203 protein-coding genes and 6 pseudogenes (2 of these 209 running past the window's edge) are annotated in these 230686 nt (G+C 35.6%); 60 read left to right on the top strand and 149 right to left on the bottom strand.

The annotated features are described in order from the left end of the window. The 7 genes from pseI to AC5LWL_RS17560 form a co-directional block, all read right to left on the bottom strand. Positions 1-663: the 5' portion of a pseudaminic acid synthase gene (gene pseI, locus AC5LWL_RS17530; RefSeq protein WP_493435510.1), read on the bottom strand. 387 nt of this gene lie to the left of the window's left edge; only the first 663 of its 1050 coding nucleotides appear in the window; its start codon is at positions 661-663; its stop codon lies off the left edge, out of view. Further along, positions 663-1208 carry a UDP-4-amino-4,6-dideoxy-N-acetyl-beta-L-altrosamine N-acetyltransferase gene (gene pseH / locus AC5LWL_RS17535; protein WP_493435511.1) on the bottom strand — a complete coding sequence of 182 codons (546 nt, stop codon included), beginning with the start codon at positions 1206-1208 and terminating at the stop codon, positions 663-665. Before pseH ends, pseI begins: the two co-directional genes overlap by 1 nt. Next, positions 1195-2253, bottom strand: coding sequence for a UDP-2,4-diacetamido-2,4,6-trideoxy-beta-L-altropyranose hydrolase (gene pseG / locus AC5LWL_RS17540; protein WP_493435512.1), 1059 nt, complete (start codon positions 2251-2253; stop codon positions 1195-1197). Before pseG ends, pseH begins: the two co-directional genes overlap by 14 nt. A gap of 30 nt (positions 2254-2283) precedes the next feature. Then, the gene (locus AC5LWL_RS17545) at positions 2284-4080 is read right to left on the bottom strand and encodes an N-acetylneuraminate synthase family protein (RefSeq protein WP_493435513.1); all 1797 of its coding nucleotides are present in this window, start codon (positions 4078-4080) and stop codon (positions 2284-2286) included. Between the two features lie 172 nt (positions 4081-4252). Further along, the gene (locus AC5LWL_RS17550; protein ID WP_493435514.1) at positions 4253-5863 is read right to left on the bottom strand and encodes a CDP-glycerol glycerophosphotransferase family protein; all 1611 of its coding nucleotides are present in this window, start codon (positions 5861-5863) and stop codon (positions 4253-4255) included. Between the two features lie 10 nt (positions 5864-5873). Then, entirely contained in the window at positions 5874-7094 is a 1221-nt protein-coding gene (pseC, locus tag AC5LWL_RS17555) for a UDP-4-amino-4,6-dideoxy-N-acetyl-beta-L-altrosamine transaminase (protein ID WP_493435515.1), read from the bottom strand. A 15-nt stretch (positions 7095-7109) separates the two neighbouring features. Beyond that, positions 7110-7817 carry an NAD-dependent epimerase/dehydratase family protein gene (locus tag AC5LWL_RS17560; RefSeq protein WP_493436647.1) on the bottom strand — a complete coding sequence of 236 codons (708 nt, stop codon included), beginning with the start codon at positions 7815-7817 and terminating at the stop codon, positions 7110-7112. A gap of 51 nt (positions 7818-7868) precedes the next feature. On the opposite strand from AC5LWL_RS17560, the gene AC5LWL_RS17565 reads away from it, so the two are divergent. Beyond that, positions 7869-9209: a transposase family protein gene (locus tag AC5LWL_RS17565; protein ID WP_493435516.1), complete on the top strand. Its 1341-nt coding sequence runs from the start codon at positions 7869-7871 to the stop codon at positions 9207-9209. 191 nt (positions 9210-9400) lie between these two features. Here AC5LWL_RS17565 and AC5LWL_RS17570 read toward each other — a convergent pair. The 3 genes and pseudogenes from AC5LWL_RS17570 to AC5LWL_RS17580 form a co-directional block, all read right to left on the bottom strand. Continuing rightward, positions 9401-9712 (bottom strand): annotated as a pseudogene (locus AC5LWL_RS17570) (GDP-mannose 4,6-dehydratase); the annotation flags it as partial. A gap of 149 nt (positions 9713-9861) precedes the next feature. Next, complete coding sequence (locus AC5LWL_RS17575; RefSeq protein WP_493435517.1) at positions 9862-10866, bottom strand: SDR family NAD(P)-dependent oxidoreductase; 1005 nt, start codon at positions 10864-10866, stop codon at positions 9862-9864. A 981-nt stretch (positions 10867-11847) separates the two neighbouring features. Next, positions 11848-12741, bottom strand: coding sequence for a cation diffusion facilitator family transporter (locus tag AC5LWL_RS17580; RefSeq protein WP_493435518.1), 894 nt, complete (start codon positions 12739-12741; stop codon positions 11848-11850). 1120 nt (positions 12742-13861) lie between these two features. Between AC5LWL_RS17580 and AC5LWL_RS17585 the strand changes: the two genes are divergently transcribed. Continuing rightward, the gene (locus AC5LWL_RS17585) at positions 13862-14413 is read left to right on the top strand and encodes a DUF3231 family protein (RefSeq protein WP_493435519.1); all 552 of its coding nucleotides are present in this window, start codon (positions 13862-13864) and stop codon (positions 14411-14413) included. A 355-nt stretch (positions 14414-14768) separates the two neighbouring features. Here the strand turns inward: AC5LWL_RS17585 and AC5LWL_RS17590 are convergent, their stop codons facing one another. The 22 genes and pseudogenes from AC5LWL_RS17590 to AC5LWL_RS17695 form a co-directional block, all read right to left on the bottom strand. Continuing rightward, positions 14769-15053 carry a hypothetical protein gene (locus AC5LWL_RS17590; RefSeq protein ID WP_493435520.1) on the bottom strand — a complete coding sequence of 95 codons (285 nt, stop codon included), beginning with the start codon at positions 15051-15053 and terminating at the stop codon, positions 14769-14771. Positions 15054-15167: 114 nt separating this feature from the next. After that, positions 15168-16283 carry an ABC transporter ATP-binding protein gene (locus AC5LWL_RS17595; RefSeq protein WP_493435521.1) on the bottom strand — a complete coding sequence of 372 codons (1116 nt, stop codon included), beginning with the start codon at positions 16281-16283 and terminating at the stop codon, positions 15168-15170. 7 nt (positions 16284-16290) lie between these two features. Beyond that, complete coding sequence (locus AC5LWL_RS17600; RefSeq protein ID WP_493435522.1) at positions 16291-18012, bottom strand: ABC transporter permease; 1722 nt, start codon at positions 18010-18012, stop codon at positions 16291-16293. 77 nt (positions 18013-18089) lie between these two features. Further along, entirely contained in the window at positions 18090-19112 is a 1023-nt protein-coding gene (locus AC5LWL_RS17605; protein WP_493435523.1) for an ABC transporter substrate-binding protein, read from the bottom strand. After that, positions 19109-19912 carry a 5'/3'-nucleotidase SurE gene (surE, locus tag AC5LWL_RS17610; protein WP_493435524.1) on the bottom strand — a complete coding sequence of 268 codons (804 nt, stop codon included), beginning with the start codon at positions 19910-19912 and terminating at the stop codon, positions 19109-19111. The genes AC5LWL_RS17605 and surE overlap by 4 nt, the downstream gene beginning before the upstream one ends. After that, the gene (locus AC5LWL_RS17615; protein WP_493436648.1) at positions 19909-20706 is read right to left on the bottom strand and encodes a sugar phosphate isomerase/epimerase family protein; all 798 of its coding nucleotides are present in this window, start codon (positions 20704-20706) and stop codon (positions 19909-19911) included. Before AC5LWL_RS17615 ends, surE begins: the two co-directional genes overlap by 4 nt. Next, positions 20706-21530, bottom strand: a complete 825-nt coding sequence (locus AC5LWL_RS17620) for a PHP domain-containing protein (RefSeq protein WP_493435525.1) — start codon at positions 21528-21530, stop codon at positions 20706-20708. The genes AC5LWL_RS17615 and AC5LWL_RS17620 overlap by 1 nt, the downstream gene beginning before the upstream one ends. A gap of 667 nt (positions 21531-22197) precedes the next feature. After that, positions 22198-23007 (bottom strand): ATP-binding cassette domain-containing protein, encoded by an 810-nt coding sequence (locus tag AC5LWL_RS17625; protein ID WP_493435526.1) that lies wholly within the window; start codon positions 23005-23007, stop codon positions 22198-22200. 1 nt (position 23008) lies between these two features. Further along, positions 23009-24025 carry an ABC transporter ATP-binding protein gene (locus tag AC5LWL_RS17630; protein ID WP_493435527.1) on the bottom strand — a complete coding sequence of 339 codons (1017 nt, stop codon included), beginning with the start codon at positions 24023-24025 and terminating at the stop codon, positions 23009-23011. 3 nt (positions 24026-24028) lie between these two features. Continuing rightward, on the bottom strand, positions 24029-24964 hold the full coding sequence (locus tag AC5LWL_RS17635) for an ABC transporter permease (RefSeq protein WP_493435528.1): 936 nt from the start codon (positions 24962-24964) through the stop codon (positions 24029-24031). A 16-nt stretch (positions 24965-24980) separates the two neighbouring features. Next, the gene (locus AC5LWL_RS17640; RefSeq protein ID WP_493435529.1) at positions 24981-25940 is read right to left on the bottom strand and encodes an ABC transporter permease; all 960 of its coding nucleotides are present in this window, start codon (positions 25938-25940) and stop codon (positions 24981-24983) included. A gap of 66 nt (positions 25941-26006) precedes the next feature. After that, a complete protein-coding gene (locus AC5LWL_RS17645) occupies positions 26007-27620 on the bottom strand; it encodes an ABC transporter substrate-binding protein (protein ID WP_493435530.1) in 1614 nt (537 codons plus the stop codon). A 363-nt stretch (positions 27621-27983) separates the two neighbouring features. After that, positions 27984-29207 (bottom strand): Zn-dependent hydrolase, encoded by a 1224-nt coding sequence (locus AC5LWL_RS17650; RefSeq protein WP_493436649.1) that lies wholly within the window; start codon positions 29205-29207, stop codon positions 27984-27986. A 31-nt stretch (positions 29208-29238) separates the two neighbouring features. Then, positions 29239-30384, bottom strand: a complete 1146-nt coding sequence (locus AC5LWL_RS17655; protein ID WP_493435531.1) for an iron-containing alcohol dehydrogenase family protein — start codon at positions 30382-30384, stop codon at positions 29239-29241. Between the two features lie 17 nt (positions 30385-30401). Then, positions 30402-31769, bottom strand: a complete 1368-nt coding sequence (locus tag AC5LWL_RS17660) for an aminotransferase class III-fold pyridoxal phosphate-dependent enzyme (protein ID WP_493435532.1) — start codon at positions 31767-31769, stop codon at positions 30402-30404. Between the two features lie 92 nt (positions 31770-31861). Then, positions 31862-33034: a PucR family transcriptional regulator gene (locus AC5LWL_RS17665; RefSeq protein ID WP_493435533.1), complete on the bottom strand. Its 1173-nt coding sequence runs from the start codon at positions 33032-33034 to the stop codon at positions 31862-31864. Between the two features lie 454 nt (positions 33035-33488). Then, entirely contained in the window at positions 33489-34604 is a 1116-nt protein-coding gene (locus AC5LWL_RS17670; protein ID WP_493435534.1) for a BMP family ABC transporter substrate-binding protein, read from the bottom strand. A 138-nt stretch (positions 34605-34742) separates the two neighbouring features. Further along, positions 34743-35672: an ABC transporter permease gene (locus AC5LWL_RS17675; protein WP_493435535.1), complete on the bottom strand. Its 930-nt coding sequence runs from the start codon at positions 35670-35672 to the stop codon at positions 34743-34745. Between the two features lie 160 nt (positions 35673-35832). Further along, positions 35833-36990: an RNA-guided endonuclease InsQ/TnpB family protein gene (locus tag AC5LWL_RS17680; RefSeq protein ID WP_493435536.1), complete on the bottom strand. Its 1158-nt coding sequence runs from the start codon at positions 36988-36990 to the stop codon at positions 35833-35835. Then, positions 36938-37586 (bottom strand): annotated as a pseudogene (locus AC5LWL_RS17685) (IS607 family transposase). The gene AC5LWL_RS17680 and the pseudogene AC5LWL_RS17685 overlap by 53 nt, the downstream one beginning before the upstream one ends. A 79-nt stretch (positions 37587-37665) precedes the next feature. Next, on the bottom strand, positions 37666-38796 hold the full coding sequence (locus tag AC5LWL_RS17690; RefSeq protein WP_493435537.1) for an ABC transporter permease: 1131 nt from the start codon (positions 38794-38796) through the stop codon (positions 37666-37668). Further along, positions 38793-40331, bottom strand: coding sequence for an ABC transporter ATP-binding protein (locus AC5LWL_RS17695; RefSeq protein ID WP_493435538.1), 1539 nt, complete (start codon positions 40329-40331; stop codon positions 38793-38795). The genes AC5LWL_RS17690 and AC5LWL_RS17695 overlap by 4 nt, the downstream gene beginning before the upstream one ends. A 791-nt stretch (positions 40332-41122) precedes the next feature. Between AC5LWL_RS17695 and AC5LWL_RS17700 the strand changes: the two genes are divergently transcribed. Together AC5LWL_RS17700 and AC5LWL_RS17705 are read left to right on the top strand one after the other, a co-directional pair. Further along, on the top strand, positions 41123-41767 hold the full coding sequence (locus AC5LWL_RS17700; protein WP_493435539.1) for an alpha/beta family hydrolase: 645 nt from the start codon (positions 41123-41125) through the stop codon (positions 41765-41767). 347 nt (positions 41768-42114) lie between these two features. Further along, positions 42115-43350 carry a M20 family metallo-hydrolase gene (locus AC5LWL_RS17705; protein WP_493435540.1) on the top strand — a complete coding sequence of 412 codons (1236 nt, stop codon included), beginning with the start codon at positions 42115-42117 and terminating at the stop codon, positions 43348-43350. Positions 43351-43466: 116 nt separating this feature from the next. On the opposite strand, the gene AC5LWL_RS17710 is transcribed toward AC5LWL_RS17705, so the two are convergent. Both AC5LWL_RS17710 and AC5LWL_RS17715 read right to left on the bottom strand, forming a co-directional pair. After that, complete coding sequence (locus AC5LWL_RS17710; RefSeq protein WP_493435541.1) at positions 43467-44105, bottom strand: nitroreductase family protein; 639 nt, start codon at positions 44103-44105, stop codon at positions 43467-43469. A gap of 23 nt (positions 44106-44128) precedes the next feature. Further along, positions 44129-44563 carry a MarR family winged helix-turn-helix transcriptional regulator gene (locus AC5LWL_RS17715; protein WP_493435542.1) on the bottom strand — a complete coding sequence of 145 codons (435 nt, stop codon included), beginning with the start codon at positions 44561-44563 and terminating at the stop codon, positions 44129-44131. A gap of 512 nt (positions 44564-45075) precedes the next feature. Here AC5LWL_RS17715 and rpiA point away from each other — a divergent pair. The 3 genes from rpiA to AC5LWL_RS17730 all read left to right on the top strand — a co-directional run bounded on the left by rpiA (position 45076) and on the right by AC5LWL_RS17730 (position 48096). After that, on the top strand, positions 45076-45765 hold the full coding sequence (rpiA, locus tag AC5LWL_RS17720) for a ribose 5-phosphate isomerase A (protein ID WP_493435543.1): 690 nt from the start codon (positions 45076-45078) through the stop codon (positions 45763-45765). Then, positions 45762-46730 (top strand): Gfo/Idh/MocA family protein, encoded by a 969-nt coding sequence (locus tag AC5LWL_RS17725; RefSeq protein ID WP_493435544.1) that lies wholly within the window; start codon positions 45762-45764, stop codon positions 46728-46730. Before rpiA ends, AC5LWL_RS17725 begins: the two co-directional genes overlap by 4 nt. 517 nt (positions 46731-47247) lie before the next feature. Then, complete coding sequence (locus AC5LWL_RS17730) at positions 47248-48096, top strand: HD-GYP domain-containing protein (RefSeq protein WP_493435545.1); 849 nt, start codon at positions 47248-47250, stop codon at positions 48094-48096. A 181-nt stretch (positions 48097-48277) separates the two neighbouring features. On the opposite strand, the gene AC5LWL_RS17735 is transcribed toward AC5LWL_RS17730, so the two are convergent. The 3 genes from AC5LWL_RS17735 to AC5LWL_RS17745 all read right to left on the bottom strand — a co-directional run bounded on the left by AC5LWL_RS17735 (position 48278) and on the right by AC5LWL_RS17745 (position 50678). Beyond that, positions 48278-48742, bottom strand: coding sequence for a PTS sugar transporter subunit IIA (locus tag AC5LWL_RS17735; protein WP_493435546.1), 465 nt, complete (start codon positions 48740-48742; stop codon positions 48278-48280). 135 nt (positions 48743-48877) lie between these two features. Then, positions 48878-49927, bottom strand: coding sequence for a DUF1835 domain-containing protein (locus tag AC5LWL_RS17740; protein ID WP_493435547.1), 1050 nt, complete (start codon positions 49925-49927; stop codon positions 48878-48880). A gap of 49 nt (positions 49928-49976) precedes the next feature. Beyond that, a complete protein-coding gene (locus AC5LWL_RS17745; protein ID WP_493435548.1) occupies positions 49977-50678 on the bottom strand; it encodes a glycoside hydrolase family 25 protein in 702 nt (233 codons plus the stop codon). A gap of 205 nt (positions 50679-50883) precedes the next feature. Between AC5LWL_RS17745 and AC5LWL_RS17750 the strand changes: the two genes are divergently transcribed. Beyond that, positions 50884-51750 (top strand): SDR family oxidoreductase, encoded by an 867-nt coding sequence (locus AC5LWL_RS17750; RefSeq protein ID WP_493435549.1) that lies wholly within the window; start codon positions 50884-50886, stop codon positions 51748-51750. 159 nt (positions 51751-51909) lie between these two features. On the opposite strand, the gene AC5LWL_RS17755 is transcribed toward AC5LWL_RS17750, so the two are convergent. After that, positions 51910-52518 (bottom strand): TetR/AcrR family transcriptional regulator, encoded by a 609-nt coding sequence (locus AC5LWL_RS17755; protein ID WP_493435550.1) that lies wholly within the window; start codon positions 52516-52518, stop codon positions 51910-51912. Positions 52519-52701: 183 nt separating this feature from the next. Between AC5LWL_RS17755 and AC5LWL_RS17760 the strand changes: the two genes are divergently transcribed. After that, a complete protein-coding gene (locus tag AC5LWL_RS17760) occupies positions 52702-53904 on the top strand; it encodes a YhgE/Pip domain-containing protein (RefSeq protein WP_493436650.1) in 1203 nt (400 codons plus the stop codon). Between the two features lie 126 nt (positions 53905-54030). Here AC5LWL_RS17760 and AC5LWL_RS17765 read toward each other — a convergent pair whose 3' ends face one another. The 8 genes and pseudogenes from AC5LWL_RS17765 to AC5LWL_RS17800 form a co-directional block, all read right to left on the bottom strand. Then, positions 54031-54195, bottom strand: coding sequence for a hypothetical protein (locus tag AC5LWL_RS17765; protein ID WP_493435551.1), 165 nt, complete (start codon positions 54193-54195; stop codon positions 54031-54033). Positions 54196-54248: 53 nt separating this feature from the next. Next, positions 54249-54455, bottom strand: coding sequence for a hypothetical protein (locus AC5LWL_RS17770; RefSeq protein WP_493435552.1), 207 nt, complete (start codon positions 54453-54455; stop codon positions 54249-54251). Between the two features lie 176 nt (positions 54456-54631). Next, positions 54632-55222, bottom strand: a complete 591-nt coding sequence (locus AC5LWL_RS17775; RefSeq protein ID WP_493435553.1) for a hypothetical protein — start codon at positions 55220-55222, stop codon at positions 54632-54634. 34 nt (positions 55223-55256) lie between these two features. Then, positions 55257-55547, bottom strand: a complete 291-nt coding sequence (locus AC5LWL_RS17780) for an antibiotic biosynthesis monooxygenase family protein (RefSeq protein ID WP_493435554.1) — start codon at positions 55545-55547, stop codon at positions 55257-55259. 32 nt (positions 55548-55579) lie between these two features. Beyond that, positions 55580-56149: a nucleotidyltransferase family protein gene (locus AC5LWL_RS17785; RefSeq protein WP_493435555.1), complete on the bottom strand. Its 570-nt coding sequence runs from the start codon at positions 56147-56149 to the stop codon at positions 55580-55582. Positions 56150-56204: 55 nt separating this feature from the next. After that, complete coding sequence (locus tag AC5LWL_RS17790; RefSeq protein WP_493436651.1) at positions 56205-56528, bottom strand: chorismate mutase; 324 nt, start codon at positions 56526-56528, stop codon at positions 56205-56207. Next, positions 56508-56996: pseudogene (locus AC5LWL_RS17795) on the bottom strand (GNAT family N-acetyltransferase); the annotation flags it as partial. The pseudogene AC5LWL_RS17795 and the gene AC5LWL_RS17790, both read right to left, overlap by 21 nt. A 33-nt stretch (positions 56997-57029) precedes the next feature. Then, entirely contained in the window at positions 57030-57905 is an 876-nt protein-coding gene (locus AC5LWL_RS17800) for a LysR family transcriptional regulator (RefSeq protein WP_493435556.1), read from the bottom strand. A gap of 123 nt (positions 57906-58028) precedes the next feature. Between AC5LWL_RS17800 and AC5LWL_RS17805 the strand changes: the two genes are divergently transcribed. Beyond that, entirely contained in the window at positions 58029-58805 is a 777-nt protein-coding gene (locus AC5LWL_RS17805; protein ID WP_493435557.1) for a class I SAM-dependent methyltransferase, read from the top strand. A gap of 215 nt (positions 58806-59020) precedes the next feature. Here the strand turns inward: AC5LWL_RS17805 and AC5LWL_RS17810 are convergent, their stop codons facing one another. Then, positions 59021-62062 (bottom strand): efflux RND transporter permease subunit, encoded by a 3042-nt coding sequence (locus tag AC5LWL_RS17810; RefSeq protein WP_493435558.1) that lies wholly within the window; start codon positions 62060-62062, stop codon positions 59021-59023. A gap of 220 nt (positions 62063-62282) precedes the next feature. Then, positions 62283-62900, bottom strand: a complete 618-nt coding sequence (locus AC5LWL_RS17815) for a YitT family protein (RefSeq protein ID WP_493435559.1) — start codon at positions 62898-62900, stop codon at positions 62283-62285. 1173 nt (positions 62901-64073) lie between these two features. Here AC5LWL_RS17815 and AC5LWL_RS17820 point away from each other — a divergent pair. Next, positions 64074-64919, top strand: a complete 846-nt coding sequence (locus tag AC5LWL_RS17820) for an STAS domain-containing protein (RefSeq protein ID WP_493435560.1) — start codon at positions 64074-64076, stop codon at positions 64917-64919. A gap of 96 nt (positions 64920-65015) precedes the next feature. On the opposite strand, the gene AC5LWL_RS17825 is transcribed toward AC5LWL_RS17820, so the two are convergent. After that, on the bottom strand, positions 65016-65630 hold the full coding sequence (locus AC5LWL_RS17825; protein WP_493435561.1) for a thioredoxin fold domain-containing protein: 615 nt from the start codon (positions 65628-65630) through the stop codon (positions 65016-65018). A 471-nt stretch (positions 65631-66101) separates the two neighbouring features. On the opposite strand from AC5LWL_RS17825, the gene pepT reads away from it, so the two are divergent. The 4 genes from pepT to AC5LWL_RS17845 all read left to right on the top strand — a co-directional run bounded on the left by pepT (position 66102) and on the right by AC5LWL_RS17845 (position 70279). Further along, positions 66102-67337, top strand: a complete 1236-nt coding sequence (gene pepT / locus AC5LWL_RS17830; protein ID WP_493435562.1) for a peptidase T — start codon at positions 66102-66104, stop codon at positions 67335-67337. 292 nt (positions 67338-67629) lie between these two features. Further along, positions 67630-68043, top strand: coding sequence for a hypothetical protein (locus AC5LWL_RS17835; RefSeq protein ID WP_493435563.1), 414 nt, complete (start codon positions 67630-67632; stop codon positions 68041-68043). 199 nt (positions 68044-68242) lie between these two features. After that, entirely contained in the window at positions 68243-68887 is a 645-nt protein-coding gene (rpe, locus tag AC5LWL_RS17840; protein ID WP_493435564.1) for a ribulose-phosphate 3-epimerase, read from the top strand. A 189-nt stretch (positions 68888-69076) separates the two neighbouring features. Continuing rightward, a complete protein-coding gene (locus AC5LWL_RS17845) occupies positions 69077-70279 on the top strand; it encodes an AGE family epimerase/isomerase (protein WP_493435565.1) in 1203 nt (400 codons plus the stop codon). Positions 70280-70565: 286 nt separating this feature from the next. Here the strand turns inward: AC5LWL_RS17845 and AC5LWL_RS17850 are convergent, their stop codons facing one another. Continuing rightward, the gene (locus AC5LWL_RS17850; RefSeq protein WP_493435566.1) at positions 70566-70886 is read right to left on the bottom strand and encodes a YnfA family protein; all 321 of its coding nucleotides are present in this window, start codon (positions 70884-70886) and stop codon (positions 70566-70568) included. Between the two features lie 231 nt (positions 70887-71117). Beyond that, positions 71118-72119 (bottom strand): DUF3231 family protein, encoded by a 1002-nt coding sequence (locus AC5LWL_RS17855; RefSeq protein WP_493435567.1) that lies wholly within the window; start codon positions 72117-72119, stop codon positions 71118-71120. Between the two features lie 460 nt (positions 72120-72579). On the opposite strand from AC5LWL_RS17855, the gene AC5LWL_RS17860 reads away from it, so the two are divergent. Then, positions 72580-74073, top strand: a complete 1494-nt coding sequence (locus AC5LWL_RS17860) for a peptide MFS transporter (RefSeq protein WP_493435568.1) — start codon at positions 72580-72582, stop codon at positions 74071-74073. Positions 74074-74153: 80 nt separating this feature from the next. Here AC5LWL_RS17860 and AC5LWL_RS17865 read toward each other — a convergent pair whose 3' ends face one another. From AC5LWL_RS17865 to AC5LWL_RS17970, 22 genes and pseudogenes are all read right to left on the bottom strand, one after another. Next, positions 74154-75866, bottom strand: coding sequence for an adenine deaminase C-terminal domain-containing protein (locus tag AC5LWL_RS17865; RefSeq protein WP_493435569.1), 1713 nt, complete (start codon positions 75864-75866; stop codon positions 74154-74156). Between the two features lie 14 nt (positions 75867-75880). Beyond that, complete coding sequence (locus AC5LWL_RS17870; protein ID WP_493435570.1) at positions 75881-76945, bottom strand: ABC transporter ATP-binding protein; 1065 nt, start codon at positions 76943-76945, stop codon at positions 75881-75883. Positions 76946-76960: 15 nt separating this feature from the next. Next, the gene (locus AC5LWL_RS17875) at positions 76961-77749 is read right to left on the bottom strand and encodes an ABC transporter permease (RefSeq protein WP_493435571.1); all 789 of its coding nucleotides are present in this window, start codon (positions 77747-77749) and stop codon (positions 76961-76963) included. A gap of 6 nt (positions 77750-77755) precedes the next feature. Then, positions 77756-78577: an ABC transporter permease gene (locus tag AC5LWL_RS17880; RefSeq protein ID WP_493435572.1), complete on the bottom strand. Its 822-nt coding sequence runs from the start codon at positions 78575-78577 to the stop codon at positions 77756-77758. Between the two features lie 24 nt (positions 78578-78601). After that, on the bottom strand, positions 78602-79531 hold the full coding sequence (locus AC5LWL_RS17885; RefSeq protein WP_493435573.1) for a nucleoside hydrolase: 930 nt from the start codon (positions 79529-79531) through the stop codon (positions 78602-78604). A 16-nt stretch (positions 79532-79547) separates the two neighbouring features. Next, complete coding sequence (locus AC5LWL_RS17890; protein WP_493436652.1) at positions 79548-80588, bottom strand: ABC transporter substrate-binding protein; 1041 nt, start codon at positions 80586-80588, stop codon at positions 79548-79550. Between the two features lie 278 nt (positions 80589-80866). Continuing rightward, the gene (locus tag AC5LWL_RS17895; RefSeq protein WP_493436653.1) at positions 80867-81202 is read right to left on the bottom strand and encodes a DUF2294 domain-containing protein; all 336 of its coding nucleotides are present in this window, start codon (positions 81200-81202) and stop codon (positions 80867-80869) included. Positions 81203-82557: 1355 nt separating this feature from the next. Next, positions 82558-83097: a sigma-70 family RNA polymerase sigma factor gene (locus AC5LWL_RS17900; protein ID WP_493435574.1), complete on the bottom strand. Its 540-nt coding sequence runs from the start codon at positions 83095-83097 to the stop codon at positions 82558-82560. 142 nt (positions 83098-83239) lie between these two features. Then, positions 83240-83431 carry a hypothetical protein gene (locus AC5LWL_RS17905; RefSeq protein WP_493435575.1) on the bottom strand — a complete coding sequence of 64 codons (192 nt, stop codon included), beginning with the start codon at positions 83429-83431 and terminating at the stop codon, positions 83240-83242. 345 nt (positions 83432-83776) lie between these two features. Next, a pseudogene (locus tag AC5LWL_RS17910) lies at positions 83777-84546 on the bottom strand (LamB/YcsF family protein). Further along, the gene (locus AC5LWL_RS17915) at positions 84546-85559 is read right to left on the bottom strand and encodes a 5-oxoprolinase subunit C family protein (protein ID WP_493435576.1); all 1014 of its coding nucleotides are present in this window, start codon (positions 85557-85559) and stop codon (positions 84546-84548) included. The pseudogene AC5LWL_RS17910 and the gene AC5LWL_RS17915 overlap by 1 nt, the downstream one beginning before the upstream one ends. Beyond that, complete coding sequence (gene pxpB / locus AC5LWL_RS17920; RefSeq protein WP_493435577.1) at positions 85556-86266, bottom strand: 5-oxoprolinase subunit PxpB; 711 nt, start codon at positions 86264-86266, stop codon at positions 85556-85558. Before pxpB ends, AC5LWL_RS17915 begins: the two co-directional genes overlap by 4 nt. A 422-nt stretch (positions 86267-86688) precedes the next feature. Further along, positions 86689-87999 (bottom strand): amidohydrolase family protein, encoded by a 1311-nt coding sequence (locus AC5LWL_RS17925; protein WP_493435578.1) that lies wholly within the window; start codon positions 87997-87999, stop codon positions 86689-86691. A 331-nt stretch (positions 88000-88330) separates the two neighbouring features. Next, on the bottom strand, positions 88331-89788 hold the full coding sequence (nagE, locus tag AC5LWL_RS17930; protein WP_493435579.1) for an N-acetylglucosamine-specific PTS transporter subunit IIBC: 1458 nt from the start codon (positions 89786-89788) through the stop codon (positions 88331-88333). Between the two features lie 192 nt (positions 89789-89980). After that, positions 89981-90886 (bottom strand): N-acetylmuramic acid 6-phosphate etherase, encoded by a 906-nt coding sequence (gene murQ, locus AC5LWL_RS17935; RefSeq protein WP_493435580.1) that lies wholly within the window; start codon positions 90884-90886, stop codon positions 89981-89983. Continuing rightward, entirely contained in the window at positions 90883-91608 is a 726-nt protein-coding gene (locus tag AC5LWL_RS17940) for a GntR family transcriptional regulator (protein WP_493435581.1), read from the bottom strand. Before AC5LWL_RS17940 ends, murQ begins: the two co-directional genes overlap by 4 nt. Continuing rightward, positions 91605-92357 carry a glucosamine-6-phosphate deaminase gene (nagB, locus tag AC5LWL_RS17945; protein ID WP_493435582.1) on the bottom strand — a complete coding sequence of 251 codons (753 nt, stop codon included), beginning with the start codon at positions 92355-92357 and terminating at the stop codon, positions 91605-91607. Before nagB ends, AC5LWL_RS17940 begins: the two co-directional genes overlap by 4 nt. After that, a complete protein-coding gene (gene nagA, locus AC5LWL_RS17950) occupies positions 92358-93563 on the bottom strand; it encodes an N-acetylglucosamine-6-phosphate deacetylase (RefSeq protein WP_493435583.1) in 1206 nt (401 codons plus the stop codon). It lies immediately after the preceding gene. A gap of 753 nt (positions 93564-94316) precedes the next feature. Next, positions 94317-95429, bottom strand: a complete 1113-nt coding sequence (locus AC5LWL_RS17955) for an IS110 family RNA-guided transposase (RefSeq protein WP_493432749.1) — start codon at positions 95427-95429, stop codon at positions 94317-94319. A gap of 1024 nt (positions 95430-96453) precedes the next feature. Then, positions 96454-97923, bottom strand: coding sequence for a sucrose-6-phosphate hydrolase (locus tag AC5LWL_RS17960; RefSeq protein ID WP_493435584.1), 1470 nt, complete (start codon positions 97921-97923; stop codon positions 96454-96456). 85 nt (positions 97924-98008) lie between these two features. Beyond that, entirely contained in the window at positions 98009-99439 is a 1431-nt protein-coding gene (locus AC5LWL_RS17965; protein ID WP_493435585.1) for a sucrose-specific PTS transporter subunit IIBC, read from the bottom strand. 172 nt (positions 99440-99611) lie between these two features. Continuing rightward, positions 99612-100595 carry a LacI family DNA-binding transcriptional regulator gene (locus AC5LWL_RS17970; protein WP_493435586.1) on the bottom strand — a complete coding sequence of 328 codons (984 nt, stop codon included), beginning with the start codon at positions 100593-100595 and terminating at the stop codon, positions 99612-99614. A 221-nt stretch (positions 100596-100816) separates the two neighbouring features. Between AC5LWL_RS17970 and AC5LWL_RS17975 the strand changes: the two genes are divergently transcribed. Then, positions 100817-102373, top strand: coding sequence for a glycosyltransferase family 2 protein (locus AC5LWL_RS17975; protein WP_493435587.1), 1557 nt, complete (start codon positions 100817-100819; stop codon positions 102371-102373). A 188-nt stretch (positions 102374-102561) separates the two neighbouring features. On the opposite strand, the gene AC5LWL_RS17980 is transcribed toward AC5LWL_RS17975, so the two are convergent. Continuing rightward, on the bottom strand, positions 102562-103110 hold the full coding sequence (locus tag AC5LWL_RS17980) for a hypothetical protein (protein WP_493435588.1): 549 nt from the start codon (positions 103108-103110) through the stop codon (positions 102562-102564). A gap of 655 nt (positions 103111-103765) precedes the next feature. Here AC5LWL_RS17980 and AC5LWL_RS17985 point away from each other — a divergent pair. Next, the gene (locus AC5LWL_RS17985; RefSeq protein WP_493432573.1) at positions 103766-104908 is read left to right on the top strand and encodes an IS110 family RNA-guided transposase; all 1143 of its coding nucleotides are present in this window, start codon (positions 103766-103768) and stop codon (positions 104906-104908) included. Positions 104909-105631: 723 nt separating this feature from the next. On the opposite strand, the gene galT is transcribed toward AC5LWL_RS17985, so the two are convergent. Together galT and AC5LWL_RS17995 are read right to left on the bottom strand one after the other, a co-directional pair. Continuing rightward, a complete protein-coding gene (gene galT / locus AC5LWL_RS17990; RefSeq protein WP_493436654.1) occupies positions 105632-107164 on the bottom strand; it encodes a UDP-glucose--hexose-1-phosphate uridylyltransferase in 1533 nt (510 codons plus the stop codon). A 48-nt stretch (positions 107165-107212) separates the two neighbouring features. Then, a complete protein-coding gene (locus tag AC5LWL_RS17995; protein ID WP_493435589.1) occupies positions 107213-108418 on the bottom strand; it encodes a galactokinase in 1206 nt (401 codons plus the stop codon). Positions 108419-108770: 352 nt separating this feature from the next. Here AC5LWL_RS17995 and AC5LWL_RS18000 point away from each other — a divergent pair, with 352 nt between their 5' ends. Continuing rightward, a complete protein-coding gene (locus tag AC5LWL_RS18000) occupies positions 108771-109643 on the top strand; it encodes an AraC family transcriptional regulator (RefSeq protein ID WP_493435590.1) in 873 nt (290 codons plus the stop codon). 126 nt (positions 109644-109769) lie between these two features. On the opposite strand, the gene AC5LWL_RS18005 is transcribed toward AC5LWL_RS18000, so the two are convergent. Further along, entirely contained in the window at positions 109770-110207 is a 438-nt protein-coding gene (locus tag AC5LWL_RS18005; RefSeq protein WP_493435591.1) for a hypothetical protein, read from the bottom strand. 58 nt (positions 110208-110265) lie between these two features. Beyond that, positions 110266-110538 (bottom strand): GH36 C-terminal domain-containing protein, encoded by a 273-nt coding sequence (locus AC5LWL_RS18010; protein ID WP_493435592.1) that lies wholly within the window; start codon positions 110536-110538, stop codon positions 110266-110268. Positions 110539-110703: 165 nt separating this feature from the next. Between AC5LWL_RS18010 and AC5LWL_RS18015 the strand changes: the two genes are divergently transcribed. Then, the gene (locus tag AC5LWL_RS18015) at positions 110704-112044 is read left to right on the top strand and encodes a transposase family protein (RefSeq protein WP_493432582.1); all 1341 of its coding nucleotides are present in this window, start codon (positions 110704-110706) and stop codon (positions 112042-112044) included. Positions 112045-112243: 199 nt separating this feature from the next. On the opposite strand, the pseudogene AC5LWL_RS18020 reads toward AC5LWL_RS18015, so the two are convergent. The 3 genes and pseudogenes from AC5LWL_RS18020 to AC5LWL_RS18030 all read right to left on the bottom strand — a co-directional run. Then, a pseudogene (locus AC5LWL_RS18020) lies at positions 112244-114102 on the bottom strand (alpha-galactosidase); the annotation flags it as partial. A gap of 402 nt (positions 114103-114504) precedes the next feature. Further along, positions 114505-115023, bottom strand: a pseudogene (locus AC5LWL_RS18025) (PfkB family carbohydrate kinase); the annotation flags it as partial. Between the two features lie 88 nt (positions 115024-115111). Further along, a complete protein-coding gene (locus tag AC5LWL_RS18030; protein ID WP_493435593.1) occupies positions 115112-115408 on the bottom strand; it encodes an IclR family transcriptional regulator domain-containing protein in 297 nt (98 codons plus the stop codon). Positions 115409-115538: 130 nt separating this feature from the next. Here AC5LWL_RS18030 and ilvD point away from each other — a divergent pair, with 130 nt between their 5' ends. Then, positions 115539-117182, top strand: coding sequence for a dihydroxy-acid dehydratase (gene ilvD, locus AC5LWL_RS18035; protein ID WP_493435594.1), 1644 nt, complete (start codon positions 115539-115541; stop codon positions 117180-117182). A 13-nt stretch (positions 117183-117195) separates the two neighbouring features. Continuing rightward, complete coding sequence (locus AC5LWL_RS18040) at positions 117196-117834, top strand: bifunctional 2-keto-4-hydroxyglutarate aldolase/2-keto-3-deoxy-6-phosphogluconate aldolase (protein WP_493435595.1); 639 nt, start codon at positions 117196-117198, stop codon at positions 117832-117834. 541 nt (positions 117835-118375) lie between these two features. Here the strand turns inward: AC5LWL_RS18040 and AC5LWL_RS18045 are convergent. The 5 genes from AC5LWL_RS18045 to AC5LWL_RS18065 all read right to left on the bottom strand — a co-directional run bounded on the left by AC5LWL_RS18045 (position 118376) and on the right by AC5LWL_RS18065 (position 124142). Then, positions 118376-119701 carry an alpha-glucosidase/alpha-galactosidase gene (locus AC5LWL_RS18045; protein WP_493435596.1) on the bottom strand — a complete coding sequence of 442 codons (1326 nt, stop codon included), beginning with the start codon at positions 119699-119701 and terminating at the stop codon, positions 118376-118378. A gap of 129 nt (positions 119702-119830) precedes the next feature. Next, positions 119831-120718: a carbohydrate ABC transporter permease gene (locus tag AC5LWL_RS18050; protein ID WP_493435597.1), complete on the bottom strand. Its 888-nt coding sequence runs from the start codon at positions 120716-120718 to the stop codon at positions 119831-119833. After that, a complete protein-coding gene (locus AC5LWL_RS18055) occupies positions 120715-121599 on the bottom strand; it encodes a carbohydrate ABC transporter permease (protein WP_493435598.1) in 885 nt (294 codons plus the stop codon). Before AC5LWL_RS18055 ends, AC5LWL_RS18050 begins: the two co-directional genes overlap by 4 nt. Positions 121600-121686: 87 nt before the next feature. After that, entirely contained in the window at positions 121687-122979 is a 1293-nt protein-coding gene (locus AC5LWL_RS18060; protein WP_493435599.1) for an ABC transporter substrate-binding protein, read from the bottom strand. 149 nt (positions 122980-123128) lie between these two features. After that, positions 123129-124142: a LacI family DNA-binding transcriptional regulator gene (locus AC5LWL_RS18065; protein WP_493435600.1), complete on the bottom strand. Its 1014-nt coding sequence runs from the start codon at positions 124140-124142 to the stop codon at positions 123129-123131. Positions 124143-124578: 436 nt separating this feature from the next. On the opposite strand from AC5LWL_RS18065, the gene gntK reads away from it, so the two are divergent. After that, positions 124579-126123, top strand: coding sequence for a gluconokinase (gntK, locus tag AC5LWL_RS18070; protein ID WP_493435601.1), 1545 nt, complete (start codon positions 124579-124581; stop codon positions 126121-126123). Positions 126124-127602: 1479 nt separating this feature from the next. Here the strand turns inward: gntK and gnd are convergent. Next, positions 127603-128499 carry a phosphogluconate dehydrogenase (NAD(+)-dependent, decarboxylating) gene (gene gnd, locus AC5LWL_RS18075; RefSeq protein ID WP_493435602.1) on the bottom strand — a complete coding sequence of 299 codons (897 nt, stop codon included), beginning with the start codon at positions 128497-128499 and terminating at the stop codon, positions 127603-127605. Positions 128500-128650: 151 nt separating this feature from the next. Between gnd and AC5LWL_RS18080 the strand changes: the two genes are divergently transcribed. Then, a complete protein-coding gene (locus AC5LWL_RS18080; RefSeq protein ID WP_493435603.1) occupies positions 128651-129496 on the top strand; it encodes a MurR/RpiR family transcriptional regulator in 846 nt (281 codons plus the stop codon). A 715-nt stretch (positions 129497-130211) separates the two neighbouring features. On the opposite strand, the gene AC5LWL_RS18085 is transcribed toward AC5LWL_RS18080, so the two are convergent. The 15 genes from AC5LWL_RS18085 to AC5LWL_RS18155 form a co-directional block, all read right to left on the bottom strand. After that, positions 130212-131543, bottom strand: coding sequence for a GntT/GntP/DsdX family permease (locus AC5LWL_RS18085; protein ID WP_493435604.1), 1332 nt, complete (start codon positions 131541-131543; stop codon positions 130212-130214). A gap of 222 nt (positions 131544-131765) precedes the next feature. Next, positions 131766-133292, bottom strand: a complete 1527-nt coding sequence (locus AC5LWL_RS18090; RefSeq protein WP_493435605.1) for a glycoside hydrolase family 32 protein — start codon at positions 133290-133292, stop codon at positions 131766-131768. A gap of 71 nt (positions 133293-133363) precedes the next feature. Continuing rightward, positions 133364-133708: a hypothetical protein gene (locus AC5LWL_RS18095; RefSeq protein ID WP_493435606.1), complete on the bottom strand. Its 345-nt coding sequence runs from the start codon at positions 133706-133708 to the stop codon at positions 133364-133366. A 76-nt stretch (positions 133709-133784) separates the two neighbouring features. Further along, entirely contained in the window at positions 133785-134048 is a 264-nt protein-coding gene (locus AC5LWL_RS18100; protein ID WP_493435607.1) for a hypothetical protein, read from the bottom strand. Beyond that, entirely contained in the window at positions 134045-134296 is a 252-nt protein-coding gene (locus tag AC5LWL_RS18105) for a hypothetical protein (RefSeq protein WP_493435608.1), read from the bottom strand. The genes AC5LWL_RS18100 and AC5LWL_RS18105 overlap by 4 nt, the downstream gene beginning before the upstream one ends. A 37-nt stretch (positions 134297-134333) precedes the next feature. Continuing rightward, positions 134334-135809, bottom strand: a complete 1476-nt coding sequence (locus AC5LWL_RS18110; protein ID WP_493435609.1) for a glycoside hydrolase family 32 protein — start codon at positions 135807-135809, stop codon at positions 134334-134336. Between the two features lie 174 nt (positions 135810-135983). Further along, complete coding sequence (locus AC5LWL_RS18115; RefSeq protein WP_493435610.1) at positions 135984-137582, bottom strand: ABC transporter substrate-binding protein; 1599 nt, start codon at positions 137580-137582, stop codon at positions 135984-135986. A gap of 96 nt (positions 137583-137678) precedes the next feature. Then, entirely contained in the window at positions 137679-138560 is an 882-nt protein-coding gene (locus AC5LWL_RS18120) for a carbohydrate ABC transporter permease (RefSeq protein ID WP_493435611.1), read from the bottom strand. Positions 138561-138574: 14 nt separating this feature from the next. Continuing rightward, on the bottom strand, positions 138575-139534 hold the full coding sequence (locus AC5LWL_RS18125) for an ABC transporter permease (RefSeq protein WP_493436655.1): 960 nt from the start codon (positions 139532-139534) through the stop codon (positions 138575-138577). A gap of 763 nt (positions 139535-140297) precedes the next feature. Then, the gene (locus tag AC5LWL_RS18130) at positions 140298-141620 is read right to left on the bottom strand and encodes an ABC transporter substrate-binding protein (RefSeq protein WP_493435612.1); all 1323 of its coding nucleotides are present in this window, start codon (positions 141618-141620) and stop codon (positions 140298-140300) included. Positions 141621-141679: 59 nt separating this feature from the next. Further along, a complete protein-coding gene (locus tag AC5LWL_RS18135; RefSeq protein ID WP_493435613.1) occupies positions 141680-143266 on the bottom strand; it encodes a response regulator transcription factor in 1587 nt (528 codons plus the stop codon). Beyond that, complete coding sequence (locus AC5LWL_RS18140; RefSeq protein WP_493435614.1) at positions 143263-145041, bottom strand: sensor histidine kinase; 1779 nt, start codon at positions 145039-145041, stop codon at positions 143263-143265. The genes AC5LWL_RS18135 and AC5LWL_RS18140 overlap by 4 nt, the downstream gene beginning before the upstream one ends. Positions 145042-145850: 809 nt before the next feature. Then, positions 145851-146585 (bottom strand): amino acid ABC transporter ATP-binding protein, encoded by a 735-nt coding sequence (locus AC5LWL_RS18145; protein WP_493435615.1) that lies wholly within the window; start codon positions 146583-146585, stop codon positions 145851-145853. A gap of 17 nt (positions 146586-146602) precedes the next feature. After that, entirely contained in the window at positions 146603-147262 is a 660-nt protein-coding gene (locus AC5LWL_RS18150) for an amino acid ABC transporter permease (protein ID WP_493435616.1), read from the bottom strand. Between the two features lie 79 nt (positions 147263-147341). Beyond that, entirely contained in the window at positions 147342-148118 is a 777-nt protein-coding gene (locus tag AC5LWL_RS18155) for an amino acid ABC transporter substrate-binding protein (protein ID WP_493436656.1), read from the bottom strand. A 709-nt stretch (positions 148119-148827) separates the two neighbouring features. Here AC5LWL_RS18155 and AC5LWL_RS18160 point away from each other — a divergent pair. Then, positions 148828-149289: a VOC family protein gene (locus AC5LWL_RS18160; RefSeq protein WP_493435617.1), complete on the top strand. Its 462-nt coding sequence runs from the start codon at positions 148828-148830 to the stop codon at positions 149287-149289. A 246-nt stretch (positions 149290-149535) separates the two neighbouring features. Here the strand turns inward: AC5LWL_RS18160 and AC5LWL_RS18165 are convergent, their stop codons facing one another. From AC5LWL_RS18165 to AC5LWL_RS18185, 5 genes are all read right to left on the bottom strand, one after another. Next, positions 149536-149856, bottom strand: coding sequence for an ArsR/SmtB family transcription factor (locus AC5LWL_RS18165; RefSeq protein ID WP_493435618.1), 321 nt, complete (start codon positions 149854-149856; stop codon positions 149536-149538). Continuing rightward, positions 149857-150276 (bottom strand): SRPBCC family protein, encoded by a 420-nt coding sequence (locus AC5LWL_RS18170; protein ID WP_493435619.1) that lies wholly within the window; start codon positions 150274-150276, stop codon positions 149857-149859. A gap of 227 nt (positions 150277-150503) precedes the next feature. Then, the gene (locus tag AC5LWL_RS18175; RefSeq protein ID WP_493435620.1) at positions 150504-150728 is read right to left on the bottom strand and encodes a hypothetical protein; all 225 of its coding nucleotides are present in this window, start codon (positions 150726-150728) and stop codon (positions 150504-150506) included. 76 nt (positions 150729-150804) lie between these two features. Beyond that, complete coding sequence (locus AC5LWL_RS18180; protein ID WP_493435621.1) at positions 150805-150987, bottom strand: hypothetical protein; 183 nt, start codon at positions 150985-150987, stop codon at positions 150805-150807. Between the two features lie 159 nt (positions 150988-151146). Beyond that, positions 151147-151659, bottom strand: coding sequence for a BA5345 family protein (locus tag AC5LWL_RS18185; protein ID WP_493435622.1), 513 nt, complete (start codon positions 151657-151659; stop codon positions 151147-151149). A 212-nt stretch (positions 151660-151871) separates the two neighbouring features. On the opposite strand from AC5LWL_RS18185, the gene istA reads away from it, so the two are divergent. The 3 genes from istA to AC5LWL_RS18200 are packed head-to-tail and all read left to right on the top strand — an operon-like array spanning position 151872 to position 154359. Continuing rightward, complete coding sequence (istA, locus tag AC5LWL_RS18190) at positions 151872-153410, top strand: IS21 family transposase (protein ID WP_493435623.1); 1539 nt, start codon at positions 151872-151874, stop codon at positions 153408-153410. After that, positions 153407-154162, top strand: a complete 756-nt coding sequence (istB, locus tag AC5LWL_RS18195) for an IS21-like element helper ATPase IstB (RefSeq protein ID WP_493435624.1) — start codon at positions 153407-153409, stop codon at positions 154160-154162. Before istA ends, istB begins: the two co-directional genes overlap by 4 nt. A gap of 38 nt (positions 154163-154200) precedes the next feature. Beyond that, entirely contained in the window at positions 154201-154359 is a 159-nt protein-coding gene (locus tag AC5LWL_RS18200; RefSeq protein ID WP_493435625.1) for a hypothetical protein, read from the top strand. Between the two features lie 124 nt (positions 154360-154483). On the opposite strand, the gene AC5LWL_RS18205 is transcribed toward AC5LWL_RS18200, so the two are convergent. The 4 genes from AC5LWL_RS18205 to AC5LWL_RS18220 all read right to left on the bottom strand — a co-directional run bounded on the left by AC5LWL_RS18205 (position 154484) and on the right by AC5LWL_RS18220 (position 156470). After that, positions 154484-154582, bottom strand: a complete 99-nt coding sequence (locus tag AC5LWL_RS18205) for a BA5345 family protein (protein ID WP_493435626.1) — start codon at positions 154580-154582, stop codon at positions 154484-154486. A gap of 90 nt (positions 154583-154672) precedes the next feature. Continuing rightward, entirely contained in the window at positions 154673-154963 is a 291-nt protein-coding gene (locus AC5LWL_RS18210) for a hypothetical protein (RefSeq protein ID WP_493435627.1), read from the bottom strand. A gap of 356 nt (positions 154964-155319) precedes the next feature. Further along, positions 155320-156078: a Cthe_2314 family HEPN domain-containing protein gene (locus AC5LWL_RS18215; protein WP_493435628.1), complete on the bottom strand. Its 759-nt coding sequence runs from the start codon at positions 156076-156078 to the stop codon at positions 155320-155322. A 98-nt stretch (positions 156079-156176) separates the two neighbouring features. After that, positions 156177-156470, bottom strand: a complete 294-nt coding sequence (locus AC5LWL_RS18220; RefSeq protein ID WP_493435629.1) for a hypothetical protein — start codon at positions 156468-156470, stop codon at positions 156177-156179. Between the two features lie 150 nt (positions 156471-156620). Between AC5LWL_RS18220 and AC5LWL_RS18225 the strand changes: the two genes are divergently transcribed. Beyond that, positions 156621-157757 (top strand): IS4 family transposase, encoded by a 1137-nt coding sequence (locus AC5LWL_RS18225; protein WP_493435630.1) that lies wholly within the window; start codon positions 156621-156623, stop codon positions 157755-157757. 245 nt (positions 157758-158002) lie between these two features. Here AC5LWL_RS18225 and AC5LWL_RS18230 read toward each other — a convergent pair whose 3' ends face one another. The 4 genes from AC5LWL_RS18230 to AC5LWL_RS18245 all read right to left on the bottom strand — a co-directional run bounded on the left by AC5LWL_RS18230 (position 158003) and on the right by AC5LWL_RS18245 (position 162752). Then, on the bottom strand, positions 158003-159010 hold the full coding sequence (locus AC5LWL_RS18230) for a retron St85 family RNA-directed DNA polymerase (RefSeq protein WP_493435631.1): 1008 nt from the start codon (positions 159008-159010) through the stop codon (positions 158003-158005). Positions 159011-159229: 219 nt separating this feature from the next. Then, complete coding sequence (locus AC5LWL_RS18235; protein ID WP_493435632.1) at positions 159230-159550, bottom strand: hypothetical protein; 321 nt, start codon at positions 159548-159550, stop codon at positions 159230-159232. After that, the gene (locus AC5LWL_RS18240) at positions 159543-160457 is read right to left on the bottom strand and encodes a phosphoribosyltransferase-like protein (RefSeq protein WP_493435633.1); all 915 of its coding nucleotides are present in this window, start codon (positions 160455-160457) and stop codon (positions 159543-159545) included. Before AC5LWL_RS18240 ends, AC5LWL_RS18235 begins: the two co-directional genes overlap by 8 nt. Positions 160458-161135: 678 nt before the next feature. Then, positions 161136-162752, bottom strand: a complete 1617-nt coding sequence (locus AC5LWL_RS18245; RefSeq protein ID WP_493435634.1) for an SNIPE associated domain-containing protein — start codon at positions 162750-162752, stop codon at positions 161136-161138. A 426-nt stretch (positions 162753-163178) separates the two neighbouring features. On the opposite strand from AC5LWL_RS18245, the gene AC5LWL_RS18250 reads away from it, so the two are divergent. The 10 genes from AC5LWL_RS18250 (at position 163179) to AC5LWL_RS18295 (ending at position 170297) form a co-directional block, all read left to right on the top strand. Continuing rightward, positions 163179-163448, top strand: coding sequence for a hypothetical protein (locus AC5LWL_RS18250; RefSeq protein ID WP_493435635.1), 270 nt, complete (start codon positions 163179-163181; stop codon positions 163446-163448). 18 nt (positions 163449-163466) lie between these two features. Further along, positions 163467-163634: a hypothetical protein gene (locus AC5LWL_RS18255; protein WP_493435636.1), complete on the top strand. Its 168-nt coding sequence runs from the start codon at positions 163467-163469 to the stop codon at positions 163632-163634. After that, positions 163631-164113: a recombinase family protein gene (locus tag AC5LWL_RS18260; RefSeq protein WP_493435637.1), complete on the top strand. Its 483-nt coding sequence runs from the start codon at positions 163631-163633 to the stop codon at positions 164111-164113. The genes AC5LWL_RS18255 and AC5LWL_RS18260 overlap by 4 nt, the downstream gene beginning before the upstream one ends. 234 nt (positions 164114-164347) lie before the next feature. Further along, a complete protein-coding gene (locus tag AC5LWL_RS18265; RefSeq protein ID WP_493435638.1) occupies positions 164348-165043 on the top strand; it encodes a recombinase zinc ribbon domain-containing protein in 696 nt (231 codons plus the stop codon). Further along, positions 165040-166509 carry a recombinase family protein gene (locus AC5LWL_RS18270; protein WP_493435639.1) on the top strand — a complete coding sequence of 490 codons (1470 nt, stop codon included), beginning with the start codon at positions 165040-165042 and terminating at the stop codon, positions 166507-166509. Before AC5LWL_RS18265 ends, AC5LWL_RS18270 begins: the two co-directional genes overlap by 4 nt. Before the next feature lie 209 nt (positions 166510-166718). Next, positions 166719-166904 carry a helix-turn-helix domain-containing protein gene (locus tag AC5LWL_RS18275; protein WP_493435640.1) on the top strand — a complete coding sequence of 62 codons (186 nt, stop codon included), beginning with the start codon at positions 166719-166721 and terminating at the stop codon, positions 166902-166904. A gap of 15 nt (positions 166905-166919) precedes the next feature. After that, the gene (locus AC5LWL_RS18280; RefSeq protein WP_493435641.1) at positions 166920-168032 is read left to right on the top strand and encodes a site-specific integrase; all 1113 of its coding nucleotides are present in this window, start codon (positions 166920-166922) and stop codon (positions 168030-168032) included. Between the two features lie 154 nt (positions 168033-168186). Beyond that, positions 168187-168603: a hypothetical protein gene (locus AC5LWL_RS18285; RefSeq protein ID WP_493435642.1), complete on the top strand. Its 417-nt coding sequence runs from the start codon at positions 168187-168189 to the stop codon at positions 168601-168603. 165 nt (positions 168604-168768) lie between these two features. After that, positions 168769-169131, top strand: coding sequence for a cyclic-phosphate processing receiver domain-containing protein (locus AC5LWL_RS18290; protein ID WP_493435643.1), 363 nt, complete (start codon positions 168769-168771; stop codon positions 169129-169131). 77 nt (positions 169132-169208) lie between these two features. Continuing rightward, positions 169209-170297: a site-specific integrase gene (locus AC5LWL_RS18295; protein WP_493435644.1), complete on the top strand. Its 1089-nt coding sequence runs from the start codon at positions 169209-169211 to the stop codon at positions 170295-170297. A gap of 748 nt (positions 170298-171045) precedes the next feature. On the opposite strand, the gene AC5LWL_RS18300 is transcribed toward AC5LWL_RS18295, so the two are convergent. The 3 genes from AC5LWL_RS18300 to ssuE are packed head-to-tail and all read right to left on the bottom strand — an operon-like array spanning position 171046 to position 172876. Then, positions 171046-171306 (bottom strand): glutaredoxin family protein, encoded by a 261-nt coding sequence (locus AC5LWL_RS18300; RefSeq protein ID WP_493435645.1) that lies wholly within the window; start codon positions 171304-171306, stop codon positions 171046-171048. Then, on the bottom strand, positions 171303-172343 hold the full coding sequence (locus AC5LWL_RS18305) for an LLM class flavin-dependent oxidoreductase (RefSeq protein ID WP_493435646.1): 1041 nt from the start codon (positions 172341-172343) through the stop codon (positions 171303-171305). The genes AC5LWL_RS18300 and AC5LWL_RS18305 overlap by 4 nt, the downstream gene beginning before the upstream one ends. Next, entirely contained in the window at positions 172340-172876 is a 537-nt protein-coding gene (gene ssuE, locus AC5LWL_RS18310; RefSeq protein ID WP_493435647.1) for an NADPH-dependent FMN reductase, read from the bottom strand. Before ssuE ends, AC5LWL_RS18305 begins: the two co-directional genes overlap by 4 nt. Before the next feature lie 151 nt (positions 172877-173027). On the opposite strand from ssuE, the gene AC5LWL_RS18315 reads away from it, so the two are divergent. Beyond that, positions 173028-173942 (top strand): LysR family transcriptional regulator, encoded by a 915-nt coding sequence (locus tag AC5LWL_RS18315; RefSeq protein WP_493435648.1) that lies wholly within the window; start codon positions 173028-173030, stop codon positions 173940-173942. A gap of 85 nt (positions 173943-174027) precedes the next feature. Here the strand turns inward: AC5LWL_RS18315 and AC5LWL_RS18320 are convergent, their stop codons facing one another. After that, positions 174028-175224 (bottom strand): amidohydrolase, encoded by a 1197-nt coding sequence (locus tag AC5LWL_RS18320; protein WP_493435649.1) that lies wholly within the window; start codon positions 175222-175224, stop codon positions 174028-174030. 247 nt (positions 175225-175471) lie between these two features. Beyond that, positions 175472-176800 carry an LLM class flavin-dependent oxidoreductase gene (locus AC5LWL_RS18325; protein WP_493435650.1) on the bottom strand — a complete coding sequence of 443 codons (1329 nt, stop codon included), beginning with the start codon at positions 176798-176800 and terminating at the stop codon, positions 175472-175474. A 716-nt stretch (positions 176801-177516) separates the two neighbouring features. Between AC5LWL_RS18325 and AC5LWL_RS18330 the strand changes: the two genes are divergently transcribed. Then, the gene (locus AC5LWL_RS18330) at positions 177517-177708 is read left to right on the top strand and encodes a hypothetical protein (RefSeq protein ID WP_493435651.1); all 192 of its coding nucleotides are present in this window, start codon (positions 177517-177519) and stop codon (positions 177706-177708) included. Positions 177709-177773: 65 nt separating this feature from the next. Here the strand turns inward: AC5LWL_RS18330 and AC5LWL_RS18335 are convergent, their stop codons facing one another. After that, positions 177774-178955, bottom strand: coding sequence for an amidohydrolase (locus AC5LWL_RS18335; RefSeq protein ID WP_493435652.1), 1182 nt, complete (start codon positions 178953-178955; stop codon positions 177774-177776). A gap of 420 nt (positions 178956-179375) precedes the next feature. Here AC5LWL_RS18335 and AC5LWL_RS18340 point away from each other — a divergent pair, with 420 nt between their 5' ends. The 5 genes from AC5LWL_RS18340 (at position 179376) to AC5LWL_RS18360 (ending at position 184243) form a co-directional block, all read left to right on the top strand. Further along, on the top strand, positions 179376-179810 hold the full coding sequence (locus tag AC5LWL_RS18340) for a MarR family winged helix-turn-helix transcriptional regulator (RefSeq protein WP_493435653.1): 435 nt from the start codon (positions 179376-179378) through the stop codon (positions 179808-179810). Between the two features lie 15 nt (positions 179811-179825). After that, positions 179826-180476, top strand: a complete 651-nt coding sequence (locus AC5LWL_RS18345; protein ID WP_493435654.1) for an HlyD family secretion protein — start codon at positions 179826-179828, stop codon at positions 180474-180476. 8 nt (positions 180477-180484) lie between these two features. Then, a complete protein-coding gene (locus AC5LWL_RS18350) occupies positions 180485-182311 on the top strand; it encodes a DHA2 family efflux MFS transporter permease subunit (protein WP_493435655.1) in 1827 nt (608 codons plus the stop codon). 481 nt (positions 182312-182792) lie between these two features. Next, positions 182793-183164, top strand: a complete 372-nt coding sequence (locus AC5LWL_RS18355; protein WP_493435656.1) for a hypothetical protein — start codon at positions 182793-182795, stop codon at positions 183162-183164. Between the two features lie 557 nt (positions 183165-183721). After that, positions 183722-184243 carry a DoxX family protein gene (locus tag AC5LWL_RS18360; RefSeq protein ID WP_493435657.1) on the top strand — a complete coding sequence of 174 codons (522 nt, stop codon included), beginning with the start codon at positions 183722-183724 and terminating at the stop codon, positions 184241-184243. Positions 184244-184571: 328 nt separating this feature from the next. Here the strand turns inward: AC5LWL_RS18360 and AC5LWL_RS18365 are convergent, their stop codons facing one another. From AC5LWL_RS18365 to AC5LWL_RS18410, 10 genes are all read right to left on the bottom strand, one after another. Next, a complete protein-coding gene (locus AC5LWL_RS18365) occupies positions 184572-185777 on the bottom strand; it encodes an ornithine--oxo-acid transaminase (RefSeq protein WP_493435658.1) in 1206 nt (401 codons plus the stop codon). A gap of 325 nt (positions 185778-186102) precedes the next feature. Then, positions 186103-187398: an IS91 family transposase gene (locus tag AC5LWL_RS18370; protein WP_493435659.1), complete on the bottom strand. Its 1296-nt coding sequence runs from the start codon at positions 187396-187398 to the stop codon at positions 186103-186105. A gap of 1304 nt (positions 187399-188702) precedes the next feature. Next, positions 188703-189212 (bottom strand): anaerobic ribonucleoside-triphosphate reductase activating protein, encoded by a 510-nt coding sequence (gene nrdG, locus AC5LWL_RS18375; RefSeq protein ID WP_493435660.1) that lies wholly within the window; start codon positions 189210-189212, stop codon positions 188703-188705. Next, positions 189209-191029: an anaerobic ribonucleoside triphosphate reductase gene (locus tag AC5LWL_RS18380; protein ID WP_493436657.1), complete on the bottom strand. Its 1821-nt coding sequence runs from the start codon at positions 191027-191029 to the stop codon at positions 189209-189211. Before AC5LWL_RS18380 ends, nrdG begins: the two co-directional genes overlap by 4 nt. Before the next feature lie 669 nt (positions 191030-191698). Beyond that, a complete protein-coding gene (locus tag AC5LWL_RS18385; RefSeq protein WP_493435661.1) occupies positions 191699-192343 on the bottom strand; it encodes a class II aldolase/adducin family protein in 645 nt (214 codons plus the stop codon). Further along, complete coding sequence (locus AC5LWL_RS18390; protein ID WP_493435662.1) at positions 192340-193290, bottom strand: 1-phosphofructokinase family hexose kinase; 951 nt, start codon at positions 193288-193290, stop codon at positions 192340-192342. Before AC5LWL_RS18390 ends, AC5LWL_RS18385 begins: the two co-directional genes overlap by 4 nt. A gap of 86 nt (positions 193291-193376) precedes the next feature. Next, positions 193377-194750, bottom strand: a complete 1374-nt coding sequence (locus tag AC5LWL_RS18395; protein ID WP_493435663.1) for a PTS galactitol transporter subunit IIC — start codon at positions 194748-194750, stop codon at positions 193377-193379. A 27-nt stretch (positions 194751-194777) separates the two neighbouring features. Further along, positions 194778-195053 (bottom strand): PTS sugar transporter subunit IIB, encoded by a 276-nt coding sequence (locus tag AC5LWL_RS18400; RefSeq protein WP_493435664.1) that lies wholly within the window; start codon positions 195051-195053, stop codon positions 194778-194780. A 13-nt stretch (positions 195054-195066) separates the two neighbouring features. After that, positions 195067-195567, bottom strand: a complete 501-nt coding sequence (locus AC5LWL_RS18405; protein ID WP_493435665.1) for a PTS sugar transporter subunit IIA — start codon at positions 195565-195567, stop codon at positions 195067-195069. A gap of 59 nt (positions 195568-195626) precedes the next feature. Continuing rightward, a complete protein-coding gene (locus tag AC5LWL_RS18410) occupies positions 195627-197681 on the bottom strand; it encodes a BglG family transcription antiterminator (RefSeq protein ID WP_493435666.1) in 2055 nt (684 codons plus the stop codon). A 715-nt stretch (positions 197682-198396) separates the two neighbouring features. Here AC5LWL_RS18410 and AC5LWL_RS18415 point away from each other — a divergent pair. The 4 genes from AC5LWL_RS18415 to AC5LWL_RS18430 all read left to right on the top strand — a co-directional run bounded on the left by AC5LWL_RS18415 (position 198397) and on the right by AC5LWL_RS18430 (position 201031). Further along, entirely contained in the window at positions 198397-199122 is a 726-nt protein-coding gene (locus tag AC5LWL_RS18415) for an alpha/beta hydrolase (RefSeq protein ID WP_493435667.1), read from the top strand. Positions 199123-199287: 165 nt separating this feature from the next. Beyond that, positions 199288-199803, top strand: a complete 516-nt coding sequence (locus tag AC5LWL_RS18420; RefSeq protein ID WP_493435668.1) for a 2'-5' RNA ligase family protein — start codon at positions 199288-199290, stop codon at positions 199801-199803. 5 nt (positions 199804-199808) lie between these two features. After that, entirely contained in the window at positions 199809-200234 is a 426-nt protein-coding gene (locus tag AC5LWL_RS18425) for a GNAT family N-acetyltransferase (protein ID WP_493436658.1), read from the top strand. Positions 200235-200356: 122 nt separating this feature from the next. Beyond that, positions 200357-201031, top strand: coding sequence for a DUF421 domain-containing protein (locus AC5LWL_RS18430; protein ID WP_493435669.1), 675 nt, complete (start codon positions 200357-200359; stop codon positions 201029-201031). A 107-nt stretch (positions 201032-201138) separates the two neighbouring features. Here AC5LWL_RS18430 and AC5LWL_RS18435 read toward each other — a convergent pair whose 3' ends face one another. Then, positions 201139-201420: a hypothetical protein gene (locus AC5LWL_RS18435; protein ID WP_493435670.1), complete on the bottom strand. Its 282-nt coding sequence runs from the start codon at positions 201418-201420 to the stop codon at positions 201139-201141. A 191-nt stretch (positions 201421-201611) separates the two neighbouring features. Here AC5LWL_RS18435 and AC5LWL_RS18440 point away from each other — a divergent pair, with 191 nt between their 5' ends. After that, entirely contained in the window at positions 201612-203888 is a 2277-nt protein-coding gene (locus tag AC5LWL_RS18440) for a UvrD-helicase domain-containing protein (RefSeq protein WP_493435671.1), read from the top strand. Between the two features lie 506 nt (positions 203889-204394). Here AC5LWL_RS18440 and spoVIF read toward each other — a convergent pair. The 8 genes from spoVIF to AC5LWL_RS18480 all read right to left on the bottom strand — a co-directional run bounded on the left by spoVIF (position 204395) and on the right by AC5LWL_RS18480 (position 209154). Further along, positions 204395-204649 carry a sporulation-specific transcription regulator SpoVIF gene (gene spoVIF, locus AC5LWL_RS18445; protein ID WP_493435672.1) on the bottom strand — a complete coding sequence of 85 codons (255 nt, stop codon included), beginning with the start codon at positions 204647-204649 and terminating at the stop codon, positions 204395-204397. 244 nt (positions 204650-204893) lie between these two features. Then, positions 204894-205019, bottom strand: coding sequence for a YjcZ family sporulation protein (locus AC5LWL_RS18450; RefSeq protein ID WP_493435673.1), 126 nt, complete (start codon positions 205017-205019; stop codon positions 204894-204896). Between the two features lie 161 nt (positions 205020-205180). Beyond that, positions 205181-205888 (bottom strand): DUF421 domain-containing protein, encoded by a 708-nt coding sequence (locus AC5LWL_RS18455; protein WP_493435674.1) that lies wholly within the window; start codon positions 205886-205888, stop codon positions 205181-205183. 69 nt (positions 205889-205957) lie between these two features. After that, positions 205958-206314: a stage V sporulation protein AE gene (gene spoVAE / locus AC5LWL_RS18460; protein ID WP_493435675.1), complete on the bottom strand. Its 357-nt coding sequence runs from the start codon at positions 206312-206314 to the stop codon at positions 205958-205960. Positions 206315-206405: 91 nt separating this feature from the next. Further along, entirely contained in the window at positions 206406-207443 is a 1038-nt protein-coding gene (gene spoVAD / locus AC5LWL_RS18465; RefSeq protein ID WP_493435676.1) for a stage V sporulation protein AD, read from the bottom strand. Position 207444: 1 nt separating this feature from the next. Continuing rightward, complete coding sequence (spoVAC, locus tag AC5LWL_RS18470) at positions 207445-207924, bottom strand: stage V sporulation protein AC (RefSeq protein ID WP_493435677.1); 480 nt, start codon at positions 207922-207924, stop codon at positions 207445-207447. Positions 207925-207939: 15 nt separating this feature from the next. Beyond that, positions 207940-208416: a sporulation protein gene (locus AC5LWL_RS18475; protein ID WP_493435678.1), complete on the bottom strand. Its 477-nt coding sequence runs from the start codon at positions 208414-208416 to the stop codon at positions 207940-207942. Between the two features lie 375 nt (positions 208417-208791). Then, positions 208792-209154 (bottom strand): DUF1360 domain-containing protein, encoded by a 363-nt coding sequence (locus AC5LWL_RS18480; protein WP_493435679.1) that lies wholly within the window; start codon positions 209152-209154, stop codon positions 208792-208794. A 413-nt stretch (positions 209155-209567) separates the two neighbouring features. Here AC5LWL_RS18480 and AC5LWL_RS18485 point away from each other — a divergent pair, with 413 nt between their 5' ends. After that, the gene (locus tag AC5LWL_RS18485; protein WP_493435680.1) at positions 209568-210065 is read left to right on the top strand and encodes a CotY/CotZ family spore coat protein; all 498 of its coding nucleotides are present in this window, start codon (positions 209568-209570) and stop codon (positions 210063-210065) included. 867 nt (positions 210066-210932) lie between these two features. Here AC5LWL_RS18485 and AC5LWL_RS18490 read toward each other — a convergent pair. Beyond that, a complete protein-coding gene (locus AC5LWL_RS18490) occupies positions 210933-211463 on the bottom strand; it encodes a CotO family spore coat protein (protein ID WP_493435681.1) in 531 nt (176 codons plus the stop codon). Between the two features lie 990 nt (positions 211464-212453). Between AC5LWL_RS18490 and AC5LWL_RS18495 the strand changes: the two genes are divergently transcribed. Next, on the top strand, positions 212454-213596 hold the full coding sequence (locus tag AC5LWL_RS18495) for an IS110 family RNA-guided transposase (RefSeq protein ID WP_493432573.1): 1143 nt from the start codon (positions 212454-212456) through the stop codon (positions 213594-213596). 508 nt (positions 213597-214104) lie between these two features. On the opposite strand, the gene fabI is transcribed toward AC5LWL_RS18495, so the two are convergent. Both fabI and AC5LWL_RS18505 read right to left on the bottom strand, forming a co-directional pair. Next, on the bottom strand, positions 214105-214878 hold the full coding sequence (gene fabI / locus AC5LWL_RS18500) for an enoyl-ACP reductase FabI (protein ID WP_493435682.1): 774 nt from the start codon (positions 214876-214878) through the stop codon (positions 214105-214107). A 258-nt stretch (positions 214879-215136) separates the two neighbouring features. After that, the gene (locus AC5LWL_RS18505; RefSeq protein WP_493435683.1) at positions 215137-216987 is read right to left on the bottom strand and encodes a cation:proton antiporter domain-containing protein; all 1851 of its coding nucleotides are present in this window, start codon (positions 216985-216987) and stop codon (positions 215137-215139) included. A gap of 484 nt (positions 216988-217471) precedes the next feature. On the opposite strand from AC5LWL_RS18505, the gene prpE reads away from it, so the two are divergent. Then, a complete protein-coding gene (prpE, locus tag AC5LWL_RS18510) occupies positions 217472-218209 on the top strand; it encodes a bis(5'-nucleosyl)-tetraphosphatase PrpE (protein ID WP_493435684.1) in 738 nt (245 codons plus the stop codon). A gap of 335 nt (positions 218210-218544) precedes the next feature. Here the strand turns inward: prpE and AC5LWL_RS18515 are convergent, their stop codons facing one another. The 4 genes from AC5LWL_RS18515 to AC5LWL_RS18530 form a co-directional block, all read right to left on the bottom strand. After that, complete coding sequence (locus AC5LWL_RS18515) at positions 218545-219441, bottom strand: RluA family pseudouridine synthase (RefSeq protein WP_493435685.1); 897 nt, start codon at positions 219439-219441, stop codon at positions 218545-218547. A gap of 21 nt (positions 219442-219462) precedes the next feature. After that, a complete protein-coding gene (locus AC5LWL_RS18520) occupies positions 219463-220257 on the bottom strand; it encodes an NAD kinase (RefSeq protein WP_493435686.1) in 795 nt (264 codons plus the stop codon). 37 nt (positions 220258-220294) lie between these two features. Continuing rightward, positions 220295-220936, bottom strand: a complete 642-nt coding sequence (yjbM, locus tag AC5LWL_RS18525) for a GTP diphosphokinase (protein ID WP_493435687.1) — start codon at positions 220934-220936, stop codon at positions 220295-220297. A 74-nt stretch (positions 220937-221010) separates the two neighbouring features. Continuing rightward, the gene (locus AC5LWL_RS18530) at positions 221011-221385 is read right to left on the bottom strand and encodes a UPF0738 family protein (RefSeq protein ID WP_493435688.1); all 375 of its coding nucleotides are present in this window, start codon (positions 221383-221385) and stop codon (positions 221011-221013) included. 298 nt (positions 221386-221683) lie between these two features. Here AC5LWL_RS18530 and AC5LWL_RS18535 point away from each other — a divergent pair, with 298 nt between their 5' ends. The 6 genes from AC5LWL_RS18535 (at position 221684) to AC5LWL_RS18560 (ending at position 228210) form a co-directional block, all read left to right on the top strand. Further along, a complete protein-coding gene (locus AC5LWL_RS18535) occupies positions 221684-222268 on the top strand; it encodes a CYTH domain-containing protein (RefSeq protein WP_493435689.1) in 585 nt (194 codons plus the stop codon). 44 nt (positions 222269-222312) lie between these two features. Then, positions 222313-222933, top strand: coding sequence for a lytic transglycosylase domain-containing protein (locus AC5LWL_RS18540; RefSeq protein WP_493435690.1), 621 nt, complete (start codon positions 222313-222315; stop codon positions 222931-222933). 375 nt (positions 222934-223308) lie between these two features. Beyond that, positions 223309-223716, top strand: coding sequence for a globin domain-containing protein (locus tag AC5LWL_RS18545; protein WP_493435691.1), 408 nt, complete (start codon positions 223309-223311; stop codon positions 223714-223716). Next, on the top strand, positions 223716-224588 hold the full coding sequence (locus AC5LWL_RS18550) for a ClpXP adapter SpxH family protein (protein WP_493436659.1): 873 nt from the start codon (positions 223716-223718) through the stop codon (positions 224586-224588). The genes AC5LWL_RS18545 and AC5LWL_RS18550 overlap by 1 nt, the downstream gene beginning before the upstream one ends. Positions 224589-226241: 1653 nt before the next feature. Next, complete coding sequence (locus AC5LWL_RS18555; RefSeq protein WP_493435692.1) at positions 226242-226418, top strand: hypothetical protein; 177 nt, start codon at positions 226242-226244, stop codon at positions 226416-226418. Positions 226419-226824: 406 nt separating this feature from the next. After that, complete coding sequence (locus AC5LWL_RS18560; RefSeq protein ID WP_493435693.1) at positions 226825-228210, top strand: amino acid permease; 1386 nt, start codon at positions 226825-226827, stop codon at positions 228208-228210. 118 nt (positions 228211-228328) lie between these two features. On the opposite strand, the gene AC5LWL_RS18565 is transcribed toward AC5LWL_RS18560, so the two are convergent. Further along, a complete protein-coding gene (locus AC5LWL_RS18565) occupies positions 228329-229762 on the bottom strand; it encodes an alanine/glycine:cation symporter family protein (RefSeq protein ID WP_493435694.1) in 1434 nt (477 codons plus the stop codon). 611 nt (positions 229763-230373) lie between these two features. After that, positions 230374-230686, bottom strand: partial view of an oligoendopeptidase F gene (pepF, locus tag AC5LWL_RS18570; RefSeq protein WP_493436660.1) — the end only. Its footprint extends 1505 nt past the window's final position; only the last 313 of its 1818 coding nucleotides appear in the window; its start codon lies off the right edge, out of view; the stop codon is at positions 230374-230376.

The following is a 230686-nucleotide window of genomic DNA, read 5'->3' on the forward strand; positions in this document are numbered from 1 at the left end:
TCCAAGCGTATGATCAGATAAACCGATTACGCAGTCAAATAAATCCCTCATATGCGGGATTGTAGCAATATTGGTGTTTTCCGGAGATGCTGGATACGTACTTGTGCATTTTAATAAGATAATATCATTGCAGCCTGCTTCCTTTGCTGTTCTTACTGTTTCATCTATTTCTGCCGCAGTTGCCATCCCAGTAGATATAATCATTGGCTTCCCAGTCTGCGCCACTTTTCGAATCAATGGAAGATCCGTATTTTCGAACGAAGCTATCTTATAACAAGGTACATGTAATGTTTCTAGAAAATCCACCGCTGTTTCATCAAACGGACTGCTAAAGGCAATCATCCCCAGCTCTTTGCATTTAGCAAAAATAGCTTGATGCCATTCCCATGGGGTATATGCCTGCTTATACAAATTATATAGAGAACTATTTTTCCACAAGCTATTCGGATCTTCTATAAAAAAATCACCTGTTGTGAGATTTAATGTCATCGTATCCGCTGTATATGTTTGCAGCTTTAACGCATGTGCCCCTGTTTTCGCAGCTTCCTCCACTATTTCCAATGCCCGTTCTAAAGACTGATTATGGTTTCCTGACATTTCAGCAATAATAAATGGTGGTTGATCCTTTCCGATTAAACGATTGCCAATTTGAATCGTATCCATTACTTTTCCTCCTCTCCTATTAGCTTTGTCTTTTGCTTGAACCAATCCTCCTGCAAAAATCCAAACAAAAGGATATCAACATACTTTTCTTCTTTTTTCCATTGCTTTTTTAATTTTCCTTCCCTTTCAAAACCGAGGCGCTCATGAAATCGAATGCTTTTCGTATTAAATTCCAATACTTCTGCACAAACCTTTCGAATGTTTAGCTCTTCAAACAAAAATTGCAGTGCAAGAATTCCCATGGCTGTGCCAGAACCCTTAGGTGCTTGATTATCTCCAATATAAAATCCCCAATGACAAATATGATTCACTTTATCCATTTTAGCTAGGTTCATAAAACCGATTGGGATTGTTTCATAGTATAGTACTTTTAATAACTGTTTCTCTTCTGGTGATAACCCTTTATACCATGCTTTATGCTCGACCAGTTTAATTTCATGATCTGTTAAAAAACAGCATCGAATATGCTTTTGATTTCTCCAAAACAAAATCCGCTCCAAGTCCTGTTCCTGCAATGTTTCTAAATGGAATTTAGTTTGGTTCATTCTTATTGCCCCCTAACATATACGCTGCAATAGATGGAGCTCCTGTATCGGATTCCATTATTTCAAAGGAACGCCTGCTCATCATTTTCCGTCTTCCTTCATCTTCCGTTAACGTCTCTATTTCTCTGGCAATCTTTTTCTCATCGACTTGGAGACTTGTTCCTAAATGGCTGATCACGCCAATCGAAGACAGCGTATTTACAATCTCCCTTTGATTGGAGGCTGTTTCAATGGTTATCGTCGGCAATCCTAAGTAGCATCTTTCCCAAGTTGTTGTTCCTCCAGCACCGATAGACAAATCTGCCAAAGCCATTAATTCTGCCATATAATCTATTTGACAATGAAAAAAAATAGTACGCCTTTTGCATATCTTCTCTATCACATGCTTGTTGGGGTTGGAGTTGCCTACCACTACATCCACCCTTTTAAAGGGATTGTTTAAACGTTCAAGTGCATGCAATGTTTTTTCCGTTTCATTCGTAGGATCACTACCACCGAAAAAAATCAACAATCTTTCCATTTTGCCATTCCGTTCCTTTGATAATTTTTTTGCCGTATAAAACTCTTGCCGAAGAATCGTATACTTTGGCCCGAGCAATTTCACACAAGATTCGGGAACAAGCTTGTTATAACGTTCTTCTAAAGGCAGATAATAATTTTGATCCACTACAATATCACAGTCATGTCTTCTATTAGCAAGATCATCTATGACAAGAATACGAGAAACGAATGGACGAATTTTCTGTTCCCATTTTTCATCCAACTGATAATGGTCAACAATAAGCCAATCTATTTGTTTTTGTTCCAGCAAAATTTTAGAAGTCAAACAAGCATCCTGCTGCCAAGCAATAACACCATCTGTTTCTATTGTCTTTACTATGAAACCCTTTTCGATTAGCAGGGCAGTAAGATCTCCCTTTAACCGGCGGCAAATAAATGTGATGGTTGCACCGCCCTTCATTAGCTGCTCTGCAAGTGTCATGCACCTCATCACATGACCTGTTCCAATCTCACTTGAAGCATCTGTTCTTATCAAAATATTCATTGTTCAAACTCCTACATGTAAACTAGAAATCTACTCTATAATGGTTGATTTAGAAATTTCCTCTATCAAGGATTGATCTTCTAGCCATTTTACTGAAATGGCTTGATTCATGTTTATAATAGAAGGATCATTGGTTAACAATTCTTTTATTTGCTGATAATAAAGTGGTTCGTTTTTTATGTTTAATTCCTGATACAGCTTTTCGAACATCTGCAGGTCAGCAGGTTCATCTAATGTTAAACGCCAATTGGGATCGTGTAATTCTTCTGGAAGAGCAACTTTATTGCTTGAAAAGAGAGAGGGATTGTTTAGAAAATAGAAAGAGAGATATTCTGTTTGTGTTAATGGCTTTGGCTGGGTGGTTAATCGTTTTAATGCCTCAACTGTGATAATATTGCCTGAGACACCCATTGCACTGGATGCTTCTTGTGTATAGTCGACTCCATATTCTAGATGTTTTTCGATTAGATACTGCATCACTTCAGGAGAAACAACTGGGCAGTCTCCTGTAATACGAATGATGATGTCTGCATTTGTTAATTCGGCTACTTGCAGCATTCTATCTGCTACATTATCTGGAGAACCACGATAAACGGTAACTTTACCATCCATAGTAAATGCTTCAAGGGGATCATCCTCTGGAAGATTAGAAGTTGCTAATACTACATGATCAATATTAGGTATCGCCAAACAATTTTGAAGACAACGTTCAATCGATGGTATTCCAAAGATCGGCAACAACGCCTTTTTAGGCAGTCTTGTTGATTTTAAGCGGCAAATTACAGCTATCGTAATTTTTGGTTTTTTTATATCTGCAAATTCAATCGGTTCATTTTTTGTTTTGTTTGCAGTAATAATTTGCGGGAATAATTTTTCAGCCTGGAAAGGTTTTAGTGCATGCACATCTGGACATCTTTTAAACGAAACATGATCAAGGGTAATAATTTCTCCCTTTTTCAAATCGTTATTACATACTGCTCTAATCTCAGCGTTCTCTAAATACTTTCGTTCTGCTTCTTTTATTTGTAAAGATCCCATCGCTATTTCTGCTTCCTGTAGTTTCATTCTTAATCGTTTAAATTCTTCTGGTTCAAGGGAAGAATAATAATCATAGCCTTTTTCTGCTCTATTTTGTGTAATATGCTTCTCAATTATTGTAGCGCCTTGTAAATAAGCATACACTGGGAGTTCAAGCGCAAGCTCGCTCTCTGCATCCTTATGATCAGCGAATCCAACGGGCAATGAATACTTTTCTTTCAAATACGGTATCCGTTTTAAGTTAACATCTTCTGTCTTTGTTGGATAACCTTGAAATCCGTGCATGAGTATTATTTCATTTGTTATATGTTTTTTCACATAATGAATTATTTCATCCATTTCTTCATCAAGCCATCCACCAACACCTAAAAGAACGGGCTTATTGATTTTCCCAATCGACTTTATTAAATCTGTGGATTGAATCACGGTTGGGGGTAGTTTTATTCCATCGACAACATCCATTAGTTTTTTTAATAATTGAACACCCCATAAATCAAAAATATCAACCCAAACCTCTAAGCCCAGTTCTTTCGCTGCTTTTACACATCTTTCCCAACTAACTTCATTGATAAAGAGTTTTACGTAATCTTCATAAGCATAATAAGTAGGGACAGCTAAATGATCATATTTAAACCATTGAAATTTTATTCCATCCGCACCGTTTTCTGCCGCCCCTTTTATCAAAGCCATAATATTTTCTTCTTTTCCTTGATGAGCATTCGCTATTTCTGCTATTATTTTTACATTCTGACTAGGAATCTTCCATCTACTATCTTCTGAACTTTCCATAATAGATTTTATTCATCCTTTCTAGTTAAAATTTTATACTATCTTGAAAATACTTTAGGAACTTGGATAGCACTGTCTTATAGAGAAGGATTTCTGCTTCTAGATTATTGTTCGTTATCTAAAGTCTTGCCGATGCCCCTGGGTGAGCATCTTATAAACTCCTTAAAAAGAGTTATACGAATCTTTCTCCTGTAGGAATTTTTTCTAGCATACTATCGTCTACTACTATGGCTTCTTTTGTCTCTATTCCTAACTTTTCTACTACTTTTTCATTTAAGATTCGTTTTTTCAGTCCCTCTTGCAAAAGATATTTTCTTTTATTTGAATCAATAACCACTGTATTTTCAGGTAATGCACAATCGTTATCATAACTTTGTATACCAGTTATTTGATAGATAAAATCAGATAGCTTCTTGCCAGCAATTTTCTGAGGGTATGCTTCCTTAATTATTTTTTGCTGTGCTTGTTTTACTTTCATGTAATACTTTTTATTTTCTACTAGCTTCTTTAAATAGATTACTAGCTTGTTTGGATCGGGTATGTTTAAATAATCCCCAAACTCATATGCTGCACCATCAAGTTCTAAACTGTTGGTAAAGCAGACTGGTTTTCCTAGCAGCATCGATTCAAAACCTACTGTTGAGAATTCTACACAGACAGCATCCACATTTTTTATTAAATCGTATAAGGTTGCTCCTTTCCAAAAGACACGAACATACCTATTCTTTTTTGCTAATTTTAAATAATGATTAAACGTTCCATTTCTACATTCCGTTGGATGTGGTTTAATAATAACGACTATTTTATATTTGGTTAAATAATTGATAATTTTAATGACTTTATCTAGACTGAAAATTCCTCCAGGCTGTGTAGCGATTAAGACGGTTTTTGTTTTTGGAGAAATGCCTAATAATCGAAATAAAGCATTTTTTTTCATATGCTCTTGAGAAAATATAAGATCATATTTAGGATGACCAAGAATCTCTAATTGATCGTCCTTCACACCCCATTTATGAAAAAACTGTTTTTCAAATTCACTATAAACCATTTCTTTTGTTGCCATATTTGGTATGACCCCTCTATTGGCAGAAATTAAACCATGCTGCAGACTAATGCTCGGAATATTTTTATTAGCGGCTATAATGATAAGCATTTTGCTAGTAATGTCTCCTGAACCCCCTACAACCACACAAGCTATACTCGTCGTTTCAAAAAAATGAACAATAGAGCGGAAATAAAGTAATATATTCTTAAATTCCTGTATTAATCTTTTTTGAATGATAATGTTTGAATAAATTGGATGATCTGCATGCTTCGCCATTATCTTTGTTACTTGTTCTTTTATTTTCTCTACTTCTTGTTTTAAACTAGCATCTTCTTCTTTCTCAAAAACTTTAATAGGAATATCAGATATACTGGCTAGAGTAGGATTTGTTCGGACAATCATCGTCGTGTTTTTATTAAAATATTCCATATATGTTTGATGAGGAAAACGAAGATTTAATTGGTCAAATAATAGGATTTTCCCGCTTCTTTTCTCGTTTATATTTACTCTAGGCAGTTTTATTTTCTGTTCAAAAAGAGTCTGAAATTCATTTTCCTTCTTTAGTTTATTTCTAGTACAACTATCAATAGTATCTGTGCTTATTTTTAGCACTCTAGTAATCACGTTAAAGTAGGGTTGGATATTTATAAATTGAATGAGTGAATATCCATTCCACTTTACATCTTGAAAATCTTCTAACAAATCTAAATACCAACTGTACTTAGGTAGAATATTCATAGTAAGCCACCTAACTAATATCTATTTCGTTTTTCTTTCCGTAGAAAGAGAGTACTTTCTGCACTGCTTTGATACAATCTTCTACATCTTCCTCCGTCATTGCTGGGAATAATGGAAGTGTAATCATTGCTTCATATAAGTTCTCTGCTTGTGGACAGAGTCCTTTACGATAGCCTAATGATTGATAAAAGGGATGCAAATATACTGGGGAATAATGTACATTAACACCAATGTTTTCTTTTATTAAGGCTTCAAATATTTCTTTTCTTCCTGCTGTAAGCTTTTCAAGCTGCAGCTGAATGATATATAAATGCCAGCTTGAATTCGTGTCGTCTAATTGTTTTGGGATAATGATTTGCTCGATGTTTTCAAAAGCCTTATTGTATTTAGCAACGTATTTTCTCCGTAAGCGAAGAAAAGTTTCTAAGCGGTTCATCTGACTAGTACCTAGCGCTGCCTGTATATCTGTCATTCGGTAGTTATAGCCTAAAAACTGCATTTCATAATACCATGGTCCATGATGTTCCACTAATTTAGAAGCATCTCTTGTAATTCCATGGGATCTAAATTGCAAAAGTTTATCATAATAGCTTTCATTATCTGTTGTAATTACTCCGCCTTCTCCACTAGTAATATGCTTTACTGGATGAAAGCTGAACATTGTCATATCAGCAATTTGCCCAACCTGTTTCCCTTTATATATTGCTCCAAGGGAATGGGCTCCATCTTCAATCACGACTAACTGGTGCTCTTTGGCAATTTTTTGTATTTCTTCTAAATCTGCAGGCTGTCCTGTAAAATCAACAGGAATTAATGCTTTTGTTTTGGAAGTAATTTGCTTCCGGATGGAAGCAGGAGAGATATTGTATGTTTCTGGATCAATATCGGCAAATACAGGTGTACCGCCAGTATATAAAACACAGTTTGCACTTGCTGCAAACGTAATTGGCGTAGTAATTACCTCATCCCCTTCCTTTATTCCTGCCGCAAAACATGCAGCATGAAGTGCGGCAGTTCCATTCGAAAAAGTGACAGCATACTTCGCTCCAACATATTGAGCAATCTTCTGTTCAAATTCACTGATTTTGGGTCCCGTTGTTAAATAATCACTTCTTAATACTTTTACGACTTCTTCGATATCATCGTCGGTTATCCACTGCTTTCCATACGGCAAATAACTGCCTCTCACTGGCAGACCACCATGAATGGCAAGCTTCTCTTTTTCATTCATATATAATGATGCTCCTTATAGTAGGTTAGTCGTTTTTATCCAAGCTTCTGTTCGCTTTATGCCTTCTTCTAAACTGATCAGTGGCTCCCAATCTAGTAATTGTTTTGCTTTTTCATAGTTGCATAATAGTTTGGGAATTTCACTTTGCGGGTGAATATGCTGTACATGATTAATCGCTACTTTATCCTTTGCAATTGTTTTTGCTAAATCATTGATTGTGATGTCTCTTCCTAATCCTGCATTTACTATTTGACCGTTTACTTTACTTGAATATCCTGCCTCGACTACAAATCTTGCACAATCTTCTACATAAAGAAGATCACGAGTTTGCGTTCCATCTCCATAAATATTCAATGGAAGACCATTTCGTTTGTTTTTGATAAAAATGGCAACTACTCCGCCTTCCCCTCCAGTTTTTTGATAAGGGCCATATGTGTTAAAAGGGCGAATAACTACTGCTGGCAAACCGTAGGCATGGTAATAAGACAGAACCATGTTTTCTGCAGCAATTTTTGCGCCAGCATATGGAGAAGCTGGTTTAATCGGATCTGTCTCTTTTATTCCATCTGTACTTGTTGCAAGATCATATACCATACATGTACTCATAAATACTATTTTCACTTGATGTTCTTTACATTTTTCGATAACGGTGAATGTTCCGACAGCTCTGAAGAGTAAAAGTTTTTCGAGATGATTCCACCTAACACTCGCCAAATATAGGATAATTAGGATATACAAAACCCTATTATATTGGTATTTGGGAGGAGTTTTTTTATGATAACTAGAAAAGACAAACGTGATAAAGAAAAAGGGATAAACTTTTTATTCGAGTTTCTGAAAACGCAGAAACACTTTTTTAAAGATTTTAATAAGTTGCTTAAAAAAGTAAAGGATCCAAGACACCAGGGCTATACTATTTATGACCCAGAAGTCCTTTTGATGATGGTTATTTTAAAAAACACCTGTAATCTAAAAAGCATGCGTGAAATGACGAATGAATTCAACAAGGACGAGTGCATTGAAAATATAGGAAAAATTTTAGGGATTGAACATTTGGAAGAATTACCCCACTATGATACAATCAATAATTTTCTTTCTCGGTTGAAACCAGCAGAACTTGAACATATCCGAACGTACATGATCAAAGAATTATTGAAAAAGAGGTGCTTTGATTCTTATCGGATTGAGGGGAAATATTGGGGCGTTATCATTGATGGTACAGGCATTTTCACGTTTAATGTAAAGCATTGTGACCACTGCTTGAGACGAAATTACAAGGAAAAGGATAAGGAAACGGGTGAAGAAAAAACAAAGACCATCTATATGCATCACGTCCTAGAAGCTAAATTGGTTGTTGGAGATATGGTGCTGAGTGTTGACTCAGCGTTTATTGAAAATGAATCGGAAGACGTGGAGAAACAAGATTGTGAACTAAATGCTTTTTATCGATTGGCTACAAGACTTAAAGACACATTCAAACGGCTGCCCATCTGTATCATTGCCGATAGTCTTTATGCGTGTGAAAAGGTCTTTAACCAATGCAAGAAATATAAGTGGAACTATTTATTTCGATTCAAGGAAGATCGCATCAAAAGTATTGCCAGTGAGTTTCAGGTATTAAAAAATATGGAAGACAATGTCTTGAATATAAATGAAGATAGCCAACAAGGAAGAATTACTTGGGTGAACGGAATTGTTTATAGGGAACATCAACAAAGTGTGCTGGAATACGAAATGGAAACGAAAAAGGGAAAACAAAAGTTTCTTTTCCTTACCAACATAAAAATCACAAAAAAGAATGCCAAAAGGCTCGTTAACACTGGACGAAGCCGTTGGAAAATAGAAAACGAGGGATTTAACAGACAAAAAAACCTACGCTATCACATTCAACACGCAAGCAGTAAAAATTACAATGCCATGAAAAATCATTATTTATTGGCCCAGATTACAGAAATCATAATGGTGCTTCATGAGCAAGGGTCGAAAGCATTGAAGCGCGTCAAAAAAACGGTAAAAGAAATATCCTCGCGACTGTTAGAAGCCTTTCGCGGGCAAACACTAACAAACGAGGATATAGTACAACTGGGAAAACCAATGCAAATTAGATTTACCTAGTGTCATAATTATAACAAAAGGATGTGGTGTTGGGAAAGAGAAAAGTAGTTATCCACAATTTCACAATGAAAATGACGAAATTGGCTTGTCTTTTTTGGTAAAAAGGACGAAAACGACAATGGTAAATTTTTACATGTGAATAAGTTACTTTAACATCTTTCACATTTTTTTATCAAAGTTTACTCCTCGGAGCTGAATGTTCCGACTGTATCATTGACAAATGTGGTTTTAGGATCATCTATACTGTCCTGAACATTGATGCTGGCACCTAAGTGGTAGCACACATCCAAGTTGTTCTGAAATAATGCATTCAATACTGCTATATCGTTAATGTCCCCTTTTATAAAGCCTTTAAAATGAGGATCTTGGTAAAACTCTTGAATATTCTCTACTCTGCCGTTCGAAAGATCATCTAATACCCATACATTTTGTTTATCCTGCAATAGTTGACGGACCACCCATCTTCCGATAAAACCTGCGCCGCCAGTAACAAGTACATTCATTCTTTTTCCTCCAATTTATTGTAATTAAATTTAATCCTTTTTTATAAAACTATACTGTTGCGTTTTTTTTCAATGGCTGTTCTCCTATCGATTTTCACTTTGAACTCACAGCCTGTTTTCGTTTATCATTTCCATTATTAATGCCTTTTTTATACAAGTTTTTCCCTATTTAACAAGCTTCTAAGTTCTTCTTTCATCAGTGGATGTTGGTCATCTGAACTATAAGTAGCCAGTGCTGCTTTTTTCGCATCTGAATACAATCCCATTTTTGAATGAAGACCAGGAATAATATACATATTAGGAAGTTCATAGGCAACTGCTGACTCATCCAATGTCATTAGCTCTTCGTACATTTTCTCTCCCGGTTTTAAGCCTATTTCCTCTATGGTAATAGCAGATGGATCCAATCCATTTTTGTGGGCTACTTCTTCTATAACTACATCGGATAAGGTTTCTAATACGATAACAGGCATTTTCAAAATAAAGACCTCGCCACCCTGGGCTTCTTTTAATGCTTCCATTGTTAACATAGTTGCCTGCGTAAGGGACATCATAAATCTAGACATTTTTTTGTTTGTAACAGTGATGCGTTTATCTTTTAAAATTTGTTCTGTAAAAAGTGGAATAACAGAACCCCTAGAACCCATTACATTGCCAAACCGCACACTAGCAAAGACTGTTTTGCTATTTCCTTTCTTCTGTTCAGCAGCAGATATAAGCCGCTCTGCCGTTAATTTTGTTGCTCCATATGTGTTAGTTGGTGATACAGCTTTATCTGAACTAGTAAATACCACCTTCTCCACCTGCTGTTCCATTGCAGCCTTTATTACATTATTCGTTCCCATAATATTTGTTAACACCGCTTCGTATGGGTTTTGTTCACAAGATGCTACATGCTTCATCGCTGCAACATGAAATGCATAATCAATATCTTGCATTGCTGCTAACACACTCGCATATTCACGGACATCTCCAATACAAAAGCGTATTTTCTTATTTCCTTTTAAAGTATGTTGAAGATGATATTGTTTGAATTCATCTCGGCTAAAAATCCTGATTTCTTCTGGTTCCTCTTCTAATAAAAAGCGAATGAGATTTTGTCCAATTGTTCCCGTTCCACCTATAATTAAAATCTTTTTTTCCTTAAAAAACACAAAAGCCCCTCCTATTCTCTTATTTCCCGCTCCTTTTGCACTTATAATGAAAGATCAATAGAAGAACTGATCTAGTCTATAAATTCGCATAGCAGAGCCTATAATTTTTTCGTTATACGTTGCATTCTTATGCTTTAACCAAAGACAAGCTTTTCGTTATACTTCCTTTATATTCCATCAAAGAAAAAAAGGTGAGGAGAATTGTCCATAATATTTGTGTTTTTATGGAAATATAGTGAGTGACCTAGAAAGAGCTATTGGAGGTAATAAGAAGATCCCCATGTCGTCAAATTAACATTCAACATAGGAGGAAATAGTATAAAAACCAATCATTTTTAATTTATTACAATTTACGGAGATTTCAGTTGATGACAGTGAGGAAAAGAGGCTGAGGCATAACGAAATAGATAATAGGTCAAGACGAACATGCTCTAATTTAGCACGTAAATGGTTACTTCCCTATACTGGTTATTTATGTTTTTTAATCTAATTAACTCAAACTTCGCACCATCAAATTCGTTTGCAATTCCTTGATATTACTCGGTTTAAGAACAACAAAATGGGAGGTTTATTTTTTAAAAGGTGAAAAAGTATATACTTTTTGAAATGTGAAGGCTGTCTAGCTCCAGCGCCTAGCCCCAGTGAGTATTGCCTCCAGCCTCTAAAAGTAAAAAACACTTTTTGAGTCTGGAGAACATTTTTCTTCGGGGCTAAACAAGGCGCTTGCGCTTTTCTTATGGGGTTGCTTTCCACTACGGGTTGCTTCGCTTTCCGCGGTGTGGGAGCTCTGAGCCTCCTCGGCGTTGCCTTGCGGGGTCTTTAGCCTTCCCACATTTCCTGCAGGTGATTACCACAAAACCTTCTTTTTTACATAAATAAAAAACCCAAACAATGATACCTCTTCGTATCATTGTTTGGGTTTATCTTCGGTTGGAATACTTATGTCCCAGCTTCTTTGTAGAGCAGTGAACTATTTTCCAGCTATTCTTTCTCAAAATAAGGATTCAAATGGATTAACACTTCTTCAATATTATCGTATTTTCTCATTAGCTTCTGTTTTATTTCTCTGGACAAATCATGTCCTTCTTTAATCGTTTTATTATAATCAATGGCAATTCTAAGATCCACTAATACATAATGGCCGTGCTCCCTCGCCCTAATTCTGTCAATTCTCCTTACATCAGGAAACGAAGAAATAATGGCACGATAGTCAACTAGTATTTCAGAATCAATATTTCGCTCCAGCAAAATATCAAAAGCTTCTTTCAACATTTCCTTTGCTATTTTGAATATCAAATATGCAACGACTACACTGGCTATTTTATCTCCAAAAAGCAAGAAATGAATTTGAAATTTCGCTCCAATGATCGATAATAATACCCCAACAGCTGCAGCAATGCTTGCTACAATATCTGCTTTATGGTCAAAAGCTATCGCTTCAATTGCTTTGCTTTTTTGAGCTACAGCAATCTTCATGGAATATCTGTACAAACATTCTTTAGCCCCATAAGAAATAACAGCAATCCACATAGCAAGCATATTTGGTGTAGTTATTGGATGAAAAAGTCCTGCTACCGCCTCGTATACAACGTATAATGACACTGCAAGCAAAACAATGCCAACAATTCCAGACACGATAATCTCGGCTTTTCCATGTCCATATGGATGCTCCTGATCAGCAGGCTTATTTGCTATTTTTATTACTAACAGAACAATAATGGATGCAAAAACATCAGCCGCTGAATGAATACCATCTGCAAACACAGCATCACTGTTTCCGATCCAGCCGACAATTAATTTGCCCACCGTTAAAAAAATATTACTGATAACACTAATCCATGCTACCTTTTTTGCTAAAGACTCTCTTGTTGCCAATTTTCCCCTTCCCCTCTCTGAAAAGTGCCAGCACCTTGTGCAGCTCTGAAGAAAAATGTTCACATGACTCCAAAAGTGTTTTTACTTTTAGAAACATAGGGTTAAACTCACAAGAGTCAAGCGCTTTATCTAGACAATAGAAAAGCGCAAACACCCTTGGTTATCAACGAAATACAAATTTTCTTACCGAACTTATACTTCTTTTCAAAAATCACTTTTGTATCTTAACAGAATAGATTTCATTGGGTCTAGAGAAAAAGTTTTGTTGGCTGTCACACTTAGAGTTCTATAGAAAAATTTTAGGTTTGTACCAAAAAAGTTTCCTTAAAGAAAATTTAGCAATAACTCTCCTCTGGCGACTACTTCCGATTAGCTAGTTACGTTCTTTATTCCCCAGATGTAGTTGACTCTTTGCAGTCATTTTAACTCCTGCTAGTCTTTAATTCCGTTCAGCACTATCATCCTTTCTTGATTAATTTCTCCTATAATACGAAAAAAATCAGCTACCTCTGAAAAAGAGGCGTTCTCGATAAGTCCGCAGTCAGAATAAACTTTGCTTTCCACTGGGCTACACATGATCTTCCTCGTGCTACTTGCGTGGTCCCGTCTTTTCTCGCGCATTCCCGCGGGAGTCTTTGTGTATGCAGGCTTCTCCTTGCTTCAACATATCAACGAACATAATCAAACTGCCTATCTTCATTCTTCATGGTGCAAATTAGTTTGTATGAGTGTCTACCATAATGTAAGACTTCCATCAGAGAACAAATTCGCCTCTTTTCTTTGCTGTTTTTGTCTTGATTGCCTTTTTATTACGACAGCATCCGTTATTTATAAAAGATCCTCGATTTGATCCTACTTTATTAAAATCTTTTTCTAATATTCTTCTTATTTTTCTTTTACAGAGCACTGCTTAGTAGTAGTCATTTTTCGGTCAGGAAACAGCAGCTTAAACTTCTTCACATTTCGCACCACAGCAAGTTCGACTTTTTCTTCCTTTCCACATTCTGCACAAATGCATTTTTTCTCACTGCCCGTAATGAATAGGATAAAAAAAGACAATTTAATGTATCAAATTCTTTTTTTTCACAAAATATAATAAAAAAATGACAGGATGATATTGGTGACTACTATAATTGAAGCTTTAAAAGACTATTTGCAAATGAATCTGGACAATGAACAAAAAAACCCATTACATGTTGGCGAAGTAATGAGTTGTTGGTTATATTTAACGATTATGAATGAAGCGTCTATTTATATTCAAATTGGACTAAATACTACTACAGATGATGATGTAAAAACAATTCTAAAAGATAGCTTAAAACAATGCGATTCCCAAGGACAAAGATTTAAGGAATTTATGAAAACAGAAGGAATACATTTACCCCCTACTAGTCAGGAGCGACCACAATCTGATCCAAACGGTGTTCCTTTAGGTACTAAATTAACAGATGATGAAATTATGAATGGACTAAGCATAAAAACAGTTGCCGCTATCGTTCATTCTGCTGCCGCCGCCTCAGAAAGCATTAGAAATGATGTGAGTGTGCTATTTACACAATGCATGTTAGAAAAAATGAAGTTTGGAGCAACACTTAAAGACTTAATGCGAAAAAGAGGATGGATTAAGGTTCCACCCTATTATTATCCACCTGGTGCTCCTAAACAGCAGTAGCATAAATAAAAAAGTGCTCGTAAGAAAGATCATTATCATCCTGAAGAAAAATGTTTACATGCGTCCACTTTTTAGAAGCACAGGGTTATTTTCATAAGCGATAGGAGTTGGATGCCAACACAACCATCCAGTTATCCACCATTCCATATCGTTTATGATTTTTTTAATGAAAAAAAGGCATCTGCAGCGTTATGGAGCAGCGTGCCTTTTGGAAATAATGTCTTTTTATTGAGAATTATTTATCATTTCCTCCCATTTACTTTGTACAGAAGCCGATAATTCCGCGCTTCTCCCGATAATTCCGCGTTCCTCCCAACAATTCCGCGCTTCTCCCGATTATTCCGCGTTCCTCCCATTAATTCCGCGCTTCTCCCGATAATTCCGCGTTCCTCCCGATAATTCCGCGCTTCTTCCGATAATTCCGCGTTCCTCCCGATAATTCCGCGTTCCTCCCATTAATTCCGCGCTTCTCACGATTATTCCGCGTTCCTCCCATTAATTCCGCGCTCCTCCCGATAATTCCGCGCTTCTTCCGATAATTCCGCGTTCCTCCCGATAATTCCGCGTTCCTCCCATTAATTCCGCGCTCCTCCCAACAATTCCACGTTTCTCTCCATAATTCCGCGCTTCCTCCCAACAATTCCGCGCTTCTCCCGATTATTCCGCGTTCCTCCCATTAATTCCGCGCTTCTCCCGATTATTCCGCGTTCCTCCCATTTTTCACCGCATAATCAAATAAATAAATCCTCCTCTACTAGTGAAGAGAGATTTTTTCTCTACTATTGTTCGTGGCGTTTCCCAACAGTTCATCGAATGAAAAATCAGTTGCTTCCTGTTGCTGTTTTAGTTGAATAACCACTTTGTCCCCTATTAAAAAGCGTTCATATAAATTGCCATTTACATGAAAAAGATCACCATTTACCTCTACTGTATAATGCATTTCCTTCCCTTGAAATAAACAATTTCGGATGACTCCGTTTATACCCACTCCATTTTTTGACAGTTTTAATTGTTCTGGCCTGATTGGACAAAGCTGCTGCTTGTATATATCCCCAGAAATATATGGGACATTCCACTGAATGTTTTTATCTCCAAATGGATGAAAAATATTATCCGTCCATTTTCCTTGAAACATATTTGCCTTTCCTACAAATGTTGCCACAAAAGCTGTCTTTGGAAACATATAGATTTCTTCGGGAGTGCCTATTTGTTCTACCTGACCATCCTTCATCACAACGATTCGATCTGCCATCGCAAGTGCTTCTGACTGATCATGTGTTACATACACAATGGAAGTATTTGTTTTTCGATGAATCATTTGTATTTCATTCCGCAGTTCCATTCTTAATTCTGCATCTAGACTGCTTAACGGTTCATCCATCAATAATAAGGATGGCTTTGGAGCAAGTGCTCGAGCAATCGCAACACGCTGCTTTTGCCCTCCTGATAATTCATTTGGCATCCTATCTCCAAATTTCTCTAATCCTATAAGCGATAACATTTCCTTCACACGTTCATTTGCTTTAGCTTGAAGAGACTTTTCTACAAAACGATGATGTTTTAATGGAAAACGTATTTGTTCTTTTACTTTTAAATGGGGCCAAAGAGCAAATGATTGAAAAACCATACCAATATTACGCTGCTCAGGTGGCACCTTTTTTCCATTCTGAGCCACCAGTTCTCCATTCATTAATATTTCGCCTTCTGTAGGAGAATCAAACCCTGCTATTAAGCGTAACAATGTTGTTTTTCCACAGCCTGAAGGACCAAGAATCGCAATAAATTCTCCTTCTTTAATCGTTAAATCAACTGCTGAAAGTGCAGTTGTTTGATCAAATTTTTTACTAACATGACGAATAACCGTACTCATCTATCCTTCACACCCTCTTCCATAATTTTTGAAGCGTAAAGACAACTAAACTAAGCAGCAGCATTGTTCCAATGATACAAACGGAAAAGGCTGTGGAATAATTGGTATATCCTGCTTGCTCAAAATTAAAAATGATTAATCCGATTGTTTCTGATCCACTGGACCAAAGTAAGGAAGATACCGTTAATTCTGTTAAGGTTGTCACTAATACCAGAAATGCTCCGCTTAATACTCCAGACATCAAAAGTGGAAGCATAATATATCGCCATTTAGCCATACCGCTTGCACCTGATACTTGGGCTGCTTCTTCCATCTCAACCGACACTTGTGACATTGCTGTCATGCTCCCGCGGATTTGAAGAATCATAAATCGTGTAACATAGGCAATAATTAAGATCCATATCGTTCCATATATCCCTGGATTCCAGCCTGGAATTGGCTGCATCCAAGCAAAAATCATAGCAAGTGCTAATACCATGCCTGGTAAAGCATATGGAAGACCGATAATAACCTCCATCATTTTCGCCGCTCCATTGTTCTTACGTACTCGATAATAGGCAACTGCTGTTCCAATGATTAAACAAATGATCATCGTAATGGTAGAAAGCTCTAAACTATTAATAATCGCCTGCTTTGCTTTATCATATTCCAATAAAACATAACGATAATGATCCAATGTAATATTCTCTAAACTAAAAGGTAAACCATATGCTCTTATCAAGGAAGATCCAATCATGGATAAAATCGGTACAATACTAATAATGATTAAAAATAACCAAATAAGTACTTCAACAGCTAATCGATATTTTCCAAAAGAAAAACGAGGATTCGCATCTGAAATAGTAGTATCACTTTGTTTTGATTTACCTAATAAAATCCACTGAAGAAATGTACCGAGCAAAGCTACTACACCTAAAATGACGGATAATGTTGCAGCACGAGCAAATGAATTTGGACCAAATCCGACAATTTCTTGATAGATGGCTGTACTTAATACTGTAATATTTGCCGGAATTCCAAGGAAAGCAGGAATTCCGAAATTATCCAAGTTTGTTAAAAATGCTAGCAGCCCACCACTTACAATACCAGGAAAAGCAAGAGGCAACGTAACTGTACGAAAGATGGTCCTTCTATTTCCCCCAGATGAACGAACAGCTAACTCCAAATCTCGTGGAATTCTGCGCAGTACATTGGTTGTTAATAAATAGACAAGGGGATAATGAGAAATACCAAGAACAAAAATGATGCCGCCATAACTATATAAATTTATAAAATCCATACTCCATGGTAAATGGGAAAGCAGCCTCATTAGAAAACCATTATCATTTGTAAATTGCGCCCAAGATATGGTCACGATATACGATGGAATAACGAATGGCAAAATAATCAAAATTTGTAATCCCTTTTTCATTCGAATATCGCTATATGCTACAATCCATGCCATTACCACACCAAGAAATAAGGCAATAAGGGTGGATCCACTAACAATAAAAAATGTATTTTTCAACATTATCCATGTTGTTTTTTCCATTAAAATATTGCTATAATTCGCTAAGGAAAATCCTTGATCAGTTGAAAAGCTCATCCATAGCAGCCGAATAATAGGGACAACAAAGAAAATAGCCAGTAATATTAGGGTGAACGTCATGATGGCATATTTACCTATCTTTCGCTTAGCAACAGCAGGATTAGACGGATATTCTAGCTGTTCAATAAAAGGCTCTGACATGTTTTGTTTACACCTCATTTATCTTTAAATTCAGAAAGGATGCTTCTCTCTATTTCAATCCGGCATTTAATAAAGGATTATTCTCCCATCAGCTGTTTAAATTGTTGTTTATCTTCTTCACGTGTTTTTAATAATTCTTCTGTTGGTGCTGATATTACCTTCATTTCATCAAATGTTTTTAACCCTTCAGGTGCTTCCATTCCTTTTCGAATTGGTGTATACCCGAGTTTTTTTGCTAAAGATTGGCCATCTTCTGATAAAACATAGTCAACAAAAGCTTTTGCTGCTGGTTCATTTTTTGTTTCTTTTGTAATGCCAATTGGTTCTGTAATTACTGGTACACCTTCGTTTGGATATACTAATTCAACAGGAGAACCTTCTTGTTTAGCACGTGCTGCAATAAAATCAACTACCATGCCATATTGTTTTTCTCCGCTTGCTACTGCTTTTAATACGGCACCATTTCCTTGCACTACTGTTACATTATTACCATGAAGTTTTTTAAAATAATCCCAGCCAAATTCAGTATCACGACTGACTACTCCAACATTATAAGCAGCGGCTCCTGAATAAAGTGGACTTGGCATAATGCCTTGACCCTTTGCTGTAGACTCCGTTAAGGCATTCCAAGAATTCGGAAGTTTATCAACCTTATTTGTATTTACTGCAAGAATAGTAGACATAATTTTGGTCCCTGTATACATATGATCTTGATCAACAAAGTCAGTTGGTATATTGGTTAATTCTTTTGATTCATATGACATCAATAAGTCCTGCGTCTTTAAATTTTCAAACGTTACATTATCAGCAACTAATAGAACATCGGCTTGTACGCTTCCTGCTTGTTTTTCAGCTAATACTTTGCCAACTACTTCTTCTGTACCTGAGCGGAATACTTTTACGTTTACATTTGGGTATTTTTTATTAAAACCTGCCACCAGTTCTGTTACATCTGTATCTGGCTGGGAAGTATAAAATTGAAGTGTTCCTGAAACTGCTTCAGAAGAGTCTTTTGTTTCTGAAGCTGACTCCTTTGTTTTCCCACAAGCACTTACAATAAGAATAAAAGTCAGCAATAAAAAGAATAGTGTTTTTTTCATGATAAAATTTCCTCCTCAGAATTTAATTGCAATGGCCCTTTAAACAGACGCTCTACTTTTTTCAAATGTTTTCGTTCACTAATTTTTCCTTCAATTGGGGTGATTGTCACATACCCTTCTCTTAAAAAAGCATAATCTCCCATTTCTTCATAAACATCCAATTGTGGAAGATGATCTTTCAGCCAATAAAATACTTGTCCACTTGGGTCATTTATGCCTACATGTTTATAGCGGGATACAGATAAATCCAGCGGAACTACTTTGACCCCCTTACATAATTCCTTTGTAACATATGGTAGATTTATATTTAAAAATATTTTTTTGGGCAGTTTATTAGGCAAGATAGATTCCATTACATCGTATAACAAGCGTTTCGGAATAGAATAATCTAAATTTGTTAATTCATACCGATCAAGAGATACGGATATTGCAGGTATCCCAAAGAGTGCAGCTTCTGTTGCTGCAGCAATGGTTCCAGAATAATATACATCTCGTCCCAGATTGGCACCAAGATTCATTCCAGAAATCACATAATTTATTTTTTTCTTGACTAACACATCAACCCCTAATTTCACACAATCAGCAGGAGTACCATTTACTGCCCAAGCTTTAACATTTTGCCCAAAAACTGAAACTGGACTTGCCTTAAGCGGGACCCTCAGTGTAATCGAGTGACTGATCGCACTTCGCTCTTGATCTGGACAAACAACATATACTTCACCAAAATGTTGTAATACTTCCACCAATGCAGCAACACCTGGAGCGAATATACCATCATCATTTGTAACTAAAAATCTCATCCAACTCTCCCCTTTTCTGCCCCCATCAAATTTTGTTTTAAATAAGTGAGATGTTTTTTTAGTGTGGTGTTTTGACCATAAGGATCATATCCTTCTAGTACAATCGGATGCTCAAAATCGGTCAATTCGTTTATCATGTGAGAAAGATGAATTTGTCCCTCTCCTAATGGAACATGAAATCTATCATTTCGAGAATCGCTTAAATGAACTTTATTTATTCTTTCCAACTTTTTAAAATAGGTTAAAGGATTAATAGAAATCGGCGTATGTGCAACATCAAAGGTTGTTTGAATCGTATCTGATCGATTTCTCGTAAGTTCATTCATTTTATCCGGCATGGTGATAAACTCTTTTTTCACATTTTCCATAAGTTCGAGAGAAATAGTCACCTCATGTCCAGCTCCTAAATCTTCTATAAGATCAAGTGATTCTTTTAAACATTGCATATGCCAATCGCTCCAATCTCTTGATAATGTTAATCTGCCTGGGTGAACCGTCATATTTCCGGCTTGTATAGCAGACGCTAGTTGAATGGACCGACCAATTTCTGTGATAGATTGTTGTCTAACCCCACTATTCAATGAACAAAGATTTAAATCCCAGCTCGCAGCATGCAAGGTTAATTCCAGCTCATATAAATCAGTGAATTTTTTAATTTCATCCAAGGAAAAATGCTGATGCCAAACTTGTTCGGCCCATAATTCCATTCCATTTAATCCTAGGGAGGAAAATTCTTTGCATATCTCTTCAAATGATTTGCCCCATAATAAAGTAGAAGATCCATACAATTTCATCACAAAACATCTACCTTTCTAATAGACTCCAACCATGGAATCACCCATTCTGTTTTACAAATAACAGAACCAATCGTTTCTTTCCTTGACTTCCCATGATAATCACTTCCAGCACTAACTAATAGTTGATGTTGTTCTGCTTGCTGTAGCCAATAGTCTGTTGTTTTTTTGTCATGTGTGAAATAATATGCTTCTATGCCATCAATCCCTTCTTCTATTAACATTTCCAATGACCATGGGAAGGAGTAAAGATTCGGATGTGCGATAAAAGCTTTGCCTCCACAAAGATGAATTAGTTGAATGGCTTCTAAGGAGGAAAAAGCAGAACGTTCTACAAAAGCAGCCTTTCCATTTATCAACAATGTCTCGAAGGCTTGTTTTTCAGTAGCGAAATACTGATTTGCCACAAGTTCTTCTGCAATATGCGTTCGAACAATCACTCCTCCTTCTGCTCTTTCAAAGCAATTTCTCCATTTTATCTTGTAGCCCAACTGCTGAAGCTTTTCCACTATTTGTTTACTCCAAACGATACGGTCGTTTTTACGCCAAGCAATGTATTCTACTAGCTTTGGATGATCTGGCTGTATTCCATATCCAAGAATATGCAATTCTCCATTGGGTCCACTTGTATTTATCTCAATTCCAGGAATTAAAGTAATGCCAACATTATCCGCTATGTTTTTTGCGGACTTATATGCCGCAATCTCATCATGATCCGTAATAGCCATTATTTTTATGCCTTCTTGTTTCGCTAAAAGAACGATTTTCTCTGGTGATAGCTCTCCATCTGAACAAGTAGTATGCATATGTAAATCTATCTTCATCGTCCCATCTCCTTCCTTTTATCTGGTTCTTATCAAGCAGTAATCCTTTCACTGATGAAAGGTTCACTTTATACCCCTAATGGTAAAGTTCTTTTATAAAGTTGATATATGAGAGATTTATAGATTTCTTTAACGCAATGTAAATGGAATTTATTTTACAATTTCTTAAAAAAAGACAATGCAATAGAAAAAAACCTTTATTTTCAGGTTTTAATGGCTGATATAGCAGTTTTTTATGTAAAATAAACGTAAATTTTTCACACAAAATTTACATTGCAGAGGATTTTCATAGGAAAAGAGAATGAACCAGACAAAAAAAACAGGGAAAGGTTTGAATAACCTCTCCCTGTGCTATAAAGTTGAAAAGATAACGCTAGACTTCATGCAGCAGTTAATCTTCCACCTATATGTATCATAATCTTGCTGGTAACTGTTAATATTGTGGTTCCTTTACACGAAAACTTCCTTCAACTGTAAGAGGTTGTTCAAAAAGTCCGGTAAAAATGACACGTCGAATTTCTTCGTTGGTTTGCTTTTCCGCTTCTCACGTATTAACTAGAGGATCTTCCACTAAAAACGCTCACGTCCTGTGAGCAACGTTGAAGTCACCACATCCTGCGGAAGGCCGATGCTCAAAGCTAATCCGCCTCGAACTTCTTGGTCCTTTTTATCCTCCCTTTTGAACACGCACTGTAAGAATAGAATCTAATAAAGATTTCGTAATTTCCTGTTGTGGGTTTCTGAATATATCTATTGTTGATCCTGTTTCAACCATTTCTCCTTTTGACATAACACCTACTCTATCACAAAAGTATGCTACTAAATCTAAATTATGGGCAATAAATAAGTAGGTTAAACCAAATTCCTTTTGAAGATCTTGAAGAAGATTAATAATTTGCGCTTTAACAGACACATCCAACGCAGAAACAGGTTCATCTAAAACAAGAAATTCCGGTTTCAATATTAACGCTCTTGCTATACCAGCTCTTTGTCTTTGTCCACCAGATAATTCATGGGGATAACGTCCTGCAAAGTCCTTTCGCAATCCTACTACATCTAACATTTCATATACTTTTCTCTTCAAATCATGTTGATCACTATAGCCGCCAAACTTTATTAAAGGATGGGCAATCTGTTCACCAATCGTCTTTCTTGGATTGAATGCAGAGCCTGAATCCTGGAAAACAATTTGCATTTGATTCCTCATTGCATCCATTCCTTTTTTATTTAGCTCTAACAGTGATTTTCCTTTATATAGAATATCTCCATTTGTTGGTTCTATTAAGCGAAGAAGCAATCTTCCAACCGTTGTTTTTCCAGATCCTGAACTGCCAATTAATCCAAAAGTTTCACCCTTTTTAATAGAAAAACTCACATCCTTAACCGCAGCAACCTCATTAGAAGGAAAGACAGAGAACTTGCTTTTCCTTCCATACACTTTTTGCAGATTTCTTATCTCTACTAAATTTCTCTCCATTTTACTCAGCTCCTTCGGTTAAAATGCAGCGGACATAATGATCAGCATCCCATTTTTTTAATAAAGGCTTTGTAAATTTACATCTATCATTTGCAACGGAGCATCTATTTGCGAATCTGCAGCCCGTTTGAATTTCCGATAATTTTGGCACTTCCCCATCAATTTGCCATAATGGCTCTTTTTCTTTCGTATCGTCAAAAATCCATTCTAAATTTGGAATACATTTTAACAAACTTTTTGTATAAGGATGTTTAGGTTGAAAAATCACTTCTTCTGTTCTGCCTTTTTCCACAATTTGTCCTGCATACATAACCGCCACTTTTTGTGCAAGATAAGCTACTACTCCAAAATCGTGGGTAATCATTAAAATGGTGGTACCTAACTCTTTATTTATTTTTTTAAATAAATCTAAAACTTGCTTTTGAATAGTTGGGTCTAATGCAGAAGTTGGCTCATCAGCAATAAGAATATCTGGTTCACAAGCAACCGACATGGCAATGACTACCCTTTGTCTTAAACCACCGCTTAATTGATGTGGATACGACTGATAAATACGCATCGGATCATCAATTCCCAGTTGTTCAAATAATTCACAAGCCCTTTTTTTTGCCTGTTTTTTCGATAAATTCGTCTTTGCCATAATAATTTCAATTATTTGCGATCCGACTTTATAAGATGGGTCCAACGATGTCATCGCATTTTGTGCAACAAGTGAAATCTCTTTTCCCCGCAAATCCCGGAGTTCCCTTTCATTTAAAGAAAATAACTCTGTACCTTCTTTTTTAACACTTCCATTATATTGATGAATCAGCCCTGATGGAAGCAGCTGTAAAATCGATTGAATCGTCATCGATTTACCAGAACCTGATTCTCCTACTATAGCCATAATTTCACCCTTATCAATTGACAGGTTTATATCTTCAATAATGGTTGTAATTCCATCAGGGGTGTTAATTTCTGTTGATAAGTTTTTGATGTTCAGTACATGATTATTTTCAGTTAAATTAGCAATAGACACTCCTTAATTCACATCCTTTTTCGCACTTTTCCATTGAAGTATTGGTTGATACATTTTCTTTTTTGCTGTATTTTCTTTAAATTTTGATCTTTCATGCGGATCTAATGCATTTCTTAAGCCATCTCCAACTAAACTAAAAGCAAAAGAAAGAATCAAAATTGCAAATCCAGGAATAAACGTTACAAATGCAGAACCTTGTAATAAAATATCGCTACCTTCACTTGCCATTCTTCCCCAATCCGGATTAGGAGGCTGAACGCCTAAACCAATAAAGCTTAGTCCTGCTACAGTAGTAATTGTCACTCCCGCAAGTGTAGTACTGTATGCAATGATGGACGGCAACACGTTTGGTAAAATTTGCTTAAACATTATTTCTGTATTGTTAATCCCAAATGCCTTGGCTGCTTCAATATACTCCTTTTGGCTTTCTTGCAGGGTATCTGTATAAACCACTCGTGTCATATAAGGGATTCGAACAATAACGATGGCAATCATAACATTTAATAGTCCAGGACCTAATATTGCTGTAATGGCGATTGCTAATAGGACAGCAGGAAATGCAAAGAAAACATCCATTAATCTCATGATAAAATTCCCAAAAAAACCTTGGAAATAACCTGCTGCAATTCCTAGTATTAAGCTAATGCTTGCAGCTGCAACCACAGGGAGAACTGCAGATAGCAAAGAAGAACGTGTACCAAAAATTACTCTGCTCAAAATATCTCTTCCTTGTTGATCCGTTCCTAGTAAATGCCCTTCTGTTCCAGGAGGAAGCAGTCTAGTACTTCCTTCTGCTACAATATTGGGACTATACGGTGCTATCCAATTGGCGAATACTGCAACAATTAAACTAATCATGATAATAACAAATCCTACAGTTGCTGCCTTGTCTTTATAAAATGTTTTATACGCTAATCTCCATTGTGATTGTGAAAACATCCTTATGCCTCCTTTTTTACGACTTAAGTGATTCTCGTAGCTTTGGACTTAACCAGATATTCAGTAAATCTACCAACAAATTTACGATGACAAAAGTTAAAGCAATTAATAATATTCCTGCCTGAATCATCGGATAATCATTTGAAGTAATAGCTGTATACATTCCTTGACCAATTCCTGGCCAATTAAAAACGACTTCGCTAAATAATGAACCTCCTAAAATATAACCAACTTGCAGCCCTATCACATTAATAATGGGAGGAAGTGAATTTCTTAATACATGGACGACATTAATTCTTCCTTCTGATAGACCAAAAGATTTAAAGTATTTAATATAGTCTTTTTGTAATATATCTAATATCGTTGTTTTAGAGAGTCTGGCAATAACAGCGGTTGATACTGTTGCCGTTGCAAATGCAGGTAGCACAAGGTGATGTAATAAATCACTCCAGCCTCCTGGATTTCGCATATTATACATTCCGCTGACAGGAAACAGCTGCATTTTAATAGCAAGCAGCCACATCAACATTAAAGCTATCCAAAATACCGGCATACTTGCACCAATTAATGCCGTTCCCATACTAATTCGGTCAAATATACTGCCATTCTTTATTGCACTTAACAATCCTAATACAACCCCAAATAGTATGCAGATTAATAAACTTGCGCCTGTTAAGATTATACTGTTGTAAAATCGAGGCATTATTTCCCCAACTATATCTGAATGAAGTGTATGAGAATATCCTAAATCTCCTTGCAATAAGCTTCCTACCCAATTAAAATACTGTTCAACTAAAGGCTTATTCAATCCCATTTCTTCTCTTAATTGATGAACCGCCTCCGGAGTTGCATCACCGCCTAATACCGATTGTGCCGGATCTCCCGGAATAAGTTGAATTAGCAAAAAAACAAATATCGTCACTCCAACTAATACAAACAATGTAGAAAATAACCTAGATACAATAAACCGAACCATTCTCTTCCCTCCCGCTAGTTCATCTATAGTAAGAGGGAGATAGAGCAGTCACTATCTCCCAACTATTTACTGCTCTATCCAAACAGGTGCTAATGTATACCATTCTTCTGAAGGTACGACAAATCCTTTGACTCTATTATTAACAACATATGGTGCAGAATCATTTACAATTGGCGCAAAAGCTGCATCATTCATAATAATTTCTTCGCCTTGTTTCCATAAATCTAATGCTTTCTTTTCATCTAAAGAATTTGCTGCCTTATCCAAAATAGCATCTAAATCGTTATTCACATACTTTCCTGAGTTCATGCCACCTGGTGCTTTAAAATCAGAGTGTGCGATCATTGCTAAGAAAAATGGAGATGTTCTTCCAGAAGAAAACTGATTCATTCCTACTTCGCTGCTCATTCCATTACTATAATTCGATAGATAAGTTATCCATTCTTTCGTTTCCAATTTAACCTTTACTCCAATTTCAGCTAAATCTCGTTGAATCCATTCTGCAATATCAACAGGGATTAGCTGTCCTGATCCATCAATTGAAGTTTGCAGTGTCGTTTCAAAACCATTAGAATATCCTGCTTCTTTCATTAATTCTTTCGCTTTATCTACATTATATTCATACCATTTTTTGCTTGAATCATAGTTGGTAGAACCTGGGCTTTGGAATACATAAGCAGGATTTGCACTTCCTTTTAATAATTCATTTGCAATCCCTTCTCTATTGATTGCGTAATTTATTGCTTGTCTCACTTTAACATCTTGCATATATTTGTTATCAAAATTAAAGCTTAAATACCAAACATGAGGTGGTGTTCCTGTTAATACTTGATAGTTTTTCTTTTTAAAATCTTCTAATGAATCTGGTGGTGGAACAGCAATGATATCCACTTCATCATTTTTCATTGCAAGAACTCTGCTTGCTGAATCAGAAAGCGGTCTAAAAATAACTTTATCCAGTTTCGCTTTTTCTCCCCAGTACGCTTCATTTTTAACTAACGTAACATTTTCTCCTCTTTTTCTACTTTCAAATGTAAAAGGACCTGTTCCTGCTGGATGTTCTCCCACTTTATCATTCCCATATTTTTCAATCGATGTTGGACTCATTATTTGTAAGGAATTGATTTGGCCAAGCATTCTAGGAAACTCTGAAAATGGCGCTTTTAAATGAATTTTAATTGTCTGATCATCAACCACTTCATTGCTTTCGTAGTATTTCCACGTTCTAAAGGTTCTTCCAGCCCCTACTTTGTCATAGTATTCAAACTTTTCATCTGTTAATCGATTAATGTTAAAAGCGACAGCTTCTGCATTAAAGTTTGTTCCATCTTGAAATTTAACCCCTTCTCGTAAATGAAAAGTATATGTTTTTCCATCCTCTGAAACGTCCCAGCTCTTAGCCAGAACAGGAATTAATTCCGGCACAGCTGCTTCTTCTGATGATTTGCTTAAATCCTCTCCAATCAGCGGTTCAAATATTTGGTTATTGACCCGCATTGTTACCCACCCACCTGCGCGATGTGGATCGATTACATCCATTTCTGATTCAACACCAATGATTAAGGTGCCTCCTCCGTTTGAGCTACCGCCTTTTTCACCAGAGTTTGTACTATTGCTACATGCAGATAATAGTAGACTTACAACGAAAAATAAGTAAAAAACAACTTTTTTTGAATTCATGTTTACCCCCTAGGTAGTTTACTTTGTGAATAATATATTTTGATAAATTTTTTGATTATAATTCCAGCAACTATTTATCTATAAAAAATACTTAATTACCATCCCCCCTAATCTAGCAAAGTTACTTTTTTAAGATTGGCAATTCCTTTAATATAGACTTAATGATACCTTATAAAATATTCAGAAAAAAGCCATAATTCAGACAAAAAACATTGTGCACCTGCACAACCATATATCCTTTTCTTAACAAATCCATTTTTTAATGCATATTTTCCCCAACAAAAAACCATGCAGAATCTAAAAATTCTGCATGGTTTGCTTTTTACGCTACATTCCATCTCGCACATACTCTTGTATTTCATTCTATTCTACTAATTTCAAAACTGTATCAATCAGCACATTTGCTGCCTTTGCACACTCTTCATAAGAGGTATATTCTTCTTCGCAGTGACTCTTTCCATTTTTACTCGGCGTAAAAATCATAACCGATGGCAGATAAGAAGCAATAAATTGAGCATCATGTCCCGCACCGCTAAACATTTTTTTATAAGAATATCCCAAAGATTGTGTGGACTGCTCTAAAAGATTGCATAGGTGATCATTAAACCAAACCGTATCACGTTCCCATCTTTTTACTGCGCGTACAGAACATCCCTCTACCAATTCTGGCAGGTTCTTAATTATTTCTTCCACTGCCTGGATTACCGTTTCTTCTTGATGTCTTGCCTCTAAAGAAAAGGCTACCTTGTTTGGAATTACGGTATGAATATTAGGACTTATATTCATTTCTCCCATTGTGTACACTAATGTTTCATCAAGCTTGCTTAATTTTTCTCTTAGTTCTGTTATAATCGCATTTGCAGCAAATAGAGCATCTTTTCTCATATGCATAGGTGTTGTTCCTGCATGATCAGCTTCTCCATTTACTTCAATCCCATAACAAGTCATTCCTACTACGCCTTCAACTACTCCTATATCCAGACATTCGCTTTCCAAAACTGGACCTTGTTCAATATGCAACTCTAAATAGGCTGTTGCCTCACTTAGTCTATTTTCTTCTGTTCCTTCATAACCACTTGCCTGCAGTGCCTCTTGTAGGGATATTCCATCCGTATCTTTATTGGATAGCACCTCTTCTTTATTAAACTTTCCTGCTAACACGCCTGATGAGACCATGGTAGGCTGAAAACGAGCACCTTCCTCATTTGTAAAATTCATCACTGTAATCGGTATTCTCGGCTTTATTCCATGATCAATCAAAGTTCTAACTACTTCTAGACCAACAATAACACCGAGTGCTCCATCAAATCTTCCGCCTTTTATGACAGAATCTAAATGGGATCCAATAACAACTGGCGGCTTATTCTCTGTCCCTTCTAAGGTGGCATAAAGATTGCCCATATCATCAAATTTTGTAGTCAAACCTAGTTGTTCACAGCAATCGCAAAAATAGTTTCTTGCTTGTATGTCTGGTTCTGTTAATGTGAGTCTTGTAACCCCATTATTCTCCGTACCTCCAAACTCCGCAAAATGTTCTATTTCTTTTTGCAATCTTTCTTTATTAATAAGAATATTCTGAACTTTCATCATCAATCCTCCTATTATTGAGTTTTATCGATTATGAAGAAATTTCTTTTACCAATGTTTTATATAAGTTCTTTAAGGATGCCGGTGTCATTGAAACTGGATTATTCAACATATTAGGAGCAAAACTATTCGTAACTAGCTCATTTAAATCTTCCTCTGTTTTTACACCAATTTCTTCTAGTGACATCCTTAATCCCATTTCTTGTTTCATTTCATCGATACGATCTGCCAATTCTTCTGCATCTTTAAATCCAAGTCGCTTGCTGAAATCCTGCAGCCTTTCTGCATCTGGTGCGAGCTCACTATTAATCTTCCAGAAACCAGGAAGAGTAAAAGCACATGCTTCTCCATGTGGGATTCCATAATTTTGTGTAATAGGATAGGAGCAGGCATGGGCTGCTGCTGTCTGCGTTAAATTAAATGCAAGACCAGCCGTCACAGATGCTTCGCTCATTTTCGCTCTTGCCTCCAAATTTTCTGGCTCATGGTAAGCAGTCAGCAGGTTTTGAAAAACTAGAGTAGCAGCCCTTTCTGCAGCTAAATCTGTATAAGGCTGATGTTTTTTTCCATAATATGCTTCAAGTGAATGTGCAAGCACATCAAGCCCACTTGCAGCAGTAACATTTTTAGGACAGGAAATTGTTAATTCTGGATCAACTAGTGCATAAACAGGATAAAAATAATCGCTTGCGATTGGTGCTTTCACATAATTTTCTGTATCTGTTAATACAGAGACAGCCGTTACTTCACTGGCTGTTCCAGAGGTTGTCGGAATAGCAATTAATGGAATTCCAGGTTGTGAAACCTCCTGTCTTTTAAAGAAAAAATCGCTTGTCTCGTAAGACGTTGTTGCTACAAAACAGGCAACCTTTGCGCAATCCATGATGCTTCCACCACCTAAAGCTACTGCAAATTCGCATTCATACTCGCGAATCATCTCGGCACATTCATCTGTATTATGAACAGTAGGATTTGGCTGGATTCCAGAAAACATTGTGATGATTCGTCCCTCTGATTGTTCCATGACTTCTTTGGCAATTCCATTACGAACCATAGATGGAGCACAAATTAAGATCCCTTTATTTAATCCCATTTTTTTTATCAGCTGTGGCAATGTTTTTAATTTTCCTGCACCAAAGTCAATTGGCACCGGCTGCTTATAAAAGAAATTCTCCATTTATTCCAGCTCCTTTCTTATTTCGTCACCAATGATTTGTCAGGAAAAAGATAATCTTTTTCAAAAATTTGTACGACATTCTCAAAAATATCCATTGCCTTGTTTAATTCATCCTCTGTAATAATTAAAGGAGGAGCAATAATAACACTAGATTCATGTGAATACGTATAAAAACCATGTTCACTTAATAATCCTACAAACTTCGCCATTAACCCGACTTTATCTTTTCCATAGTCCATTCCATATGCTATTAGCGGCTCTTTTGTTTTTTTATCTTTTACCAATTCTACAGCTGCAAATAAACCGATATGGCGCACTTGGCCAATAGAGTCATATTGATACAATGCATTTAATCTTTCCTCTAATACTTCACCTACAGCAGCAGCATTTTCTATCAGCTTCTCATTCTTATAAATATCCAGTGTTGCACAGCCTATCTGTGTGGAAACAGTGTGTCCGCTATATGTTAAACCAGTCATCAATACATGATCATCAAAGTAGCTGGCAACTTTTTCACTGACAATAACACCACCAAGAGGAGCATATCCACTTGTTACACCTTTTGCAAATGTCATCATATCTGGTTCAAAATCAAAGTGATCAACAGCAAACATTTTTCCAGTTCGTCCAAACCCAGTCATTACTTCATCACAAATCATCAAAATTCCAAACTCATCACATAATTTGCGCACACCTTCTAAATAGCCTTTAGGCGGTATAAGTACCCCATTGCTTCCTGGAATTGGTTCCATAAAAACGGCCGCAATTGTTTCTGGTCCTTCATATAACATTTGGTTTTTTAATCGTTCTAAGTAAAAGTGTGTTGCTTCTTCATCATTTTTAAAATCAATCACTTCTCTATATAAATAAGGCGTATCGAATTTAATAAATCCTGGCAATCCAGGTTCGACGGTAAAGCGTCTGCCTTCTCCGGTTAAATTACCAGCACCAAAAGTAGCCCCGTGATAAGAACGATATCGGGAAAATATTTTATAGCGGCCTGTTGCCATTCGAGCTATTTTAACAGCATGATCATTTGAATCGGCACCACCATTTGCAAAAAATACTTTTGCCATGTTTTGAGGGGCAGCCTCTACAATTTTACGTGCGAGTTCCGATTTCGGAGAAGTAGCAAAACTAGGTGCTGCCATTGGAATTTCCCCAATATGTTTAAATTCTTCAAGCAGTTTAGGATGTTGATGACCAACGTTTAAATAAACGAGCTGTGAAGACATATCATAATACTGATTCATTTGATCATCCCAAAAGCAAACACCTTGTGCCTTTGCTATAGCTTTAGGGTTAATTCCTTTTTGCTTAGACCAAGAATGCAATACATACCTTTTATCATCTACTTTTGTCTGAGACAATTCAATTTGTTTCAATATTAAGCCACTCCATTCTATATTGTACTAATATTTAATATAGAACTATCTTAGCTTATTTAAATGTCAGAAAACAATGACAATTCCAACAATTATTTTTGTGCAGTCGCATAATTCGTGCCTTTTCTAAGATCTTCAATCATAAATGCAAGAGATAAATTCATTTTCGAAAAAGGAAGACTCAAGTCAATATCTAAGATGGACTCTATTTTTTTAATTTTGTATAAAACCGTATTTCGATGAACAAATCCCTTTTTAGCAATTTTTGAAGTTTGTCCATCCTCTTCAAGATACACGCGCAAAAACTCAATATAGTTCGTATCACGGAGTCGATCATAACGATAAAGCGGGCCTAGACTTTGGTTAGAATATGCTTCAAGTTTTTCTTGGTCATGTATCCCCAAAATCAGCTGATATGCTCCTAAATCTTTATATGTAAATGCCAATTGGTGAGGCAAGCGTTTATTAAGTTGAATAACCTTTTTTCCTTCTTGATAACTTTTCTTCAGCTCTAGTATATGTTTATAGAAATTTCCAAGTCCCATATATAATTCACCTTTTGAATTTTCTAATATTTCATGAATCACTTTAGCGATAGGAATTTGAGGTGTTTTCAATGCAGAGCGATTGATTAAATAAATTACTTCATTCTCAGACACCATCGACAAAAAAAACTTATATCTCTGTTTCCATTTCTCTTCTATTTCTGGTAGAAAGGAAGTGATTTTTTTATTTTTAGCGTTTGAGGTACATACAATGATGGCCGATTCCGCTCCTAAATCAAAGCCAATATTCGTAAGCTTATCTTTTATATAGGATAAATCTATGTTTTCATTAAATAGGATTTCCGACAGAATATTGTCCATGTTCTTTTGCTTATTTTGCTCTGCTGAAAGAAATTGAATCGTAATTTTTAATAAATCTGCGATTCGAAACTCCCACGGCATGCTGAAAATTGGAAATCCATGACCGTCTCCAAAGTCCAACACTTCCTGCGGTATTTCCTGTATATATGGTCCAATATTAATAATAACGCCAGCTGCATTATGTTCATATGCACTCTCTACCATTTCCAGAAGTTGCTGTAAATTACTCATATTTATTCCAGTCGTTACTATAAATTCACTTGGCCTAAAAAAAGCCGCCAATTCCACACTTTCTGTTACATTGACACCTTCAACGGGGTGGACCATTCCTTCTGCTCCTGCTGCTAAATCAATTGAATGTAATTCTGGAATGCTCATTAATTGCTTTAATGTAACCATTTTGGAAAACTCCTTTACACACTTTAAAATACGACCTAATTTCATCTTACCATAAGTAAAAAAACTTCACATCTAAAGAAAGGTTTCTTACCATCCGCAAATTAAGCCATATATTACTTACCTTAAAAGTGCATGTTCAAGAGGGAGCAAAAAAATCAAAAAGTTCGAGGTAGCTTAACTTCGAGCACCGGAAACCGGAGAAATTAAAAATGAGTCCGGTGCAGTACCGAACTCATTTTACCCAAGCTACGCTGCCTAATGAAATAACCTGTCTAACTTTTAGGGGTCACTTCACCGTCTTTGCGTCTTTTATTTTATTATTAGGATAATTATTTAGTCAGTAGCAAGTATCCCATGTTTTTGATGAACACGGGAATCGTTCATTTCTAAATGGGGTTTATCTAACAATCTTCCACCACTCTTGGCCAGCAGCTTCTAATTTAAGTTGTCCCATTTATTGCGGGATTTTTCCTTTAACTCCTTGTACAAACCAATTCATGCTTAAAATATCCTCAACAGATAATTCTTTTCCGTCTTCCACTTTTACTTTTCCGCTTTGATCCTTGATTGGACCATTAAATACAGAAAGCTTTCCATCTATTATGTCTTGTTTTTTCGCATTCACAAGGTCTTGCACATCTTTTGGTACGTTTTTACCGAACGGTGCAATATCCACCATTCCTTCTTTTAATCCTCCAAGATAGGCATCTGATTTCCAAGTTCCGTCAATCACACTTTGCACAGTATTAACATAATATTCTCCCCAATGTAAAGTCGGGTTTGTGATATACGTTTCTGGCGCATAACGATTCATATCTGAATCATTACCCATTCCCCAAACTTTTTTCTCTGCAGCAGCTTGAATACCTGCTGGTGAATCTTGATAGTTTGCTAACACATCTACACCTTGGTCCAATAAGCTGACTGCTGCTTGTCTTTCCGTTGCAGGGTCAAACCATGTATTACTCCATACAACCGAAACTTCAACATCAGGATTTACACTTTGTGCACCTAATGTGAAAGCATTAATCGTATTGATAACCTCTGGGATCGGGAATGCTCCTACATATCCAATTTTATTGTTTTTGGATTGTTTTCCTGCTGCAATTCCTGCTAGATAGCCAGATTCCCAGCCTTTCCCTTGATAGGTTCCCATATTTTCTGCTTTCTTATAGCCAGTTGCATGAAGAAATACAACTTTTGGATATTTTTGTGCCACATTATAAGTAGGATCCATATAGCCAAAGCTTGTTGTAAAAATAATATCATTTTTCTGTGCAAGCTCTTCAATCACACGTTCTGCATCAGGTCCTTCTGGAACATTTTCAACAATAGTAGATTTAATGCCAAACTTTTCATCTACCATTTTTCTTCCTTCATCATGCTGAAATGTCCAACCGCCATCACCAGGAACACCTATGTAAACAAAAGCTACTTTTGGTTTCTCTTTTTTCTCTGTTTGTCCACTAGTTTCTTTTTTATTCTCCTTAGGCGTAGTAGATGCCTGAGAACATCCTGCAGCTAAAGCAACAACCATTATAAATACGAATAATCGAAATAATTTTTTCAAATTACAGCCCCCTAGTATACTTGTACATTAATTTTCCTTGCTTGCTAAATTATTAGGTAAACATTAAAAACCACATCACATCCTTTCATAAAGAGAACCTCAAGCAATGTTCACTTTCCCTAAAACAGATTAAAATGATTAAAATCTCTGTTCTCGGAAATAGGGAATTCCTAATGATTTAGGCTCTATCGTTTGTTTCTTTCTATTTTTCCAGCCAATAAACATTAATACGACAATTGTTGCAATATAGGGAATCATTTTTAAAAAATAGGGTGGGATACCAATGTCAAACAGCTGAATACGGAATCCGATCGCATCGAGTCCTCCGAAAAAATAGGCACAAAGAAGAGCAAGAAGCGGATTCCAGCGGGCAAAGATAATGAGTGCAATCGCAATCCAGCCTCTTCCTGCTGTCATTCCTTCAATCCAGTTAGGCGAATACACCATAATTAAATAGAAACCAGCAAATCCCATTAACATAGACCCCGCAATGACATGAAGATATCGAATTTTCATAACAGAAATCCCCATTACATCAGAGGTAGATGGACTATCACCTACAGCTTTTAAATGAAGCCCCCAAGATGTTTTAAACATGTATAAATACAAAAGAATGCTTAGTGCCATGCTGATCCAAATAAAGATATCCAAATGAGAAAATATTTTTCCGATAAAAGGAATTGGTTCTAAAAAGGATAAATTTACTTTTGGAATAGAGACCGATAAAGCAGCACCGGCAACAGATTTACCCAAATATGCGCTGAATCCTGTTCCAAACAAAGTAATAGCTAGGCCTGAAACGATTTGATTTGCACGTAAAGTAATGCACAAAAAGGCATGAATCAATCCAAGACAACCAGCAGAAATCAATGCAACAACTAGGGAGAGAAACAGACTTTCTGTTTTGATATAGGTAATACAGGACATTACTGCACCAATCAGCATAATACCTTCCGTCCCTAAATGAATAACTCCCGCTTTTTCACTTAATATCCCGCCTAAAATGGCAAACAAAAGGGAGGAACCAGAAGATATCGCTGCCGCAATAATTAAAATCGTTATTTCCATGGAAATAGCCTGCTACTAAAAATACACCCAAACGTACATCCTTAGAGTATTCCTGCTTCTACGAACGCCATTTAGCCAATTGCTCGCTACTCTGGTTTGTATCGCTCTCCACAGGCGTAAATTCCGATGTAGCCCACCGTACATATATAATACATATTAGTTAAGTTAATATTGTATATTGTTTTGCTTGTAAAAGGTTGATAGACGCATTTACATCTCTACCCATGACATGACCACAGTTACATTCATATACTCGGTCAGATAATTTTAAATCCACTTTCTTATGCCCACAACATGAACACAATTTAGAAGAAGGATAAAATCTGCCTACTTGACGTAATTCAATGCCATGTTCGTTGCATTTAGCCTTTAACCATGTTTGAAAGGCATAGAAACACTGGCCAGCCACTGCTTTAGATAGATGTCTATTTTTTATCATTCCCTTTACATTCAAATCTTCTACTGTAATATATTGTGGTTTGGTTTTCACCACATCGTTCACAACAGATTTTACATGTTCTATTCTTATATTAGCCAATTGAACATGTAGCTTTTGCACTCTAAGGATATTCTTGTTTATATTCGCTCTTCTTTTAGTAGCAGATTCACCTCTTTTCTTTTTTATATTTTCATATTTACGTGAGAGAGAGCGCTGTTCACGTTTTAATTTCTTTTCTATCTTTCTTACTTTTGTTGTTTTATTGATGTTTTCATATATATCACCATTACTACAAATGGCAAGCTCTTTAATTCCTAAATCAATCCCTATGCCACCTTGATTCATGGATGGTGGTTGTATTTTTTCTGGCACTTCACATAAAACAGAAATATAATACCTTCCTGATTTACGAGATAAAGTTCCGCTCTTCACAATAGGATCCTTTGGGAGATAACCAAATTCTTTTAGCCTCATCCAACCAATCGTAGGGATTTTCACTCGATGTCTTTCTACTGTCCAGTCTGTCTTATTATTTTTAGGAAAGTAACATTTTACATCTTGATTCTTTTTCTTTTTGAATCTAGGAAATTGGGATAATCCTTTAAAAAATCTTTTAAAAGCTCTATCTCCATTCATAATAGCTTGCTTCACTGCCTTACTGGAAACTGCTTTAATCCATTGGTCAGATTCTTTTATATGAACGTTGTTTAACCATTTAGAAAAGTCATACCCACTTGTAAATTTCCCTTCTTTTTCATACGTTTCTTTATTTTTACTAAGATATAAATTATAAACATATCTACACACGCCAATAGTTTGATGTATTTTAACTATTTGTTCGGCCGTTGGTTTCATTTCTATTAGATAAGCTTTTTTCATTTTGATTCTTCCTCTGATATTTTTTTCTTGTATTTTCTCAATCTGTATATTCTACAGCTAAATACGTGAATAATAGAAATCAAATCTTGAATCATTTCTTCTTGTGGTGATAGTTTCTCATTGTGAACAACGATAATTTATACCCCTCGCTTTTGAAGAAATCCTTCGAACCAGTCGTAGCCAAATCGAACAAACCTATCTTTGTGTGCAATTAAAATCGTAGAAATCTGACCACTAACACAATCGTCTATTAGTTGATTCCAATTTTCCCTCTTGTAATTAAGACCACTTGAAATATCTGTGACAATATTATCTACAATCATTCCTCTTGCATTTGCAAATGTTTTTAAAAACTCTATTTGGTTTTCAAGGTCCTCTCTCTGTCTTTGATTGGAGACTCTCGTGTATATAACTGTTTTACCTACTTTATTATCCTCTTGGATTCCCATCTATTCTTTATACTGATTTTCCGTATAATATCTTCTTCCTTTAGGGTTTCGGTAAGCTGTTAATACACCTTGATTATCCCATCTTTGTAGTGTTCTAACAGATACATTAATCATTTCTGAAAATTCCTTAGGTTTGTATTGTTTCATGTTTACATTATGCTACGTTTGACTATTTTACCTATATTTTCCACCACTTCCATATTCTCCTTTCTTTATTTAACACACTCTATATGTTATTTTTCTTCCATTTAAAACGATATTTACTCATCATTTCTCCGCCAATTAAACAAAAAAGAATTGCTCCCTGAAGCATGAGAGACATAGAGGAAGGCAAACCAATTGTCTGTACACTAAACCCTCCAACCGTTAACCCTCCGATAAAAATGGAAGTAACAATCATTGCCCAAGGATTTAGTTTTGCGAGCCATGCCACAATGATCGCCGTATATCCATAACCTGGAGAAATACCATACATAAGTCGATGTGCTACGCCAGAAACCTCCAGCATTCCTGCAAGTCCTGCAAGACCACCGCTGATCATCATCACGATTAGAATATGCTTATTAATGCGAATTCCAGAAGAGACCGCTGCCGAAGGGTTTGCTCCAAGCAGCCTTAATTCATACCCCCAGCGGGTTTTTGCTGTTACAAAAGCAAAAAGAACGACAATAATCAATGCAATAATTATGCCAACATGCAGTCTTGTTGACCCGATATTTGCAAGCATCTGAAAAGGAGTAAAAATAGCTGTTCCTGGGAAATTAAATCCATTTGGATCTCTCCATGGTCCAAAAACAAAATAATCCAAAAGCAATATTCCTACATAGTTGAGCATAAGGGATGTAATCAGCTCATTCACTTGAAAATAAGTACGTGGTATTGCTGTAAATAGGCCCCATAATGCACCTGACAGTACTCCTGCAATGACCATTAATGGAAGATAGACTGGTCCTGGTAGATTAGGAAAGTAAATGGTTATTGCTGTAGCGCCAATCGCACCGACGACAAATTGACCTTCTGCCCCAATATTCCAAATGGATATCCGATAAGCTATTGCAACGCCTAGCCCACATAATAATAGTGGAATCGCCTTTACTAACGTTTCACTAATTCCAAAACTTGAGCCAAATGCCCCCTGCACCATTCTTGTATAAATAGTAATGGGATTCATTCCATTCAGCAAAATGAAGAGTGCACAAAGAAAAAGAGCTACAAAAATGGAAATAATCGGAACCCAAAAGCTCCCTGCCTTTTTCATCGGATCAAATTCCAACGTAAAAGGAAGAAACGATAATTTAGTTGCATCTTCTTTTATGCTGGCATTCTGCTGCTGTTGAATAGATGCTTTTTGACTCATGCCATAGCTCCTTCCCTTTGACTTATTCCTGCCATTAATCGTCCAATATAATCTTTGTCAGCTTGTCCACGCTCTAACATTCCACTAATTTTCCCGTTATATAAAACAAGTATTTTATCCGACAATTGCATCACCTCATCTAAATCCTCTGAGATAAGAAGAACACCGCTACCTATATTTCGTAAATCAACTAGCATCTGATGAACTGCTTCAGTAGCCCCAACATCTAATCCTTGTGTTGGATGAACTGCCACCATCAGTTTAGGATTTTGATCTATTTCTCTCGCAAATAATAATTTTTGCTGATTCCCTCCTGACAGCTGGCGAACTGGACTATGCAAGTCTGGTGTACGTACATCAAATCTTTCAACAAGCTCCGCTGCCCATTCTTCATTTTTTTTCTTTTGCAGCAATCCATATTTAGTACGTTTATTTGTTCTGTATGTTTTTGCAAGTAAGTTATCAATAATACCTAAACTTCCGGCAAGCCCACTTTTCATGCGGTCTTCTGGAATATGAGCAATTCCTTTATCAATTAACATTTGCGCTGTTGGGGATTGCAAGTCTTCTTCGTAAAAACGAACTTTTCCGCTTGTCCAAGATAGAAGACCTGTTAAAGCTTCTGCAAGCTCTTTTTGCCCATTTCCTGCGACTCCAGCAACACCGACGATTTCATGTTCGTGAATAGTAAAATCAATATCATCTATTGCATCGATGCCATGCTCTGCTCTAACTACTAAATTTTCCACTTCCAAAATAGGTTTTCCTATTTGTTGTGCCTCCATCGAAATCCCCTGCGACATTTCCCTGCCAACCATTAACTGTGCCAGCTCTTCAACAGAAGTATCTTTTTTATCTATTTGAGCAATCATTTTCCCTTTTCTCATAACCGAAATCCGATTTGAAATAGCCATTACTTCCTTTAATTTATGTGTCGTAATAATCATCGTTTTCCCGTCATTTTTCAATTCTTGCATTGTCTGGATAAGTTGATCCACTTCTCCTGGCGTTAAAACTGAAGTTGGCTCATCAAAGATAATAATATCCGCCCCTCGGTAAAGTGTTTTAATGATTTCCACTCTTTGCTGTTCTCCAACCGATAATCTCCAAACTGGCAAATTGGTTGGAAATGACAAACCGTATTTTTCTGCAATTGCTTTTATCTCTTTTTCTTTTTTATTTCTCCAGGATTTCCCTCTCCAAATATTGCTTTTTTCACCTAATATAATATTTTCAATGGCTGTCAACGTATCTACAAGCCGAAAATTTTGATGAACCATTCCAATTCCCAGATCCATTGATTCTTTTGGAGAGCGAATTCTAGATGGAACACCTTGTATGACAATAGAACCGCTGTCTGCCTTATATATTCCGGAAAGCATACTCATAATTGTACTTTTTCCAGCACCATTTTCACCTAATAATGCATGGATTTCTCCTTTCTTAACAAAGAAGTTGACATGATCACTAGCAACTACGTCACCAAATTTTTTTACTATGTCCTTCATCTCCACTGCATATTGTGATCGTGACATTAACACACCTCTTTTCACCATAAGAAAGCCTTATCATATGGTATTTTATGAATATTCTAAATTATGTACCAAGGAGAATAGAAAGTCTACGAATGTGTAAGAAAATGTTACAAGAAACTATTTATGGAAACCTTTCATTATAAAACTTCAAAAAGGAAAAATCATCCTACAATAGTAATTTTCAAGATAACATCCGCCGCTAAGAGGGATTCACACCCATGACACATGAAATGAAATAATTTTCTTAAATAAGCAGGGAGCAGCAGGAATATAAAGAGGCTCCCGCGGGAAATGCGAGAAAGACGAGACTCAGAAGGAAAGCGAAGTGTATTCTGACTGCGGACTAATTGAGAGCGCTAAAGCTTTTTTCAGATAGACATAGATAAATAAGAGAGGCTGTTCGGTTTATTAATAAAAATTAAGAGAATGATAATTCCATTAGAATACAAAAATATATATCTATTTCCCAGACGTGTTGATTAACCAATAACTGCCTAAAAAATTTTGGTTGTTGGTCCTGATTCACTCTTTATCGGACAAACTCCCCTCTTTTCTCTGCTGTTTTTGTCCTGATTCATCCTTTTCAAATCTAAACAGGTAAAATGTACTTGTTAACAAAGCTACTTACTATTTCACAGGATAATTCTATCTAATTTTGGATAATCAACACTCTTGATCTATTTGATTTCTTCCCTTCTATACTATAAATACATTCTATCTTCCTCTCTACAAAAAGGAATTTTTTCCAATTTATCGAATTAATAAAGAGAGAATAACTAGGAGGAAATAATTTGAAAAAAACGACCAAAATCATAAAAGACGCTTGTGCAGAACAAGAAATTACATACACATTAATAGAAACTGGTTCTGATAAAATCTGTTTTATGTTTTCTGGACTAGGATACACCTATGATAAACCACTGTTTTATTATGCAACCATGCTGATGCTTGAAAAAAACATCGATGTAGTTCAAGTGCATTATTCTTATGATAAGGAATTTTTGAAGCAACCTGCTTATTTGGCAACTGAATCAATGATGAATAGCATTCAGCCAATTATGGATGTCCTCCTTAAAAACACTCATTATAAAAAAACATTTTTTTTAGGAAAATCCCTTGGAACTATTCCAATTGTGAACGGAATCATGAAAAACAACAGCTTTCCATCCTCAAAAATAATCTTACTTACTCCTTTATTAAAAATGGATGAGATGTTTAAATCCATAATAGAAAGCAAACACGAAGGAATTCTTGTAATTGGAGACAAAGATCAGCATTATGACTTGAATAAATTAGAACAAATGAAACAAACATCCTTACAAGTTGATATTATCAAAGATGCCAATCATTCTTTGGATATAGCAGAATTAGATACAGTTGCATCCATTGCCGTTATTAGTCGAGTAATGAAGAACATCGTTAAAATAGTAGAATAGAATTTAATTGAAAGAATTCAGTAGACTTCCATGCAGCAAAATTTGCACCATGACCCATGAAAATAGGAACTTTGATTAAGATTCATTGTTATGTTGAAGCAGGGAGCAGTGAGAATACATGAAGACTCCCGCGGGAAAGCGAGAAAGACAAGACCCCGCAGGAAAGCGAAGTGTATTCCGGCTGCGGACTCATTGAGAAAGCCAACGTCCCTTTTTCAGGGTAGACAGAAAAAAAGATGATTAGTATGATAACAAAAAGCACTAATTCTCTTAATATATTGAAGTTATAATAAGCATTTATTGTTTTTAACACTTTCTACAAATTTTCAGCCCACTAGGAGACAATTATGGAACAGAAAAAAAGATATGAAGCTCTATTAAATAACATAAACCAATATAATTCCGGACAAATAGGCATAACAAGAATTGCTTATTCCAACGAAGAGCAAGCTTGCACCCATGCATTTATGCGATTATGTAAAAATGAAGGGCTGGATATTCGCCTCGATAGCTGCGGAAATCTTATTGCCAGAAGAGAAGGGAAAAGGAATGAACTGCCTCCTGTTGTTATGGGCTCTCATTTAGATACTGTGTATCATGGTGGAAAATATGATGGTGCTGTTGGCGTTACAGCAGCTTTGGAAGTAATTAAACGATTAAATGAAAAAAATATAATAACCGACCATCCTCTTGAAATTATTTCATTCGCCTGCGAAGAATCTGCTCGTTTTGGTGTTTCAACCGTTGGAAGTAAAGCAATGGCTGGTTTAATAGACAAAAGAAAATTTAGTATACTTCAAGATAGAGATGGAATTACAATGGAAAAAGCCTTTTCCCATTGTGCTCTCCATTTTGATCAAATAGATTCGGCATACAGAAAAAATGAGAAGTTCAAGTTATTTTTAGAACTTCATATTGAGCAAGGCCCTGTACTTATTAATGAAAATAAAAAAATCGGGATAGTTACAGGCATTGCTGCTCCAGCAAGATATATTGTAAAAATCAAGGGATCAGCTTCCCACTCTGGCACAACCCCAATGAATATGCGTCAAGATGCTTTGCTTGGTGCGTCCGAAATTACTCTTGCACTGGAAAAAGCAGCAAAAAAGGAGCATATATATGGAACAGTTGCTACTGTTGGTGTGCTGAATTTACCTTTAGGTGCAATGAATGTCGTGCCCGGTAATGTTGAAATGAAAGTGGATATACGATCCTCCTCCATCGATTCCAGACAACGAGTGATCGATTATTTATTCCAAACTATTTCATCAATCGAAAAAAAACGTCAACTAGTTGTAGAATACGAAGAAATAAGTATGGAAAATCCCGTGTTATTATCATCTGAGATTGTGCATAATTTAGAATCAATCTGTGAAGAACAAAAACTTGACTATAAACTGATGCAAAGTGGTGCAGGACATGACGCAATGAATATGACGCTATTTGGACCTGTTGGACTTATTTTTATTCCATCCGTTAATGGGTTAAGTCATCATCCAGATGAGCATACAGATCTTGAAGACATTTTATTAGGAATAGATGTTTTAGAAAAAATGGTGCTGAAACATGCCATGCAGGTTTAAATTCTTTTACTAAAAAATGAAAACAAAAGCAGCCGTTATTTCAACAGCTGCTTCTTGTCATTATCTTATAAACCATTAATCTATACTCTGATTCAAGGAAATATTTTATACACTTTTTACTTCCACTCAGCAATTGTTTCAATTGGCAATCGGTAAGATTTATAGCCTTCATCTGCAGCCTTACCGACTGAAAGCAGCATCACAGGTACATATCTTTTTTTATCCAATCCAAATGTTTCAGCAATATTCGCTTTATCGTAGCCGCCAATTGGATTTGTATCATATCCATGTGCTCTTGCTGCTAACATCAGCTGCATGGAAACAAGGCCACTATCGATTAGTATAGTTTCTCGATTCACTTGTTCTGGCAACGTTGCGAAGTGATTAGCAAATGCTGCCAGTTGGCGCTCTTTCACTTCTTGTGGCATATAACCTAATTCAACAGCCTTCGAATAAATTTCATCTGCATAATCAAAGTTATTCATATCTGCAAAAACAGCAATTACCGCTGATGATGTTTTCACTTGTTGTTGATTAAAGGAAGCTAATGGTGCCAGTTTTGCTTTTGCCTCTTCGCTGTCAATAACAAGAAAACGCCATGGCTGCATATTAATGGATGATGGTGCCGTTGTCGCTTCTTCTAATATCTCCTTCATCTCTTCCCTGCTGATTTTTACCGTTGGATCATAATTTCTGATAGAGCGTCTTCCTTTTATAATTTCCATAAAATCATTTGTCTTTAATTTTGTTGTCATTGTTTTTTCCTCTTTTCCATAAATTATATTTTAACTTTTGACACATTATCGCCGATTTTGGAGAGCATTTTTAATAACAACTGCATTTCTTGTTCACTAAACTCGTTAAGTGTTTGCCTGATAAATTGTTCTTTTTCTTTTAATGATGCCTCAATCACATTTCTTCCATGTTTAGTTAAACAAACTAATGTAACTCGATTATCTTCTGCCTTTTTCCTTCTAGAAATCATTTCTGTAGCTTCTAATTGTTTTAAATGCCGAGTAACCGCAGCATGATCTATTTTGACCATTTTCTGTAGATCAGTTTGACTAATTTCCTCCACATGATAAAGCTGCTGAAGCATCTCAATACGTGATGGACTAGCTCCTAAACAAGTTTCAAATTTAGTATTTAACTCTTTATTTAAAACATGCAACTGATAAAAAATCTGCAGTTTAAGAGAACAAAGATTTGTCAATACATCAACTCCTTTTCAATAGTTACAGTTTTCATTTATAGCGATAATTCCATCAAGGGGCTTTTCCAAATGTCTCCAAGCTAAACTTCATAAAAAGCGAGAGTATGCGCTAGGCTTACTGATCGATAAGAGTGGAAAGAATGGTTGGTTAAAAAGCAAAGATTTAATATTTGACCCCTCAATAATTGATAGGTCAAATATATATCCATATAATTTTATTGTCAATTCATAAGCTTTCAACTAAAGGGATGATGTTTCATGTTAAAGCTCTTTGAGCGGCGGACCAAATCCAAGACATAAATGACAGATTGATTTACAGATTTGTCAAAAAAACAACCCTATATCATAGTAAAATTAAACTGTTTCGAATAGCTCCTAAGTATTAGAAGAGCTATTTAAAGGTTAACTCCACCCTTGTTCAAAAAGTAATCGTTTTAATTAATTGACAGAAAAAAACAAGAAGCATAAACTTAAAAGGGAAAATGAAGGGATAAGCTGGAGGCGAAAAAAATATGGATGCTATTAAAAAACAATGTGCCAAGGAAGCGCTGCAATTTATTCAAGAGAATACCATTATCGGATTAGGCGGCGGCAGTACCATAGCGTATTTAATTGAATTTATTAAATCTGCTAATCTCTCCGTTAAAATTGTAACCCCTTCCACCACTACCAAAATGCTATGTGTAAGCAATGGATTAGAAGTCCTTCCAACAAGTAGTGTGGAGAAAATCTCCGTTGCTTTTGACGGATGTGATGAAGTAGATGAACAGCTTATTGCATTAAAGAGCGGAGGCGGGATTCATACAAAGGAGAAACTCATTGCAAATATGGCCGATGATTATATTCTGCTGATCGATGAAAGCAAGTTTGTTCCTTCTTTAACTGGAAAATTTCCTATTGTATTGGAAATTTTAGAAGACAGTTTATCCTTTGTAAAAAAAAGGATTTATGAAATTGGCGGTATACCAACTATTCGCCAATCAACAGAAAAAGATGGTTACACAATCAGTGATAATGGGAACCTATTAATGGACGTTCGTTTGGAAAATATTGATGATTTCACAGGACTTCAAGAAACATTAACGGCTATCTGTGGTGTTGTGGAAACATCCCTGTTTACAAAAGAAGTAACGAAAGTACTTATTGCTAAAGAAACTAGTTTTCAAATATTATCCAAAAATAATAATGGGGTGATAGCATGACTAAATTAAATTGGGCTATTTTAGGACCTGGAACAATTGCGGCAGAATTTGCAGAAGCACTAAATGAAGTTAATGGCAGTATTTACGCTGTTGGATCACGAACATTGGAAAAAGCGGAACAATTTGCAAAGGCCCACCATGTAGAAAGAGCTTACGGCGACTACAAAGAAATGCTCCAAGATGAACAAATAGATGTTGTTTATATCTCAACTCCTCACTCTAATCATTATGAATATATTATACAGAGCTTAGAAAATAATAAACATGTATTCTGTGAAAAAGCAATCACGGTAAATAGTCAGCAATTAGATGAAATTGTTCGCTTAGCAGAAGAAAAACAATTAATTGTAGCTGAAGCGATGACCATCTATCATATGCCGTTGTTTAAACAGCTTCGCGAAGTCGTTCAATCTGGCAAAATCGGCAACTTAAAGATGGTAACCGTTTCTTTTGGAAGCTGTAAAGAAAACGATGCAACAAACCGTTTTTTTAATAAAGATTTAGCTGGAGGAGCACTTTTAGATATAGGTACATACGCTCTTTCTTTTACTAGGTTTTTCCTTTCTAGCCAACCGCATGAAATTATCACAACCGTTAATGAATTTGAAACAGGTGTTGATGAACAATCCGGCATCGTTTTAAAAAATGGGGATAATGAAATGGCTGTTGTCACACTGACTATGCGCGCAAAAATGCCGAAACTTGGCGTGGTGGCAGGTGATTTAGGTTATATTACTGTAGAAAATTTCCCTCGTGCAGCAAAAGCAACGATAACCTATCTTGATGGATCACAAGAAATAATAGAAGCTGGAGATACAGCAAAAGCATTGCATTATGAAGTACAAGATATGGAGCAATACATTGCTAAGAAAACAAGCAAGGAAACGTTAGATTTATCTGTAGATGTAATGGATATCATGACAGAAGTAAGAAACCAATGGGGCATTGTTTACCCGTTTGAATAGGGATATTGATAGGGGAAAATTTAGTATATTAAAAGAAGGATAAATGATACGAAGAGGTAAAAAATATTTCGTATCTTGGTTTGGGTTTTTATTTATGTAAAAAAGAAGGTTTGTGGTAATCACACGCAACCTGAATACACTTCGCTTTCCGTGGGGCTCGCGCTGAGCCGCTTCGGCCGATGGCCTGCAGGGTCTCAGCTGTCTCGCTAATACCACACGGAAAGCGAGCATCCTGAAACGAGAATCTTGCCCCTATTTATAAGGTATAATGTTTGCAACATTAATCAATCACCCTTTTCTCATTGCTCTAAACCAAGTTATTATATACCTTTTTAAAAAAATATGTCTAATTTGTGACGAATTGTCTATTTACTCACAATTCTCCTAAATACTTACTTGTACTAGGTATTTAGTATATGTTAAATTCATAGAGTAGCTATACACTATGAATTTATTGCCACTTTACTCCTTCTTACCAGCAGCATGAACAGTGGCTTGGTGGAGATGAAAAGTCTAAATGAAAAAGAATATACTCACCCAACTTCGCGAACATCCTGTTGCATTTCGAGGCATCATCGCCATTTCCTTATTAGCATGCTGGCTCCTTGTTTATTTTGCTAATGGATCATCTAATGTGTTAACACATTTATTTTATTTTCCGATTATTTTGACAGCATATGGTTTTGGCAGAATTGGCGGTATAACGGTTGGAATTGTTGCAGGAATTGTAATGGGGCCTATTATGCCACTAGATGTAGTGAACAATGTTCACCAAACCGCTTTTAATTGGGAATTGCGTTTAGTGTTTTTTTCCTCTGTTGGTTTTTTAGCCGGCTTATTATTCGAACGCTTTCGAAAGCAAAGAGAGTATTTAGATGAAATCGGTACATCCATTATTTCTTCTTTAGCAAAAGCAATTGAAGCTAGAGATAAATATACAAATGGCCATTGTATAAATGTGATGAAATTAGCTGTTTCTCTCAGCCGTGAACTAAAACTGTCCCTTACAGAAGAAACCAATATAAAATGGGCAAGCCTAATACATGATATTGGCAAAATAGCTATCCCAGAGGACATCTTAAATAAACCTGGAAAGTTAACAAAAGAAGAATATGAAATCATTCAACAGCATCCCAGTATAGGCGCAAAAATTATTGAGCCCCTTGAAAACCTTTCTGTCATTTTGCCTGGAATCAAGTATCATCATGAGTGGTTGGATGGTACCGGTTACCCAGAAGGTCTAACAGAAACAGAAATACCTTTACAAGCAAAAATCATTGCCGTTGCCGATGTTTGGGATGCACTTACATCCGATCGCCCTTATCGAAAAGGGATGTCAGAGCACAAACCGCTGCCAATATATTAACAGATATGGCAGGGAAAAAATTAGATTCAGAACTGGTTTCTATCTTTTTGAATAAAGTTGTGTTAATGAAAGCTGAAGCGAAGTAATACTTTAGTCATATTTTAGTATGTTTATAGTAAAAACAGGTAATCAGCAATAAAAAAGTGTTACAGAGATTCCACTCCATAACACTTTTTTTACGTTAGGAAGTAACTTTAATCATTCCCTCTTCAATCGTCACCGTTTGATTTGGTTGTAAATTAGTAAATACTACTGGTGTAATAATGGACGGTACCTTCGTTTTAATTGCATCAAAGTCAATATCCATCAGTTTTTGCCCTTGCTTTACCTTGTCTCCATCTTTAACAAATATCGTAAAGCCTTCTCCTTTTAAGTTTACCGTATCAAGTCCAACATGAATAAGGAGTTCTTTCCCATTATGGTCGATTAAACTAATCGCATGTTTTGTCGGAAACACACTTACCACTTCCCCATCAAATGGAGCCACTAATATACCATTTACAGGGTCAATTGCAAATCCATCACCCATCATTTTTTGAGAAAAAACAGGATCTGGCACTTCTTCAATAGCAAGTAGTTTCCCTTCTAATGGCTGTATAAATTCTAACTTATTTTCGTCTTTTCTTTTAAAAAATTTGTTGAACATGCAATAAACCTCCAACACCTAATTTTCTACTTAATTATATTGTTTCGATTATTTTTTCTTTTTTCCTGCCTAAAAATCGAAATAATATTTTCCAGTATTTATTCTTAGTCTTATTTTACATAAAATCATTCGATTTCAGGACAATTTCACACTATAATACCGCATCGCCCTTGGCACTCCTTGAATCATTAAATCCCCATTTATAATCAACTGCCTCAATCTATATTCTATGTATTGATCACCAATATACTGATCTAAATATCCTATCACTTCTCCAATGACTCTAGCAGCCTTAATGAAACCTCGATTTCCCTTCTTTTTGTGTAACTTTTTCACTGTACATAAAATATAAGAATCATAATAATCCTCTGGCACGCTGCGAATTTGTCCATTATCCCATATTCTCAGTACTTCTTTTGATTGTGATAACAGTTCCCATTCCTGCACCAGCTTTTTTCGCTCTTCTAATGTGATAGGCAATTCTTTTTTGTTTTTAGTATAAATAACTTTTAATTGATCAGGACTAATTTCACCAGTATGCCTAATCATACATTCTGTACCTGCTGATAACGGGATGTGTTTTTGAAAACTGGAAGTTGTATTTATGATATATATATTATTTCGTATATCTTTTAATAGATAAAGAATAAAGCGCAAGGCCGTTTGTTCATGGGAATTATCTGCCGTCCAAATCACTATTGGTCTGTCACTTGGAATATCCTTTATTTTTCTGATTGTTCTTTTATAATATGAGTTATAAATATCAATTTCTTCTTCGTAATTTAGATGCTCTTCCATCCATTCCCCTTTTTCAATCATGCCGCTTTTCTTATGCAATTGATAAATCGATCCAACAGAAAATAAATCAGAAAGTCGAATTATTTGCTCCTTTTCTGCTAAATCCATCTCTCTTAATGCCATTTTTAGACTCCCAGCAGGAGAATCTCCAAATACAATATGGACTTTATTAAAATCCTTTTTGTTTTCATCCTTTAATTGGGTTGATTTGTATCGAAGAAAATCTAAATATATATCTTTACAGCCTTTTATAAACTTTTCTTCGGGATACTCCTTTTCCTCCAGCATTTTAATACGAATGAATAAGATAAATAAAAGGGATTTTGCTTCTTCTTCACTTGTACCTTTTTTAATAAGTTCTTTTAACTCTTCTATTGATGAAAACACTGAAAAATGCCTCCTTCACAAAATACTCCCTTGTTCTACAAATAAAAGCTCACTTTCCATACTCAGCAAATTCTTTTTCATTGCCGTTAAATACATTTAAATCAATAAATTTTTCTTTCCCATTATATCCTGCCAACTGTCCTTTATCAGCATATTGCCAAAAGGTCCATTTTCTTTTGTCTGTCAACGCTGGCTTTTTATAAACATTACGTATCCATATATCGCAGTTATCGAAACGATTTTTTATGTAAAGGTTATAAGCTTTTTCGGTTGCATATAAAATAACCTGTTTGTCATAATGCTCTTCTAGTATTTGAATCATATCTTTCAATTCTTTTTCTACTTGAACAGGGTTTGGTGGATTTTTTTCTTTATCTCCATAAAACTCCACATCAATTACAGGTGGAAGTGTATTTTTTTCCCACGGAACTGTTTTTATAAAGTTCTCTGCTTGCGTTTTCCCTTCACTATCATAGCTAAAAAAATGATAGGCACCGATTCTTAATTTTGTTTGAGAAGCATTTTTCCAATTGCTAAAAAAATAGTCATCGACAAATTTGCTTCCTTCTGTCGCTTTTATAAAAGCAAACGTCAGCTCTTGTTGTTCTAATGTGGACCAATTAATCTCCCCTTGATATGTTGCAACGTCCACTCCTTTAACCGAATAGCTTTTTGCATTTGCACTATTCAGCAAAAAGATCCCTTGATTCCATAATAAAAACAATACACTTAACGAAATGAATAAAAACATTGTCAGTATAAACCAGATTTTCTTTTTTCTTAAATAAGAGATTATTCCTCATCCTTTCTTTTTTGTTTTTATATAAAACCTAATTTTACCATATGTTAAGAAAATAAAAACCGCTTATTTTGAAGCGAATTAAATAGCCCCTGTTTATACCTAATAAAACAGGGTAAAAAAGTAAGATATAAAGACTTAAGGAGGAACCAAACTTATGACACTTTTTGACCAACAAAAAAATGGTACCCCTGTACAAACACAAAATAGACAGCCTGGGTATCAAAAAGAACTAAATCCAGCACCAATTGAAGAATTAGAACATATAAAAGGAAATAATCGTTTGGCAGGTAAAAATGCCCTAATAACTGGAGGCGACAGCGGTATCGGACGAGCAGTCGCCATCCAATATGCAAAAGAAGGTGCAAATGTTGCGATTGTTTATTTAGATGAAGAAGAAGATGCACAATATGCAAAGGAGCGACTAGAAAAAGAAGGCATAGATGTTCTTCTCTATAAAGGAGATATCACGGATGAAGCGTTTGATCAGTATGTGATTAATGATGTGATAGAGCAATGGGGGAAATTAGACATATTAGTAAATAATGCTGGCTATCAATTAGCTCAAAACGACCTGACTGATATTACGACAGAGCAATTTGAAAAAACTTTCCAAACAAATATTTTCTCTATCTTTTATTTAACAAAAGCAGCAATGCCCCATTTAAAAGAAGGCAGTTCCATCATTAACACTTCTTCTCTAAGTGCAACAGGAGTTCCAACTCTAATCGATTATAGTTCAACAAAAGGAGCTATTAATTCCTTTACACGTGCTGTTGCCAAAAATGTAGCCCCAAAAGGAATCCGTGTAAATGCTGTGGCACCAGGACCAGTTTGGACACCATTGCAGCCTGCATCCTTGCCAGAAGAAGCTATTGAAAATTTTGGAACCGACACACCACTTGGCCGTCCAGGCCAGCCAGCAGACTTAGTCGGTATTTATACATTACTCGCTTCTGATGAAGGGGCATTTATTACAGGACAAATCATGCATGTTGATGGAGGACTATATTCCTCTTCTTGATTAATAAGTTAATGTTTTTATGCAAAAACAACGGTTGGTGCATGTCTTCCGTTGTTTTTTGCATGGTATCAAACCGTCTTATTACCTCGTTTTTTCCGACCAAACCTTCTAACTTTTAAGAAAATAAATTTTTTTATCGTTTTTATTTTTCTCTACGCTCTATAAACCAATCGCATTTTTTGGTCCCATAAAAATCAATTTAAATAATATCAAGGCAATTTCTTCTGGTGTTTGCTTCATTCCATTGTTCAACCAATGTTGAATAACACCAATATGTGCTGACATGACATAAGCTGAAAAGATTTCGAGCGGAACAAGCACCTCTTCTTTTTTTGTTTTGTTAATGATATGGAAAAGCAGATTATTTTTCATCACTTCTTTTAATTTTTCCTGAAACGAAGGATCCCCTTTTGGTCCTAATACTACTTTCATGAATGCTGCATTTTCTTTTAAATATGTGAAAAACTGTACGACAAAGGGAAGCGGCTGATTATTCGCATGATATTCATTTATTTCTTCTATACTTAACTCTTTCAGCTGTGTTTGTTTGCTTTTTATTCTCTGCAATATTTCTTCTTCACATTGCTCTAACAAATCATATTTATCACGATAATGTAAATAAAAAGTTCCTCGATTTATTTCTGCCTTTTCCGTTAAATCACGAACTGTAATGCCATCAAATCCTTTTTCCTCCATCAATTCTGTTAATGCATCTCTTATCATTCGTTTCGTTCGCACGACTCTTCTATCGATTATTCGCTCTGACAATTTAATTCCTCCATATTCATTCGTTTTTTTTTATTATTTACTGAACATAAAAGCGAATTAATGTTGATTACTAAACAAGTCACCAGGAATTGATTATTGTTTTATAATCTAATGTTATTATAATTAATCTTATCAAAATTAATCAACAGATTGTTCATTAACGAAAGGGGAATACATTTGAATATATTTAAACAAAAAATAATTAGGCTATCACCACTTATTGTTCTTATCGTGATGGTTATCTTCAGTTTGACCTTTATACCATCTATTCACCCAACTCCTAAAAATCTGCCTATTGCCATTGTAAATGAAGACAGTGGAGTGGAACTTCCTAATCAAACGAAGTTAAACTTAGGTGAAAAAATTCTTAATACTGTAAAAACAACCAGCAGTGCACAATCAAACGAGGAACCTGCTATTAAATGGGTGGAAGTAAATAACGAGAAATTGGCAAGATCAGGGATGGATAATCAAGAATATTACGCTTCCCTTATCATTCCAAGTGACTTTAGTCAAAAACAACTAACGCTTCAAACGAAAGAACCAACCTTGCCAAGTATTACTATATTTGTGAATCAAGGGATGAATTATACTGTGTCGAACATCGCGACGCAGATGCTTAATGGTGTAGTAGCCAATCTAAATAATAATGTACGTGATGAAGCATTAAAAAATTATGAGCAAGCAGGCCTAACACTTACACCAGAGCAAGCTTCCATATTGATTAACCCAGTTAAAACAGAATTAATCAATGTAAATAAAGTCGGTACACACAGTGCTAATGGTAATGCTCCAATCTCCTTATTTCAGCCTGTATGGATGGCAAGCTTGATTGGTTCTGTTTTAGTTTTTCTCGGAGTAAAAAAGATGACTTTTCTAAATCGCAAAGAAAAGCTGTTTGCTAAACTAATGCAAGTGCTTATCGGTATCGTACTTTCTCTTATTGTAGGGTTTGGATTAACATGGTTTGCTGATGGGGTTCTTGGACTTGATGTGCCGAAAAAAATAGATACAGCATGGTTTATCTCCATAACATATTTGAGCTTTTACTTTATGATTACCGCTCTAATGTCTTGGATTGGTTTTATCGCTGTACCAATCTCTGCCATTACCCTTTTCTTTGGTGCTCCGCTCTTAGCAATGGCCCCAGAACTTATGCCATCCTTTTATAAGGACTGGATTAATCCTTGGCTGCCAATGCGTTTTATGGTAGATGGTCTTCGGGAATTATTCTTCTTTGATAAAGGATTAAACTGGAACCATTCAGTAGCTGTATTAACTGGAATTGGTTTAGTAAGTTTGGCTATTATTTTTATTTCAGTTTTAAAACCAGAATCTAAGAATAAAGACAAAAACGTTGTTGCAACTGAGGTCGAAACAGTTTAACTTTTATTATGTAAAGACGAAAGCTTCTTCTCATTCGGAAGAAGCTTTCGTTCTTGTTATATACATGCCATTGCTGGTTCAGTCATGATTTATGTTGATCGGTTTTGCTGCTTTTGTCCGCGTTCCTCAGCAGTTTTTCCGCGTTTCTCCCAGTAATTCCGCGTTCCTCACGATAATTCCGCGTTTCTCCCAGTAATTCCGCGTTTCTCCCAATAATTCCGCGTTTCTCTCAATAATTCCGCGTTCCTCCCAGTAATTCCGCGTTTCTCTCAATAATTCCGCGTTCCTCACGATAATTCCGCGTTTCTCCCAGTAATTCCGCGTTTCTCCCAGTAATTCCGCGTTTATCCGAATAATTCCGCGTTTCTCTCAATAATTCCGCGTTCCTCCCAGTAATTCCGCGTTTCTCTCAATAATTCCGCGTTCCTCACGATAATTCCGCGTTTCTCCCAGTAATTCCGCGTTTCTCCCAATAATTCCGCGTTTCTCTCAATAATTCCGCGTTCCTCCCAGTAATTCCGCGTTTCTCTCAATAATTCCGCGTTCCTCACGATAATTCCGCGTTTCTCCCAGTAATTCCGCGTTTCTCCCAGTAATTCCGCGTTTCTCCCAGTAATTCCGCGTTTCTCCCAGTAATTCCGCGTTTCTCCCAGTAATTCCGCGTTTCTCCCAGTAATTCCGCGTTTCTCCCAGTTTCCCCAGATATCAAATAAAAAAAAGTGGTAACTTACTTAATTTGAATCGCCCGAAAATCTTCTGCTACTATGTAGGATTCACCACATATAAATATTTTGTATTTTTCGTTTCGCTGCACACAGTCTAGCAGCGTTGTTTTATATCCATGCCTCAACAATACATTTTCATGTTCTTTTATTAATTTTTTTGGTCCTTTACTAAGCAGTCCTTGCCCTTCTCTCAACAAATCTGCCACTTTCTGATGCTTATTCAAGAATTTTTCTAAAGGAATTTTCCCCTCCGACAACTGCCATTGGGAAATAAATAAGTCTCCTACTACTTGATGAATATCTTCACATTTTCCTTTAAAAAACAATTCAACTAGTTCATCATTATGGTCCCAAAGTAGTGGATGGTCATCTAAAAGCGTGATAAACTCTCCAAAATAATCGACATTTAAGTGGTGATCCTTAAAATTTGTACAAACCACTTCCCACTCTTGTACTACTTCATCTGTATCTTCATATATAATTTGTATTGTTACTATTAGCTGCTCCTCGTGTATTTGCATTTTACCCAAACTAAGCAATACATCCTTCGAAAAAACAGTTTCTTCCCAAGATTTTCGGAAATTCGAAAGCACCGTTAAACTCTCCTTCATAAATAAAAACCTTATCCTACAACACTCTTTCGAAATGCTCGACAATTGGAAAAGGCTCATAAAAGTGATGCAATAGTTTTTTCCATTGTTGATATTCCTCTGACTCTCTAAATCCAATCATGTGGTCTTCTAGTGTTTCCCACCTAACCAGAAGTAAGTATTTACCATCTATTTCCATGCATTTTTGTAGTTCATGAGATTGATAGCCTTTCATTTTGGAAATAATAGCTGAAGCCTCACCAAAAACCTTCTCAAACTCCTGTTTCATCCCATCTTTCACATAAAGCATTGCTGCTTCCAATATCATCTAAAGATCCCCTTCCTAATTTTTCTATCATTTTATGAATAATAAACATTCACCTTACTCCAAATGGAACCCCATTTCTTTTTTTCTATCCGATTTTTATATATTGCTGCACGATTTTGATTTTCTTTAAAATAAGATGTTGGTCTAATTTCGTAATGAAGGACATCCTTTATTCCACATGGAGCCGTTAAGACAACATTATTCTCTTTATCTAGTTTTACCCCTAAGGCAGTTGCTGTTTCCGGAAATTTTGATATCGCATCAACTGCTGATAAATAAGGAGGCATTTTGCTGACCACATGCATTCTCGCTTCATTTTTTACCGACCAAGGAATAGTTGGAAGAATGGAACGGAGCTCCTCTTCTAAATTCTTTTCCACCAATTCATCTAGATTCGATTGATCAAAATAAATAACATCAATATCAGACAGCGGAGTTCTTTCATCGAACCCATGTAAAGCATCCCAAATCTTTGATCGCACAAACCCCGCACATATCCACCAGTCTGGCAGATTTAATGTTTTCACCGTTGTTAATATCTCCATCATCCATCTATCTTCCTTCACCAATTGAATGATGCCTTCTTCATTACAAATATTCAATTTTTCCTTCCTCTTACTTTCCAGGATTTTGTATACTTCTTCACAAAAAAGCAACCTAGGCGTTTTTCTCGTTAATCCTTGAATGTTCGTCCATCTCTTCTTGAATAAAACAAGTAATCATTGTCCGGTACACTTGTTCTACGAGACTTTGACTTACATTATTTTGCTCTGCCAATAGCCGTACTTTTTTTATGACCGCTTCTACTCGTTCAGGTGCTTTTACTTCATCTCTATCTTTTTTAAAGCGTGCTGCTTCCGCTACAAAGACGCTTCTTTCCTTTAGCAAGCTGACAATTTGGCTGTCTAAAAGATCAATCTGTTCTCTTACTTCGTTTAAACTTTGAACATTGTGTATGTTAACAATATATTTATAAAATATTTCATCTATTGCTACTTTTGGAAAAGACTCTGGCAGCTCTTCAGCAGCTACTCGGTTAAAACCATTTTTTTCGTAAAAACGATGGGCTGCATAGAAATTAGTTGTTGTTCCTAAATGGATGGTCCTAATTGACTTATCCTTTGCCCATTTCAATGCATTATTTAATAGTATCTTTGCCGTTTTATATGCGGACCCTCTGTATTCTTTCTGAACAAACATCCTTCTTAATGCTGCTTGATTATTACCAATATCAAATAGGCTTATTGTGCCAACCACTTTATTATCAAGCAATGCCACCCAGAAATTCCCACTGCCCGTTTGATAGAAGTACTCAATGGCAAATAAATCTGGCTGCCTTTCGACTGTGATGGAAATATTGTATTCTTGCTGTTGAATGGACAGAATTAAATCGACCACTTGACTTTGATATTCATTGCTATATTCTTTTACGATAATATTTTGATTCATAACGTACCACCAATATTCTATTTAATTTAATTGCTACTTCCTTTTACCTAGCTCTTCTTTTAAAAATGCAATAAACGCAGTTGCTTCTCTTGTCATTATTTTTGTTACAAGATAAGTGGATGAGGTGGGGAGCAAAACCTTATCCGTTTTTATCTCTGCTAATTTGTTTCTCTTTAATTCATCTTGCACCATGGAAAATGGCAAATAAGAAACTCCAAGACCTGCTTCAATAAATCGTTTGGTCACTTCCATTTGATTTACTTTCAATAAACGGACATTTGGATAGTTTCTTTTCACATTATTTAAAAGACTATTCCAATAAGCAGGATGATTATGAGTGATTAATCGGTATGTTTGCAGCACATTTTTTTCATTCAATTTCAACCTTTTCGCTTCAAACGGTCCTACTAATAGAACAGGATCATTATGAATGATCTCGCAATCCATATTTTGTTGAACAGGCTCTACTCTTGTTAACCCAATATCTGCTATTTCTGCACTAATTTCCTCACCGATTTCAAATGAACTGACCACATTAACTAATATTTCTATATTAGGATTTATGTCCATAAATTTTCTTAATATAGATGGCAAAATAGAGGAAGCAATTTGTGGTGCAACAGCAATGGTTAATTTCCGATTATACCCTTGCTTCCAAGATTCAAAATCGTCTAGTCCTTTCTCATATTTTTGTACAATTTCTTTTGCATAAGAAAGGAAACTATATCCTGCTTCTGTAAGAACAATCGTTTTTCCGGTTCTTTCAAATAAAGCAATAGAAAGATGATCTTCTAGTTTTTTTATTTGTTTTGTAATGGCAGGCTGTGATAGAAAAAGTTCATCCGATGTTTTTCGAAAATTCTTATATTTCGCAGCAACTATAAATGTTTTTAACAAGTTAATCTCCATATTATGCTCCATATAATAACCATTAGTTATTAATTTGCCTTTTTTTTGTTAATGTACCTTATTTATTTTCTTTATTATAATCTAATTAGCAAAAATATACAGCAACTTAAAGGAGATTATCGCATGATACAAAATAAAAAAAATCAAGACACTTGGAATGCTAATTTATATGATAGCAATCATGCCTTTGTTTCCAAATACGGGAATGATGTTGTCGAATTATTAGCTCCACAAAAAAAGGAAAGAATTCTTGATCTTGGTTGTGGAACAGGGGATTTAGCTAAAAAATTACAAGATGGCTATATTGATATTATCGGAGTAGACAAATCCGAACAGATGATTTTACAAGCACGAAGTAAATATCCAACGATTCCTTTTTACGTTCAAGATGCTACAGAGTTGGAATATGATGATGAATTCGATGCAGTATTTTCAAATGCAGCCCTTCATTGGATGAAAAAACCAGAGGACGTGCTACAATGTATCTATAAAAGCTTAAAACAAGGGGGACGTTTTGTCGCTGAATTCGGCGGAAAAGGGAATGTTCAATCGATCACAGATGGTGTTATTCATTCGATGCAAGAAGCTGGAGTAGAATACAAAGCTAATTTATTTCCTTGGTATTTCCCAAGTATTGCTGAATATACCACCCTTATGGAGAAATGTGGTTTTAGCGTAACATTTTCCCACCATTTTGATCGACCAACCAAATTGGACGGGGAAGATGGATTAAAAAATTGGATTATTATGTTTGCAAATAATTTTTTTAAAGATGTTGAGGAAGAAGTGCAACAACGCATTATCTTGAACACTGTCCATCGCTTAAAAGATATTTTATACACAGAGGGTAATTGGATAGCTGATTATAAACGAATTCGTGTCATTGGGATAAAAGAATAAAGAAAAAACATTACTTCTCATTACATCATCTACTTTGTTTTTTGAAAGTATAATCATATCAAATAGGAAAGTGTATGAAAAATGACACTGACAAAAGAAGCATAATGAACATTTAACTAAGTAGGTTTAAATATAAAAGGCCGTCTCCTATTGTTCTGCTACCTCATACTAGGGGTACATACTTCATTTGGAGACAGCCTTTTCCTTAAAACTATTTACAAGTTTTCCGTTTCAGTATTTGCTTCCACTATTTCTATACTTTCCTTTCGTTGCTTTTTCGCCTTTTTAAAATAAAGTAGTTCATAAATTACGGGAATAATAATTAATGTTAAGATAGTAGCAACTGCTAAACCACCGATAACTACTACTGCTAAACTGCTTGAAACTAAATTCATGCTTTCTGATTTTTTGAATAGTAATGGTAGCATGGCAGAAATGGTTGCGATGGCAGTCATAAAAATAGGTCTCATTCTTACTAGCACTGCTTCTATAATTGCCTCTCTTATCTTCATTGTCCGTTCGTTATGTTTTACACGATCCAAAAGAACGATAGCATTTGTTACAACGATTCCTATCAGCATTAATGCACCAAGCAATGCGGTGATATCAACAGAGATTCTGCTGATAATAATTCCAGCGATTGCCCCAATTGCTGCAAGTGGCAAAGATGCAAGAATAGCAACAGGTGCTTTTATGGATTTAAAAGTAATAACCATAATAACAAACACAATACCGATAGAAACTAACATAATCATAAATAAATCGTTAAAGTCACTAGACTGATCAGCACTTGCCCCGCCAATCAATACCTTTACATCAGAAGGAATATTTAACCCTTTGTCTTTATCATTTCCATTTATTATTTGATCCATTTTATCGGATATAACCGATAATTTTTCAGGGTTAATAACAGCAGTTAAGCGAATATAATCTTCTCCATCTTTATGATAAAGCTTAACAGGTTCTTCCGTTTTGCTAATATCCACTATATCTGATAAGACCTTAGGACCCTTCTCTGTGATAATTGGCAGTTTCTTTAAATCATCCTCTGTTTTTATTTCATACATAGGCTCCAGTTGAACAGCAGTAGCTTCGTCCTCTATATTCACCGATCCAATGGGCGTACTGTTAATTAATAAAGAGGTTGATTGTGCTATTTGATCAACTTTTCCTTCTCCTGGTTTTACTTCAAAAGAATAAACTTGTTTCTTTTCTTCCTGATTGCTTGTAAGCTTTTCCATCCCACTAATATCTTTAATTTTCGTTTCAACCATTTTTGCTGTATCTTCTAGCTTTTTATTGTTCTCTCCAACTACATCAATGGTAATACTTGTTTGACTGCCTCCCATTAACGTCGATTCACTTGCCTCCAAGCTTGCATTTGGGTAGTTGTTCTTTTGTTTTTGCATGTTTTTAACAAATTTACTGATGTCTTTTTCCTTATTAAATGTTACTAATACTTGTGCTTCTGTTGAGGAATTCACCTGGCCGAATTGTGCTGCATCTTCTGCATTTCCAAGCTGTAAGTAAACATCCTTTATGCCATCTTGTTGTAGAATATATTTCTCTAGCTTTATCGATTCAGATTTCACTTTTTCTAACGGTGTTTCATTGGAATACGTTAATAATACTGTTGCAAACTCAGGCTTTGAATTATCGACCGTACCTTTTGGCAAAAGAAGATAGGACGCAACACTTCCTCCAAAAATAATAATCGCTGTTGCTAACACGATCACTTTATGATTTAACGCCCATTTCAATATTTTTTCAAAACGTTTAGACGGTTGATGCTCGTGCAGCTGTGAATTTTTCAATAGACCTGCACTCATTAATGGCACCACTGTCAATGCAACGAGCAAGGATGCTAATAATGAATAAGAAATAGTTAAAGCAAATGGTAAAATAAAATCCTGCAGGCTTCCATTTAGTAGTCCCATTGGTAAAAATACCGCAACCGTTGTTAAAGTTGAAGAGGTGATAGCAGAGCCTACTTCCTTTGTAGCTTCCATTACCATGGATACGGAAAATTTATCTTGCTGCATTTTTCTAAAAATATTTTCTATTACAACAATACTATCGTCCACAAGTCTCCCAACTGCTACAGCCACACCACCTAATGTTAATATATTTAATGTGACGCCAGAAATATTCAATAAGAATAAGGTAATTGCCAAGGACAATGGAATCGAGACAATTGTAATCAATGTTGACCGAATATTTCTTAAAAACAGCATAATAACAATGGTAGCAAATGCTGCTCCTAATAATACTTCTTTCATCATGCTATTTACAGAGCTTTTCACCGTATTTGCGGAAGTTAAAATAACTCTAGCATCGACATCTTTATACTTTTTGCTGATAGATTTCGCTGTTTTGGCTGCATCATTGCTGACTGCTACTGCATTGGAGCTGCCGTCTTTTGAAATAACCAAAATCAGCGAATCTTTTCCATTTATTCTAGTTACGCTATTTTCTTTCTTTTTTAATTGAATGGTTGCTACATCAGAAAACAGGGTTGATTCGTTTAGCTTACTATTCTTTAGTTTTTCTAAACTGTCGACTGCACCAACCATTTTCAAATGAATAGATTGCTCATTTATTACTTTTTCTCCAATCGAATAAGATGCATTTTGCCCTTGAAGAATAGAGATAATCTGCTCTAATGAAACTTGTTTCTCCCTTAATTTTTTTTGGTCCAATTGAACAGAAACATAAGATGGCACTGTTCCATATGTTTGCACACTAGATACACCTTTATTGTCTTTAAAGGCAGGCAATATTTTCTCTTTAGCAAATTCTATTTTCTTTTGTGTTAATTCCTGATCAAAGCTGACGGAGACATAAGACACAGGAATCATCGATGTATTCAAGAGAACAACATGTGGTTTCGAAACCGTTTTCGGAAGCGAAAGGGTCGCTATTGCCTCTTCTATTTCTCTTTTCGCTTCCTTTTTATCTTTTTTTGAATCTAAGTGAAGTTCCACGGTTGAATATCCATCACCAGTAGTGGAAAATAGATTGATTTTTCCGTCAATAGAGTCTAGAACCCTTTCAACTGGTTTTGTTACTTGCTCCTCCATGCTTTTTGTATCCATTCCTTCTCCAAGCACCACAACAGATAAAAATGGCTGATCTGCGGAAGGCAATAATTCCATTGGCAATTTAAAATAGCTGACTGTACCAGTGATTAAAAGAATAATTGCTATTAAACCTACGGCAGCCTTATTTCGAAAGGCCCACTTTGTAAACCAAGACACTGTTCATTTCCCCTTTACGATTATAATGTAAAATTTCTGTACCTTCCTAATTGTAGGTTTCGACTGGAAAACTTTGGAGTGTCTTACGCTGTATATATAACTAGGTCTCTAGACTGAATTTAAGGTAAATATAGATAGTTTATATTGTCTTGCCTATCAAAAAAGCACAAGGAATCGCTTCCCTGTGCTTTTTACGTGTTTAAATTTTAATAGTATCTTTTTAATTAGCGGATGCCTCCGTTGGAACCGCCAATTTTGAACGAATCGAATAATTTTTCGTTGCAATCGTGTTTTTAAAATAGGCGATAACGATGGAAGTTAATGCAATAGAAACGATGGAATAAAATCCTTTCATTAATCCAATCGAATATAATCCAATTAGCACCACTATAAAATCAAAAACAAAATTAACTTTTCCTGGATTCCAATTATATTTTTTTTGCAGAAATAATGCTAAAATATTTGCCCCACCTAATGAAGCTTGATTCATAAATAAAATGGATAAACCAAATCCTATAATGATTCCGCCTAGAACCGCCCCTAATAAAGAAGGAATTGTAAATGCTGGTATAAAATGATCGACACCAGATAAAGTGGATAACAGGCTGACGGAGAAGATGGTGGATAACGTGAATTTAACACCCATTCTATAAAAAGAAAAAACATAAAAAGGAAGGTTAATAAGAAAAAACAGCCATGAGAAGGATATATCTGATAAGTATGAGATGCTCATAGATAAACCTGCAGTTCCTCCGGTAACAACATTTGAGTGCCTTAATATCAATAATCCAGTCGTAACTACGATACAGCCTATAATTATTTTAAATAGCTTTGTCATGTATTTCTCCCTTAGCGATTATTCTGATCAGTAAATAACTCTATATTAATGATAGAATAATAAATGTGGGTTTTATATACAAAAACGCAGTAATATTTCATCTACACTTATTGAAATGCAGTATTTATAATACATATATATACATTTTGCAAAACCCTTATTTTCTTCGTGGATATGATGTGAGAAAATCTCCCTCCAAAACACCTACTCTTTTAATTTGGAATTAAGCCTTTCGCATTTTATTAATTATTCAAACTTCGCACCTTCAAATTCGTTTGCAAATCTTGACAGGACTCGGTTTAGAACAATAAAATGGGAAGTTTGTTTTTTAAAAAGTGAGAAAGTATATATTTTTTGAAATGTGAAGGCTGTCTAGCTCCAGTGCCTAACCCCTGTGAAAGATTGCCTCCAGCCTCTAAAAGTAAAAAACACTTTTTGAGTCTGGAGAACATTTTTCTTCGGGGCTAAACAAGGCGCTTGCGCTTTTTCTTATGGGGTTGCTTTCCACTACGGGTTGCTTCGCTTTCCGCGGGGTGGGAGCTCTGAGCCTCCTCGACGTTGCCTTGCGGGGTCTTTAGCCTTCCCACATTTCCCGCAGGAGTCTTCGCACCCTCCGTTACAAGCAACCTGTTTTTAGAATAAATTCTTGTCTTCGAATTTCATGACAAGGTATGATTGCTAAACCATAGGAGTGTTTTTTTTTTTTATTATTCAACATTGTTCTCCCGAAATGTGCACTTTTAGTCTATTTCTATAAGATGGTTGTTTTCACCAGTTCAACGACAGCAACTAATGGAGCAAAACGGCTTGATTGGAGCGGATATGCGAGACTCCTGTGGGATTAGCGAGACAGCTGAGACCCTGCATGCCAAGGGCCGAAGCGGCTAAAGCCGAGCCCCACGGAAAGCGAGCATCCTGAAACGGAAAGAAAGCCCCTATTTATAAGGAAAAATGTTTGCAAAAAAACACCCAAAAAGACGAATCAATCATCCTTTTCTCATTGCTCTAAACCAACTTATGGAAATATAGGAAGAGGAATATATAACTGCGAAGTTTGATTAATAACAAAAATGTTTCCTATATATTTATCAACCGTAAGATGCTTTACTCCAATTTACTTGCATTTCGATGTATAATAAACAATAGAACAAGAGAATTAGGAGATGATTCAGCTTGAAAGATGAATTAGCATATATCGGGAACAAAGTGATCGAAAATAAATTTATCCTAGCTGATAATGTATATGCACTATTAAGACAGTTTTTTTTCGAAGAAGGGACAAGCATCTATACAGAGTTAACGGAAGATAATGTACAAAAATGGAATTCAACATTATTTACTATATTAGGCAATTCTCTTATAGGTGATAATGTTAAACCAAATGCAGTTAAAGTATGGGCAACTCAAACCGGCGAAACTTTTGTTAAGCACCATATTCCTTTATCCGCAGCGCTTCGTTCTTTAAGTATTTATCGTAATGTCATTTGGCATGTATTTACAGAAGAATTAGAGCAGCAGTCTTTTGCCCCTATTACAATGCTTGATGTTGGAAAACTAATTGATCCTGTTCTTGATGAAATTGGCGCCATTATAGGACATGTTTATGAAGAGCATAACAGCAATTTAATGAAAATTGCTTATAGTGCTCTAGAAGAGCTGTCTGTCCCAGTCGTTCCAATCGCAAAAGAAACGGCAATTATTCCATTAATTGGGGAAATCGATACCAGTCGATCTCAATTAATTTTAGAGGTTGCATTAGAGGAAGCAGCTAAACTGCGCGTGGAATATGTCATTCTCGATATTTCTGGAGTTCCAATTGTAGACACAATGGTTGCAGATAATTTATTTAAAGTAGTTCATGCACTTGATTTAATTGGGGTGAAGTCCATTGTTTCAGGTATTAGGCCAGAAATTGCTCAAACCGTTATTTCATTAGGTATAAACTTTAAATCCATCACAACTTGCGCTAATTTACATACTGCCTTGGCTAGTATAGGAGTTAAAAGAGTCTTCAGTTAACGAAAAACGTTTGGCTTCATCCTTTAGGATTTAACCTAAAGCATGCGCCAAACGTTTTCTTGTCGTCTTACAATTTCCTATATCTTTTAGCAGCTGTTAGTTTGTTTCAATTTCCTTTAACATATCTACCGTTTCATCCACGCCAACTGCATAACCTGCGAATTTTCCATTTTTCACTTTAATCATGGTTGGTGTTCCTGTTATTTGTATTTCACCTGCATTAGCTGGCGTTTCATTTCCATATGGTGTATTATGCTTTGCAATGATTTGCTTATCCTCTGTTGCTTCCACACTCCATGCAACTTTTAGATCGTTTTTAAAATCGTCTAAATTTACCCCTTCATTTAACATTTCTTTGCCATCTTCTATTTTCCCAATCACTTTATCATATTTTTTATGATGTGCTTCCCAGTCATACCAGCTGCCTATATTTGCTGCATCTTGCATATCCACAATTAGAATAGGAATTTTTCCATTATTGCTGAATTTAAGGACCTCTTCTTCAATTTGTTCACAATAAGTACAAGTAGATTGCCAGAAATAAACGATATACTCGTCCTCTTTTTGGGCAAATGTTTGCTGTGCATGTATTTTCTTTATATCTTCAATCGAAGTATTTTCACTACTACCTGTTAAGAATCTTATCCCAATAAAACAGATAATAACAATTAACACAATTGAAATCATAAGAATACGTGGCTTGTGTTTCATATTTTTCCTCCTCTTCTTAAGATAAAAAACGTATACGATTTATTGTAATGGTTAAAAACAATTAATTATTTGAGTATTTTTTGTAATTTTTTAAAATAAAGTGATTTTTATCATCCTTTCTTCCAATAAACGATACCGATGTCACCAAGCTAAACTTCCATATCAGCCGTGTTGATTAATCAATAACTCCCTAAAAAAGTTTTTTAAATTTGGAAGCCTGCCCCCACTAGGCTAATGCTTTTCGTGCACTAGGGGACAGGCTCCTAAATTTTTGTTTTTGGTCCTGATTCACTCTTTATCGGACAAACTCTCCTCTTTTCTCTGCTGTTTTTGTCCTGATTGCCCTTTTATCGAACAAACTCCCCCAGGAATAACAAAATGACAAGAAATAAAGGAATAAAGACAAAAAATAAGTCTGCAAAAGATTAGTATGATAAAATTTAATTAGCTTAACGAAGGAGAGGAAACACGATGTCTAATAGTATTATTAATCGATTTATTTCCTATGCAGTAATTGATACACAATCAAATGCAGACATAGAAACTTGTCCATCTACAACAGGTCAGCTTACCTTAGCAAATATGTTAGTAGCCGAATTGCAAGAAATCGGCATGAGTGATGTAACCATTGATGAAAATGGATATGTAATGGCTACACTCCCTGCAAATACAGATAAAGACATACCAACCATTGGATTTCTTGCTCACTTAGATACCGCAACCGATTTTACCGGCAAAAACGTTCGCCCCCAAATCGTTACAAACTACAATGGCAGTGAACTTATTTTAAACAAAGACTTATCGATTGTTTTGTCACCAAAAGATTTTCCAGAGTTGCACAACTATGTCGGGCACACACTCATTACAACCGATGGCACTACGCTTTTAGGCGCAGATAATAAAGCGGGAATTACCGAGATTATGACAGCAATGATTTATTTGATTCAGCATCCAGAAATAAAGCATGGAAAAATTCGCGTTGCCTTTACTCCAGATGAAGAAATAGGAAGAGGACCACATAAATTCAATGTAGATGCCTTTTCTGCTGATTTTGCTTATACTGTTGACGGCGGTCCACTTGGTGAGCTTCAATATGAAAGCTTTAACGCTGCTGGAGCAAAAATTACCGTAAATGGCACTAATGTGCACCCAGGCACTGCAAAAGGAAAAATGGTTAATTCGATGAAAATTGCAATGGAATTACAAAATGGCCTTCCTGCATCAGCTACACCTGAACAAACAGAAGGATATGAAGGGTTTTATCATCTTCTAGCATTTGAAGGAGATGTGGAGCAAACGAAACTCCAGTATATTATCCGAGATTTTGATCGAACTGAATTTGAAAAGAAAAAAAACTTTATAGAACAACTAGTAAGCGATTTAAATAAAAAGTATGGAGAAAATAGTATGAAGCTTGAACTCCAAGATCAATACTTTAATATGCGGGAAAAAATTGAGCCTGTTAAAGAAATTGTCGACGTTGCTTATGAAGCAATGAAAAATCTAGGAATAGAGCCAATTGTGGAACCTATTCGCGGTGGTACGGATGGATCACAGCTTTCATACATGGGATTGCCTACTCCAAATATTTTCACAGGGGGAGAAAATTTTCACGGAAAATACGAATTTATTTCCGTAGAAAATATGCAAAAATCTGTTGAAGTACTAGTAGAAATTGTTCGGTTATTTGAACAAAAAAGCAATTAAGCTATTCACTCAGGGCTGCTTTTATACATAAGGCAGCTCTTTATTTTATCGACAAGAAACAGCACTTCTCAACAGAAGAAATCCCTTTATATAAGGCTTTTTCTCCGATAGTGAGAATCATGTCGGCCTATTTGAAAAATTTGCTGTTTTGCTCTTTTACTAGTTTAGTATATAATAAGTTCCGTGCAAATATTCAAGACAGCTTGGATTACGCAGTTTAAAATAGGTGTTTACAAGAGTCGCATTTTAGTGGCTTTTTAAACATGCGCTTAAAGGAAAAGGAGTAATAAATATGAATACAACTTACAAAACAAAGGAAGACGTAATGCAGAACAGTGAACTTCATCATTTTATTTTTGATATGTTTGGACTTCATTCTAAAAAGAAACGTGTACAGAAAAAGCTTTTCAAACAAGTTTTAGAACAAAAAACATTATTAAATAAAGCGGTAGAAGAATTTCATCAAAATGAAGCAAGCACATCGCCAAAGGCTTCCTCTTCATCTATTGATTTTTCAACACTTCCTGTAACAGCTCTATTAAAAATTGGAAAGGAATTTTTTAAAGAAGAAGAATGTGTTAGGTTCTACTATAATAAAAATAAACCGGAGCAGTATAAAAATAAAGAACGCTTAATACAGTGCATTGCCTCGAACTTCCAATCAAGTTCCGCAGAAACGAAACAACAAATAGAAAGTTTCATCTAAAGAGAAGCTTTCTTCTGGCGGCTTCACAGCCCGTTTTTACTAGAAAAGATTCCCGAGTTTAGAAAAGGGGATCTTTTTAATATGGTCGAGAAATATTTCTCTTCCTGTTCTTCTATTCTCACATTTGATATAATTTCTCTTATACATAATACTTGGAAATAGAAAGTTTATTACATAACTAATATTGGAGGTATATTCTATGGTTAAAATTGCACCTTCCATCCTATCAGCAGACTTTGCCAAATTAGGAGAAGATATTCAAGATGTTGAACGAGGTGGCGCGGATTATATTCATGTCGATGTAATGGACGGTCACTTTGTTCCAAATATTACAATCGGTCCATTAGTGGTAGAAGCGATCCGTCCGATTACCAAGCTGCCTTTAGATGTACATTTAATGATTGAAAATCCTGATCAGTATATTCCAGCATTTGCAAAAGCGGGTGCTGATATTATTACCGTGCATGTGGAGGCATGTCGTCATCTTCATCGCACCATCCAATTAATAAAAGAACAAGGCATTAAAGCAGGAGTAGTGTTAAACCCAAGCACACCTATTGATACGATTAAACATATTATTGAAGATATTGATATGGTATTGCTAATGACTGTTAACCCTGGTTTTGGAGGACAGAAATTCATTTCTAATGTCGTTCCGAAAATTACAGAAGTCCGCAAACTTGCCGATCATCATAATCCCGAATTAGAAATTGAAGTAGATGGCGGCGTTAATGCAGAAACAGCAAAAATCTGTATCGAAGCAGGTGCAAATGTACTTGTTGCTGGATCCTTTATTTACGGAAACACCAATCGTAAAAAAGCCATTACAGCTCTTAGAGGATAACTGAATAAAAGAAAAGGCTTCAGATAAGGGAAAAATCTGAAGCCTTTTTGACATGAAAAAAACACGTTTTTCAAAACTGCCTGTTTAAGCGATCCTTTTCATCGTCATGATTATATAAATGTTTAAATTAATAATTTTAGTCTATATAAACATATATATATATATATTATGAAAACGGTGGTGAACGAAATGAAAAATCAAACAGAATCTCTTGCTGCCTACTCTAATCCTACATGGCTGCGACAGCAAATAGAAGATACGCTCCAATTTTATTATCCAAAATGCATAGACAACCAAAATGGAGGCTATTATCAATGCTTTCTTGATGATGGAACAATATGCGATTATAATACGAAAAGTTTAATAGGAACGTCCAGGTTTATTTATATATTCAGCATTGGAGCCATGATTGGCCATGCTTCTTGGTGTGTCCCTGCGATTGAACATGGCTTGAAGTTTTTGCAAGAGCATCACGTGGACAAAGAATATGGCGGATTATTTTGGAGATTGGATGGGACGAAGGTAACTGATTCCTCCAAGCTTACATATGGTCATGCATTTGCTTTTTTAGCTGTCTCCAAGGCTTATAAAGCTGGCGTAAAAGCTGCATACCCACTAATGGAATATCTTTATGATGTGGCAGAAAATTACTTTTTCGAGAAAGAACATCAATTATACCTAGATGAGTATAACAGAGATTGGAGTACTCCTTCTTCTTATCGAGGGCAAAATGCCAATATGCATATGACAGAAGCCATGATTGCTGCGTATGAAGCAACCTCGGATCCAAAGTATATAACACGAGCCCATACACTTGCTAAAAATGTAACCGTTCAGTTAACCTCTCAATCTGGCGGTTTGATTTGGGAGCATTATCATCCAGATTGGTCGATAGACTGGAACTACAAAGAACAGGTTCAATCCTTAAAAGAGTTCCGTCCAAATGGATTTATTTTGGGGCACACAATTGAATGGAGTAAATTGCTTTTAATGCTGGAAAGACATATTTCCGAGCCGTGGATTTTAGAAAAAGCAGAAGAATTGTATGGATTGGGATTTACAAAAGGCTATGATTCTTCGTATGGTGGTATCTTTTTTTCTTTAACAAAAGAAGAAAAACTTCTTGATACAGATAAAAGTTACTGGACGATTGCTGAAAGTATTGGAGCGTCGGCTCTATTTGCGAACAGAGTGGAATCTGAGTGGTATAAAAATAATTATGAGGATCTTTTCTCTTATGCATGGAAGTATTTTATCGATCAAAAATATGGTGGCTGGTATCAGCTGTTAAATCGGGAAAATCACAAATATAGCAATGTTAAAAGTCCTGTTAATAAAACGGACTATCATCCAATTGCCAACTATTTTGAAGCAATGCGAGCATTTTCTTAATATGAGGCTAACCTGAAAAAAGGATTTAGCTCTCTCAATTAGTCCGCAGCCAGCATACACTTCGCTTTCCATTGGGCGAGCGGTGAGCCTTCCTCGGAGTAAACTCCTGCGAGGTCTCACCTGTCTCGCTAATCCCATAGGAGTCTTCGTGTATTCCGGCTACTCCCTGCTTCAACTAACCAAAAACTTAGAGAAACTGTTTCTTTTCACATTTCACTATAACACTATATAGAGGTCTAAAAAGATCCCTTTATTCTTGCTTACTATTAAGCCTTTGGGTTCTTTTTTAGTTTCTTGGTGCAAATAACATGATGGAAGTGCCAATTAAACAAATCGCTGCCCCTAGCCAATCATATAGATCTGGCGTTTTTTTATCCACGCCCCATCCCCAAAGGACGGATAGAATAATAAAGACCCCTCCGTATGCTGCATAAACTCTTCCAAATGATGGAAACGATTGAAATGTAGCGATAATTCCATATAAAACCAGTATCACTCCTCCCACCAGTCCATAAAAACCTGACTTTCCTTCACGAAGCCATTGCCATATTAAATATCCTCCTCCAATTTCCGCCAATCCAGCCAATAAAAATAAAATAATCGTCATTATCCCCTATCCTTCCATGTAGAGAAATCCTTGGTCTCTTTCTTGCTTTATCTATTCATCATACCAATATACAACAAGAAAAACGACTTAATCTTTCAGCTGTATAAGTAACTTTTTTGCATCATATACGCTTTTTTCTCGTCGCTTTTGTTTTTCTAAGTCTCTCTTTCTCTAAAAAACAAAAAATGCAATACATCTCTTATCACAGAAGATGTATTGCATTTTCACTTTTTATTTATAGAATTCACCTTTATCAATCGATTGTGGCAGCTCCTCCATCCACCCTCGATTAATCAACAATTGCATTCCTTCATTAGCATATTGTAAAATCTCTGATATCACTTCCATATATTTAATGGAAATATCTTTTCGCATGGTGACAGATAGAGAATATCCCAACGTCGAAATGGCTACTTGGTTTGTTGCTGATATAAAAAACAGAATTAGTCTCTCAGAAAAAGGGGATTCAGTTGAATCTGTCACTTCATTCGTTACTGGAAACGTCGGCAAATCATCACTATCCTGCAAAATTTTATTAAATGCATGTATTTGCTTTTCCGCTAAATTTTTTCCTTTTAATAAATATTGCTTTATTTCCTTATCCATTGTAACTTGTATTAATCCATTCACAAGCAATAATCCAATACAATTCCTTTCAATTCCAAAAAATAGTTCTTGCAGTTCTAATGCATTTAAAGGTCTATTTGATCCAAATAAAGATTTTAAAACGGAAGATTCATGTTGTTTGTAATGCACTTCTTTTGGATAATTCATTTTTGGAGGACGATCATAAATACCTTTTTCCTGCATCATATTTAAAGATTTCTTATAAAGCTTTTTATCATGCATTATACAATCTTCAAAAAAGTCAACTATATCTGTTCTTGCTACTTTTGTTAGAACAGTTGCGTAATATGGAACGGTCATTTGGCCAGCACGATAAACAAAGCTAAGGGCATATAAATCAGTAAAAAGAGCTGGAGCGTTATTATTCACATCTTTTTGAGAAAATGCCTCAGGAACAGGAAATTTTTCTTCTTGAAAAACCGTTTTAATTTTTTTATTATATGCCTCTACAAGGGATAGAGCCTCTTTAACCATTTCCTTTATCAAACGATCTGTTATATGCGGAATAAAATGTTGATAAAAACAACTTAATGCTGAATTTTGTACATATGTCACCCATAATGGAGCAATTTCCGCACTTGTAAGCCCTTGGTCACGAAAACTCATCGATCCCCCTCCTTTTTCCTTATTATTGTGTATTCTTGCCACTTCTTATTCAAAACAGATTGTCTATTAAAAGACAATCTTAGCAAGTGACGAGTAATTTAGGAAAAGTTAAAAAATAGTATTTTTGCAACTAAAAAGTCAATTAATCGTCATAATGATATTCCCCTGTTTTTTTTAAACGCTTATCTGTAAATTAATGTAATTCCATCTATCCTTTTTATGGATTCCAACTAAAAATATCTTTACCGAAATACGTTTGATAAGGCGACTACAAGGGAAGAAACTACTTATGAAAAAAATGAATTTATAATTATTATAAAATAAAGTTTATATTAGGAATTTTCCCTTTTTTCTGATCAATAACATAGAAAAGTTATGGTTTTTTTATTATAACCACTTTTGTTTTGACAAACCAAAAGCATTACTATTATTATATTAAAATAACAGAGGAGGTTTCAACATGTCAGAAATAAATAAACAGAAAATTGTGGACAGTGTTCCTCAAAAGGGATTTTTTGGACATCCTAAAGGATTATTCACACTGTTCTTCACAGAGTTTTGGGAAAGATTTTCGTATTATGGAATGCGCGCCATTCTCGTCTACTATATGTATTACGAAGTATCAAAAGGCGGCTTAGGCATTCAAGAGAACACAGCGCTTGCCATAATGTCTATCTACGGATCACTTGTATATATGTCAGGTATTATTGGTGGTTGGTTAGCTGATAGAATATTTGGGACAAGCAGAGCTGTATTTTACGGTGGAATATTTATTATGCTTGGACATATTGTACTTGCAGTGCCAGGTAATATTTCCTTGTTCTTCACAAGTATGGTGCTTATCGTAATTGGTACAGGTTTATTAAAACCAAATGTTTCAAGTGTTGTTGGGGAAATTTATCACGAGAAAGATGACCGTCGTGATTCGGGATTCAGTATTTTTTACATGGGGATTAACCTCGGTGGGTTTCTGTCTCCCTTAATAGTCGGAAAAATCGGAATGGATTATAACTTTCATTTAGGATTTGCATTGGCAGCTATCGGTATGTTCATTGGTTTATTAGTATTTATATTTACAAAGAAAAAAAATCTTGGGCTTGCTGGAACTGTTGTCGCTAATCCACTTTCTTCCAGTGAAAAGAAAAAAGTTTATTCTATTATTGGTATAGGTATTCTTATACTTGCTATTATTCTGGCGGTTACTATCCCAGCAGGATATTTAACCTTTCCTAGATTTATTGCATTAATCGGTATATTAGGTTTTCTTATTCCTACCATTTATTTTATTATTATGTATCGCAGTCCAAAAACAAACGCTGTGGAACGTTCTAGACTTCTTGCTTATATTCCTTTGTTTTTAGCTGCTGTCATGTTCTGGGCTATACAGGAACAAGGTTCAACGATTTTAGCTAACTATGCGGATAAACGCACACAGCTTGAATTTGCAGGGATGACCATATCACCAGCATTTTTCCAATCATTAAACCCATTGTTTATCATCATTTTAGCACCAGTTTTTGCATGGTTTTGGGTGAAACTTGGAGCTCGTCAGCCATCCATTCCAAGAAAATTCTCTTTCGGACTACTATTTGCAGGTATTTCCTTTTTAGTTATTTTACTCCCAGCTTATTTTGGCGGAGCAAATTCTTTAGTAAATCCTTTATGGCTTGTACTCAGCTACTTTATCGTTGTTATTGGGGAACTTTGTTTATCTCCAGTAGGATTATCTGCTACAACCAAACTGGCACCTGCCGCATTTTCAGCACAAACAATGAGCCTTTGGTTCTTATCAAACGCTGCAGCACAGGCATTAAATGCTCAGCTCGTTAAGTTTTATACACCAGCAACGGAAATGATGTATTTTGGAATAATCGGAGGAGCTTCTATTCTTTTAAGTATTATTCTATTTATCATTTCTCCAATGATTCAACGTTATATGAAGGGTATAAAATAAAAATCCCTTTCAAAAAGAACCTCATCTTTTATTAGATGAGGTTCTTAGCGTATTGAGAGAGAAAAACTGCAACATTTTAGTTAGTTTTCTATTATAAAGGGAACTACTCTTCCTTCATTTACATTAATTAGTCCGTAGTCGGTAATTTTTAAAGCAGGGCTGACTGGTAAGGATAAAGTACTTAAAGACATGATAATATTATAATGCTCGTAGCCTAATGATCTTAACGATGTAGTCAATTCCTCCACTTGTTTCGAAATAATATCCAAAGGTTCTTCTGACAAAATTCCTCCAACAGGCAATGGAACCATCGAAAGAACTTCTCCGTCCTCAACACAGCAAATTCCGCCTTGCTGTTTAATCACTTCATTTGCCGCCTTTACCATGTCTTTCTTATTCTTTCCTACTACTAACAAATTATGATTATCATGGGAATAAGTAGTAGCAACTGCACCTCGTTTTATTATATCGCCACTAATTAATCCAAATGCAGAGTTTCCATTTTTTCCATATCGTTCAAATGTTTTAATTAAACAAGACGAACTGTCTTCCCACTGAAGCTGACCCTCTTTAACAGCAAAATTACCCTGCTTTTCCTCTGTAAAAGTGGAACCGTTCTTTACATGGATAATTCGCCCATTCACTTTTCCTTCCGTTTCCACTAAACGAATCGTAAAATCATCTTCCGTTAACTCATTAAGCTTAACGCTTTGATAAAATTGCTCGGGAAATTGTCTGCTTATGCTCGGCTGATTGCAAACCTCCGAACAATCATACACTTGCATACCCTTTTTATACACTTTTTCTATTTCAAAATTGGCAAGATCTGAAACAAGGAGAAAATCTGCCACTTTCCCAGAAGCAATTGCTCCTCTATCATACATTCTCATGCGCTGTGCAGCTGTATAGGTACAGGCATAGATTGCTTTTTCAGGAGTCATTCCCATTTTTATTGCCTTTTTTAATAAAACATTCAGATGCCCTCTATTTTGCAAGGAATCTGCCATCACATCATCTGTTACAAAACAAAAATGCTCGTCCACCTGATGTTCCTTAAGGTAGTCAATCACTTCTTTTGTCATTGATTTTTCTTGAATCTCCAAGAACATTCCTGCTGCTATTCGCTCTTGCATTCCTTCAACTGATTGATGCGTATGATCAGAGTTAACTCCAGCAAAAATTAATGTCTGTAACTCTAAATCTAGCAGCTTTGGCACATGCCCTTCAATAATTAATTCAGGATAGTTTTTTCGTATATGGGATAATATCTTATTTGTTTTACACTGTGGGTCTGTAATGACATCATAATAATTCATGATTTCACCTAAACATTTAATTTGCTCCGTTTCCATTAACTCATCAATATCCTGAATCTCAATCGCGCCGCCAGTAGTTTCCATTGAGGTCGCTGGAACAGAACTTGGAATAGCATAGAACATATCAACTATACAGTTCTTGCTCGCCTTTACCATTTCCTTTACTCCTGCTATTCCAAACACATTCGCCATTTCATGCGGCTCCGGTACGATTGTCGTTACACCATTTTTTATTAATCCAAAGGAAAAAGTAGCAGGTGTTACCATCGTGCTTTCAATATGCAAATGAATATCAATTAAACCAGGTATCATATATTTCCCACTGCCATCTATTACTTCTTTTGCTTCGAAAGTTTCCAGTCCACGGTTTCCAACATAAAAGAATTTTCCATTTTTAATTGCTGTATTCCCTTTTATAAATTTTTTATAATAGCTGTTATAGACAAAAGCATCTATTACAAGCATATCCATATTCATTTTATTCCTCCCAGCTAATCTACTAGCACCATCTGATCTTTTGGAATAACAAGTATTACTTCCTGGCCCGTATAATATGGATTTGTCATCTCCTTATTTACCGTGAAGTCTCCAATAGCCGTCTCAACTACATATTGATAGCTTCTTCCAAGAAATGTCTCAACGCTTATTTTCCCAACTACTCCATTAGCCGGGAGAGCATTTTGTCCTGTATTTTCTATTAAAATCAAATCGTCAGGCCGAATAGCCCCTATTTTTTTATTCGGATTACTCATATGTTCATGCTTATTGATAGTTAATGTTAATCCTGAGATAGAAAGTTCAATCTCTGTTTTACGATCTATTCTTTTCTCGAATTCAATAAAATTCTTAAATCCAATAAAATCTGCAACAAATTTCGTTTCAGGATATTTATAAATAGTAGCCGGGTCGCTTAATTGTTCAATTTCCCCTTTATTCATAATTGCTACTTGATCTGAAATAGAAAAACATTCTTCTTGATCATGTGAAACATATACCGTTGTTATGCCCAATTCTTGTTGAATACGACGTATCTCCACCCGCATATTGACTCTTAAATTGGCATCAAGATTACTTAAAGGCTCATCAAATAATAAAATATCTGGTTCAATTACTAATGCTCTTGCAATTGCCACACGTTGTCGCTGCCCACCAGAAAGCTCCTGTGGATAACGTTTCTCAAAGCCTTTAAGATTTACAATCTCCAGCATATTCAAAACACGCTTCTCTATTTCACTTTTCCCCATCTTTCTTAACCGGAGTCCAAATGCAATATTATCGAATACTGTTAAATGAGGAAATAAAGCATAATTCTGAAAAACAAAGCCAAAGTTCCGTTTATTCACTGGCACTTTTGTATAATCCTTCTCTTTAAATAAAAATTTCCCTTGATTTGCCTGTAAAAATCCCGCTATTAAACGTAGTGTGGTTGTTTTTCCACAACCACTTGGTCCTAGAAGGGAAACAAGCTTTCCTTTTTCTATCTCTAGATTAAAATCTTTTAAAATATCTTTTTTGTTATAAGCTACAGAGATATCTTTTAAAGTAAACAAAGCCATTTTCTTCATCTCCCTTTATCCTTTTGTAAAATATGACAATCCCATAAGCCTTTCCACCACAAACATGAAAAAAGCTGTGATAAGCATAAGCAATACCGAAATTGCCGCAATAGTAGGATCAAAATAGTTTTCTACATATAGCAGCATTTGAATAGGAAACGTACTTACACCTGGCCCGGTCATATAAACAGAAATATCAACATTATTAAATGACTCTAAAAAAGCAATCATAACTGCAGCAACAATACCTGATTTAATATTAGGAAGAACTATTTTAAAAAACGTTCCTATTTTGCTTGCACCAAGACTCACCGCTGCTTCTTCTATTGAAAAATCAAAATTTGTCAAACTAGAAGAAATAACTCGTATAATAAATGGGAGCATTATAACGGTATGTCCGATAAATAATCCTGTGTAAATAGAAAACTGGTAGGTAACTACCATATAGCGCAAAAAGGAAAATCCTAATACGATGCCAGGAATTAATATTGGCGAAATAAAAATGGCATTCACTAGATTTTTTCCTTTAAAATCAAAGCGGCTTAATGCATATGCTGCTGGCACACCTATTAATAGCGCTAATAAATTTCCTGCTAGTGATACAAGAATCGATGTCTTAAATGTATTTAAAAACATCTCTACTTTAAAAATATTTTCATACCATCTTAATGAATAATTTTCTGGAGGGAACTTCAAAATATTCCCTCCCTCAAATGAAGTAATAGATATAATTAGCAATGGCCCTAGTAAGAAAATAAATACTAGAAATGTAAACAGGGCCAATCCTCTATTTTTTTCCTGCATACACCTCTACCCCTTTGGATTTAATTTTTTGGATGCACCATTCATAATTGAAATAATAATAAATGTAATCACAATCATAATGGTTGCAACAATGGAAGCTAGTTTCCATTCATTTAATGTAATCGCATTTTGATACAAAAATGTTGAGATCACCCGTTGTTTTCCACCAAGCAATGCAGGCGTTGTGTATGCTGTAAAACTTCCTACAAAAACCAAAATACTGCCAATCACTAAGCCAGGCACACATAACGGAACAACGATTTTTAAAAACACACCTAATCTGGATGCACCAAGACTTTCGGCAGCTCGCAACAAATCAGAATCAATATTTTCCATTACCCCTACTAGTGTGACAATTACTAATGGTAAAAATAAATGAACTAATCCAATAATAATAGCTGTTGGGGTATACAATATATCAAGAGGCTTCTCGACTAACCCTATACTTAGTAATAATTTATTAAGTACTCCGTTTTTCCCGATTATCACCATCCAGCTAAAAGATCGAACAACAGGGCTTGTTAATAACGGAAATATCGTTAACAATAATAAAATCGTTTTTTTTCTTGTTTTCAGCTTGGAGATAAAATAAGCTGTTGGAAATCCTAATAAAAGACATATTATTGTCGTTACTAAACTGACTCGTAAGGTTGTCAGCAAAATTCTAATAAAATAATCATCTTTAAAAAAATCTGTATATCCACTTAATGTGAAATTCCCTTTATCATGAAATGTCGTACCAATCATAGCAAGGATAGGAATTATCAAAAAAATGGTAAGAAACAAAATGCCCGGTAACAGCAACAGACACAGATATCTTTTTTTCAACCGTTTAACCCCCTGTCTATAAATTTATGAATTCAATACCGTGATAAATAGTTCAAAAAAAGCTTCTGAATCAACTTGTAAGCAAACCTGTAAATTTGCTGGTCTTTTTAAACGATTTTGAAAATCACATATTAACTGTCCATCACAAAGTTCACTTTTTGTTTCAACATCCACATAATGTTTTTGGCTCGAAACTAAGTTCCTGTTTAATGCAATTCCTACTGCTAAAGGGTCATGCATAGCACAAGCACGTATCCCATAACGTTCCATATATTTTTGCTGGTAATCAGATGTGCTCTCATTTATATAGTCAGCTAATTTCTTATCTTCCAGCAACTGAATATGTTCCTCGGTTAATAATGCTTTTCTTGTAACATCCAATCCTACTTGCAGGATGGAATCAAAACCAGCATGCAAGACAATTTTAGCTGCTTCTGGATCTACAAACGTATTAAACTCAGAGGTTGGCGTTACATTGCCAACTCCTTTTATTACTCCACCCATAAAGATTACTTCTTTTACATGTTTCGTAATTTGCGGACATTTTTTAACTGCTAACGCTAAGTTAGTAAGTGGACCTGTAAGAACGAGTGTCACTTCTCCTGAAAAGCTTAGAATAGAATTAATGATAAAGTCAGGCGCAAATCCTTCACTATATTTATTTGTAATAGGAACATCCTTTAGAGCACCGCCTAGTCCATCTTCTCCATGTATTCGATGTTCGAAAAATGGTTTTCTCATAATAGGAGATTCCGCTCCTTTAATAACAGGGATGTCCTCTACCTTTAACAAATCCAGTATCTTACAAGTATTTAATGTTGCGTTGTCTAAGGAAACATTTCCGTTTACGGTCGTAATTCCTAATACATCAAATTCGTTGCTTTTTATTGCAAGGAGGATGCCTATTGCATCATCTATTCCTGTATCCACATCGAGAATTAACTTTCTTTTCATTACTGTCCCTCTTTTCTTACTGAACTAGCTCTCGATTCCAACGATCAATCCAGCCTTTTAAATTTTTATTTACAAACTTCATATCTAATATGTGTAAACGATTAATTACTTCTTCCCCGTATGTTAACCCTGTTGCTTCTTCATCTGTAAGCTTCACTTCTTTATTTACTGGTGAATCCACTTTGTTTTTCGCTGATTTTTCTTGCACTTCTTTTCCTAAAATATAATTAATGAATTTTTCGGAAAGTTCTTTTTGGTCTGATCCTTTAATGATATTTACCGTATTCATTACTCCATATCCACCTTCTGACGGAGTAACAAATTTTGCATTTGGAACAGCTTCCTGTAAACTACCAAAATACATTCCCATAATTGGACCAGCAGCAATTTCACCTTGTGAGAACATATTTACGAATTCTGATGTTTGGCTATACTCTTTTACCACACTCGGCATCAATGTTTTCAGCTCACTAAACGCTGTATCTTCGTTAAATGTACTGCTTCCGCCAACTGTTGAAGCTGCATCCAAAAACATTGGGCCAGTCGTTGATGTAATGCTAGGAATCGTTATTTTTCCTTTTAAGTCTTTACTCCATAAATCTTTCCAAGCAGTTATTGGTGTTTTCACTTCATCAGGATTGTATGCAATACCAAACTGCGCAATCGTATAAGCTGGTCCATAATCTTCCCCAAGCGGTGCTTTTGCTACATCGTAAATATTGTTTAAATTAGAAAGCTTTGAATGATCGATTGTTTCAAATAAATTATCTTCAATTCCTTGCTGTGCATAATAATCTGAAAGAAAAATAATATCTACTTCAGAGTTTCCTTGTCTAATTTTATTTAATCTGTCTGCATTATTTCCAGTATCTAATACAATGTCTACATTATTTTCCTCTTCGAATGGTTTATACACCTCTTTATTAAAGAACTCTTCATTAAATCCCCATGTAGAAACTACTAATTTTTGTTTGGTATCTTTTGAACCTTCGTCTGAACCACAAGCTGCTAAAAGAAACAGTGATGCCATTATAAGTAAGCTGATTAGTTTTTTCATTTCTTCCATCCTCCAATATTTTGTTTTTTCTGTTAATTTAGAAACATTATTCATTTTCAGTCTTCCCTTTTTTATTACGAAACATCAAGGGTAATCTAAATAATGAACCACCTCCATAAAGCCTTTTTCTAATAAAGTAAAACAAAAAAAGACAATCTTAAATAGAATGGTTATTCTACCCAAGATTGTCTTTTCTTTGTAAACAAAGCGAAAACTTATCATTTGGTTATTCTATATATGGCGTTCCGTTCAGATTTATCCGATTGGAAATCCATTCTTTATTTTTTATTAAGGACTATATTTGTAAAAGCAAATTGAGTGCATGCATCATAATCTCTTAATATTGCTTCAATACTCCAATTTGTTTGTTCCTCAAGCATTTGTCTTAATTTCTTCTTAAATAAAAGGGAAAGATGAAAATCAACTTCTTGCTTTAAACTGGGAACTTCACCTTCTAATGCAGCAGATCTTGATGCACGAGGATGTTTAGCTTGTAAGCTAATTACATTCTGATCGACTGTTACCTTTAACAATGTTGTACCAGCTCCGAATAATTCCTTCGATACCTTATTGTAGATTAACGAAAGAAACCTTTTTGTCTCAGTAGAATCTATGACAAATCACCTGCCAAACAATTATATGGATTATTATACATATAATAATCCATATATACAAGATAATGTGCGGAATTTATTTAAAAAAATATAATATATATATATCACATCTACATAATACTTCCATTTCCCGAACATTATAGGATGATAGATGTAAATAATTTCATAATCTATCTATTTTTTAGAACTATTTCACTTAATTTTATATTCTATTCGTTTTTACTAAATAAAGCGATATTATTGTCAGAATTTCTAACAATATTTTTAATTCTATTTTTTTGAGAAAAAAGATTATTTCCGTAAAATTCATGCTATTGAAAAATAATTTAATTTCCTTTTAGGATGCTCACATTCCGCAGGCTTCACTCCTCAGCCAAAAATCCTTTAGGTTTCTCCAGTCTCGCTGTTCTATGCAGGAGTCTCACACCTTGCACTCCGATTAACCTTATTCAACAAAAATCCGGGACAAAATATTCCAGCAGAAGATAAACCCGAACCATGATACGAAGATGTAAAAATATTTCGTATCATGGTTTCGGTTTTTTATTGATGTAAAAAAGAAGATTTGTGGTAATCCCCCTCAGCCTGAATACACTTCGCTTTCCCCGGGGTGGGAGCTCTGAGCCTCCTCGGCGTTGCCTTGCGGGGTCTTTAGCCTTCCCACATTTCCCGCAGGAGTCTTCGCACCCTTCGTTACAAGTAACCTGTTCTAGAATAAGTTCTTGTCTTCGAATTTCACTACAAGGTATGATGACTAAACACTAGTAGCGTTGATTTTTTATGTTATTATCCAACGTTGTTTTACCGAAATATTCCACTTTTAGTCTATTTCTATTATGTGGATGTTTTTACCAGTTCGACGACAGCAACTAATGGAGCAAAACGGCTTGATTGGAGTGTAAGGTGCGAGACTCCTGTGGGATTAGCGAGACAGCTGAGACCTTGCAGGCCAAGGGCCGAAGCGGCTAAAGCCGAGCCTCACGGAAAGCGAGCATCCTGAAACGGAAAGAAAGCCCCTATTTATAAGAAATAATGTTTGCAAAAAAAACACCCAAAAACACGAATCAATCAGCACCCTTTTCTCATTGATCTAAATCAAGTTATGCTAATACATGAAGAGGAATGTATAACAGCGAAGTTTGAGTTAACTCTATTAAAAAACATTATAACCAGTATAGGGAGCTAACCATTTACATGCTAAATTAGAGCATGTAAATCTTTACCTATTATCTATTTAGTTATGTCTCAGCCTCTTATTAAATCTATTTAAAACAATTAACCATTTAGAAAAAACCCAAAATAAAAAACCTCCAAATGGAAGTTTCACATTAAAACTATTATATTTTTTAAAAAGGTTACATAATAGATATTTTCTGAAAACCATTTGTTTTTGTATCCTTTTCCATTGTTCGTCTTAATACTTTCAGTGCACGATGCTGGGTAATCTTCACTTTGCTTTCTGTCCATCCTAGATAGGCTGCTGTTTCAACAATAGACATTTCATACATATATCGGATAATAATAACCATACGTTGATCATCAGTGCAAAATTGAAGACAATCGTTGATCCAATGCCAAACCTCTTTTCGCATAGTAACTTCTTCTGGCAATGCACGATCATCTTTCATTTCCATAAAAAACGATACATTCGTATAAAAGTTATGAAGATCTATTCCCTTTTGCTTCCGAAAGTGGTCTACAGCAATATTTTTTGCAATTTTATATAACCAAGTTTTTTCACTGCTATTCCCTTTAAAATTACTTTTTGTTTTTAACACTCGCATAAATACTTCTTGGGCTAAGTCCTCCGCTTGTTCTTGATTAACCCCCATAAATACTAAAAAGTGCAAAACATCATGGTTATATTTTACATATAACTCTTCTATAGAAGACACACTCTCTCCCCCTATAAGAATGCAGCCATTGCATAACTGACTTCTATTCGTTTCTCTATTTCCTTCATTCCAAAAAGGATATGTTATCCAATTGAATTTTTATTTATATATACTTATTACAAAATGGAACAAGAAACAAATATTAGTTTGTATGCATATCCATATTATTTGATGCCATTTCACTTTTTATTGTATGAATTTGATACAAAGAGGCGTTTTCTTTTATAGTAGCTATTTCTTGTACTAAAAAAAGGTTTAAATAAAAAAGCAAACTTGCTAAAAACAAAAACATGAATAAAACCGAGACAATGCTTCTATTTACATCTGTTTTCATATGTATTTCCCCTTTAATCTATTTATTACTAACTATACGTTTTAATGTAACGAAAAGTTACAAAAAAGTAACATCTTTTTATTATTAATGTAATATTATTGTAACATAAATAAAAGGAAAATAAATGATCATTTTTACATTTTTTTCTTATAAAGCGAGAAAATGGCTAGAAGGTGGCCAATTAACCGACGTTAAGTTTTTTTATACTCTACGTTTTTAACAAAGAGCAAGTAGAATACACAAAGACCCCTATGGGAACTGCGGGACAGGCGAGACCCCACAGGAAAGCGAAGTGTATTCTGACTGCGAACCCAAAACTACTTCTCAAGGTAGCCTGAATGGTTTTTATCTCAAAAACCTTCTAGCACTATTTACCCTAATCCCAGCTTTTGTTAACGCATTAAAAATTTGCTTTGCGAACTTTACTGCATATACTCCATCCCCATAAATGCAGATAGTATCCGCTTTTATTGTCACATCCGCTCCTTGGAGGGAGTTGACTTTTTGCTTCCTCACCATACATAACACTTATTGAACAGCTGTTTCATGATCTTTTATAAGCGCATTTTCATTTTTTCTAGCTGCCAATGACCCATCACTTTGATAAGTACAATCTGAGAACGCCTCTGATGCAGTAAGAAGCCCTAATTTATCTTCAGTTTTCACCAATTATCCACCAGCTAATCCAAATAATAGTAACTCAGGATCTACTTTATAAACGGCTTCAGCTATTGCAGTGGCTAAAGCTTCATTCTTCGATGCCATATTATAAAGGGCACCATGTGGCTTTACATGCTGCAAGCTGCCCCCTTCTGCTTTTACAAATGCAGACAATGCACCAATTTGATATATAACAAGATCATGGACTTCTGCTGGACTTAAAATCATTTCTCTTCTACCAAAACCAGCTAAATCTTGAAATCCAGGATGTGCACCAATTCCAACTTCTTTTTCAAGTGCTAGTTTTACCGTCTTACGCATAGTTCCAGGATCACCTGCATGAAATCCACAAGCAATATTAGCACTAGTAATTAAATCAAGAATCTTTTCATCATTTCCGATACAATAAGCTCATAGCTTTCTCCTATATCACAATTCAAATCAATAAAATGCACTAGGTTCCTCCCATTATTACGTTATAATATATCCCCTTGCTTAATTGCTTCATTTCTTGTTGTCTTTTTAATAAAAGTATTTGAGCATCATGATGGTTAATTTCTGTAAAACGCAATCGATCATTTGGCTTTGCTTGAGCAAGGGATGAAAAATCAACGGTAGCTATTTGCCCAATTTTCGGATATCCTCCAATCGTTTGCCTGTCCGCTAACAAAATAATAGGATTTCCATCTGCTGGCACTTGAATGGTGCCAAAATCAACAGCCTCTGAAATCATTTCTTGCTGCTTTTCTAAAAAAAGAGCTTCTCCCTGAAGACGATAGCCCATACGATCCGATTTAGAGGATATAGTAAATTCCTCTTGAAATAATTTACATTGGCTCTCTTTACTAAACAAGAAAAATTCTCGCCCTTTTAGCAAATGTACGCTTATATCCTTTTGATAGCTAGAAATCATAGTTGGTGCTATCGTCCACTTTTCTTCTACCATTCCGTTAATACACTGCTTTTTTTTCAGCTTTTCACTCCATCTCTTTGCCAGCTCACTAGCTTTTCCGTATTGAAGGCTATCCCCAGCTTGCAGGGCTTTTCCGAAATAACCGCCAATTTCTGCCCGCAAATAAGTAGAATAGCTATTCATAACAGACGGAACTGCAAATCCGCCAGATACTGCTAAATAAGCACGACATCCACTTATTGCTTTTCCAAACGTTAATATACTGTCTTTCTCTACAAAAATAGTACGCCAAGTTGAAACGAATTTTCCGTTTATTTCAGGAGAAAGGTCTCCCCCGCATATACTAATAAGAGAGTCTTCCTTAAATTGAACGGCTGGTCCTACTAAAGTGATTTCCAATGTAGGCATAAATTGATTATTACCTACCAATAAATTAGCAATAATATGCGCTGTAGCATCCATCGCTCCACTAACAATCACGCCATATTTTTGAAAACCGTATCTGCCTAAATCTTGAATGGTTGTAAGAAGGCCAGGTTTTAGGATTGTAATCATACTCCTCCCATCACCCATTCCTGATATTCTTCCAAACTAATAGGCTTAAATTTTATTTTATCACCAGCTTTTAATAAACTAGGGTTGGCTTTATCTGGTCGAAATAACGTTAACGGCGTCCTGCCAATCAATTGCCATCCCCCTGGTGTTTCTACAGGATAAATGCCTGTTTGCATTCCAGCAATTCCCACCGATCTTGCAGGAATTTTCAGCCGAGGAGATTTTCTTCTTGGCATCGCTATTTTTTCTGACATGCCTCCAATATAAGGAAATCCCGGTGCAAATCCTATCATATATACTAAATAATCACTTGATGAATGAATTTGAACAACTTCCTCTCCTGTTAGTCCGTTCACTTGAGCGACAGTTAATAAATCTGGACCAAATTCCCCGCCATAGCAAACAGGTATTTCAACCGTTCTGCTTGTTATTTCTTTGTCAGATTCTATTTCATCTAATAAAATAATGATGTGTTGACAAACAAAATCATAAGGAAGTAAACGAGTGCAATAAGCAGACACTTGATAGACGTCATAGAAAATAGAAAGGGTTGTAAAAGCAGGCACATATTCTTTGATCCATTTTGGCGCATTCTTATCCAAAAGCGTCATAACCTGTTGTATTTCTCTATGTATTTTTTTATTGATTCCGGATCCAAATTCTATTATTACAGCACTGTCTCCTAATGGATGCAAATGATAGTTCATATATTCGTCTCCTTTATCCTTTTAAATCGTATATCTTATCTATTATTTTAATAGTTACTATCAATAAAAGTATAGAAAATTTTAAAAAATCAATTATTTTCTCTCACTTTCCATTAACCAATTTAAAAAAAGGCATAATCCCTCATAAATCAGAAGAGATTATACCTTTTAGTAGAATATTATGGCAGGATAGACCATCACATAAACAAAATTTTGCACCATGGCAAATGAAAAGAAGCAGGTTTCTATTTTGTTTTATGAACTAAGTTTGAAGCAGAGGGTAGCCGGAATGCGAGAAAACGAGACGAGACCACGGGAGGCTCGGCCCTCGCCCGCAGGAAAGCGAGTGTATTCCGGCTGCGGACCATTGAGAATGACAAGCCTCTTTTCAAGGTAGCCTCATGCAATTTTTACACTTATATCTATCTTTTTAAACCAGCCTGCAAACGGTTCGCTTCAGCAATTACTTTTTCTTCATCAATCGTTAAACAACAGCGATCCTTTACAACCTGCTTACCATCAATATATACATCACTTACATCCCGTCCATTTGCTGCATATAATAAATGAGAATACGCCTCGCTTACTGGCTGCAAATGCTCTTTATCGTATGGATAAATTGTAATAAAATCTGCTTTTTTCCCTTTTTCCAATGATCCCGTACTCTTCATACCAATTACCTCTGCCCCTACTCGTGTGGCCAATGATAAAACAGTTGAAGCAGGAAGCTTCGTTGCATCCTTATACATACCCTTCTGCAGCAATGCAGCTGTTCTCATTTCTTCAAACATATCAAAATTATTATTGGAAGCCACTCCATCTGTTGCAATCCCCACTTTTACTCCTGCATCCAAAAGACGGACAATATCTGCTACGCCAGAACCAAGCTTTAAGTTGCTGATCGGATTGTGGGCAACTCGCACATCATGCTGCTTTAGTATCTCACGTTCTTCATCATTCAGCACCACACCATGAGCCATTACAGTTGGCTGATCGAATATACCTAAACGACGGAGATATTCAACCGGTCGATTTCCATAACGTTTTTGTATGTCTGCAATTTCATAATCCGTTTCGGAAACATGCATATGCATCATTAAGTCATTTTCCTTTGCAATTCTCACACTTTCACTGAGTGCTTCCGTTGTACAAGCATATGGACTATGCGGCGCAACCATTGTTGTTAGACGACCATCTGCAGCTTTTTTATACTTTTTAGCAAAACGTTCCGCTCCCATCAGATTTGCCTTTTGATCTTTCTCCGATCCTAAGCTGAAAATAGTATAGGAAAAAGCGCCGCGGACCCCTGTTTCTCCAATTTTTTGCATAACAGCATCAGCATCTATACCGTTTGGATTAAACATATCAGAGAATGTAGTTGTTCCAGATTTCAACATTTCCAAAATACCAAGCTCCGTACTAACCTCAGCAATCTCTGTTGTAAATTGGCTCTCTAACGGCCATATTTTCGTTTCCAGCCAAGGCTTTAATAACATATCATCTCCAATACCACGCAAAAGTGTCATCACGATATGTGAATGAGCATTTACCAGCCCTGGCAATACCCATTTCCCTCCTAAATCAACAATCTGATCTGCCTCTTTCACCTTTTCTTCACAAGAAAAGCCCATATAGCTGATCGTTTGATTTTCCACCACCATCAAGCCATTTTCAAAGAGTTGATTATCCTTATCCATTGTAAAAAAAGTAGCATTTACATATGCTGTTTTCATTCTATCCCTCCATCATAATTTTTATTTTTATAAAAATGAAAACCCCAACATTGGAGGTTTCTTTAAAGGTCTGACAACCGAAATTTTTCTTATTATAACATTTAAGAACAAATATCTATATACCCCTCTCAAAAAAACTTGCTGGCAATTACATACTCCCCTTTACAAGTCTATTTCAGAAGCAATATATATGTAAAAAAACAAGACAGCTTAACCAGCCGTCTTGTTAAAATTAATACTCTGTCATTGTTTTTCGGTATTTCTATAATTAATTCCGCGGTCTCACTCGTTTTTCCCGCGTTTCTTCCATTAATTCAGCATCTCACGCTTGTTATAGTTTTCTAATTTTTTCTATTTCATCTGCGACAAATTGTACTTGTGTTCCAACAATTACTTGAATGCTTTTCGGTCCAACAATATTAATGCCAGGAACACCTGTCGCTTTAATTTTATTTTGGTTTACTTGATCCATGTCTTTTACATCAACTCTTAAACGAGTAACACAATTATCTAGAGATGTTACATTACTGTCTCCGCCTAATCCTTCATAAATTACAGATGCCATTACACTAAATTTGTTCTCAACAGAAGCAGCTGCTTCTGAGCTGAAAGTATTTAAATCTGCGTCCTCTCCTTCTTCTCTTCCTGGAGTATTTAAATTGAATTTCGTAATTAAGAAACGGAATAGAGTGTAATAAATAACTGCAAATACTAAACCTTGTACAATAAGCATATATGGTTTATTCGCTAACGGTAGTCTAGAGCTTAATACAAAATCTATTAACCCCGCGCTGAATCCAAATCCTGCTGTCCAATGAAAAGTCGCTGCAATTATTAACGAAATACCTGTTAATAAAGCATGAACAACATAAAGAACTGGGGCTGCAAACATAAAGGCAAATTCAAGCGGCTCTGTTACTCCCGTGAAAAATGCGGCAAATCCTGCAGCCAGCATTAAGGATGCAACTTGTTTTTTGCGTTTTGTTTTAGCAGTATGATACATGGCAAGAGCACCAGCTGGCAAACCAAACATCATTACAGGGAAGAAGCCAGCTTGATACATACCTGTTACTCCTTTTGTTCCTGTACTTGCCCAGAAGTTGCCGATATCATTAATTCCTGCGATATTAAACCAAAATACAGCATTTAACGCATGGTGCAAACCAGTTGGAAGTAAAATTCGGTTAAAAAATCCATAAATCCCTGCACCTACTGCACCTAATTTACTTATAGCTTCCCCAAAATTGACTAGCCCAGAAAAAATAACTGGCCAAGCAAATAACAATACTACTGAAAGAATCAACATCGAAACAGCACTCATAATCGGCACAAGTCTTTTACCGCTAAAAAAGGCTAATGCAGCTGGCAATTGTACCTGGCTAAAGCGATTATACATCACCGATGCAACGATACCTGATAGCATTCCAATAAAAGCATTGCCTATTTTTGAAAAAGCAATGTTCACATCAGCTGGATCCACGCCTTGCAGCATAGCTACTGTATTCGTTGAAAGTAAGGTTGTAATAACCAAATAAGCGACTAAGCCACTTAATGCTGCAGAACCATCTTTGTCTTTGGATAAACCTAATGCTACCCCTACTGCAAATAAAAATGGAATATTATCAATGATGGAAGATCCTGCTTTTATTAAAAATGCCGCTGCCGGACTTTCTGCCCCCCATCCTGCTGGATCGATCCAATAACCAATCCCCATCAAAATTGCCGCCGCTGGCAATACTGCGACAGGAAGCATTAAAGCACGTCCTAATTTTTGTAAGTATGATTTCATCCATATTCCCCCTAAATGATTTTGTATATCTTGTATAAAGACTGAAAAAAATGTATTTTTTTATAAGAGCGCTAAAATCTGAACAACCCTTCTCCGACTACAGCATAAATGAAACAATCAACCTGTTTTTTGGGCATCCCCTCCCTTACTATTTTTAAACTATCAGAAAAAAAAGAATATTTTACTTGCTATCTATTTGTCTTTCATAAACTGCTGTATCGCTTTTTTTAAATGGCCTTCTGTTTTTTCTAAATAAAATTCCGCATCATCTTTTGATCCATCTGTCATCACAGTAAATATCGCTGCCTTTAAATCGTATTGATTTATTTCCAAAGCTTGTAATGCTTCTTCCTCTGTAATACTAGTTATATTAACAAGAGACTGAGCAGCCCGGTTTATTAGCTTTTTGTTAATGAGCTTCATGTCTACCATTTCATTTTGATACACTTTTCCTAATCGAACCATCGTTGCAGTAGAGATCATATTTAATACCATTTTTTGTCCTGTTCCAGCTTTTAGTCTTGTTGATCCTCGAATAACTTCTGGCCCAGTCGGCACCTCAATTCCAAAATCAGCCTCAGAGGAAAGAACAGTTTTCAGATTATTGCTGATTCCAATCGTCAGAGCAGCTTTTTGTTTGGCATATTGAACTGCAGAGAGTACAAATGGTGTAGACCCGCTTGCTGTTACACCAATTATCACATCTGCAGAAGATAAAGATCGACTTTCTAAAGCTTCGATAATGTCCTTTTCATCATCTTCTGTTTCTTCTAGCGATGTCCACATTGCCTCATAACCGCCAGCAAGCAAACCAGTCCAGCGATCTTTTTCAATCGAAAAAGTCGGCACAAGTTCTACTGCATCTACAACGCCTAAACGGCCGCTTGTGCCTGCACCAATAACAAAGCATCTTCCTCCCTGTTTCCATCTCTCTACAATTGCATCAACTGCTCCCGCAATAATTGGCATTGCATTTGTAACTGCCTTTGAAATCTGTTCATCTTCCTGATTCATAAACTCCACAATTTCAAGAGCTGTCCACTCATCAAGCTGTCTACTGTTAGCATTCATCAATTCCGTTTCATTATTCTTTTTCATTCATTTGCCCTCTTCATCTCGATTACAAATTTATAACGATCTCCTCGATAAACAGATTTCACATATTCAAACGGAGTCCCATTTGTTAAATAACTGTATCTTTCCATTAATAATACTGGTGATCCATCTTTCAACTGCAATAAAGCACTTTCCTGTTTTTGCGAAAGGGAAGATTCTAAGGTTTGTGTAGCATGGCTTATTTGTAGCTTTAACTCTTTTTCCACATAATCATAAAGAGAAGCATTCACTATCTCTTTCGACAGCTCCTTGATTAAGCTTACTGGTAAATAAGACGTTTCCAATGCCATCGGTATGTCGTCAGCAAGTCTTAATCTTCTCACTTCATATACAAGTTCTCCTTCCTCTATCATGAGCTTTCGTGCAACGCTTCTATTAGATGGAATCACTTGAAAATCCAAAATTTTCGTTTTTGGCGTTAATCCCCTTGAACGCATATCTTCAGAAAAGCTTGTTAAGCCGGATAATGGCTGTTCTACCTTTGGAACAGCCACAAAAGTGCCTTTTCCTCTTTTCCGCACCAAAATTCCTTCATTTACTAAATTATTTATGGCTTGTCTTACTGTCATTCTGCTAATATCATATTTCTCTGAAAACTCTCTTTCCGAGCTGATGGGATCCCCCGGCTGCAAATCTTTTATAAGCTCTTTAATTTCCATCTCCAATTGAAAGTAAATTGGAATATGGGAATCCTTTATAATCACCTAGAAACACTTCCTTCTTTTTCTTTAATAACGGATAATGCATCTTGATCGGCAATTATCGTGACATTTTCATGTGTTTTCAGAATAGACGCAGGAAGCTGTTCATTTACATCCTCGTTTAAAAGTTTGAAAAGCACTTCCGCTTTTTTCTTGCCAGATACTAATAAGACAATTTTTCTGCTCTTCATGATGGTAGCAATCCCCATTGATACAGCATGTGTCGGTACTTCTTCCAAACTGTTAAAATAACGAGCGTTTGCTTCTCTTGTGGAAACTGTTAATTCGACTACTCCTGTTTTGGAAGAAAAAGAAGTTCCAGGCTCATTAAATCCGATATGGCCATTTTCCCCAATCCCTAGAACTTGCAAATCAATGCCACCTAGAGAAGCAATCAACTTTTCATATTTTTCTCCTTCTTTTTTGTCATCTGCTAAAGACACGGCAGGTAAGTTAATCTGCTCTTTCCTTATATTAATATGATCAAATAAATGCTCATTCATATAATAGGCATAGCTCTGCGGGCTGATTTTTGGTATACCTACATATTCATCTAAATTTACTGTATGGATCTTTTCATAGGAAGTTAGATTCTTTTGATGATCTTTCACCAAACAGCGATACATGCCAGTAGGAGTTCCACCTGTTGCAAGCCCTAATACCGAATCAGGCTTTTTATTCACCTGTTCTATCACTTCTTCTGCTGCTTTTCGGCTCATCGTTTCATAATCCTCTACTTCAATTAATTTCATTTACATCTCCTCCAAATCATTAAATGCAATTACACCTCTGCAAATGGTCATCACGACTTTATTTTCTTCATTTAATATAACTAAATCCGCATCTTTTCCAGACTTTATACTTCCTTTTTTATCCAAAATACCTATTTGCCGAGCTGGGTTATACGCTCCCATTTGCACTATATCTTCCAATGAGCATCCAGTATAGGAAATCATATTCAACATCGCATCATTCATTTTTAATGTACTGCCAGCCAGTGAACCATTTTCAAGCAGCGCCTTTCCATTTTGAACAATTACTTTTTGTCCTCCTAATGAAGAAATACCGTCATCCAGCCATTTGGCACGCATGCTGTCTGTAATCAGAATAATACTTTCTTTTCCTTTTTGCTGAAATGTCAGTTTAACTACTTCAGGGTGAATATGAATGCCATCCACTATCATTTCTGTGATTAACTCTTTATGCAGCAAAGAAGCTCCTGCGACCCCAGGATCCCGATGATGGAGGCCTCTCATTCCGTTATATAGATGGGTAACATGAATTATTCCCGCTTCTATCCCTTTTTTTACTTCTTCATAAATTGCATCTGTGTGTCCCATAGAAGGAATAACACCAGTTTCTTTTAAATAGGCTGTCAATGCTAAGTTATTATCTTCTTCTGGTGCCAATGTTACTAATTTAATATGGTTTCCAGCAATTCCCTGCCATTTTTTAAATAAGTCCACACTTGGTTTTTTTATGGCATCCAACGGCTGGGCACCTGCTTTCTTTGCATTAATAAATGGTCCTTCGAGATGAATTCCCACTATTTCTGCCTTTCCTGTCTGATCCTCTTGCTCTATATAATTTGCAGCCGATTTTAATGCTGCTTCAATTTCTTGCACTCCCTGTGTCATTGTTGTTGCTAAGAAACTAGTTGTTCCTTCTTTTGGCAGTGTTGTTGCGATTATGTTTAATGACTCAGTTGTTGCATCCATTGCATCCGCATCATTTGCACCATGGATATGAATATCAATCATGCCAGGAATTAATTTATAGCTTTCAGACAAAGAATAGGATTTATCTATTTGCAGTGATTGCATATCTAATTCTTCTGCTTCCCCGAAAGACTCAATTACACCATTTTTTGTTAATAAATAACCATTCTTTATTACGTTATCTTCTGTATAAATCGTTGCATGTCGAAACAGTATCGTTTGTTCGTTGCTATTATTCATTTTCTCCAACATCCTTTCCTTGTTATTATTTACTATTAACAACTCAAACTTCGCAGTTATAAATTCTTCTTCATATATTGCCATAACTTGGTTTAGAGCAATTAGAAAAGGGTGATTGATTAATCTTTTTGGTGCTTTTTTGCAAATATTATTCCTTATAAATAGGGGCAAGATTCTCGTTTCAGGATGCTCGCTTTCCGTGGGGCGTGTGATGAGCCTCCTGATATGAACGAAACTGTCAAGTCTCCCACTCTCCACTACTAGATAGGTTATTTTTGGGTAACTTTAAGAAGAGAAGCGATTTTAGGCTTCTTGACTGTTCGTGTATCGATGAGCCTTAGTGGCTACAAGTTTCCTTTTTTAGCTTACCAACCGAACTTCCTATCTTAGAATGGCTGTCAAGTGCTTTCCTTGACTGCCATTCTAAGATAGGAGATACTTTTTTAAGCTAAAGAAGAAATCGTGATATACTTATACTTCCTCCTTTCTGATTGATTAGAATAGATAGTAAGGACACGGCACGAAGGCAAAAATTTCATCCTGCGGTTAGCATTCTGATATTCGTGGGTTTTCACATTTTATCTTTCCGTATAAAGGTCTTTCCACTAACTCGGGACGTGCGTTAATCAACGAATGATATAGCACAGAGGAGGCACGTGGGTTATCCTTTCCGGTATTTCTCTTTGCCTTCGAGCCCTATTCTCATGTATCTATTTTTCTTTCTCTTCCTCTACTTTCTTTCGTTTGGTAACATTAATGTTTTGGAATTTCTTCTACTTCTTGCGTAATAGCCCAGATAAAGCCAGCTAATTCTCTAGCAACGGCAACAATTGCTTTATTACTTTCTTTTCCTCTAGATACTAATCGATAATATTTTTTATGCAGACGATTTTGCGCTTTCCAGGATATTGCTTGAATAGACGGTGATAAAGGTTCTAGTCGTTTTTTTAAATTTCCTTTTACGGCCGGCTGACGAAGATAACTCCAAGCCGACTCGATTAACAATCGGCGAACGTGACGATTTCCTGATTTGGTAATAGCTCCTTGTCGACGTCTTTCTCCACTTGAGAATTCACTTGGAATCAATCCTACATAAGCCATCATTTGCTTAGGATTTGGGAAACGTTTAAACGATCCAATTTCCGCCGCAAGACTTGTCGCTGTAACCAGTGCAACGCCTCTTAGTCCTTGTAAAGTTTGAATAATAGGGGCATGAACTCCTTCCAATGCCTGTATTTGCATTTCCTCTTCGAATCTTTTTACCCGCTGTTCCAACTCCTTTAATTGATGATAATATTCTTGAAAAACTAATTGTAAATTGGAATTGGAAAACTTTAACGTATCTAGCCAATCTCGATATTTTCTTGTCCATTTATTCACTCCAACAGGTGGATAAATATTATTCCGTAATAAAAACTTACTTAAACGATGCTTGGTTCTCAGCTCGTCTTCTTTCGCATCTTCTCGTGCTCGCACTAGATCTCGAAGTGCTTCATCTTCTGGAGTCGGAACATAAACAGAAGTTAATTCTCCTGCACGATATAACTGGGCAAGACGAATAGAGTCTCTACGGTCTGTTTTAATACGTTCTCCCGGTCTTTGTGGTATTAAAGATGGAGCAATCACTTCACAATGAATACCTAAAGCAGTTAGTAATCGATATAATGGATATCCCGTTGGACCCGCTTCATAACAAACTCTTAAAGTACTTGGCTCTCCTAGTTTTTTCATTAACTTTTTAATCGCTTCAGGTGTATGAACAATCATTCCATAATATCTTGGTTCTTCTCTACCTTCTTCTGCAATAGCAACGGCAATTTTTTCTTTTGATACGTCTAAACCTACAAATTTTGTGGTATCCTTCATAATAGAACTAGCTCCTTCCGTAATGTAGCACTGATTTGGTTTTTTTGTTTTTAGTTCATAAACATTATTGCCAAATTAACCTACGAAATTACGAGTATGGGGCTAGTTTCGTTCATTATAACTCATCACTTGCGCCTGCGGGGTCTCATCTAACCCGCTAATCCCACAGGAGTCTCGCACCTTACACTCCAATCAAGCCGTTTTGATTCAATAGTTGCTCGTTGAACTGGTGAAAACATCCATCTTATAGAAATAGACTAAAAGTGCACATTTTGGGAGAACAACGTTGAATAATAAACATAAAAAATCAACGCTACTAGTTTTTAATCATCATACCTTTTCATGAAATTCGAAGACAAGAACTTATTCTAAAACAGGTTGCTTGTAATGGAGGGTGCGAAGACTCCTGCGGGAAATGTGGGAAGGCTGAGACCCCGCAAGGCAACGCCGAGGAGGCTTAGCTCCCACCCCGCGGAAAGCGAAGCAACCCGTAGTGGAAAGCAACCCCCACAATAGAAAACAAGCCTCCCATTTTTATTGTTCTAAACCGAGTAACATCAAAACTTGCAAGCGAATTTAATGGTGCGAAGTTTGAGTTAATAACTATACGACTAGATGTCTATACCAGTTACTTCATCATTTGTTTATTGTAATAAAAAAATAAAATAAATACTTGCATTTTGTCAGATTATTTAACGTGCTTTTTTTAACTTAATAAAGAAACCGCTTGCAAAAATTATAATCTTTCCTATACCAACTGTCAACATCCCTTTTTTATAAAAACAACTTTTCCCTCTTACACCACGATACACAAAAAGCAGCAGATTCCACTAATTTTAGCAGGGAGCAGCCGGAATACACAAAACGAAGACTCCTATGGGATTTGTGGGACAGGCGAGGCCCAACAGGAGCATTGTCCGAGGAGGCTCGTAGACGAGCCCCATGAAAAGCGCATTGTATTCTGACTGCGGACTATTCGGAAGATCCCATGCCACTTTGATAGATGCTCCACACAAACATCCGCTTACATTTCCCATAATCTTGTTTTTACATTTACACTTCCTTCTTCTACAAAAAAGATAATATCCTCACTATCTTCTTTTGGAAAAATTCTACTGGTAAACACCTCTTCCCCATCATTCACAAATATCTCAACAGAAGAAACATCAACAAACAAATGAAATTTAACCATTTCTTTATCCAAGATACATTTCCTTAAAGTCCCATATGCAAGTCCAACCTCTTCACCTGATTTGGTTCGATCCAAAATAACTTTTTTATGCACACTATCATACATAATAATCGTTTTTTCAGTATTGCTTGCACGAAATTCAATGCCAAAAAACGAAGCATTTATAGCATCAAATTCTGCCAATAACTCATAAGTAACCCCTTTAAATCTTGGATAGGATTTCGTTTCGTTTTGCAAGATATCCTCCACAGAATATTCCTTTTTCCTTAATAACTTCAGCTCTTCTACCGGCTGCTGCACCAATTGATTATTTTTTATGGACAACTCTCTCGGCAATGTTAAACAATGAGCCCATCCATTAGAATCTGTGGGATAGTCAATTTCCGGCAATCCCATCCATCCTACTAAAAGACGGCGTCCTTTTTCATCCAAAGTTGTTTGCGGTGCATAAAAATCAAACCCACGATCCAATTCTTTAAAATCTGTATGCTTTAATGTTTGGGATTGGAGATCTAACGGCTCTCCTAAAACATAACCTGCTTGATAAATATTTTGATAATGGTCACCTTCACTTAATAGACCTTGAGGAGAAAAAATAAATACCCCATAATGTTGCAAAGTAAAGTAATCAGGACATTCCCACATATATCCAAAATCCAATAAATCCGTTTTTAACTCTCCATAAAAACGCCAATTTAATAGATTGGGAGAATGATATAGTACAGCAGCACCAGTTTGATTACTACGCTGCCCTCCTATAACCGCATAAAACCCATCATTTTCCTGCCAAACTTTTGGATCACGAAAATGATCGGTAAATCCTTTAGGAACGTCAGCAATAATAGGTTTTTCGGCTTTTAAAATGGAACCATCTTTATCCATAACAGCCATACATTGAAAGGGGTGTCTCTCCCACTTTTCATCTCTTGTATTTCCCGTGTAAAATAAATAAAGTTTATCATTATGTACAATTCCACTTCCAGAAAATGCACCATGACTTTCATAAGCAGTATCTGGCTTTATGGCAATTCCTGCATCTTCCCATTGAACTAGATTTGCCGATTTTACATGATACCAATACTTTAAACCATGTACAGTTCCTAATGGAAACCATTGATAAAATAGATGATATTCCCCATTAAAAAAAGAAAACCCGTTTGGATCATTAAGAAGCCCGGTGTTCGGCTGTATATGAAACGTTTGACGCCATGAACATTTATTAACTTTATCCACTAATAGGGCCATTTCTTGTTCACTTGCTTCTTCCAACCGACGGTACTTCGCATCTTTATTCCATTCCATTCGTTTCACTCCTTTTTACACAGCTGGAAAACGTGTTAACCAGCCTAATTCGTTTGCAAATGAAAGCTAATCACATATATTATAATTACATCATTCCCAGTTTTTTCGCATCTTGTTTTGCCAGAAAAACTGTTACAGCAAATGCAACAGTAAAAGCAATAACCATGCCAATAGCGAAAAAAATAATGGAACTTGGAAAAATAGAAATAATTCCTGGAAGCCCAGCTGCACCGAGCGCAATTGCTTTCACTTTAAAAGCTGCATTAAATAAATTCCCTGCAGCTGAACCGATAATTGCACCGATGAATGGATAACGAAGCTTTAGATTAATGCCAAACATTGCTGGCTCTGTAATTCCTAATAACGCTGAAATACCGGCAGCAGAAGCGACTCCTTTTACTTTTTTATCTTTTGTTAAAAGCAAAACTGCAAGTGTTGCTGCTCCTTGAGCGATATTGGACATTGCTGCAGTTGGAAAGATAAATGATCCTCCTGTTATTGGGATATCCGCCAATAATTGAGTTTCGACAGCAATAAAACTGTGATGCATCCCCGTAATCACGATAGGTGAATACAATAATCCAAAAACAGCACCACCAATAAAACCGGTAGAATCATACAGCCACACTAAACCTTCTATTAATAAGTTGCCTGTAGCTCGAGTAATTGGACCAACAGCAGTAAATGTTAAAAATCCTGTTATAAAGATGGATAATAACGGTGTTAAAAGATTATCCAATGCGGATGGCATCATTTTCCGAATATAGGCTTCCAGTTTTGCTAAAATATACGATGCTGCCAAAACCGGAAGTACGGTTCCTTGATAACCGACTTTTTCAATTTCAAAACCAAGTATTCTCCATACAGGAACTTCTCCTTGAAGAGACGCTGACCCAAAGCTATAGCTTGGCAATAAACTGGGATGCACCATTAACATGCCTAAAGCAGCACCTAAATATGGATTCCCTCCAAACCTTTTTGTTGCTGAAAATCCTATTAAAATTGGCAAAAATACAAAAGCTGCATTTGAAAAGGTATTAATAAGTGCCGCAAAATCTACTAGTCCCGGATTTATTTCTACTAATGATTTCCCTTTTATGAATAAATCATGGGCAGTTAAAACATTGTTTATTCCCATTAATAAACCACCTGCAACAATAACAGGAATAATAGGAACAAAAATGTCCGACAACATTTTTACAAAACGTTGAATAGGATTTAATTTTTTCCTGCTCTCACTTTTTATATCATGGAAAGTCATTTCCGAATTCCCAGTTAGTTTGGTTAATGCTTTAAATACTTCATTTACTAAGCCAGCACCTAGTATAATTTGAAATTGCCCACCAGTAGAGAAGGTAGCTTTCACAACCTCGATGCTGTCCAATTCTTTCTGATTAACTTTGGTTTCATCCTTTAATACTAAACGTAGTCTTGTAGAGCAATGTGCAACAGCTGAAATATTTTCTTTTTCCCCTATGCTTTTTAAAATCAGCTTTGCAATTTCTTGATATTCCATAGCAATTCTCCTCCTTTCAAAAACAATTGGAACCGATTACAATTAATCGTATTAATTATTATTTCTATATATTCTACTATATTATTTCCAATAATTCAGCAGAACCGGTTCTCGAAAACATATTTTTTGAAACCGCTACTAAGAACCGGTTTCAAAATATTGTATTCATTAATCAAACCATTTTAACAACACTTTCTCGTTCTACAATTTCAAAATTTGAAATTGTTAGTTTCGGTATTACATTTTTTCTTACCAACTGAATAATATTTTTTGCGGCTAATTGACCAGCATCTTTATAGAAAAACTTCACAGTTGTTAAGCCTGGGTGAATCATCCCAGTTATTTCATATCCGCCAAATCCAGTTAAGGATAAATCTTCAGGAATCGATAAGCCTTTTTTATAAGCTGCTTTCATTGCTCCGATAGCAATATTATCTGTGGCACATACGATAATAGATGGATGAAAAGAATCAATAATGTCAGGTACTATTTGAAGGGATCCTGCTATAGAAAAGCTTGTTTCATAATACCTTACTTCACAATCCTCAACAGTTCCGATACTATCTTTAAAGCCTCTTTTTCTGTTTACTCCTACAGCAATATCACTTTCGCTAACGCCTAAATAGGCAATTTTTTTATGTCCCTTCGCCAAAACATGTAAGCCCATTTGATATGCCGCTTCATAGTCATCATGAATTAAACTGTAAATGCTTTCATGCTCTTGCCCTACTAATAAAACAGGAATGTTTATTTTCTTAAATGCTTCTAAATGCATGGAAGTAATTTGAGCAGGAAGCAATATAATCCCAGCAACTTTTTGATGTGCTAATGTATAAATATTTTCAATTTCTCTTTCTATATTTTGATTAGAATTTGACACAAGCATTTGATAATGAAATTCTTTTAACTGCTCATCAATGCCAATAAGTGTTCTAGATGTAGCATAAGAGTCTAATCTTGGGACAATTGTTCCAATTATATTTGTATTTTTAGCTTTAAGGCTCTGTGCAAAAGCATTGGGAGAATACCCTGTATCTTTAATGATTTGTTCTAGTTTTCTTTTTGTTTCTTCACTAACGGAACCATCATTAAGATACCGAGAAACCGTGCTCTTAGCAACCCCTGCAAGCTTTGCAATATCAGCGATTGTTGTCATTGTTACCTCCGTATTTCTTTCTCATCTATCTAATTATACATTATTTACTATCTTCTCGGTAACTGTTTTTTATTATATCAAAATAAAAAAACATCCATAAATACTTTCCTCTTTCATCTTTATGTAATAAAGGATGTATACCTTTTCATATATTGATAAATAATGGAATAATAATATGCTAATACCAAATACGAGGGAAAGGATGTGTAATTAATTTTACGATGATATTTCTTAAAAAACACAACAGCACTCATGCAAAAGATTCAGACTATGAATTAATAGCAACTACTCGTTCTTCAGAAAAACCCATTATTACTGTCATCACACCTATTTATAATAATGAAAAAACAATTCGTAAAAGTATAGATTCGGTTTTAAAACAATCAATTGGACATCAGAAAATTGAGTATATTCTTGTGGACGACGGTTCAGTTGATAATACGCGCAATATTTTATTAGATTACGCAGCGAATTATCCTTCTATTATACTTGCTTTTTTGAAAAAAAATACTGGAACACCTGCTTCTCCAAGAAATTTGGGAATCCAGCTTGCTACTGCCCCTTACCTTACTTTTCTTGATGCAGACGACTGGTTTGAAAAAAGCGGATTAGAAAAATTGTATTCCGTCTTAGAGGACACAGGCGATGATTACGTTGTAGGGAAAACCATTCAAATTGGTTCTAAACACACAAAGATTATTGGGGAACATGAATCATGTATCGAACGAAGAAGCGTATTAGCTGCTAGCATCCCTCATATTTTTCAGCATTTAGGACCTAGAGCAAGGATGTTGAAAACAAAGATCGTGAAGGAAAATAATTTAAGCTTTCCAGCTATGAAATATGCAGAGGACAAGCAGTTTTTTATGGACTACTTAATATGTGCAAAAAAAATATCCACAATAAAGGATACTGTCTATTATGTAAATCGATTGGATGATAATAATGAATCGCTGACAAAACAAACGAATGTCTTAAAAAAAATGCAATGCAATCTACAGGTAATTGATTACTTCCAACAGAAGAAGTTCGATGCTACTTTACAGAAAATGATTTTGAATCGATTATATGAATTTGATTGTTTGATACGATTCATCAACAAATATCATACCCTTCGAAGTGAACCTGACACTTCTTTCAAAATAAAAATAACAGATTTTATGAAAAGACAAGCCTATATTCGCACATTTAAAAAAGTAGTTAAATCAGCATCAAAGTTAGATTATGATATACAAGATTATTTTTTTCAGCCAATTAATAAAGTGTGCTATCAACTTTTTAAACAGAAACAATATAAACAAGTGGAGCTCCTTTTTAAATGGCATGCAAGAGAAAAAGTTAAGCAGCATATTGTAATAGATGATCAACCTTATATCCTATCACCATTAAAAGAACCGTATAAATATATCAACATTCCTATGTATGCGGAACTAGTAAAAAGCTATGCCTCTAACGAAAACTACTATCTTTATTTTAAAGTCGCAGGCAATTATATAGCTAATATAACGGATGTTTTATTTCGTAATAGACACAAAATTGAGAATGAATTTTCCGTTCAAATTGCGATAGATTCTAATGGAAATGGAATGATGGAACTGCCATTAATCTGCTTGAAATCTTTGCCTGCCTCTATTTACGATATCTTTTTACGTTATCAAGATTATCACAAAATTCATTTTGTTATTCCAGCTGCTTCCGATCCTGTCTCTGTTAAAGACAAGGAAAACTATCATTTTTATACGACAAAGCATCAGCATTTTGCACTTAAAATCCATTAAATAGGATGACCTTTCTGCCTAAAAATAGCGATTGTTCATTCGAATTAGCCCGTAATGCTCGATTACTTATTCTCCTCCTTATGAAGAGACTCTTTAGGATCTGCCTCTGCCAATGGCCTTTGTTATAAACGAAAAAACTGACTCAAAAAACCATCGTTTTTAACGACTATTTTTTGAAGTCAGCTTTTTCATTTTTCAACCATTTGATTGGCAATGTTGATTATTTCTTTTTTATGTTCTTCTGTGGGAACACTTTTATTAATATAAATAATAGTATAAGAAACATCCTTCAATTGAAAAACAAGGTTATTATTATAATATTTACCATTAACTCCATTATTTAATTTTATCTCTTCGAAATTAGGTTCTTTGCTTTTTGTAACAGGATAGTCAGCCTTTACTATTAGAATATTTGTATCGTCTTGTTTTTTCGGCAGAGCTCTGAATGTTGCCATTAACACTTTTCCATCATGATTAAGGTCTTCGATGATAGGCGGTTGAAATGTTGCATCAAATGACAATTCTTCTGGTAGCTTCATTTCAAATGGAAGTGCCTCCATCCCCTCCTTAACGGATGCTGCTTCGTACGTTATTGGCATGTTTTCCTTTTGTTTATCTGTCACATCTTTCATCTCTACCTTTTTTAGTTTGGAAGTATCAAGCTCATTTTTATTGGCGTCTTGACATCCAGCCACTAAAAGTAGGAGAATAATCGCAGCAGCTGCTATTTTCTTCAAATATATGCCTCCTTATTACTTTTTTTATTATTTACTCAAACTTCGCAATTATAGATTCCTCTTCATGTATTGACTTAACTTGGTTTAGAGCAATTAGAAAAATGTGATTGATTAATCTTGTAAACATTATTCCTTATAAATAGGGGCAAGATTCTCGTTTCAGGATGCTCGCTTTCCGTGGGGCGTGCGATGAGCCTCCTCGGCGCAAGCGCCTGCGGGGTCTCATCTAACCCGCTAATCCCACAGGAGTCTCGCACCTTCCACTTCAATCAAGCCGTTTTTGATCCATTAGTTGCTGTCGTTGAACTGGTGAAAACATCCATCTGATAGAAATAGATTAAAAGTGCACATTTCGGGAGAACAACGTTGAATAAGAAACACACATGATTTCACACTCACACCCCGGCATGAAAATTTTTTCTAAGCCGGGGTTTTACTTTTTTGTCCATTTTTCCATACTGATTAATGCTATGGGAAGTAATCTTTACGTGCGCTTTTGTGGTGGTTCGACCCTGTATAAGAAACTGTTTGGAATTTGCCTTGTGTACACCCCTTTGTTGACTCTTCAATTTTTGAGGATGATCACGTACAGAAAAATGCTGTTTGACCAAGCTTATTCCACTTTCCATAGACACTACTTTGGAGGTTGTTTTATTTGGACATTTTATTAACCCATTGTGCCGGAATGGATGTTCATCAAAAAGAGATTGTAGTTTGTGCCCTAACTGGCACTAATAATGAATCCATTCAAAAAGAAACCAAGACTTTTTCCACTTTAACCAAAAGTTTATTTGATTTATTAAAGTGGTTAGAAGAAAAACAAATTACACACATTGCTCTGGAAAGTACCGGAATCTATTGGAAGCCGGTATACAACATCCTTGAAGGATATTTCGATATTACTGTGGCCAATGCCCAACGTATTAAAAACGTTCCTGGTCGTAAGACCGATGTTTCAGATGCAGAATGGATTGCCAAGCTTCTTCGTCATGGATTGATTGAAAAAAGCTTTGTCCCTTCCCAAGATCTTCGGGAATTAAGAGATTTGAACCGTTTACGCAAGAAATGGGTTGGTAACTTAACAGCTGAAAAAAATAGAATTTCAAAGGTCCTCGAATGTTCAAACATAAAGCTTGGTTCAGTTATTTCTGATATCTTTGGGGTTTCTGGACGTAAACTTTTGAAACAGTTAGTCGATAATGGATACCTTGATAAGGCTGATGTTGATGCCAATATCCATCATTCTCTCCGCAAGAAGGCTGATACCATTTCCGATTCTCTTTTCGGAACATTAAATGAACATCAAATGTTTATGATTAAAAGCTCTTGGAATCATATCATGTATTTGGAAACTTCCATTCAAGAACTTGAAAATAGGATAGATACCCTGCTTCATTCCTATCAAGAAGAAAAAGAAATACTTTTATCTATCCCAGGTATAAAGGAACACACAGCTGCTGTTATTATTGCGGAAATCGGAACAGATATGAGCCAATTCCCTTCATCAAGACATTTAGCTTCTTGGGCTGGTGTATCACCTGGCAATAATGAAAGTGCTGGTAAAAAGAAAAGTTCCAAAAGCGTTCAAGGAAACCCACATATAAAAGCTGCTCTTTGTGAGGTTGCTTGGGCTATATCAAGGTCGAAAAATACCTCAATGTCAAATGTTTTTTGGTCTCTATCTGCAAGAAGAGGAAAGAAAAAAGCTTTACAGGCTATTGCACATAAAGTTTTAAGAATTATATATACCCTATTTATTAATAAGCAACACTTCTCTGAACCACGTCTAGCTGGTTAGACGACCTTCCATTACAATACTCTATTAAGGTTGTGATTTTTTTAAAAAATTGAGGTCACACCCTTTCTTTACTATTGTCTTTTTTCTAGAAGTCCACGCTTCAAGATTTTCTTTACACCAAAATCCTGTACCCGCCCTATCAAATAGAACACGTTACTGTATTATACAGATACCCAGAATAGCCACTCGCCCGTTTTATTTTCACAGAAAAAAGCACAAGCGCCTTGTTCAGACTCGAAAAAAAAATGTTCACATGACTCGAAAAGTGCTTTTTACTTTTAGAGGAATGAGGAAATACTCACAAGGGCTTGCTGTTTGCTAGACACTCATCTAAGTTCAAAAATTTTATCCTTTCTTATCTTCTAAAAAAAATCAACACTCCATTGTTTAGCAATAATATCTTGTAATGAATTTCGAAGACAAGAATTTATTCTAAAACAGGTTGCTTGTAACGGAGGGTGCGAAGACTCCTGCGGGAAATGTGGGAAGGCTGAGACCCCGCAAGGCAACGCCGAGGAGGCTCAGCTCCCACCCCGCGGAAAGCGAAGCAACCCGTAGTGGAAAGCAATCCCCACAATAAAAAACAAGCCTCCCATTTTTATTGTTCTAAAACGAGTAATATCAAGACTTGCAAACGAATTTGAAGGTGCGAAGTTAAAGTTATTTACGATTAACTTTATGAAAAGATTCATATATTATTCATCTTAAAAAATCATCCTAACATTAGGATGGAGCAGAATTCTCATTTAAACGAGCAATAAATTCTCCAAATGCTTCCTTCCCTGTGTTTGATCGTTTAAACACACCAGCATGATGCAAGATCCTATTAAACACAATGCCTACTTCTTTTCTTAAAATCTCCTGTACATTCGCTTTCGACAAATCCGAATATTTATCTTTTATTTCTAATGCCCAATCAAGATGTTTACACACAACTGGATTAGTTTGTATTTTTGTCTGTGGATCTTTTGAAATCAAGCAGTCTGCTAAAATAGCCAGCTCTGCCTTTAATCGTCCAGGTAATACAGCTAAGCCCATTACTTCAATCAGTCCAATATTTTCTTTTTTTATATGATGTACTTCCTTATGCGGATGGAAGATGCCAAATGGATGCTCCTTATTTGTTCGATTATTGCGAAGTACAAGATCCAATTCGAATACCCCGTTCTTATTTCTCGCAATTGGCGTGATTGTATTATGAGGTGTAGAATCGCTAAAAGCAAAAATATCTACTTTTACATCACTGTACCCCATCCATTTCTGAAAAATAAAATCAGCCGCCTCAACGATATCTGCTATCTGCTTGCCTTGCAAACGAATAACTGACATGGGCCATTTTACGATTCCAGCTTGGATATTTGGAAATCCAGCTAACGAGAAGGTCTTTTCTATTTCCATTTTCGCCATAGGAAAATCATGAAATCCACCTTGAAAATGTTCATGTGACAAGATAGAACCACCAACTATTGGCAGATCTACATTTGACCCCATAAAATAATGTGGAAACTTCTCTACAAAAGCTAATAAATGCTTAAATGTTTTCTTGGATATTTGCATCGGCGAATGTTCAGATGAAAAACAAATGGCATGTTCGTTATAATACACATATGGAGAGAATTGCAAAAACCATTGTTCCTCCCTTAACTGAACAGGAATAATACGATGGTTTTGACGAGCAGGGTGATTTACCCTTCCTGCGTAGCCTGCATTTTCTTTACATAGTAAACATTTTGGATAATTCGTTGCAGCTAATTTTTTTGCGGCTAATATGGCAGTCGGGTCTTTTTCTGGTTTTGATAGATTAATAGTAATTTCTAATTGACCATATTCAGTTGGAGCTAGCCACTTTTCATTTTTAGCAATTCGGTCTTTGCGTATATAATCAACATATTTTGAATAATGATAAAACCAGCTTGTTGCTTTTTGAGGTCCATTTTCTTGGTAGTATTGATAAAATTTCCGATTAATTTCAGAGGGAAGTGGCATAAAGCAACCCATAATTTTAGCATCCAGCAAATCTCGATACGTAATTGTGTTTTCTGTTAATACATTGTTTTCAGCTGCCCAATCTAGTATACGGTCGAGTGTTTCTGTTAAATGAAATTCTGTTTCTTCTTTCTGATCTTCTAACTCAAAATAATCCAAGTTAAGCACTTCTATTATTTTATTGCGAACAACCTCTATATCCCATTCTGTTATCAGCTGTTCGTTTACAGCATATTGTAATAATCGATTTATCTCTTTACATATATTTATATTTATACTCATACAAAATCCCCTCATTTTTCACTTCTCTATCTTCATTCAAAGAAATTTCTCCATGCTTTCCCCGGTCGCCATTCCAAAGATTTCTTTTGCTCCATCTCCTACCTCGACCACATAAAAATCAGCTGTTAATCCCGTTTTTGTCGTATATTCTTTTCCAATTTGTTCAACAACATTATTTAAATGACTCTTTTCTACAATACTTATTGTACATCCACCAAACCCAGCTCCCGTCATTCTAGAACCAATGACCCCTTGCTGCGCCCAGGATGCCTCAACTAAAGCATCTAATTCTGTTCCCGTTACTTCATAATCATCGCGGAGGGAAATATGCGATTGGTTCATTAATTGTCCAAATCCTGCAATATCACCATTTCGCAGATTAATGACAGCTTCTTTTGTTCGGGCATTTTCATAAACGGCATGTCGCGCTCTTTTTCTATCTACTTCTTTTTTTATCACATGCTGATAGGAGTCAAATTGTTTTGGATCTAATTCACCTAATGATTGGATTGGCAGCTCTTTTTGTATATCCCTTAGCGCTCTTTCACATTCGCTTCTCCGCTCATTGTATTTAGAATCAGCTAATCCTCTCCGTTTGTTTGTATTAGCAATCACTAAAGCTGCATTCTCTAGCTTTAGAGGACTGTATGTGTACTTTAATGTTTGACAATCCAATAAAATGGCATGATTTTCTTTACTCATGCCAATTGCAAATTGATCCATAATTCCACAATTAACACCAATAAACTCATTTTCTGCTTGCTGACATAATTGAACCATTGCAACAGATTCTATCTTTAAATCAAATAGATTTTTGACTAATACGGCTGTTGCCACCTCAATAGAAGCAGACGATGATAAACCTGCACCATTAGGGATTTGTCCTGCAAATAGCACATCAAAACCAGCTTCCAAATGAAATCCATGCTTGTATAACGTCGCCACTACCGCCTTTGGGTAATTTGCCCAATCATGCTGCTTTTCGTATTTAAGTTCATCTAAAGAAAATTCTATCATCCCAATCTCTTCAAAATTAACAGAATACATTCTTATTTGGTTATCTGTTCGTTTTTTCGCAATGGCATATGTTCCAATGCTTAGTGCACAAGGGAAAACATGACCTCCATTATAATCTGTATGTTCCCCAATCAAGTTCACACGACCTGGCGCAAAAAAACAGCGTATCTCATCATGCGTCGTTTTGAATACATCGATAAATGTTGCAAATAGTTTATTGTCCATTTTTATCACCTGTCTATTTTTTTATAATTGACTTGATGCTTAATTAGTCCGCTGATTCTTGCATTCTTTTAGAGAAAATCATAAAGTATTTTCGTTCCCCTTGATTATTAGTTGAACTTATCAGACCTTTATGGACAATTATTCCACTCTAGCTTTCCATGCCCTCATTTATTAAGCGTTTACATTTTTAATTTTACGTTTTATTTTTAGCATTCTCAATGGTAAAATAACGATTATAAAAGGGTAATATTTTGCTTGTTTTATCTTTGGAAAATTCATTTCACTAGGCTGTTTCCTAAAGAAATATGCCCTAACTGATTGTTTCTAACTTTTAAGAAAGCAGGTAAATATTTTGCATAAAAAGAACTATAGCATATATGCGTATCGCTTTAATGAGTCCATTACAAAGGAGACAGCTCAAATATGGTCTGTTGGCTGGGAAAAACAAACGAGTCCTCTCTATAACTGGAAGGGGAAAAAACGCAAAGAAGAACAGATGTATGTTTTTCAATACACCTTGTCTGGATTTGGCATATTGGAGATTGCAGGGAGAAAATATAAGCTAACTGCCGGAAAAGCATTTTTCATCGATATTTCTGATGAATATTGCTATTATTTACCTGAAAACAGTGATCATTGGGAATTCCTCTTTATTACGTTATACGGAAATTCTGTTCAAAAATGTTGGGATTTTATTCAATCTCATTATCAGAATATATTTCATTTGGGGATGGAGGCAGGTCCTATTCAGCATCTGCTACAAATTTATACACTAGCTAGTGAAAAAAACATGAAGGATGCCTATCAAGCTTCAAGTAACGCTTATGAATTTATGATGAAACTGTATCAATATATGAAATACAGTGAACAGGAAAAGCTGCCTGAAAGCATTTTTCACGCTACTTTATTTGCTCAAAACCATTATCATGAAAAGATAGGACCTGATGAAATGGCAGCAGCCTCCTCCCTTTCGAGGTATCACTTTACGCGTTTGTTTAAAAAAACGACTGGCATTACGCCCATCCAATATTTAACGAATATCCGCATTTTAAGAGGAGCCGAATTATTATATGAAACAAAATACTCTATTGAGGATATTGCACAAAATATCGGTTATGCAAATGCCAATTATTTCACCAAAGTTTTCCGACGATCTACTGGCCAAACACCAGGAGATTTTCGAAAAAGCAATCAATTACCAAGCAATCGAATCTTTTTGCGTTAGCATAAAGCATGCCGATTTTATCAGGATGCGACAAGCCGATTGCTTTTGAGCACCGGCTTTTTGTTTGAGGTTTTGTTGCTATTGCATAAGTAGGGTGATCTTTCCAGAATATCCGCTCTCAACAGCTTATTTTTCTTTTTCAAAAATTTCTATATATAAAGTACCTTTCTCATAATTAAAGTTTAATTTTTTTCCTGGAGTTAACATGTTCTCTAACAAATCTTTTGAAGCTTGCAAAGCCATTTCCATTCTATCTATTTTTTCCACCTCTTGATCTGATAGCATGCTTGGTCTTTCTCGCATCTCTGTTACTTTTTGCAAATTATCTGAAACAGATTGGTAAATTGCATCATACACTTCTTCTGTATTCATGCACGCCACATCCTTATTATTCATCAAATTAGTTACTAGTTTAAATAGTAGCATATATTTGCTCTTATTCTTCTCAAACAGCAGCAAATATTTATCTTCCCCCCCATCATTTCCTCTTTCCATTTTACATTTAATAGTGGAAAGATAGGTGTTAAGCAACCCTTTTCTTCCATTATCATAAATAAATAACAAATGGGCTATCCAATAGACACTTTATTGACTGATGGATAGCCCCTGCTTATTATATACATTAAACTTCCTTCAAATGCCAAACAAAACTCTGAAAATCTCCATCTATATGAAAAGGGATAGCAAGGCCATAGGAAGACAATTCATCTCCTCCATGTATTGTACCTGTATTATCAACCAAATAGTTTTTATATTGATTTAATCCTTTTAGCTTTATAAAGCGAATCGTTGCAGCTGGTTCAGCCAAAACTCGGAAATAAAAGACTAATACTTCTGTTTTTTCTTTATTTATAAATAACCAAGCTGTTTCATTTCCTTCAAATGGGCTTAACAACCGGTAAAAATCACCAAACTGAATGAACTGACGATATTTTTTGTATGTAGCTACAGCTCTGAAGAGTAAAAGTTTTTCGAGATAATTCCACCTAACACTCGCCAAATATAGGATAATTAGGATATACAAAACCCTATTATATTGATATTTGGGAGGATTTTTTTTATGATAACTAGAAAAGACAAACGTGATAAAGAAAAAGGGATAAACTTTTTATTCGAGTTTCTGAAAACGCAGAAACACTTTTTTAAAGATTTTAATAAGTTGCTTAAAAAAGTAAAGGATCCAAGACACCAGGGCTATACCATTTATGACCCAGAAGTCCTTTTGATGATGGTTATTTTAAAAAACACCTGTAATCTAAAAAGCATGCGTGAAATGACGAATGAATTCAACAAGGACGAGTGCATTGAAAATATAGGAAAAATTTTAGGGATTGAACATTTGGAAGAATTACCCCACTATGACACAATCAATAATTTTCTTTCTCGGTTGAAACCAGCAGAACTTGAACATATCCGAACGTACATGATCAAAGAATTATTGAAAAAGAGGTGCTTTGATTCTTATCGGATTGAGGGGAAATATTGGGGCGTTATCATTGATGGTACAGGCATTTTCACGTTTAATGAAAAGCATTGTGACCACTGCTTGAGACGAAATTACAAGGAAAAGGATAAGGAAACGGGTGAAGAAAAAACAAAGACCATCTATATGCATCACGTCCTAGAAGCTAAATTGGTTGTTGGAGATATGGTGCTGAGTGTTGACTCAGAATTTATTGAAAATGAATCGGAAGACGTGGAGAAACAAGATTGTGAACTAAATGCTTTTTATCGATTGGCTACAAGACTTAAAGACACATTCAAACGGCTGCCCATCTGTATCATTGCCGATAGTCTTTATGCGTGTGAAAAGGTCTTTAACCAATGCAAGAAATATAAGTGGAACTATTTATTTCGATTCAAGGAAGATCGCATCAAAAGTATTGCCAGTGAGTTTCAGGTATTAAAAAATATGGAAGACAATGTCTTGAATATAAATGAAGATAGCCAACAAGGAAGAATTACTTGGGTGAACGGAATTGTTTATAGGGAACATCAACAAAGTGTGCTGGAATACGAAATGGAGACGAAAAAGGGAAAACAAAAGTTTCTTTTCCTTACCAACATAAAAATCACAAAAAAGAATGCCAAAAGGCTCGTTAACACTGGACGAAGCCGTTGGAAAATAGAAAACGAGGGATTTAACAGACAAAAAAACCTACGCTATCACATTCAACACGCAAGCAGTAAAAATTACAATGCCATGAAAAATCATTATTTATTGGCCCAGATTACAGAAATCATAATGGTGCTTCATGAGCAAGGGTCGAAAGCATTGAAGCGCGTCAAAAAAACGGTAAAAGAAATATCCTCGCGACTGTTAGAAGCCTTGCGCGGGCAAACACTAACAAACGAGGATATAGTACAACTGGGAAAACCAATGCAAATTAGATTTACCTAGTGCCATAATTATAACAAAAGGATGTGGTGTTGGGAAAGAGAAAAGTAGTTATCCACAATTTCACAATGGAAATGACGAAATTGGCTTGTCTTTTTTGGTAAAAAGGACGAAAATGACAATGGTAAATTTTTACATGTGAATAAGTTACTTTAACATCTTTCACATTTTTTTATCAAAGTTTACTCCTCGGAGCTGATGTAGCTATTTGCTGTTTGACTATCTTTTTCTCGTTTTTTGTCAATTTTGTTAAATCAAGCTCATAGCCAAGATTTCCAGACATCGCTACATCTCCTCTCATTTCAAGGGATGTACAACGGTGAACTTGATGATTAGGGACAGCTGAAACATGAGATCCCATTGTGATAATCGGGTAAACAAGACTTGTTCCATACTGTATTTTCAGTCTTGAAACAGCATCCGTATTATCACTTAGTCCAAGTTTGCGGCATATAATAGAGCATTCCAGGATCAAAGCGTCCACCCCCGCCTGAACAGCTTTCAAATAAAATATGCGGGAAACAAGTGGTAAGTTCTTCCAATACTTTATATAAACCTAACATATAACGATGGGCAGTTTCCCTTTGTTGATCTGCACTCCTTGCTGCTGAACCAATTTCCGACATATGTCGATTCATATCCCATTTCACATACGAAATAGGTACGCTTGATAAAATAGCAGCAACTTTTCTGGTAATCTCCTCACAAACATCATCCCTAGAAAAATCCAATACTAACTGATGTCTGCTTTCAGAATTGGCTCGTTCTGGCACATGTAAACACCAATCAGGATGTGCTCTGTATAAATCACTATCTTCTGATACCATCTCCGGCTCAAACCATAGCCCAAAACTCATTTGACGACTTTTCACACGCAAAGCTAAATCCTCTAAACCATTTGGCAATTTTTTTGTATTGACAAACCAGTCTCCCAATGACGTAGTGTCATCGTTGCGGTTGCCAAACCAGCCATCATCTAGTACCAAAAGCTCCATTCCTAATTCTTTTCCTACCTTGGCAATAGCTTCTATCTTTTCTGCATTAAAATGAAAATAAGTCGCTTCCCAATTATTAATTAAGATTGGTCTTTCTTTATCCCGATAGCTTCCTCTGCATAAATGATTCCTGTATAAATCATGAAAGGTTCTCGACATTTCTCCTAAGCCTTGATTAGAATAAGTCATTACCACTTCTGGAGCCTGGAAGACTTCATTCGGTCTAAGCTTCCAGCTAAAATCAAATGGATTTATTCCCATTGAAACTCTCGTATTCTGAAATTGATCCACTTCCGCTTGTGCAAGAAAGTTCCCACTATACACAAAGCTAAACGCAAATACTTCCCCGAAATCTTCTGTAGCATCCTTCCTTACTAAAGCTATAAATGGATTATGCTGATGGCTGCTTGCCCCTCTTGAACTATCTGCCAGGATTTAACGGCTGCCTTTTTATATGGCGCTCTTTGCCCCAAGCACCATATAAATGAAGCAAGTCAAAGTCACTTTCACGAAAATCAACATTGACACTTAAGCAACTCAAAACCTTTAACGTTTGAGTACCAACATTACAAATTTTTACGGACCGGGTAATAACATCATAATCAGCAAAAACCGTATAACTTAATTGTACTTCCATTCCTGCAACCAAATCTTCGAGAATAATCTCCAATGTTTCTGCTTCCTTTTGTTTTTCCACATACGTTCCAGGAAGCCCAACTAACTTCTTCTTATCATCTACTATTTTATGAGATTTATAACGCAAATCCGTTATAGTCGATCCATTTTCCAACTGTATTTGATAGGCGGGAGTTCGAAAATCCGTATTTCCATATTGCGGATATTCCTGAGGAAGAGTATCCAGTGAAAAACTTCTATCCTGCTTATTAGGATTTCCTGAAAAGGCACGATTTACATACTGAATCGGATTGCTATTTCTAAAATTCCGTATTTTATTTCCCCAATAAAGATGAGCCAAATAATTTTCTCTCACAATCTGCATAACATAACTTGTATTTTTTGCTCTTAAGTGAAATATTTTTTTCTTCTCATCAAAATAAATAAGCATAGTTAGGTTTTTCTCCTTTTCTCTGATTATTTGATTGCTGCTCTAATACGTTTTCCCATCAACTCAAACTTCGCAGTTATTGATTCGTCTTTTTGGATGTTTGTTTGTAAACGTTATTCCTTATAAATAGGGGCAAGATTCTCGTTTCAGGATGCTCGCTTTCCGTAGGGCGTGCGATGAGCCTCCTCGGCGCTTGCGCCTGTTAGGTCTCATCTAACCCGCTAATCCCACAGGAGTCTCGCATATCCGCTCCAATCAAGCCGTTTTGATTCATTAGTTGCTGTCGTTGAACTGGTGAAAACATCCATCTTATAGAAATAGACGGAAAGTGCATATTTTGGGAGAACAACGTTGAATAATAAACATAAAAAATCAACGCTACTAGTATTTAGTAATCATACCCTGTAATGAAATTCGAAGACAAGAGCTTATTTGATAGCCACATGAAGAACAGAGTTGACTGGAAGGAAAGTTTTTAGCCACTGTCACGACTTGTTTTCCATACCATTTCGCTTTATATTCGATCATGCTTTTGAACGCAGACTATGATACTTCACTAATGGCTTTAGCAAGATGGGGATTTCTAAGCATAGTGGACACCGACAAACCTTCCAATCCAATTATGTCGTGAGCAGCGGTTGTTTGCTCTTTAATAAATAACGAAGTGGGAGCGTTTTCATCTTCTGTTAAAAAAGAAACATCTACTCCTTCTCCTCTAACACTGTTTCGAATTCTCTTGCCAAATTCATCTTTCCCAATCTTACTGATCCACCCCGTTTTGTAGCCAAGCTTCGCTAAACCAATTAATGTATTTGTTTCAGCTCCTGCTATGCGAGTAGAAAAATTTTGAACATATCGGAGCTGGCCATTTTCATTAGGTGAAAACAATACCATTGTTTCTCCTATACTTACTACATCCATTTACATTTCTCATTCCTTCCTTGATTGCCTGGGAATCTATAAGACTTAAAACCTTAGATTCCCACCCAGCATATTTAATAGAAACTACTTATGCAATTCCATAGCCAATACTTGAGGCAACCTTCTTTGCTGTATCTGTAAGTTTTTCCACAATAAAATCCTTTTGTTTAACCATTCTTTCCTTAGGACCAGCCACACTTATTGCTGCTTGAAGCTTGTTATCTGCCCCAAAAATAGGAGCTGCTAAACAAAATAGCCCATCTTCATTATCAATGGAATATCCAAGATTGTTGAAAAAGGTTAGTTGATTTTCCAGCTGCTGCTTATTCGTTAAATAAGTAAGCGCTTCAAAAAAATTATGACCGTTTTGTGAAAACACTTCCATTTATATTTTTATCCATTACAATGTAATTAAGAAATATTTTTTTATTACAACATAAAAAAGAAGAAATTTTTTTCACTATCAATCTATGTGTTTCCGCTTCTCTATATTATTTCATTAGGAGTGACAAAAAATGATGGAAAATCGTTTATCAACGATCAAGCCTTATACTCGTGCTATCTTAAAATCTCATTTATGTTCTTGTGGTATTGACTATAACAAAATGGATAGGCCTGTTATCGCAATTGCTAACTCTTGGAATGAAATTGTTCCTGGACATGTACATTTAAGGCAGCTTGCAGACCATGTCAAAAAAGGAGTCATTGATGCAGGCGGGCTTCCTTTAGAATTTAATACCATCGCAGTATGTGATGGCATTGCCCAAGGACATGATGGAATGAAGTATTCCCTTCCAAGTCGAGAAGTAGTGGCTGACAGTGTCGAAACAATGGTAAAATCCCATGGTATCTTTGATGGGATGGTTGTGTTAAGCTCCTGTGATAAAATTGTCCCTGGCATGCTGATGGCAAGTGCTCGTTTAAATTTACCAAGTCTTGTTGTACTTGGTGGTGTTATGCCTAATCATATAAAACCAAAAGAATCAAAAGCAGCAAGACAACAATTCCTTGCTGGCAAGTTAGATGAAAAAGGCTTAGTAGAAGTAACAAAAAAATACTATCCTAGTGCAGGCGCCTGCCCTTTCCTTGGAACTGCCAACACGATGCAAGGACTATCTGAAGCACTCGGTATGTCTTTACCTTTATCGTCTTGGATGCAAGCGTTATCAGACGAACAGCTGCAAGCAGCAGAAGAAGCAGGGCGCAAAATTGTCGAACTTGTGAAAAAAGATATTAAAGCTCGCGATATTTTAAATTTTGCTGCTTTTAAAAATGCGATTTCTGCTTTACTTGCAATGGGTGGATCTTTAAATGCTTGTCTGCATCTTCCAGCAATTGCCCATGAAGCTGGCGTTGAACTGCCAATTGAATTATTTGATGAAATTAGCCGAAATGTTCCTTTTATCGCTGGTGTAACTCCAAATAACAATGAATATACAACAAATGATTTGCAACGCGCCGGAGGAATGCCAGCATTAATGAATGAACTAAGTAGCCATTTAGAATTAGATGCCATGACAGTCACAGGAAAAACAGTTCGTGAAAACATAAACGGGGCAAAAGTTTTTGATCGTGAGGTTATCCACTCTTTAGAAAACCCGATAGACAAAGAAGGCGGTATTGCTGTACTGAAAGGTAATTTAGCAAGAGAAGGCGCATTAATTAAACAATCTGCTATTTCAGATGATCGAAAAAAATTCATTGGAACTGCTATTGTTTTCAATTCAGAAGAAGATTTTTTAGAAGCTTTTGAAAACGATATTATTGAAGAAGGCCATGCTGTAGTTATCCGCTATGAAGGACCAAAAGGCGGACCAGGCATGAGAGAGCTTCATCGTTGTACAGAAGTGTTAGCAAGATTTAAAGAAATTGCGTTAATTACTGATGGTCGTTTTTCAGGTGCATCTGCCGGTTTATCGATTGGATATGTTAGCCCAGAAGCAGCTGAAGAAGGCACAATAGCACTTGTTCGGGACGGAGATATTATCTCTATAGATGTTCCGAACCGTTCTCTAACATTAGAAGTGGCAGAAGACGAACTAAACAAGCGTAAAGAACAACTACAAGTTTTAAAACGAGATGCTAGTAAATTTTTACGATTATATTCTCAAAGCTCCAAATCAGCAGCAAGTGGCGCAGTGCGAGTTCTATCACTTTAAGGAGGCTATTCCTATGTTAAAAAAATATGAAATATTAAATCAAATACATGCTGGCAAAGTAGTTGCCGTTATTCGGGGTGAAAATGAACAAGAGGCGTACGAAATAGCCACTGCATGTATAAGAGCTGGGATTCAAAATATTGAGTTAACGTTCACCACCCCTAATGTGATCGATGTCATAAAAAAATTGTCACTTGATAATAAGAAGCAAGAAACTGTTATTGGAGCTGGCACCGTGCTTGATGCAGAAACAGCAAGATTAGCGATTATTAGTGGGGCTACCTATATTGTCAGTCCTCATTTCTCAAAAGATATTAGCAGTATCTGTAATTTATATTCCATTCCTTATCTGCCTGGCTGTTTGAGTGCTACCGAAATGGTCGAAGCATTAAAATCAGGGGTCGATGTGGTTAAAGTATTTCCTGGAGGTTTAATGGGACCAGGTTATATAAAGGATATAAAAGGACCGCTTCCTACTATTAACCTAATGCCTTCTGGTGGAGTTTCCTTAGAAAATGTAGTGGATTGGCTGGATAATGGAAGTTTTGCTGTTGGAATTGGCAGTGTCTTAACAAACGGAATTACAAAAGGAAACTATGCAGAAGTAGAAAAAAGAGCAAGATTATTTGTTGATAAACTAGCAAATTATTAAACTTTCTCTTATAGACTTCATTTTTCAAAAATTTTTCTACTTTCTTACCTTTAGAAAGAGACTGAGACCTAACGAAATAGATAATAGGTAAAGACGAACCTTCACTAATTTAGCACGTAAATGGTTACTTCCCTATACTGGTTATTTATGTTTTTTAATAGATAAGTATAAAAACTATGTTGTTCCATTGCGCTACAGACACTCGCTTTCCTCTACTTCCCGCAGGAGTCGAGTGTCTTCCGCTCCATTCCAATTCGTTTTTAAAGGCTATTTTCTAAAACCTAATTCTTTTACCAAGAAAAAAACGAAATAGATTGGAAAATGGAGCAGCCTGAATACACGAGACTCCGCGGCTCAGCGCGAGCCCCACGGAAAGCGAAGTGTATGCGGGATGCGGGTGATTACCACAAACCTTCTTTTTTACATGAACAAAAAACCCAAACCATGATACGAAATATTTTTTACATCTTCGTATCAGTGTTCGGGTTTATCTTCGGCTGGAATACTTATGTCCCTGTCTTTTTCTTTTTAATCCGTCTGCTTACAGAACGACGCCTTCTTTAGAAAACAGGTTTCTCCCCTTATTAAAAGCAGGCAAAGCATCTCCGTGCGCTCTTATTAATTCTTTTGTCATATTCCAAATTTCATCTAATGATAAAACAGAAGATGCATGCGGATCCATCATTACTGCCTGATATACGTAATCAATATTTCCGGTTAAAGCTGCTTCAACCGTTAACTGCTGTACATTAATATTTGTGCGATTCATCGCAGCCAGCTGTGGAGGCAGATCCCCAACATGGATTGGCTGAATTCCTCTTTTATTAACAAGGCAAGGAACTTCTACACATGCATCTGTTGGCAGGTTTGTAATTAAATTCGTATTCATTACATTCCCCCAAATTTCACGATTCGTACCTGTTTCAATCGAATGAATAATTGGCGCTCCATACTCATGGCTTTTTTCCGTATAAATCGGTTCGCCTTTTTCAATTTTTAATTTTGTCTCAGCAAACCGCTGCAAATTTTGTTCACTTCGACGAATATATTCATCTATTGGAATATCAAATTGATTAATTAAATGATCTCTTTTTATAAAATAAGGAGTATACTCTGACATATGTTCGCTAGATTCTGTCACAAAATAATTCAATCTTCTCATCATCTCAAAACGAACTTTGTCTTTATTATAAATTTCTGCCTTATTCATGGCTTCAAAAAGGGCTGGATATAAATCTTTTCCATTATGTTTTAATTCTAAAAACCAAGCCATATGGTTAATACCCGCTACTTTATATTGCAATTCATCTGCTGGGAGTGATAAGTAAGAAGCAAGATCATCCGTTGTATTTTGCACGCTATGACAAAGGCCAACTGATTTAATAGAAGAAGCTTTTTGGATAGCAAGGATTAACATTGCCATTGGATTTGTATAGTTTAATAGATAGGCGTTTGGACATACTTCTTCCATTTCTCTGCAAATATCCAACAAAACAGGAATAGTTCGAAGTGCACGGAATACTCCTCCAACCCCTAATGTATCCGCTATCGTTTGCTTTAAGCCATATTTTTTAGGAATTTCAAAATCAAGTACTGTCGCTTTATGCATGCCTACTTGAATTAAATTTAAAACATAATTAGCATCTTGCAAAGCCAGTTTTCTATCCAGTGAAGCTTCTACCCTCGCTTTATTGCCATTTGCCTCTATAATCGTCTGTACCATTTTTTCTGCTGTCTGCAGTCTATTTGCATCAATATCCGTTAACGAAAAAACAGAATCCGCCAACTCTGGAAAACTTAACACGTCCGTAATTAATCTCTTTGCAAATACAACACTTCCTGCACCAATAATCGTAATTTTCGCCATGATAATTCCTCCCAATTTTTATTTTCCTTTTTAATAAAAACTGTTTTTACAATAAAAATCCCGACCCTTCTTAATGACTAAAAGCAGGCTTATACTTTGTCTTTCAAATTTTCGTTTCTTTAAAAAAGGTTACTCTTTCATTCCGGAGTTCACCAACCCTTTAATAAAAAATCGTTGAAAGAAGAAAAATACGAGCAGCATCGGAATTAAGGATAATAAAGTTAAACTCATAAGTTGTGTCCATTCCACATAATGCTCTCCTTTTAATGAGGCCAAGCCTAATTGAACGGTATACATGCTCTTTTCAGAAACAGCTATTAATGGCCATGCAAGCTCATTCCACCGCCACATACTTGTGAATATGACAAGAACAGCTAGAAGTGGTTTTATATTCGGCAAAATAACCTTTACAAAAATCTTAAATTCACTTGCCCCATCTATTCTTGCTGCCTCTAAAAGGGAATCAGGAATATTCATCATATATTGCCTTGCCAAAAAGAGACCAAAAGCTTCAGCAGCTCTTGGAACGATTAAACCAGCGTAGCTGTTCAGCCATCCAACTTCTTTTAGAATAAAAAAATTGGGAATCATCGTAATTTGCACAGGAATCATTAATGTGCTCAGTACCATTATGAATAGAAGATTCCTTCCCTTGAATTTGTATTTTGCAAAAGCAAAGCCAGCAAGACAGTTGATAAATACCGTTAAAAGAACTGCGCAAACAGTGACAATAACCGAGTTACCAACATATCCAGCAAATGGAGCGGCCTGCAAGGCATCCGAAAAGTTTCCCCATTGCATGGTTTCAGGAAAAATATGAACCTCTTTTGACTGTACTTCAGCTGGTGTCTTTAATGCAGTGGAGACCATCCAAAGAAATGGAGTTAAAAAAAGAATAGCGGCACAGCTTAACAGAAGAAAAATCAATTTGTTTTTTATGTTTTTTGGCCGGATTTTTTTTAACGGTACGTTATATACTGCTTCCTGACTTTTCGCCGTCTCTATTTCTGTTTTCATTCTTTATCCCTCCCTAAGCGTAATTGAATAACCGTTAAGATCATCATAATAAGGAAGAAAACCGTTCCCATTGCTGATGCATATCCCATTTGTCCCTCTTGGAAGGCTTTTTGATAAATGTATTGGACGATGACGGTTGTGGAGAATCCTGGTCCTCCATTTGTCATCGTGTAAATTAAATCAAAGACCATAAATCCATGAATAACTTCCATCACAATAATAAAAACAGTAGTCGGCTTAATCATTGGCAAAGTAATTTTCCAAAACTTTTGAAAGGCTGTTGCTCCATCCATATTTGCCGCTTCATATAATTCATCTGGAACTGCTTGTAGTCCAGCGAGGTAAATAACGAGACAATAACCAATCCTTAACCAAAGTGTCGTTAAAATGATGGCAGGCATTGCCCAGGTAGAGGAGCTTAACCAGCTGACACCTTCCAATCCAAATCTCGACAGTATTTCATTAAATAATCCGTAATTCGGATTAAACATCCAAGACCAAATCAAACCTGCAGCTACCATTGATACAACGACCGGAGCAAAAAATATGGCTCTAAAAAAAGACCGGAGTGGTATTTTACGGTTAAGCAAGATTGCTCCCAATAAACCAAATGCTGCACTAAAAGGCACCGTACCTGCCGTATAATAAACGGTATTGCTTAATGCAACCCAAAAAATATGGTCAGAAAAAAGTTTTATATAATTCTCGAAGAATATAAATGTTGGTTTACCTAAGATACCCCAATTATGAAAGCTTAAATAAAATGTAAATACAATAGGAAGTATCATAAATATCAGAAACAAGAGTATATTAGGCGTGATAAATAGATATGGTGCTATATTGGTAGAATGCTTTTTATACCATCTTGCTATATTCGCCATGATCATCCCTCCATTTTTTTTAAAGTATCGAAAAGGGCGGAGCTACTCCATTCTTATGGTAGTAAACAAATATTGCTGCTTTTCTGATTATTTTTTCACTAATTCATTAATTTTTTTATTTAATTCTTTAGCTGTTTTCTCTGGTGATGCATCCGATGTAAATAATTCATCAAGTGAATCAGCTAAAGCTTGATTGATAGTAGAAAAATTAGTAGAAGTTACAACTTTCGCTTGTTGTTCAGGAATCGTTGTTGCCTGATTAATAAACACATTCATCATTTTTGGATCTTTCAACTGATAAGTGAAATCAGAGATATCCGTTCTTCCAGGGAGAAACAATCCCTTTTCAACAAAATACTTCATATTCTCTTTTTCCCCCATAAAGCTAAGAAACTTTTTAGCTGCTTTTGCATGTTTCGTTTCAGCAGCAATTGCTAATCCATTCCCGCCTAAATCCGAGGAAGCGGTTTCATTTTTTGGCATATACGTAACGCCCCATTCAAAATCTTTCATGTCGCTTTCAAATTTAGGAATCATCCAATTTCCATTGATTAACATCCCCACATTTCCAGAAGTGAATAACATATTATAATCATCCGAACTTTTCAGACTATTTCCTGGAGACATCGTTTCTTTATACATTTTTTTCAAAAAGGAGAATGTTTCTACCCCTTCTTTTGTTGCAATATTCCCACTTTTTAAATCATCCGTTAATAATGCAGCTCCATGCTGGGAGAAAAAAGGGATCGATCGATAGGCAGATGTTGCATTCCAAGCAACTCCGATTCCGTTTTTTGCTAGCCCTTCGTCTTTAATCTTTTTACCTATCTCTAAAAACTCTTCCCATGTCCATGCATCTTCTAATTTTTCAGGTGCTTTTATGCCAAGTTTATCGAAATACGTTTTATTGTAAAAAACAGCAATGGTATCTGTATGATGGGGAAGACCAAATATTTTATTGTCATATGAAACAGCTGTTATTAAGCTTGAATTAAAGTTGACTTTTTCCTTTTCAAATAAATCTGTTACGTCTAATAGAGCACCTTGACTTGAAAACTCCCCAAACTTTTGATATTGCGAGCGGAAAATATCTGGTGCATCTCCTGCAGCAAATCGTGTTTGCAGCTTAGAATAATAATCACCGTTGTTTGGAGGTGGCACAAGGCTGGCCTTTATTTTAATTGCAGGATTTTCTTCCTCAAATTTTGCAATCAACTCAGAAAAAGCAGCTTCCTCTCCCTGCGCCCCAGCCCAATATACAAATTCTATTGTTTCTTTTCCATCTTTTCCGCCACTCGTTTCTTCTTGTGGTGCTGCACATCCAGTAATAAGTGTCATTATTCCAATTAAAGCAATCAGTCTCAATAAATTCCTTTTCATGAAAAGTTCCTCCTTTAATGTCAGCTCATTTATTATGGATAAAGGTAATAGAAAACAGCTTCTTCTTTAATACTTGGCATGATAGATGCAGGATTGATCAACAGGAGCGTCCATTTTCCTACTTTGAACAAATGGACGCTTCGTTCGTTTTATATTAAAAACTTACAGCTATTGCGGTCAATTAGTTTTGTCGGAACAATTGTCTGTAAAGGCAAACTATTATTATATTGAATTTTTTGTATAAGCATTCTAACTGCAATTCTTCCTATCTCTTCTTTATATACATGAATAGTTGTTAATGGAGGTGTTAAAAAGGATGACATTTCCAAGTTATCAAATGCGATGATTGAGATGTCTTTTGGTATAGAAAGTCCAGCACTTTGAATAGCTTTATATGCTCCATATGCCATCCTGTCACTGGCTATAAACACAGCTGTCGGTCTCTTCTTTTGTTCTAAGATTTTATTCATTGCATGAAAACCTTCTGTTATTTCAAATTTCCCCTCTTGCACCCATTCAGAAATAAGAGGAAGATTATGTTTTTTTAATGCTTCTTGGTAGCCAAGATATCTTCCTTCTTCTTCCAATAACAAATTAGAATCTCTAATAGAGGATCCTATAAAACCTATATCTCTATGGCCTTTTTCGATCAAGTTAGTAACAGCATTCATTCCAGCTTGAAAAAAATCGACGGTTACAAAATCTACATTATTGTTTGGAATACCGCCAGCAGATATGACCGGTGCCTTCTTTGCCAACGTGGAGATAATTTCTTTTTCCATAGATCCAACACTGATAATGGCAAGATTGTCTCCATCAAGAGCATAATTGGATTGAATAAGCTCCTTCGTATCATATGTAAAACTTAAAATATGTCCTTGATCTAAAAGTTCTCTTTCGATTCCATAAATAATTTCTGAGAAATAAGGATCATAGTATTTTCTTTTCATATTGTAAAGAACACAACCAAACCTCACCTCAGAAAATTTCTCGTCTTTTCGCTGAGTATTTCTACCTTTCTTATAGCCTAAATCTTTAGAGAGTGCTACAATTTCCTCGATTTTATGCTGATCAACAGATGTTGGATGATTATTAAGTACTCTGGAAACAGTGGAAATAGATACATTTGTTTTTTCTGCAATATCTTTTAACGTCACCTTCATTTCAACACCTCCTTTTATGAAAACGCTAACATTTTATTCATAAGCTGATTGTAAATGGAATCCCAGAAAAAAACAAGAAATTTTCTCAGAAATTTTTCTACATTATTCGTCAAAAGCAATACTACCAAGTTGTTAATGTGAACAACGAACAATCTTAATTTTTGTAAAAAAAGTGGGAGACTTTTTTATGAAAACAGTTCCAAAACGCTATTTTTTCCTTTAAAATAGAAGAGAAGAAAAAATTTTTCTATAAACATTTTGTTGTCAGTAAATTTTTTTTATCTCATCGTCACTTTAAAGTGTGTTCAAAATTAGAAGAACTAGAAGCAAACGAACTTAGAAAAGAAAGTTTGGGTCGCAACTGCGATATCACTTGCTTTTGTTGTTCATTTTTGGAATAACCACTTTAATACTTCCATACAAAGGAGATTTATATATGTTAAATAATTCCTTCTATTTAGGCGTTGATATTGGAACAACCAGTACAAAATCTGTTCTTTTTGGCGAGGCTGGTAAAGTCATTAGTATGCATCATGTGGAATATCCATTATATAGCCCTGCTCCTGGTATTGCGGAACAGGATCCTGAGGAAATCTTTCAAGCAGTTCGAGATACGATAAAGACTACTTTAAAAAAAGGAAAAATCAATACAGCTGATTTAAAACTCGTTTCCTTCAGCTCTGCTATGCATAGTGTAATCGCTTTAGATTCAAAAGGAAACCCTTTGACCCGTTGTATTACATGGGCAGACAGCCGTTCAGCAGATTGGGCAGCTAAAATTAAAAATGAATTAAATGGCATGGAAATTTATCGAAGAACAGGCACGCCAATTCATCCGATGGCACCGCTTTCAAAAATAGCGTGGCTACGAACAGATTTTCCAGACATTTTTTCAAAAACAGCTAAATTTATTGGTATTAAAGAATATATTTTCTATAAATTGTTTGGTAAATATATGGTTGATTACTCCATAGCATCAGCAACTGGGATGTTTAATCTAAAGGAACTTGCATGGGATAAACAAGCACTAGAAATCGCCGGTATTTCAGAAGATCAGCTTTCTGAACCTGTATCTACCACTTATTATCTTAAAGGTTTAGAAGCAGACTATGCTGAAGAATTTGGTATTTCAGAAGAAACACCCTTTATAATTGGTGCTAGTGATGGCGTTCTTTCTAATCTTGGTGTAAATGCTATTGATCCAGGGGTTGTTGCCGTAACGATTGGCACAAGCGGCGCTATTCGAACAGTAACGGATAAGCCTGTTACTGATCCAAAAGGAAGAATTTTTTGTTATGCCTTAACGGAAAACCACTGGGTAGTTGGCGGACCTGTAAACAATGGCGGCATGACCTTTAGATGGGTTCGAGATGAATTGGCTTCTTCAGAAGTAGAAACGGCAAAACGTCTCGGCATTGATCCATATGAAGTGTTAACGAAAATCGCTTCCCGTGTTTCACCAGGATCTAATGGACTGCTTTTCCATCCTTATTTGGCAGGGGAAAGAGCTCCGTTATGGACTTCCAATGCAAGAGGATCTTTTTTTGGACTTGGGCTGCATCATAAAAAAGAACATATGGTGCGTGCTGTATTAGAAGGAGTAATCTTTAATCTTTATACTGTAATGCTTGCCTTACAAGAAGTGATTGGTGCGCCAAAGCAAATTCAAGCAACTGGTGGCTTCGCTCGTTCTGAATTATGGCGGCAAATGATGGCAGATATCTTTGATCAAGAGGTGACTGTTCCAGAGAGTTTCGAAAGCTCATGTCTTGGAGCTATTGTTTTAGGAATGTATGCTTTAGGAGATATAGAAGATTTTTCTATCATGAAAGAATTAGTTGGCAGCACACATTCTCATAAACCAATAAAGGAAAATGTAGACATTTATCAAGATTTAACACCCATTTTTATCCGTGTATCTAGACTTCTTGAAAATGAATACGATCAGATTGCTGATTTCCAACGTAAATGGGTAAAATAAAACATCAACTTGTTCTATTCGTGTAAGGAACTGGCCCAAGATTTTTCTTGGGCTTTTTAGGCTGGCTTTGGCTCTCTCAATAAGTCCGCAGGCGGAACACACTTCGCTTTCCATGGGGCGGGCGGCGAACCTCCTCGGAGCTATGCTCCTGTGTGGTTTTGCCTGTCCCGCAATTCCCATAGGAGTCTTCGTGTATTCTGGCTGCTCCCTGCTTCAAACTTTGGCCATAAAACAAAATAGAAAGATGCTTCTTTTCGTATGCCATGATGCAGATTTTTTTTTGCATAGTTTGTCTATCTGAGGGTATTCGTTTCTTGATAGGAAAATGGTTCTATACAGCCTGAAAGTTTTTTACAGTTGTGCTTTGTGAAACTTTAAAGAGGCTGAGACATAACTAAATAGATAATAGGTAAAGACGAACATTCTCTAATTTAGCACGTAAATGATTACTTCCCTATACTGTTTATTTATGTTTTTTCATATAGTTAACTCAAACTTCGCACCTTCAAATTCGTTTGCAAGTCTTGATATTACTCGGTTTAACAATAAAATGGGAGGCTTGTTTTTTATTGTGGGGGTTGCTTTCCACTACGGGTTGCTTCGCTTTCCGCGGGGTGGGAGCTGAGCCTCCTCGGCGTTGCCTTGCGGGGTCTCAGCCTTCCCACATTTCCCGCAGGAGTCTTCGCACCCTCCGTTACAAGCAACCTGTTTTAGAATAAGTTCTTGTCTTCGAATTTCATGACAAGGTATGATGACTAAATACTAGTAGCGCGTTGATTTTTTATGTTTATTATTCAACGTTGTTCTCCCAAAATGTGCACTTTTAGTCTATTTCTATAAGATGGATGCTTTCACCAGTTCAACGACAGCAACTATTGAATCAAAACGGCTTGATTGGAGTGTAAGGTGCGAGACTCCTGTGGGATTAGCGGGTTAGATGAGACCCCGCAGGCGCTTGCGCTTGCGCCGAGGAGGCTCATCGCACGCCCCACGGAAAGCGAGCATCCTGAAACGAGAATCTTGCCCCTATTTATACGGAATCATGTTTGCAAAAAAAACACGAATTAATCATCCTTTTCTAATTACTCTAAACCAAGTTATGCTAATACATAAAGAGGAATTTATAACTGCGAAGTTTGAGTTAAGTATAAAAACTAGGTTGTTCCATTGCGTTACAAACACTCGTTTTCCGCGGGAAGAAGAGTGTTTGTAGCTCCATTCCACTTCGTTTTTTAAAGGCTATTTTCTAAAACCTAATTCTTTCACCAAGAAAAAAATGAAATAGATTGGAAAATGGAGCAGGCTGCGGGTGATTACCACAAACCTTACATAAATAAAAAACCCAAACAATGATACATCTTCGTATCATGGTTCGGGTTTATCTTCGGCTGGAATACTTATGTCCCAGCTTCTTTTTGATCTTTAGTTTTGTTGAATGGTCTTTTTTTATATTCTTACTTTTTATATCATTCTACTAGTTTATTTGCTTTCTACACTATGGCCTCCAAATTCGTTTCTTAATGAAGCGACTACTTTTCCAGCGAATGTATCTTGTTCGAGTGAACGATAGCGCATCATTAAAGATAAAGCTGTTACGGGCATGGATGCTTGTAGCTCTAATGCTGTTTCTAATGTCCATTTTCCTTCACCAGATGAGTGCATAATCCCTTTTATTCCTGCGAGCTTAGGATCTTTTGAAAATGCATTTTCTGTTAGCTCCATTAACCATGAGCGAATAACAGAACCGTTATTCCACACTTTTGCTACACTTTCATTATCATATTCAAACTCACTTTTTTCTAATAGTTCAAACCCTTCTGCAATCGCTTGCATCATGCCGTATTCAATACCATTATGAACCATTTTTAAGAAGTGACCACTTCCACTTCTCCCAGCATATACGTAACCGCTTTCTACGCAAATATCTAAAAATAGTTTTTCCATTTGACGAAAGATTTCTTTCTCTCCACCAATCATCATGCAAGCTCCATTTCGTGCCCCAGAAGTACCTCCGCTTGTGCCTACATCTAATAAGTAAATCCCTTTCTCTGCCAGCTCATTGGATCGACGGATTGAATCTTTATAATGGGAATTCCCTCCCTCAATAATGATATCACCTTCTCCTAACAGCCCTGCTAATTCTTTTAAAATATTTTCAGTAACATCGCCTGAAGGTACCATTACCCAAATAACTTTCGGTTTAGGCAGATTATTTACAAGTTCTTTTATGGAAGAGGCTCCATTCGCACCGTCTGTAATTATTTTTTCTACAGCGCTTACATTTACATCAAAAGCTGTTACACTATACTTATGATCGATTAAATTCATGCCTAAATTATATCCCATTTTTCCAAGACCTATTAAACCAATATGCATGACTCAAATCACTCCCTATTGAAAAATTATTTCATATTATACTCTTATTATACGAAATTTTTTTCATTATGAAAACCTTTTTAAAAAATATTTTTTCAATTCTTCTTTATGCTATACTAACTTTACATTAAACTCGAAAGGAACGAAAACAATGGCACAAAATTGTATTGGGAAAATACGATCCTATTATGCTAGGCTAAGTGAAAAAGAGAAAAAAATTGCAGATTACATCTTGCAAAATCCGGAACAAATTATTCATAGTACTATTAATGAATTGGCGGAAGATTTAAAGGTTGCAGATGCTACTGTTTTTCGTTTCTGTAAACGAATTGGATTCAAGGGATATCAAGCGATGAAAATTGCTTTAGCTTCAGAAATTATTGAACCAATTCAACAAATCCATGAAGAAATAAATGAGCAAGACACGGTAAAAACAGTGACAGAAAAGGTATTTCAATCAAATATACGTACATTAGAAAATACGCTGCAAATTTTAAACGAGCATTCTATTCAAAAGGCAGTTGATCTTCTTATCAATGCAAAACGAGTAGAATTTTACGGAACTGGCGGTTCTGCTATCATTGCAATGGATGCATTTCATAAGTTCGTACGTACAGGTATAAAAGCGTTCTCATTTATTGACTCTCATTTTCAGCTAATGTCTGCTTCCCAATTATCAGAAGATGATATAGCCGTCATTATCTCTCATTCAGGAACAAACAAAGACACTATAAATATATTAAAAACAGCAAAAACTAATGGAGCAAAAACAATTAGTATAACAGGCTATCCTAAATCACCTATTGCTCAAAATGCAGATGTGGCCCTCTTTACAAGCTCAGAGGAAACGGAATACCGTTCGGAAGCACTTTCTTCAAGAATCGCTCAATTAAGCTTAATAGATGCATTATATGTAAATATGATGATCTTAAACAAAGAAGTTGCCAATAAATCGCTAGAAAAAATAAGAAATGCCATTTCCGATACACGAATGTAACCGTTAGATCTTTCAAAATTATTCCCTTTTTGAATCTTCTCTAAAAAAGCAGCAGCACAGAACAATAAATACACTAGACCACTGCTGGAAAATGAGACAAGCGATTCCAAAAGATCACTGAAAAGAAAACTAGCTCCTTACTCGTAAATTCGTAGATTAATTTAAAACAAATCAGAGCTACATTACGACAGGAGCTAATTATTCTAAAGGATACCCCAAAATGTATAAATTTAAACGTATCAAAAGAAAAAATTACAATTTGTATTGCCGAAGAAGACAGGAAAATGCCTAAAGACTTCTGCCCGCACCCACGGAAAGCAAAGTGTATTCCGGCTGCGGAACCACTGAAAGATCCAAAGCCTCTTTTCAAGGTAGAAACCTATGCAAACAAAATTTGCACCATGGCGCATGAAAAGAAGCTGCTTTCTATTTTGTTTTATAGTATAAGTTTAAAGCAGAGAGCAGGTGGAATACACGAAGACTCCCGTGGGAATGCGAGAAAGACGAGACCCCGCAGCGCAGCGAGGAGGCTCGTCCCTCGCCCACAGGAAAGCGAAGTGTATTCCACCTGCGGAACCCATTAAGAGAGCCGAAACCTTTTTTCATATTCTCTAGCCTAACAATCTCCCCTAAATCTCTTCCCTCCATCTTACTAGCACACAACAAAAGCAAAATTACATTAAATAGGGATGCCAGCAATTGGCATCCCACTAACTTATACAAACAAACTGATTAATAAAGCGCCTCCAAAAGCGACAAACGATAATACCGTCTCAAGAACAGTCCACGTTTTAAACGTTTCCTCTACCGTCAATCCCAAATATTCTTTTACCATCCAGAAACCTGCATCATTTACATGCGAGAACATTAACGAACCAGCACCTGTTGCAATTACCAATAATTCCAGATTCACTCCAGACATATTCGCAATAATTGGCGAAACAATTCCTGCCGCAGTTGTTAAAGCTACTGTTGCCGAACCTGTAGCAATTCGAATTAATCCAGCTATTAAGAAAGCAAGCACTAATGGAGATAAAGATAAACTTTCAGACATATTACCAATCGTTGTTCCTACCCCACTGTCAATTAATACTTGTTTAAACGCTCCTCCAGCTCCAATGATTAATACAATGGATCCAACAGGTAAAATACAATCTTCTGTAAACTTTTTAATTTTATCTTTATCCATGCCTTGACGAAAACCAAGGAAATAATAAGCGGAAAAACAAGCAAGCAATAAGGAAATAAGCGGACTTCCAATAAAAGTTAATGCACTTTTAAATTGCTCAGGCAAAAAATTTAAATATGGTGCTGAAGTTCCAATGATCATTAAAATAACCGGTAATAAAATCGATAAGAACGAAATTCCTACACTAGGCAAATCAGATTCATCTTTTTGTTCAATACGAATTAATTCAGGTTCCCCTTTTGGAATAACACGTTTATTTACCCATTTAGCAAATAATGGCCCACCGATAATACCTGCTGGAAGCGCAATTATTAATGAATATAATAAGACTTTCCCTAAATTAGCACCATAAATGCCGATCGCCGCAATTGCGCCAGGATGTGGAGGCACAAGTCCATGAACAATCGATAACCCTGCAATACCAGGAAGAGCAATTAATAAGATATTTTTCTTTGTTGCTTTTTGAATTGAAATTACTAACGGTAATAAAATTAAAATTCCTACTTCAAAAAATACGGGTATGCCGATAATAAATCCTGACAAAAACATTGCCCAAGGCAGTTTTTTCTCTCCGAAAACCCTTACAAAAAAGTTCGCGATTTGTAAACCTGCACCTGATTCAGAAAGCATTTTCCCAAGGATTGTACCGAGTGCAAGAATCCCAACTAAATGACCTAAAACCCCGCCTACTCCCGTTTCATAAGCGCTTACAATTTTATCCCAAGATAAGCCAGATAAAATGGCTAAAAACATACTTGCTACTGTTAAACTTATAAATGCGTGCCACTTAAACAAGGAAACTCCTAATATAACAATAACAATTGAAAGCAACGTAATAATTAATAAATACGCATCCATGAAACTCCCACCTTTTATATTATGTTTTCCACAATCTTTTTTGTAAGCGTTTTATTTCTATAAACTTATTATACGGAAAAAATTTTCTTAAATCAATATAGTTTTAAGAAAAATATTTATTTCTTATTTTCTATTTTTTAACATAAACAAAAAAGCCAATCATAGAAAGTTTACCTCTCCATCATTAGCTTATGAAATACTAATATTATTATAACCTTTCTCTTACCAAATAGACTTTAATGGGTAGATATTCATTGACTTGACGGAAAGCTCCCCTTCATCTACATAAATCTCTATCCCATCGTTTTGCTCATCAGTATAAATCAAATTGGTAAATACTTTTTCCCCATCATTAATAAATACTTCTATGGAAGATTCATCTACAAAAATTCGACATTTCATTATTTTATTATCTGTTGGCAAACTAGCTTCATATTTTCTCCCAAACTGGAATTCTCCTTGGTTGCGGTCTTCTATTACATCAAGACCAGCCTTTGAACGATCTAGAAATACTTTCTGTTCCTTTTGATTGTAACCTACTACTGTTTCATTTTCTTTTCCTTTTCGAAGACGAATGCCAAATTCATTTAATTGATCCCACTCTAACTCTGCTTCTATTTCATACGTTCTTCCGGTAAAATCAATTTTTTTCGCTTCATTTTTTATTGTAAAGGCTTTAATATTTTTCTGGTTGCTGCGAAGTTTTTCTACTTCTTTGGCAGGCTGTTGTACTAAATGGATTTTTCCATCCTGATCTTTATGTAAACTTAATTCTCTTGGAATAGACATTGCCCCCATCCAAGGCTCTGTAGGAGATTGATAAGGATAACGCCAATTTGACATCCAGCCAAGCCAAATAGTTCTTCCATCTTTATCCGGTATATCGGAGAATGTTTGCGTAGCATAATAATCCTGTCCATAGTCGGTAAATAGTTCTGTTTGTGGATCATTTTGATTAATAAATTCCTTGCCATTAAACTCACCTATAAAATACTGTGCTGTCGAGCCGTTTGTAATGTCATTATCCCCAACACTTACATGAAGCACCCACTTTTCTTCCCCATTTATTTTTAATTTAAATAAATCTGGACACTCCCATACAGCAACTTGTGAGCCTTGATTATCTCCAAACTTACTTAAATAAGTCCAATCAATCAAATTGTCTGAATGGTAAAAGGTTACACTTTTATCAGTAGAAACAACCATTACCCATTTCTTGCTTTCCTCATGCCAGAAAACTTTCGGATCACGAAAGTCTTTTAGATTCGGGTTTTTTATAACCGGATTTCCTTCATATCTTTCCCATGTTCTCCCCTTATCTTTGCTGTAGGCAATACTTTGCGCCTGCCCGCCAGATGTATTCGTATAGATAGCTACAAGTCCAGCTTTTCCATCAAAAAATTTAGTGGAATCATTCCAATCAACCACAACACTTCCAGAAAGTGCTTGACCTAATATATCATGTTCCAACGCTACCTCCTGTTGCTTCCAGTGGAAAAGGTCTGTACTTATTGCATGTCCCCATGTTCCATTTTGTTGATGAAATAAATGATACTCTCCTTCAAAAAACACAAGCCCATTAGGATCGGCCAAATTCCCCACCTTTGATGAATAATGATATTGTGGTCGATATTGTTCAGAATAAAAGCCATCCTGTTTATCCACTACTTGCATACCACCTGACTCACATCCACTTAAAATAAAAAAAATTATCCCTATAATAACCATCCATAGCTTTTTGATTTTCATACCCCTCCTTGTTTATTGCCACTTCCTATTTGAAACAAATAAAACCATCAGTGAAATTATTCCTTCCTCATTCACTGATGGTTGGTTATTGACAAAATATCACTCGTTCCTCCCGATAATTCCGCGTTTCTCTCAATAATTCCGCGCTTCTCCCGATAATTCCGCGTTTCTCTCAATAATTCCGCGCTTCTCTCGATAATTCCGCGTTTCTCTCGATAATTCCGCGGTCCTCCCGATAATTCCGCGCTTCTCCCGATAATTCCGCGCTTCTCCCGATAATTCCGCGCTTCTCCCGATAATTCCGCGGTCCTCTCGTTAATTCCGCGCTTCTCCCGATAATCCCGCGGTCCTCCCGATAATCCCGCGCTCCTCTCGTTAATTCCGCGCTTCTCTCGATAATCCCGCGGTCCTCTCAATAATTCCGCGTTCCTCTCAATAATTCCGCGCTTCTCCCGATAATTCCGCGGTCCTCCCGATAATTCCGCGCTTCTCTCAATAATTCCGCGGTCCTCCCGATAATCCCGCGGTCCTCCCGGTAATTCCGCGCTCCTCCCGATAATTCCGCGTTTCTCTCAATAATTCCGCGGTCCTCCCGGTAATTCCGCGGTCCTCCCGATAATTCCGCGGTCCTCCCGATAATTCCGCGCTTCTCTCCATAATTCCGCGGTCCTCCCGGTAATTCCGCGCTTCTCTCAATAATCCCGCGGTCCTCTCGTTAATTCCGCGCTTCTCCCGATAATTCCGCGGTCCTCTCAATAATTCCGCGGTCCTCCCGATAATTCCGCGCTTCTCCCGATAATTCCGCGCTTCTCCCGATAATTCCGCGCTTCTCCCGATAATTCCGCGGTCCTCTCGTTAATTCCGCGCTTCTCCCGATAATCCCGCGTTCCTCCCGATAATCCCGCGCTCCTCTCGTTAATTCCGCGTTTCTCCCGATAATTCCGCGTTCCTCTCAATAATTCCGCGCTTCTCCCGATAATTCCGCGGTCCTCCGCGTTCCCCACCTATCCTAACGGTCAGCAACACGAAATTATCATTTACTTATCCCCAGATACTATCCAACTCTATACATTCTAAATAAGATACTTTTGCATCTCCATTTTCTGTGAATACAGTGACTTTTTCCACGCCATTTTTCGGATACACCAAGGTTGTAATGGCAGCTTCTCCATCATTTACAAATACCTCTACGGAAGAAAGATCAATATAAAGTTTCAGTTTCACTTTGTTATCTCTGCTTCTTACTGGTGCTTCTTGTACAGCCGAAAAGGAGTCGGAAAAATCACTTACTCCAGATTCTGTGCGATCAACAAATAGAAGATTTTTTAACGTATCATAATGGATAATCGTTTTTTCATCTTCATTATAATAAAGCTCTATTCCCCATTTACTGGCGTCTTTATTTTCAATTTCTACATTCAACTCTACTAAAGGATGCGACAATGGGACAGATAGCGCAGTAGAAGAAAGAAGGATATCTTCTTGAGAATAGCTTCGTTCTTTTTGTATACGTTTCATCTCTGCTACTGGGTTTTGGATAAGACGAACTCCCTCTTCTGTTGAAACAAGCGCTAATTCCCTTGGCAATGTCATAACGCCACGCCATTTTTCTGTCGGCAATTGATTAGCATACCGCCAATTATTCATCCAGCCAATATAAATTCTTCGCCCATCCGTGCTTGGTATATCTGACCAACTAACACCTGCATAATTATCTCTGCCATAATCAAGCCAAAGAATTGTTTCCGCTGAGTGCTCATTTGTAAATGTAGTGCCATCAAAGGTTCCGATAAAATACTGTGTTCTTGAGCCTTCTTTATAATTTACATTATCGCCAATGCTGACAATCATCACCCATTTTTCATTGCTTTGGTCCCCATCCACAGGTAATTTAAATAGATCAGGACATTCCCAAACAGCCAAATGAGATCCCTCTTCTTTTCCAAACTCACTAGCAAAATCCCAATCTTTTAAATTTGGAGATGTATATAAGGTTACGGTTTGATCTGTTGCTAGAATCATCACCCATTTCATTGTTTCCTCATGCCAAAATACTTTAGGATCACGAAAATCGGTTATATTCACATCAGCAAGTACAGGATTCCCTTCATACTTGCTCCATGTTCTTCCATCATCATGACTATAGGCAAGACTTTGTCTTTGCATCGGTCGATCCGATTCTGGATACATATCATGACTTGTATAGATGGCTACAAGTCCAGGTGCATCTGGGAAAAATCCTGTTGTATTATGCCAATCCACGACAGCACTTCCTGAAAAAATTGTTCCATGTTCATCTGGATAAAGAGCAATAGGCAGCTCCTCCCAATGAACTAAATCTTTACTTACTGCATGCCCCCAATGCATTGGCCCCCAAGTAGTGCCATCTGGATGAAACTGATAAAACAAATGATATTCTCCCTTAAAATAAACCATTCCATTTGGATCATTTAGCCAGCTCTCTTTTGGTGAATAATGAAAATGCGGTCGATATTGATCTGTATATTGTTTGATCATTTTTTAGGCTCCTTTAAGAGGTTGTTCAAAAAGTCCGTTAAAAATGACACCTCGAACTTCTTGGTCCTTTTTATCCTTCTTTTTGAACACGCACTTTAATAAAATTTTTTATTGGAAATGTATGAGAAAAAAGAGAGAGCTGTTGATGGCTGATACAGCTCTCCTCATTTAGAACTATTGGCGATCGTATCCATCTTGTTTAATTTTTAACCATTCTTGTAAACCAAGGCGATCTAGCTCTTTTAAGTAATCATTCCATTCTTCTTCTACTTTGCCATTTGTAATCCACTCCGCACGTTTTCTGTTTACAAAGGCAACTAAATCTGTCTCAATAGATGTAAGTTTATCTAATTCCTCTATTGAGAAGAATACTTTTGGATAATTATTATCTGCTTTCATATGTGGAACCATTACTTTTTTCATTAAATCTAATCTCCATGCAGCATCATCCGGTTTGGTTGCTACTTTTCCGTAGTATTCATCCAGAATAGCCAATGGACCATTTACACTTGTTTTTTGTCTTAACTCAACTGGTGCTGTTCCTTCTAATGCCAAGTGTTTTAACATTCCTGCTTCTTTATCAAACTCAAAAATATTCTGTTGTTTGTCGTCCCCATATGTTCCCCAGTTATCTTGAACGGATTGAAGTGGATCATATAATTGGTCTACCCATTTAGCAGTTAACTCTAAGTTTTTATTTTCAGAAGTAACAACCATTCTGCCTCGATCAAAACCAATTCCATTTGTTCTTGCCACGTTTATCTGACCATCTGGACCAGCTAATGGAGCTAATAAATCATATTTATCATTCATTCCCGTGATATTTGCTTTATCCCATGTGAAATACAAACCATAACGCTCATCTTTTCCTTTTGCTAGATACGTATTCCAGTCTTGGTCAAATGCTTCTACATCGATTAATCCTTCTTTGTTTAACTCATTAAAGAATTTAATTGCTTCTTTATAGCCTTCATCAGCTGCTGTATATTTTACTTTCCCATCATTTGTAACAACCGTATGATCCCAGTTGTCCCCTAGACCGAATGAACCGAATAGGAAGGATAAATCTTCTCCGCCACCGTTGATTCTAAAGGACATTGGAATTTCATCCGCTTTGCCGTTTCCATTTGGATCCTGCGTTTTAAAAGCTTTTAGCACTGTCTTTAACTCGTCTGTTGTTTTTGGCACTTCTAACCCTAATTTATCCAGCCATTCTTTGTTGATCCAAGGGAAGCAGTCAACCGCTTGAATCGCCTCTTTTCCTGTTCCCAACTCTTCAATCCACGGGAAGGAATAAATATGGCCATCTGGAGCAGTCATTAGTGATTTATACTCTGGTGCTTGTTCTAATACTTTTTTCAAATTGGGCATATAGTCTTCAATTAAATCTTCAATAGGTACAATCACGCCATCTTTTGCTAGTTTTAATAAGTCATAGTCGCTGTAACCAGCATCAAATATAGCATCTGGAAGATCTCCACTGGCAATCGCAATATTTCTTTTTTCCACAAACGACTCATTTGTATAGTTCTTCCAATCGATGTGTACACCAGTTTGCTCTTCTAATCTTTTAAAAACCAATTTCTCATTTGGATCTTTTGGTGCCAACGGCGAACTTTGCGTCATAAAATTTAAGGTTACTTCTTCTTTTAATGGAAATTTAACATTCGAAAGCTTATAATCAGTTGAAGCGCTTTCATTTTTATCAGAACATCCTGCTGTTATTAATACAGTTGCAAATGCAGTCAGCATTACTTTGCTCATTCTCTTCATAAAAGTGTTCCCCCATCTATTTTTTATTTTATAAAAAGCTTCTTTGAATTTCTTCCTATCCTAATTAGTTCAAAACTCAGAGAAGCCTACTAAACATTATTTTAAAGAACCTACCATAACACCTTTTTCAAAGTATTTTTGGAAGAATGGATACATGATGATTAACGGAAGACTGGAAATGACAATTGCTGCATATTTTATCATTTCAGAAAGCCTTTTCAATTCTGCCATTGCCAATTGATCACTTATCATTCCTGGATCAGCCTGATTTTGAATTAATATAGAGCGCAATACAAGCTGCAAAGGCTGTAGCTTCGGATCTTCTAAATAAATCATGGCATCAAAATAAGAATTCCATTGACCAACAAAAGCATATAGAGCTAATACGAAAATAATCGGTTTCGACAGCGGCAATATAATTTTAAAGAAAATAAGCAAGTCGTTTGCACCATCTACCTTTGCTGCTTCATTTAGTTCATAAGGCAGCCCTTTAAAATACGTCCTTGCTAAGATGATATTCCATACATTTACAGCTCCTGGAATAATAATCGCCCAGATTGTATTTAACATGCCTAGATCTTTGACAACTAAATAGGTTGGTATTAATCCACCACTAAAGAACATTGTGATGATAAATAATGTCATGAAAAATCCTTTACCGACAAAACCATCAATGGAAAGTGGATATGCTGCAAATATCGAGACAACGACTGTCACTACTGCGAACCCTACTGAGTAAAGAATCGCATTAAAGAAGCCTCTAATCATTGCATCATTTGTTAAAATAAGTTTGTACCCTTCTAAGCTCCAATCAGAAGGCTTTAAAGAAAGACCTTTATTCAGCAATACCGTTGGATCCATCAATGATGCAATGGCAACGTATACTAACGGAACGAGTACAACTAATACAGCCAAACATAGTAGAATACTATTTAAGGTAATAATAAATCGGTCAAAGCCTGTATGTTTGATATTCATAAAATTCACCCTCCTTAATACAATCCTTCTCCTTCATTCAGTCTTTTTACTACCGCATTTACGATAATCAGCAAGATGACGTTAATAACAGAGTTGAATAATCCTACAGCAGATGAAAAGGAATAATCGCCTGCTTGAAGCCCTATTTTATATACGTAGGTAGGAATAATTTCCGATGTTGGTATATTCATTGATGTTTGCATTAAATACGCTTTTTCAAAACCAATCGCCATAATGCTTCCTGCACCTAAAATAAATAGTACAGCCATTAACGGTTTAAGTGCTGGTAAATCGATATGAATAATTCGTTGAAAAATGCTGGCTCCATCAATTGTTGCTGCATTATGAAGTTCTGGATCCACATTTGCAAGTGCAGCCACATATATAATCGATGACCATCCTGCTGTTTGCCAAATACCTGAAAGGATATAAATCGAACGGAAATATTCAGGCTCTGACATAAACATGAGCGGCTTTCCTGTAAAATAACTGATTAAGCTGTTAATTGGTCCAGTCGGGGATAAGAAAATAAAGATCATCCCTACAATAACAACGACTGAGATAAAGTTTGGCGCATATAATACTAATTGGATATTTTTTTTGATAGAAGCCCTGCGAACCTGATTAATCATTAAGGCCAAAATAATCGGTATCGGAAAACTAAGGATAAGACCAAATAAACTTAGTTTAAGCGTACTCATAAAGATTGTTTCAAAGTTTGGGGAAGATAAGAACTTCACAAAATGCTTTAATCCGACCCATTCACTTCCTGTTATCCCTTTTATTGGGCTGAAATCTTTAAAGGCAATAATCGCTCCATACATCGGAACATATTTAAATACAATTGTTAAGATGACGGCTGGTGCAATTAACAGATACAGAAAATAATTATTTCGGATATACTTTAGATTTCTTTTTACTTTGTTGTTTGTTTTTGGTTTAATAGTCGTTTCTTCTTTTTGAACTTTTATCATTTGTTCCAACTGCTTCTCCCTCCTATCATCGTGATAAATATACATTTTTCCACAGTCAAATGATGAATTGGGACTGGATGCTTCCCAATGTTTCTACACATTTTATTTTTTGTAACCGATTACAATTATTTCTTAAAAAAAATGGACTTGCTTTGTTTTTCTGTGTAGCCTCATCTCTTTAGACTATTTATTGATGTAGTGCCTTTCTAATTAGCTAAGCTTCTTTCTGTTTTAAATATAACAAATTCCATTATCGGATGATTTTAATATATTTGGTTTCGTTTATCTAAAATTTTTGGGTTTAAAATGTGAGGAATTTTTCTTTTTATAAGGTTCTCAGTCCTTGGCTTTATATAAAAATTGGTGCTCCATCATTTATGTGGGAATCTATTGAAAACAGGTAGGAATGGACTCTCTATGAGTCCGCAGCCTGCATACACTTCGCTTTCCATGGGGCGGGCGCCGAGCCTCCTCGGAGCTAAAGCTCCTGCGGGGTCTCGCCTGTCCCGCAATTCCCATAGGAGTCTTCGTGATGCAGGCTGCTCCCTGCTTTAGCTATCCAAAACTTAGGGAAACTGCTTCTTTTCATGGATTATGTTGCAAATTTTGTTTGCTGGTGCACACAGTTCTTTTTTTCATAAAAAAAAGCCAAAACTTTGCTGTCATATTGTAAGTCATGAAAATGACTACTTACATGATGACAACTGATTTTGGCCTTTATTGATTGCTTCTGCAGTATTCTCACGTACTAGTTTGCCGTTTATTATTCTTCAAGCAGTCCTTTATTTATCCTCTCAACCGCTTGTTCGGCTGCCATTTTTACATTCTTATTGCTAATTCCCACTTCTTCAAATAGCTTTCTTATTTCATCACTGACAACTGGATATGCAGGGGTGATGGGACGATTTTTAGAAAAGGACTGTGCTTGTTCCACAAAAATATTTTTCGGATATGCCTTTAGTTCTGTCAACTCTTCTGTTACAGAGTATCTTGCCGGAATATCTCCTGTTTCCTTCACATATTTTTTCACCCCTTCATAACTGGAAATATATTGAACAAATTCCCATGCTTCCTTCGGGTGTGATGACATGGCAGAAATTCCTACTGCCCAGCCTCCATTAGGAACCACTTGATTCTTTGCTTTTGGCAATGGCGCTATCCCGAAGTCTTCTCCTAATTGAAATTCGGGATGATTTATCGCATAATCCGTTAATGTCCAAGATCCTAATACTGTCATCGCCAAATGACCAGTTACAAAGGGATCTTCTGGCAATTCAATGGATGCAACATGATATGTTTGATAAAGGTCTTGGTAAAATTGCAACGCTTCTAATGACTCCTCTGAATTTAAAAAACCAGAAGCAGTTGTTCCTTCTTTATTTAAAATATCTCCTCCAAATTGCCATAACAAAGGCATTTTAAAGTACGCGGGGCCTTCTCCGTCATTAAATCCTTGAGCGGGATCAATGCCATACACTTCTTTTGCTGGGTCTGTTAATTTCTTAGCAATTTCCAACACTTGAAGCCATGTTAAAGGTTTATATGGATTAGAGGAGGGAAAAGGAATGCCAGCTTCCTGAAAAAGTTTTTTATTATAAAATAATGCAATTCCAGACTCCACAATTGGCGCTAAATATATTTCATCCTTATATGTTACACCTTTAAGGGTTGAACTTGGTATATCCTTAATATTCCCATCTTTTTTCATAAATGAATCGATTGATAGCAATAACCCTGAATCTGCATATAATGCTAAATTAGGGCTGTCGATAGACATAATATCAGGTGAACTGCCTGCCACTATTTCTGTCCTCAATCTTGTTTCATAATCTCCAAAAGGAATGGACACTAGCTTAATCTTAATCATTGGATGTGTCGATTCAAATGCGGAAATAAGCTCTTTAAATGCTTTATTCTCTGCTTTTGTTCCGTAATTTCTCCAAAAGGTCAACTCCACTTTTTTTACATGCTCTTTTTCCTCTGTATGCAATTTATTGGTAAAGGAAGAAAAAAGGGTTACTAAATAGAAGCCAATTGAAATAATAAAGATAAGGAATAAGATTATTAAGATTAACTTTTTTCTCATCTTTTCTCCCCGTCCTTTTGTACTTTTTTGTCCCACTCTTAACAGCAGTTTCCAATGTTTTATACCGCTCTTTTACGAAAATCCGCTGGAGTTTGACCAAAATACTTTTTAAATACTGTGCTGAAATAACCTGAATTAGAAAAACCAACCAATTGAGCAACATCAATTATTTTCAGTTCCTTATCTTGTAAAAAATCAATTGCTTTTGTCATACGCAGCCGTAGAAGATAATCACTGAAATTCTGTCCAATATGAAGCTTAAACAGTTCTGATAAATAGGCACTATTAATATGAAATTGATCAGAAAGTGTGGTAAGTGTAATCTCCTCCGCATAATGATTCTCTATGTAAAGGCGAACTCGTTCCACAATGGTGACACCCACACTCGTTTTTGCTTTATGAACTTGATCCATAATCGTATTTCCTAACTGGATTAAATTTTCCATCACCGTCGTTTGCGAATTAAGCTCCCATATGCTTTGTTGACAATTCCACATCAATTGTTTGATTACTTTTGTATCTACCTCATACTTGGAGGCAAGTGAACTTAATAAATATAATACGCGGTTAGAAACAACAGAAAAAGACATAATTGAATGAGATTGGTTTTTGCCTAATACAGTGGAAATATAGTATTGAAAACCATCTCTTTTATTTCCCTCAATCGTATTAATCATCTTTTTCTCTAAATCTGGTGTAAAAGTAAACAGTTCTTTATAGACCGTTTCATCCAGTACCTGCGAAGACAATCCTATCTCACTTTGACTCCAGGAAAGTAAACTAGAACGATAACCGCTTTTCATTTTTTTATAACTTTGGACTACTTTGCCAACGCCAATTACAATTTCAAGATTCATATAACTATTCACATAATGAGTGATATCTCTTACTATATTCTTTTGGTTGTTTTCACTATCCCCCTCCACTAGATAGACAAAATGAATCATATTCTTATAATTTGGATCATAAAAGGAATAGGTTTGTTTTCGCTTTTTTGCAATCTCCCGACAAAGCATACGAAACGGATTCCACAAATCTTTAGCTAGATGCGGATTTTTATATGAATCTCTTATTTCAACGGAAATATATTGAAACAGCCCATTCTCTATCGGAAAATTTTCCAATTCTAACTGCTGAATCATTTCAAAAGGCAGAGGTTTTTCGGTCCAATCTTCTTTTACAAGTTGAAGTAAAAACTGTTCTTGCTCTTCTTCTTTTTGAAGAGTTGCTTTTTTAATGATTTTTTCCGCTTCTTTGCGCTGAGTTTGCTCTTGCTCTATTTCGATTCGTACTTTTTCCAAAGCATCTATTAATTCACTTGGTGCAATAGGTTTTAATAAATAATGTTTTACTCCCTCCCGCATAGTGGATTGAGCATATGCAAAATCATTATATCCAGATAAAACGATTACTTTCACGGATGGGTATGTTTGATGACATTGTTTTACAAATTCAATGCCATCCATTATCGGCATTCTAACATCTGTGACGACAATATCGACTATTTTTTCTTTTAGTAAATCTAGTGCTTCTACCCCATTAGAGGCTTCTCCAACTATTTCAAATCCAAGCTCCTCCCAGTTCACCTTCATGCGCAGCCCTCTGCGGATTTGAACTTCATCATCCATAATAATGACCTTTTTCATGATAGCACTCCCTTCGATAAATGAATGCATAAAAGAATAGCTGTCCCTTCATTATGTTCTGTTTGAATATCATAAGTAAATTTATCACCGTAATAAATTCTTAATCTTCCAAGAACATTTTTTAAGCCGATACTGTTTCCACTGCTGTTTAAAACATTATTTGTTTCATTATCTTGCTCGATATACATCATATCCTGATAAACATCGCTTGCCATGCCAATTCCATTATCCTGTATTAAAAGGAAAAGCGTATCATTTATCCGTTCCGATTTTATTAAAATCTCTGGTGGTCTGCTACCTTGAAAACTATATTTAACAGCATTCTCTACTAGTGGCTGAATAATAAATTTGATAATAGGAAGATCACTTGCCAAAGGATCTTCTTCGATTTTTATCTCAATGGTGTCTTCATATCTTAGTTTTAATATTTCGGTAAAGCTGCGAATATAACCGATTTCTTCCTTTAGTGACACAATATCATTGCTTGTATCAAGAGAGTATCTCATCATCCTCCCTAAGTATACGCTTACATTAACTACCTCATCGTTTTTTCCTTGTGCTGCTAGTCCTCCCATGATTTCAAGTGTATTATTCATAAAATGTGGATTTATTTGCAGTAATAATGCCTTATATTCTGCATTTTTCCTACGCAGATTTGCTTCATATTCTGTAGCAATTAAATGATTCAATCGATCTACAGTATGACCAAATATATTAATCGCGTAGCCCACTTCATGTTTATACGGTTTAATCGTTTTAATAAATCGTTTCGCTCCGAGAAAATCTCCATGTTCTATATATCCCATTGCTTTTCGAAGCATTTCTAATGGCTTAACAATGGTAGAAGATTGCAAATAGGACGCTAATATGGTGGCGATAAAAATAAGTGCACTAACAATAAATAAATTACGTTGTAACTGAATTATTTTAACAAACAGTTCTGATTTTGTGACTTCACTTATAAGAACCCAATCTCCTACACTTAATTTTTGATAAAAAACAAGATACTCTTCCCCCTTATAGGTAGTTTCTATCAATCCTTTTTCCCTAGTTTGGTTGGAAATTTTTTTTAAGCTGCTTGATAGAACCTTTGAGGGTGTCTTAATTTTTCCTGGAAGTACGTTGGTTCCACCTTTATCGACAACATAGACACGACCACGTTCACCAACTTTAATTTTCCTCAATGCATTTTCTAAAGTGTCAGTTGGAAAATTCACTTTAATAATTCCAACTGAATCTAATGTAGAAATATCAAATAAAGGAAGAAGGTAACTGATAATATTACTTTCTTTCATTTCTTGCGACAGTTGATAAGGATCCATATGTGCTTTTGCCCATCTTTGATCCTTATCCTTGAAATTCCGAAACCACTCTGTATTTTTTAGATTGCTGTTTTTCCCCCATGTACCCGTTCCATCGTTAAAAAAAACGGAAATAGATACGGAATTTGAATTATTGACCATCATGGTGGACAGCTGCATTTTCAATTGATTTTTTAATACTAGCCTTTCCGTGTTAGTTAGATCGTTATCTGCATTTATCCAGTCTCGGGTTGCTTGATTGACAAGTACTTGTTTCCCTAAATCCTCCACTTGTGATGTAATGGAATCAATGTATAAAGAATATTGATCCATCATTTCAATCGTGATATCTTTTGTCTGTTCTTCCATAATACTAGTAAATCTAGTAGGAATAATGATGGAGATAATGAGAAAGGGGATGGTTAATAATAAGGTGAAAATAAGAAATATACGATTTCGCAAAGAAAAAAACATGCAATCTCCCCTTTTCAGAAAACCCTTACATTTTATTATGTACAATTAATTTTATGCTAAAAGAAACTAACATTCTATTTTTCTTTTAAATTCTTCGTGTATTCTGACTGCTCCCTGCTCTCACTACAAGAATAAAACTTAAGAAAGCGCTTTTTCTTTCAATGTAACATAAAAGGATTGTGGTTGCCATCTATTATTATTATTTTTATCAATTGTTAGGTTGGAGGTTCTTTATTTTGATTGGCTGTGCTCTGCAAAGAGACTCGCTCTCGTAATTCCATTCGCTTTCTTGAGGAGACTCTTCAGACTCTTCTTTCCTGCAATTCCGAGGAAATCATCGTGTATTTAACCTGCTCTTTGCTTCAAACTTAGTCCATAAAACAAAATGGAAAGCTGCTTCTTTTCATGCGCCGTGGTGCAAATTTTGTTGCATAGATGTCTACCCTGAAAATAAGTGCTTTTACTTAGTCCGCAGCCGGAATACACTTCGCTTTCCATGGGGCGGGCGCCGAGCCTCCTCGCTGCGCTGCGGGGTCTCTTCTTTCCCCCAATTCCCATAGGAGTCTTCGTGTATTCCGGCTGCTCCCTGCTTTATCATAAACTAGAAAACTGCTTATCCTGTGCCGTGATGTAAATTTAACTCTATTAAATGAAAAAATTGCAATCCATAAGATCTCGCTCTCTTTGGGCGGATTCTTATGAATTACAATTTTTTCTAAAAAACATTTTTTTGTTTAAACCAAATTCATTGGCTAGGCTAGCCTCTTGACCATACACCGGTTTAAAAACTCATCCATTTTGAATATAGTTTACTTTAAAAATGCTTTTGTCCGTTCAAATTGAGGGTTTGTAAATAAATCTGCTGGATGACCTGATTCGACAATTTCTCCGTTGTCCATGAAAATAACGTTGTTCGCGACTTCTTTTGCAAATCCCATCTCATGTGTGACAACAACCATAGTCATATGTTCTTCTGCTAAGTCTTTCATTACTTTCAATACTTCCCCGGTTAATTCTGGATCTAAGGCAGATGTTGGTTCATCAAAAAGTAAAATCTCTGGATTCATCATTAATGCACGAGCGATTGCTACTCGTTGCTTTTGTCCGCCTGATAGATTTGCTGGATAAGCAGAAGCTCTGTCTGTTAATCCAACTTTCTCCAACAGCTCTTTGCTTCTAGCTTGAATTTGAGCAGCTGATTCTTTTTTTGCCATCTTAGGAGCAAGTTCCAAATTTTGTTTTACTGTTAAATGTGGAAACAGATTAAAATGCTGAAAAACCATCCCCATTTTCGAGGTGATTTTTTTGATTTCCTGCGAATTGGAATATACTCCATCCTTCACTAAATCATCGCCATCAATCCGAATGCTGCCTCCTTGTATATTTTCTAAGTGTACAAGACTTCGGAGCATTGTACTCTTGCCGGAACCTGAAGGACCGATTACTGCCACTACATCGTTTTTATTAATATCAAAGGTTATTTGCTTTAATACATCCAAATTGCCGTATGACTTTTTTAGATTAGATATTTCCATAATAGCCATTTTTCATCACATCCTTTTTATTCGAATTTAAATCTTCGCTCCACCCATTTAAATAGTATTGTTAATAAAAGCGTCATGAACAGATAAATAATTCCCGCCACAAAAAATGGCGTAATGGTAAAGTCGCGATTGACTGCCGTCTGCGCAAAATGCAGTATTTCTGGAACAGCGACTGCATAAAGCAATGCGGTATCCTTAATCAATGTCACCGATTCATTGGCAACAGCAGGAAGTGCAATTCGGAACATTTGCGGTAAGACAACACGTGTTGTTGTCTGCCATTTATTTAAACCAAGTACTTGTGAAGCCTCATATTGACCTTTATCAATAGCCAATAGCCCTCCACGAAAAATTTCCGCAAAATACGCTGCATAATTTAAAACAAATCCTAATGATGCCGCAACAAAACGATCCAACACCATATATTCCCCTATTCCAGGAATCATTGGCAAACCAAAGCATATAAACAATAGCTGCAGCAATAGTGGTGTACCGCGCATTACATAAATATACGTATGTGCGAACCAAGCTAAAGGCTTTATACTGCTTCTTACAGCAAGTGTTAAGAGAAATCCTAATGGAATAGATAGAATAATTGCTATTAAGAATAGTAGAATTGTTGCCTGTGCCCCTTCTAACATGGGCTTAAGTATGGAGAGTAAGTACTCAAGTGACATAAAAATTATTCCTCCCAATAAACAAAACAGGCCCCCTCTAGGAACCCTGTTTTTTCCTCTATTTATTTAGTCGTTACTATTAATTTAATACTTTTTCTTGACCAAACCACTTTTTCGAAATGGAAGCAGCAGTACCATCTGTATTCATCTCATCTAGTGCTTTTTGCAGTTTCTCTAGCAGTTCTTCATTCCCTTTTTTCACGCCAACTCCATATTCTTCTGGAGTAAGGGATTCATTTAGAACTTTGAAACTGTCTTTTTGTTTTGTCATGTAATAATCAATAACTACTTCATCAATTACAACTGCATCCAAGCGACCGGATTTTAGATCATTTAAAGCCATTACATTATCGGAAAACTCGGTAACTTCTTTGATTTTTGATTTAATTGGATTTGCATCCAAAGCATCAGAAGCAGAAGAAAGAGATTGAAGACCAACAACTTTTCCTTTTAAGTCATCTAGTTTTTCCAACTTAGAATCTGCCAATGTCACAACAACTTGGGCATTTTTTAAATAAGGCTTTGTAAACAACACTTTCTTTTTGCGATCATCTGTAATTGTATAGCCATTCCAGATAAGGTCAATTCGACCACTGCTTAATTCAGACTCTTTCGTCTTCCAGTCAATAGGTTGAAATTCAACTTTAACACCCATTTTTTCAGCTGCTGCTTTTGCATAATCAATATCAAAACCAACGATTTTATTATTATCATCTCTAAAACCCATTGGAGCAAATTTATCATCAATGCCAATTATCAATGTATTTTCGTTTTTGTCCTTTGTAGAATTAGAACATCCAGTAAGAATTAAAAATAATGCTGTTATGCTTAGAATCATTGTTGCTAAACGTTTCATCTTGTAAATACCACCTTTAGAAGAGTTGAATTTTGCTATAAAACTTGTATCGTTCATTCTTTTATCTCATCATTTCCTAGGAAAACCACTCCTCCTAAAAAATCACTCGACTCTTATAGAAATACCTATATATACATAAAACACTTTACTCCGATAACATATTAGAGTAATAACGAACTTTTATAATCTATCATGAAGTAAAAGTTCATGTCAATGAATTTTTTAGTATATTAGCAGACTAAAGGATTGTTTTTTTCTGTCCGTATTCTTAACAGCTATTCCAACTATTATTTTTCAAATTTGGAAAAGTAATTACAATCATAATGGAGGAAAAACAATGAAGAATCAGGCTGTTTATTTGAAAAAAAACATTATTAAAATTAATATAAATTAACAAGAGTGTTGATTATCCAAAATTAGACAGAATTATCCTATGAAACATTAAGTAGCTTTTTTAACTAGTACATTTTACCTGATTAGATTTGAAAAGGATGAATCAGAACAAAAACTACAGAGAAAATAGGGAAGTTTGTCCGATAAAAGGGCAATCAGAACAAAAATCCAAAACTCAGGATCCTGTCCCCTAGTACACGAAAAGCATTACCATAGTGGGGAGAGGCTTCAGAATTTTTAAAATTTTTTAGGGAATTATTGGTTAATTAACACACCTGATAAATTAAGTGGTAAATAATTCTTAAGGAGCGTAACAATGATAAAAGGACTTTATGAAGTGCACTTACCCGTTAGTAATTTACAACATTCCATTCAGTTTTATGAAAACCTTGGATTACAAATGGCCTACGAATATGAAAAAGTTGCTTTTCTTTGGATTGTTCCAAACAAAACTTGGCTAGGTCTTTGGAAAACGGAGATTTCTAAAGACAGGGAGCCTGCCAGTTTTCCAGGTAATGGTCGGCATTTAGCTTTTGAAGTGGATTTTGATGACATGTTGAAAGCAAGTACCTGGCTAACTGAAAAAGGTATCCGTCTTCGGTCGCATGGTGGCTTGGAACCATTGGAACCAATAGCTAGACCACATCAGCAGAATGTATCCATTTATTTTAATGATCCAGATGGCAACGCTTTAGAATTGATGTGTAATTTGCCTGAGGGAAGCCCGACTGAACCGAGTAAAATGATGTATTTGAGTCAACTTGAAAAACTTGTATAAAGATAACTCCAAATAGCCACTCTACATAAGAAGTGTAGTACGGCTATTATTCTTTTATCATCGAGTCAAGCTAGTTCATATGAATGGTGATAACTACCTCATGAAAAACCGACAATATATATTTTAGTTCAACAAATATATAAAAATCATCTTTAACTGGATAACGGTCTCCATTAAAGTTTATTGTCAGGGGTCATATTGAAATGTTGAAGAACCAAGCACCCTCAAGTTAAAACTTTAAATCACTTATTTATCTTCATTTTCCACTACATATTTAAGCTTGGCAAGCTTATTATTCCAAAATTGTTCGTAATAGGAAAGCCACTGTTTTACTTCTGATAATGGCTCTGGGTTCAGCTGATAGATTTTTTCTCTGCCTACTTTTTTGCCACTGACTAAACTTGCTTCTGCCAGTACATGGAGGTGCTTAGCAACTGCCGTACGACTTATAGGAAATTGAGCTGTTATTTCAGAGATAGCTAACTTGTCGTTGGAAAGCAATCGAAGAATCTCTCTTCTTGTTGGGTCGGCAATAGCTTGGAATACATCATGCTTTAATGCTGACACTTAACCTTCAATAACCTTTAAAAGTCGTTCATTAACAATACTAACCCAACCATGATCCATTCTTTCACGAATAACAGAGCTTTTCTCGTTTGCTTTCGAAAGAACCGTATCTGGAGTTTTCCATCCGCCATGAATAAGTGTAAACTCTGTTTTATCACCCAATTCTTTTAATAGAAAAGAAACGATCCAACCATCTGTATCCCATGAAAATGATAGCTTGTTCGGTTCATTCACTTCTAATACCTTACATGGTGATGGACCAAATGGAGATTGTACATGAAATTCGTGCCCTACTGTCGGCTCAAAATCATTTGGCATGAACCATGAGGCAATCCCATCAGAAGTAGATACCGTATCCCATACCTTTTGGATAGATGCTTCAAATACGACTGTTTGTTTAATATCTTGTAAAGTGTCCATTATTATTTCTCCTTTGTATATAGTTTAAACAACACCTTTTGGTTTCACGTCAAACTTGAGTTATCTTATTTTGAACATTCAGTTTAACACTCTTTCATATACTATTAGAGCACTACTCTGTCAAGGACGTATTCTCCCGCTGAGCTATCAGTACTCGCCAAAACGTTGATTTAACAACATCTCCGTTCATTCTGCTACCACCATTATACAGAAATGACTGCATCTCATCAACGCTTTGTGTCAACATATTTAAAACTATATCCTGAAGGGTGAACTTTACCTGTATTCAAGTAATGATGTATCGTAGGTTGCTTAATATCCAACTGTTGACTGGCATATTTTACGGATTCAAAAACAATTTTTCTCTTACCTTTGGTAGCCATTATTTGTCTGCCTGCTAATACTTGCACCACGAACTCTGGCTTTGAACTTTTCATCTTTCCTTTCTCCATTGCACCAGCACCAATTATGCTTATCCTGATAGTAAGCCATTAAAATCATTTCACATTCGTAAGCTCGCCTATCAGATTAATAACGTCCAATGATTTCCACATCGAGCGCTCCATTATGTTCCGCAACAACCTCGTGCCATTTTTCTGGTCGATTGCGTGTTTCATAAGCCCTTTCTGGATTTCCACTAAACCAATTTGAGCCAATATAAAAAATAATGTCTGTGTTTTTAATTTTGTGAGCGTAAACGTAGTATTTCATTAATTAAACCTCCAGCAGAATAATATCTGCTGGTATTGTATTGATCCAATTTAATTTGTAAACTCACTGGACGGTCAGCTTTTCATTTATTTATGAAACCTTAACCAATCTATTTCGAACATAAAAAGAACACCAGCTCAACGAACTGGTGCAATCCTGTTACAAATATGTTTGTAACATTTTGATTTGGAAAGCTCTAAGGTTATCCGAATAATATTTATAATTCAAAGCAGATGCTACAAAAATTATAACTTGCAAGATGAGCCCAACCCAGAAGTAAACATTATAGCCAAAGTCAGATAAATGAGTAAAAATGATAATTGCAGTCATTATTAGTGACAGCATGCTACTTACAAACAAAGCTCCTAGAGCATGTATTGTGCCTAACAAATGTCTGTATCTGCCTTCCAGATATGTTCTTGTGTCAGCATCTCGATTAATTAACATTGCATGCCACACATATTCAAAATGAAAATAATCTTCATTTTTATTTTGTCCCCAACCATCAGGCCTTGGAAAGTTGGGAATTTTCCTAGCAATTTTCACATAATTTTTATTTGAGTTGATAACCCAAGAGCTTCCAAAATAAATTTGGTGTAATAAGTAGCCAACAGGTACACCGATGGCAGTTAATGATAATAACAGCGTTAATCCTGTTTTTAAATCCACCATTTTTGTATCTAACGGATTAATCCCTTTGAGGAACAGGATTGATTATTGCAGATGAAATGAGCCACTTATGCGGAGTTTAAAGCCAGTCATTGCGGAGAAAAGAGCCACCATTTGCGGAATGGAGAGCCATTATTAATAGAATCATGAAAACCTCTTGTATAATTATGTTGCATGCATTCAAGCATGACACTAATATACAGGAGGTTTTTATCGTGCTTAATTGTCGCAAGATTCTGGAACTTTATTTTGAAGGAGTCAGTCAGAGAACTATTAGTTCTAGCACTGGACATTCAAGGAATACTGTTTCTGATGTCGTTCAACGTGCCAAGAAACTTGGTGTGGAAAGCCTGAACGATACAATGACCAACCCATGGCTAGAAGCTTTTCTTTTTCCAGAGAAACAAGCTATAGAGAAAGGTTACTTCCCGGTTGATTGGGAAAAAGTCCATAAAGAGTTACAAAAAAAGAATGTCACCTTGACTTTATTGCATCACGAGTATGCGACAGAAGCACGTGGTGGTGGAAAAATTCCTTATGCCTATCGTACTTACTGTGAAAACTATGGGAAATATGCGAAGAAGTATAAGTTAACCATGCCTATTCGAAGAAAACCAGGTGAAGTTATGGAGGTAGATTGGGCTGGATCTACGCTGCAAATAATTGATCGCTCAACAGGAGAAACAATTCCAGCATATGTTTTTATTGCGACCTTGCCTTATAGTCAATTCAGCTACGTTGAAGCATTTTTAGATAGGAAATCAGCTAATTGGCTTATTGCTCACATTCATGCATTGGAGTATTTCGGGGGAGTTCCTGAAACGTTGGTTCCCGATAACTTGAAAACAGGGGTTACAAAAGCACATCGAGAAGAGCCTCTTCTGAATGAAGCCTATCGTGAACTTGCAGATTATTATTCTACTGTCATAGTTCCGAGCCGTGTTCACAGGCCGAAAGATAAAGCAAGCGTCGAAGGGACTGTTGGATATATTTCTCGGCAGATTATCGCTCTACTAAGAAACTATCATTGTTTTCATATCGAAGATTTAAATCAAAAAATCTTTGAAAGGCTAGAGGAAATTAACACCATTGATTTTCAAAAGCGACCTGGTTCGCGTAAAAAGGTGTTTGAGGAAGAAGAGAAATCCTACCTTCAATCGCTTCCTCAAACACGGTACAAACTTGCAGAATGGAAAACAGCAAAAGTTCAACTGAACTACCACATCCAAGTTGAACGAATGTATTATTCCGTTCCATATGATTATGTCCGAGAGAATGTCGACATACGACTAACCACGGATTTAATTGAAGTTTACTTCAAAGAAGTCCGTATTGCATCCCATAAACGATTAAAAGGTGAAATTGGTCAGTTTTCTACGAACACAGACCATATGCCTGATAATCACCGATTATATCTAGAACATAATCCTGATAATAATCGGCAGTGGGCAGAAACGATTGGACCGTCCGTGACAAAGCTGGTTTCTTATATCTTAGAAAAAAATGTGGAGAAAAAGGCATTAAATATCCTTAGTACACTTAGGAATCTATCAACAAAATACACAAAGGCAGACATGGAAAAAGCAACAGAAACATTACTTGAAATATCAACAAACCCAACGGTTTCTGTTTTAAAAAGTGTATTGGAAAGAATGAAGAAAAGAAAACAAAAACAAAATATAGATATTAGCACCACCTCTGATGATTATGGATTTATCCGTGGGGCTAAATACTTTGGGAGAGAGAATAAATGATGAATCAAGAGACGTTACGTAAATTAATAGAACTGAAAATGGGTGCGATGGCTGAACTATATAAGCAACAAGGACAGAATAACGATTACAAGAGTATGGACTTTGATGATAGATTCAATCTGTTAGTAGATTACGAGTATGATAGACGGAAATCTAATAGACTAGAAAGATTAATTAAGCAGGCAACATTTAGTGATCCAACAGCAGCCATTGAAGATATTGAATATCATCCTGATCGTAACCTAGACAAGAAGCAAATACTAGAGTTAGCAACAGGAAATTACATTCAAAACCACCATAACATTATTTTAATGGGAGCCTCAGGGAACGGAAAAACGTGGATATCAAACGCCTTTGGTGTCCACGCATGTCGCCAATATTACAAAGTAAAATATATTCGATTACCAGAATTACTGGATGAATTAGCTGTAGCAAAGTATGAGGCAGATGGCAGTTTTCGTAAGTTGATTCAAAAATACAAAAAGATTGATCTATTGATAGTAGATGAGTGGTTATTAACAGAGCTGTCAGAAGAAAATGTACTCCATGTGTTGGAAATTATTGAAGCTAGGTTAAAGAAAGCATCTACTATTTTCTGTTCTCAGTTTTCTCCAGAAGGATGGCACTCGAAACTAGGGCAAGCACAGATAGCAGATGCAATTCTTGACCGAATCGTTCATGATTCCTATAAGATTCTAGTTGATGGCGAAGTTTCGATGAGAGAACGTCATGGGTTGAGGGTATCTATATGATTCCCTCCGAAGTGGAAAATCGTATAGCAAGGTATTTTATGCATAGGTATTTGCCCGATCAAGTGAGGGTAGCAGTTGAAGAGAGATTATTACCCTCCTGCATATGGGATGAGGAAGAGAATTTAGATCATGATGAACTGGTTCGTTGGGCAATGGAGATTATTGATAAGCAATTAGGAGATAAAAGATTCAGATAGTACAAATGGCCATTGGAACGAACCTTGTTCTAATGGCTTTTAATAACGGTGGCTCTTCCTCCCCGCACTTACTGGCTCAGATGTCCGCAAACAGTGGCTCAAAACTCCGCACTGCTGGCTCAATCTATCCGCAATATTCAAACAGGATTTCATAGAACAGCCAGAAAATCAGTATCCAGCCAGGAATCCCCCAGCGAATTAAATGTTTTGTTTCAAATTTCATTTTTGAAACTCATCTCCTTTCGTTATTTGTTTTTCAACAAATTCATTAAATCCTTTTTTAAAATAAAAAAACACCCTCAAGGGTGCCTTTTTAAGAAAAAATTAATGCAGCCACTAACAAATTCAAACCGTTGTTTTCAACATTGAACTTTCTTCTGTAATCACTGCCATTGTATGTGTTAAACCATTCCTCAAGGTATTCCTCGGTTTCAGGTTTCTTTGCAAAGTCAGCTAAATCAGGTATGTCGTATTTTTCGCCCAAATATTTGAACAATGTACGATTTAAGCATTTTTCTTCAACCAAACTGATCTCTTCTTTAGCTCCATTGTCGATTAAATGATTAATCAATAATGTTGGAAACTGCAATCCTTTACTACTCATAATATTACCTCCCCAAAGGACATTTTATTTTGATTCTTTCTTACATTTATTTAACATTATCTCAATGGCGCTTTCTTCCGAAAAAGTATCAAGGTGAGCCCATTTTATTTCATCCCTATTGTATGTTGTGTAAGCATATCCGTAAAAACCTTCTTTATCTACATATGCTAGTTTTATTTCTCAATAGTATGTGACTTCCATAAGACTAGTTTGTTGCACCTTTTCTATATGAAGAAAGCTTTTGATTTCATTTACAGCCATTTTTATCACCTCCCTTTCACCTATTCGACAAATGGTTACATTTTCCTGCAAAGAAAAACCACCTAGCTCGTAAAAGCTGACGGTCTGTAGTTCAATTATTCTTCTTCTTTAACTTTATCCCGTATTTCGTCTGTAATGTCTGCTAACAAATCCAAGCTATCATGTATGTTATTAAGAAACTCTGTTGAAGTTGTGTAATTGCCAATAGACATTGTTATTGTTTGAGAACCGTCAGCGTTATTAACTCGTTTATAGCCAGAGTCAATTTGATTCGGTCTGTAATTATGGACGATATTATTTCGGAAGTCCTTCACCTGTTTAAATATAGCGTTGTTTGGTAATGCCACCAAGTAGTCATAAAGGTCTTTATCTGCTGTTTCAAGTTGTTTTAATACCTTGTTTCGGAATCCCAAAGCAGGCTCTATATCAAATTTGTATTTAACATTAATAATATGATAAACAGCATCAATTAAACCTTCAAACCTTGTGTAATAACTGTCCATATAAAAGCCAAACCAATATAAGTGTCCATGATGTTTTTCGTCGAAGTGCGGAAAATATTGAACACTTATACCATTTTCACCTGGCGACTTAAACCATTCTTCATCTGGAATACCAGCGTCATAGTAAGATTTTAACAAAGTGTAATTAACCCTCAAATCAAATGCTCTGTTATTAAATTCCTGAAGCAAATAATGAAGGTTCATTCCGTAATAACTTTCATCAAAATTCAAGATGTTGAAAGTTTTCTTATCTGCATCAAAAGCAATTTTATTTAATGTCTCAACTTTATCACCGACTATTTTGAGCCAATCCTCTTTGTCGGGATATTTTGCGTAATCGTATATATCCAAAAAATTCACCTCACATATTTTATATTGGTTAAATTCGCCAATAAAAGACATTTTTCCTATGCACAAATAAAAAACGTGTTACAAATTTTGTAGCACGCTCATTTATTCTTTGTATATTCGGCCATCCATTCGTCTTGCATGGCTGTTATGGCTTCGGCTCGTTGTTCAGCTCGTTCCTTCATGATTGGTATTCTTGCTTCCATGACAGGATCTTTCGGAAACGCTGCTTGTAGGAATTGAATCATCATTACAGTTATTAATAAAATCATCGCTACGGTCAAGCCAATGTACGTGGCTATCGTTTTAATGTTGTTCATTGTAAGTACCTTCGATGTATGATTGACCGTTAAGCTGTATTTATATATCAATTTAACAGGCAATTTTTCTTTCATTATATACTCCCCTTCAGTTAAATCCCATAAGTTAATAACTTGGCACAGGCGTGTTGATTAACCAATAAAATCCAAAAAAAGCACACAAAAAAGGACACTTTTCTTGTAGAATGTAATTTGCAGAAAACAAACTCAAGAAAAGGTGTCCCTATGAAGAAGAATACCATATTCCCGAATTTACTTCAAAAAATTGTTTTAGAAGAAGAACTCACATCCATTCAAACAGCTATTGGTTATATAGACACGGCTCGTAAACTGGATATGCTAACGTTGATCAAGTACTTAGTCTGCGCTTCAATGAATGAATTTAAAAGTTACCGTCATTGTGCAGATGTAGGTGTACAATATGGATTGCCACAAATTGACCATTCCACTCTCTCAAAGAAAGCTAGTCACATGGACTATCATATAATGAAAAAACTCTTTGATTTAATCGTTTCTAAATGTAATCGAATGACACGAAGAGCATTAAATCTTTCAAAGGAGCTTCTTCTAGTAGACTCCACTACGATTACTGTGGGGAAGTCACGTCTGCCTTGGGCGCTTTATCATGGGGAACGCGCAGGCATCAAATTGCATGTTAGCTATTCCCCACTCACTGAAATGCCTCTTCAAGTCGTTGAAACGACCGGGCTTGTCCATGACGGGCCAATTGGTGAACAATTGGTTGATAGACGTTTTATCCTAGTGGAAGATCGAGCTTATTTTAAGATCAAAAGAATTGACCAGTTTACGAAAGAGCATCAAAAGTTTGTGATTCGTATGAAAGAAAATGTGGAGATTTTCAGGCCACATGCTTTAAAACGTCTTGCGAAAGCTGGATCATCTGTTACACGTGATATCACCTGTAAGCTAGGCACAAAGCAATCCCGTTCAAAGGAACGTCATCGGGTCGTCTTTTTTCAAGATGATCATGGCAAGGAAATACGAGTTGTCACCAATCTCATGAATGTTGCACCAGAAGCCATCGCCGATATGTATAAAGCAAGATGGAGAATTGAAACGTTCTTCCGATGGATCAAACAGAACTTAAATGTTCCTGTTTTATTTGGCACAACGAAAAATGCCGTTTTTAATCAGCTTTTCGCTACATTAATCGCTTATGTCCTATTAAAATGGCTCTATTCAAAGACATTAAAAGGGCGAATATTCAAAAAAATATCGTTTGCCTCGTTTCAAAGACAATGGCTTGAAGACAGTCTGCCTATAGACTGGCGTTCTGAAATAGCAGTTGTTTTGAAAAACTACAGGGAAACTCAAGGGATAAGTCTGTCTAATTTTGGATAATCAACACTCATGATACTTTTATAAAGTTTTTAAAAAACGACTTTTTCATCTTTAACTCTTCCTCTATTTAGATTAATTAAATTATTTATTAGCTATATTACTATATTTGTAGAACAATAGAGTAATACTTAAAAAGAAATCTAATACTATAGACGTTGTAAAAAAATTTAAACCTAATATTGTTAAAAATCCCCTGACTAAAAATGTAATTTTTCAATCTTAATAACGCTGAAGAATGCTTTTATTTAGCCTTCCCAATCAATTGTATGTAACTGTTCTAAAAAAGATTGACCAGCCTGAGGTTCAATCATTTTAATAAAATATGCAACACCATATAAATGATCTTTATAATTAGACTTAGTCACTTTTTGTCTCTCTAAATTATTATGTACTCCATATTTTTTTGAATAATAAATTTGTTGACGCAAATATTTTTTAGTATCCTTAGGTACACTTAATCTTTCGTTTACTACAATGCCTGTAACCATTTGTTTATGATATTGATACTGTACTCTGACCTTCTTCTCATTTACCATAAACCCTTCACTAACAATTATATCTTTAATCAACTTGATATATTTAGTAATTGACTTCTCTCCAGAAAAAGTTATATCGTCAGCATATCTAGTATACGAAGCTCCTATCCTCATTGCTAAATTCAACAATTTTTCATCAAGTTTCACACAAATTAAATTAGAAATATATGGACTAGATGGCGCTCCCTGTGGTAATGAATTTTCATAAATACATAAGCCGGTAAAAATCATTGCTAAGTGTTTAGTATAACCAAATCCCTTAAATAATTGATATACATCTAAATACTTTATTGTAGGAAAAAAATCCTTAATATCAAGATTAATAACACAAGGTTTTCCAACATGGCGCTTTGCATTATCAACTATAGACTTTTCTCTTATAAAACCATTTGCGACATCTAAACAAGGTTTAATATATAGTATATTCTCCAAAATCCACTTTTGAATATACTTTAAATTCTCAGAAGGGGCATGAATAGTTCTAATACCACCATTCTTCTTCTTTAACTTAATTTCTTTATAAAGGGCATCTGAAAGTTGATAATACGAGTATAGTTCATTTGGTTTTATTCCTATTAAACTTGCTAAGTGCCTTGTATCAAAAATCACAGGAAAATTATTACTTAATAAATCTCTCGCGTATGCAGTACATATTTTTATATACTCTTCTGCACATCCAACTTCTTTCATTTTTTTCTCCAATTTTAATAAGTCCATTTTTTTCTCCAATGTATTTTCTACTGGTTCATTATTTTAACTGTATTAGGAAAAAGATGTTTTTGACCTCATGAATATCTTTTTCCTAATCACCCAAAAGTGGTTTTCTTTTGGGTGATTGCCATTGTTTTGCGATCTTCTAAACAATGGCAATTAAGCCACATAGTTATCTTTTTTCACGAATAGCGACTCGCTATTCAATTCTAGAAAATATCATTATTAATTTTTAAAATTTTTAGGAATATAGATGTCTCCTATTTTAATTGGTGATTCAATAAACTTAAGAGTAACTTTATCTTCAAATAATTCATTTATAGATACATCTAATAAGCCTTTGTCTTTAAGTATTGTTTTTCCAGACTCTGAAATTCTCAATGCATTATTAGCATTTACAATAAAACTATTATTTTTCATACTATCTAAACATTTTTTTAGTTGTTTAGTAGAAAGATTACAAAGAGTTTTAATTTCTAAGAATGTATATTGATCTTCATAATCATACAAATATTTCAAAATTAATAACTCCTTATAATCAATCATTATTAGAAAGCCCCCTTTTTTTCATATTATATTTTATTGTACTTTTACTTCTTTTATCTCTTTTATTCATAAAATTTGGTCTATCATTGTTTCTAGGAAATAACCCTTCCCATTTTTTTCCACTATACCAAAAAGATCCTAATGTATTATTTGGAGTATCTCTATAAAACGAGACAATAGCTTGACTATTTTCAAATCCCAATACACAATTATGTTCTAAACCGAATAGACTCTCCTCAAATCCCCTTAATTTTTGTTCCTTTTCAGTATTATTAGTACTAAATATATTAATATTATTAAATGCTTTAGAGTGTATATTCACTGGAATAATTATACAATCAAGTTGCGTTTTTATGAAATAGTCTTCTAAAAATTTTTTTCCTTCTTCTAAAATCTCAATACAGAATATAAAAACTTTAACTTTGGATAATTTCATCCTATTTTTCTTAAAGAATTTCTCTATCGTTTTCCCACTTCCAATAATATCGTCAATAAAGACCACATTAGTGATGTAGTCAAACTTATCAATCTCTAGTTTTTCTATATCATGACTATAAGCGTTTGGAATATCATTTATTATTTTAAACTCTTCTAATAAGTTATTTGAACTATCTATTTTAGAATCATCTTCTATACGAGAATAAATAGTTTCTTTACGATTAAGCTTTAAACCAACCTGTATCTCCATATAAATATTTTCAAGAATCATCTCAATTTGCTTTCTAGTATAATAGTTGTAATGTTTTACTAACTCAATCAAAATTCCCCCTAATTCTTTATTATCTTGGAGTTGACTAACAAATCTACCAAGTTTACCACTGAAGTTTTCTGTTTTTTTATCTACTCCCCATCTCTCAACACACTCGGATGCTACTTTCTGAATATAAGTTAATTCCTTTTCACCCAATTTCTGCACCTCATATCTTTAACTCTACTATCTAAAATAACATATTTTGATAAAATCGGTAATTATTATTTAATTTTATAGAGAATAATATTGCAATTATTAATTTAAAAGGTTTTATTATTAATACATTAGCAAACTCTTTCTAGATCAGAGCCGCTACCTCTGTCAAAACGCTGTCGTTTAGTAGAGTCGACATGAAAATCTACTTAAAGGAATAATCGTGGGAATGCCCTTAAGTCACGCAAAAAAAGAGGTCAGGTGAGTTGAGCCGATGCAGAAAATCAACGTAGCAATCATTAGTCAAGGTCTTTTCTGCTGTTTTTAGACCGGATTGCAAGACTTAGAGGAGCGGGAACGGCTTCTTGCAGCAACGGTTCGGATGGAGTTTCGATTGGTTACGGCCAATGGTGCTTGTCATCATGTATGTGGGCGAAACGGCATACGCTGTCAAAAGCAATGACAAGTTGAAGAGATTCAGGTATTAAACAGCAGCATCATCGGGTTCCCAGCTTTGCACTAAAAGTTTATTCCCCTATGAAAATACCTCCTCCTCTGTCCTTGAATCTAAATTGATTCTTGAGACAGGGGTGGGTATTTTTTTCATAGTCAATAACCCGCGATACCTAAAAGTGTATATCCTGCAAACAACCATCCAACAAATCAGCTACTGAAAATACACTAAATAATATGTTTCCTAGCAAATTGTTTCTCCAACACTTGAGTCTCTCTAAATTCTTTAGCTTCTGCCAACTTGGTAAATTCAATATGAGCACTATGATTTTGATGAACCAACCTCTTAATATCAGACAGGGTTACTCTAAAGAATTCCTTTCGCTCATTTATCCTATTTACTCGTCTATGATGAAAAGCTTTATGTAAGGAAGCTTCCAATGCTGGTGCATCTTCAGAAAAAATCATAGCGTGAACATCATAGTGAAAAGGTACAGAAGCTCCTCCAAGTTCCTTAATACGATCCATCGGTTCCAATCTTCTCGTCATCCCAATTTTATATACATCTTCTCCAAAACAACCTATATTAGAAACTACATATACATAACCTGCTCTTGTATTTTTAATTCTGTAATCCACTTTCTCCTTCTGTCTTTGTATTTCTTCCAATCTAGTTTTATACTTGTTTATCTCTTTATCACTTAATTGTGTTGAACGCTGTGAAATAACATTGAGCAAGTGTTGTTCTTCCTTTTTGATTATGCTTAATTCTTCTTCCAGCTCTTTCTGGGCTCTTTTTTCCTCTCTTATTAGTTCATTAATTCTTCTTTGTTCTTCTTTTTCTTCTTGTTTCCTCTCTTTATACTCATGAACTAAAAATAATTCTTCTAATTTTAATTGCAAATATTCATACGCGATAGAAAAGTAGTTGGCTTTATTCAAACTATTTATCATGTAAAAAGACGATCGAATCTTTTTTTCAGCACTCTCAACATTATAAAACTTAACCTTGCTAATAGAAGCATCACATTCAGAATTAAATGCCCTAATGGCTAATTTAATTTGTTGTTTAACCTTAGAACGGTCTAAACTTACTTCATGCTCTTCTAAAGCAATCAAATCATAATCAATTGCTCGGTTCTCTTTTACTAATTGCTTTTGTTTATCTGTAACTTTGTCTAAAAATTCCATGTATTCTTCGGAATTCCCCAAAGAAAATTTTTCTTCATAAAATCCAAATGATTGGAATAACACTTCATCTTCTAAAGTAATTTTTTCCTTTCGAAGGAATTTGATTTCTCGCTTTAAATGTTCTAGCTCATTTATGCGACCATTTAACTCATTTTCTCTATTTAATAGTTCTTGCTCTTTTTCTCTTATTCTTGGTATCATTTTAATTCTTTCGGTGAGTTTAATAATGCTTATTTCCCTCTGTTTTTTAGCAATTAGTACTTCTAAATGTTTAGCTTTTTTATCTATGAATTCTTTCTCTTGATTCAATTCTTCTTCTACTTCTTTTCTTCTTACGGAAAGATTAAATTCCATTAATCGTAATTCTTCTTCCTTTTCTTTTATTTTCGATACTAATTTAATGGATTGAGTTAAATCAATTAGACTTATCTCTTTTTGTTTATCTTTAGATAATTGTTCTAGTTTCCCACTTTTTTCATTTAGTCTTTTTTCCCAATTTGATAGTCTATCTTGTTCCTTCCGCAAACTTTCCTTATGTAATTTATTATATTTCTTCAATAAAATAATACCAATAATTAACGGAACGATTAAAAACCAAAAAATAAACATCAATATAATAAACCAGAGAGACATATACCATTTTTGATTCTCCATTATTAATCTCCTTATTTCCTAGTATTTTATTTCATTTTATCTTTTTGATCTTAAATTAGATATAACTCCTCGAAACTATATATAATATTTTTATTATGATTACCTCAAAAATAGCATACATGAAAAAAATACCACTTGAATAATCCCTCCTAATGGTTATGTTTCTTCCTGTTGGTAGATGAACTACCGAAACAAACTACAACTTAGGAGGAGCACATCATGAAATCAACAATTAAAAAACCTTCCAATAACATCCGTACAAATACCGAGAAAGCGATCAATCGGTTGAAACAAAGAGGGCTTGCATCATGAGTAAAATCCAAGTCCAAGACATCGATAAGCTACGACAAACAACTCAAACAGGATTTCTATCTCCTTTTCTTTTTAATAGCTTCCTAGACTACCAGCAACAAAGGAGAAATCGTAATGGTATCAAACAAAGATGACCTCTATTTCCCTGGGCAAAAAAAAGGCTGGATTCGTATCTTAATAAAAAGAGAGCAATCTCAAGGTCCAGTCCAAACAAAAGTTAATTTATTTGATGACGAACAAGACCGTTTCTTTACTATAAAGAAACGAAGAAATAAATCTGCTAAAAGGTCGATACAAGAAGACAATGTAGAACAGCTATGTTTTAACTTATTTAATGCTGTAATAGATTCAAGTATACAAATAGCCTCTCCCTGTCAATGCTGATAGGAGGAGGTGTTTTTTATGAGAAAACGAGTACAAATAAGAACTGCTGAAGGAAGCAATGACGCAACAAATGTGTGGATTAATCATCTAGTTAATCGAATTATTATCGAACAGCTACATTTACCATATCGGCTGCAAGCAAAGCTTCTATATGAAACAATGCCCAAAACAAAAGAAAAGAAATGAGGAATAATTATAGTACAAAAAAACTCCACGTATTTTTCCGACGAGTTAGTACTGCTGGCCAAGACATTATTACACAAGAAGCTGCAGATTTACCTTATCGTGAAAAATTGTTACCAGAAGAAGTATACATTGTAAATGAAAATGCCATTTCTGCTAATAAACTTTCTGTTAATCAACGTCCTGAAATGGAAAAGGTTATTTCATTAATAAAACAAGATAAAGTTCATACATTATATGCTTTTGATCGAACACGCCTTTTTCGTGATCATTATGAAGGAATGTGGTTTAGTGATATACGAATCAAGCATAGCGTTGAATTGGTATTTACTTCGGAAGGAAATGGCCACCTTCCCTCCACAGACGATATTTTCCTAGAAGGAATTCTTTCCATGTTTAGTGATATAGAAGGAAAAAATATTGCTCGTAGAAGTGAAGAAACTAGAAGACGTTATCCTCCAAGAAAATTAGGATATATATAAGAGCCAGAAACAAAAAAATACAGAAAAGATCCATTAAAACAGGAATTAATTACAGCATACTTTCAATCCTTAAAAGAAGTTGCTTCAACGGAACAACTAGCAGCACTTATTGAGGAATATCGAAAAAAACTAAAAACAAGAAATGAACGTCTTATTGACATAATAAAGGACCCTTTTTACGCAGCGTATGATTTGCACAAAGGCGAAGATAGACTTTCACATGTAGAACCTTACTTGCAACTAAATGAATATTTTAATTTTCAAGAAAGGCTTGGTTCACATCTAGAGGAATATAGAGAACAGATTGATCAACTAAATACTCAAAATATCTTTATACCCCGTTGTGGATATTGTCAAAAACCAATGAATTATTGGAAGGACAATTTAAATCAGTATGCCTTTTATAGTTGCTCTAACAAGCATCAAAAAGTAACGGTGCCATTTCAGGAATTTGTCCAAATCATTCAATTAACTCTAGAGGAAATTGTTACTAACCTAGATTCTAAGAAACTGCTTAATCATTCTATTACTAGATTGCGTCAAATAAAAAAAGAGTTCGAAATAAAATATACCAGCATTTCTCATCAATTAATGGAACTAACCGAACAATTACTCTTAAATACTGCCACTGCTAACGACTGGAAACGCTCTGATGAATATAAAAAGCTATCTCAATTAAAGGAAGAACAACATCTTCTTGTAAAAGAATTGGAAGAAAAGGAACAATTGCTCGAGGAAAACAAGGAAGTAGTGGATGCAGTTAATAAATATCTACACGATCGTTGTAAATTAGACCCATCACTTCTCTACTCCATGTTTATTAAAGACGTCTTCATTTACGAAGACTTTATTGATTTTGAAGTATGTAAATTTGATTACCTAGAAAACATGCAAAGCGATTTTATATATAAAGGGGAGCATTTAGCATGAATTTAGCTTTTGGTTATATCCGCAGATCATCTTATAAACAACAAGAAAATAATAGTCTAGAGCTGCAGAAGTCGCATATTAAAGAGTATGCTCAAAGAAATAACTTCACCGTTCCAGATGAATTTATGATAATCGAAGACGTAACAAGTGCATTTTCTAAACGTGCAAATCAACGAAAAGAACTGATGCGTTTAAAAAATATGATGATTGAAACAAAAGTGCCTCGAGTTATATTTTACGAAGAATCTCGTATGGATCGAACTGGCTATACATTTGTTTTAGATTTTTATCGCCCATTGCAGGCAATTTTTCCTGAAGTAGAAGTATATACAACAAATGAGACAGAACCTTTTAATCCAAACAATCCTAGAACTCAAATTGCATTATTACTTTTCCGTCAAGAATCAGAAATTAAATCGGAACGTGCAGTCGCAAGACTTTTAGCTGACTTGGGAGATGATGATATTATCCGGCCAGGTGCAAAAGTACCGTATGGATACAATCAAGTAAACAAAAAGCTTGTTCCAAATGAAAAAGGAGAAATCGTATCCTTTATCTACTTTCTTCAAAGCTGGGGAACTTCTATGGGAAAGATCGCATCCATTTTAAATAATGCTTCTATCCCTGCTCCTCAAGGTGGTATTTGGCGCTCTAGTACAGTAGAGAATATTCTTAAAAATCCTGTTTATACAGGGAAAGTTGTATGGACTATCCATAAAGGAAAAAGCAAGAAGCCACATGAATTAATTGATAGGCACGAGCCATTAATCGATACCTTTTTACTGCAATTAAATGAAAACAATATAAAACTGCAAAATGAATTTGGTAGGCTTGATACCCCTTTTCTTTTTTTAAATAAGCTTTCTTGCAGACATTGTCATGAAAAGCTTGTTACTCAAAACGGTTCTACAACTAGAAAAGGGAAAAAATACTTTTATCAGTATTATGTTTGTAAAAATTGCAACTACAAAATAGATATAAATGATGTACATGAAAAGCTACAAACTAGAATCCTTAATCACATTCACCAACTTTATAATAATGAAGAAACTCAATCAAACACAATGAGCTACCTTTTAAAGCTGGATCAATCTATAAAGGAAAATATAGTAAAAACAGAAGAACACATTGACAAAATAGCGTTTGCTAATGAACAGTCTGACAGAGAACTCCAAGAATTCATAGATACACTAAACAATAAATATATTGCCATTCTAAAAGATCTCATTAGGAGTCAACATACTGTTCAAGAACTAATGGAAGGTGTTGAATCTGGTTTGTTTTTTGAACGTTTTAAGCAAGTCCTACAACTACAGCTTGGGGATGCAGAAAAAAGACTAATGAATCTGTACTTCATTGATCAAATTCTCATCTCACCAGATAAACCCTTTCAAATAAATTATAGAAACAATGTTTTTGAAAGTTTTATACTGCCAACTTCAGGACAAAGTACCGAACACAAATAAACCTAGCTAGTTAAACTACCGAACAATTAACAACATCTAAATTACTAAAAAAAATAAATCTGTTCTTCCCCCTTGTTACAAGGGGTTTTCCTTAGCAGTTGTTCGGTAATTCATCTAAATTGGTATACCAATTTGGATAAAAAACAGAAAAACATTATTAGTATAGGCAAAGAACCGAAACTATAAACACAATAAGGGGAATTTAAATTATGAATAACTTTGAAGTTTTAACAGCACAAGATATCGCAAAAATACTAAAAGTCTCTCGCGCAACCGCTTATGAAATCATGGAACGAGATGATTTCCCAACAATACGAATTGGCAGAAACAAACGAGTAATGGCACACGAGTTTGCAACTTGGATTGAAAATCAAACAAATAAACAAACCGCTTAAGGAGGAATACACATCATGTCAGTCAGAAAAATAGATAACAATTGGACTTTTAGAATTGATGTAGGTAAACATCCTATTACAGGTAGTCGAAAGCAAGTATATCGTGGAGGTTTCCGGACTAAGAAGGAAGCTGAACTTGCAAAGGCTGAATTTATAGCTCAATTGAAAAAAGAAGGATATTTCCCTACTCAATCAGAACTAATGGAAGACTTCATAATTAAATGGCTTAATACAGTTTACAAGCATGAAGTACAACCAACAACATTTGAACGAGCAAAAAGTATTGTAGAAAATCATATACTTCCTGCCTTTACAAAAAAGGAAGTCAGTTCGATTAAAACCTATGACGTTCAACAATTTTTATCAAGCAAATCAAATGACGGTCTTTCACCTGCCACCGTCAAAATCATTCGCAATCTTCTTAGCAAGGCATTTCAAACAGCGATTGATTGGGAGTTAATCAATGGGAATCCAACAGAACGAGTAAAAGGGCCTTCTATCGTTAAAAAAGAAAAAGAAATATGGACATCAGAAGAAGCGAAAACATTCCTAGAAAGTTGTGATGAACTTCGGTGGACTGTTGCTTTTTCATTGGGTTTGCATACTGGAATGCGCCGCGGTGAAATCCTTGCACTTAAATGGGAAAATATTAATTTCGAGAAACAAACAGTAAAAATTAAAGAATCTCTTGCCTACACAAAAGAGCATGGACTTACTTTTAATACGCCCAAAACTTCTAACTCTTATCGCGAAGTCGTTCTACCTGCTAGCATTATAGAGTTGCTGAAACAACACAAATCCGAACAAAATATAATGAAACAGCGCATGGGTACCTCCTACCACCAGTTCAATCTGGTTGTTTCTACAGCGGATGGCAAACCTATACATCCACGCAATTTAGCGAGAACATTCGATAGATTAATTGAAAAAGCAGGCATTAAGAAAATATCAATACACGGCTTACGTCATACAAATGCAACACTCCTCATGAAACAAGGAATAAACCCTAAAATTGTTAGTGAGCGTCTTGGTCATGCTAATGTCGGCATTACGTTAGATATTTACTCTCATACCGATTTGGACATGCAAGTAGAATCTGCTGCTAAATTAGAAGAAATGCTAGGTTAGTATGCACCTAGCATTTTTCTACTCTTTTTCAACTAATAGCCCATTTTAATAATCGTCTATTTAAATTTGTAAAATAATTAGAAAAGTAAGTAGATCCTTTGATACATATGTTATAATATAGAAAAATTTAACAAAAGAGAGGGAGATTATCCTATTGAAGAAGCATACAAAGAAATTAATGATTTTCTTTCCAATTCTTGCTATCGTAATTATTGGTGCTATTTTTGATTACAAGTCAATAAATCAGGATAAAACTGAATCCAATACATATGAGGATAACAATACTTCTGATGATTCCATTCAAACGATTAACAATAACATAGAATCTGATTCACCTTATACAGAAGAAGAATTAGAGAATAATCCACCCTACACAGAAGAAGAACTAGAGAATGATTCAACTGCTCCTTCTACAAATCCTGATGACTATAATGCTGATGGTGAATACGTACCAGAGGATGGCCCCACTAATAATCCAGCAGATTATAACTCAGATGGGGAATACAAACCAGCAGAGGATATGACACAAGAAGAAATTGAACAAGAACTTATGGATATGTTAGATCAGTAGAAAAGATAAATCTCGTTTGTTAGGGCTATTTATCTGTCTTATCATTAATAGTATCCTTTAGTGTGTAATGTAGCTATGTCAGAACTGACGCTTTAGAAATGCTAGGCCTTTATTTGTTTGATAAGGTTGGTTTTGAGTAAAAAATCAGATTGAGGTGTTAGTCCTATGAATAATAAAATGATAAACCTATACGTCGATGATTTAAGAGACTGTCCGAACGGCTATACAATTGCAAGAAACATGGAAGAAGCAATACATTATTTTGAAAACTATAAAATTCATATTCTTTCCCTTGACCATGATTTAGGAGAAGATTCGGATGGAAACTTGTTGCCAACTGGATATGATTTGGTGAAATATATCTGTGAAAATGGGTTGCGTGCTGATAAAATCTACCTTCATACTGATAATGGAGTTGGAAGAGAAAATATGTTTCATACTCTTAAAGCAGCTCAAAGAAGAGGCTTTATAGATAATGATATTGAGATATATCATTACTCCATTACTCCAAATAAGTACTCTGGATAATGAATGAATTACACTAACGCTAAATGGCTATACTGTTTAACACACCCTACCTCCATCTCAAACTTGGAGGTTTTTACATGTCGATTAAAAAAGTTGGGAAGGTTTGGTCATTTCGTATTGAGGCTGGGATAGATGATCGGACAGGTAAACGAAAACAGGTTTATCGAAGCGGCTTTAAAACAAAACGCGAAGCTTTAGAAGAAATGAATAGGTTAAAAATAGAAATACAAAATGGAGAATACAGTGAGCCTTCGAAAACCTTATTTAAGGATTATATTCAAAATTGGCTGCACAACACCTATAAATATGAAGTACAAGTTTCTTCTTTTGAATTAGGTGAAATTCTCGTTAGGGTTCATCTCATTCCATATTTTAAGGATACTCCTCTAAAAAAGATCACATCATATGACATTGATCAATTGTATGCTCAAAAATTAAACGATGGATTAGCAAACGCTACCGTCAAAAGAATGCACCATCTTTTATCGAAAGCATTACAGAAAGCTGTTAAATGGGGCTTAATAAAAAATAATCCAGCAAAAGATTCCTCCCCTCCTTCCGTTCATAAAAAACGAAAACAAATTTGGACTGTTGAAGAGGCCAAAGCCTTCCTTAAAGTTTGTGAACAAGAAAACGAACTTATTCCTTTTCTCTTGGCTATTTTTACTGGAATGCGTCGAGGGGAAATTTTAGCACTCAGATGGCAGAATGTCGATTTAATCAACGGTATCATTCATGTTGAGGAATCATTATCTCGTTCCAAAGCGAAGGGTTTATACGTTAAAGAAGTGAAAACTTCACATTCTGAACGGGATGTATATTTATCAGCTACCGTACGGGAAGTATTGATTAAATATAAGCAGCAACAAAAAAAGAATGAACGGGACTTGGTCATTCCATCCAAAAATGGAACGTATCTTGAGCCAAGAAATCTTCTTCGCAAATTTAAAGCTCTAACGAAGAAAGCAAACGTTCCTGCCATTCCCTTTCACAATTTAAGACACACGCATGCCACCATTTTAATGCGGATGGGTGAAAATCCAAAGGTAGTTAGCGAACGATTGGGACATGCTCGAGTTGGAATTACGTTGGATATTTACTCCCATACAAATGAAGAAATGCAAAAAAATACAGCCGATCGGTTTGATGATCGCTTCTGGACTTAATGGACAATACAGAAGAAAAATGAAGTAACGGAACCCTTGCTACTGTAAGACAAATTAACCGTTTGGTGCAGCTTCTGTGCAGTCTTTGTGCAATGTATAAAAATACAGGGAAATTTGTTATTTACTGAAAATATAGAAAAAGCCCAAATCCCTTGATATGAAAGGATTTGAGCCTTCTTAATTTAATGACCTGTGAGGGACTTGAACCCACGACCTCTTCCCTGTCAAAGCAAGTGCTCTCCCGCTGAGCTAACACCGCATATTTATTATTCCAGCCAGTCCCTGTCAAGGACGTATTCTCCCGCTGAACTATCAGATCGTTATAGAGGAGGAATTGTGGTATTCTCTAATATACTTCCAATTATATTACAATATCATAGCATAAAAAGATTATCTTTTACTACCATAATAAATTGATCATACGTTTGTTAAACGGTTTTTTGATGTGTTCCCTCTTTTTATTCGATTTTCTAATAGTCTAGAGAGAAAAATCGTTTATTCTATTTTATCTAATCCGTGCTGCATCTATTGCGAATGATGCAAAAGAATCCACATATTTTTTTGCATCATTCAGATGAACAATAAGCCACATTTAATGCGAATTTGCTACTAAATTATTCGTCCAAATAGCATCTGGAATTTCACGTCGTAATACAGGTATCACTTCTTCTGAAAAGAGCTCGATTTATTCCTTTTGTTCTACTTCGCTTAATCGCTCCCATCACTAATTCATCCAATCATCGCTTTTTTATAGTAGCGCTTCCTTCAATGCCTCCAGATCCACTTTAAATACCGCCTGATAGGATGCTTCTTGCTCGCTGTCACTGATTTCTACGACTGGCACATATCGGATACCGTATTTCACTTCTAATACATCTCTTAATTTGTCATTTTCTGTTACATCAATAGTTGAATAATCTAGCTTGTTGTCCTTTAAAAAAGACTTTACTTCCTCACAATAGCTGCATCCAACTTTGCTCCAAACTACTACTTTTTTTGTTTGACTCATCTGATTTCTACTCCTTCTCTCTTATTTATTTCTGACTGTCTATTCGGTTGAAATGCTTCTTTTAATAGTTGAAAAGAATAAATTCTTGTTTCCATATCTTCAATAGGTGTCCAAGCCATAATTTCATCTAGGTCATACTCTTCAGATAGTTGAAGAATTCTTTTTCTGACACTTTCTTTTGTTCCTGCAATATAGCCTGCTTTTTGCGTTTTAATCTGATAATCTAACTCCCCACTTTCGCTTATTAATTTCTCGGCTTGTTCAAATGTGCCGACATTTAAGCTTTTCCCGTTCGATAAAGTCACTTTTACAATTTCTTTTTGTTTTATATAAGAAAGTGCCTCTTCTTCTCTATCTGAAACCGCAATGGCTGCTGCTAATATAAAGGAGGTTTCAGCATTCTTAGGTGAGAGCTTTTGAAATCTAGCTCTAGCCTTTTTTAAAACTTCTTCCTCTCCATTAATAAAGAAAGCAAATACAAAGGAAATTCCTAATTTTGCAGCAAGCTCTGCACTTTCAACACTTCCTCCCAGCAGATAAAGTTCTGGATTTACCGTTGGAATTGGTGTTGCCTTTAGCTCACTAGCAGAAAGATTATAATCAGTTGATAAAAAGTGTTTTACATCCTTAAGCTTTTCTTCAAAGCTTTTTTGTTTATCTGTTTTATCTTCTTGTAATGCTTTTGTTGAAAAATTTAATCCACCCGGTGCTTTTCCAACACCTAAATCAACTCTATTTGAAGCTAGTGAAGATAATACATTGAATATTTCTGCTACCTTATAAGGACTATAATGCTGCAGCATTATACCGCCTGATCCAATTTTTATTTTTTTCGTTTTTGCCAATAAATAGCCAATAAGTGCTTCTGGTGCAGACCCAGCAACCGTTTCACTGTTATGATGTTCTGCTACCCAAAATCGGTGATAACCTAATTCATCTGCTGCTTCTGCAAGCCGAACGGTGTTTAACAAACCTTGTTCTGCTTTTTCCTTTTCTCCCACAAGACTCTGATCTAGAATACTTAACTTAATCGTCATAATTTCACCTTCACTGATTGAATAAAATCATTTAATACCGCTTGTAAGCGATTTCGGGATGCTTCATCTAACTGGTAGTTGTTATCCTGAAGCTTCGTTACTTGTGTATCAATAATAAAAGCCCCTGAAAGAATATTTGCTGCTCCAAGATTAGAAAGGATTGGTTTCAATGCATAATCAATCACCAGTAAATGACCAAATGTTCCTCCTAACACTAAAGGTAAAACTGTTTTATCTTTTAAGCCTTTTTGCGGTAGAAGATCGATATACGTTTTTAGAATTCCTGTATAGGATGCTTTATAAACTGGTGTAAGAAAGATAACCCCATCGCTATCTTCAATCTTTTGATTTGCTTCCTTAATTTGCGGATCATGGAAATTCGCTGAAATTAACGCTTCACTTGGAAGCTGATGCACTTGAATGACATCGACTTCCACTTCATAATCTTTTACATATTTTTTTGCGTAATTTAATACGCCAGTTAACCTAGAATAAATGGAGTTTCCTCCTGATACGATTGTTATTTTTGTCAAAATTAAAGTCTCCTCTCATAATCCCTTCTAAACCACTTGGAATAGTTGTTAATATAGATTATAATAAAACAAATATTGGTATATGTATAATCAGTAAAATTAAAGTTGCACTTTAAGATTTCTAAATTTCTGCAAAAGAGGTGTTTTCTCATTGGAAATACGAGCAATTAGAACCTTTACCACCATCATTAAGTTAGGTAATTTTCAAAAGGCCGCTGAAGCGCTAAATTATTCACAACCCACCATCACTCTACATATTAAGCATTTAGAAGAAGAGATAGGTGAAAAATTATTAGACCGAGGCAAAACACTAAAAATGACAGAAGCTGGCCGCCTTTTTTACGAGCGAGCGAATGCTTTATTAAAAGAGTACGACCGATTAGACAAAACATTGGAAGATTTAGAAGGAGGCAACGCTGGCTTAATTCGTATCGGCATTTCTGAACCAACAGCAAGTTTAGAGTTTCCTCCTATCCTATCGCTTTTTGTAAAGCAGCATCCTAAAGTGGAGGTCTCTATCTTTGTGGCAGACGCCAATACATTAAGTACCATGCTTTATAGGGACGAGATAGATTTCGCCATTTGTGGAGCTCCTGAAGTTACGATGGAAAATGTTTATAAACCGTTATATTACGATGATATCGTTATGCTTGTATTTGATTCTCATCGATTAGCTGAAAAGAAAGAAATTGAACTAAAAGATTTAAAAGATGAAACCTTTCTTTTCACCCCTAATAATTGTCCGATACGCATAAAAATGGAACAATCCATTGTTGAAGCAATCGGAACAAATTATAAAAAACTAGAGATCAGCAGCAGCATGTCCCATAAGCATTATGTGCAAAAAGGATTAGGAATTTCCCTTTTTACTCGTACGGCTCATTCCTTTCCTATACAAGGAACAAAAATAGTAGAAATCAAGGATATGGAGGCGGCTCCTGTAATCGGACTTCTGAAAAGAAATCACAGCAGTTTCGGCAAAGCTTCTACCAGCCTGCTCCAAATTATCGAAAACTACTTTTCAGAAAAATCTGCTAAGAAAAAACAATTGTTATCTAGGCATTAAAAGATGTTTACGAGTCCTTTATAAATAAAAAAATCCATTCTCCTCCTATCATTTCATAAGAAGAGAATGGATTTTTTCAACCTATTCATATTTGTGGGATATAAGCAGAAGATAGAAACTGCCCATTTAATTCTTTTAATGCTTGCTGCGCTAAATCAGCAAAGAAATGACTCGCAGGTAATATTGCTTCTTCATTTAAATGATATTTCGGATGATGAAGCCCATATTCTCCCGCTACACCAATATTGACGAAAGCACCTCGAATTTTTTGCTGGTAAAAGGCAAAATCCTCCCCACCAGAAGTTGGTTCAGCATCGACTACTTTATAGCCATTCTGCTCAGCGATTTGTTTAGCAAAGAGAGTCCATTCTTTATCATTTTGAACTGATGGTGGACCTGGATGCCATTTTAACAGCGCTTTTCCTCCATAGCTTTGTGAGATGCCTTTTAAAACTCTTTCTATTTTTTGGGGAATTGCTTCTCGTATTTCTTCCTTAAAGGTGCGCACCGTTCCTTCTAAATAAACAGATTCTGGAATGACATTCCAAGTATTCCCACCGTGTATTTGTGTTACACTAATGACAACACTTTCACTAGATTTTATTTCTCTGCTTACTATTGTTTGTAATCTGGAAATAATTTCAGATGCTATAATAATAGGATCTATTCCTTCCTCTGGTCTGGCCGCATGAGCTCCTTTTCCTGTCACTTCTATTTCAAATCGATCCACTCCCGCTGTTAAAACACCCTCTTTCGCTGCCAAAACACCTAATTCTTTAAGCGGATCATTATGCAATCCAAAAATCGCCTGCACTTTTTCTAACCCTTTCGTAGCAAGGATAGATTTCGCCCCATGCCCTGTTTCTTCAGCAGGCTGAAAAAGTATTCGAACCGTTCCTTTTAAATCTGCCTGTCTTTTCTTTAATAAATAGGCGGTGCCTAATATGACCGTAGTATGAAAATCATGTCCACAAGCATGCATCACACCAGGAACCTTTGATGAAAATGGTATATCTGCTTGTTCATTAATGGGAAGGGCGTCAATATCTGCACGTATCGCTATAACAGGACCAGTGGAATCCCCACTTATCTCGCCAATTATTCCCGTTTTCAACGGAAGATCGAGAATAGCAATCCCCGCTTCTTCCAGCCAAAGTCTTATTTTTTGGGTCGTTTTTACTTCTTCATTCGATAATTCTGGTTCTTCATGTAGATTTCTCCTTATGTGGATTAATTTTCTCTCTAATTCACTTTCTTCTTTCGTAAAAATGTCCAGAATCATCTTATCCTACTCCTTATCTTATAATGTAGAGAAGTTATTGCTCTTGTTTTCGCAAACTTCGCTGCAGTCGAACAAGTAAGTTTATTTCCGTTTTAAAAGACCCAAGTTCCGCAGGGATTCGTTCAGTCTTCCAAGGCTCGTTGGTGCTATATGCCTTTAATTCTCTTCAACTTATTACGCTCTATCTATTGAATTTAAGCATTTCACCTGTACTTTTTTGAATAAAATGACTTTTTCAGCAAGGTTTTTATTTAATTGGTTGTTTCAGAAATTGATTTTTCTTATACGCTATCCCTAAATTTTCTCGAAGTGTTTCCCCTTCGTACGCTTTATTGTAATAGCCTCTCTCTTCTAAAATCGGAATAATATGTTCAATTAGATCAGATAGTCCGCTTCCAAGAATTGGAGCTCCAAAAATAAACCCATCTGCAGCTCCACCATCAATCCAAGTGATAAGTTGATTGGCAACCTGCTCATACGTTCCAAAAAAAGCCGATTTAGGGGTGGTAACCTGCAGAGCAACTTCGCGAAGACTTAAATTGTTTTTCTTTGCCAGTTTTTTTATTGAATCTGTTGTTGAACGAAAACTATTCTCGCCAAGTTCTCCAATATCCGGAAAAGGTTCATCTAGTGGGAATACACTAAAGTCAAAGTGATCAAAAAATCTGCCTAAGTAATTTAATGCTTCTTCAATCGAAACGAGATTTTGAATAGCTTTGTATTTTTCCTCTGCTTCTTCTAACGTTTTCCCAACAATAGGATGTATTCCTGGGAATATTTTTATTTCCTCTTTATTTCTGCCTAAGCGAGCGGCTCGATTTTTGACATCATCATAAAATGCTTTTGCCTTTTCAAAAGAATCAGCATTTGTGAATACTGCATCTGCCTCTTTTGCAGCAAGATTTCGTCCCGTGTCTGATGCTCCAGCTTGAAAAATTACCGGCTGCCCTTGTTTGGAACGTTCAATATTTAAAGGACCTTTTACAGAAAAATGACGTCCTTTATGATTTAATGTGTGAAGCTTATCTCGATCAAAAAACAGACCAGTTTCTCGATCTCTTATAAATGCGTCATCTTCCCATGAATCCCAAAGCCCTTTTACAACTTCTAAATACTCTTCGGCAATTTCGTAACGCAGACTGTGTTCAGGATGTTTCCCTTTATTAAAGTTCTCAGCTGAACCTTCCAACGGAGAAGTAACAACATTCCAACCGGCTCTTCCCCCACTGATTTTATCTAATGAAGCAAACTGCCGAGCAATAGTAAATGGCTCGCTGTATGATGTAGATACAGTACCAACTAACCCAATTTTTTCTGTTACAGAAGCGAGAGCTGAAAGAATAGTTATTGGTTCAAACCGATTTAAAAAATGTGGGATTGACTTCTCATTGATATAAAGACCATCTGCTACAAACGCAAAACGAAATCCAGCAGATTCAGCTTGTTTTGCAATTTCTTGATAATATTCAATGTTTACACTCGCATCAGCAGGGACGTCTGGATGCTTCCATGCATTCATATGCCCTCCTGGTCCATGAAGCATTACACCAAATTGAACTTCTTTTTTTATTGTCATATTCTTCCTCTCCTTCATCCTTTTAAGTTTTCATTTTATCCTTACATCAAATGCAATCATCTTAGAAGGATATATAAAAAAAAGCAGCCGTTTTATTAAACCGACTAAACAAGTTGGAATAGTTGGTTGTGTGTTTATAATATAACAACAAAGAATAAATGTATAATCAGAAAAATTAAAGAGAAACTTTACTATTTTTAATAAAACCAATCAGGCGTGTAGATTAACCAACAACTCTCTAAAAAAAGGGTTTTAAATTCTGGTGAACTGCCCCCACTATGGTAATGTTTTTCGTGCACTAGAGGACAGAATTTTGGTTTTTTGTCCTAATTCACACTTTATCGGACAAACTCTTCTCTTTTCGCTGTTGTTTTGGTCCTGATTGCCTCTTTATCGGACAAATGTTCCTCTTTCTCTTTGTATTTTGGTCCTGATTCACACTTTTTTTGAATCTAAAATGCTTAACTTTTCATGCTTCTATGAAATGTGGCTGAATACATCCTCTTGGTAGCTTTCAAAAAAAATTTTAACAAAACCACCTAAACCACTTGGAATAGTTCATTTTTTCAATTATAATAAAAATATAAAATTCAGAACTTATCAGAACAGTGATTACCACTTTCTAAACAGCACACATACTAATATTACTTCTAGAACAAGCACTTCTATGTAATAAGTGAATAAAAAACAAATAAGGATCATTTAGGAGGACGAAGATGAGAAACGAAACAACGCAATTAAAAAAGAAAAACTTACTGATCAATAAACTAATCTGCTACGGAAACGATACGCTGGCTGTTTTAAATAATTTGTCCCTTCGAGAACTACAGGATAAATATTGTCAATATGAAATGTTTGCACATCCTCATGATGGATCAGGCTCTCTTATTTGGAGGAAAAAAAAGTAAATACTATCAAATATAAAAAACAACATCCCATCAAATTTCGATTAATTTGATGGGATGTTTTTCTTTTATTTAGTGGAAGCCACTCTCGATTCTTGTGACTGTTCGTTTAGATGAATTAATGCCTGTTCTGCTAAATCGGCAAAATAATGGCTTGCTGGTAGGATTGCCTCTTCTTGTAGATAATATTTTGGGTGATGCAATCCATATTCTCCAGCAACGCCAATATTGACAAATGCTCCTTTTATTTGCTGCTGATAAAAGGCAAAGTCCTCTCCGCCAGCAGTTGGCTCCACTTCTTCTACTTTATAGCCATTTTTTGCGGCAATTTGTTTTGCAAACTGTGTCCATTCCGGATCATTTTGAACAGAAGGTGGGCCGGGGTGCCATTTTAATATCGCCTCTCCCCCGTAGCTTGCGGCGATTCCCTTGATAATTCTTTCTATCTTCCCAGGAATTTCTTCTCTTACTTCTTGTTTAAATGTACGTACCGTTCCTTCTATATAAACAGATTCCGGGATAACATTCCATGTATGCCCAGCATGTATTTGAGTGACGCTGATAACAGCACTATCCATTGATTTAATCTCTCTGCTTATAATAGATTGTAATCTAGGAATAATTTCAGATGCCATCATAATCGGATCGATACCTTCCTCTGGTTTAGCGGCATGACATCCCTTGCCAGTTAATTCGATTTCGAACCGATCTACTCCAGCAGAAAAAATTCCTTCTTTTGTCGCCATCACCCCAAGCTCACTTAGTGGATCATTATGAAGCCCAAAGATAGCTTCTACTTTGTCTAATCCATTTGTAGAAAGAATTGATTTTGCCCCATGTCCCGTCTCTTCAGCTGGTTGAAACAGCACGCGAACAGTTCCCTTTAAACGCTCCTGTCTTTGCTTTAATAAATACGCTGCACCTAAAATAACAGATGTATGAAAATCGTGTCCACAAGCGTGCATCACACCAGAAACAGCCGATTTATAAGAAAAATCTGTTTGCTCTTGGATAGGTAGTGCATCAATATCTGCACGAATGGCTATAGTAGGACCAGATGAACTTCCTGATATCTCTCCGATTACACCCGTTTTTAGCGGAAGATCTAAAATAGAAATATCTCCTTCTTTTAACCAATTTGTTATTTTTTCCGTTGTTTTCACTTCTTCATTGGATAATTCAGGCTCTTCATGTAAATTTCTTCTAACTGCAATTAGTTTTTGTTCTAATTCTAATTGATTTACCACCAAAAACCACACTCCTTTTTTGCTTTCTATATGAATAAGTATAATAGAACTTTTCCTATAGTGGTGTGTTTTTAAGAATTTTCTATTACTTTAAGTGCGTGTTCAAAAAGGAGGATAAAAAGGACCGAGAAGTTCGAGGCGGTTTAGCTTTGAGCATCACAGCGTATGGTGTTAATACGTGAGAAGCGGAGAAGCAAACCAACGAAGAAATTCGATGTGTCATTTTTACCGGACTTTTTGAACAACCTCTTTAAAGAAAATTTCCCTGTTTATTCTATCATTCTTTTTCATTGACACTCCTATCAATATATGCGATGATACTCTTTGTTCATTTAGTTCGTATACGAACTATCCTTATCGAAACTATTTATTTTACCTATGAATTTATTTTGGTTAATACTGTAGAAAGGAGAAAAGAAACAGATGAAAGCTACATTTAATAACGAACTTATTCGATCATTCGCTAATATCAACAAAGCTTATTATCACCTTTTAAAGATGGATGCTGATCGAATGGACTTGACCGTCGTCCAATTAAAAGCGTTATATAGAATTTCCTATTGTCCTAGTATTAGTTTAGGAGAGCTTGCTGAAAATTTAAGATTAACCAAAAGTACGGTAAGCGGAGTGATTGATCGACTCGTACAGCGGGATTTTGTGTCACGCACAACACAGGTTAACGATAGAAGAGCGATTAATCTACAACTTACCGAAACTGGAAGCTCTAAACTAAAGGAACTGGTAGAAAAGGATTCCATTGTCGCACAGCGAGTAAAAGAAGTAATGGAATTGCCAGAAGAAGATATTCAAAAAATGCTTGATTTAAATGAAAAGATACTTACTATTTTAAACCGCTAGGGAGGATTTATTTTTATGAATGCAAAACGTATGGTATTAATTAATATTATCTTATTAATTGTATTAGTAGGTGGTGGATTTACTGGCTACTATTTCTATAATCAATCTGTTTCTTATATTTCAACAGATAATGCTCAAATTGCTGGACAACAAATTAGCATCGCAGCACCTGCTTCAGGAAAATTAACGAATTGGAATGGTGAAACAGGCGATACTTTTAGCAAAAATGAAAAAATTGGTACACTTGAAATGACTACTGAAACTGGAACAGCAAAAATGAATGTTACAGTCCCTGCGAACAGCACGATTGTTCAATCATCCGCTGTCGAGAATTCCTTTGTTGCTGCAGGTACACCTCTTGCAAAGGGCTATGATATGAATCATTTATGGGTAACAGCTAATATCGATGAAACAGATTTAAATGATGTAAAAACTGGCCAGGATGTTGATTTATATGTAGATGCTTATCCAAATACAACATTAACTGGAAAAGTTGATTCTTTAGGGTTAGCAACAGCTGGAACTTTCTCTTTATTGCCAACTAGCAATAGCTCAGGCAACTATACAAAAGAAACACAAGTTATTCCTGTAAAAATCTCCATTGATAATTATGGCGGATTAGATTTAGTACCTGGTATGAATGTAACTGTGCGAATCCATAAGTAGGTGATGACATGACCATATATATCGCAAGTTATGCTGTAATAAGTGTTTTACTATTAATTGTAGTTAACTATCTTATTCGAAAACAATCCAAGCGAAAAGTAATAAAAACGTCTGAAGTAGACGATAGCAGAAGAGAATCAACTGACTTTCCTTCATCAAATCATGATACAGATGAAATGGTGAAAGAAACATTGAATACGTCCGCGATTACAGAACCCGCATTAGAATATATTAGTGATTCTAATGATGCAGAAGAAGAAATCGCAACAAAAGCCAAAAACACGAAAACAGAAAATCCAAGCTATGAATTTGAAGGCAGCCGCGGGAAAATTATTGCTGCAGTTATGCTTGGAGCATTTGTAGCTATTCTCAATCAAACGCTATTGAATGTAGCTATTCCGCATATTATGAATGATCTAAACGTATCGACAAGTACTGTACAATGGCTATCAACAGGCTATATGTTAACAAACGGAATTTTCATCCCAATAACCCCTTTCCTAATTAATAAATTAGGAACAAGGAAGCTTCTCATTTTAGCAATGACTGCTTTTACAATCGGTTCTTTCGTTTGTTCCATTTCAACTGGGTTCTCCATGCTAATGGTAGGACGCGTTATTCAAGCAGCTGGTGCAGGTGTAATTATGCCGCTATTAATGACTGTTTTCTTAACGATTTTCCCTCCTGAAAAAAGAGGAACAGCAATGGGCATTATGGGAGTAGCCATGATATTTGCTCCTGCAATTGGTCCAACTTTATCCGGTTGGCTGATTGGTCATTATTCTTGGAGAATATTATTTGATATCGTGATTCCTTTTGGCATTATCGATCTCATTATTGCAACATTATGGATGAAAAATGTAACAAAATTAACAAATCCAACATTTGATACTTGGGGATTTCTTTCCTCCACCATCGGCTTAGGATTTTTGCTTTACGGATTTAGTGAAGCAGGTAATGATGGATGGGACAGCAAAACAGTTGTTATCTCCCTTACTATTGGGATTATCTTTTTGATCCTTTTTGTATGGAGAGAGCTTGTTGCTAAAACACCGATGTTAGATTTAAGAGTATTTAAATATGATATTTATGCATTAACTACGGTTGTAAGTATGGTCGTTAATATGGCTATGTTTGCAGGAATGCTTCTTCTTCCTATTTATTTGCAAAATATTAGAGGATTTACAGCACTCCAATCCGGGTTATTAATGCTTCCTGGTGCTATTGTGATGGGGATTATGTCTCCGATAGCGGGGAAATTGTTTGATAAAATTGGAGCTCGCCCTCTTGCCATCTTTGGTTTAATTGTTACAGTGTTAACAACTTGGGGATTTACGAAGCTTACCATGCAAACACCTTATTCTCATATTATGATGCTTTATATTTTCCGTATGTTTGGGATGTCCTTTATTATGATGACCGTTATGACAGAAGGAATGAACCAGCTGCCACTCCATTTAACAAGTCATGGAACAGCTGCTTCCAATACTGCTAGAACGGTAGCCGGAAGTATTGGGACCGCCTTTTTGGTCACTGTTATGACCAATCGCACAAATTTCCATTCAGCAAACTATGGAAATATAATTACTAGTGATAACCCTTATGTGGCGGAGAAATTAACACAGCTTGGTCAAGGTATTTCTGCACTAGCTGGAATCCCGTCAAGCTCTGGGCAAGTGTTGGCTATCACCACTGTCTACGGAAAAACAGCACAGCAATCAATAATAAATGGTATAAACGATGCCTTTATTGTTGCAACTGGAATTACCATTGTCGCATTGATTTTAGCCTTTTTTATTAGAAGATCGCTTCCGAAAGCTTCTAAAACAAAATAAAAAGAACACAGCATTTCATAACAATGGTTCTCCTTTGGGAGAGAAAGATAAATATCAACAAAAAGACAGACCAATTAGTAACTTGATGGTCTGTCTTTTTATTGTTAACATAAAGTTTATGTTAACATTTTATTACAAATCTCAGAAAATCAGGATATAAAATAGCGATGGACAATAACTATTGTCTTTGCTGATTAAGATGCTATTTTCACGAACGAAGAAATAACTTTCTACTAATGTTTAAGAGGTTTTTATCGAACAAAACACCCCTTGTAAGAACGATTGATGTATTAAAATTTAGCGTAAAAACATGTTACCTAAAGTTGAAATGAGTTTTCCGTAAATGTTTGGGGTTGTTTGAGTGGTATATGAAGAAACTCAAGTAGATTAATACCTACTCGTAGTCTAAAAATTACTAACAAGGTTTCTAAAACAAATGATAATTTTTTTATATAATAACTCACAACAGGAGGAATAAAATTTGTTAAATGAGGATTTAGAGAAAATATTGAGTAAGCTTGAAGAATTGGAAAGTCTTGATATAGAGATTGAAGTTCATGACCCTGAAATTGAAACTTTATCTATTCACCTATTCTCAAGAGAAGAATTTGAAGAAGGACAGTTAGGATACAGTGTAGATGAAGAGGGTAATTCTTTAACGGGGAATAATGAAGGTGATTGGAAAGCAACTTGGTATGTAATAGGGTATGATGAATTATTAGGAGACCCTATTTTTATAGATATCGAGAATAAAAATTACCTAGTTATGACTGCCATGCACGGCGAAGATGATTGGGAACCAGAAGTCTTGTTTTCATCTCTAAATGAATTTTTAGAATATATATCAAATTAAAAAGACGGAATATCGTCGCTTTTGATTATTTAAATGCTTTATTTAGTTACTAAAAAGGGGTCTCTTTTGGCTGAAAAGACAGCTTAATGTATGTCTTCTCTGCCAAAGAGACCCATTTACTTTTATGCAGTTTTCATAGAAGCATCATGATAACCTTTCATCCTCCATTCATCTTTATCAAGGATTCAATTGGTTTTTGTAAAACCGATAATGGATAGTAATAAACCATTGAGTATTATAAAGTATTCAACTCCTCCATAATTAGAGCTGCTATCAACAGTAAAAAATACTGCTTGCTACTATAATAGTTAAACCATGCTCCATGCATTTCATTCAGATTTATTGCTGTTTTTCATTAATATAAAAAAATAAAACCCTATTTTCCACGAAACTAGCCTGCCAAAACTAGAGATGTCACCAATTTAACTATTTATCAAAAAACAGCCATTTTTTTATAAATAATTTGTGATTAAATTCACATATGATCATTTTTTATTTCTACTATTAATATACTTACTATGTAATCATTACAATATAACAAAAGGGAGAGATCTTCCATGTTTGTTTCCTTATTAAGAGAAAATAAAGTTGCCGCTGGTATTTTAACTATTATTCGCTTGTTTTTAGGATATTCTTGGTTAACCTCTGGTTGGGGGAAATTGACTGGGAAAGGTTTTGATGCTGCAGGATTTTTAGCAAACGCTGTAAACAACCCGGTTAAAGGCCCTGATGGCACTGCTGTTTATGGTTGGTATACATCCTTTCTTGATGGATTTGCCCTGCCGAATGTTGATTTATTTAACCTATTGATACCGATTGGAGAAGTACTGGTTGGCTTAGGTTTACTAATTGGCTGTCTCACAACTGCTGCAGCATTTTTCGGTGTTGTTATGAATTTTTCCTTCCTCCTCGCCGGAACAGTTTCTCATAATCCAACAGATATTCTGATAGGTGTGATTCTGCTGGTTAGTGGGTTAAACGCAGGATACTATGGCCTCGATAGATGGGTAATACCATTTGTTAGAAAAAATATTTTCAAACGCAATAGTAATGACACACCACCACCTTCTCATTCTTAATAAAAATCGCAAGCGCCTTTTTAAGCCCCGAAGAAAAATGTTCACATGACTTAGGAAAGTACTTTTTACTTTTAGAGGCTGGAGGCAATACTCACTGAGGCTAGGCACTGGCCGGCTAAATACGCCACGTCCTGTGGCGACGCCGGCACTTGTATCCTGTACGGCGAAGCTAAACACTTATCAGACTTCAGAAAACTTATACTATCTTACCATCATAATAAAAAGGACTCGTTTTTCACTCAACCGAGTCCTTTTTATATGCCTTTATCATTTTTCTTTTCAACACATTTGATAAACTAGACACTTTTCCTCTATATAAAATCGTTTATTAATTATCAAATACCTTATAAATTCTTTCGATTGCCCAGTCCAATTCTTCTTTTGTGATAGTTAGTGGAGGAGCAAAACGAATAACGGTATGATGGGTTTCTTTACAAAGAAGTCCTTCATCTTTTAATTTTTCACAATAAGGCCTTGCTTCTTCCTGTAATTCTACTCCGATAAACAACCCTCTTCCTCGCACTTCTTTAATAACAGGATTATCGATTGCTTGTAATTTTTCTATAAAATAATCCCCTAATTTTAGTGAACGCTCTGCCAATTTTTCATCTTCTATTACTGCAAGTGAGGCTAATGATACAGCACATGCAAGGGGATTTCCGCCAAAAGTAGATCCATGTGAACCTGGATTAAACAATCCTAGAATATCATCATTGGCAACTACACATGATATTGGGAATACTCCTCCGCCAAGTGCTTTTCCTAGTATTAATATATCGGGTTCGATTGATTCCCATTCATAAGCAAACATTTTTCCTGTTCTGGCTAATCCTACTTGAATCTCATCCGCAATAAACAGCACATTATTTTTTTTACATATTTCAAAAGCTGCCTTAATAAATCCTTTTGGCGGTATGATGATACCTGCTTCCCCTTGAATCGGTTCGATTAAAAAGGCTGCTGTATTTGGAGTAATTGCTGCTTCCAAACTTTCTATATCTCCATATGGAATTAACTTTATTCCTGGCAGCATCGGGCCAAAACCACGTTGGTATTCAGCTTCTGATGATAAAGAGACGGCGGTCATTGTGCGACCATGAAAATTCCCTGCACAAGCAATAATTTCCGCTTGATTTTCAGTAGCCTTTTTCACCTCATAAGCCCAGCGTCGTGCCACTTTAAAAGCCGTTTCAACTGCTTCTGCTCCAGTGTTCATAGGAAGTGCCATGTTCTTCTTCGTTAATGAACATATTTTCTCATACCATGGACCAAGCTGATCATTATGAAAAGCTCTTGAGGTTAAGGTTACTTTATCCGCTTGGCGCTTCAAAGCGTCAATAATTTTTGGGTGGCGATGCCCTTGGTTAACAGCAGAATACGCACTTAACATATCCATATATCTATTATTCTCTGGATCTTCTACCCACACACCTTGCGCTTTTTCAACAACAATTGGAAGAGGATGATAATTATGTGCCCCAAATTTTTCAGTCTGGTTAATAATCTTTTTTGTTTGTGTTGTTTCTAATTCCATTATTATTCCTCCTTAAAATGTATCTGAAGTTGCTTTTTTTTGCATGTGCAGGATTTCTAGAGTAAATCACCTATCTATCTTTCATTATATTCGAAATAGTCCGCCAGTAATGCTTCCAATTAAGAAAAACCGGGCAAAAACCGCCCGGTCCTTTTTTGTTTAGCGAATATCCGATAATTTGTACTCTATACCATGTACCCCTTTATAATACTCAGGATACATTTCTCCCCCACATTTTTCACAGGAGAACATAGGTGGAGTTGTAGTGTCTCCATCATCCATTAAATCAAAATCTTTTACTACATTTAAAGGAATTTCTTCTTTTTCATGACACACTAAACAAACATAGCTGACGCTCTGATTTGATTGTTTTGTGTTTTTCTTTTTTTTCTTCCCTTTTTTGCGGTGTTTTGATACTGGTGAAATTGTTAATCACCCTTTCTAAATAAGCTTTAGTAGTAGCACACAAAGCTACCTTAATTTCTAGTTTACCATTTTCAAGACAGACTTCTCCCTTATATTCGTAGTAAGATTCACAATGCGGGCAGACAAGAGGGTCTTTCTTTCCATTCGCAATTATTCTCTCACGCCACGTCTGACGACGTAAGGTCTTCTTTACTTTTACAACCCAGCGTCTTGCTTTTTGTTGCCATTCACTTAGTATTTTTTTACACAAATTTTTAGATCGTCTTGAATACATTCCATAATGTCTAATCGTTTTAAATTGTTCGTCTGGTATATGTCGAATTAAACGAGAAATGAACTCTTCCACACTTACTGTTTCATTCTTCTCTTTTCCATCTGTTTTATCCTTGTATTTGAACGTCACAAACTGACCCTCATATGCCTCGATCCGATTAATACCAATCGCAGGTCGACGAATATAACGACCAATATAGCGTAGTTGTTCTTTTACCTTTCCTTTCTGTTTTGGGGCATGCACATAGAAGCCCTCTCCATTTTTAGAGAACGCCTTTTGTAATCTAGGTTGAATTTTTTTCTTCTCTTTTTCTGTTACACCTCTTCTTATCAACTTCAATACTACTGTCTGCCATTGCTTTCGAAGTAATGAAAACGGTAGAAAATCATACTGCTTCCATTCCCCTTTTTCTGTTAATCCTCCCATGGTCACTAACATATGGACATGAGGATTATAATTAACTCTTGACCCAAACGTATGTAGACCTGCGATAATTCCAGGAGTTACTTTGGCTTTTGTTTGGAAGAATTCTGTGATTAACTTAGCTGCTTCGTCCATTAGACACTTAAGTAAGTGTCGGTGAAGTAAGAACACATCTCGTAATCCTTCATCAATCGTAAAAATCACATGGCGATGATTAACCTGTAGTACATCTTCTGTCAGTAATCTACTCCATTCCTCGCTTTCTCCAACAGAACAGGTTGTACAAAAACGTCCTTTACAGCGATAAGGAACATGGCGCACGTCATGACAACCTTCACAAACAAATAGTTTAAAACCGTTTTTAGGATTTCCACAATCACGAAACTTTTCTACTTCTTTTATTACGATTGGACGAATCTTTTTTCCATATTTAATTTTAAATTGTTCCCAATGTTGATTTTCATCAAAGAAAATACGCCTTAAAATATTCGTTTCCATATACAAAAAATACCACAGTATCAACGTTTGTGGTACCCCAAAATTTTATACTTTCTTATCTTTTAAAAAAAGCGCAAGGCGCCTTGAACAGCTCTGAAGAATAATGTTCACATAACTCAAAAAATGTTTTTTTACTTTTAGAGGCATGAGGCAATGCTCACAAGAGCTAGGCACTGTAGTTGACAGCCTTCATATGTCAAAAAATTTATGTTTTCTTGCCTTTTTAAAAAAAAAGACTGAGACCTAACTAAATAGACAATAGGTAAAGACGAATATGCTCTAATTTAGCACTTAAATGGTTACTTTTCTATACTGGTTATTTATGTTTTTTAATATAGTTAACTCAAACTTTGCAGTTATACATCTCTCTTCATGTATTAGCATAACTTGGTCTAGAGCAATTAGAAAAGGGTGATTGATTCGTCTTTTTGGGTGTTTTTTTGCAAACATTATTCCTTATAAATTGGGGCAAGATTCTCGTTTCAGGATGCTCGCTTTCCGTGGGGCGTGCGATGAGCCTCCTCGGCGCAAGCCTGCGGGGTCTCATCTAACCCGCTAATCCCACAGGAGTCTCGCACCTTACACTCCAATCAAGCCGTTTTGATCCATTAGTTGTTGTCGTTAAACTGGTAAAAACACCCACTTTATAGAAATAGACTAAAAGTGCACATTTTGGGAGAACAACGTTGAATAATAAACATAAAAAATCAACGCGCTACTAGTATTTAGTCATCATACCTTGTCATGAAATTCGAAGACAAGAACTTATTCTAAAACAGGTTGCTTGTAACGGAGGGTGCGAAGACTCCTGCGGGAAATGTGGGAAGGCTGAGGCCCCGCAAGGCAACGCCGAGGAGGCTCAGCTCCCACCCCGCGGAAAGCGAAGCAACCCGTAGGGGAAAGCAACCCCCACACTAAAAAACAAGCCTCCCATTTTATTGTTCTAAAACGAGTAAGATCAAGACTTGCAAACGAATTTGATGGTGCGAAGTTTGAGTAGTTAAGTATAAAAACTATTTTGTTCCATTACACTACAAAACACTCGCTTTCCGCTGGGAGGAAGCTTAGACCCTGCAGGCCAGGGGCCGAAGCGGCTAAAGCCGAGCCACAGGAAAAGCGAAGTGTATGCAGGCTGCGAGTGATTACCACAAATCTTCTTTTTTACATAAATAAAAAACCCAAACCATAATACGAAATGTTTTTTACATCTTCGTATCATTGTTCAGGTTTATCTTCGGCTGGAATACTTATGTCCCAGCTTCTTTAACTTACTGTATCAATTTACAAATCTGTATCCGATAAAATCAATTGGATACTAGTGCTTTCTTTTGTTCGAATAAAACGATGTTATTTTCTTGCACGCTTTTTTTACAATGAATCAGCCGTTGATTGCTGCTGCCTCTATATATTAAAGATAAATCTCTTTTTTCCTTAACAAATGGTCCATCTACAAGAATATCCAGTTCGTTGCATAAGCGTATAAATGCCTCTCTTTTTGATTGTAGCAAATACTCCCATGTATACCCTGTATAACACCATATATTTTTCCCGCTGGCTTTTAATTTTTTAGCTAAAATAGTCAGATCCTCTAACTGAAGGAGTGGCTCTCCTCCGCTAAAAGTAATATCGGTAAGTGGGTTATCTATTAATTCTTGATAAATTTCTTCAATCGACATCTCCATGCCCGCATTATAATTCCAGCTTTGCGGATTATGACAGCCAAGACATTGATGAGGGCATCCAGCAAAAAAAATGGTACTTCTTAATCCAGGTCCATCTACAATGCTATCATGAATAATATTTAATACTTTCACGAATGCTTCACACGTTCTGATTCTTCTGCTCTTTTTGCTGAATTCCATTTGTTTAATGAGCCTACTAAATAGCCAGTGATACGGCGGATGCGCTCAATGTTGCTTTCCTCTTCTTCACCGCATGCTGGGCATTGGTTATCGATAATTCCTTTATGTCCACATGACAGGCATCTGTCAACAGGATGATTAATACTGCCATAGCCAATGCCAGATTCTTTCATAGCACGAACAATTGTCTTCATTGCTTCAGTATTTTTGCTTGCATCTCCATCTAATTCTACATACGTAATATGTCCAGCATTTGTTAATTCATGAAAAGGCGCTTCTTTTTTGATTTTTTCAATTGCTTTCATTTTAAAATAAACAGGAACATGAAAGCTGTTTGTAAAGTAATCACGATCTGTCACTTTATTTATAACTCCATGCTTCTTTTTTGCCACACGCAGCGCTTTTCCTGCAAATGATTCTGCAGGTGTTGCAATAAGGGAATAATTCAATTGATATTTTTCCATAGCATCATCTGCTGCATCTCTCATATGTTTAACAATTTTCAGCCCTAACTCATATGCAGCTTGACTTTCTCCATGATGCACCCCTAATAATGCAACTAAACATTCTGCCAATCCTACAAATCCAATCGACAATGTTCCTTGTTTTAAAATATCCTCTAAATAGTCATCTTGATTTAATGTTTCACCATTTGCCCATACACCTTGTGTAAATAAAAATTTGAAATTAGCAACCGTTTTTTTCCCTTGATAAACATAACGATCATATAATTGTTTAATCGTAATCTCTAAATACTCATCAAGTTTGCCAAAAAACTGTTCAATAGTCGACGATTCTAGGGCAAGCAACGGTAAATTAATGCTAGTAAAAGACAAATTACCTCTGCCACTGGCCTGTTCTTTCCCATGAATATTTCCCATTACTCTTGTTCGGCAACCCATTGTTGCTATTTCAGATTCCGGTGTCCCATCATAATATTTTGCATTAAATGGCGCATCAATAAAAACAAAGTTTGGAAACAGACGCTTGCTTGTTGTTTCGATCGCTAATTCAAAAAGAGAATAATTTGGATCTTCTTCCAAATAATTAATTCCTTCTTTTACTTTAAACACAATAATTGGAAAAATCGGAGTCTCCCCTGCACCTAATCCAGCTTGTGTTGCAAGCAATAAACATTTAGTTAATAGTGCACCTTCTTTAGAAGTATCTGTTCCTAAATTAACAGATACAAAAGGAGTCTGTCCCCCTCCTCTTGAATGCATGCTATTACAATTATGTATAAAAGCTTCACAAGCTTGATAGGTTTCCTTTTCAGTCCATTCCCAAGCTTTTTTCTCAACTAATGCTTCTTCGTCTATAATTTCTTCTAATTTTCTTTTATTTTTTTCATGCGTTTTTTTTATATATGGAGCTAAATCATAATCCAGCATAGGAATAGCTTGTCCACCATGCTGTTGATTTTGATTCGCCTGTAAAATAATAGAAGTTAATGCCATTGCACTCATAATAGTTTGTGGTTCCCTCATAAATCCATGCCCTGTATCAAATCCCTTTTTCAAGATTTTAGCTAAAGGTATTTGGCAGCATGTAGCCGTTCCAGAAGAATAAAAATCAAGATCATGAATATGAATATAGCCTTGTTGAAATGCTTGTTTCGCTTCCGCTGATAAAAGTTTTTCTATCGTGTAATGACGAGATGAGGAGGAAGCAAAATGCATCATATGACTCATCGGTGAAAGACCATCTATATTTGCGTTCTCTTGTATATAATCATGATTATCACTGCGGACAATTTCATCAAATTCCATTAATAATTCTGTATAATTACCCAATTAAAATCACTCCAATTAATTTATAACTAGTCATAATTATAAAGGCTGAAATGATCAAAAAACGATATATAGATAATATTTCACTAAATGTACACAATATATAGTGAAATATTATTTTTTCTAAAAAAAAGATTGCCTGCCTCAATAGAATCGATAAACCTTGATTAACACGCATCCATCAAATCTTACAGCCTGTTTATAAATAATTAGGTACCTTTCATTTAAAAGAATTTCACACTGAACTCCCTTCTACCTCTATTTAGTTTCTTCACCTATAATTATCGAATAAAACACCTTCAATGCCCCCTTATAAACTGTGTAAGAACGACTGATTTAAAGTCCGTTCCTTCCATTTTCCAACAACATAATTAGGGAGAGAAAAAGGTTCTCTCCCTAAGATCAACTAATTTCATACTGTAAGATAGTTTCGGTTTACTTTCATATTACTTTGCTTTTCCTTACTGTTTTCTATCTATTTTTCTTGGTTCGTGATTCCTTAAAAAAGTTGATTGTTTATAATTAAGAAGTAAACTAATGAAGAAGGCAACTATACTTATCCAAATATTCATTGTAATAATGCCAAAAATAAGTAATGCTACTGTGAAGAAAAGGACTATACAGTGCAACCGTTTATGCTTGAACATGCTACTCCTCCGTATTATAGGAAAATTCTGTTTTTTCTGTCTTTATTACTCCAAGAGCCTTAAAAAGGTTTGCTTGTATATTCACATAGGCATTATATTCAATTCTTTCTAACATATCATATGCTTGGCGCAATGTTTTATCGATAACAAGAATGCCATGCTCTCTTAGCAAGGTTGCAACTGGTAAATCATTTTTTCTTGTTTGTACGTATTCTTTTACTTTTTCCGCTAGTTCTTGTGACGTTGCCGGTGCAAAATCAAGTGTTTTTACTTCTCCTAACTTTTGCGTCGCTTCACATAAATGGGGAAGTTCTAATCCTAATGAAGCAAAAACCATTGATTCTTTTGGGTGGGCATGAATAACTGCACCTGCCTTTTGAACCGTTTCGTATACTGCCATATGCATATTAAATTCTCTTGTTAATTTTCCATCTCCTTCTAAAATATTCCCTTCTTTATCAATAACCAAAATATCATTCGGTTCCAGCCTACAAAATTTAGCCTGTGACATTAAGGTTGGCGTCATTATCCAGTGCTCTTCATTTACTTTTACAGTAATATTTCCTCCTGCTGCATTTGTAATAAAACGATCGAACATCATTTTTGTCACAACACAAAGATCTTTTCTCTCCTCTAAATACATCATTCTTCTTCACCAATCCTTTCAATTTGTACTGCTTCCATCCATTCATCTATATGGTGTAATGATGGAATAGAGCTCGTTTTTTGTGTAGCTTTTAAAGCACTAACAGCAGTTGCAAAACGTACTGCATTTAATATATCTTCTGTATCTTTCGTCAACCCCGCTACCATGCCGCCGACAAATGCGTCACCACAGCCTGTGTCATTCACTTCCTCTACAACTGGTGGAGTTACTTTAAAATATTGTTGAGCAAATCCTATAAAACTTCCTTTTTTTCCAAGGGAAATTACAACTACCTCCACTCCCTTTTGATGGAGTTTTATTATTTCTTCTATATATTCATGATCTTTTGTTAAGCTTTTTCCAATAAGTTCATTTAATTCGTCCTCATTTGGTTTTATTAAATATGGTTTTTGCTTTATTGCCTCTCGCAAGAATTCTTTTGCTGCGTCTATAACAAGTAAACCGCCTTTTTTCGTTACTGTCTCCAGCAATTGTCTATAGTTATCTATCGAATATCCGCTCGGTGGGGATCCTGCAAAAACAATCAAATCTCCTTTTTTCACGTTTTCTTGTAAATAGTTTACTAATTTTATATGAGAGGATTCCGAAATTTCAAATCCCTTTTCTGTCATCATAAAACTGCCATTGCCAGAATCATCAACAATAACCGTACTTTCTCTCGTTCTGCACCCTTTTTGTACGATAAAATTACTCTTAACTTGATGGCTTTGAAGCATGGATAATAATAATGCGCTATGATGTTCTCCAATAAAACCAGTTGCAATATTATCTATTTTCATTTTGGCTAGAACAACAGACACATGTGTTGCTTTTCCTCCTATATCGTAGCCAATACTATTAATGACATTATTTTTTTTTCTTGTTAATTGGTTTTCAACATACAGTATGCGGTCAATGGCTGTATTTAACGTAACAGTATATATCATCTTTTACACTTCCTTGCAGTTTAGATTCACCTTTTCCTGAATTTTCTATATATTAATAGTAGATGCATTTTCGTTGAGGCTTGCAATTACGCCAAATTGTTTGTCTCTTCTTCTTTTTCTATTTTAATTGATCTCGCTTTCATTCCTCTATAGAACATTACATACAATGCAATCCATATTCCTGCTAACAATAATCCCCAGTAGTTTCCATTTACAATATCTGTTGCTTGGGTAAATGCATATCGAAAATCTGGATATTCTAATGTACTCCAGGACAGCATCTGTCCAGCCGGTATGTCAATTAACTTCGTATCTTTCGCAAGTTCTGTAATCGTTGGAGCAAAAAGAGTCGATACATATAGGAATACAGGTGTTGTTACTACACCTAATAGAATCATTCTTAGAAGATTTCCTCCTGTAACAATCAAAGCTGGTACAGCAAAGGATAAGTTGATAATGCCTGCAAACGGCAATACATTATTTCCTGGTAAAATAATGGCCAACACTAATGTAATAGGAACCAATATAATCGTCGTCACCCAAATTTCATTACAGCCTGCCAAAATCGGCCAATCTAAACCAATGTGTAATTCACGATTAGAAAAACGTTTTCTCATATATTCTGAGATCGCATCGGATAATGGTGCTAACGCTTGCATAAATAGTTTAGCAACCATTGGGAATAAAGTTAAAGCAGCTCCTGCCTGAACACCAAGTGTTAAAATACCTTGAATATCATATTTTGCAAAAATCCCCAGCAAAATGCCGATAATAAAACCCATTACATGATTTTCCGCAAATACCCCTATTTTGTCTTTTAACCAGTTTGCATCAATTTTTTTATTTAATCCTGGAATAAAATCCATCAACCTGTTTAATGGCCATAAAAAAGCTCCAAAAAGAATCATGCTGTGTGGGGAGGTTACTCCTGGAATCTCTGTTAGTTGTTGAATTTGTTTTTGACTGGCATCTGCAATTTTTAACTCGAGAATAATTTGAATTCCTGCTATCAAAAAAGCAAGAGGTACACTACCAGAAACTCCTACTACAAGAACAGCCGTTAAAATTTTTCCCCAAACATTCCATAAATCAACATTTAATGTATTGGTCTGCTTGGTTGCCAACATAATAATATTAATTAAAATCTGATATGGAAATAGGAAGAATGCCAGTGGCCAGGCCCATGCTAATGTGGCGAGAGAAGTCCAGCCGCCATCCATTATATTTAAAACGATTCCTGTATTTTCAACGAAATGCTGGGCAGCAGGTCCCATGCTGTTCATCATAAATCCGACAACTAAGTTCATGCCGATAAATGCGACTCCTAATGTTAAACCGGAACTAAATGCCTCCTTAAATTTCATTTTTGCAAATAAACCGACAATAATCATGATGACTGGAACAAATACAGCTGCTCCAAAATCCAATATATAATTAATAACCGATTGTAATAGTTCCATCTGCTTCTCCTCCTAAAGATCTCATTACTACTTTAATGCCTGAATCAGCTTTTGTAGTTCTTTTTCCATTCCAACACCTGTCAGAAAAGGAATCCCGCTTAAAACTGGAACTTTATACGCTTTTTTAGGCTTCGTAATCGCGATATATACGGAACAGTCTTTTATATACGTATCAATTGATTTAATATCAACTGCTTCTACACTTGCTCGAATTTTATTTTTTTCTAACAGCTTTTTCACTTTAGATGCGACAGTTTGCGATGTTGCCACACCTGAACCACATGCTACAATAACCTTTTTCATAAAAAACACTCCTCTAGTTCATTTGATTTTGAATAAATGAAAGTATCTCTTTTGAATCAGTAGAAGCTATTAATTTCTCCATTGTTTTTTCATCCATAAACATTTCCATTAAGCCCTGCAAAAGCGGGACTTGATCTGCTGACTTATGAAGTCCTAATACAAAAATAATCTGTGCTTGAACTTCAATATCATCTGATCCCATTTCATAGAAACGAATACATGCAGTTGGTTTAATTACTGCGATAAACGGTGTACGAATATGTTCTGGATCAGTATGCGGTATTGCTACATGTATGGGAGTGGTCCGCAGCCCTGTTGGGAAATTTATTTCTCTTTCTAACAATCCCTGAAAAAAACTAGGTTCTACGTAATTTTCCTCTAGTAATCTAGCAGCTATTTTTTCAAATAGCTCCTCTTTCGAATCAACATCAAACTTCGGAAAAACTAATTCTTCGGAAAATAGATGTTGAAAATAATAGGTAGCTGTTTTTAAATCTTCATAGTTTTCTTCCAACCTTTACATCTCCCTTACTAATTTTAAAATCATACAATCATGTTAATCTATCACCTCCTTTAAATATCCACTTCTACTTTTGCTGCTTCCTGAATGAAGGAATATGCCTCTTCTGCTGTTGCTGCGCCAATCAGTTTACGCATTTGCTCTTCTCTATTAATTAACTCATTCAATTGCAAAAGTGCTCTTAAATGTTTTTTTCGATCAACTGCCGCAATAACAAATACAAGTTGAATAACAAGACCAGGAGAAAATTCCACTCCTTCTTCCAACACTAATAAACTCATAGCAACCTGATAAACGCCATCCTCTGGAGATGCATGTGGTATCGCAACATTCGGTGCAATAATAATATATGGTTCATCTGGATTAAACTTTTTGATCATCGCATCCACATACCGATTTTCTATCAATTGTTTATTTAATAATGGCTGAGATGCGAGCAGGATCGCTTCGTTCCATGAGGATGCTCTTTTCGAAAATTGAATGTATTCTTTTTTTAATACATCCTGTAATGTTGGTTTGTTTCCTTCACCTGCCGTTATTGCATTCTGTTTCTCGTACATTAATTCCCTTAATTCTTTTTTTAAAGAATAGGCATTCTTAATTTGTGCATGTTTCTCTATAATAGAAAGAATTGCTTCTACAGAAAGAGAAGATGTGCGGTATCCATGAATTTCTTCTATTACTCGTTGTTGTAATTCTTTTTTTTCTTGACTAGTAAGCAGTGATTTTATATAAAAGAATTTTTTCTTTGTAGGAATGGAAACGGTAGAAAAAACAATATCGACGATTGAATTAAATTTTTCAAATTCCCGAATACTGACATGGTCTAAAAATATAAATTGTGGAAAAAGTTCCTTTAATGATTCGAATAATAATTTACTTACTGAAATGCCATTCGGACATACCACTATCGCTTTTAGCTTATTCGGAATCTCCTCTCCATATTTATACAGCCAACTTTTAATCAGTAAAGTTAGAAAGGATGCTTCATCTTCTTCTATTTTCTTTTCTACTAAATTTTCAATAGAACCAAGACTTTTAAGTACTAGTTGATGCACATCCTCATATTCTTGTTTTATTTCATCTAAAAGGGGATTTTCAATTGTTAGTCCATACTTCATGCGATAGATTGCTGGCTTTAAATGCTGCAAAAGCTTACTTTCTAAAATACTGCGATCATGAAATCGAATACAGGCGTTATTTTCAAATACGGTTAACATTTCTTGGATTGCTTCCAAAATCGCTGTATCATGATAAATATCTTTTTCTATTTCTATTACATTTGCTGCAAGAAGCTGGAGGCAGATAAATAAGCGGTCTTCCTGCTTTACATTTGCTATTCCCCATACTAAATCTTCCACTACTTTATATTCCTTTGTCATCGTTAAATCGGATAAGGGTATATCATGATTCTCCATTCCTTTTCCCATTGAAATTCTTTTCAATAGGAGCAATAAGGAAAATGGAAGTTCTTTCATTCTCTCATCTGTGAATTTTATATTGAGCTTTCTTTCCACTTTTTCAAATCTTTGTCTCATGATTTCCAGTTCCTGAATAGATAATGCAGCCATCTCCTGCACCCATGCAGCACCATCCATTGAGTGAAACAACTTTTGAACAGAAGCAATTAGTAAATATCGTTTATTAAATTCAAGACCTTCCATAAAATAGCCTGTTCGGCGATTATACAGTATAGAGATTTTATATTTTTCTGCTATCTTTTCTGCCTTTTTCAAGATTTTCAAGACAGTATTTCTGCTAACAGTAAGAGTGTCAGCAAGATGAAATAAGGATAGCTCTTCTGTTCGACTTAAGAGAAGAATACAGATTAAATAAGCTCTATCCATTTCATCAGGAGTTTGCTTTATTGGATTTCTTTTTGAGTTTTGAGCGGGTAGAAAGTTTTTAACTTGGTTATCAACAAATAATCCTGTTTTTCGGTTATTTCGAATTTTATCAAGCCCATTTTCCTTCAACCATTCATTCACCTTTTGTAAACTATAATTCACCTGACTTCTAGATAAATTTAATTTTGATTCTAAGGTTTTCGCTTTTATGCCTGGGGAAGCCAACACTTCTTTTAACAATTTAACACTACGATGATCCATCAGCACCTCTTTCACTCCCTCTGATACTTCTATCATATGATAAAAATCAAAAATATGAATGCGGTTACATCACAAAGTTTACTCAATAGAATGTATAATGCTGTGATGAATTTTATTCTTTCCTTTATATTTTCATACCAATTAATAAGAAAAGCGCAAGCGCCTTGAACAGCTCTGAAGAAAAATGTTCACATGACTCAAAAAGTGCTTTTTACTTTTAGAGTCATGGGGTTATTTTTCACAAGAGCTTGGCGCTGGAGCTAGACAATTGAAAAGCGCAAGCGCCTTGAACAGCTCTGAAGAAACTTCCTTACTTCCTGCCTTCAAATACCATGTTTCTTAACATCCATACTCCCTTTCCCCTATCATGTTTACATCTTCGCTTCTAGATGAATGTATATGTTAAACTAAAAGCATAACTAGAAGAGGTTGTTCAAAAAGTCCGGTAAAAATGACACATCGAATTTCTTCGTTGGTTTGCTTCTCCACTTCTCACGTATTAACGAGAGGTTCTTCCACTAAAAACGCTCACGTCCTGTGAGCAACGTGGAAGTCATCACATCCTGTGAAAGTGTGATGCTAAAGGTGAAACCGCCTCGAACTTCTCGGTCCTTTTTATCCTCCTTTTTGAACACGCACTAGAAATATGCTATTACCAAGGGGCATATCCCCCAGGGTGATGAAGATAACATTAAGTTCGATCGGAGGAGTTATTATGCAATCTTCAAAAGGCAGCATTCAGGAAATGTTTATAACAAGCAAAGAGCTGGACGAAGAGGTGAAGCTGCTTGTTTATCTCCCACCATCTTATTCAGCTCTTTATAAGTACAATATTCTTTTTGCTCAAGATGGAAAAGATTATTTTCAGTTTGGACGGATTGGAAGAGTGGCAGACGAATTACATTATACAAATAAAATTCAAAATACCATTATTATTGGCATCCCTTATCTAACAGTTCAAGACAGATGGGAAAAATATCATCCAGAAGGTAAAAAGAACCATGCCTATGTCCGTTTTTTAGCACATGAGCTTGTTCCATTTATCGATCAAACATTTCCAACCTATCAAATGGGACTTGGAAGAGGATTAATTGGTGATTCATTAGGTGCAACCGTTTCACTGATGACAGCCTTAAAATATCCTCATACATTTGGCAAAGTAATGCTTCAGTCTCCATTAGTAAATAGTAAGGTATTACAAGCAGTTCAAGCATTCGATCGTTTCCACCTTCTCGAAATATTTCACATTATAGGCACAGAAGAAACAGCGGTTAAAACGACCATTCAAACAGTCGAGGATTTTCTGACTCCAAATCGAGAACTAAACCAGCTTTTGCATAAAACAACTGCTGATTATATCTATAAAGAATTTAATGGCGATCATACATGGAAACATTGGCAGCCCTATGTAAAAACGATAATGGAGAAAATGTTTTCTTAATAGGCTTTTTCTACTGTTTCTTCTTTTTTAACGATAGTAATCTTTTAAACTTAACAGTAAGATTTGTTATACTATCTTACATAAGGAACAGAGTGCCCTGGCACATTTTTAATTGACGAAGAGTCTGTTTGTCACAATTCTTAATAAAGTGGAGGTTATGGTAAAATGAAATATGGTATTGTTATTTTCCCTAATAAAGAACTGCAAGATAAAGCGAATTCTTTGCGAAAACGTTATGACCCTAAATATGCATTAATCCCACCGCATATTACACTTGTTAGTGAATTTGAAGCAACGAATGAAGAAATAAAAGAAATTGGCAAAAAGCTAGAGCTTGTAGCTAGTCACTTTCAGTCTATTGCTCTTAATATTTTAAAAATCAGTACCTTTCAGCCTGCCAATAATGTTGTTTATTTAAAAATAGAACCTACCTCTGATTTAGAAGATTTACATATCGAGCTTTCTAGCACACTTGGAGTGGAACATGCAAACCATTCATTTGTTCCGCATATAACAATTGGACAGCAGCTCACAAACGATGAGCACCTTGACATGTACAGCAGTTTACGAATGCATCCATTTCAATATAAAGACACAGCCGATCGTTTTCATTTATTATATGAATTAGAAAATGGTTCATGGACTGTATATGAAACATTTCGATTAGGAAAGGAAAAGTGATGAATTTGGAAGTTATTGTAGTAAAAACAGACAAGGAACTTGAAGATGCATTCTTTGTTAGACGCACGGTTTTCGTAAATGAACAACAGGTGCCAGAAGAAGAAGAAATTGATCAATTTGAACAAGAAAGTGTTCACTTTGTTTTATATGATCACGATAAACCAGTTGGTGCTGGACGCTATCGCATCATTGACGAATATGGGAAGATGGAAAGAATTTGTATCCTAAAGGAGAATCGTAAAGGCGGTTCAGGAAAAACCCTTATGAATAAAATGGAAGAATATGCAGTTAAAAACGGGGCATCGGCACTTAAATTAAATGCGCAAACACAAGCTATCCCGTTTTATTCCAAACTTGGTTATGAAGTAATATCAGATGAATTTCTAGATGCCGGTATTCCGCATAAAACCATGTTAAAAAAAATAATCTAACTCATTTAAGTGAAGGATATTCCTTTCTACTCTTATAAACACAAACTCTTGCCTGAATTAGACAAGAGTTTGTGTTTATTTTTTTATAATCTGCCTACAATGGTAGTGAAAGGATGATTTCATTGAATTTTTTTCATATTTTTGTAGAACTTGTTGTTGGTTTTTTTGCGTTGTTATTTTTAACAAAAATTCTTGGAAAAACAGAGATTACCCAAATTACAACCTTTGATTTTGTTTCTGTATTAGTACTAGGTGAGTTAGTTGGAAATGCGATGTATGATACTAATATTGGATTAGGAAAAATACTTTTTGCAATAGCAATCTGGGGACTGTTAATATATATCACTGAATTTTTCACACAAAAATTTCGATCGACACGAAAATTATTTGAAGGGAAACCTTCCATTATTATTAATAAAGGACAAATAAATTTTAATGAGTTGAAAAAGAATCATTTAGATTTAAATCAGCTGCAGCATCTTCTGCGTACAAAAGATGTTTTTTCCATTACAGAATGCTATTATGCCATTTTGGAAACAGATGGAACCGTTAATGTAATGAAAAATCAACTTTATTCTCCACCTACAAAACAGGATTTAAAGTTACCCATCCAGCCTGCTTCCCTGCCAATCAGTCTTATACTTGATGGGGAAATAATACTTGAGAATTTGGCTCCTATTGGATGGGACGAACAAAAAGTAAAAGAAGAGCTACTGCATTTAGGTATTTCCTCTTATAAAGATGTTCTATATGCCGAATGGAAAGAGGATACACCATTATATGTGCAAAGTTATTAAGGCTTGAAGAAAAATATTCACGTGACTCAGAATAAACTTGGAGCTGACGACTAGCTTAGCAACAAAGTTTGACAGTTCCCTCATTCGATCCAAAAAATCTATATCCTCTAAACAAATGCGTGGAAATTTTCACCTTTTCCAGTAAGTTTGGCTATTAAAGAGTCTTTTACTTTATTTTCATGCATTTGATTAGTTGGATGATTCATCTGCCTTGCAGGATAAACCTTTCCTTTTTGCTCTTTCGTTTCATCGTGTAAATCTTGTAATCGATTATCCACATGTACTATCCGGGGAATTTCTTGCTGCTTATATGGATTTGTTTTTCTGCCAATTTCTCTTAAAGCATATTGTTCATATTGATAATTTGTTATCGGTAGAATATAACCCATTTCCATTCCCTCCCATTATGAATACTACTTACCTGTTTATTGATTATTTTCCACCATAATAAATATGTTAAACCACCTTCCTCTCTTTTCACCCTTCTATGATTTTGATATGATTAAGTATAAACTTTGTGCTGCGAAACAATCGTTGACACATGAATTATATATTGGAATCAATAGATTTGAGGTTGCCTATGTTATCAGCTTTTTATGTTGACAAATTAATACATTTACATTCGATTAATAGACAAGATGTCCAAAAAATTTATGAAGATGGCAAAAAGGGACTGCTATCCTGTCCAGTATGTGGAGAATCTGTAATGCTTTATATGGGAATAAACCATACTCCTCACTTTTTTCATCCATCACAAAAAGAAGACTGCAAAGACATCCAGGAATCAGCTTCACAAGAAACAGCCGCTGGAATAGAATATGAAGAAAAAAATGGATTTAGAATACCAAAATCTCGAATAATAATTGGTCACCAGCCTGTAAAAACGGTCTTTAAAGAAACGAAACAATTGCAAATACAACTACCTTTTTCTCAAACAGTCACTCATACCCCTTCCTTTGCAGAAGGTTATCTCCATCAGCTCCAAAAAAACGGTGTCTTACTTGATCCTTCTCAAGCGAAAGCGGTTGTAATTCCTAATGGACCGGCTTTAGTAATAGCAGGTGCAGGAAGTGGAAAAACCCGTGTTCTAACAACAAGAGCAGCTTATTTAATCCATGAAAAACAAGTGGAGCCGTCATCGATTATGTTAGTTACATTTACAAATAAAGCAGCAGCGGAAATGAAAGAACGTTTATTGCAGTATCCCAATATGTCCCGTACGATTACCAATAAAATTGTGTCAGGAACTTTTCATCGCATCCTTTATCAAATCTTAACCTTCCATCAACCAGATAAATGGCAGCGGCAAAATTTATTAAGCAAAGATTGGCAAAAGGAAGCTCTGTTAAAGGAGATTGGGAAAGAATTATCATTAGATGCAAAGGAATTTCCTTTTGATGCAGCCATTCAACAAATCGGGGCATGGAAAAATTCCTTGCTATTTCCAAATGAAATAACAGCAGCATCCGAATGGGAAGAAAAAGTGCTTTCTCTTTATAAACAGTACGAAGAGAAAAAACATCAGCAAGCATTATATGATTTTGATGATATGCTTCTAGGAGGATATTATTACTTTCTGGAAAATCCAACTATATTAGAAATCTATCAAAAACGCTTTCAACATTTTTTATTAGATGAATTCCAGGATATTAATAAAGTACAATATGAATGGATAAAATTGATTTCAAAAAAAGCAGCAAGCGTCTATGCTGTCGGGGACGATGATCAAGCTATTTATGCATTTCGAGGCAGTGATCCCAAATACCTGCTCGATTTTGAAAAAGATTTTCCAAATGCGAAAACAATGATTCTTGACCATAATTATCGCTCTGCACATGAAATTGTCTCGGCTGCAAATACAGTTATCAGCAAAAATAAAAAGCGCCGCTCCAAAAAAATGATTGCTTCCTATCCTGGCAAAGCACCATTTATTTTTTATCCATATGATGAAGAAGAAGAAGCAACCATGATTGTGTCAGATATTCAAGAGAAAATAAAAAAAGGATATGAACCGAATGATTTTGCAATTCTTTATCGTACAAACACAAACAGTCGTGCCATATTTGAACGTTTAACTTCATCGAGTCTGCCATTTAAATTAGAACAAAATGTTGGCTCTTTTTATACTCGTTTTATTGTAAAAAGCATGCTTGGCTATTTAAAATTAATCATTCATCCAGATAATCCTGATGGAGTAAGAGATATACTTCCCTCTCTATTTGTTAAAAAATCTGTTCTGCAGGATATAAAGGCAGCTAGCATCTTACAAGACTGCCATTTATTAGATTGCTTGTCTTCTGTAAAAACCGGGTTTGCTTTTCAAGAATCCCGCTTAAAAAAAATTCCTTCTGTACTTCATAAGCTGAAACAGAAACAGCCAGTTGACGCCATAACTATAATCGAAAAAGAACTGGGATTTCAGGAGTTTATAAAAAAACGGGGAAATGAAGGCAATCAATGGGATAAGGGCTCAGATGATATTCGAGATTTAAAAGTGGTGGCTAAGAAGTTTGCTTCTATTGCTGAGTTCATCTCCTATACAGACCATATGATAGCAATGAACAGTGAGATAAAAAAGCAATATTTACAGGCTGACAACACGATTACGTTAAGTACGATTCATCGTGCAAAGGGGCTAGAGTATAAAACTGTTTATCTATTAGGTACAGTCGATGGTTCTATTCCTCATGATTATGCTCTAGATGCGCAGCGAAACAATGATCCGCTTCCTCTTGAAGAAGAAAGGCGTCTTCTGTATGTTAGCATGACTCGAGCACAACAAGAGTTATATCTATCGATTCCTATGCATATGCGGGGGAAAAGAGCAAATGCTTCGCGCTTTTTATCCTCATTTTAAGGTTAGAATAGGTAGCTCTATGTTTTATTTGGATAGAGCTACCCTGGAAAAAGCTTTGGGTCTCTCCATAAGTCCGCAGCCGGAATACACTTCGCTTTCCATGGGGCGGGCGGCGCCGATCCTCCTCGTTTCACTGCGGGGTTTCATCTGTCTCGCAATCCCCATAGGAGTCTTCGTGTATTCCGGCTGCTCCCTGCTATAAAACTTAGACTATAAAAAATGGAATGCTTCTTCTTTGCTTGCGTCATGGTGCAAATTTGATTGTATGAGTGTCTACCCTGAAAATAGGTGATGCTGACTCTCAATGAGTCCGCAGTCAGAATACACTTCGCTTTCCTGCGGGCGAGCGCCGAGCCTCCTCGTTTCACTGCGGGGTCTCGTCTTTCTCGCATTCCCGCGGGAGTCTTCGTGTATTCAACCTGCTCCCTGCTTCAACATACAATAAACAAAATTTGCGCAATGGTGCAAATTTTGTTTGCATGGGTGTCTATGCATTTTTATTTGTTCTATTTTTTATTTATCATTTTGGATAATGTATTGAAATCCAATTGTTTGCCGTCTTTTACAATGGAATGGACGATTTTATCTTCTGTTTCTTTTGGTACAGATTTTCCTGCAATCTGTGATACTCTGCGTATAACGCTTCTTACTGTTTTTTCGTCTTTAAAGTTTGCATTTTGTAATGAATTGGCTAATTCTAAAATATCCTTCATGTTTACACCAGTTTTTGATTCTATATTTTTAAAAAAATTATTGTTCATACTTATTTTTTCCTCCTTTTTAAGCTACTTTACATAGTATGAGACGGAAGAAAAAAGGTGTAACTTCTACTTAACAAAAAGTAAAAATGTATTCTTTACCCTGAAAATAAGCTTTGTTCTGCCCTATTAAAAGAGGATATCAGCCAGTAGCTGATATCCTCTTTGGTAATACATTTAATTTTTCCCCGCAGCCAATTTTTCATGAAATAAACAAGCCACATTTAATTATTGGCCGCAAATTTTATTAGTTATAGAAGCTAGCGCCAACAATAACCAATAAAATGAATAATACTACAATCAAAGCAAAAGAGGAGATCCCATTTCCGTAACCGCCGCCATTACCGCCGTATCCATATCCGCCGTAACACATTTATCCTTCACCTCGCTTATGCCTTATTCTTTAATAGCATATGGCTCGTGCGAAGCTTTGTATAGGCAAGCTACTAGAATGGAAAAGAATGTACGATTGTCTATTAATCAGCATAACTAACATATATTTTCCGTGCCATTAATTTGTGCAAAACCTATCTTTTATTTCGAGTGAGCGCTATCATTTTGATTCTGGTCATAGAAATCAAATGTAATCGTTCCATTATGATCCACTTGTGCTAAGAAGATTTCCTCCATCACTAAACCTCTTTTAAGCAATGCAGCTGTAATCCATTTTTCACTAAGATTACAGTTGCTTGCTGCTTTCTGATTAATTCTTCCGTCCATAATAATGGAATACACCTCTTTTTCTACAGGAGGGGAATCAATCATATCTTCTACCAATACTGGCTGCTTTGACTTTTTAAGAAGTACACTTAATTCTCCATTCGCTTCTAATGTTGCAAACTCAACATCTTCCACACGAAAAATACTTTGTGTTCTAAGCTGTTCCAATAACTCGTCGAGACTATATTTTTCTTTTCTTAAATGCTCTTCTATAAGATTGCCATCCTTAATAAATATCGTCGGTGTTCCCTCTACAAAATCACGAAACTTTTTGCTTTTTAAAGAAAAATAACTAATAAATAAAGGAATCGTTGTCCAAATAATAATCGCAGTGATTCCTTCTTTTATTTTTAAGCCTGAATCCATGGATAGACTTCCAGCAATATCTCCTGCCGTAATCCCAACTATATATTCAAAAAAAGATAATTTAGAAAGCTGCTTTTTTCCAAGAAGCTTCGTAATAAAGAAAAGGCTTATTATAATCAATAAAGAACGGATAAACGTGTTGGTTATTTCTGACATTTCATATGTCTCCTATGGAAAATTCTATATAAAGTTAACCATTTTCTTATATACAGAATGGGCTGCTCGTCACCCTTTTGGTTTAAAAAGCAGCGCACCTATAAAGCCAAAAACGATAGCAGCAGAAATTCCTGAACTAGTCACTTCGAACATTCCTGTTAAAACTCCAACAATACCATGTACTTCCGCTTCCTGCATTGCCCCGTGTACAAGTGCGTTCCCGAAACTGGTTATAGGTATAGTCGCACCTGCTCCCGCAAAATCTGCAAATGGTTCATACAAACCTATTCCGTCTAAGATTGCTCCAAAAACAACTAATGAAGATAATGTATGAGCTGGAGTAAGTTTTGCAACATCAAACATAAGTTGTCCAATGACACAAACTAAACCACCGATAACAAAGGCCCAAAATAACATAGGCAGCATCCTTAACACCTCCTTTTTATTTCGAATCATTTTCTTTTATTGTGCATGTCTTTTTTACCAGACTTTTTGAACATTCTTTAAAGAAAAACAGTTACAGCTTACTTTCGCTCGTATCGTCTATTTCAATGGATACTGCATGGGCAATACATGGAATTGTTTCATTTTGCTGCACGGTTAATGGGGATAATAAAGCCCCTGTTGCAACAACTAATATTCTTTTATATGTTCCTTTTTTCATTTCATTAAGCAAATGCCCATATAATACGGTTGCAGAACACCCTGCACCACTTCCGCCTGACTGTATGGGCTGACTTTCTTTATAAAGAAGAAGCCCGCAATCTTTAAATTTATTCTCATCGATTTTCCATCCACTTTGCTTTAACAGTGCTAAAGCTGTTTCTCTTCCTATTTTCCCTAAATCACCTGTTACAATTAAATCATAATAAGTAGAATCAATACCTAAATCATTAAAATGTGCGGCAATTGTATCAGCTGCAGCTGGAGCCATGGCGCCTCCCATATTAAATGGATCTGATAATCCCATATCCATTACTTTTCCAATTGTTGCGGACGTTGTATATGGTAAATTAGATTTATCTGCATTGTTTACAGAAACTAAAGCTACTCCAGCTCCAGTTACTGTCCATTGTGCTGTCGGAGGTTTCTGTCCCCCATATTCTGTTGGGTAGCGAAACTGCCTTTCCACTGCAGCATTATGACTTGAGGCACCTGTTAATATATTATTTGCGCCTTGATAATTGATTAAAAAAGAGGCAAGAGCTAAACCTTCCATAGAGGTAGAACAAGCTCCAAACAAACCAAAGTAGGGAATCTTCAACGTTCTTGCTGCAAAACTTGTTGGCGTAATTTGATTGATTAAATCACCTGCTATAAAAAACTCCGCATCCTCTGGTTTCATTTCACTTTTATTCAGAGCGGTTTGTGCAGCCTCCTCGAGTAATAATCGATGTGCCTTCTCATACGAATCCTTCCCCATCCATAAATCATCATGAAGCACATCAAAATCTTTTGCTAAATAACCGTTTCCTTCAAACGGACCACCAGATACACCCGTGGATTGAATAACTGGATGATTGGGAAAAAGCCATGATTGTTTTCCTTTTAGCAATTTAATATCCCCCCAGTTTTATAATAATCGTTTTAATAAGTGCAACTACAAATGCCGAAAAAACACCGAATAAGATAACGGAGCCAGCAAGTTTAAATATATTCCCACCTACACCAAGAACAAATCCTTCCGTACGATGTTCGATCGCTGCCGAAATAATACTGTTTCCGAATCCTGATACTGGAACAGCACTCCCAGCCCCAGCAAATTGACCAAGACGATCATATAATCCAAAACCTGTTAATAACATCGAGAGGAATATTACGGTCGCACTTGTTGGATTTCCAGATGTTTGTTCCGTAAAATGGAAGAAGTAGAGATAAAAGTAAGAAATGATTTGCCCAATCATACAAATTAATCCACCAACGAAAAACGCCTTTACACAATTTTTTATAACAGGACGTTTTGTTTCAAACTGCTGCTCCAATTTTTCATATTGTTTCTGTTGTGGTGTTTTTTGTTTATCTTTTTTATTTGGCATTAGTCTACCTCCTTTTTAAGTTAATTCATCATTTAAGCGAATAATTTGTTTTAATCGTTTATCTGCCTGTTTTTCTGTATAATCAGCATTTTGTAAATGATCCCATAGTCTTACTGTTTCAAGAAAAATTTTAAAATCACTTGATACAGTAAAATTAGCATCTGGGAATTTCTTATTTAGTTTGTCTTTTAAATCCTTTTCAATGCTTTTCATTTTTAATCGATGTAGATGTTTTACTTTATAAGCAACTAAAATATCCTTTTCTCCTTTTACAACAGCAACATCATATATAGAAGTAAATTCTCTCGTTTCCTCTTTTATTTGCTTTACCATTTCCTGATTTGTCTGATCTTCCTGATTCCCAATAATTATTGGTGATTGGTTTACTGTCTTAAATAATGCCCATCTGCTGTGACTAGAGTACTTTTCACAACCCGCCAGTATGACGCTTAGAATAATCAAGAAACAAATTACTATTTTTTTATTCGTCATATTCTTCCCTTCCTATGTAAGTCATGTTTTCATTTGATCTTTTTATATTTTCTTCGATTTATAACTTTTTATGAAAAAAACTTACAACAGTTATGTACCAATTTTTGCAAAATAAAAAAAGAACCCGTTTTTTTGACAGGTTCTTTTTTGCTATCTTCTTATTTATGCTTATTTTGATGTTTTTTTACCGCAGCCACAGCCAGATTTTTTTTTCTTTTTCTTTTTTGGTATTGGTTTGACTTCTTGTGTGTTTTTTTCACTATTTTTATTAAACATTCCCTATCCCTCCATGACTATATAATCAAGATGCTAACACATACTATGTTAGGAGAAATAAGCTTGTGTAAACATCTCGCCCACTTTTCAAAAAGTTTCCTATTCTTCAGGAAGCACTCTTTTTAGTAAAGTTTCAATAAGTGCTGCTGCACCTGCTATGGCGAATACTAATACAAAGGGAGTACAAATAGCTGGAAATAGAAAATATAAAAGCGTTAAAAAAATAGCTGACCACACTCCTGTACACCAGTAACAACTAATTAGTTCTCCCAAAAAACCTCTAACCTTTCCTTCCTTAGGAACATAAAATATCTCGTCTTCACCAGCTTCATTTTTTTCCGTTATTTCCTCTAATACTATATTTCGTATAAATTCCGTAATTCTGTCATATACCATTAATCTTGTAATTCGAAAGCTTGCAAGGATTAATAAAATAAAATCCATAAAATGTATATCCACCATTATCCTCTCCTTCTTTTCACTGGGCATAAAAAAGAGACACTATATAGGATCACTGATCTAATAAACAATGTGAGCAAAGTTCTTTTTATTTCTTAATGCCTAACTTGTTTTACCATAAATTGTAACAAATTAAGAATTATTGGTTTAAAGAGCGTCTGCATTACTGTGGCTCATCGCTCTCCCCACGGAAGCGGACGGTAATCTTCGGAAAACCTAACGCATAGTCCCATTCATTATTCATTTTCCATAATATTGAATTTAAAATTGATGAAATTGACTCTACCCCTTTATCACGTAGGCGATTGCCTAAATTTAAAGAAAAAAGGCGTTTGTCCGTAACCCATAAGGACCTTCGGCAATATGTTAGTAGTGTAGTATCACAAAGAAAGAAACAAACAAGGAGGAAATAAATTATGGGTTGTGGAAAAAAAGACGATATTCACGGTACTTCTAGCTGTGTTTGTGAAGTAGTTCGTGCCATTAAAGATATCCAAGATAATGCAGAAGACAATTGCGAGTGTGAAGCAAGCTGCTTCTCCGAGCCATTAGGTTCATTAGTATCACCATCAAGAAGAGACAAAGCAGATACTCGTGTAATTGTATTAAAAACAGCGGATGGTTCACCATTCCATGCTTTCTTCAGAGGAGACGATTGTGCATGTGTGTCTATCTTCTTCCGTGTAGAAGATGTATTTGACAACTGCTGTGCAGTATTAAGAGTTCTTGCTCCAGTTACAAAAACTCACTCTGGAAGAGAAACACTTAATATTGTAGATGACTGCTGTGTAGATTTAAAGAAAATTTGTGAATTAGACGGTTTCCGCCGTACTAGCGACTGCATCACAGTTGATTTAAAATGCTTCTGTGCTGTTCAATGTATCGCTGATGTAGATTTAGATATTTGCGATTAATATTCTCTAATAAATAATTTCAGCGTGTAGACAAAATAGATTTCACCAAACTTCAGGCTGATCAAAACCTAGTACATCGAGCTGTGCAGCCTTTCAAAGAGCTGCTGGCAACAGAATTAGGAAGACATAAGAACGCAGCGCATAAAGTCCTTTAAGTTTTGTTGCCCAGTAATAAGCATCCTAGAAGGTGACTAACTAGAAAAGCTGGGTTTGTTGACAGCCTGTAGCCTTCCAATAAATGATTTTTTATGCAACCAGTCCATACGACTGGTTGTTTTATATTTTAAGAAACTCAAGTCTAAACTCCTTTCTCACACAATCACAGCTTTATTCCCTTCATTCTATGCATTAAAATTTCCCTTCATGTTAAAGGACAACCTGGAAGAATATCGATTCATGAAATTGTCACTTTTTCTTCTATGAAATCTACGTATAGCACTTGTGTAGAAAATAATTAATAAGCAGACCAAAAAACCCCTTTAGGTATGTGAAGATATAACGGACTAAGTTTGAGCCTGCAGACATCCATGCTAAGGGAAATTCGCACCATGACTCATGAAAAACAGCTACTTTCTATTTTGTTTTATGAACTAAGTTTGAAGCAGTGAGCAGGTGGAATATACGAAGACTCCCGTGGGAAAGCGAGAAAGACGAGACCCTGCAGGAGCGTAGCGACGAAGCGGCTTGGCGCTCGCCCACAGGAAAGCGAAGTGTATTCCACCTGCGGAACCTTTTTTTCAGGGTAACTTTTGAAAAAAAACGAAATAACAAAAAGCACAATTGATTACAAATACAAAATCAATTGTGCATTACTTTTTTATTTTTCATTCGTTAAAAAAACCAGCCATTAACCGGTCCAACGCTTCTTTATAATCCAATCATTTTTACTTCTTTAATACTTTGCAAAGAAATTTTCATAACAGATTCATTCATTAGTTTTATTTGAACAGATTGCTCATCTTTTCCAATCACAAACCCTCGCGTATTATGATTATCGGTAATGATAATACATGCAACAGGCGGAAGTTGTTTAGGAAAATTTAAAAGATATACAAGCTTTTCTTCTATTGTCATTTCTTTAAAGCTTTTTAATCTGCGAAAAGCAGGTTTTTTTGCGTCTTCTTCCTTTACAGTGTCTGCTTGCTTTTTATTATATTCTTCAATTTGCTTTTGTACTTCAACAGAAGTTTCTGTATATTTTGCCTTTTTTTCCACTTCTGCTTTTTTCTTTTCTTGCAACTGCATTTTTTCTTCCATTTGTTCTTTTAACTTTGCCTTTTGTTTTTCTTGTTTTGATTTTTTGACTGAGAAAGTAGCTTGCATGGTATTATTAACAACAGGTCGATTACTCTTTTGAACAAACAGATTTGGTGTTTTTTCTCCCTTTTTCTTTGGCATAATGTCACCTCCTGAAAATTCCTTATCCCTTAAGTAAAATGTTGTCTTCTTCTATTTAGAAACTACCTAGTTCTTCCTAATGTATGCAATGATCCTTTATTTCGTTAATATACTTTTTAATTTTAGTTGATAAGTTTTTTCTCAGAGGAGATGGGAGAAAATAAAGCTAATTTATTGGTAATGGTGTCATCGAGATTAGAAAAGGATGATTGATTCGTCTTTTTGGGTGTTTTTTGCAAACATTATTCCTTATAAATAGGGGCAAGATTCTCGTTTCAGGATGCTCGCTTTCCGTGGGGCGTGCGATGAGCCTCCTCGGCGCTTGCGCCTGCTTAGGTCTCATCTAACCCGCTAATCCCACAGGAGTCTCGCACCTTACACTCCAATCAAGCCGTTTTGATTCATTAGTTGCTGTCGTTGAACTGGTGAAAACATCCATTTTATAGAAATAGACTAAAAGTGCACATTTTGGGAGAACAACGTTGAATAATAAACATAAAAAATCAACGCTACTAGTGTTTAGTCATCATACCTTGTAATGAAATTCGAAGACAAGAACTTATTCTAAAACAGGTTGCTTGTAACGGAGGGTGCGAAGACTCCTGCGGGAAATGTGGGAAGGCTAAAGACCCCGCAAGGCAACGCCGAGGAGGCTCAAGCGTAGCCCCGCGGAAAGCGAAGCAACCCGTAGTGGAAAGCAACCCCATAAGAAACACACATGATTTCACACTCACACCCCGGCATGAAAATTTTTTCTAAGCCGGGGTTTTACTTTTTTGTCCATTTTTCCATACTGATTAATGCTATGGGAAGTAATCTTTACGTGCGCTTTTGTGGTGGTTCGACCCTGTATAAGAAACTGTTTGGAATTTGCCTTGTGTACACCCCTTTGTTGACTCTTCAATTTTTGAGGATGATCACGTACAGAAAAATGCTGTTTGACCAAGCTTATTCCACTTTCCATAGACACTACTTTGGAGGTTGTTTTATTTGGACATTTTATTAACCCATTGTGCCGGAATGGATGTTCATCAAAAAGAGATTGTAGTTTGTGCCCTAACTGGCACTAATAATGAATCCATTCAAAAAGAAACCAAGACTTTTTCCACTTTAACCAAAAGTTTATTTGATTTATTAAAGTGGTTAGAAGAAAAACAAATTACACACATTGCTCTGGAAAGTACCGGAATCTATTGGAAGCCGGTATACAACATCCTTGAAGGATATTTCGATATTACTGTGGCCAATGCCCAACGTATTAAAAACGTTCCTGGTCGTAAGACCGATGTTTCAGATGCAGAATGGATTGCCAAGCTTCTTCGTCATGGATTGATTGAAAAAAGCTTTGTCCCTTCCCAAGATCTTCGGGAATTAAGAGATTTGAACCGTTTACGCAAGAAATGGGTTGGTAACTTAACAGCTGAAAAAAATAGAATTTCAAAGGTCCTCGAATGTTCAAACATAAAGCTTGGTTCAGTTATTTCTGATATCTTTGGGGTTTCTGGACGTAAACTTTTGAAACAGTTAGTCGATAATGGATACCTTGATAAGGCTGATGTTGATGCCAATATCCATCATTCTCTCCGCAAGAAGGCTGATACCATTTCCGATTCTCTTTTCGGAACATTAAATGAACATCAAATGTTTATGATTAAAAGCTCTTGGAATCATATCATGTATTTGGAAACTTCCATTCAAGAACTTGAAAATAGGATAGATACCCTGCTTCATTCCTATCAAGAAGAAAAAGAAATACTTTTATCTATCCCAGGTATAAAGGAACACACAGCTGCTGTTATTATTGCGGAAATCGGAACAGATATGAGCCAATTCCCTTCATCAAGACATTTAGCTTCTTGGGCTGGTGTATCACCTGGCAATAATGAAAGTGCTGGTAAAAAGAAAAGTTCCAAAAGCGTTCAAGGAAACCCACATATAAAAGCTGCTCTTTGTGAGGTTGCTTGGGCTATATCAAGGTCGAAAAATACCTCAATGTCAAATGTTTTTTGGTCTCTATCTGCAAGAAGAGGAAAGAAAAAAGCTTTACAGGCTATTGCACATAAAGTTTTAAGAATTATATATACCCTATTTATTAATAAGCAACACTTCTCTGAACCACGTCTAGCTGGTTAGACGACCTTCCATTACAATACTCTATTAAGGTTGTGATTTTTTTAAAAAATTGAGGTCACACCCTTTCTTTACTATTGTCTTTTTTCTAGAAGTCCACGCTTCAAGATTTTCTTTACACCAAAATCCTGTACCCGCCCTATCAAATAGAACACGTTACTGTATTATACAGATACCCAGAATAGCCACTCGCCCGTTTTATTTTCACAGAAAAAGCGCAAGCGCCTTGTTTAGCCCCGAAGAAAAATGTTCTCCAGACTCAGGAAAGTGTTTTTTACTTTTAGAGGCTGGAGGCAATACTCACTGGGGCTAGGCGCTGACCGGCTAAATACGCCACGTCCTTATGTCTTCGCCGGCACTTGTACATCCTGTACGGCGAAGCTAGACAGCCTTCACATTTCAAAAAATATATACTCTCTCACCTTTTAAAAAACAAGGCTCCCATTTTATTGTTCTAAACCGAGTAATACCAAGGCTTGCAAACGAATTTGAAGGTGCGAAGTTTGAGTTATTAAGAAATGATATGGTAGCCGGAATCCACGTGAATATTTTCGCCTGTAATTCCTCTAGAAAAATCACTGAATAAAAATGCTGCTGTATCGCCAACTTCTTCAGGAGTAGTTGTTCTTCTAAGTGGTGAGCGTTCTTCAATTTCCTTTAAGATGGAGTTAAAATCACTGATTCCTTTTGCAGACAATGTACGAATTGGTCCAGCAGAAATAGAATTTACACGAATGCCATCTTTTCCTAAATCTGAAGCTAAATAACGTACACTTGCATCTAGAGACGCTTTTGCCACACCCATCACATTATAGTTTTTAATCGCACGTTCTCCGCCAAGATAGGTTAATGTAACAATGCTTCCACCTTCAGTCATTAACCCTTTAGCTTCTTTTGCTACAGCAGTTAATGAATAAGAACTAATATTATGTGCTAATAAGAATCCTTCTCTTGTTGTATTCATATAATCGCCTTGCAGTTCTTCTTTGTTGGCAAATGCAATACAATGGGCAACGCCATGAATTGTTCCAACATCTCCTTTGATTGTTTCAAAACATATAGCAACTTCCCCATCATTTGTGACATCACAAGGAAGAACAATGCTATCACTTGCACCTAATGATTCAACTAGATCCCGGACATTTTTTTCCAATCTTTCTCCGGCATATGTAAAAATCAAACGAGCCCCTGCTTTATGCAAAGATGTAGCAATTCCCCAGGCAATACTTCGTTTATTCGCAACACCCATTACTACATAGGTTTTGCCTTTTAATGAAAAAGTCATTTTGTTTCCTCCTATATACTATTACAAGTTATTAGTACCTAGTGCTAATTCTACTACAAAAATAATAAAAAGAAAAGCACTGTTCCTATAGGGTTTTTACTTATTTTCCTAAAATGTTCACAATATTAGATGTTTTGCCGATTGTATTTATTCGTAACCACTGCATCTTCTTTGTTCATATATAGAATATCATCCATATGCTGCTAATTGATATTCTCTGCAAAATGAAGCAGCTACATGCATGCAGCTGCTTCATTTTTATTCACAAAATTCTAGTTTTCGCTTTAAATTAAAGACATATTCTTCCGATCCAGTGACAATTAAATGATCATTGTAATGAAGTTCGGTACCGCCATGCGGGACTACGGAATCACTGTTGCGAAAAATACGAACAAAGATAACATCACCCGTAAATGGAAATGTTCTTAATGTCATTCCTTCAAAGGCTTTGTTTTTTAATCTTATTTCATGTAAAGATGTTTCATTATTTCCTATTAATGAAACAATTCTTGGTGATTGAATTAAAGCTCCGAGCAATGCTTTTGTAGAAGTGAGCATAGAGAATATCTCTATCCCTTCATTGCGAAGCTGCTCTTCTTTCTCGATTTCTTCTACCCGGCAGATCACTCTTTCGACACCAGCCTTTTTGATAAAACTGCTCATTTCTGCATTTTTAGTTGTATCTCCAGTAGATACTACCACAATATCTGATGATAGTATTTTTGAACGTCCAACCGTTTCTTCTGAGTAATTTTTTAATTCATTTACTTCAAAAAGAGAATCTGCAATTTGAAAATCCTGCTTTTCCTGTTGCTTATGGTAAAAGATTACTTCATACAATGACGATTTTAAATCCTGATATACTTGCATCGTTACTTGATTAACTCCTATAATGGCAACCTTAATCTTTTTTTCTCCCGCTTTTTCTTTCGGAAAAAGCTTCTTAAATACTACCGGGGTAATAATGCAAGAAATAATCGCAACTAACACAAAAATCCCACTCATTTGTGATGTAATGACATTCATTCTTTCCCCAATTGTAGCGGCAGCTATTACTAATGAGAGTGTTGATGTTAATAAAAATCCGGAGGAAATCGTCGTTTTTGTATCATACCACTTTTTCAAATAATAAACAGGAATTAACTTGCTTGCCAGTAATGCCACCAATAAAAGCGGGATAAACAACAGTAGCTTTACATCCGTAAATAAAGACCATATATCCAGTTTTACACCGACCATCACAAAAAAAATCGGGATTAAAAATCCATAGCCAAATGAATCTAGCTGATGAACTAATTCTTCTTTTGGAGAAAGCAGCGATACCAATACGCCTGCTAAAAAAGCACCTAGAATATTTTCCGCTCCAAGTGTCTCTGATAACGAAACCAAAAATATAATTAATGCAAACACTGCCCTTGTACCAATTTGAACAGTTCCCCTTGAAAGGGAATTCGCTAATTTATTATGTTTAAACTTTCTGCCTACAAAGTACAATAAAACACCTGCAGCAAACAAAATGAGCAATAGCCATGTATTTCCTTCACTTTCATGTATCGAAGCAAATACAGCTAAAAGAATCATAGTCACTAAATCTGCAATAACAGCAACCAGCAAGATAATCTGTCCAATGGCCGACTTCATAATATTGGCTTCTTTTAAGGTCGGTACAACAACTCCTAAAGAGATCGTTGAGATAATAATCGTCATTAAAAAGGTGCTTTCAACAAACCCTGACAATACAAACCCGTAACTTAATAGGATAGAAACAATAAATATACAAACAAAAATCAAAAATGACGTAGAAAACGGCTTTGGCTCCAATTTACCATTTTGAAGCCTCTCTCTTTTTTTACTCCCTGAAAATGCTGTAAAATCAATTTCCAATCCACTTAAAAACATTAAAAAGATGAAGCCTAACGTAGACAAAGTTTCCAGCCACATATCTTGTTCTACAAGATTAAATCCACTCTTCCCGATAATTAAACCCATCAGTATCTCTGCGACTACTACAGGAATTACATTCAATTTTAGCCGAACAAGAATAATTGGAGTTAATAATGCCACAATAATCACAATCATAAGTGACATGACAGATGCTCCATGTTCCATTATTTTCTCCCCCTTTATTTTTTAATAATTTTCCGTTATGTCTCTTTTCATCATGTTACCTACTTACTTTTATTTTTATTTAAAAAGAATCTCATCTTAACAAATCTAAATGTAAAGAACCCTTCTCTATCATCTAACGTGTTTTTACTCCTTTCAAAAATTATATGTTTTTTATAGTAACAAATCTTTTTCAGTTTGTCGTTAATATACTTTCATGCTTTAATCTTTATAATAGATTAAAGTAATTAATGTAAAATAACAGAGTGAAATCAATTGAAAAAGGTTGAAATACTAATATTTTTTCTTAAAAAGATGGGAAAACCTGTTATGTAAGTAAATCTCTCAAAACCTTCTATCAATTTTCGATTAAACAGAGTTTACTTTTGCAGAAAAGGTTAAAATAGCAATAGACATCTTATCATCCTGTCATTCAGATCGATGAATTCATTAAAATTAAAGGGAAAATTTTTAAATGGAGGTTTATATGAAATTAGATATCATTGGCGATATACATGGCTGTTATAAAGAATTTAAGCAACTTACCGAGCTACTCGGATATAATTGGAGAGATGGCTACCCTGTTCATCCAGCAAACAGACATCTTGCATTTGTTGGTGATCTAACTGATCGTGGTCCTTCCTCCTTAAAAGTAATTGATGTTCTGTGGAAGTTAATGAAAAACAATCAGCTGTTTTACGTACCAGGCAATCATTGCAATAAGCTCTATCGTTATTTTTTAGGGAATAAAGTACAAATTAGACACGGACTTGAAACCACCGTTGCTGAATTTCAACAATTAACAATCCTTGAGCAAAAAGAAGTAAAAGAAAAGTTTATTGAGTTATATGAAAATGCTCCGTTGTATTATATTTTAGATGATCATAAATTAATTATTGCACATGCTGGGATTCGAGAAGATTATATTGGAAGCTATTCTAATAAGGTAAAGTCCTATGTGTTATATGGAGATATTACAGGAGAAACACATGCAGATGGCTTCCCGATTCGGAGAGATTGGGCAAAAGAATATCAAGGAAAAGCTTCTATTGTTTATGGGCATACTCCAGTAAAAGAGGTTCGGATCATTCATAATACATATAATATTGATACAGGGGCTGTTTTTGGCGGAAAACTTACAGCATTGCGCTACCCCGAAATGGAAACAGTTTCTGTGACTTCTAGTATGCCTTATATTGATGAAAAATTCCGGTCATTCAACTAAACACGAAGTATTAATAGGCAATAATATAAAGGGGTTTTCTCGTAATAAGTCCGCAGTCGGGATATGCTTAGCATGGTGCAAGCGGTGAGCCGCATCAATACTGGCGCTCCTGCTCTGCTGGTCTCATCTGTCTCGCAAATCCCATAGGAGTCTTCGTGTATTCTGACTGCTCCCCGCTTATAAACCTTAAGAAAACCTGCTTCTTTTCAAGTGCCTTGCTGCGAATCTTTAGCATGGCTGTCTCCCCACTAAAGAGACGCTCTCCATTAATCCGCAGCCGGAATTTCCGTGGGGGGTGCGCTTGAGCCTCCTCGTTATGACTTCGGAGTGCAATTTTACTTATCCCTTTTTATCAACTCATTCATATCTTCAGGCAATGAACTAGAAAAGCTTAGTGGTTGTAACGTAATCGGATGATTAAAGACTAGGTTTGCGCAATGAAGTGCTTGTCTTTTTAGTCTTTTCCTGCCGCCTCCGTATAGATCATCTCCTACAAGCGGGTAACCTAAATCAGATAAGTGGACGCGAATTTGATGTGTTCTTCCTGTATCTAATTGAAGCTCCACAAAGGTAAAAGTGGAATAGTAGTGACAAACTTTATAACGAGTTCGTGCATATTGACCATCACTGCGCACTTCCCTTTCAATAATACTATCCTCCCTTCTTCCAATAGGCTTTTCAATCACTCCTTCTGCTAAAGGAAGCTTTCCTTCAGCAAAAGCTCTATACGTCCTTTTTACCGTACCTTCCTTTTGCTGCTTGCTTAAAAGATGATGAATATGTCTATGTTTTGCTATTAAAACAAGACCAGATGTATCTTTATCTAGTCTTGTCACAATATGAACTGTTGCCTCGATTCCTTTTTCCTGGTAATAGCCTACTAAAGCATTTGCCAGGCTTCCTGTCGGATGCTCTCTTGAAGGAATAGAACTCATTCCATCCTTTTTATTAACAACCAGCAGAAATTCATCTTCGTAAACAATAGGGAATGGAATCTTTTCGCTTATTAGACCTTCACTTGGATCTTCCTTTGGAAACATGACGGTTAATCGATCATTATTTTGCAAAATATAACGTACGTTTTCTTCTTTCTCGTTAACGGATATTTTTCCACCATTAAATTTTATTGCCGTTAATGCCGCTTTTGAAATTTCTTTTTTTTTCAAAAAATCTTTAATATTGCTTCCTGCTTCCTTTTTATCAATAGACCATTTTAATTGAAATACCACCATAATTTGCTCCTGTCATTCCTATTATTCTGAAATGAATGAATCATGTACCCTTTTCCAAAAAGGGAATGATCTGAATCTTGCAAAACGTATTTTCTCATCTGCAACACGATACTGAATGGATTTCACTTCTTTATGTAATAAAGTAAGATGATCGATTGATATTTGGAAATTCGGTTCGTTTACTGGCTTTAATACACATGTATGATGGGCTGGCAATATTAAAGGCGATCCGACTGTTCGAAATACACGGTTATTAATGGACGCAATTTCTGCTAATTGTACGGCTTGAAGGGATGGATGCACAATCGCTCCACCTAATGCTTTATTATATGCCGTACTGCCAGAAGGAGTAGAAATGCATAATCCATCTCCTCTAAACCTTTCGAAGTGTTCCCCTCTTATTTCCACATCCATGACAAACGTACCTTCCATGCTTTTAACTGCCGATTCATTTAATGCCAAGAATCTGGTCTCTTTCTCTTCACCTTGATAACGGACAATAACCTCTAAAAGCGGATATTCGACAAGCTGGTAAGGTGTTTTCGCAATTGCTATTACAAGCTTTTCCAAATCGTTCGGCGTCCAATCTGCATAAAAACCTAAATGGCCTGTATGCATTCCAACAAATGCTGTTTTATCTAGACGGCTGCTGTATCGGTGAAATGCATATAAGAGAGTGCCATCTCCTCCAACAGATATTACAATGTCTGGCTCTTCCTCATCATATTCTAGTTCAAAATCGAGTAAGTATGTTTTTATGACAGCTACTAAATTATCTGATTTTGAATCCCCTTTTGAGGTAACGGCAAATTTCATTGTATTATAGCTCCTCTTTCAACATTTTAATGGCTTGCTATTTTTTCTGATTACTTTTTATTTCCTTTTTCCGATTGAAAAAGGCTTGTGCTTCTTGTATTTCCCCACGGATTAATGACATTTCTTTATCAAGACGAAAAGCTGCTTCTGCAGCACTTTGCAGCCTCATTTGAATGTCTTTTGGAAATTGACCTTTATATTTGTAGTTTAGCGAATGTTCTATTGTAGCCCAAAAATTCATTGCTAATGTCCGGATTTGTATTTCTGTCAAAATCCTTTTTTCTCCATTTACAGTCTGAACAGGATATGTAATAACAACATGATAAGAACGATATCCACTTTCTTTTTTATGTAAAATATAATCTTTTTCTTCTACAATTTCAAAATCATTTCTTTTTCTTAATAACTCTACTACTCTAATAATATCGTCAACAAATGGACACATCATACGCAGTCCTGCGATATCCTGCATCTCTGTTTCTAATTTATTCAGAGAAATCCCTTTTTCATTCGCTTTATCTAAAATACTCGCGATTGGTTTTACTCTTCCTGTAACAAATTCAATAGGAGAATGTTCATCGTCTTCCTGATCAAATTGTACTCGCATTCCTTTTAATTTTACTTTTAATTCATCAACTGCTTGTTTATAAGGGGCTAAAAATTGCTCCCAATGTTTCATATGTATAACACCCCATTTTCATAGGCTTTATTATAATTAATGTTCAAAGCTTTTACAGGGATGAAAGAGAATATTTATTTTTCCAAAAATACTAATTCTACCGCTTTCCCCATTTCTTCTCCGTAGTTACTATTTCCTTCTATGTTTTCTACTAAATAATCAAGCTCCTCCAAAAATTGCTCTAACAACATTTTTTGATTTCCATTTGTTAAAAACACAGGTAAGCCCAGTTCTTTACTTTCCTTCATTTTATTCCACCATTTATTTTCAATCACTAAATAAATGTAATGATCCTTATGTTCTAATAAATAAATGAAACTAAGGGCATCAGAATCTACTAGCATTTGCCCACTCGCTTTATAGTCATCAAGAAGAATAGATTCCTCTATCTCCATTAAAAGTTCATTATCTTTTATTTTTGCGTTAATCAGATGTATTTTTTGATTCATTCTTTCAACCTCCATACTTATGGCTATTTTACCACATAGATTTAATTTCTCCTAAATATTGCAGTCAAAATCCAATAAAGGGATAATAGAGAAATAACGAATACTAAGAAAAGATTGTGGTACTTGGTTCAGGCTCGAAGAAAATTTTCTCTTTCCTCGAAAAGAGCTTTTATTTTTGGCTGTTTTCGTAGTCTTTTTGAAAATAGCTTTATTTTTAAAAAAGCGCGGGATGCTTGTAATTAGGCAGTAATCTAACTTGAGTTTACATTCTATTAGTATTAAAAAAGGAAGGTTTAATATGTCGCAAAATATTGAAATTGAATTTAAAAATATGTTAACAAAAGAAGAATACCAAAATCTGATTCAGCATTTTCAAATACAAGAAGAAGATTTTTTCAAACAAGAAAATCATTATTTTGACACTGCAGACTTTTTGCTAAAAGAACATAAATCTGCTTTGCGAATTCGAAAAAAGGCTGATGGCTATGAATTAACTTTAAAACAACCTCATACAGAAGGCTTGCTTGAAACAAATAAACTTCTGACGAAAGAAGAAAGTGATGCCATTTTTAAAACTGGCAACATCAAATACGAGCCATTCGCTTCTATCTTATTAAATATGAATATACAGCCAGAAAGCATCCACTACTTTGGCTCTTTAACAACCGTTAGAGCAGAAAAGGTAATCGAAAACGGTTTGCTCGTTCTGGATCATAGTTTTTATTTAAATGAAGAAGATTATGAGTTAGAATATGAAGTAAGTGATGTAAAAAAAGGACAAGCCTCTTTTGAAAAGATATTACACGCTTGTCAAATACCTGTCCGTAAAACGAAAAATAAAGTGCAACGTTTTTATGCAAAAAAATATAAACAGCATAACTAATCGATCTCAAGAAATTATCTTCATGATAGTAATGGAGGAAGACCATGAAAATTGATCAATTAAAAGTGATGCTTGAATTACAAGCATTGCAAAATTTTACAACTGGAGAATCAAACAGCTCCGGCAGTTCACTTTTTCAAGAATTGCTAAGCAGCTTATCTGCAAATGACTCTTCACTTACTAATACATTAAAAAATACTACACTTGGATCTTCAGCTCTTGCACCCGGCAATAATATAAATAGCCTAGCCCAGCTTCCTAAAAGTTTAACGAAATTAAATACTTCCACTACCAATTTTCAAGCTATCATTCAGGAAGCCGCAGAAAAATACCATGTTCCTGAAAAGTTAATAAGCTCTGTTATTAAGGTGGAATCGAATTATAATCCTAATGCAACTAGTTACGCAGGTGCTTCTGGCTTAATGCAGCTCATGCCTCAAACAGCCAAATCTTTAGGAGTTACAAACGTCTACAGCCCTGAAGAAAATATTATGGGTGGTACAAAATATTTAAAGCAACTGTTAACAAAATACGATGATAACATAGAATTAGCACTCGCAGCCTATAATGCCGGTCCCGGAAATGTAGATAAATATGGCGGTTTACCTCCATTTAAAGAAACACAAAATTATGTTGCAAAGGTAAAAAATCAATTCCTTGCTTAATGCCTATTCGTGTTTGCTTGAAAAAATAAATATCCATTGTTTTTATAACAGTGGATATTTTTTGTGGAAAAATAGTGTTGAGGAATGAATTACTCACGCCCTCATCACCATAAAAGCAACTTTTTATTCCTTTAAATAAAACTGATTTAGAGTAACTCATCTTTAAAATGAAATTTTTCTAGTGAACTCAATAATTATCCTCATGCAAAACATCACATTTATCCATGCTCGGAACCGATTTCCCTTTCATTTTAAGCTATTTATTTGTACAATGAATTCTGCATTGTTAAAATATATAGGAATAGTTGTTAACAATTATCATGATATTATAAATAACGATAGAAAATACATGTATGCATGAAGGAGTTTTTTTTGATGGTCGAGAAAATGCCCACACCTTTTGAAGTTATTGGTGAAAACACATTAAGCAAACTCGTAGATACTTTTTATAAGCGTGTAGGTCAACATCCAGATCTAGCTCCTATCTTCCCGAATGACTTAACTGAAACAGCTCGCAAGCAGAAACAATTTCTTACACAGTACTTAGGTGGCCCAGCTCTTTATACAGCAGAACATGGTCACCCTATGCTAAGAGCGAGACACTTGCCTTTTACCATTACAGAGAGACATGCAAATGCCTGGTTAGCATGTATGCATGCTGCAATGGAAGAAATAGAATTAGATCCACGCATCCGTGAAGGACTCTTTTCAAGACTTGCTTTAACAGCAAAGCACATGATTAATTCGGAGGAAAATGAAAATAAAAAAGGTGATTACTCGTGATAGAAAAAGAATTATCTATATCCAAACCGAACACAGCATATGAGAATTGCAATGACAGCAAACCACTTGAAATTTATATGTTTATTGACCCATTATGTCCTGAATGTTGGGCTTTAGAACCGATAATTAAGAAACTGCAAATAGAATATGGACAATATTTTTCTTTAAAACATGTTTTAAGCGGAAGCCTTGCCTCGTTAAACCTTAGCAGAAAAGCAAAATATGAGAGTATTGCAGAGCTATGGGAAAAGACAGCTAGTAGATCTGGCATGTCTTGCGATGGATCTGTTTGGCTTGAAAATCCTATCATCTCTCCATATCTTGCTTCTATTGCTTTGAAGGCAGCAGAACTTCAGGGTCGTAAATCTGGCATTCGTTTTTTAAGAAAGTTGCAGGAACTCCTCTTTCTGGAAAAACAAAATGTTGCAACATTTGATGTATTAAAAAGTTGTGCCAAAAGTGTAGGTCTAGATGTAGTGGAATTTGTTGCAGATATTCATTCTGAAAGTGCTGCAAAAGCATTTCAGTGTGACTTAAAAATCACTTCTGAAATGGAAGTTACCGAGATCCCGACACTTGTATTTTTTAATGAAAATATTGAAGAAGAAGGAATTAAAATAACTGGTTATTATTCATATGAAGTTTATGTTCAAATAATCGAGGAAATGTTGCAAGTTATTCCGCAAAAAGCAGATCCACCGCCAATAGAAAGTTTTTTAGAATGTTTTAAATTAGTGGCTTCTAAAGAATTATCTGTCGTTTATAATAAATCGATATATGAAATAGAAAAAGAAATGAAGAAGCTTCAATTAAAGCAGCTAGTAGAACAAATACCAGCAAAGTATGGAATGTTTTGGAAATACGTAAAATAAATAGCTTATGAAGGATGCAGCATTTTTTGGCGCATCCTTTTTTTATAAAAAAGGATAGCGTGCAACTACATTTATGGCAGTTAAAAACATTTGGGGATAGTTTTGTTTGGTTTTTCTCCTGTTTTTACTTGTTTCTCTCGTTTATTCCGCGTTTCTCCCGATAATTCCGCGCTTCTCCCGATTATTCCGCGTTTCTCCCGATAATTCCGCGCTTCTTTCGATAATTCCGCGTTTCTCCCGATAATTCCGCGCTTCTTTCGATAATTCCGCGTTCCTCCCGATAATTCCGCGCTTCTTTCGATAATTCCGCGTTACTCCCGATAATTCCGCGCTTCTTTCGATAATTCCGCGTTACTCCCGATAATTCCGCGCTTCTTTCGATAATTCCGCGTTCCTCCCGATAATTCCGCGCTTCTTTCGATAATTCCGCGTTCCTCCCGATTATTCCGCGTTTCTCACAATTATTCCGCGTTTCTCACAATAATTCCGTATTTCTCAGCACTATGATGAACAGAATTGCTTTTTTCAGCGCTATGAACAAAAACTTTTTTCTTATACACTGTTTTAAATAAATTCTCTTGTTTTGCCTCTATTGGATTGATTTTGTTTTTTCGTAGTTTGGATATTGAAAACGAGGTAAGTGTCTTCATTTTAGGTTTTATTATGTATCTTGAGGAAGGTTAAATATGATTTGAATAATAGAAAACAACAAAAAAAGGGCTTGCTGTCTCAAGGCAAGGCCTTTTTTATTGTTATGAACAAAGGGGATGGGAGAAATTTTTCACGGTCAAACAAAGGGGTATAAGTTTGTTTGTGATTAATTTCACAACTAAATATTAACATATCTATATAGTTAATATCAACAAATTTGTGCTGTTGTTCACAAAATAGTCAAAAATAAACTAGTTCTTCATATTCAACTACTTATCCACATATAATAACACAAACTTCGCAGTTATAAATTCTTCTTCATGTATTGACGTAACTTGGTTTAGAGCAAAGGGTGATTGATTAATCTTTTATGGTGTTTTATATGCAAACATTATTCCTTATAAATAGGGGCAAGATTCTCGTTTTAGGATGCTCGCTTTCCGTGGGGCGTGCGATGTGCCTCCTCGGCGCAAGCGCCTGCTTAGGTCTCATCTAACCCGCTAATCCCACAGGAGTCTCGCACCTTACACTCCAATCAAGCCGTTTTGATTCATTAGTTGCTGTCGTTGAACTGGTGAAAACATCCATCTGATAGAAATAGACTAACAGTGCACATTTTGGGAGAACAACGTTGAATAATAACATAAAAAATCAACCCTACTAGTATTTAGTCATCATACCTTGTAATGAAATTCGAAGACAAGAACTTATTCTAAAACAGGTTGCTTGTAACGGAGGGTGCGAAGACTCCTGCGGGAAATGTGGGAAGGCTAAAGACCCCGCAAGGCAACGCCGAGGAGGCTCAGATCCCACCCCGCGGAAGGGGAAGCAACCCGTAGTGGAAAGCAACCCCCCACAATAAAAAACAAGCCTCCAATTTTATTGTTCTAAACCGAGTAATATCAAGGACTAGCAAACGAATTTGAGAGTGCGGAGTTTGAGTAATAATTATACTAACATTCTATTCATTAAAAATAAGCAATTGCAGAAAGGAAAAAAAGAATGAAAAAAACAGTCTTCATTATCTTTTTTTTATTTATTGTTTTTTCGTTTGCACTAAATATACTAGGGCTTATGAATATGTTTCCCCTTTTAATTAGTTCTCCATTGCTATTTTTATCCCTTTTTCTTTTCATCGCCTTTTTAAATAACCGAAAAAAATTTAAAGGCTTCTATTAATGCGTGCGAAAAAAAAGGACCAAAAAGTTCGTGGCCGCTTCACTTTCAGAATTCGCCTTCCACAGGATGTGGTGACTTCAACGTAGGGTGTCATAGAGAGCATGGAATCTCTGTGATGCTTTTTTATTTTTTACGATAACTTTTGTTCCTGTAAATAGTTTTTTCGTTAATTATGTGAATATTATTTTAGAATAAGTTTGAATTCATCAGTTTATTTTATTATCATTAGAAAGGTAATTTAAGAATGATAGGTATTGTGAAAATTCGCACAATATGATGCAGTTGTCTATCTTTATAGTTTGCTTTTGCAAGTATTACAGCTTCTTCCTCTTTATAAAGCTGAATAATGGCTGTATTCATTTCATACTTAGATTTTCTCTATACTATTCTTTAAGGAGGAGATGGAATGACAACAAAAGACTTAAATAGAGGTCTTGAGGCAAGACATATCCAAATGATTGCTTTAGGCGGCACAATTGGTGTTGGTTTATTTATGGGGTCTGCTAAAACTATTCAATGGACTGGTCCTTCTGTCATGATTGCCTATGCAATTACAGGGATTTTCATCTTTTTTATTATGCGTGCAATGGGAGAGATGCTCTACTTGGAGCCAAGTACGGGTTCATTTGCAACATTTGGCCATAAATACATACATCCATTAGCAGGGTATTTAACTGCATGGAGTAACTGGTTTCAATGGGTTATCGTTGGCATGTCAGAAATTATTGCCGTTGGCGCGTACATGCAATACTGGTTTCCAGATTTACCTGCTTGGATACCTGGAATAATAGCCATGGTGATTCTGGGAGCAGCAAACTTAATTTCTGTTAAATCATTTGGTGAATTTGAATTTTGGTTTGCTATGATTAAAATTGTTACGATCATTTTGATGATTATAGCAGGTTTTGGCATCATATTTTTTGGATTTGGCAATGGAGGAGAAGCCATTGGATTATCGAATCTTTGGCAGCACGGCGGCTTCTTTACTGGCGGCTGGTCCGGTTTTTTCTTTGCCTTATCACTAGTAATTGGCGCTTATCAAGGTGTTGAATTAATTGGTATTACAGCAGGTGAAGCAAAAAACCCACAGCAAACATTAAGAAACGCTATTCAAAGTATTATTTGGCGTATTTTAATTTTCTATATCGGTGCAATTTTTGTGATTGTAACAGTGTATCCTTGGGATCAGCTTAATTCACTTGGCAGTCCATTTGTTGCCACTTTTGCAAAAATAGGGATTACTGCTGCGGCAGGATTGATTAACTTTGTAGTTATTACCGCTGCCATGTCTGGTTGTAACAGCGGAATTTACAGTGCAGGGCGAATGCTTTATACATTGGCTCTCAATGGACAGGCACCAAAATTATTCGCAAAAATATCGCCTAATGGTGTACCTTTGTTCAGTACATTTGGTGTGATGATTGGTTTAGCATTTGGTGTTATCTTAAGTTTTCTTGCACCAGAAAATTTATTTGTGTATGTTTACAGTGCCAGCGTACTTCCCGGCATGGTTCCATGGTTTGTGATTTTAATTAGTCAAATTAGATTTAGAAAAGCAAAAGGAGCAGAAATGGACAAGCATCCATTTAAAATGCCTTTTGCTCCTGTTACAAACTACTTAACTATCGCCTTTTTACTAATGGTATTGATTGGTATGTGGTTTAATGATGATACACGTATGTCCCTTATTGCAGGAATTGTTTTCTTATGCTTAGTTGTCCTTAGCTTTTACGCTTTTGGGATTAGCAAAGCAGTTCCAATTGATGCTGACGATACAGATGATAAGAACTAATCATTATTCACGTCAACTCAAGGAATATCGATACTAGCCTAATAAAAAAACAGCCACCCTTTTTCGTTTTGAAAATGGCGGCTGTTTTTTTTATCTATCCATCATGTCAATAAAAGATTTAGCCAATCATACTACCTTTGTTTTTTTTAGTAGTTGAAGCAGTTGGCCATCCTTCAATTCCGTCTGTATTTTTAATACTATTTGTATAGAATTGAGGGTCCTTCCCAGCTTTTTTCTGCTTCATATAATCATTAAGTGCTGCAAAGGCTATTTTAGATAAAAGCAAAATCGCAATTAAATTGGTGATAACCATCAACCCCATAAATAAATCTGCTATATGCCAAACAAGCTCTACTTTTGCTATCGATCCAAATAGTATCATTCCGAGTACGCCCATCTTATATAGTTTAAGCCAAATCTTGTTAGTATTTAAGAACTCAATATTCGTTTCACCATAATAATAATTACCGATTAATGTGCTAAAGGCAAACAATAAAATCATGAAGGCAAGAAAACCAGGAGCCCATGGACCAATATGAGACGCTAGTGAAGCCTGCGTTAATTCAATTCCGCTAAGTTCTGTTTGTTTGTACACAGGTGAAAGCAGTACAATGAAAGCTGAACTAGTACAAATAATTCCAGTATCAATCAGTACACCTAATGCTTGAATCAACCCCTGTTTAACAGGATGGCTGGTTACTGCGGTTGCTGCTGCATTTGGCGCACTCCCCATTCCAGCTTCATTAGAGAACAGTCCTCTTTTAATCCCATTCATAATAATTGCAGCAAAGGATCCGCCAAGCGCTTGTTCTAAACCAAAAGCACTTTTAAAAATCAACATTAGAACATTTGGTACTTCTGTAATATTAATAATTGTAATGAACAATGAGACACCAATATAAAGAACGGCTAAAACAATCACAATATATTCAGATGCTTTTGCAATTCTTTGAATACCTCCAAATATAATAACTGCAAATATAATAGCCATGATAATGCCAAGCGTAAGACGGTCTGTTCCAAAGGAGCTTTCAAAAGCAACTGTAATCGTATTTGACTGTACAGCATTAAAAACCAAACCGAAAGAAAGCGTAATTAATACAGCAAATAAAGTTCCCATCCAGCGTTTTCCTAATCCTTTTTCCATATAATAAGCAGGACCACCGCGGAAACCGCCTTTATCTTTCACTTTATAAATTTGTGCTAATGTACTTTCAACAAAACTTGAAGTAGCTCCAATTAATGCAATAATCCACATCCAAAAGATTGCACCAGGACCGCCAAGTGCAATCGCAATCGCAATACCCGTTATATTTCCAGTTCCAACACGTGCTGCCATGCTGATACAAAAAGCCTGAAATGGAGATAGCCCCTTCTTTGCATCTGTTTTTCCTTCTTTTAATACCAAAAACATTTCCTTTACCATTCGAAATTGCATAAAACGTGATTTATATGTGAAGTAAAGCCCAATTCCTATCAACATAAAAACCAATAAATTTGACCATAAAAAATCATTTAAATTCCCGACTATGTCTATTAATTTTTTTTCCATATTGCACTCCTTCTATAAAACTATCCTTCTCTTCCCTCTAAATGCTAAAGAAATATTTTCTTGGCCAAATTTACTTCTCTAGTAAGGACTGGATTGTAAGGACTCGTTTTAATTGGTGACTTTCACAGAAGATGTATCTTGTTTATACTGCAGTAAAAAAACTCTTATGGAGGATATCTCATTCTAAGAAATAAATGAGGATAAATGAAAGAATCTGCTGAAAACTACAAGTTTTCTATCTAATAAACTATATTAAATAGGCAGAGTCAAATTAAATGAAGTTCTCCTTTCCTAGCACAATGTTCTAATACTCAGTTATAAAGGTAACTAAACACTCGTTACTCCCCTACTTGTCTTCTGTTTAAATCTAGTAGTTTCATTTTAACTGCACTTCTACAGAATCATACTAAAATTAACACAAAGAAGCAGATTTCTTTAAAAATTCCGTAAGTTGTGGAAATAACTGTTAACCTTTTTATAGGCTAAACCAGCTATGAACACAACAAAAAAGCGTATAAGATGTGACAAAAAGATCCATGAGTAAACATTATTACTTGTCTACCAATAAAATCCTCTTTTTTCATCTTACACGCTTTTCGTCTACATAATGCCTATGACAACAAGTTTTCCATTTCATTCAATTTCTCTTCAAATACTTTACATGCATCAATAATCGGTGTTTTACTAGTCATATCAACACCGGCCTTTTTTAATACTTCAATTGGATAATCAGAGCTTCCTGCTTTTAAGAAATCAATATACCGCTCTACTGCTGGTTTTCCTTCTTCCAATATTTGCTTGCTTAATGCTGTTGCAGCACTGAACCCAGTTGCATACTGATAAACATAATAATTGTAATAGAAGTGAGGAATTCTTGACCATTCCAACCCTATTTCCTTATCAATCGTAATATCTTCTTCCCCA

The organism is Niallia sp. WK069_GA_01, assembly GCF_983173855.1.

Excerpts from the sequence above, each read along its gene's own strand:
- pseH (WP_493435511.1), bottom strand. The coding sequence starts at position 1,208 with ATGAACCAAACTAAATTCCATTTAGAAACATTGCAGGAACAGGACTTG.
- pseG (WP_493435512.1), bottom strand. The coding sequence starts at position 2,253 with ATGAATATTTTGATAAGAACAGATGCTTCAAGTGAGATTGGAACAGGT.
- AC5LWL_RS17545 (WP_493435513.1), bottom strand. The coding sequence starts at position 4,080 with ATGGAAAGTTCAGAAGATAGTAGATGGAAGATTCCTAGTCAGAATGTA.
- AC5LWL_RS17550 (WP_493435514.1), bottom strand. The coding sequence starts at position 5,863 with ATGAATATTCTACCTAAGTACAGTTGGTATTTAGATTTGTTAGAAGAT.
- pseC (WP_493435515.1), bottom strand. The coding sequence starts at position 7,094 with ATGAATGAAAAAGAGAAGCTTGCCATTCATGGTGGTCTGCCAGTGAGA.
- AC5LWL_RS17565 (WP_493435516.1), top strand. The coding sequence starts at position 7,869 with ATGATAACTAGAAAAGACAAACGTGATAAAGAAAAAGGGATAAACTTT.
- AC5LWL_RS17595 (WP_493435521.1), bottom strand. The coding sequence starts at position 16,283 with ATGAGTACGGTTATTCGTCATGTTAGTAAAAAATTTGATCAAACAACT.
- AC5LWL_RS17600 (WP_493435522.1), bottom strand. The coding sequence starts at position 18,012 with ATGTCAGAGCCTTTTATTGAACAGCTAGAATATCCGTCTAATCCTGCT.
- AC5LWL_RS17605 (WP_493435523.1), bottom strand. The coding sequence starts at position 19,112 with ATGAAAAAAACACTATTCTTTTTATTGCTGACTTTTATTCTTATTGTA.
- surE (WP_493435524.1), bottom strand. The coding sequence starts at position 19,912 with ATGAGATTTTTAGTTACAAATGATGATGGTATATTCGCTCCAGGTGTT.
- AC5LWL_RS17615 (WP_493436648.1), bottom strand. The coding sequence starts at position 20,706 with ATGAAATTGTATGGATCTTCTACTTTATTATGGGGCAAATCATTTGAA.
- AC5LWL_RS17620 (WP_493435525.1), bottom strand. The coding sequence starts at position 21,530 with ATGAAGATAGATTTACATATGCATACTACTTGTTCAGATGGAGAGCTA.
- AC5LWL_RS17625 (WP_493435526.1), bottom strand. The coding sequence starts at position 23,007 with ATGGAGAGAAATTTAGTAGAGATAAGAAATCTGCAAAAAGTGTATGGA.
- AC5LWL_RS17635 (WP_493435528.1), bottom strand. The coding sequence starts at position 24,964 with ATGTTTTCACAATCACAATGGAGATTAGCGTATAAAACATTTTATAAA.
- AC5LWL_RS17640 (WP_493435529.1), bottom strand. The coding sequence starts at position 25,940 with ATGGTTCGGTTTATTGTATCTAGGTTATTTTCTACATTGTTTGTATTA.
- AC5LWL_RS17645 (WP_493435530.1), bottom strand. The coding sequence starts at position 27,620 with ATGAATTCAAAAAAAGTTGTTTTTTACTTATTTTTCGTTGTAAGTCTA.
- AC5LWL_RS17650 (WP_493436649.1), bottom strand. The coding sequence starts at position 29,207 with ATGAAAGTTCAGAATATTCTTATTAATAAAGAAAGATTGCAAAAAGAA.
- AC5LWL_RS17655 (WP_493435531.1), bottom strand. The coding sequence starts at position 30,384 with ATGGAGAATTTCTTTTATAAGCAGCCGGTGCCAATTGACTTTGGTGCA.
- AC5LWL_RS17665 (WP_493435533.1), bottom strand. The coding sequence starts at position 33,034 with ATGGTTACATTAAAGCAATTAATGAGCATTCCAGAATTACATTCAATT.
- AC5LWL_RS17675 (WP_493435535.1), bottom strand. The coding sequence starts at position 35,672 with ATGGAAATAACGATTTTAATTATTGCGGCAGCGATATCTTCTGGTTCC.
- AC5LWL_RS17680 (WP_493435536.1), bottom strand. The coding sequence starts at position 36,990 with ATGAAAAAAGCTTATCTAATAGAAATGAAACCAACGGCCGAACAAATA.
- AC5LWL_RS17690 (WP_493435537.1), bottom strand. The coding sequence starts at position 38,796 with ATGAGTCAAAAAGCATCTATTCAACAGCAGCAGAATGCCAGCATAAAA.
- AC5LWL_RS17695 (WP_493435538.1), bottom strand. The coding sequence starts at position 40,331 with ATGTCACGATCACAATATGCAGTGGAGATGAAGGACATAGTAAAAAAA.
- AC5LWL_RS17705 (WP_493435540.1), top strand. The coding sequence starts at position 42,115 with ATGGAACAGAAAAAAAGATATGAAGCTCTATTAAATAACATAAACCAA.
- AC5LWL_RS17710 (WP_493435541.1), bottom strand. The coding sequence starts at position 44,105 with ATGACAACAAAATTAAAGACAAATGATTTTATGGAAATTATAAAAGGA.
- rpiA (WP_493435543.1), top strand. The coding sequence starts at position 45,076 with ATGGATGCTATTAAAAAACAATGTGCCAAGGAAGCGCTGCAATTTATT.
- AC5LWL_RS17725 (WP_493435544.1), top strand. The coding sequence starts at position 45,762 with ATGACTAAATTAAATTGGGCTATTTTAGGACCTGGAACAATTGCGGCA.
- AC5LWL_RS17730 (WP_493435545.1), top strand. The coding sequence starts at position 47,248 with ATGAAAAAGAATATACTCACCCAACTTCGCGAACATCCTGTTGCATTT.
- AC5LWL_RS17735 (WP_493435546.1), bottom strand. The coding sequence starts at position 48,742 with ATGTTCAACAAATTTTTTAAAAGAAAAGACGAAAATAAGTTAGAATTT.
- AC5LWL_RS17745 (WP_493435548.1), bottom strand. The coding sequence starts at position 50,678 with ATGTTTTTATTCATTTCGTTAAGTGTATTGTTTTTATTATGGAATCAA.
- AC5LWL_RS17750 (WP_493435549.1), top strand. The coding sequence starts at position 50,884 with ATGACACTTTTTGACCAACAAAAAAATGGTACCCCTGTACAAACACAA.
- AC5LWL_RS17780 (WP_493435554.1), bottom strand. The coding sequence starts at position 55,547 with ATGATATTGGAAGCAGCAATGCTTTATGTGAAAGATGGGATGAAACAG.
- AC5LWL_RS17800 (WP_493435556.1), bottom strand. The coding sequence starts at position 57,905 with ATGGAGATTAACTTGTTAAAAACATTTATAGTTGCTGCGAAATATAAG.
- AC5LWL_RS17805 (WP_493435557.1), top strand. The coding sequence starts at position 58,029 with ATGATACAAAATAAAAAAAATCAAGACACTTGGAATGCTAATTTATAT.
- AC5LWL_RS17815 (WP_493435559.1), bottom strand. The coding sequence starts at position 62,900 with ATGACAAAGCTATTTAAAATAATTATAGGCTGTATCGTAGTTACGACT.
- AC5LWL_RS17825 (WP_493435561.1), bottom strand. The coding sequence starts at position 65,630 with ATGAAACACAAGCCACGTATTCTTATGATTTCAATTGTGTTAATTGTT.
- pepT (WP_493435562.1), top strand. The coding sequence starts at position 66,102 with ATGTCTAATAGTATTATTAATCGATTTATTTCCTATGCAGTAATTGAT.
- AC5LWL_RS17835 (WP_493435563.1), top strand. The coding sequence starts at position 67,630 with ATGAATACAACTTACAAAACAAAGGAAGACGTAATGCAGAACAGTGAA.
- rpe (WP_493435564.1), top strand. The coding sequence starts at position 68,243 with ATGGTTAAAATTGCACCTTCCATCCTATCAGCAGACTTTGCCAAATTA.
- AC5LWL_RS17845 (WP_493435565.1), top strand. The coding sequence starts at position 69,077 with ATGAAAAATCAAACAGAATCTCTTGCTGCCTACTCTAATCCTACATGG.
- AC5LWL_RS17850 (WP_493435566.1), bottom strand. The coding sequence starts at position 70,886 with ATGACGATTATTTTATTTTTATTGGCTGGATTGGCGGAAATTGGAGGA.
- AC5LWL_RS17855 (WP_493435567.1), bottom strand. The coding sequence starts at position 72,119 with ATGAGTTTTCGTGACCAAGGGCTTACAAGTGCGGAAATTGCTCCATTA.
- AC5LWL_RS17860 (WP_493435568.1), top strand. The coding sequence starts at position 72,580 with ATGTCAGAAATAAATAAACAGAAAATTGTGGACAGTGTTCCTCAAAAG.
- AC5LWL_RS17865 (WP_493435569.1), bottom strand. The coding sequence starts at position 75,866 with ATGAATATGGATATGCTTGTAATAGATGCTTTTGTCTATAACAGCTAT.
- AC5LWL_RS17870 (WP_493435570.1), bottom strand. The coding sequence starts at position 76,945 with ATGGCTTTGTTTACTTTAAAAGATATCTCTGTAGCTTATAACAAAAAA.
- AC5LWL_RS17875 (WP_493435571.1), bottom strand. The coding sequence starts at position 77,749 with ATGCAGGAAAAAAATAGAGGATTGGCCCTGTTTACATTTCTAGTATTT.
- AC5LWL_RS17885 (WP_493435573.1), bottom strand. The coding sequence starts at position 79,531 with ATGAAAAGAAAGTTAATTCTCGATGTGGATACAGGAATAGATGATGCA.
- AC5LWL_RS17890 (WP_493436652.1), bottom strand. The coding sequence starts at position 80,588 with ATGAAAAAACTAATCAGCTTACTTATAATGGCATCACTGTTTCTTTTA.
- AC5LWL_RS17905 (WP_493435575.1), bottom strand. The coding sequence starts at position 83,431 with ATGAAAACAGATGTAAATAGAAGCATTGTCTCGGTTTTATTCATGTTT.
- AC5LWL_RS17915 (WP_493435576.1), bottom strand. The coding sequence starts at position 85,559 with ATGATTACAATCCTAAAACCTGGCCTTCTTACAACCATTCAAGATTTA.
- pxpB (WP_493435577.1), bottom strand. The coding sequence starts at position 86,266 with ATGAACTATCATTTGCATCCATTAGGAGACAGTGCTGTAATAATAGAA.
- AC5LWL_RS17925 (WP_493435578.1), bottom strand. The coding sequence starts at position 87,999 with ATGAAAACAGCATATGTAAATGCTACTTTTTTTACAATGGATAAGGAT.
- nagE (WP_493435579.1), bottom strand. The coding sequence starts at position 89,788 with ATGAAATCATACTTACAAAAATTAGGACGTGCTTTAATGCTTCCTGTC.
- murQ (WP_493435580.1), bottom strand. The coding sequence starts at position 90,886 with ATGAAAAAGAATAATGAAACGGAATTGATGAATGCTAACAGTAGACAG.
- nagB (WP_493435582.1), bottom strand. The coding sequence starts at position 92,357 with ATGAAATTAATTGAAGTAGAGGATTATGAAACGATGAGCCGAAAAGCA.
- nagA (WP_493435583.1), bottom strand. The coding sequence starts at position 93,563 with ATGAATAATAGCAACGAACAAACGATACTGTTTCGACATGCAACGATT.
- AC5LWL_RS17955 (WP_493432749.1), bottom strand. The coding sequence starts at position 95,429 with ATGAAGGATACCACAAAATTTGTAGGTTTAGACGTATCAAAAGAAAAA.
- AC5LWL_RS17960 (WP_493435584.1), bottom strand. The coding sequence starts at position 97,923 with ATGGAATGGAATAAAGATGCGAAGTACCGTCGGTTGGAAGAAGCAAGT.
- AC5LWL_RS17965 (WP_493435585.1), bottom strand. The coding sequence starts at position 99,439 with ATGGAATATCAAGAAATTGCAAAGCTGATTTTAAAAAGCATAGGGGAA.
- AC5LWL_RS17970 (WP_493435586.1), bottom strand. The coding sequence starts at position 100,595 with ATGACAACAATCGCTGATATTGCAAAGCTTGCAGGGGTTGCTAAGAGC.
- AC5LWL_RS17975 (WP_493435587.1), top strand. The coding sequence starts at position 100,817 with ATGATATTTCTTAAAAAACACAACAGCACTCATGCAAAAGATTCAGAC.
- AC5LWL_RS17995 (WP_493435589.1), bottom strand. The coding sequence starts at position 108,418 with ATGGACAATAAACTATTTGCAACATTTATCGATGTATTCAAAACGACG.
- AC5LWL_RS18015 (WP_493432582.1), top strand. The coding sequence starts at position 110,704 with ATGATAACTAGAAAAGACAAACGTGATAAAGAAAAAGGGATAAACTTT.
- AC5LWL_RS18030 (WP_493435593.1), bottom strand. The coding sequence starts at position 115,408 with ATGGAAGTGTTTTCACAAAACGGTCATAATTTTTTTGAAGCGCTTACT.
- ilvD (WP_493435594.1), top strand. The coding sequence starts at position 115,539 with ATGATGGAAAATCGTTTATCAACGATCAAGCCTTATACTCGTGCTATC.
- AC5LWL_RS18040 (WP_493435595.1), top strand. The coding sequence starts at position 117,196 with ATGTTAAAAAAATATGAAATATTAAATCAAATACATGCTGGCAAAGTA.
- AC5LWL_RS18045 (WP_493435596.1), bottom strand. The coding sequence starts at position 119,701 with ATGGCGAAAATTACGATTATTGGTGCAGGAAGTGTTGTATTTGCAAAG.
- AC5LWL_RS18050 (WP_493435597.1), bottom strand. The coding sequence starts at position 120,718 with ATGAAAACAGAAATAGAGACGGCGAAAAGTCAGGAAGCAGTATATAAC.
- AC5LWL_RS18055 (WP_493435598.1), bottom strand. The coding sequence starts at position 121,599 with ATGGCGAATATAGCAAGATGGTATAAAAAGCATTCTACCAATATAGCA.
- AC5LWL_RS18060 (WP_493435599.1), bottom strand. The coding sequence starts at position 122,979 with ATGAAAAGGAATTTATTGAGACTGATTGCTTTAATTGGAATAATGACA.
- AC5LWL_RS18065 (WP_493435600.1), bottom strand. The coding sequence starts at position 124,142 with ATGAAGGTGACGTTAAAAGATATTGCAGAAAAAACAAATGTATCTATT.
- gntK (WP_493435601.1), top strand. The coding sequence starts at position 124,579 with ATGTTAAATAATTCCTTCTATTTAGGCGTTGATATTGGAACAACCAGT.
- gnd (WP_493435602.1), bottom strand. The coding sequence starts at position 128,499 with ATGCATATTGGTTTAATAGGTCTTGGAAAAATGGGATATAATTTAGGC.
- AC5LWL_RS18080 (WP_493435603.1), top strand. The coding sequence starts at position 128,651 with ATGGCACAAAATTGTATTGGGAAAATACGATCCTATTATGCTAGGCTA.
- AC5LWL_RS18085 (WP_493435604.1), bottom strand. The coding sequence starts at position 131,543 with ATGGATGCGTATTTATTAATTATTACGTTGCTTTCAATTGTTATTGTT.
- AC5LWL_RS18090 (WP_493435605.1), bottom strand. The coding sequence starts at position 133,292 with ATGAAAATCAAAAAGCTATGGATGGTTATTATAGGGATAATTTTTTTT.
- AC5LWL_RS18110 (WP_493435609.1), bottom strand. The coding sequence starts at position 135,809 with ATGATCAAACAATATACAGATCAATATCGACCGCATTTTCATTATTCA.
- AC5LWL_RS18115 (WP_493435610.1), bottom strand. The coding sequence starts at position 137,582 with ATGAAGAGAATGAGCAAAGTAATGCTGACTGCATTTGCAACTGTATTA.
- AC5LWL_RS18120 (WP_493435611.1), bottom strand. The coding sequence starts at position 138,560 with ATGAATATCAAACATACAGGCTTTGACCGATTTATTATTACCTTAAAT.
- AC5LWL_RS18125 (WP_493436655.1), bottom strand. The coding sequence starts at position 139,534 with ATGATAAAAGTTCAAAAAGAAGAAACGACTATTAAACCAAAAACAAAC.
- AC5LWL_RS18130 (WP_493435612.1), bottom strand. The coding sequence starts at position 141,620 with ATGAGAAAAAAGTTAATCTTAATAATCTTATTCCTTATCTTTATTATT.
- AC5LWL_RS18135 (WP_493435613.1), bottom strand. The coding sequence starts at position 143,266 with ATGAAAAAGGTCATTATTATGGATGATGAAGTTCAAATCCGCAGAGGG.
- AC5LWL_RS18140 (WP_493435614.1), bottom strand. The coding sequence starts at position 145,041 with ATGTTTTTTTCTTTGCGAAATCGTATATTTCTTATTTTCACCTTATTA.
- AC5LWL_RS18145 (WP_493435615.1), bottom strand. The coding sequence starts at position 146,585 with ATGGCTATTATGGAAATATCTAATCTAAAAAAGTCATACGGCAATTTG.
- AC5LWL_RS18150 (WP_493435616.1), bottom strand. The coding sequence starts at position 147,262 with ATGTCACTTGAGTACTTACTCTCCATACTTAAGCCCATGTTAGAAGGG.
- AC5LWL_RS18155 (WP_493436656.1), bottom strand. The coding sequence starts at position 148,118 with ATGAAACGTTTAGCAACAATGATTCTAAGCATAACAGCATTATTTTTA.
- AC5LWL_RS18160 (WP_493435617.1), top strand. The coding sequence starts at position 148,828 with ATGATAAAAGGACTTTATGAAGTGCACTTACCCGTTAGTAATTTACAA.
- AC5LWL_RS18170 (WP_493435619.1), bottom strand. The coding sequence starts at position 150,276 with ATGGACACTTTACAAGATATTAAACAAACAGTCGTATTTGAAGCATCT.
- AC5LWL_RS18175 (WP_493435620.1), bottom strand. The coding sequence starts at position 150,728 with ATGGAGAAAGGAAAGATGAAAAGTTCAAAGCCAGAGTTCGTGGTGCAA.
- AC5LWL_RS18180 (WP_493435621.1), bottom strand. The coding sequence starts at position 150,987 with ATGAAATACTACGTTTACGCTCACAAAATTAAAAACACAGACATTATT.
- AC5LWL_RS18185 (WP_493435622.1), bottom strand. The coding sequence starts at position 151,659 with ATGGTGGATTTAAAAACAGGATTAACGCTGTTATTATCATTAACTGCC.
- istB (WP_493435624.1), top strand. The coding sequence starts at position 153,407 with ATGATGAATCAAGAGACGTTACGTAAATTAATAGAACTGAAAATGGGT.
- AC5LWL_RS18200 (WP_493435625.1), top strand. The coding sequence starts at position 154,201 with ATGCATAGGTATTTGCCCGATCAAGTGAGGGTAGCAGTTGAAGAGAGA.
- AC5LWL_RS18205 (WP_493435626.1), bottom strand. The coding sequence starts at position 154,582 with ATGAAATTTGAAACAAAACATTTAATTCGCTGGGGGATTCCTGGCTGG.
- AC5LWL_RS18210 (WP_493435627.1), bottom strand. The coding sequence starts at position 154,963 with ATGAGTAGTAAAGGATTGCAGTTTCCAACATTATTGATTAATCATTTA.
- AC5LWL_RS18220 (WP_493435629.1), bottom strand. The coding sequence starts at position 156,470 with ATGAAAGAAAAATTGCCTGTTAAATTGATATATAAATACAGCTTAACG.
- AC5LWL_RS18225 (WP_493435630.1), top strand. The coding sequence starts at position 156,621 with ATGAAGAAGAATACCATATTCCCGAATTTACTTCAAAAAATTGTTTTA.
- AC5LWL_RS18230 (WP_493435631.1), bottom strand. The coding sequence starts at position 159,010 with ATGGACTTATTAAAATTGGAGAAAAAAATGAAAGAAGTTGGATGTGCA.
- AC5LWL_RS18235 (WP_493435632.1), bottom strand. The coding sequence starts at position 159,550 with ATGATTGATTATAAGGAGTTATTAATTTTGAAATATTTGTATGATTAT.
- AC5LWL_RS18245 (WP_493435634.1), bottom strand. The coding sequence starts at position 162,752 with ATGGAGAATCAAAAATGGTATATGTCTCTCTGGTTTATTATATTGATG.
- AC5LWL_RS18250 (WP_493435635.1), top strand. The coding sequence starts at position 163,179 with ATGGTATCAAACAAAGATGACCTCTATTTCCCTGGGCAAAAAAAAGGC.
- AC5LWL_RS18255 (WP_493435636.1), top strand. The coding sequence starts at position 163,467 with ATGAGAAAACGAGTACAAATAAGAACTGCTGAAGGAAGCAATGACGCA.
- AC5LWL_RS18260 (WP_493435637.1), top strand. The coding sequence starts at position 163,631 with ATGAGGAATAATTATAGTACAAAAAAACTCCACGTATTTTTCCGACGA.
- AC5LWL_RS18270 (WP_493435639.1), top strand. The coding sequence starts at position 165,040 with ATGAATTTAGCTTTTGGTTATATCCGCAGATCATCTTATAAACAACAA.
- AC5LWL_RS18275 (WP_493435640.1), top strand. The coding sequence starts at position 166,719 with ATGAATAACTTTGAAGTTTTAACAGCACAAGATATCGCAAAAATACTA.
- AC5LWL_RS18280 (WP_493435641.1), top strand. The coding sequence starts at position 166,920 with ATGTCAGTCAGAAAAATAGATAACAATTGGACTTTTAGAATTGATGTA.
- AC5LWL_RS18290 (WP_493435643.1), top strand. The coding sequence starts at position 168,769 with ATGAATAATAAAATGATAAACCTATACGTCGATGATTTAAGAGACTGT.
- AC5LWL_RS18295 (WP_493435644.1), top strand. The coding sequence starts at position 169,209 with ATGTCGATTAAAAAAGTTGGGAAGGTTTGGTCATTTCGTATTGAGGCT.
- AC5LWL_RS18300 (WP_493435645.1), bottom strand. The coding sequence starts at position 171,306 with ATGAGTCAAACAAAAAAAGTAGTAGTTTGGAGCAAAGTTGGATGCAGC.
- AC5LWL_RS18305 (WP_493435646.1), bottom strand. The coding sequence starts at position 172,343 with ATGACGATTAAGTTAAGTATTCTAGATCAGAGTCTTGTGGGAGAAAAG.
- AC5LWL_RS18320 (WP_493435649.1), bottom strand. The coding sequence starts at position 175,224 with ATGATTCTGGACATTTTTACGAAAGAAGAAAGTGAATTAGAGAGAAAA.
- AC5LWL_RS18325 (WP_493435650.1), bottom strand. The coding sequence starts at position 176,800 with ATGACAATAAAAAAAGAAGTTCAATTTGGTGTAATGCTTCATGGACCA.
- AC5LWL_RS18330 (WP_493435651.1), top strand. The coding sequence starts at position 177,517 with ATGAGAAACGAAACAACGCAATTAAAAAAGAAAAACTTACTGATCAAT.
- AC5LWL_RS18340 (WP_493435653.1), top strand. The coding sequence starts at position 179,376 with ATGAAAGCTACATTTAATAACGAACTTATTCGATCATTCGCTAATATC.
- AC5LWL_RS18345 (WP_493435654.1), top strand. The coding sequence starts at position 179,826 with ATGAATGCAAAACGTATGGTATTAATTAATATTATCTTATTAATTGTA.
- AC5LWL_RS18350 (WP_493435655.1), top strand. The coding sequence starts at position 180,485 with ATGACCATATATATCGCAAGTTATGCTGTAATAAGTGTTTTACTATTA.
- AC5LWL_RS18360 (WP_493435657.1), top strand. The coding sequence starts at position 183,722 with ATGTTTGTTTCCTTATTAAGAGAAAATAAAGTTGCCGCTGGTATTTTA.
- AC5LWL_RS18365 (WP_493435658.1), bottom strand. The coding sequence starts at position 185,777 with ATGGAATTAGAAACAACACAAACAAAAAAGATTATTAACCAGACTGAA.
- AC5LWL_RS18370 (WP_493435659.1), bottom strand. The coding sequence starts at position 187,398 with ATGGAAACGAATATTTTAAGGCGTATTTTCTTTGATGAAAATCAACAT.
- AC5LWL_RS18380 (WP_493436657.1), bottom strand. The coding sequence starts at position 191,029 with ATGGAATTTGATGAAATTGTCCGCAGTGATAATCATGATTATATACAA.
- AC5LWL_RS18385 (WP_493435661.1), bottom strand. The coding sequence starts at position 192,343 with ATGATGTATTTAGAGGAGAGAAAAGATCTTTGTGTTGTGACAAAAATG.
- AC5LWL_RS18390 (WP_493435662.1), bottom strand. The coding sequence starts at position 193,290 with ATGATATATACTGTTACGTTAAATACAGCCATTGACCGCATACTGTAT.
- AC5LWL_RS18395 (WP_493435663.1), bottom strand. The coding sequence starts at position 194,750 with ATGGAACTATTACAATCGGTTATTAATTATATATTGGATTTTGGAGCA.
- AC5LWL_RS18400 (WP_493435664.1), bottom strand. The coding sequence starts at position 195,053 with ATGAAAAAGGTTATTGTAGCATGTGGTTCAGGTGTGGCAACATCGCAA.
- AC5LWL_RS18410 (WP_493435666.1), bottom strand. The coding sequence starts at position 197,681 with ATGGATCATCGTAGTGTTAAATTGTTAAAAGAAGTGTTGGCTTCCCCA.
- AC5LWL_RS18415 (WP_493435667.1), top strand. The coding sequence starts at position 198,397 with ATGCAATCTTCAAAAGGCAGCATTCAGGAAATGTTTATAACAAGCAAA.
- AC5LWL_RS18420 (WP_493435668.1), top strand. The coding sequence starts at position 199,288 with ATGAAATATGGTATTGTTATTTTCCCTAATAAAGAACTGCAAGATAAA.
- AC5LWL_RS18435 (WP_493435670.1), bottom strand. The coding sequence starts at position 201,420 with ATGGGTTATATTCTACCGATAACAAATTATCAATATGAACAATATGCT.
- AC5LWL_RS18440 (WP_493435671.1), top strand. The coding sequence starts at position 201,612 with ATGTTATCAGCTTTTTATGTTGACAAATTAATACATTTACATTCGATT.
- spoVIF (WP_493435672.1), bottom strand. The coding sequence starts at position 204,649 with ATGAACAATAATTTTTTTAAAAATATAGAATCAAAAACTGGTGTAAAC.
- AC5LWL_RS18450 (WP_493435673.1), bottom strand. The coding sequence starts at position 205,019 with ATGTGTTACGGCGGATATGGATACGGCGGTAATGGCGGCGGTTACGGA.
- AC5LWL_RS18455 (WP_493435674.1), bottom strand. The coding sequence starts at position 205,888 with ATGTCAGAAATAACCAACACGTTTATCCGTTCTTTATTGATTATAATA.
- spoVAE (WP_493435675.1), bottom strand. The coding sequence starts at position 206,314 with ATGCTGCCTATGTTATTTTGGGCCTTTGTTATCGGTGGTTTAGTTTGT.
- spoVAC (WP_493435677.1), bottom strand. The coding sequence starts at position 207,924 with ATGCCAAATAAAAAAGATAAACAAAAAACACCACAACAGAAACAATAT.
- AC5LWL_RS18475 (WP_493435678.1), bottom strand. The coding sequence starts at position 208,416 with ATGACGAATAAAAAAATAGTAATTTGTTTCTTGATTATTCTAAGCGTC.
- AC5LWL_RS18480 (WP_493435679.1), bottom strand. The coding sequence starts at position 209,154 with ATGGTGGATATACATTTTATGGATTTTATTTTATTAATCCTTGCAAGC.
- AC5LWL_RS18485 (WP_493435680.1), top strand. The coding sequence starts at position 209,568 with ATGGGTTGTGGAAAAAAAGACGATATTCACGGTACTTCTAGCTGTGTT.
- AC5LWL_RS18490 (WP_493435681.1), bottom strand. The coding sequence starts at position 211,463 with ATGCCAAAGAAAAAGGGAGAAAAAACACCAAATCTGTTTGTTCAAAAG.
- fabI (WP_493435682.1), bottom strand. The coding sequence starts at position 214,878 with ATGACTTTTTCATTAAAAGGCAAAACCTATGTAGTAATGGGTGTTGCG.
- AC5LWL_RS18505 (WP_493435683.1), bottom strand. The coding sequence starts at position 216,987 with ATGGAACATGGAGCATCTGTCATGTCACTTATGATTGTGATTATTGTG.
- prpE (WP_493435684.1), top strand. The coding sequence starts at position 217,472 with ATGAAATTAGATATCATTGGCGATATACATGGCTGTTATAAAGAATTT.
- AC5LWL_RS18515 (WP_493435685.1), bottom strand. The coding sequence starts at position 219,441 with ATGGTGGTATTTCAATTAAAATGGTCTATTGATAAAAAGGAAGCAGGA.
- AC5LWL_RS18520 (WP_493435686.1), bottom strand. The coding sequence starts at position 220,257 with ATGAAATTTGCCGTTACCTCAAAAGGGGATTCAAAATCAGATAATTTA.
- yjbM (WP_493435687.1), bottom strand. The coding sequence starts at position 220,936 with ATGAAACATTGGGAGCAATTTTTAGCCCCTTATAAACAAGCAGTTGAT.
- AC5LWL_RS18530 (WP_493435688.1), bottom strand. The coding sequence starts at position 221,385 with ATGAATCAAAAAATACATCTGATTAACGCAAAAATAAAAGATAATGAA.
- AC5LWL_RS18535 (WP_493435689.1), top strand. The coding sequence starts at position 221,684 with ATGTCGCAAAATATTGAAATTGAATTTAAAAATATGTTAACAAAAGAA.
- AC5LWL_RS18540 (WP_493435690.1), top strand. The coding sequence starts at position 222,313 with ATGAAAATTGATCAATTAAAAGTGATGCTTGAATTACAAGCATTGCAA.
- AC5LWL_RS18545 (WP_493435691.1), top strand. The coding sequence starts at position 223,309 with ATGGTCGAGAAAATGCCCACACCTTTTGAAGTTATTGGTGAAAACACA.
- AC5LWL_RS18555 (WP_493435692.1), top strand. The coding sequence starts at position 226,242 with ATGAAAAAAACAGTCTTCATTATCTTTTTTTTATTTATTGTTTTTTCG.
- AC5LWL_RS18560 (WP_493435693.1), top strand. The coding sequence starts at position 226,825 with ATGACAACAAAAGACTTAAATAGAGGTCTTGAGGCAAGACATATCCAA.
- AC5LWL_RS18565 (WP_493435694.1), bottom strand. The coding sequence starts at position 229,762 with ATGGAAAAAAAATTAATAGACATAGTCGGGAATTTAAATGATTTTTTA.